193 protein-coding genes and 1 pseudogene (2 of these 194 running past the window's edge) are annotated in these 230,686 nt (G+C 52.4%); 100 read left to right on the forward strand and 94 right to left on the reverse strand.

The genetic code is table 11. The annotated features are described in order from the left end of the window. The 4 genes from Q4E93_RS19280 to Q4E93_RS19295 form a co-directional block, all read right to left on the reverse strand. Positions 1-98, reverse strand: partial view of a hypothetical protein gene (locus tag Q4E93_RS19280; protein WP_303587983.1) — the beginning only. Its footprint begins 418 nt before the window's first position; the window shows 98 of its 516 coding nt (coding positions 1-98); the start codon lies at positions 96-98; the stop codon falls past the left edge of the window. A 109-nt stretch (positions 99-207) separates the two neighbouring features. After that, the gene (locus tag Q4E93_RS19285; RefSeq protein WP_303587985.1) at positions 208-921 is read right to left on the reverse strand and encodes a hypothetical protein; all 714 of its coding nucleotides are present in this window, start codon (positions 919-921) and stop codon (positions 208-210) included. 70 nt (positions 922-991) lie between these two features. Beyond that, positions 992-1,627 (reverse strand): response regulator, encoded by a 636-nt coding sequence (locus Q4E93_RS19290; RefSeq protein ID WP_303587987.1) that lies wholly within the window; start codon positions 1,625-1,627, stop codon positions 992-994. Between the two features lie 46 nt (positions 1,628-1,673). Then, a complete protein-coding gene (locus tag Q4E93_RS19295) occupies positions 1,674-3,656 on the reverse strand; it encodes a tetratricopeptide repeat-containing sensor histidine kinase (RefSeq protein WP_303587989.1) in 1,983 nt (660 codons plus the stop codon). Positions 3,657-3,755: 99 nt separating this feature from the next. On the opposite strand from Q4E93_RS19295, the gene Q4E93_RS19300 reads away from it, so the two are divergent. After that, positions 3,756-4,376, forward strand: coding sequence for a hypothetical protein (locus Q4E93_RS19300; protein ID WP_303587991.1), 621 nt, complete (start codon positions 3,756-3,758; stop codon positions 4,374-4,376). A 47-nt stretch (positions 4,377-4,423) separates the two neighbouring features. On the opposite strand, the gene Q4E93_RS19305 is transcribed toward Q4E93_RS19300, so the two are convergent. After that, positions 4,424-5,149 (reverse strand): hypothetical protein, encoded by a 726-nt coding sequence (locus Q4E93_RS19305; protein WP_303587992.1) that lies wholly within the window; start codon positions 5,147-5,149, stop codon positions 4,424-4,426. Positions 5,150-5,598: 449 nt separating this feature from the next. On the opposite strand from Q4E93_RS19305, the gene Q4E93_RS19310 reads away from it, so the two are divergent. Next, positions 5,599-5,934: a DUF2185 domain-containing protein gene (locus tag Q4E93_RS19310; protein WP_303587994.1), complete on the forward strand. Its 336-nt coding sequence runs from the start codon at positions 5,599-5,601 to the stop codon at positions 5,932-5,934. Between the two features lie 20 nt (positions 5,935-5,954). Here Q4E93_RS19310 and Q4E93_RS19315 read toward each other — a convergent pair whose 3' ends face one another. Continuing rightward, complete coding sequence (locus Q4E93_RS19315) at positions 5,955-6,743, reverse strand: hypothetical protein (RefSeq protein WP_303587996.1); 789 nt, start codon at positions 6,741-6,743, stop codon at positions 5,955-5,957. A gap of 247 nt (positions 6,744-6,990) precedes the next feature. Between Q4E93_RS19315 and Q4E93_RS19320 the strand changes: the two genes are divergently transcribed. Both Q4E93_RS19320 and Q4E93_RS19325 read left to right on the forward strand, forming a co-directional pair. Then, positions 6,991-7,674, forward strand: coding sequence for an SDR family oxidoreductase (locus Q4E93_RS19320; RefSeq protein ID WP_303587998.1), 684 nt, complete (start codon positions 6,991-6,993; stop codon positions 7,672-7,674). A gap of 128 nt (positions 7,675-7,802) precedes the next feature. Further along, positions 7,803-8,201, forward strand: a complete 399-nt coding sequence (locus tag Q4E93_RS19325; protein WP_303588000.1) for a winged helix-turn-helix transcriptional regulator — start codon at positions 7,803-7,805, stop codon at positions 8,199-8,201. A 176-nt stretch (positions 8,202-8,377) separates the two neighbouring features. Here the strand turns inward: Q4E93_RS19325 and Q4E93_RS19330 are convergent, their stop codons facing one another. Continuing rightward, the gene (locus Q4E93_RS19330) at positions 8,378-10,819 is read right to left on the reverse strand and encodes an ABC transporter permease (RefSeq protein ID WP_303588002.1); all 2,442 of its coding nucleotides are present in this window, start codon (positions 10,817-10,819) and stop codon (positions 8,378-8,380) included. A 240-nt stretch (positions 10,820-11,059) separates the two neighbouring features. Here Q4E93_RS19330 and nadC point away from each other — a divergent pair, with 240 nt between their 5' ends. After that, positions 11,060-11,899: a carboxylating nicotinate-nucleotide diphosphorylase gene (gene nadC, locus Q4E93_RS19335; protein WP_303588004.1), complete on the forward strand. Its 840-nt coding sequence runs from the start codon at positions 11,060-11,062 to the stop codon at positions 11,897-11,899. A 464-nt stretch (positions 11,900-12,363) separates the two neighbouring features. Continuing rightward, on the forward strand, positions 12,364-13,257 hold the full coding sequence (locus Q4E93_RS19340; protein WP_303588006.1) for an ADP-ribosylglycohydrolase family protein: 894 nt from the start codon (positions 12,364-12,366) through the stop codon (positions 13,255-13,257). A gap of 756 nt (positions 13,258-14,013) precedes the next feature. Here Q4E93_RS19340 and Q4E93_RS19345 read toward each other — a convergent pair. Beyond that, complete coding sequence (locus Q4E93_RS19345; RefSeq protein WP_303588008.1) at positions 14,014-14,553, reverse strand: ORF6N domain-containing protein; 540 nt, start codon at positions 14,551-14,553, stop codon at positions 14,014-14,016. A 418-nt stretch (positions 14,554-14,971) separates the two neighbouring features. Here Q4E93_RS19345 and Q4E93_RS19350 point away from each other — a divergent pair, with 418 nt between their 5' ends. Continuing rightward, the gene (locus tag Q4E93_RS19350; RefSeq protein ID WP_303588010.1) at positions 14,972-16,219 is read left to right on the forward strand and encodes a C45 family peptidase; all 1,248 of its coding nucleotides are present in this window, start codon (positions 14,972-14,974) and stop codon (positions 16,217-16,219) included. Positions 16,220-16,473: 254 nt separating this feature from the next. Here the strand turns inward: Q4E93_RS19350 and Q4E93_RS19355 are convergent, their stop codons facing one another. Then, positions 16,474-17,124, reverse strand: coding sequence for a putative polyvalent protein kinase domain-containing protein (locus Q4E93_RS19355; RefSeq protein ID WP_303588011.1), 651 nt, complete (start codon positions 17,122-17,124; stop codon positions 16,474-16,476). 38 nt (positions 17,125-17,162) lie between these two features. Here Q4E93_RS19355 and Q4E93_RS19360 point away from each other — a divergent pair, with 38 nt between their 5' ends. Beyond that, positions 17,163-18,101 (forward strand): FtsK/SpoIIIE domain-containing protein, encoded by a 939-nt coding sequence (locus tag Q4E93_RS19360; RefSeq protein WP_303588013.1) that lies wholly within the window; start codon positions 17,163-17,165, stop codon positions 18,099-18,101. 574 nt (positions 18,102-18,675) lie between these two features. Here the strand turns inward: Q4E93_RS19360 and Q4E93_RS19365 are convergent. The 3 genes from Q4E93_RS19365 to Q4E93_RS19375 form a co-directional block, all read right to left on the reverse strand. Then, positions 18,676-21,120 carry an ABC transporter permease gene (locus Q4E93_RS19365; protein WP_303588015.1) on the reverse strand — a complete coding sequence of 815 codons (2,445 nt, stop codon included), beginning with the start codon at positions 21,118-21,120 and terminating at the stop codon, positions 18,676-18,678. Between the two features lie 789 nt (positions 21,121-21,909). After that, complete coding sequence (locus tag Q4E93_RS19370; protein ID WP_303588017.1) at positions 21,910-22,170, reverse strand: ORF6N domain-containing protein; 261 nt, start codon at positions 22,168-22,170, stop codon at positions 21,910-21,912. A gap of 220 nt (positions 22,171-22,390) precedes the next feature. Continuing rightward, a complete protein-coding gene (locus tag Q4E93_RS19375) occupies positions 22,391-22,744 on the reverse strand; it encodes a winged helix-turn-helix transcriptional regulator (RefSeq protein ID WP_303588019.1) in 354 nt (117 codons plus the stop codon). A gap of 125 nt (positions 22,745-22,869) precedes the next feature. Between Q4E93_RS19375 and Q4E93_RS19380 the strand changes: the two genes are divergently transcribed. After that, positions 22,870-23,466, forward strand: coding sequence for a short chain dehydrogenase (locus tag Q4E93_RS19380; RefSeq protein WP_303588021.1), 597 nt, complete (start codon positions 22,870-22,872; stop codon positions 23,464-23,466). Positions 23,467-23,590: 124 nt separating this feature from the next. Beyond that, positions 23,591-24,124 (forward strand): hypothetical protein, encoded by a 534-nt coding sequence (locus Q4E93_RS19385; RefSeq protein WP_303588023.1) that lies wholly within the window; start codon positions 23,591-23,593, stop codon positions 24,122-24,124. Between the two features lie 5 nt (positions 24,125-24,129). On the opposite strand, the gene Q4E93_RS19390 is transcribed toward Q4E93_RS19385, so the two are convergent. The 7 genes from Q4E93_RS19390 to Q4E93_RS19420 form a co-directional block, all read right to left on the reverse strand. Further along, positions 24,130-24,426 carry a hypothetical protein gene (locus tag Q4E93_RS19390; RefSeq protein WP_303588025.1) on the reverse strand — a complete coding sequence of 99 codons (297 nt, stop codon included), beginning with the start codon at positions 24,424-24,426 and terminating at the stop codon, positions 24,130-24,132. Between the two features lie 47 nt (positions 24,427-24,473). After that, positions 24,474-25,091, reverse strand: a complete 618-nt coding sequence (locus Q4E93_RS19395) for a hypothetical protein (RefSeq protein WP_303588027.1) — start codon at positions 25,089-25,091, stop codon at positions 24,474-24,476. A gap of 53 nt (positions 25,092-25,144) precedes the next feature. After that, the gene (locus Q4E93_RS19400; protein ID WP_303588029.1) at positions 25,145-25,705 is read right to left on the reverse strand and encodes a Crp/Fnr family transcriptional regulator; all 561 of its coding nucleotides are present in this window, start codon (positions 25,703-25,705) and stop codon (positions 25,145-25,147) included. Positions 25,706-25,740: 35 nt separating this feature from the next. Then, positions 25,741-26,715, reverse strand: a complete 975-nt coding sequence (locus Q4E93_RS19405) for an SRPBCC family protein (protein WP_303588031.1) — start codon at positions 26,713-26,715, stop codon at positions 25,741-25,743. Positions 26,716-26,725: 10 nt separating this feature from the next. Beyond that, positions 26,726-27,445 (reverse strand): metallophosphoesterase, encoded by a 720-nt coding sequence (locus Q4E93_RS19410; protein WP_303588033.1) that lies wholly within the window; start codon positions 27,443-27,445, stop codon positions 26,726-26,728. Then, entirely contained in the window at positions 27,411-27,953 is a 543-nt protein-coding gene (locus tag Q4E93_RS19415) for a hypothetical protein (protein ID WP_303588035.1), read from the reverse strand. Before Q4E93_RS19415 ends, Q4E93_RS19410 begins: the two co-directional genes overlap by 35 nt. 74 nt (positions 27,954-28,027) lie before the next feature. Continuing rightward, positions 28,028-28,534 (reverse strand): hypothetical protein, encoded by a 507-nt coding sequence (locus Q4E93_RS19420; protein WP_303588037.1) that lies wholly within the window; start codon positions 28,532-28,534, stop codon positions 28,028-28,030. A 214-nt stretch (positions 28,535-28,748) separates the two neighbouring features. Here Q4E93_RS19420 and Q4E93_RS19425 point away from each other — a divergent pair, with 214 nt between their 5' ends. Further along, positions 28,749-31,745 (forward strand): SusC/RagA family TonB-linked outer membrane protein, encoded by a 2,997-nt coding sequence (locus Q4E93_RS19425; protein WP_303588039.1) that lies wholly within the window; start codon positions 28,749-28,751, stop codon positions 31,743-31,745. A gap of 18 nt (positions 31,746-31,763) precedes the next feature. After that, on the forward strand, positions 31,764-33,398 hold the full coding sequence (locus Q4E93_RS19430; protein ID WP_303588041.1) for a RagB/SusD family nutrient uptake outer membrane protein: 1,635 nt from the start codon (positions 31,764-31,766) through the stop codon (positions 33,396-33,398). 78 nt (positions 33,399-33,476) lie between these two features. On the opposite strand, the gene Q4E93_RS19435 is transcribed toward Q4E93_RS19430, so the two are convergent. Further along, positions 33,477-34,049 carry a hypothetical protein gene (locus Q4E93_RS19435; protein ID WP_303588043.1) on the reverse strand — a complete coding sequence of 191 codons (573 nt, stop codon included), beginning with the start codon at positions 34,047-34,049 and terminating at the stop codon, positions 33,477-33,479. Positions 34,050-34,106: 57 nt separating this feature from the next. Beyond that, on the reverse strand, positions 34,107-36,161 hold the full coding sequence (locus Q4E93_RS19440) for an alpha-amylase family glycosyl hydrolase (RefSeq protein WP_303588045.1): 2,055 nt from the start codon (positions 36,159-36,161) through the stop codon (positions 34,107-34,109). Between the two features lie 186 nt (positions 36,162-36,347). On the opposite strand from Q4E93_RS19440, the gene Q4E93_RS19445 reads away from it, so the two are divergent. The 6 genes from Q4E93_RS19445 to Q4E93_RS19470 all read left to right on the forward strand — a co-directional run bounded on the left by Q4E93_RS19445 (position 36,348) and on the right by Q4E93_RS19470 (position 45,544). Continuing rightward, positions 36,348-36,926 carry an RNA polymerase sigma factor gene (locus tag Q4E93_RS19445; RefSeq protein WP_303588047.1) on the forward strand — a complete coding sequence of 193 codons (579 nt, stop codon included), beginning with the start codon at positions 36,348-36,350 and terminating at the stop codon, positions 36,924-36,926. Positions 36,927-36,990: 64 nt separating this feature from the next. After that, positions 36,991-38,172 (forward strand): FecR family protein, encoded by a 1,182-nt coding sequence (locus tag Q4E93_RS19450; RefSeq protein WP_303588049.1) that lies wholly within the window; start codon positions 36,991-36,993, stop codon positions 38,170-38,172. Positions 38,173-38,414: 242 nt separating this feature from the next. After that, positions 38,415-41,702: a SusC/RagA family TonB-linked outer membrane protein gene (locus Q4E93_RS19455; RefSeq protein ID WP_303588051.1), complete on the forward strand. Its 3,288-nt coding sequence runs from the start codon at positions 38,415-38,417 to the stop codon at positions 41,700-41,702. 11 nt (positions 41,703-41,713) lie between these two features. After that, entirely contained in the window at positions 41,714-43,105 is a 1,392-nt protein-coding gene (locus tag Q4E93_RS19460) for a RagB/SusD family nutrient uptake outer membrane protein (protein ID WP_303588053.1), read from the forward strand. Positions 43,106-43,135: 30 nt separating this feature from the next. Beyond that, positions 43,136-43,954 (forward strand): DUF5018-related domain-containing protein, encoded by an 819-nt coding sequence (locus Q4E93_RS19465; protein WP_303588055.1) that lies wholly within the window; start codon positions 43,136-43,138, stop codon positions 43,952-43,954. A 123-nt stretch (positions 43,955-44,077) separates the two neighbouring features. Next, entirely contained in the window at positions 44,078-45,544 is a 1,467-nt protein-coding gene (locus tag Q4E93_RS19470) for a redoxin family protein (RefSeq protein ID WP_303588057.1), read from the forward strand. 39 nt (positions 45,545-45,583) lie between these two features. Here the strand turns inward: Q4E93_RS19470 and Q4E93_RS19475 are convergent, their stop codons facing one another. After that, a complete protein-coding gene (locus Q4E93_RS19475) occupies positions 45,584-46,570 on the reverse strand; it encodes a GlxA family transcriptional regulator (protein WP_303588059.1) in 987 nt (328 codons plus the stop codon). 146 nt (positions 46,571-46,716) lie between these two features. Between Q4E93_RS19475 and Q4E93_RS19480 the strand changes: the two genes are divergently transcribed. Then, positions 46,717-47,274, forward strand: coding sequence for a dihydrofolate reductase family protein (locus tag Q4E93_RS19480; RefSeq protein ID WP_303588060.1), 558 nt, complete (start codon positions 46,717-46,719; stop codon positions 47,272-47,274). A gap of 35 nt (positions 47,275-47,309) precedes the next feature. Here the strand turns inward: Q4E93_RS19480 and Q4E93_RS19485 are convergent, their stop codons facing one another. From Q4E93_RS19485 to Q4E93_RS19505, 5 genes are all read right to left on the reverse strand, one after another. Beyond that, positions 47,310-49,757 carry an ABC transporter permease gene (locus Q4E93_RS19485; RefSeq protein ID WP_303588061.1) on the reverse strand — a complete coding sequence of 816 codons (2,448 nt, stop codon included), beginning with the start codon at positions 49,755-49,757 and terminating at the stop codon, positions 47,310-47,312. Between the two features lie 80 nt (positions 49,758-49,837). Beyond that, the gene (locus Q4E93_RS19490) at positions 49,838-51,565 is read right to left on the reverse strand and encodes a RagB/SusD family nutrient uptake outer membrane protein (protein WP_303588062.1); all 1,728 of its coding nucleotides are present in this window, start codon (positions 51,563-51,565) and stop codon (positions 49,838-49,840) included. A gap of 15 nt (positions 51,566-51,580) precedes the next feature. Next, positions 51,581-54,766: a SusC/RagA family TonB-linked outer membrane protein gene (locus Q4E93_RS19495; RefSeq protein ID WP_303588064.1), complete on the reverse strand. Its 3,186-nt coding sequence runs from the start codon at positions 54,764-54,766 to the stop codon at positions 51,581-51,583. Between the two features lie 196 nt (positions 54,767-54,962). Continuing rightward, entirely contained in the window at positions 54,963-56,243 is a 1,281-nt protein-coding gene (locus tag Q4E93_RS19500; RefSeq protein WP_303588066.1) for a FecR family protein, read from the reverse strand. Between the two features lie 144 nt (positions 56,244-56,387). Continuing rightward, positions 56,388-56,948, reverse strand: a complete 561-nt coding sequence (locus tag Q4E93_RS19505) for an RNA polymerase sigma-70 factor (RefSeq protein ID WP_303588068.1) — start codon at positions 56,946-56,948, stop codon at positions 56,388-56,390. 159 nt (positions 56,949-57,107) lie between these two features. On the opposite strand from Q4E93_RS19505, the gene Q4E93_RS19510 reads away from it, so the two are divergent. Next, on the forward strand, positions 57,108-57,356 hold the full coding sequence (locus Q4E93_RS19510; protein WP_303588069.1) for an RNA recognition motif domain-containing protein: 249 nt from the start codon (positions 57,108-57,110) through the stop codon (positions 57,354-57,356). Between the two features lie 33 nt (positions 57,357-57,389). Here the strand turns inward: Q4E93_RS19510 and Q4E93_RS19515 are convergent, their stop codons facing one another. Beyond that, on the reverse strand, positions 57,390-57,644 hold the full coding sequence (locus tag Q4E93_RS19515) for a short-chain dehydrogenase (protein ID WP_303588070.1): 255 nt from the start codon (positions 57,642-57,644) through the stop codon (positions 57,390-57,392). Positions 57,645-57,691: 47 nt separating this feature from the next. Next, the gene (locus Q4E93_RS19520; protein WP_303588071.1) at positions 57,692-58,768 is read right to left on the reverse strand and encodes a 3-oxoacyl-ACP synthase III family protein; all 1,077 of its coding nucleotides are present in this window, start codon (positions 58,766-58,768) and stop codon (positions 57,692-57,694) included. 69 nt (positions 58,769-58,837) lie between these two features. Here Q4E93_RS19520 and Q4E93_RS19525 point away from each other — a divergent pair, with 69 nt between their 5' ends. After that, positions 58,838-59,104 carry a hypothetical protein gene (locus tag Q4E93_RS19525; RefSeq protein WP_303588072.1) on the forward strand — a complete coding sequence of 89 codons (267 nt, stop codon included), beginning with the start codon at positions 58,838-58,840 and terminating at the stop codon, positions 59,102-59,104. Positions 59,105-59,162: 58 nt separating this feature from the next. Here Q4E93_RS19525 and rbp (Q4E93_RS19530) read toward each other — a convergent pair whose 3' ends face one another. After that, complete coding sequence (gene rbp / locus Q4E93_RS19530) at positions 59,163-59,453, reverse strand: RNA-binding regulator (protein WP_303588073.1); 291 nt, start codon at positions 59,451-59,453, stop codon at positions 59,163-59,165. Positions 59,454-59,784: 331 nt separating this feature from the next. Between rbp (Q4E93_RS19530) and Q4E93_RS19535 the strand changes: the two genes are divergently transcribed. The 3 genes from Q4E93_RS19535 to Q4E93_RS19545 all read left to right on the forward strand — a co-directional run bounded on the left by Q4E93_RS19535 (position 59,785) and on the right by Q4E93_RS19545 (position 62,094). After that, positions 59,785-60,018, forward strand: a complete 234-nt coding sequence (locus Q4E93_RS19535; RefSeq protein WP_303588075.1) for an RNA recognition motif domain-containing protein — start codon at positions 59,785-59,787, stop codon at positions 60,016-60,018. Between the two features lie 90 nt (positions 60,019-60,108). Next, a complete protein-coding gene (locus tag Q4E93_RS19540) occupies positions 60,109-61,671 on the forward strand; it encodes a B12-binding domain-containing radical SAM protein (RefSeq protein ID WP_303588077.1) in 1,563 nt (520 codons plus the stop codon). 210 nt (positions 61,672-61,881) lie between these two features. After that, a complete protein-coding gene (locus tag Q4E93_RS19545) occupies positions 61,882-62,094 on the forward strand; it encodes a hypothetical protein (RefSeq protein ID WP_303588078.1) in 213 nt (70 codons plus the stop codon). Between the two features lie 76 nt (positions 62,095-62,170). On the opposite strand, the gene Q4E93_RS19550 is transcribed toward Q4E93_RS19545, so the two are convergent. Then, a complete protein-coding gene (locus Q4E93_RS19550) occupies positions 62,171-63,271 on the reverse strand; it encodes a DUF2891 domain-containing protein (RefSeq protein WP_303588079.1) in 1,101 nt (366 codons plus the stop codon). 141 nt (positions 63,272-63,412) lie between these two features. Between Q4E93_RS19550 and Q4E93_RS19555 the strand changes: the two genes are divergently transcribed. Together Q4E93_RS19555 and Q4E93_RS19560 are read left to right on the forward strand one after the other, a co-directional pair. Continuing rightward, on the forward strand, positions 63,413-63,925 hold the full coding sequence (locus Q4E93_RS19555) for a hypothetical protein (protein ID WP_303588080.1): 513 nt from the start codon (positions 63,413-63,415) through the stop codon (positions 63,923-63,925). 239 nt (positions 63,926-64,164) lie between these two features. After that, the gene (locus Q4E93_RS19560; RefSeq protein WP_303588082.1) at positions 64,165-65,076 is read left to right on the forward strand and encodes a hypothetical protein; all 912 of its coding nucleotides are present in this window, start codon (positions 64,165-64,167) and stop codon (positions 65,074-65,076) included. Positions 65,077-65,105: 29 nt separating this feature from the next. On the opposite strand, the gene Q4E93_RS19565 is transcribed toward Q4E93_RS19560, so the two are convergent. The 3 genes from Q4E93_RS19565 to Q4E93_RS19575 form a co-directional block, all read right to left on the reverse strand. Continuing rightward, complete coding sequence (locus Q4E93_RS19565) at positions 65,106-65,621, reverse strand: hypothetical protein (protein WP_303588083.1); 516 nt, start codon at positions 65,619-65,621, stop codon at positions 65,106-65,108. Between the two features lie 122 nt (positions 65,622-65,743). Further along, the gene (locus Q4E93_RS19570; RefSeq protein WP_303588085.1) at positions 65,744-65,962 is read right to left on the reverse strand and encodes a helix-turn-helix domain-containing protein; all 219 of its coding nucleotides are present in this window, start codon (positions 65,960-65,962) and stop codon (positions 65,744-65,746) included. A 1-nt stretch (position 65,963) separates the two neighbouring features. Next, the gene (locus Q4E93_RS19575; RefSeq protein ID WP_303588087.1) at positions 65,964-66,635 is read right to left on the reverse strand and encodes a MarR family winged helix-turn-helix transcriptional regulator; all 672 of its coding nucleotides are present in this window, start codon (positions 66,633-66,635) and stop codon (positions 65,964-65,966) included. A gap of 111 nt (positions 66,636-66,746) precedes the next feature. On the opposite strand from Q4E93_RS19575, the gene Q4E93_RS19580 reads away from it, so the two are divergent. Genes Q4E93_RS19580 through Q4E93_RS19595 form a run of 4 tightly spaced genes read left to right on the forward strand, consistent with a single transcriptional unit; the run spans position 66,747 to position 70,755 of the window. After that, positions 66,747-68,270: a phytoene desaturase family protein gene (locus tag Q4E93_RS19580; protein ID WP_303588089.1), complete on the forward strand. Its 1,524-nt coding sequence runs from the start codon at positions 66,747-66,749 to the stop codon at positions 68,268-68,270. Then, positions 68,248-69,099 carry a phytoene/squalene synthase family protein gene (locus tag Q4E93_RS19585; protein WP_303588091.1) on the forward strand — a complete coding sequence of 284 codons (852 nt, stop codon included), beginning with the start codon at positions 68,248-68,250 and terminating at the stop codon, positions 69,097-69,099. The genes Q4E93_RS19580 and Q4E93_RS19585 overlap by 23 nt, the downstream gene beginning before the upstream one ends. Continuing rightward, positions 69,096-69,575: a sterol desaturase family protein gene (locus Q4E93_RS19590; RefSeq protein WP_303588094.1), complete on the forward strand. Its 480-nt coding sequence runs from the start codon at positions 69,096-69,098 to the stop codon at positions 69,573-69,575. The genes Q4E93_RS19585 and Q4E93_RS19590 overlap by 4 nt, the downstream gene beginning before the upstream one ends. Continuing rightward, positions 69,547-70,755, forward strand: coding sequence for a lycopene cyclase family protein (locus Q4E93_RS19595; RefSeq protein WP_303588096.1), 1,209 nt, complete (start codon positions 69,547-69,549; stop codon positions 70,753-70,755). The genes Q4E93_RS19590 and Q4E93_RS19595 overlap by 29 nt, the downstream gene beginning before the upstream one ends. On the opposite strand, the gene Q4E93_RS19600 is transcribed toward Q4E93_RS19595, so the two are convergent. Genes Q4E93_RS19600 through Q4E93_RS19610 form a run of 3 tightly spaced genes read right to left on the reverse strand, consistent with a single transcriptional unit; the run spans position 70,725 to position 75,123 of the window. Next, a complete protein-coding gene (locus Q4E93_RS19600) occupies positions 70,725-71,147 on the reverse strand; it encodes a DUF2141 domain-containing protein (protein WP_303588098.1) in 423 nt (140 codons plus the stop codon). The two genes, Q4E93_RS19595 and Q4E93_RS19600, sit on opposite strands and share 31 nt — an antisense overlap. A 3-nt stretch (positions 71,148-71,150) precedes the next feature. Further along, positions 71,151-71,942, reverse strand: a complete 792-nt coding sequence (locus Q4E93_RS19605) for a response regulator transcription factor (protein ID WP_303588100.1) — start codon at positions 71,940-71,942, stop codon at positions 71,151-71,153. A gap of 46 nt (positions 71,943-71,988) precedes the next feature. Then, positions 71,989-75,123, reverse strand: a complete 3,135-nt coding sequence (locus Q4E93_RS19610) for a ligand-binding sensor domain-containing protein (RefSeq protein ID WP_303588102.1) — start codon at positions 75,121-75,123, stop codon at positions 71,989-71,991. Between the two features lie 422 nt (positions 75,124-75,545). Between Q4E93_RS19610 and Q4E93_RS19615 the strand changes: the two genes are divergently transcribed. From Q4E93_RS19615 to Q4E93_RS19640, 6 genes are read left to right on the forward strand one after another with little or no spacing between them, the layout of a single operon-like run. Then, complete coding sequence (locus Q4E93_RS19615; RefSeq protein WP_303588104.1) at positions 75,546-78,728, forward strand: SusC/RagA family TonB-linked outer membrane protein; 3,183 nt, start codon at positions 75,546-75,548, stop codon at positions 78,726-78,728. Between the two features lie 21 nt (positions 78,729-78,749). Beyond that, positions 78,750-80,315: a RagB/SusD family nutrient uptake outer membrane protein gene (locus tag Q4E93_RS19620; protein WP_303588106.1), complete on the forward strand. Its 1,566-nt coding sequence runs from the start codon at positions 78,750-78,752 to the stop codon at positions 80,313-80,315. Next, positions 80,315-83,716 (forward strand): VCBS repeat-containing protein, encoded by a 3,402-nt coding sequence (locus Q4E93_RS19625; RefSeq protein WP_303588108.1) that lies wholly within the window; start codon positions 80,315-80,317, stop codon positions 83,714-83,716. Before Q4E93_RS19620 ends, Q4E93_RS19625 begins: the two co-directional genes overlap by 1 nt. Then, the gene (locus Q4E93_RS19630; RefSeq protein WP_303588110.1) at positions 83,713-85,179 is read left to right on the forward strand and encodes an arabinan endo-1,5-alpha-L-arabinosidase; all 1,467 of its coding nucleotides are present in this window, start codon (positions 83,713-83,715) and stop codon (positions 85,177-85,179) included. Before Q4E93_RS19625 ends, Q4E93_RS19630 begins: the two co-directional genes overlap by 4 nt. A 10-nt stretch (positions 85,180-85,189) precedes the next feature. Next, positions 85,190-87,214, forward strand: coding sequence for an alpha-L-arabinofuranosidase C-terminal domain-containing protein (locus Q4E93_RS19635; protein ID WP_303588112.1), 2,025 nt, complete (start codon positions 85,190-85,192; stop codon positions 87,212-87,214). Between the two features lie 4 nt (positions 87,215-87,218). Continuing rightward, positions 87,219-88,220 (forward strand): arabinan endo-1,5-alpha-L-arabinosidase, encoded by a 1,002-nt coding sequence (locus Q4E93_RS19640; protein ID WP_303588114.1) that lies wholly within the window; start codon positions 87,219-87,221, stop codon positions 88,218-88,220. Here Q4E93_RS19640 and Q4E93_RS19645 read toward each other — a convergent pair. Next, the gene (locus Q4E93_RS19645; protein WP_303588116.1) at positions 88,183-88,614 is read right to left on the reverse strand and encodes a DoxX protein; all 432 of its coding nucleotides are present in this window, start codon (positions 88,612-88,614) and stop codon (positions 88,183-88,185) included. The genes Q4E93_RS19640 and Q4E93_RS19645 overlap by 38 nt on opposite strands. A 125-nt stretch (positions 88,615-88,739) precedes the next feature. Further along, a complete protein-coding gene (rbp, locus tag Q4E93_RS19650; protein ID WP_303588118.1) occupies positions 88,740-89,066 on the reverse strand; it encodes an RNA-binding regulator in 327 nt (108 codons plus the stop codon). 197 nt (positions 89,067-89,263) lie between these two features. Here rbp (Q4E93_RS19650) and Q4E93_RS19655 point away from each other — a divergent pair, with 197 nt between their 5' ends. Next, positions 89,264-90,739, forward strand: a complete 1,476-nt coding sequence (locus Q4E93_RS19655) for an ATP-binding protein (RefSeq protein ID WP_303588120.1) — start codon at positions 89,264-89,266, stop codon at positions 90,737-90,739. An 80-nt stretch (positions 90,740-90,819) separates the two neighbouring features. Here the strand turns inward: Q4E93_RS19655 and Q4E93_RS19660 are convergent, their stop codons facing one another. From Q4E93_RS19660 to Q4E93_RS19670, 3 genes are all read right to left on the reverse strand, one after another. Next, positions 90,820-92,808 (reverse strand): hypothetical protein, encoded by a 1,989-nt coding sequence (locus tag Q4E93_RS19660; protein ID WP_303588122.1) that lies wholly within the window; start codon positions 92,806-92,808, stop codon positions 90,820-90,822. 159 nt (positions 92,809-92,967) lie between these two features. After that, complete coding sequence (locus tag Q4E93_RS19665) at positions 92,968-94,047, reverse strand: fibronectin type III domain-containing protein (protein WP_303588124.1); 1,080 nt, start codon at positions 94,045-94,047, stop codon at positions 92,968-92,970. Positions 94,048-94,159: 112 nt separating this feature from the next. Then, a complete protein-coding gene (locus Q4E93_RS19670; RefSeq protein ID WP_303588126.1) occupies positions 94,160-95,644 on the reverse strand; it encodes a sensor histidine kinase in 1,485 nt (494 codons plus the stop codon). A gap of 301 nt (positions 95,645-95,945) precedes the next feature. Between Q4E93_RS19670 and Q4E93_RS19675 the strand changes: the two genes are divergently transcribed. Together Q4E93_RS19675 and Q4E93_RS19680 are read left to right on the forward strand one after the other, a co-directional pair. Further along, a complete protein-coding gene (locus Q4E93_RS19675) occupies positions 95,946-96,254 on the forward strand; it encodes a hypothetical protein (protein WP_303588128.1) in 309 nt (102 codons plus the stop codon). Positions 96,255-96,306: 52 nt separating this feature from the next. After that, complete coding sequence (locus tag Q4E93_RS19680) at positions 96,307-97,512, forward strand: MFS transporter (protein ID WP_303588130.1); 1,206 nt, start codon at positions 96,307-96,309, stop codon at positions 97,510-97,512. A gap of 117 nt (positions 97,513-97,629) precedes the next feature. Here the strand turns inward: Q4E93_RS19680 and Q4E93_RS19685 are convergent, their stop codons facing one another. Continuing rightward, a complete protein-coding gene (locus Q4E93_RS19685; RefSeq protein ID WP_303588140.1) occupies positions 97,630-98,586 on the reverse strand; it encodes an NADP-dependent oxidoreductase in 957 nt (318 codons plus the stop codon). 95 nt (positions 98,587-98,681) lie between these two features. On the opposite strand from Q4E93_RS19685, the gene Q4E93_RS19690 reads away from it, so the two are divergent. From Q4E93_RS19690 to Q4E93_RS19705, 4 genes are all read left to right on the forward strand, one after another. Further along, entirely contained in the window at positions 98,682-99,536 is an 855-nt protein-coding gene (locus Q4E93_RS19690) for a helix-turn-helix domain-containing protein (RefSeq protein WP_303588142.1), read from the forward strand. 80 nt (positions 99,537-99,616) lie between these two features. Continuing rightward, complete coding sequence (locus tag Q4E93_RS19695) at positions 99,617-100,483, forward strand: phytanoyl-CoA dioxygenase family protein (RefSeq protein ID WP_303588144.1); 867 nt, start codon at positions 99,617-99,619, stop codon at positions 100,481-100,483. A gap of 20 nt (positions 100,484-100,503) precedes the next feature. Next, positions 100,504-100,773 carry a hypothetical protein gene (locus tag Q4E93_RS19700; protein ID WP_303588146.1) on the forward strand — a complete coding sequence of 90 codons (270 nt, stop codon included), beginning with the start codon at positions 100,504-100,506 and terminating at the stop codon, positions 100,771-100,773. A gap of 114 nt (positions 100,774-100,887) precedes the next feature. Continuing rightward, positions 100,888-101,184, forward strand: a complete 297-nt coding sequence (locus tag Q4E93_RS19705; RefSeq protein ID WP_303588148.1) for a hypothetical protein — start codon at positions 100,888-100,890, stop codon at positions 101,182-101,184. Here Q4E93_RS19705 and Q4E93_RS19710 read toward each other — a convergent pair. Further along, positions 101,116-102,009, reverse strand: coding sequence for a DUF1684 domain-containing protein (locus Q4E93_RS19710; protein ID WP_303588150.1), 894 nt, complete (start codon positions 102,007-102,009; stop codon positions 101,116-101,118). The genes Q4E93_RS19705 and Q4E93_RS19710 overlap by 69 nt on opposite strands. Before the next feature lie 80 nt (positions 102,010-102,089). Here Q4E93_RS19710 and Q4E93_RS19715 point away from each other — a divergent pair, with 80 nt between their 5' ends. From Q4E93_RS19715 to Q4E93_RS19745, 7 genes are all read left to right on the forward strand, one after another. Beyond that, complete coding sequence (locus Q4E93_RS19715; protein ID WP_303588151.1) at positions 102,090-102,872, forward strand: ceramidase domain-containing protein; 783 nt, start codon at positions 102,090-102,092, stop codon at positions 102,870-102,872. After that, positions 102,859-103,977, forward strand: coding sequence for a hypothetical protein (locus tag Q4E93_RS19720; RefSeq protein ID WP_303588153.1), 1,119 nt, complete (start codon positions 102,859-102,861; stop codon positions 103,975-103,977). The genes Q4E93_RS19715 and Q4E93_RS19720 overlap by 14 nt, the downstream gene beginning before the upstream one ends. A gap of 139 nt (positions 103,978-104,116) precedes the next feature. Further along, positions 104,117-104,872 (forward strand): hypothetical protein, encoded by a 756-nt coding sequence (locus Q4E93_RS19725; protein ID WP_303588155.1) that lies wholly within the window; start codon positions 104,117-104,119, stop codon positions 104,870-104,872. A gap of 42 nt (positions 104,873-104,914) precedes the next feature. Further along, positions 104,915-105,559, forward strand: coding sequence for a type II toxin-antitoxin system HipA family toxin (locus Q4E93_RS19730; protein ID WP_303588157.1), 645 nt, complete (start codon positions 104,915-104,917; stop codon positions 105,557-105,559). 93 nt (positions 105,560-105,652) lie between these two features. Next, the gene (locus Q4E93_RS19735) at positions 105,653-105,967 is read left to right on the forward strand and encodes a zinc ribbon domain-containing protein (RefSeq protein WP_303588159.1); all 315 of its coding nucleotides are present in this window, start codon (positions 105,653-105,655) and stop codon (positions 105,965-105,967) included. Between the two features lie 10 nt (positions 105,968-105,977). Next, a complete protein-coding gene (locus tag Q4E93_RS19740; RefSeq protein ID WP_303588161.1) occupies positions 105,978-106,514 on the forward strand; it encodes a GyrI-like domain-containing protein in 537 nt (178 codons plus the stop codon). Between the two features lie 7 nt (positions 106,515-106,521). Continuing rightward, on the forward strand, positions 106,522-106,929 hold the full coding sequence (locus Q4E93_RS19745) for a hypothetical protein (RefSeq protein ID WP_303588163.1): 408 nt from the start codon (positions 106,522-106,524) through the stop codon (positions 106,927-106,929). A 20-nt stretch (positions 106,930-106,949) separates the two neighbouring features. On the opposite strand, the gene Q4E93_RS19750 is transcribed toward Q4E93_RS19745, so the two are convergent. The 8 genes from Q4E93_RS19750 to Q4E93_RS19785 form a co-directional block, all read right to left on the reverse strand. Then, the gene (locus Q4E93_RS19750; protein WP_303588165.1) at positions 106,950-107,981 is read right to left on the reverse strand and encodes a YncE family protein; all 1,032 of its coding nucleotides are present in this window, start codon (positions 107,979-107,981) and stop codon (positions 106,950-106,952) included. After that, entirely contained in the window at positions 107,978-108,901 is a 924-nt protein-coding gene (locus Q4E93_RS19755; protein ID WP_303588167.1) for a hypothetical protein, read from the reverse strand. The genes Q4E93_RS19750 and Q4E93_RS19755 overlap by 4 nt, the downstream gene beginning before the upstream one ends. Positions 108,902-108,955: 54 nt before the next feature. Continuing rightward, on the reverse strand, positions 108,956-110,380 hold the full coding sequence (locus tag Q4E93_RS19760) for a hypothetical protein (protein ID WP_303588169.1): 1,425 nt from the start codon (positions 110,378-110,380) through the stop codon (positions 108,956-108,958). A 17-nt stretch (positions 110,381-110,397) separates the two neighbouring features. Further along, entirely contained in the window at positions 110,398-113,223 is a 2,826-nt protein-coding gene (locus Q4E93_RS19765; RefSeq protein WP_303588171.1) for a TonB-dependent receptor, read from the reverse strand. A 160-nt stretch (positions 113,224-113,383) separates the two neighbouring features. Further along, a complete protein-coding gene (locus tag Q4E93_RS19770) occupies positions 113,384-114,661 on the reverse strand; it encodes a sensor histidine kinase (protein WP_303588173.1) in 1,278 nt (425 codons plus the stop codon). Continuing rightward, a complete protein-coding gene (locus Q4E93_RS19775; RefSeq protein WP_303588175.1) occupies positions 114,645-115,355 on the reverse strand; it encodes a response regulator transcription factor in 711 nt (236 codons plus the stop codon). Before Q4E93_RS19775 ends, Q4E93_RS19770 begins: the two co-directional genes overlap by 17 nt. Before the next feature lie 98 nt (positions 115,356-115,453). Continuing rightward, positions 115,454-116,317 (reverse strand): hypothetical protein, encoded by an 864-nt coding sequence (locus tag Q4E93_RS19780; RefSeq protein WP_303588177.1) that lies wholly within the window; start codon positions 116,315-116,317, stop codon positions 115,454-115,456. A gap of 337 nt (positions 116,318-116,654) precedes the next feature. Further along, complete coding sequence (locus Q4E93_RS19785) at positions 116,655-119,294, reverse strand: outer membrane beta-barrel family protein (RefSeq protein ID WP_303588179.1); 2,640 nt, start codon at positions 119,292-119,294, stop codon at positions 116,655-116,657. 432 nt (positions 119,295-119,726) lie between these two features. Here Q4E93_RS19785 and Q4E93_RS19790 point away from each other — a divergent pair, with 432 nt between their 5' ends. Then, positions 119,727-120,623: a PhzF family phenazine biosynthesis protein gene (locus tag Q4E93_RS19790; protein ID WP_303588181.1), complete on the forward strand. Its 897-nt coding sequence runs from the start codon at positions 119,727-119,729 to the stop codon at positions 120,621-120,623. Here the strand turns inward: Q4E93_RS19790 and Q4E93_RS34560 are convergent. The 3 genes from Q4E93_RS34560 to Q4E93_RS19800 form a co-directional block, all read right to left on the reverse strand. Next, positions 120,510-120,812, reverse strand: coding sequence for a hypothetical protein (locus Q4E93_RS34560; protein WP_489670897.1), 303 nt, complete (start codon positions 120,810-120,812; stop codon positions 120,510-120,512). The two genes, Q4E93_RS19790 and Q4E93_RS34560, sit on opposite strands and share 114 nt — an antisense overlap. 63 nt (positions 120,813-120,875) lie before the next feature. After that, positions 120,876-121,301: a hypothetical protein gene (locus tag Q4E93_RS19795; protein ID WP_303588183.1), complete on the reverse strand. Its 426-nt coding sequence runs from the start codon at positions 121,299-121,301 to the stop codon at positions 120,876-120,878. An 11-nt stretch (positions 121,302-121,312) separates the two neighbouring features. Next, entirely contained in the window at positions 121,313-122,185 is an 873-nt protein-coding gene (locus tag Q4E93_RS19800; RefSeq protein WP_303588185.1) for a helix-turn-helix transcriptional regulator, read from the reverse strand. Positions 122,186-122,405: 220 nt separating this feature from the next. On the opposite strand from Q4E93_RS19800, the gene Q4E93_RS19805 reads away from it, so the two are divergent. Next, entirely contained in the window at positions 122,406-123,554 is a 1,149-nt protein-coding gene (locus Q4E93_RS19805) for an alginate lyase family protein (RefSeq protein WP_303588187.1), read from the forward strand. 17 nt (positions 123,555-123,571) lie between these two features. Further along, positions 123,572-124,942 (forward strand): glycosyl hydrolase family 18 protein, encoded by a 1,371-nt coding sequence (locus Q4E93_RS19810; protein WP_303588189.1) that lies wholly within the window; start codon positions 123,572-123,574, stop codon positions 124,940-124,942. Positions 124,943-124,997: 55 nt separating this feature from the next. Here the strand turns inward: Q4E93_RS19810 and Q4E93_RS19815 are convergent, their stop codons facing one another. The 4 genes from Q4E93_RS19815 to Q4E93_RS19830 form a co-directional block, all read right to left on the reverse strand. Then, a complete protein-coding gene (locus Q4E93_RS19815) occupies positions 124,998-126,359 on the reverse strand; it encodes an ATP-binding protein (protein ID WP_303588191.1) in 1,362 nt (453 codons plus the stop codon). 280 nt (positions 126,360-126,639) lie between these two features. Next, entirely contained in the window at positions 126,640-127,335 is a 696-nt protein-coding gene (locus Q4E93_RS19820; protein WP_303588193.1) for a mycothiol transferase, read from the reverse strand. Between the two features lie 108 nt (positions 127,336-127,443). Beyond that, the gene (locus Q4E93_RS19825) at positions 127,444-127,638 is read right to left on the reverse strand and encodes a VOC family protein (protein WP_368501895.1); all 195 of its coding nucleotides are present in this window, start codon (positions 127,636-127,638) and stop codon (positions 127,444-127,446) included. Between the two features lie 12 nt (positions 127,639-127,650). After that, positions 127,651-127,800, reverse strand: coding sequence for a VOC family protein (locus tag Q4E93_RS19830; protein WP_303588196.1), 150 nt, complete (start codon positions 127,798-127,800; stop codon positions 127,651-127,653). A 127-nt stretch (positions 127,801-127,927) separates the two neighbouring features. Here Q4E93_RS19830 and Q4E93_RS19835 point away from each other — a divergent pair, with 127 nt between their 5' ends. Then, positions 127,928-128,635, forward strand: a complete 708-nt coding sequence (locus Q4E93_RS19835; protein WP_303588198.1) for a hypothetical protein — start codon at positions 127,928-127,930, stop codon at positions 128,633-128,635. Positions 128,636-128,663: 28 nt separating this feature from the next. On the opposite strand, the gene Q4E93_RS19840 is transcribed toward Q4E93_RS19835, so the two are convergent. From Q4E93_RS19840 to Q4E93_RS19880, 9 genes are read right to left on the reverse strand one after another with little or no spacing between them, the layout of a single operon-like run. Further along, positions 128,664-129,542, reverse strand: a complete 879-nt coding sequence (locus Q4E93_RS19840; RefSeq protein WP_303588200.1) for an MBL fold metallo-hydrolase — start codon at positions 129,540-129,542, stop codon at positions 128,664-128,666. 8 nt (positions 129,543-129,550) lie between these two features. Further along, entirely contained in the window at positions 129,551-129,895 is a 345-nt protein-coding gene (locus Q4E93_RS19845; RefSeq protein ID WP_303588202.1) for a hypothetical protein, read from the reverse strand. A 10-nt stretch (positions 129,896-129,905) separates the two neighbouring features. Further along, complete coding sequence (locus Q4E93_RS19850) at positions 129,906-130,481, reverse strand: hypothetical protein (RefSeq protein ID WP_303588204.1); 576 nt, start codon at positions 130,479-130,481, stop codon at positions 129,906-129,908. Between the two features lie 34 nt (positions 130,482-130,515). Continuing rightward, on the reverse strand, positions 130,516-131,016 hold the full coding sequence (locus Q4E93_RS19855; RefSeq protein WP_303588206.1) for a hypothetical protein: 501 nt from the start codon (positions 131,014-131,016) through the stop codon (positions 130,516-130,518). A gap of 40 nt (positions 131,017-131,056) precedes the next feature. Next, positions 131,057-131,968, reverse strand: coding sequence for a DUF5777 family beta-barrel protein (locus Q4E93_RS19860; protein ID WP_303588208.1), 912 nt, complete (start codon positions 131,966-131,968; stop codon positions 131,057-131,059). Positions 131,969-131,973: 5 nt separating this feature from the next. Continuing rightward, on the reverse strand, positions 131,974-132,531 hold the full coding sequence (locus Q4E93_RS19865; RefSeq protein WP_303588210.1) for a YceI family protein: 558 nt from the start codon (positions 132,529-132,531) through the stop codon (positions 131,974-131,976). A 10-nt stretch (positions 132,532-132,541) separates the two neighbouring features. Next, positions 132,542-133,009, reverse strand: a complete 468-nt coding sequence (locus Q4E93_RS19870) for an OB-fold protein (RefSeq protein WP_303588212.1) — start codon at positions 133,007-133,009, stop codon at positions 132,542-132,544. Between the two features lie 13 nt (positions 133,010-133,022). Continuing rightward, on the reverse strand, positions 133,023-133,388 hold the full coding sequence (locus Q4E93_RS19875) for a hypothetical protein (RefSeq protein WP_303588214.1): 366 nt from the start codon (positions 133,386-133,388) through the stop codon (positions 133,023-133,025). Positions 133,389-133,403: 15 nt separating this feature from the next. Next, a complete protein-coding gene (locus tag Q4E93_RS19880) occupies positions 133,404-134,135 on the reverse strand; it encodes a hypothetical protein (protein WP_303588216.1) in 732 nt (243 codons plus the stop codon). Positions 134,136-134,299: 164 nt separating this feature from the next. On the opposite strand from Q4E93_RS19880, the gene Q4E93_RS19885 reads away from it, so the two are divergent. The 6 genes from Q4E93_RS19885 (at position 134,300) to Q4E93_RS19910 (ending at position 140,178) form a co-directional block, all read left to right on the forward strand. Next, on the forward strand, positions 134,300-134,905 hold the full coding sequence (locus Q4E93_RS19885) for an RNA polymerase sigma-70 factor (RefSeq protein ID WP_303588218.1): 606 nt from the start codon (positions 134,300-134,302) through the stop codon (positions 134,903-134,905). A 12-nt stretch (positions 134,906-134,917) separates the two neighbouring features. Then, positions 134,918-135,946 (forward strand): FecR family protein, encoded by a 1,029-nt coding sequence (locus Q4E93_RS19890; RefSeq protein ID WP_303588220.1) that lies wholly within the window; start codon positions 134,918-134,920, stop codon positions 135,944-135,946. Continuing rightward, a complete protein-coding gene (locus tag Q4E93_RS19895) occupies positions 135,947-138,553 on the forward strand; it encodes a secretin and TonB N-terminal domain-containing protein (RefSeq protein ID WP_303588222.1) in 2,607 nt (868 codons plus the stop codon). Between the two features lie 96 nt (positions 138,554-138,649). Further along, the gene (locus tag Q4E93_RS19900; RefSeq protein ID WP_303588224.1) at positions 138,650-139,060 is read left to right on the forward strand and encodes a VOC family protein; all 411 of its coding nucleotides are present in this window, start codon (positions 138,650-138,652) and stop codon (positions 139,058-139,060) included. Between the two features lie 6 nt (positions 139,061-139,066). After that, positions 139,067-139,639: a Crp/Fnr family transcriptional regulator gene (locus tag Q4E93_RS19905; RefSeq protein WP_303588225.1), complete on the forward strand. Its 573-nt coding sequence runs from the start codon at positions 139,067-139,069 to the stop codon at positions 139,637-139,639. A gap of 23 nt (positions 139,640-139,662) precedes the next feature. Then, positions 139,663-140,178 carry a cupin domain-containing protein gene (locus tag Q4E93_RS19910; RefSeq protein WP_303588227.1) on the forward strand — a complete coding sequence of 172 codons (516 nt, stop codon included), beginning with the start codon at positions 139,663-139,665 and terminating at the stop codon, positions 140,176-140,178. 40 nt (positions 140,179-140,218) lie between these two features. Here Q4E93_RS19910 and Q4E93_RS19915 read toward each other — a convergent pair whose 3' ends face one another. From Q4E93_RS19915 to Q4E93_RS19940, 6 genes are all read right to left on the reverse strand, one after another. Further along, positions 140,219-140,605, reverse strand: coding sequence for a GerW family sporulation protein (locus tag Q4E93_RS19915; RefSeq protein ID WP_303588229.1), 387 nt, complete (start codon positions 140,603-140,605; stop codon positions 140,219-140,221). A gap of 25 nt (positions 140,606-140,630) precedes the next feature. Further along, entirely contained in the window at positions 140,631-141,176 is a 546-nt protein-coding gene (locus Q4E93_RS19920) for a hypothetical protein (protein WP_303588231.1), read from the reverse strand. A 103-nt stretch (positions 141,177-141,279) separates the two neighbouring features. Further along, a complete protein-coding gene (locus tag Q4E93_RS19925; RefSeq protein WP_303588233.1) occupies positions 141,280-142,095 on the reverse strand; it encodes a helix-turn-helix domain-containing protein in 816 nt (271 codons plus the stop codon). A 42-nt stretch (positions 142,096-142,137) separates the two neighbouring features. Beyond that, positions 142,138-143,109: an aldo/keto reductase gene (locus tag Q4E93_RS19930; RefSeq protein WP_303588234.1), complete on the reverse strand. Its 972-nt coding sequence runs from the start codon at positions 143,107-143,109 to the stop codon at positions 142,138-142,140. A gap of 302 nt (positions 143,110-143,411) precedes the next feature. Continuing rightward, positions 143,412-145,841: an ABC transporter permease gene (locus tag Q4E93_RS19935; protein WP_303588235.1), complete on the reverse strand. Its 2,430-nt coding sequence runs from the start codon at positions 145,839-145,841 to the stop codon at positions 143,412-143,414. A gap of 251 nt (positions 145,842-146,092) precedes the next feature. Beyond that, positions 146,093-146,611: an OmpH/Skp family outer membrane protein gene (locus Q4E93_RS19940; RefSeq protein WP_303588237.1), complete on the reverse strand. Its 519-nt coding sequence runs from the start codon at positions 146,609-146,611 to the stop codon at positions 146,093-146,095. A gap of 226 nt (positions 146,612-146,837) precedes the next feature. Between Q4E93_RS19940 and Q4E93_RS19945 the strand changes: the two genes are divergently transcribed. Beyond that, positions 146,838-147,977 carry an aminotransferase class V-fold PLP-dependent enzyme gene (locus Q4E93_RS19945; RefSeq protein WP_303588239.1) on the forward strand — a complete coding sequence of 380 codons (1,140 nt, stop codon included), beginning with the start codon at positions 146,838-146,840 and terminating at the stop codon, positions 147,975-147,977. A 27-nt stretch (positions 147,978-148,004) separates the two neighbouring features. Further along, the gene (locus Q4E93_RS19950) at positions 148,005-148,577 is read left to right on the forward strand and encodes a DinB family protein (RefSeq protein WP_303588241.1); all 573 of its coding nucleotides are present in this window, start codon (positions 148,005-148,007) and stop codon (positions 148,575-148,577) included. On the opposite strand, the gene Q4E93_RS19955 is transcribed toward Q4E93_RS19950, so the two are convergent. Further along, positions 148,572-148,886 carry a DcrB/PsbP domain-containing protein gene (locus Q4E93_RS19955; protein ID WP_303588242.1) on the reverse strand — a complete coding sequence of 105 codons (315 nt, stop codon included), beginning with the start codon at positions 148,884-148,886 and terminating at the stop codon, positions 148,572-148,574. The two genes, Q4E93_RS19950 and Q4E93_RS19955, sit on opposite strands and share 6 nt — an antisense overlap. A 104-nt stretch (positions 148,887-148,990) precedes the next feature. Between Q4E93_RS19955 and Q4E93_RS19960 the strand changes: the two genes are divergently transcribed. Together Q4E93_RS19960 and Q4E93_RS19965 are read left to right on the forward strand one after the other, a co-directional pair. Further along, a complete protein-coding gene (locus tag Q4E93_RS19960) occupies positions 148,991-151,063 on the forward strand; it encodes a T9SS type A sorting domain-containing protein (RefSeq protein WP_303588244.1) in 2,073 nt (690 codons plus the stop codon). A gap of 45 nt (positions 151,064-151,108) precedes the next feature. Further along, positions 151,109-154,156: a ligand-binding sensor domain-containing protein gene (locus Q4E93_RS19965; protein WP_303588247.1), complete on the forward strand. Its 3,048-nt coding sequence runs from the start codon at positions 151,109-151,111 to the stop codon at positions 154,154-154,156. Here the strand turns inward: Q4E93_RS19965 and Q4E93_RS19970 are convergent. Next, entirely contained in the window at positions 154,134-154,661 is a 528-nt protein-coding gene (locus Q4E93_RS19970; protein ID WP_303588249.1) for a P-loop NTPase family protein, read from the reverse strand. The two genes, Q4E93_RS19965 and Q4E93_RS19970, sit on opposite strands and share 23 nt — an antisense overlap. A gap of 196 nt (positions 154,662-154,857) precedes the next feature. Between Q4E93_RS19970 and Q4E93_RS19975 the strand changes: the two genes are divergently transcribed. The 3 genes from Q4E93_RS19975 (at position 154,858) to Q4E93_RS19985 (ending at position 158,068) form a co-directional block, all read left to right on the forward strand. After that, positions 154,858-155,478: a response regulator gene (locus tag Q4E93_RS19975; RefSeq protein WP_303588251.1), complete on the forward strand. Its 621-nt coding sequence runs from the start codon at positions 154,858-154,860 to the stop codon at positions 155,476-155,478. Positions 155,479-155,489: 11 nt separating this feature from the next. Continuing rightward, a complete protein-coding gene (locus Q4E93_RS19980; protein ID WP_303588253.1) occupies positions 155,490-156,434 on the forward strand; it encodes a nitrilase family protein in 945 nt (314 codons plus the stop codon). A gap of 95 nt (positions 156,435-156,529) precedes the next feature. Next, positions 156,530-158,068, forward strand: coding sequence for a tetratricopeptide repeat protein (locus Q4E93_RS19985; protein WP_303588255.1), 1,539 nt, complete (start codon positions 156,530-156,532; stop codon positions 158,066-158,068). Here Q4E93_RS19985 and Q4E93_RS19990 read toward each other — a convergent pair. From Q4E93_RS19990 to Q4E93_RS20010, 5 genes are read right to left on the reverse strand one after another with little or no spacing between them, the layout of a single operon-like run. Next, positions 158,057-159,313, reverse strand: coding sequence for an efflux RND transporter periplasmic adaptor subunit (locus Q4E93_RS19990; protein WP_303588257.1), 1,257 nt, complete (start codon positions 159,311-159,313; stop codon positions 158,057-158,059). The two genes, Q4E93_RS19985 and Q4E93_RS19990, sit on opposite strands and share 12 nt — an antisense overlap. Continuing rightward, on the reverse strand, positions 159,297-159,668 hold the full coding sequence (locus Q4E93_RS19995; protein WP_303588259.1) for a hypothetical protein: 372 nt from the start codon (positions 159,666-159,668) through the stop codon (positions 159,297-159,299). Before Q4E93_RS19995 ends, Q4E93_RS19990 begins: the two co-directional genes overlap by 17 nt. Positions 159,669-159,700: 32 nt before the next feature. Then, positions 159,701-162,091 carry an ABC transporter permease gene (locus Q4E93_RS20000; RefSeq protein ID WP_303588261.1) on the reverse strand — a complete coding sequence of 797 codons (2,391 nt, stop codon included), beginning with the start codon at positions 162,089-162,091 and terminating at the stop codon, positions 159,701-159,703. A gap of 52 nt (positions 162,092-162,143) precedes the next feature. Further along, on the reverse strand, positions 162,144-163,124 hold the full coding sequence (locus tag Q4E93_RS20005) for a M56 family metallopeptidase (RefSeq protein WP_303588263.1): 981 nt from the start codon (positions 163,122-163,124) through the stop codon (positions 162,144-162,146). A gap of 1 nt (position 163,125) precedes the next feature. After that, positions 163,126-163,488 (reverse strand): BlaI/MecI/CopY family transcriptional regulator, encoded by a 363-nt coding sequence (locus Q4E93_RS20010; protein ID WP_303588265.1) that lies wholly within the window; start codon positions 163,486-163,488, stop codon positions 163,126-163,128. 201 nt (positions 163,489-163,689) lie between these two features. Between Q4E93_RS20010 and Q4E93_RS20015 the strand changes: the two genes are divergently transcribed. Next, entirely contained in the window at positions 163,690-164,640 is a 951-nt protein-coding gene (locus Q4E93_RS20015; protein WP_303588267.1) for a DNRLRE domain-containing protein, read from the forward strand. Positions 164,641-164,808: 168 nt separating this feature from the next. On the opposite strand, the gene Q4E93_RS20020 is transcribed toward Q4E93_RS20015, so the two are convergent. From Q4E93_RS20020 to Q4E93_RS20030, 3 genes are all read right to left on the reverse strand, one after another. Continuing rightward, a complete protein-coding gene (locus tag Q4E93_RS20020; RefSeq protein ID WP_303588268.1) occupies positions 164,809-165,150 on the reverse strand; it encodes a KH domain-containing protein in 342 nt (113 codons plus the stop codon). 25 nt (positions 165,151-165,175) lie between these two features. Next, positions 165,176-166,432, reverse strand: a complete 1,257-nt coding sequence (locus Q4E93_RS20025; protein WP_303588270.1) for a polysaccharide lyase 6 family protein — start codon at positions 166,430-166,432, stop codon at positions 165,176-165,178. 153 nt (positions 166,433-166,585) lie between these two features. Further along, positions 166,586-167,140, reverse strand: coding sequence for a hypothetical protein (locus Q4E93_RS20030; protein ID WP_303588273.1), 555 nt, complete (start codon positions 167,138-167,140; stop codon positions 166,586-166,588). A gap of 210 nt (positions 167,141-167,350) precedes the next feature. Here Q4E93_RS20030 and Q4E93_RS20035 point away from each other — a divergent pair, with 210 nt between their 5' ends. After that, positions 167,351-169,777 (forward strand): ABC transporter permease, encoded by a 2,427-nt coding sequence (locus tag Q4E93_RS20035; RefSeq protein WP_303588275.1) that lies wholly within the window; start codon positions 167,351-167,353, stop codon positions 169,775-169,777. A gap of 21 nt (positions 169,778-169,798) precedes the next feature. Here Q4E93_RS20035 and Q4E93_RS20040 read toward each other — a convergent pair whose 3' ends face one another. After that, positions 169,799-170,584 carry a class I SAM-dependent methyltransferase gene (locus Q4E93_RS20040; RefSeq protein ID WP_303588276.1) on the reverse strand — a complete coding sequence of 262 codons (786 nt, stop codon included), beginning with the start codon at positions 170,582-170,584 and terminating at the stop codon, positions 169,799-169,801. Positions 170,585-170,615: 31 nt separating this feature from the next. Next, on the reverse strand, positions 170,616-171,446 hold the full coding sequence (locus Q4E93_RS20045) for a hypothetical protein (RefSeq protein ID WP_303588277.1): 831 nt from the start codon (positions 171,444-171,446) through the stop codon (positions 170,616-170,618). A 94-nt stretch (positions 171,447-171,540) separates the two neighbouring features. On the opposite strand from Q4E93_RS20045, the gene Q4E93_RS20050 reads away from it, so the two are divergent. The 7 genes from Q4E93_RS20050 (at position 171,541) to Q4E93_RS20080 (ending at position 178,862) form a co-directional block, all read left to right on the forward strand. Beyond that, positions 171,541-172,086: a hypothetical protein gene (locus tag Q4E93_RS20050; RefSeq protein WP_303588278.1), complete on the forward strand. Its 546-nt coding sequence runs from the start codon at positions 171,541-171,543 to the stop codon at positions 172,084-172,086. 22 nt (positions 172,087-172,108) lie between these two features. Next, positions 172,109-172,666, forward strand: coding sequence for a DUF5025 domain-containing protein (locus Q4E93_RS20055; protein WP_303588280.1), 558 nt, complete (start codon positions 172,109-172,111; stop codon positions 172,664-172,666). A 93-nt stretch (positions 172,667-172,759) separates the two neighbouring features. After that, entirely contained in the window at positions 172,760-173,617 is an 858-nt protein-coding gene (locus tag Q4E93_RS20060; protein WP_303588281.1) for a carbohydrate deacetylase, read from the forward strand. A 9-nt stretch (positions 173,618-173,626) separates the two neighbouring features. Next, positions 173,627-175,096 (forward strand): potassium/proton antiporter, encoded by a 1,470-nt coding sequence (locus tag Q4E93_RS20065; protein WP_303588283.1) that lies wholly within the window; start codon positions 173,627-173,629, stop codon positions 175,094-175,096. Positions 175,097-175,171: 75 nt separating this feature from the next. Beyond that, positions 175,172-176,986, forward strand: a complete 1,815-nt coding sequence (locus Q4E93_RS20070; RefSeq protein WP_303588285.1) for a sensor histidine kinase — start codon at positions 175,172-175,174, stop codon at positions 176,984-176,986. Between the two features lie 10 nt (positions 176,987-176,996). Then, positions 176,997-177,428 carry a response regulator gene (locus tag Q4E93_RS20075; protein ID WP_303588287.1) on the forward strand — a complete coding sequence of 144 codons (432 nt, stop codon included), beginning with the start codon at positions 176,997-176,999 and terminating at the stop codon, positions 177,426-177,428. Continuing rightward, complete coding sequence (locus Q4E93_RS20080) at positions 177,429-178,862, forward strand: hybrid sensor histidine kinase/response regulator (protein WP_303588289.1); 1,434 nt, start codon at positions 177,429-177,431, stop codon at positions 178,860-178,862. Between the two features lie 189 nt (positions 178,863-179,051). On the opposite strand, the gene Q4E93_RS20085 is transcribed toward Q4E93_RS20080, so the two are convergent. Further along, positions 179,052-179,504 carry a DUF6934 family protein gene (locus Q4E93_RS20085; RefSeq protein ID WP_303588290.1) on the reverse strand — a complete coding sequence of 151 codons (453 nt, stop codon included), beginning with the start codon at positions 179,502-179,504 and terminating at the stop codon, positions 179,052-179,054. Between the two features lie 474 nt (positions 179,505-179,978). Then, on the reverse strand, positions 179,979-180,809 hold the full coding sequence (locus Q4E93_RS20090) for an SGNH/GDSL hydrolase family protein (RefSeq protein ID WP_303588291.1): 831 nt from the start codon (positions 180,807-180,809) through the stop codon (positions 179,979-179,981). Between the two features lie 328 nt (positions 180,810-181,137). On the opposite strand from Q4E93_RS20090, the gene ppsA reads away from it, so the two are divergent. From ppsA to Q4E93_RS20150, 12 genes are all read left to right on the forward strand, one after another. Next, entirely contained in the window at positions 181,138-183,636 is a 2,499-nt protein-coding gene (gene ppsA / locus Q4E93_RS20095; RefSeq protein WP_303588292.1) for a phosphoenolpyruvate synthase, read from the forward strand. 147 nt (positions 183,637-183,783) lie between these two features. After that, on the forward strand, positions 183,784-185,634 hold the full coding sequence (locus tag Q4E93_RS20100; protein ID WP_303588293.1) for a DUF4153 domain-containing protein: 1,851 nt from the start codon (positions 183,784-183,786) through the stop codon (positions 185,632-185,634). A 114-nt stretch (positions 185,635-185,748) separates the two neighbouring features. Continuing rightward, entirely contained in the window at positions 185,749-186,342 is a 594-nt protein-coding gene (locus Q4E93_RS20105) for an RNA polymerase sigma factor (protein WP_303588294.1), read from the forward strand. Between the two features lie 24 nt (positions 186,343-186,366). Continuing rightward, entirely contained in the window at positions 186,367-186,567 is a 201-nt protein-coding gene (locus Q4E93_RS20110; protein ID WP_303588295.1) for a hypothetical protein, read from the forward strand. A gap of 94 nt (positions 186,568-186,661) precedes the next feature. Beyond that, entirely contained in the window at positions 186,662-187,603 is a 942-nt protein-coding gene (locus tag Q4E93_RS20115) for a FecR family protein (protein WP_303588296.1), read from the forward strand. A gap of 101 nt (positions 187,604-187,704) precedes the next feature. Beyond that, on the forward strand, positions 187,705-191,103 hold the full coding sequence (locus Q4E93_RS20120; protein WP_303588298.1) for a TonB-dependent receptor: 3,399 nt from the start codon (positions 187,705-187,707) through the stop codon (positions 191,101-191,103). Between the two features lie 11 nt (positions 191,104-191,114). Further along, entirely contained in the window at positions 191,115-192,920 is a 1,806-nt protein-coding gene (locus tag Q4E93_RS20125; protein ID WP_303588299.1) for a RagB/SusD family nutrient uptake outer membrane protein, read from the forward strand. 48 nt (positions 192,921-192,968) lie between these two features. Then, positions 192,969-194,273 carry an IPT/TIG domain-containing protein gene (locus tag Q4E93_RS20130; protein WP_303588301.1) on the forward strand — a complete coding sequence of 435 codons (1,305 nt, stop codon included), beginning with the start codon at positions 192,969-192,971 and terminating at the stop codon, positions 194,271-194,273. A 20-nt stretch (positions 194,274-194,293) separates the two neighbouring features. Further along, a complete protein-coding gene (locus Q4E93_RS20135; RefSeq protein WP_303588302.1) occupies positions 194,294-195,442 on the forward strand; it encodes a glycoside hydrolase family 76 protein in 1,149 nt (382 codons plus the stop codon). A 264-nt stretch (positions 195,443-195,706) separates the two neighbouring features. After that, positions 195,707-199,633 (forward strand): RHS repeat domain-containing protein, encoded by a 3,927-nt coding sequence (locus Q4E93_RS20140; protein ID WP_303588304.1) that lies wholly within the window; start codon positions 195,707-195,709, stop codon positions 199,631-199,633. A gap of 19 nt (positions 199,634-199,652) precedes the next feature. Next, complete coding sequence (locus Q4E93_RS20145) at positions 199,653-203,930, forward strand: DUF6443 domain-containing protein (RefSeq protein WP_303588306.1); 4,278 nt, start codon at positions 199,653-199,655, stop codon at positions 203,928-203,930. 9 nt (positions 203,931-203,939) lie between these two features. After that, positions 203,940-204,620: a hypothetical protein gene (locus Q4E93_RS20150; RefSeq protein WP_303588307.1), complete on the forward strand. Its 681-nt coding sequence runs from the start codon at positions 203,940-203,942 to the stop codon at positions 204,618-204,620. 85 nt (positions 204,621-204,705) lie between these two features. Here Q4E93_RS20150 and Q4E93_RS20155 read toward each other — a convergent pair whose 3' ends face one another. Then, entirely contained in the window at positions 204,706-207,513 is a 2,808-nt protein-coding gene (locus tag Q4E93_RS20155) for a glycoside hydrolase family 2 protein (RefSeq protein ID WP_303588308.1), read from the reverse strand. Continuing rightward, positions 207,510-208,901, reverse strand: coding sequence for a UDP-N-acetylmuramoyl-tripeptide--D-alanyl-D-alanine ligase (locus Q4E93_RS20160; RefSeq protein ID WP_303588310.1), 1,392 nt, complete (start codon positions 208,899-208,901; stop codon positions 207,510-207,512). The genes Q4E93_RS20155 and Q4E93_RS20160 overlap by 4 nt, the downstream gene beginning before the upstream one ends. Before the next feature lie 104 nt (positions 208,902-209,005). Here Q4E93_RS20160 and Q4E93_RS20165 point away from each other — a divergent pair, with 104 nt between their 5' ends. After that, positions 209,006-210,205, forward strand: coding sequence for a hypothetical protein (locus tag Q4E93_RS20165; RefSeq protein WP_303588312.1), 1,200 nt, complete (start codon positions 209,006-209,008; stop codon positions 210,203-210,205). Here Q4E93_RS20165 and Q4E93_RS20170 read toward each other — a convergent pair. Next, positions 210,174-210,719 (reverse strand): annotated as a pseudogene (locus tag Q4E93_RS20170) (MutS-related protein); the annotation flags it as partial. The gene Q4E93_RS20165 and the pseudogene Q4E93_RS20170 overlap by 32 nt on opposite strands. Before the next feature lie 216 nt (positions 210,720-210,935). Between Q4E93_RS20170 and Q4E93_RS20175 the strand changes: the two are divergent. Both Q4E93_RS20175 and Q4E93_RS20180 read left to right on the forward strand, forming a co-directional pair. Then, entirely contained in the window at positions 210,936-213,362 is a 2,427-nt protein-coding gene (locus Q4E93_RS20175) for an ABC transporter permease (RefSeq protein WP_303588314.1), read from the forward strand. Between the two features lie 40 nt (positions 213,363-213,402). Continuing rightward, positions 213,403-215,835, forward strand: a complete 2,433-nt coding sequence (locus Q4E93_RS20180; protein ID WP_303588316.1) for an ABC transporter permease — start codon at positions 213,403-213,405, stop codon at positions 215,833-215,835. 39 nt (positions 215,836-215,874) lie between these two features. Here Q4E93_RS20180 and Q4E93_RS20185 read toward each other — a convergent pair whose 3' ends face one another. Further along, positions 215,875-217,419, reverse strand: coding sequence for an SUMF1/EgtB/PvdO family nonheme iron enzyme (locus tag Q4E93_RS20185; RefSeq protein WP_303588317.1), 1,545 nt, complete (start codon positions 217,417-217,419; stop codon positions 215,875-215,877). 148 nt (positions 217,420-217,567) lie between these two features. On the opposite strand from Q4E93_RS20185, the gene porU reads away from it, so the two are divergent. The 3 genes from porU (at position 217,568) to ispF (ending at position 223,116) form a co-directional block, all read left to right on the forward strand. Further along, positions 217,568-221,167 (forward strand): type IX secretion system sortase PorU, encoded by a 3,600-nt coding sequence (porU, locus tag Q4E93_RS20190; protein WP_303588318.1) that lies wholly within the window; start codon positions 217,568-217,570, stop codon positions 221,165-221,167. A gap of 123 nt (positions 221,168-221,290) precedes the next feature. Next, positions 221,291-222,454, forward strand: a complete 1,164-nt coding sequence (gene porV, locus Q4E93_RS20195; RefSeq protein WP_303588319.1) for a type IX secretion system outer membrane channel protein PorV — start codon at positions 221,291-221,293, stop codon at positions 222,452-222,454. A 182-nt stretch (positions 222,455-222,636) separates the two neighbouring features. Next, a complete protein-coding gene (ispF, locus tag Q4E93_RS20200) occupies positions 222,637-223,116 on the forward strand; it encodes a 2-C-methyl-D-erythritol 2,4-cyclodiphosphate synthase (RefSeq protein WP_303588321.1) in 480 nt (159 codons plus the stop codon). Positions 223,117-223,165: 49 nt separating this feature from the next. On the opposite strand, the gene Q4E93_RS20205 is transcribed toward ispF, so the two are convergent. Continuing rightward, positions 223,166-223,729, reverse strand: coding sequence for a hypothetical protein (locus Q4E93_RS20205; protein WP_303588323.1), 564 nt, complete (start codon positions 223,727-223,729; stop codon positions 223,166-223,168). 120 nt (positions 223,730-223,849) lie between these two features. On the opposite strand from Q4E93_RS20205, the gene dut reads away from it, so the two are divergent. The 5 genes from dut (at position 223,850) to Q4E93_RS20230 (ending at position 228,161) form a co-directional block, all read left to right on the forward strand. Then, positions 223,850-224,296, forward strand: coding sequence for a dUTP diphosphatase (gene dut, locus Q4E93_RS20210; protein WP_303588324.1), 447 nt, complete (start codon positions 223,850-223,852; stop codon positions 224,294-224,296). Positions 224,297-224,333: 37 nt separating this feature from the next. Next, positions 224,334-225,185, forward strand: a complete 852-nt coding sequence (lolB1, locus tag Q4E93_RS20215; RefSeq protein WP_303588326.1) for a lipoprotein insertase outer membrane protein LolB1 — start codon at positions 224,334-224,336, stop codon at positions 225,183-225,185. 136 nt (positions 225,186-225,321) lie between these two features. Beyond that, positions 225,322-226,611 carry a murein hydrolase activator EnvC family protein gene (locus Q4E93_RS20220; protein WP_303588327.1) on the forward strand — a complete coding sequence of 430 codons (1,290 nt, stop codon included), beginning with the start codon at positions 225,322-225,324 and terminating at the stop codon, positions 226,609-226,611. A gap of 33 nt (positions 226,612-226,644) precedes the next feature. Next, positions 226,645-227,271 (forward strand): murein hydrolase activator EnvC family protein, encoded by a 627-nt coding sequence (locus Q4E93_RS20225; protein WP_303588329.1) that lies wholly within the window; start codon positions 226,645-226,647, stop codon positions 227,269-227,271. A gap of 167 nt (positions 227,272-227,438) precedes the next feature. Continuing rightward, entirely contained in the window at positions 227,439-228,161 is a 723-nt protein-coding gene (locus tag Q4E93_RS20230) for a carboxypeptidase-like regulatory domain-containing protein (protein WP_303588330.1), read from the forward strand. A 2-nt stretch (positions 228,162-228,163) separates the two neighbouring features. On the opposite strand, the gene bshA is transcribed toward Q4E93_RS20230, so the two are convergent. Then, entirely contained in the window at positions 228,164-229,285 is a 1,122-nt protein-coding gene (gene bshA, locus Q4E93_RS20235; protein ID WP_303588332.1) for an N-acetyl-alpha-D-glucosaminyl L-malate synthase BshA, read from the reverse strand. A gap of 92 nt (positions 229,286-229,377) precedes the next feature. On the opposite strand from bshA, the gene Q4E93_RS20240 reads away from it, so the two are divergent. After that, positions 229,378-230,686, forward strand: partial view of a M20/M25/M40 family metallo-hydrolase gene (locus Q4E93_RS20240; protein ID WP_303588333.1) — the 5' portion only. 113 nt of this gene lie beyond the right edge of the window; only the first 1,309 of its 1,422 coding nucleotides appear in the window; its start codon is at positions 229,378-229,380; its stop codon lies beyond the right edge, outside the window.

Below are 230,686 nucleotides of genomic sequence, written 5' to 3' on the forward strand. Positions count from 1 at the left end.
TCTACGGGACTGACGGAATCTAATTTTTTTGCATACCGGGGCATGTTGTTGTTGCAGGAGGCGCTTTGTATCAGAAATATCAAAGCGAGGTAGTTCATATGCTTCATAAGATTGATATGGTCTTGGGTTTGGGGGCTGTCAGTTGCATCTATCGGTTAAATATAGGCAGGATTTTTTAAATTGGACGTACGGTAGCTGCGAGGGATGCTACAACCGCCTGGATACCCTTACGCTGAAGGCTAAGAAGCCCGGACCGCCATTCATGCTAACGTCGGAACCGCGTGGCTCCCAGCTGGATGAGTTCCATCCGAAGAGGCCGAAGCGTAGCTCTGGCATCAGCACCCATTTGTCCCATTTGTCGAAGGACAGGTCGACCCCGATGGAGGAGGTAAAGAGGATCACTCCTTCGTTCCAGCCGTCCGTGTAGTTATAGCCTGATTCGGATGCGTAGGGTCCTGTGCCTTTGCCATTATTATGGAGGAACATGTATTGGGGACCCAGGCTGACAAATGGATAGAAACGGACGGCGCCTGTCTGGGATGGCGGCATATACACCGCACGGCCATAGGCATTGAGGCCCGCCGACCAGCCGCCGGAAGAGATGACGTCGTCGCCGGGCAGCCAGGCTCCTTTTGCTTTGCCGGTGGGACCCAGCAGCAGCTCGCCGCCGAGGTCGAATTGGAAAGCGCTGACCTGCCAGGCGCCTTTCTTTTCCAGACTAATGGACACGATGGCGCGGTTGATGCTATGGACGGGGTTGTGGTCATGCGGACTGGCGGAGCTGTGGTAGTACCAATAGGTCTGGTAGTGAAAATAGCCTAGTGACAGACCTGCATAAACCCCTTCCCTGTCGCCGGACTTTTGGGCCCGGGCAAAAAATGACAGTAGGGGAAAGAAGAGTAGAATAGTGAGATGTCGCATAATCCAGTTTTGAGTTGATAGTCAAAACTAGTGAGGCAAGGCCGGGCGCGCAATAGAATAAAGGTTATAGTCAGTGTGTGCCGGAGCCAGGTCCCCCGAAGAATTTATTGATGGCCTCGGTGCGATTTTGGACATGCAGCTTGTCGTAGATGTGGTGGATATGCTGGCGGACGGTGCCGGTGCTGATATCCAATTGCTGAGCGATCTCCTTGTACAGCAATCCCCTGGCCAGCAGCGTCAGTACTTCCTGCTCGCGGGTGGAGAGGGTCGCGGCGGCGGCGGGGCGCTGGAAGGAGGACACGACTTTGCGGGCGATGCTGGCGCTCATGGGTGAACCGCCTGCGTAAAGATCCCGGAGGGCCGTGATGATCCGGTCCGGCGGCGTATCCTTCAGCAGGTAGCCGCTGGCGCCTGCTGCCAGGGCTTCGAACACCTGGTCGCTGTTCTCGTAAATAGTGAACACGACAAACTGGATAGGGCTGTCGGCCGCTTTTAGCCTGCGGATGCAGTCGATGCCGGTGGATCCGGGCAGCGCGATGTCCATGATACAAAGGTCTGGGACATCCTGTACAAGACCGGTCATGGCCTCTTCCGCGCTGCCATAGGTGGACAGGCAGGTGAGGTCGGGCGTTTGATTTATGATGAAACGCATGCCTTCCCGGATCTCGGCGATATCTTCCACGATGCTGACGCGAATGTTATTCATTTTATAAAGGAACGTCCAAAAGGGCGATTTTTTAATATAACGAAAGTTATACAGGGGCCTGCAAATGGAGACGGACGCCATTGTCGATGGTCCATTCTATCTTTCCGCCTACCTGCTGCATCCTGCGGGACATATTCTTCAGCCCATTGCCAAAACGTTGTCCTGCCGACGGATCGAAACCTTTCCCGTTGTCATGAATGGTGATGGCTAAAGTGCTGCCGGTGACCGATATATCTATTTGCACGGTGCTGGCGGCGGAATGCCGTACGATGTTGTGCACTGCCTCTTTTACCACGAGGTAGAGGTTCCGCCGGAATTCCTGGCTAACAGCCAGCTGCGGCAGCGGGTCCTGCACGGAATAATGGAAGTCGATACCGGCGTTCTCCAGCATTTCGGCTGCATTGGTCCTGATATAAGCGACGAGGCTGTCCAGGGTGTCCTGCTCATCGTTCATGGTCCATATGATCTCATTCATTTTATGGATAAGACCTTCCGCTGTCTGCTGCATTTTAAGGGTGGTGGCTCTGCCCTGTTCGTCCGGAGGATGCAGGCCGCGGCCCAGGAATAGCAGGGATGTCAATCCGGAACCCATGTCGTCATGCATTTCCTGGCTGATGCGTTGCCGTTCGTGCTGCTGCCCTTCCAGCTTGGCTTTCAGCCGGACATTCTCCTGCTCGGCCTCCAGGGCACGGATGGCCCGCTGCTGCAGCTGCTGGCGCTGGCGGCTGAACCGCCAGGTGAGAATGAACAGGACGGTGAGCAGGGCGACAACGATGATGGCCGTGATCAGCCATGCCCGCTGCCGTATGGCCGCCTTGTCCTTTTCTTTCAGCTGCAGGTCTTTCTTCAGCAGGTCATGCTGCTGCTTCTCCACCGCGTATTTTGTTTCCAGCTCCTGGATATTTTTGAGAAGGGATGCATTCAGATAGGCTTCGCTGACAGAATCATACTGGTCCCGGTACTGGCGGGACAGGTCCGGATGGCGGAGCGCTATCTGGACATCCGACATCAGCAGCAGTGCATCGCGCCACATTTTTTTCTCACCATGCGCGCTGTCGAAAGCGATCGACTTCAGCAGCAGGCGTTGCGCATCATAATAGCGGGCGGTCTGGAAAAGCCCAATGGCAAGCCCCTGCGAAACGTGGGCCTGACCAGGGACGTCCTTCAGCGCTTGTGCAAGGGGAAGCGCTTTTTGAAATGCTATAATGGAAAGCGCAGGGTCATGCATCTTCTCATATGTATCTCCAATGTTGATCAGGGCTGTCTCCTCCATAACGCTGTCATGCAGCTGGCGGGCGATGGACAAGGCTCTTTCGATGTTTTTAAGGCCGCGGGACAGGTGGTTAAAGTCTTTTTCCAGATTGCCGAGGTTGATACGGGCATTGCCTTCCAGGTTCAGGTCGCGGCTCTTTTCTGCCAGGTCCAACGACTTTTGGGAATAGTCCAGCGCCTTTTCCGGCTGCTGCAGATCGCGGTAAAGGCCACTGAGGTTGTTATAGAGCGTAGACAGCATCTGGGCGTCTCCCATGCCTTCCGCCGCGGGCAAGGTCTTTAAATAATAGTCGACGGCGGTGGCATAGTCGCCCTTGTATTGATAGGCGGCGGCGGTATTTCCAAAGGCACGCACGTAGTTTACGCCGCTCAGCCCGTACTTTAAACAGGTGTAGACGGCCTGAAGGTTCAGCTGTATTGATTCATCGAATTTGCCCCTGGTGTTCAGCACGGATGCATAGTTGCTGACATACCGTATAAATCCGGCAGGATAGTGCAGCTGTTTGCTCAGCTGGCCGGCCCTTTCATAATAATACAGCGCTGAGTCCGGTTGATTATACTCGTACTGATTTCCCAATTGGATCAGCACGGGAACTTTCAACGTATCGTCAGGTTGGGTGGCGAGTAAATGCCACACGCTGTCCTTATTAAAACCCGGGGTCATCTGCGCGGTTGCCGGTCTGGCGACGAGCATCAACAAGATCAGCGCAAAAAGACAAGGTCCCTGCCGGATGGCGAGGTAAAACTTACGGATCATGGGCCGCTATTTCATTCTAAAATAGTGTTTTTCCCTGAGGACTAACTTTTGTTCTATTGTGGCGGCGCGCCGCCTTCGGTAGTTTTATAAAAAAAGACCATGCGCACTATTATCATCCTGCTTTTCACGGTGACCTGCGTCCTTTCCTGTTCCAAAAAAAATGACGGGGGCAATGCCGGAGGTAGTCCCATCGACGATATGGACCTGGCAAAACGTGCTGCTGCTCATATCCAGCGTGTCACCAACCCCGTCATCGCCGGCCTGGCGGGGAAGGACAGAACGGTCCGGGATAGCCTGATCAACGGGCCGGGATCCGGCTCCGTATTGTTGAATGCCGTCGCCAACGTCACCAACAGCGGGTCGGCCACCAGCACGCTTTCCGTAAAAACAGTGTCGGCATATCTGCAGTTCAATTCCTACAAGGATACTGCCGTCACCCTGAACGGTAGTTTGCAATATTATTATTATGATTATTACCGGATGGCCTGCAGCACTTCAGGTTGCGCGAGCTCATCAAAGACCAGCAGGAGTTATGATTCGAAGTATGTGCCTGCCGGCGGCGGGACTGAGGTGGAACATCCAATTGCCATCAGCTTTTCGTACAACGGGCGCAGCATCAAAGATACGATCGGGGTGTTGGTCTCCATGTCGACTGAGCGGAGGTCGACATACGTCACGGTGACGACCGCGGCAGGGAAGACCTTCAAATATTCTTATTAGTGCGGGGAGTGATGTCAATAGGGCATCTATTAGCGCCGGGAGTAATGTCAATAAGGCATCGGAAATCCATTCAGTCTTAGATAGATCAGGTAAGCGATCGCAATAATAGGGATCAGCAGTACCCAGTTCCTTCGTTTGGCATTGGTGGGAACGTTTTTGCTTGTTTGTATCTCATAGAGCGCCCAAACAATAAATCCAATCAGCAGGGGACCGCAGATCAATGTTACTATCTTATTGGGCACGGTGTACAAACAGATGATCATTCCAATGGCAAGGAAGGCGAGTGCTGCCCGGAGTTTCCGGTTGCGTGCGTCCTTCTTATTTTCCGCCACCGGGGCCAGTTGCTGCAGGCGCTCTTCCACCAATGCCGGGTTCTCTATCCAATGAGGTATAAAGATCATGTCTGTCCTGTCCACTCCTTTGACTATAAAGCTTCCTTTTTTTGTTTTAATGATCTCCCGTATTTCCAGGGAGCTGATCGACAAAGGCGGGGTGTTCATTTGTTCACGGGTTACGCCGTTTTCTGAGATCGTCACACAGTAGCTGTGCAGGAATTTCTTTTGTTTTTTGAAGCTGCGGTAGATATTGAAGGCAAACAGCACTGCCAGGAAAGGGATTACATAAGGTAATACGTTGATATCTCCCGGATTGGCTGTGTAGAAGTTGGTTGCAACGATGATGCCGGTGGTTATCACCGTCAGCGCCGCGGTGAGGATCAACCATTTCCTGACGATTTTTTTATGGCCGTCTTTGTCCATCCTGAATTGCTGCATAGTGGGGTGCTGCCGGTGGGTATGGCCGGCAGGACAATATAGAAAATTATATTCGGATCGGGAATAGGCTGCGAGTAGTTACATTTAAATAATTGATTTACAAACGCTAATTCGCAGGTAAAACTATGTTGTTCGCTGATCGCGATTTGCAAACAGCAAACACATTCAGCCATTGTATGGGTCTGTCGTTAAAGCCGTCAAACAAGACGAAATATTATATAAATTGCTCGCGAGTATTGACATAATCAGAGTAGGACGTACAAGAGAATTAAAAGTTGCCATAGAAGAACTGCAAAAAATTATCCTATGAGTCATCGCGATAATATAACCAGGATCAAAGCTGCCTATCTGGCTCTTGAAGAACATGGAAATACAGAAAGCTATCAACCAGTACACCTAAAAGAAAACATGAGTCATAAACACGAACAAAAACAGACAAAGCATTCGTATTGAAAAATTTCAAATTAAGAGCCGATCAAATTGCAACACTAATAGAGAAACCCGGAGCTGCTACGGCTACCGACATGATAACAGTCGAAGGAAGGGATGTAGGCTATATGTATCGGGAGAAAGCCTTAGCACAAGGCGATACAGGTTGGCGTTTTTTTTCCGGAGATGAAGACGAAAATTATATTAAAAATAATGACAACACTGGCATATACAACATCAACACCATCGCCAATTATGATCCATCCATTATGGCATATCTAAACGAGCCACCCGGAAGTGCATGGGAAAGAATTCCCGGTACGAACAAATTTGAGCGGGTGGACCAAAATAGGTAGTGCTTTGAATGGGCAAGAAGCTATTTCTTCCTGATCAGTTTCCACTTCAGTTGACCAAAATCGACCACACCGCAGCTGTTGTCAGTGCTGTCATAACCTTCCAGGCAATTCAGCTTGTAAAGGAGCAAGGTATCGCTGATGAATTTGAAAGCATATTTCGGCGATTTGTATACATCCGAATCCATTCCCAACCAGAGCTGATCCACGTCCAGACCAGGCCCAATATAGTCCACGTTGGGAGTAAAATATTTCATTGAATCCAACCCATAGACCCGGCCATCACCCGAGAAACTAACTTTTGCTCCATTCTCTAATTGATAGTTCCCGGCAAATAACAATTCTTCCACGATGTTGTAATCATACTTTTCGCGATCAGGGTGCTTAAATCTGACGAAATATTGATGGCCGATCCTGATTTCCTCCGGGGAAAGGGCCATGATTTCGCCCGAATCACCCATCGTGTATTTGCCGCCTTTCTGCAAAATCTTTTCATCTTCACCTTCATGAAAATTAAATACGATGTGAGCATATTTGTCAGTGTCGCTTCGAAACTCTATGCACGGTTCCCTCGCAGCACTTATCGCAGCCCGTGGGGAGCCGGTGGCCAGCAGCGTATCCAGATAGGCTTTGTTCACCCATACCCCGGTCAGGGAAAGGGCGGTGTCATTCCTTGTCTTTATCAGGCTGTCACCGCCTGATCTTTGGGCAGCGGAGCTATTATTCCCGCCGCAGGACAGGTTTAAACAGACTAACGATAGAATTGACAGCCAAAATAAGATCCGTCTTCCGGTGAGGAGTTCGATTTCCATACGCCTGCGAATATAAAAGAAAAAGGTATCTTTTCACATACCTCGCAGCGACGCCGGCGGGAATGACTGCGCTGATCCCGATACCCCTGCGAGGGGTTGACCGGATTGGACACTTTTCAAACCGATTTCCTGGCGATTTGAGGTTAATTGCTGATATAAGTGCTTGATAATCTCGCTGCTCCTGTGGGCGACGGGTTACATTTGGGTAACTACTTGTTTGGTCTTCTCACTTCCGCTATTTTTAAGCATGGTACTGGAAAACAAAAAAGTGTTGATTGTCGGAGGCAGCCACGGGATGGGTCTGGGCGCCGCCCGCACTGCAGTCAGATCCGGGGCGGACGTCGTTATTGCCGGGCGTGATGTAGAGCAGCTTCGCCTGTCGAAGGAAGTGTTGGGGCCAAAATCCCGGACGATTTGCTTCGATTTGACTGACGCCACGACCTATGTTGGATTTTTCGAAGCAGTGGGCAATTTCGATCACCTCTTTATTTCTGCCTCCCCAGGAGGGGAGAGCCGGTTTGAAGCCGAATACCAAAACATCCAAAACTCTTACCTCTACGGTAAATTCTGGCACACTTTTATGTTCCTTCAACAGGCAGTCCGACGTATCAACACCGGTGGGTCCATCACACTTATGTCCGGCGGCTACGCGGTCCGGCCTCATCCGGACTATACCCTGGTCACCGTCGCATTCGCGGCAACCGAAGGGCTGGCCAGGGCGATGGCGGTCTCGCTGGCTCCAATCAGGGTCAACGCCATCCGCCCGACCTATATAGACAAAGAAGGTAACCATACTTCTATCGACAAAAACCTGGTGGGTTACCAAGGGACCAACGGAGACATAGGTCATGCGGTAGTCTTTTTGATGAGCAATGCATACATGACCGGGCAGGTCCTCGAAATAGACGGAGGAGCAAGCATAAAATTATGAAGCTGCTGCTACTTGCCTTTCGCGCGGCCCTTCTTTTTGCGCAAACTAGCGTTCAGGCCCAGGGCAACGCCATCGCGCATGATTATCCGGAGAACAGAACCAGGATCAGACATTAAACACGCAAAAAAATGGACAGAATCCGCTATTTGAATGCCCTACGGGAACAAAAGAATTCTCCACGGTTTGATCACTTCCTGTCGATGGTGCAACAGGCAGGCAATTGCCCCGTGAGGCTGACCAACAATATTATCGGCGGCAAATGGAAGCCAGTGATCCTTAATCTTATCGTCCACGAAGCAAACAGATTCGGCGAGATTCTGCATATCGTTGAGGGATTGAGCAAAAAAGTTCTTACTACGCATCTTAGAGAACTCGAAGCGGCGGGCATCGTCGAGCGGAGAGAGTATCAACAAAAACCTAAGAAAGTAGAATACATCCTTACAGAAAAGGGAAAGACTTTTATCCCGGTGATCGAAGCGATGTGCAAATGGGGAATAGATTCAAAAAGCATTACAGCCGCGGGTTAAGCCTTTTACGCTTTGTGTGAACAAACTCCCACGCTATCGCGCCCCGCACATACGTGCGAGCCTTTGTGGAATTTCCACACGCGGTCGCTCAGGACCCGAAAATAATTCGCCGATCATTCGCTGCAAGAGGACGCGATAGCGTCCGAACCTAGAAGGGACAGCTTCTGCGCGTGGCTCTATTCAGCCCTTAAGGATTTTATGGGGTTAGCGAGGGCCGCGCGGACGGTCTGAATACTGACCGTCAACAGGGCAATGGCGAGGGCAACGGCGCCGGCCACGAGGAAGATCCACCAGCTGATCTCCGTACGATAGGCAAACGTCTCGAGCCATTTGTACATGGCCCACCACGCGACGGGGAAGGAGATGAGCGCAGCGATCCCGACAAGCATCGTGAAGTCCTTGCTGAGCAGACCGACGATACCGCTGACGCGGGCGCCGAGGACCTTGCGGATCCCGATCTCCTTGGTGCGTTGTTCGGCAGCATAGGTAACCAGGCCGAAGAGACCGAGGCAGGCAATGAGGATGGCGAAGACGGCGAAGGTGATGAATATCTGGCCGGTCTGCTGATCGGCATGATACAATTTATCAAAGTCGTTATCCATGAAGGTGTAGCTGAAGGGCAGTCCTTGCTTAGCGGCATGGAACTTACTTTCCACCTGCCGGACGAGACTGAATACATCATTCGAGTGGAAGCGGACGGCCATGGTGCTCCAGTTATACGTGTTGACCACCATAACAAGGGGATGGATCTTGTCATGCATGGAGTTGTAGTTGAAATCCTTTACGACGCCGACGACATGATAGGTGATAGTCTTGAACTCATCATCATGATTGTAGAGGATCAGGTTGAGCGGGTCCTTCACGCCGAGCATCGCTACGGCGGCTTCATTGAGGAGGATGGCGGTGGAGTCGGTAGGAAATTGCGCGAGGTCGATGTTGCGGCCTTTGACGATCTGCATGCCGAGGGTGGGAACATAATGGTCGTCGACCCTGAGCGTAGTCATGATGATCGCCTTCCTGGCGTCGAGCGAGGCATCCCGGAACCAGCCTTCCTGCCAGTACAGGTCTTGGACGGTGAGGATGTCGGGGGTGGCGGTTGCATCGGTGACCCCGGCAAGGGTGAGCAGGTTCTTACGAAGATTGGTCGTGCCATCCCGGCCGAGTGGCCAGGTATTATGGAGGACGAGTACCTGATCCCGACGAAAGCCGACTTCCTTATTTCGAATATAATGCAGCTGGCGATAGATGACGAGGGTACTGACGATGAGGCCAATGGAAATAAAAAATTGAAAGACCACCAGGCTGCTGCGGAGCCAGCTGCTCCTGAAGCCCGCGGCTATCTTTCCTTTCAATACATCCATCGGCTGAAAGGAAGAAAGGTAGAAGGCTGGGTAGCTGCCTGCGAGACAGCCGACCACCAGCACCAGGAGGATGAGAATGGGCAGGAACCGGCCGCTGAAGAGCGCGTCGGGATGGAGCGATTTGCCGGCGAGCTGATTGAACATCGGTAGCAGCAGGACAGCGATGCAAAGGGCGAGGACGAGGGAGAAGAGGCTGAGCAGGATGGACTCGGTGAGGAACTGCATGATGAGGTGTCCTTTCGTCGAGCCGGCGACCTTGCGGATGCCCACTTCCTTGGCGCGGTTGGCGGAGCGGGCGGTGCTGAGGTTCATGAAATTGACGCAGGCGATCAGGAGGATGAGCACGGCGATGACAGAGAAGATGTATACGAACTGGATATTGCTGTTGGCTTCGAGCTCACCAGACTTATTGGAATGGAGGTGCACATCGGTGAGGGGAAAGATGGGGCACCGGAAATGATTACCCGCTTTCTCGAGGTCGGCGCCCGAAGCGTGGAACATTCCCTGGAGGGCCGGGCTGATATGGAGGTTGACCACTTCGTTTACATCCTTCTGGACCTCCGCTCGCGTAGTGCCGGGTCGGGCAAGGATATAGGTATAATAAGCATTGCTTACCCAGTCGTTGTCACTGGGGTCATTAAAGTTGTAGGCTTCGCGGATGGGACGAATGAAGCTGAAATGGAACTGGGACTGTTCCGGCATGTCCCGGATGACCCCCGTGATCTTGAGGGGGGTATTGTTACCCCCTACCTCCAGGGTGCGGCCGATGACATCGGTGCTGTTGAAATAGCGGCGGGCGGCACTTTCATCGATCACGATGGAATGAGGGTTGTTGAGGGCGGTATTGGGGTCGCCGGCGATCATGGGCAGCGTGAAGACTTTGAAGATCGTCGAGTCGGCGAAGGTGAAGTGATGGTCGAGGACGTGGTCGTTGCCCTTCCTCACCAGCAGGTTGCCCGTGTTGCGGAACCTGACCATCTGCTGGATCTTCGGATAGGAAGCGACCAGCGTGGGGCCGAAAAATTTGGAGGTGGTGGCAGCGTCGTACTGGGTGTTATTGAAGTAGAGATCCTCATCGATCCGATAGATGCGGTCGGCGTTGACGTTGTAGCGATCGTAACTGAGCTCATCGGTGACGTACAGGACGATCAGCAGACAGACCCCGAGGCCGGCAGCGAGGCCGATGACGTTGAGGGCGGTAAAGCCCTTGCTTTTCCTGAGGCTGCGGAAGGCTATCTTGAGATAGTTGCGGAACATGGGATGGTCAGTATTATATGACGAGTAAAGCGGCCGGGACATTTGGATGATCCCAAAAGAGTGCCGGGTTTATAAAGTATTGAAGACCACTATTCTGTCAAGGCCTGTGAGAGAGAACGATGTTCGGTTTCGATACAGCAATCGTGCAGAAACGAGCATCGGCGGGGGATGCGGGGAATTCGTACAAACTGCCTATACCGCGAGAATTACTAATTTTGCACGCCATATAATATTATAATAATGAATATAAAGGAATTTATTGAAGCTGCATTACTGGAAGATGTGGGACCAGGTGACTATTCCACATTGGCCAGCATACCTGCCAGCGCCAAGGGCAAAGCGATATTGAAAATAAAAGAAGACGGTATTATTGCGGGTATAAGCCTCTCCAAAGAAATATTTTATCACATAGAGCCCAACGCGGTTTTTACCCCTCACAAAAATGACGGCGATAAAGTAAGCAATGGCGAAATAGCCTTTGAAGTAGCTGCCGCCGTGCATACTATACTGAAGGCCGAACGATTGGTGCTTAACTGTATGCAGCGCATGAGCGGCATTGCTACGCTTACCCGGCAGTATGTGAACGCGATAAAGGAATACCCGGCAAAAATATTAGACACCCGCAAGACCACGCCTTTGTTCAGGGCTTATGAAAAAGAGGCGGTGCGTACAGGTGGCGGCACGAACCTCCGCATGGGGCTGTATGACATGGTGATGCTGAAAGATAACCATATAGATTTTTGCGGCGGCATAGAGAAGGCGATAGAGCAAACCAATAATTACCTGCGCGCCAATAGACTTGACCTGAAAATAGAAGTGGAAACTCGCAATATAGATGATGTAAAGAAAGTGTTGGCTACCGGCAATATACATCGCATAATGCTGGACAACTATACTCCCGCGCAGGTTGAAGAAGCGGTGGCATTAATAGGCGGCAGATACGAAACAGAAGCTTCTGGCGGCATTACGCTTGATAACATCGTGGATTATGCACGCACTGGAGTGGATTATATATCTGTTGGCGCCATCATTAACCATGCTGTAAGCATGGATCTGAGCCTTAAGGCGAACATACTATGAGCAAGAAACACCTTGGTTTTATCATTTTATATTGAGCGATGCCGTGGGCCATTAGTCAAGTAGAAAGGAAAGAACTGGTAAGATTGAGTTTTCTCTTTCCCATTCCATAACGGAAAGGCTCAATATCGGCCATTTTTTGATTTGCTGCATAAAGCCGTATAGTGGCAAGTACGGTGGTCGCAATAAAATGAGTTTTCTATCAGTTTATCATATATTTTGGGGGCAAAGGTTTTTCAAGGCGACCTGGCTGTACGATTTTCGAACTCATTTCTAATTGATTTAAGACGTGTAGTGAATCTAGCTTTCTGAAAAGGAGCAATTTATTATATTTTCATTTAGAGGCGGTTAGGATTGAATTAATTTACAAATTTTAATCATATTATCCGGGTGTGAAATCCACTAGACTTTTTAAAATATCTTAGTTATCTAATTTGATGCCTGGTATGAAAATAAGTGACCCCCTTATGCTCGCAAAGACATCCCTTCTCGGTTTGTCACTCGGCGACGCCTTTGGCGAAACATTCTTTGGTGAAGAAGAAAAAATTACAAGTAGAATACACCTAAGAGAGCTCCAGGAGGGCGATTGGTTCTTTACTGATGATACCGTCATGAGTATTGGGATATTCAACATACTATCAAAACATAATAAAATAGAACAAGATCAGCTTGCCAGGGAGTTTGCAGATAATTATTTGTTAGACAATTATCGGGGCTACGGGGGCACCGCACACTCTATTTTAAAAGACCTTGCAGGAGGTAAGCATTGGAAAGAAGTGAGCAGTAGAGCATTTGACGGGATGGGTTCAATGGGAAATGGCGCGGCAATGCGTTCCGGTCCGATCGGAGCTTATTTCCATGAACATGTTGAGAAAGTGATCGAGCAGGCTACGTTGGCAGCTGAGGTTACTCATTTTCACAACGAGGCAATTGCCGGGGCTATAGCTGTCGCTTTGGCAGCCTGCATATGTACGCGGGCCGGATTGAGTGGCAAATCCTTACCTGCAAAGGAGTTTTTCGAGTTTGTAATGGTAAATATGCCCGAAAGCGATGTAAAGTATAAAATTAGGAAGGCAGCAACGCTTCCCCGAAATTATGATATCAGAACGATCGTCTCCATTTTAGGGAATGGAATCAAATTAACTGCTCAGGATACCATACCTTTTGCGCTGTGGTGTGCTGGTTATCATACAGATAATTTCGAAGAGGCGATCTGGACCGCCGTAAGTGGACTTGGCGACAGAGATACCATTGCTGCGATTGTAGGAAGTATCGTTGCGTTAGTAGCTGACGAAAATACCATTCCTGAACAATGGGTAAAACAAGCGGAACGATTTGATAGTTCTGTATTTTTCAAATGATATGGAAAGCTATTTACAAGTCCTGGATATTTTATTCACAGAATTTTGACAACCATTTCGAGTGAGAAATCCCTGAGGCTGTGTAGAAGCAAGAAGCCAGTCTGGAGTTACAGAAAAATGGGATTTGTAATGCAGATCTATTTTGTTTCTCAAAACCACTTCAAAAATACCTAAAACGGCGAGAAAGGCTTGTGACATTCGAATGTTTGCTCGATATAGACTGAGCGTCTTCCGGGTTTTTGTTTTTTAGCCCTTAGTGTTCCATTTGCCCTTTCTCAACCCGTCGCTTTTAACTCATGTCTATCTTCAATAACGGCCCATTTAAAGACTGTCAAATTGCTCTTTAGTAATAGCTGGAATAATTAACCCTTTTTACTGGTATGGGTAGTTGATAAAATCAGCCCCATTAATTTAGAAGCCATCATATTGGCCATATGAAAAGGCAACGCGGAAGGAATGCAGGACTTATGCAAAAATAAAAAATAATAACCTTCTGGAACTTTAAGAAAATGGCAGGTACAGGAACCACTGGCAAACTGTGAAAATGCCGGAATGGATTCAAACCCGCATAGTTTCATTATGAATCATTTGCAAAAAACCGTGTAAGAGCTACATCTTGTCAAACACAAAAAACCCGCTGCCAGAGCGGGTTCTAAAAATTGAATGTTGGATAGTGACCCGGATTTGACAGATTTCAAACCGCGCATGGAATGATTTGATACTGTTATCCGATTTCTAGCATGACGTCCATCACCTTTAGTCAATTTCATCCCCTCTGCGGAAGCCAATTCGGGGCCTTGGTTCCTGAGGAGGTGGATTGATCAACTTCTCCAATGCTGAATATACCTCTTCGAACTGTGCATCATATAGGCTTCTCATCTCCATCAGTATCTCCATGATCTCTTTGTAGTTAGAAGCAACTTTTCGTAATGCTACAAACGTCCGGATTATCGCTATATTCATTTCCACAGCGGCCTTGCTTTTAAGCACACTCGATAGCATGGCTACCCCTGTTTCCGTAAATGCAAAGGGATTGGCGCCACCCAGGTATTTCCTGTGTGGTATCACATTTTGTGATACCACTGCAGCTATCTCATCCTCAGTTAGTTCGAACATAAAATCATCGGCCGGGAATCTTTCTATATTCCTTCTGACCGCTTGCTTTAAAGTCCTTGTTTCCACCCCGTACAATTCCGCCAGGTGTACATCAAGGATTACTTTTTCGTTGCGTAGAACGACTATTTTTTGGAGAATTGCCTTCTCGACTATCGTTACTGTATTTTTTTCTTCTGTCATAAGATTGGTTTTTGAAGTGTGTCAATTGCAGCGCTATAATGGCGGTAGGCAATTTTAATTATTGTTCAATAAATTGGGAGGAGAGAGCAAGAAGGTATTCAAAATTAGTTAAAATATTGGCTTTGAATTTTCAAAAAGTTTACTGATTCTGGATTATTTACGCCAAACGTATTCAAACCGGGAACCCGGTAGTTATGAGGACTTTACAGATAGCGTGACTTAAGAAGCGAAAGGTTCAAACACAAAGAACCCGCTACCAGAGCGGGTTCTAAAAATTGAATGTTGGATAGTGACCCGGATTGGACAGATTTCAAACCGGATTTGGGAAGATTTTAAGCCTTTGGTCGGCATCTTCATTGGCGAAAACATAATATAAAAATGCATTGTATGCTTATGTATTTTGTATTATCTTTAATGCATGAAAAAGAAACATCTTGCCTGTTTATTTCTCCTCATCCAATTGCTGGCGTCAGAACAGACATTGCCTTGCAGCATGTTCAAGATCACCTTATATGGAAAAACGATGGTCGGCAACAACGAAGATGCCTGGCGGGTGAATTCCTGCATCTGGTTCGAGACAGGCCGGCAAGGGCACTATGGCGCTGCCTATGTAGGTCATAATGACGGTTTTCCACAAGGAGGTATGAACGAAGCGGGGCTGGTCTTCGACGGTTTCGCCGTATACCCCCGGACCTTACATCCTCAGACCGGAAGAATGAAGACGGGTGCTGCCGGTGATTTTCTCAAAGGTATATTGCAAAAATGCGCCACCGTGGAACAAGTACGGGACTATGTCAATCGGTATGACAGGAGCATTTTTAATAACAGCATGCTCCTGTTCGTCGATAAGGCGGGAAATTATCTCGTCGTGGAAGTCGATACGACCATCATTGGCCTGAACGCAACCTATGTTCTGTCCAATTTCTGCCCATCCCTCACACCTGACCCCAGCCAGGTCACCATCGGCCGCTATAGAAGAGGAATAGCGTTCTTACAGCACCAGGAAGATACAAGCCTTTCTTTTTGCCGGGCCATGATGGACACCATGCATGAATGCAGAAAAAGGCTAGGCGACGGCACTACCTATACTTCTATTTATGACTTGAATGCAGGGTTGATTAACCTGTATTTTTATCATGACTACGGGCATACCACCTCTTTTAACCTGCAACAGGAACTTGCAAAAGGAGACCATTCTTTTCTCATGAGCTCCCTTTTTCCTCCCAATGCGGAATACATTCGTTATCTAGGTTTTAAAACACCGTTTAACAATCCCATTCTGAATATAGCGCTGCAGGCACTCCGGCTGGGGCTTCTGCTAACACTGCTTTGCCTTCTCCTGCTCACACGCTCCGCCTCCCTTAAGATAAGACTGCCTTTGGGCCTCCTGAACCTGGGATTGATCTACTATATCAGCAACCTCCTTTCAAATAAGGCGATCTTTTATTTTGATGCTCCTTATTCGGAGGACGGGAAATTCCTGCTTAACCTGTCTTCTTATTTTCCGCTCACGCTGTTGTTGTTGTTCATTCCGCTTATAGTCATGACCGTCCGGACCCTGCGATCCGGGCATTGGGGAAGATCCGGAAAGACTATCCTGACGACAAATATATTTTGCTACGGCTTCTTGCTCCTGCTTTTCGCCTATTGGGGATTGTATGTTTAATAATAAGCCCTTACCACCAAAAATTGCAGGAAAAGAACCCCTGTCAAACGATGAAAATACCGGAATGGATTCAAACCCGCATAGCTTCATTATGAATCATTTGCAAAAGGCCTTGTAAGAGGGACTTTTTGTCAAACAAAAAAAAACCGCTGCCAAAGCGGGTCTAAAAATTGTGTGCCAAAATGTGACCCGGAAATTGGACGGATTTCAAACCAGGTATTGAACGACTTGGAATTTTTGTCTGGAAAAATGGGTTACTTTGAGATCGTATAGAATACCGTATCAATAAAAAATAGCGTGTTGGAATTGACAATGATGTTTTCGTCATGCATATCTTCAAGGATCAATCCAAGGTCCTCATTGAAATAATCATTTCTCTTAGTGTTATTGAAACCATTGAATGCCAATAGTTTTTTAACATCATCCAAATCGACTGGAGCATCAGATGTAATAAATGGTTGCTTCAATACTGCTACGAGATTGCCTTCATTTTCAGCGAAACCCAAAAAATCATACGCTGTTTCTTCAAATAGGAGATTGTGAATAACGAGGCTGTTGAAGAACTCCAACCAGGTTGCGTAATAGACGGCGTCATTCATTTTTATAACATTCCGCCGATCCGAGGCAAAATAAATCTTGGCTTCCCCGCCTCGTGTTAGAAAAGTCTCTTCACCCGGCAACTCACGTACCCACCAATTTCTGAGTGAACAGTGGTGTCTTAAGAATTCGGCCTGCTCCTCTTTAACACGGGACTGACCTTCGAAATCTTTTTTAACCGTTGTACTTGTTCTAAAGCTTGCGCATAGGAGATTTCGGGCTGCAGTGCAATTATTTTCTTTTCCCTTAAGGACAGTTCCTTTAACGATATCAGTAAGTCTTTTTCGGGTATCATCGTCGATGAACATTTGATGCAAAAATAAATAAAAACAATCTACCTTCAAATTTGCTTATTCTACTGAAAACCAACTATATAATACGTTGTGCAATCGGCAAGAAGATAGACAATGAGAATTTTATCGTGGATTTGGCTTCGATGCCGCACCTGTTGATGGCTGGCGCTACGGGTCAGGGGAAATCGGTGGGGTTGAATGCCTTGTGTATCGAGATGGACAACCGGTATGACCTGTTGAAGGAGGCGAATGTCCGGAACATCAAGGAATACAATGAAAAATTCATCAAACGGAGGTTGAGTCCCCAGAAGGGGCATCAGTACCTGCCTTTTATGATGCTGGTGGTGGATGAGTTTGCGGACCTGATCATGACGGCGGGTAAGGAGGTTGAAATGCCGATTGTACGACTAGCAGCATCGGCACGTGAAGTCGGAATACATCTGATAATTGCTACAAATCGTCCGTCTCCTGAAATTCTTACAAGAAATGTAGGACGTAATTTCCCGGCTCGGGCATCATTTAAAGTCGCTTTCGAAGAAGATTCGATGGCCATTCTAAACGATGGCGGAGCCGAAAAGCTAGAAGGTAGCGGAGATATGCTCATTTCATACGATGGCGCAATCACTCGTGTGCAGTGCGCTTTTCCTAACACTTCTGAGGTGGAAGCGATCACCCAGTTCATCGGTGAGCAGCGTGGATATCCAGAGGCATATAAATTGCCGGAGTATGTGGATGAGAAGGAAGCGGAGGCCCGGGAGCTCGATCTGGTTGACAGGGATCCATCGTTCGAGGAGGCGGCCAGTCTGATCGTACAGAATCAACTGGGATCTACCTCTCTTCTGCAGCGCAGGATGCAGTTGGGATATAACCGGGCAGGCAGACTGATGGATCAGCTGGATGCGGCGGGAGTGGTGGGGCCGGGAATGGGCGGTAAGCCGCGAAATGTGCTGATCAAAAGCGAAATAGAACTAGAACAATATTTACATCCATAACAATAACTTGTCTATTTGGGTAGGTGGTTTGAATTACCATAATGTTGATCCAGTTGGATTCAAACTATCCAGCGTTTGATTATTAAAAGTTTACAATATTCATGAGAGTTGCAAAAAAACAAAAAGCCCTCAAGCTCATTGATTTGAAGACTTTAATTTGTTTTGCGACCCGGATTGGATTGCCTCCGGCGATCCGTACTCCTGCGAGGGCCTTACCCGAAGCCTCCCGGTCCGCTATAGAACTTCGTCGTAGCTATCGCTCCTCCTCGTTCGTACCCTTCGCTTTACTCGGGTACCCGCGGCTTTTTTGCTTGTCCGCGCCTGCGAGCGAGCTCGCGCGCTCCCAAACAAAAAAAGCCAGGCAGACTTCGTCTGGTCGGCTTCGTGACCCGGATTGGATACTTTTCAAACCATTTTCTAAATAATTTAAGGTTAATCGTAAATCTAAATGATTGGCAATCAAGCTGCTGAAATTTAAACGCGCGGTCACCCTTGTTAAACATTTCGCCGATCATTCGCTGCAAGAGGACGCGATAGCGTCCGAACCTAGAAGGGACAGCTTCTGCGCGTGGCTCTATTCAGCCCTTAAGGATTTTATGGGGTTAGCGAGGGCCGCGCGGAAAGTCTGAATACTGACCGTCAACAGGGCAATCGCGAGGGCGACGGCGCCGGCCACGAGGAAGATCCACCAGCTGATCTCCGTACGATAGGCAAACGTCTCGAGCCATTTGTACATAGCCCACCACGCGGCGGGGAAGGCGATGAGCGCAGCGATCCCGACAAGCATGGTGAAGTCCCTGCTGAGAAGGCCGACGATAGCACTGACGCGGGCGCCGAGGACCTTGCGGATCCCGATCTCTTTTGTGCGTTGCTCGGCGGCATAGGTAACGAGGCCGAAGAGGCCGAGGCAGGCGATGAAGATGGCGAAGATCGCGAAGGTGATGAAGATCTGGCCGCGCTGCTGCTCGGTGTGATAGAGCTTGTTGAAATCATCATCCATGAACGTATAGTCGAACGGGATATCTGGCCTGATGGCGTGAAACTTGGCTTCTACCTGACGGACGAGGCCGAAGACGTCATTGGTTTGAAATCGGGCGGCGACGGCGCCAAAGTCCTGATCGTACCGTGTATTTACATTGAGGACGAGGGGGTGGATGGCATCGTGCATGGAATTGTAGTTGAAATCCTTTACGACGCCGATCACGTGAAAAACGCTCTGTTCGATTTTTTCTTTGGTCGACCGCCACAGCTGCATATTTAGCGGATCCTTCATGTCGAGCTGTCGCGCCGCCGCTTCATTGATGATGACCGCGGTCGAGTCGGTGGGGAATCGGGCCAGATCAAAGTTACGGCCTTTGACGATCTTCATGCCGAGGGTAGGAACATAATGATCGTCGACCCAAAGGGTCGTCATTGACGATCCCTTCCCGCCAGAAGCATCGCGGAACCAACCTGGGGTGGCATACCGGCCGCCACCGACGGTAGGAAGGTGGGAAGTGATCGTTGCGTCGGAGATGCCGCCGAGGGCGAGGAGTTCTTTACGGAATGTTTGGGCGCCATCCGGACCCAAAATCCCGGTGCTATGAACGACGAGTACCTGGTCGCGGTTGAACCCAACCTCCTTATTGCGGATATAATTCAACTGGCGGTAGATGACGATGGTGCAGACGATCAGGCCGATGGAGATAATGAACTGAAATGTCACAAGGACGCTGCGGAGCGCGCTGCTCTTCATCCCTGCGGTCATTTTGCCTTTGAGCACTTTGCTGGGCTGGAAGGAGGACAGGTAGAAGGCGGGATAGCTGCCGGCGAGGAAGCCTACGACGAGGGCGAGGGCGGCGAGGATGGGCAGGAAGCGGGCGGAGAAGAGCATGCCGGATTGGAGCTGTTTGGTGGCGAGGTTGTTGAATAACGGCAGGAGCAATCGAGCGATCCCGAGAGCGAGGACCAGCGAGACGAGGCTTAGCAGTATTGACTCGGTGAGGAACTGGGCAACGAGGTGGCCCCGAGTGGACCCCGCAACTTTGCGGATGCCGACTTCCTTTGCCCGGCTGGCACTGCGGGCGGTGCTGAGGTTCATGAAGTTGACGCAGGCGATCCCGAGGATGAGGACGGCGATGATGGAAAAAATATAGATGTAGGTGACACTGCTGTTGGGCTCGATCTCGCTATCCAGGTTGGAGTGCAGGTGGATATCGGTGACTGCCATAATGGGGTATCGGAAATGGTTACCCGACTTCGTCAGCTCATCGACGGAGACGTGAAACTGTTGCTGGACCACGCGGCTCACGTTGGTATAGGCCGTCCGGGTGACGTCTTTCTGGACTTCCGAGGCGGTGGTGCCAGGCTGGACCAGGACATAAGTATAGAAGTCATTGGTGAGCCAGGAGTCATCATTGGGGGCAAACGAGGCATCGCGGAATGGCAGGATAAAACTGAAGTGGAAATGGGATTGTTCGGGCATGTCACGGATGACTCCGGTGACCTTGCGGAGGGTATTGTCGTTGCCTACTTCGAGGGTGCGGCCGACAACATCAGTGCTGTTGAAGTAGCGGCGGGCGGCGCTTTCGTCGATGACGATGGAATGGGGATTATTAAGGGCGGTATTGGGGTCGCCGGCGATAAATGGGAACGTGAAGACCTTGAAGATCGTGCTGTCCGCAAAGACCTTATGATGGTTGAGGACGTAGTCGTTCCCTTTTTTGACCAGGATGTCGCCCGGGCTGTAGAGCCGGACCATCTGCTGGAATTTGGGGTAGGAGGCGACGAGGGCGGGCCCGAGGAATTTTGACGTATGGGCATTGTGGATGGAGGTGTTACTGACGTAAGTGTCGACGCTGATGCGATAAATGCGGTCGGCGTTGACGTTGTAACGGTCGTAACTGAGCTCATCGGTGACGTACAGAACGATGAGAAGACAGACAGCGAGGCCGGAAGCAAGGCCGATAATGTTGAGGGCGGTAAAGCCCTTGCTTTTTCTGAGGCTTCGGATGGCGATCTTGAGATTGTTGCGGAACATGGGATGGTCGGTTTTATGACGAGAAAGGCGGCCAAAGCGTTAGGATGCTCCCAAAAAAGTGCCGGGTTTATAAAGTCTTGAAGACCATTGTTCTGTCAAGGCCTGTGAGAGACAATGATGTTCGGTTCCGATACAGCAATCGTGCAGAAACGAGCATCGGCAGGGGTATGCGCCAGTCATTGTATCGGCAATCTATGTTTCTGCGAACAGCCGTTTTAATGTTCTCGTCTCAACGCGGTAAAGCTCTGCAAGATCTCTATCCAGTACATGCCCCGAAAGAGATTCAAACCGCGAATCATTAGATATGAATTATTTATAGAACATAGATTTCAAGGGCGGAAATATTCAAACACAACAAAACCCGCTGCCAGAGCGGGATCTAAAAATTGAATGTTGGATAGTGACCCGGATTGGACAGATTTCAAACCGGGTATGGGAGGAGTTGAAGCTCCTATCAGGTTTCTAATGTAGCGCCGAATAGCGTCAGTCTCTTTCGTCCGCTCTGCGAAAGCCAATTCGGGGTCTTGGTTCAGTTGGAGGATTTAGCAACTCCTTTAATGCGTCGAGGATCAACTTTATCTCTTCTTCGTGCTTATTCGTCCTGCTATCCTGTTGGAGCATAGCTTTCTCTATCTGTTCCAGTTTGATAAGGAAATCTTTGTGCGTTAAGACCATTTCCCGCAGCCTTGTGAACACCCTAATGATCAAGATATTAATCGATATAGCTCTCTCGCTATTCAGGATGCAGGATAACATGGTGACCCCTTGTTCCGTAAAACAGAAGGGTGCCTACCGTAAACCTTGCCTGTCCTGCCTGGAGGTCACAAATTGTGACCTCCAATTATCCAGTTCTTCCTCGGTCATTTCGAACATAAAATCTGGAGGGAAACGGTCTATATTCCTTCGAACGGCCTGTTTTAATGCTTTCGTCTCAACGCCATACAGTTCTGCCAGGTCTCTGTCCAGCATTACTTTCTGTCCCCGGATGACGTAAATTTTACTAATTACAGCTTCTTCTGCTATTACAATTGGTCTAATCTCCTTTGGCATAAGATAGGTTTTTAGGTGCAGCTATTTGCTATACCTTAATAATTAAAAAAAATCAATTGTTGTTTGTTAATTCGGTCTGGAGGAGGCAGAAGGGCTTCAAAAGTAAAAAAATAAATATCTCAAATTTCGAAAACTTTTTGCTGTCGTTGCCGGCATCAATAACCCCGATTGGATTCAAACCAATGACCCAGTGGAAAGAGGGAAATTACAAATGGAAATTTTAAGATCGGAATGATTTGTCGAAAACGGCAGGTGCGAGAATATGCTCTCTGCTCCATTCGGAAAGCAGCGTCATGACATTCGTGAGGCTCTGCCCCTTGGGGGTAAGCGAATATTCCACTTTGGGGGGCACCTCCGCAAATACGGTTCTTTTTACGATGCCGTCCGCTTCCAATTCCTTTAATTGACGGGACAGCACTTTCAACGCCATTCCGGGAATGATCTTGTGCAGCTCTCCGAAGCGATGGGTCCTCTCCATCAACAGCCAGATAATAATGGGCTTCCATTTGCCTCCGATGACATCGATGGTCGCGGTGATAGGGCACTCGGAAATGCCATGATATTTTTTTTCCATTTTTTATTTCCCCTGATAGTCAGGCTGGATAAAATTACGACAAATTTGTCAATACTATACAATCAGGTAACTACTTGACTTTTATCCAGCATTGGGCCATCTTTGCTTTTCAAACGACTATTATTATGAAGATCATTATCATCGGTGCCGCGGGCACTATTGGAAGGAAAGTTACGGCGGCACTTGAAAAAGAGCACGAGATTGTCCGGGTCGGAGCAAAAAGCGGGGACCTTCGGGCGGATATCACCTCGCCCGCCTCCATTGAAGACCTGTTTAAAAAAGTTGGACCTTTTGACGCCCTTACCAGTACAGCAGGCGATGCGCATTTCGGGCCATTGAATACCATGACGGATAAAGATTTTCGCAAGGGCATCGATAGCAAGTTGATGGGGCAGATCAACCTGGTGCTGATCGGTCAGCACTATATCAGGCCGAAGGGTTCTTTCACGCTTACGTCGGGAAGCGTTGCTGATGACCCAATAAGGCTGGGCGCCAGTTTGAGCGCGATCAATGGGGCGTTGGAAAGTTTTGGCCGGGCTGCAGCACTGGAGTTGGATAATGGCGTGCGCATCAACGTGGTCAGTCCTACCATGGTAGAAGATTCCCCTGCTTATTTTCCGTTTTTTCCGGGACAGGTGCCGGTGACGATGGAAAGGGTAGTCAATGCCTACATCAGGAGTCTTTTGGGCGCCGGGACGGGTCAGGTCATTGCGGTGCGCTAGCCTGGGGTGACCTTCCGGGGTCGAGCACGGTTGGGTGCAGTGAGGCGAAGACATTAATGAGCTTTTAACGAACGGGATGCGTGGGGCAACGGAAAATTTCATGAAATTTATAGAAATCTTATTCATGCGAAATTTTACCAGGCTCCTGCTCTTATCCTGTCTGCTATTCTCCTGCAGCAAGCACAATGATGGTCCTGGCGGGTCTTCCGGGCCTTCGCCAGCGCCGCCCGCGGTACCCGCCGCGCCCCAGACGACAGTCACGGTGACGATTAATGATACGGTAATGAAAATCACTTCGTTGTCCTATAGCCGCTATGGCAGCGGCGAAGGAGGAGGGATGACGATCACGGCCGCCAACGCCTTCCAGAAAGTAATGGCGAAGACCTTCAATTGGTACCAGCGCAGCCCCTGGAGCATGATGTATACGATGGAGGTGAGCTATTTCACCCGGGCGGATAGCCTGGCGGACTGGGGCGAAGACTATACCCGGCCGGCGCCACGGGATGACGAGGTGAGGTATGAGAATTTTCTGCCACTGTCGGACAGTGTGGTGAGGGGCGACTTTTCGGGGACTTTTAATGGCAGCGGCGGGATTGTGAAAGGCGGGGGAAATGGCATCAAAGTGAAGGGAAATTTTAAGCTGGTGTTTATCAAGTAGGCGATCTACGAGGCATAGAACGACTCAAAAACCATTGCTGCGCCGCAGAGGACGACCACCCATCGGTCTTTCCTGCAGAAGAAAAGGATCAACGCGGGCAGGGCGACCGAAGAAAGCACGATGGCCATGATCTTAACCGCCTGGGCGAGTTGTTGCGTCGTGCTGACAGGAATGAGGGGACTGATTTCCTGCGTATGAAGGACATAGAACGCGATCCAATCACAGGCCACTGAAAGTAAGACCATCCCCAGGAGGATCATTGCCACGATCCGTATGTTGTTGTAGGGTTTTTTTGTTTTCATTGAGATGCTATCTCAAATGTAAAGAAATTTATCCTTGATCGTGAGAGCTAATCGAATGAATACACCCAGGTGTGGCTGTAAAATGTTGTTTCAATCCTGGAGACGGTGGTTCTGACAAGATGTATCACGGTGTCATAACTTTTGGTTATTTGCAGCGCTAATCCGTCGCTCCCCAAATCCGCATATTTTCCCCGTATCGGGGGCAAGACGAATGCCGGATCCTGAAACTCAATATCGATTGAGCTGTCCTGGTAGTTTACCGTCCATTTTCCTCCGGTGAATTGTCCGGGAACTTTTTCCGGTGAATCCGGTTTGTACGGCCTGGAAGATTTATATATGATCTTACCGCTGCTGAGCAATGCTGATTCATCTGTGCTGTCCAGCCAATATCTCACTGTGCCATTCCTTTCCAGCTCGAAAACAAGTGCTTTTTCCAGAGCGGTAAAATCCTCGCCGTACGATACGAGGACGGAGTCCTTACAACGTATGGTAATGTTTTTGCCTTGGTATGGGGGCTTCCAGGGGCCGTAAATGAGGCAGCCCAGCGGTGTCAGATTATATCCGCCTCCATGCCCGTCGGGATGCTCCAAAGCCGGATCATAACACGCCGCACATCCCGGCAAAACCATCAGTGAAAGCAAAAGAAGTTTAAAAGTGTGTTTCATGCACACGAAATAAGAGAAAAGCAGCAGGCAGAAATTTGATATTTGTCAATTTTTTAGTAACCTAGTCTGCTTAGTGTCTCCAGTGTGAGACCCAGATAGCTGGCAATGTCCTTACGTGGAACTCTTGCCAGCAGATCGTCTAAATTGGCTTTGAACCATTCGTATTTGTCCCTGGCTTTTAATTTGCGGAGTAAATAGTTCCTGCGCTCGCTTTGGACGTAATGTTCGGTGATCAACTTTCTTCCCACGACATTGAACTCTATGAAGTCCTTATACAGGGATTCCAGTTCATCGTACGTCAAATACCATACGGTGGTCTCTTCCAGTGCCTGAATAAATTCATAGCCCGGGACCCTGTTGAAAAAGCTTTCGACGGAAAGGGCCATGCCGCCTTCTGACAGAAGACCGGAGCAAATTTCAGTTCCATCATCCGTGTAATAGATCCTCACAAGGCCTTTTTCAATAAAATATATGTGATTGGAGGTCTGTGATTCCCTCAGCAGGTAATCTTTCTTTTTGAAAGTCTTTGTCTTAAGTAAGGAGAGCAGTTTTGCTTTGACCAGATCGGTCAGGGGATAAAACTTTTGTAGGAATGCAAAAACCTGTTCGATCATAGATAAGGGTTGTCAGTTATGTAATATTTCTGCTATTATAGCGCATGTGTCTGCGAATATAATTCATCCCGGAGTACATCGGACATCAGCAGCCGCGCCCAGATCCCCGCATACCAGTTGAATGGCGTATGGATGTAAAACCGGCTGTATAACAAAAGACGGGTGCCGCCATTCGGCAAAGGTTCGAGCCTGTATCCGTCCTCTCCCATTTTTATATGATCGCCGCCTATGACGATGTGTTCATCCATGATGGCTTTGGAAATTTTGGAGGGGTCTGTCGTGATCTCCAGGGTCAGCGAGCGACCGGGCTCGATCTTTTTGATGGCCTCCACAAATTCCAGTCCTTTCTCATAGGTAGCAATCCTGGTCCCTCCTACGGCAGGGGTCTGCATCGTTGTGCTCAAATGACGGGGGAACCCCATCAGGCCTGAAAGGGTAGTGCGACGGGGCCCTGCAAGGGTCCGGCTGCCTGCGATCAGCGCATTCCATACCGCACCAGGAGCCGCCCTCAGCTCTATTTGTTTCTCAATGGTCAGCGCTTTGGAGGAGGAAGTGCTATCACCTTCAATGGCTCCGGCCAGGAGGGGGAGTAAAAATAAGAAAGAGATCTTGAGACTGCCGGGCTTTTGCCAATCTTCCTTTTCGAAATCCCAAAGCGCTTTGGCCATCGCACGTCTTTTTTTTCTGTTAAAAGCCATGACACCCCCAAAGCCTGCAAATATGATGATGATGGGAGATGCCATGATCCAGCATATCAAACCTTCGACATTCAACGCAAGGGTGATCGCCATGATGACCATGCAGGGTAACAGCGCCTTGAAGAACGCGCCAGTTGCGGTGTGGTTTTCTTTGTAAGGAAGCAGCAAGACCGTAAGGTATCCCACCAGGAATGGGACGAGGAAGAAAAAGGAAAGGCTCATGATCCCCAAAGAGCCATCGAAGAAATCAAACAGGAGGCGAATGGTCAGTCCATAGAAGGAGGCGAAAAAGACGGATAATAAAAGTTTCATGGTGAAAGGTTTATGGTGTGGGTGGTTCGGATGCACCCACTTCTACGAGGATGGCATCTTTCTTACAATTGTATCGAATGGGTAAAGTGTCGCCCAGTCCTTTGCTGATCAGGTATTGGCAATTCCCGAATTGGGCGGAAAGCCTGTTCCATTTATAGATCAGCCTGCCGGGATATAAGCCGTTCCTGGTGCTCCACAGGACGGCCTGGCTGCCGTGTAAATGGCCCGCAAAGATCAAATGATACTGATGGGCGAACTTCGCAACGTCGACGGGTCTGTGCAAACACAATATGGAAAGATCGGCTGTGCCGGACGGCGCGGAGGGAGCGCCCCCATCAATTTGGATAATAAGACCACCTGCTGTAATGGTTGCGGAGCTGTTGTCCAGCCAGGTACCATTGCAGGCCTCTATGATGTTCCGGGTTTGCCGCTCGCGCGGCCTGTCGTGATTGCCGCAGATGGCAAAGATGTTTGGAAAATGAGCGATGGCGTCCATCATACCCTGGAAATAATACAGGCCCATTCGCGAATCGGTGTAGTCGCCTCCCAAAAGAATGATGTCCGGATGGATCTGCTCTATCTCTTCACAGAGGGTTTCGGCGAGCCGTTGGCCACGCCGGTTGTAATGGAGGTCCGAAAGATACAGGATCTTTATCCGTGCGGCCTTTTCGGGGAAACAGGAATATTTCCGGATCTCAAAGGGATGGTGATATCCTATTTCTAACTTCATGTTTATACCAGATTAAGATGGACAGACAACCGATGTACCAATGATGAAAATTATTCTTTCTCCGGAGGAGGCCTGTCATCATGAAAATGGAAAGGGGGATCACCGTCAGGAGACAGCGGATCACTCCGATCCTCAGGACTTCCCGGATGCCGCTGAGGATGGGCTGCTTCGCCCCATCGATCAACAGCGGAAATAAGAAAAGAAATTGCACTTCCAGCAAGTAGAAGACCAGGATCGACAGGGGAAGCAGGAACGGGTCGTATTGGAGAGACCACCAGCATGCCAGGGAAGCGCCGGTGAGGCAAATGCCATATTTCAGATATCCCATTAACGTATAGTTTATTTCCGGATCGAATGGCCGGATGGCGCCCCCGTCCAGTTCATTCAGCCTGTCATACATCCACCTGGCGCCTCCGGGGAACATGGTCATAGGACCTGACACGGGCGCAGGGGCCGGATATTTTGCCAGGTGCGCCCTGCTGGCTGCGATGAGATGCCGATGATTCATGCTGGGATGAGATGTTGATGGTTCATGCTGGGATGAGATGTTGATGGTTCATGCTGTGAAGGGATGACGATCGTTCATGCGCAATAGATAAAATGAAACCAGCAGATCCAGGCAAGGCCATTGCCGAAGACCAGCATACGGTGATACCTGTTCTCCTGCCGTCCGCATCGCTTGATGTGAAAAACGAATTCATCATAGCTGATCTCAACGACGGTGTAGATGAGGACGATGATAATAGGCAGTAAGAAATTGGCCGGATGTGCGCTGAGCATGGCAAACCACATCAGCAGGAACATGGGTATGCCGCCAGTGCCCAGGGCAAGGGCTTCCGCCGCACGTTCCTTTTTGGGGATCTTCATATTCAGGGGGTTCCTGTGGTATCGCCAGTCGAGCACGCCACCCGCCGTCGCGATGGTCCCGAATAAGGCGATGGCGTAGAACTGCCAGCTTGCATAAGGGAAATGCGTGCTGAACCTGAGTTTCAGGTGCGTCCTGTACAGCAGGAGCAGGATGCCGAACAGGATGGCCGGAAGAAATAGCAGGATCAGGGACAGGTGATCTCTCAAAGTTTTTTTCTTCATACGGGGTTGAATAAGGGTTTTAATTTGAATTTAGAAGTACTTTGAATTACAAAGTAAATGGATAAAATTTAATTTTCCAAATGGGACGATTGGTAACGGTCCCATAATATACCCGACATACATTTGCTGCCGGGAATGCCGCAGTATTGTGCATAAAAGTGCATAAAACCGCAGTGTCTTCCACTACATTTAACACCAACAAAACGAATGCTTTATGAATCAGCAATGCCTGCCGCGGTCCATGGGCCGCGCCCAAACCTATTTCCGAAGATCTTTATTGACGATTGTTTGCTATTGGGCCATGACTGCCGCCGCCCAGGACCTCCGCTCCGTAGAAGGAGTGGTGAAGGACGAAAAAGGCATAATCCTGCAGGGAGTAACCGTATCGGTTGAGGGCAGCAAGGCTTCCACCGCCACTGACAAGGACGGTCATTACAAGCTTACGCTCCCGGCCATGGCAAAAATCATTCACTTTTCATTTGTAGGGTATGAAACCAAAAAGGTCGACATCGGCGGCCAGACTACCATTGACATCGTATTGGCGGTGCAGTCCGGGCAGCTGAGCGATGTCGTCGTCACCGGCTATGGTAAGGCCCTGAAAAGGGAAGTCACCGGCTCCATCTCTTCGGTGGCGCCCGAGAATTTTACCCAGGGGGTCATCAGCTCACCGGCCATGCTGCTGGAGGGCAAGGTGGCGGGATTGCTTGTCAGCAAGAGCGGCAACCCGAACCAGGCGCCTACGGTCATTCTGCGGGGGCCTTCCACTTTGCGTACGGGGTCGGCACAATCCCCTTTTTATGTCGTGGACGGCGTACCCGGCGCATCCATCGACCTGATCGCGCCGGATGATATTGAAAGCGTCGATGTGCTGAAGGACGGGGCTTCCACGGCCATTTACGGCTCCCGGGCGGCCAATGGGGTGATCATGATCACCACGCGTAAAGCGAGGGTGAATCAAACCCGTGTCGTCTACAGCGCTTACGTATCGACGGAGAAAGTGGCCAAACGCCTGGAAATGCTTACTGGCGACGAGCTGCGGAAATACCTTTCCGACAACGGGCAGAAGCTGGCCCCGGCCAATAACGACAGCGTCAACGGCCGGGCTGTCAATACGGACTGGCAAAAAACAGTGGAACAATCGCCCGTGTCCACCAATCACAACCTCTCGGTGCTGGGTAATTCGAAAAACACCGCTTATGGGTTTTCGATCAACTATCTGCACAATCCCGGCCTGATAAAGGGGACTTCGCTGGACAGGTTCATCACCCGTTTTAGCATCGACCACCGGGTCCTGAACGACCGGGTACGGCTGGGCCTGTCCGCCACCAACACCTATACGAAACAGGAGGACGTGAATTCGGGCGTATACAGCAATATGCTGAACTACCTGCCCACTGTTCTCGCTCAGCGTCCTGACGGATCTTTTACAGAGGACTTTACGGGCAATGTGCGGGGCGGCAGCAATCCGCTGGCGCTGATAGCCTACAACACGAATGAAACGAAAACCAACCTCTACCTGGTGAATGGCCTGGTAGAAGTGAAGATCCTTCCCGGGTTGAAGTATACGGCCAGCATTGCCGCGCAAAGGCAGCAGGCCAATAACGACCAGTACAACGATGCATTGTCCACCCTCAATAAGGGGACCAGCGGTCATGCCTATCGCAACACCTACACCAGCACGAGCAATATCATCGAATCGTATTTCAACTACGACAGGACTTTCGGTTTACATGATATCAAGCTGCTGGGCGGCTACTCCTGGCAGGAAACCAACAACGGGGACGGCTTTGGTGTGAACACGCAAGGTTTTGTCAGCGATGCCCTGGCGTACAACAATCTAAGCCTGAGCAATCCGCCGAACGGGACGATCACCTTCGACAACAATAACCTGACACCGCTGCGCCTCATCTCTTTTTATGGCCGCGTGAACTATGCTTTCGATTCAAAATACCTGTTGCAAGGGTCGCTTCGTAAGGACGGCTCGTCCGCCTTTGGCGCCAACAACCGCTGGGGATATTTCCCTTCTGTTTCGGCGGGCTGGAGGATCAGCAGCGAATCCTTCCTCCGGGATGTCAGGAACCTGAACGACCTGAAACTAAGGGCCAGCTATGGCATATCCGGCAACTCGCTGGGTTTCGATCCCCTGATCGCGCAGCTGCAGTACGGTCCGGTGGGAAGGCATTATGAGAATGGTCAGTACATCAACTCGATAGCGCCCAATCAGAATGCAAATCCCAACCTGAAATGGGAGCGCACTTCCATGCTGGACATCGGCGTCGACGTTGCCTTATTCGGCAACAGGCTCAGCGCTTCAGTAGACTATTACAATAAGAATACCTCTGACCTGATCTGGCAATATCCTGTTTCTGTCACGCAATTCATATCGACTACACTGTCGGCCAATGCGGGCACGATCCACAACAGGGGCATCGAGCTGGTGATCAACGCGACACCCGTGAAGACGCCCCGCTTCACCTGGAATACCAGCATCAATCTTGCACATAACAAGAATGATATCACTTCCCTGGCCAACAGCCAGTTTAAGCTGACTTCCATCCCTGTGGCGATCCTGGGTGGGAAGGGACAGTCGGGCAATTGGAGCCAGCTGATACAGCAGGGTTCTCCGCTGGGGACCTTTGATCTCTGGCATTATCTCGGCAAGGACAGCGTGGGTGTGTCCACCTATCAGTCGGCAAAAGGCGGTAAGACCACCTCTCCCAGTACTTCCGACCTGATGGTCACCGGCGCCAATGCGCAACCCCAGCTGATCTTTGGCTTTAATAACACGTTCAACTACCGGAATTTCGATCTGGGGATGTTCTTTCACGGCGTGACGGGTAACAAGATCCTGAATGCCACGCTGGCGGCCCTCAACACGACGACGGACGCCGCCAAAAGTAACCTGGCGAAGTTCTCGCTGCACGAGGCCTATAATGATAAGAATGCTTTCCTCTATTCGGACCGGTTCCTGGAAAGCGGGTCTTACCTGCGTCTGGAAAACCTTTCACTGGGTTACACCTTCCATTTCGATGACGTCAACTTCCGCCAGATCCGCCTGTATGGCAGCGTGAACAATGTTTTCACGGTGACCTCCTACAGGGGCATCGACCCGGAAATAAACATCGGCGGGCTGACCCCGGGCATCGACAACCGTGATTATTATCCCAAGACACGTTCGTTCATTCTGGGGATGAACGTACAGTTCAAATAAATTTAAAATTCAATCTAGATGAAACACTATAAGATATTTTTCGGGATGCTCGTTCTGGCGGCCGCGTCCTGCACCAAACTCGACGTGGATGTAAAATCACGTTATACCTCCGGCAATTTTCCGAACAACAGCAGCTCTTACGCGGCCATGATGGGCGCAGTGTATGGCCAGCTGGCCAACAGTACGCTGGGAGACAGCAAATACTGGATGAATGGTTCCGGCTACAGCTATGGCGTGGACTATTGGCTCTTCCAGGAGCTTTGTACGGACGAGGCCATTATCCCTGCCCGTGACGGTAATTATGATGATGGCGGTAAATACCGGTTCATGCACCTGCATACCTGGACCAAGGACCATCCTTATGTCATCTCCACCTGGCAGTGGGGTTTTACGGGGATCAACCTGGCCAACCAGGCCATCAATGTATTGAATAGTCCCAACGCGGGCGCTACGGCCGGGACATCGATCGCGCAAATGAAAGCGATGAAGGGCCTGTTTACTTTCTTAATGATGGACCTTTACGGCAATATCCCGATCCTCGATACTTTCCCGCAGGTGACCCAGCCTGCCACCAGGCCCAGGGCGGAGGTTTTCGACTATATCGAGCGCACGATGAAATCTGCGTTGCCCGGCCTTCCGGCGAACGTGGATGGGAACAGCTATGGCAAGCCGACCAAATGGATGGCTTTTGCCCTGCTGGAGAAATTGTATTTGAATGCCCAGTATTATGTGGGTACGGACCGTAACGCGGATGCGGTGGCGATGGCGGACAGCATATTGTCGAATGCGCCGTATACGCTGGATGCGAATTACAACGATGTTTTCGCGCCCACCAATGGGCCGCAGGTGAAAGAAACGATCCTGGCGATTCCCTACGATGCCAACTCGATCCCCGGGGATCACTTCGAGCGTTTTGGCCTGCATGCCTGCTTTGTCAAGAAATACTCGATACCCTTTGGACCGAGCGTCGCCCTCAGCACGATACCGGATTTCCACGCTTATTTCAATTTGAACAACGACGTGCGCAACGCGACCTGGCTCTCAGGACCCCAGTACAACTGGGATGGCTCGCCCTTATTGTATGCGACGACAAAGAAGGCGCTGGATGCGACGTATACGGGTCCGGACGGTCCTGTCAACTGGCCGGTGGTGGTGTCCGATACGCTGAAGCTGAAACCGGGCTTCCCCGATAAATTGGACGTGGGCAATGATGTGCTGGGCCAGCTGATGGGCGCGCGTTCCATCAAGTACTATCCCGATCCGAATGCCAATCCTTCCTCCCGATTTGCCAGCAACGATATTCCCGTGTTCCGCCTTGCCGACGTGATCCTGATGAAGGCGGAGGCGATCCTGCGTGGAGCTGCGGCCACGACGGTGAAAGGGGAATTGCAAACGCCCGATGTCCTGGTGAATAAGATCCGGACCCGCGCACATGCGGACCCTGTCAGTAATGTCGACTTGCAGGGGGTATTGGATGAGCGGGCCAGGGAGCTGGCCTGGGAGGGATGGCGCCGGAATGACCTGATCCGTTATGGACAGTTCGAGAACAAATGGGGCTTTAAGACGGATGCCAATGTACTGAAGCGGGTGATGCCTGTGCCGGCTACAGAAATTGCGCTGAATCCGAAGCTTGTGCAGAATGAAGGATATTGAGCGTGGAGTGCAGACTAAGATCAAAGAAGGTGTAGGTGGTTGCAAGCCTTACATATGCAAGAACAGTATAGAGCCCTGCTAAAAAGCGGGGCTTTTTTTATTTAGAAATACCGGGTCTGGATCAACCAGCGTATATCTTATCAGCACATCAAATCCGAACAGGCCACGGGCTACTGCCAATTCAACATAGCTATATGCTTTCTCGTTGGTCGTACAACTATATACCAGCCGTTTTTCCACTTCATTATACTTGATGACAACGTAGGGTCTTTTACAGGATCTATTCCTATCTGTCATGTGTCCTCTTGAAACAATGCTGGCGTCGACCTTGTATTCTTTCGCATCGGCAAAGGTTTTGTTGCTCCACATAAAGAAGAATAGCACGAGGCCGCCCCAGGTAACAGTATTGTAAGCGAACTGTGTTGGAAGACTGGCTGCCGGAGACAGTGTCAATACGAATTTGTTTAACAAGGGTGTAGTTATTATTCCTGGAAGGATCCAGATGCCGAACGCCAGGCCAAAAGAAATGAATGTTTTTTGATAGATCGTCATTTCCCAGACCGTCAATAACATGGCGGTAAACGTAATAATGGCAAAGAGGAGGTTCAAGCGTGGTGAGCGTCGAACGGTCTTAGTGGATTTAGCGCGCATCAAACAATAATAGTACATTCCGGTCTATCCGACAAAAATCGGATGTGCTCTCCTGCATCAATATTCCTTCACCAGCACCAGCACCTCCGCCGGCTGCACTTGCCGGATGGCCAGGTAGGCCGGCTCTCCATTCGCCGCCCCCTGCACCTGTACGGTTGAGCCGACGGGATGCGTACCGGTGTAAAGGACTCCCTGCGCATCGGCGGCTGTCTGCGCTGTGTTGGCGACGACGGTGAAAGCAGCCCCTGCTTCCCAAAGTTCCGAAGACACGACCACGTCCCCTCCCCGGACGGCGCCATTGCCCCCATTGGGATTCACCAGGCACACGGCTTCCTGGTGGTCCAGGATGCGGCTCCAGGCTACCAGCTCTCCCGCTGTCGGGTAGGCGAAATCTCCGAAGATGCGCAGTTGCCGCCTGTATTGGCGACCGACCCTCAGCACGAGGAATTGCGCGCGTACTTTTGTCAGGGCGGCTATCCGGATAAAGGCGGGACTGGAAGGATCGAAAACATGGCGGCCGCTGGTGCCGAATGCGCCAAAGCCGGGCAGGCTCTGGTCCTGCGTATCCAGCTGGGTGGCGAGGTCCTGGCTGTGATTGCCCCTGGGATGTTCGGGGCCGAATAGGGCTTCCCGCAGATAGCGATCCGACTTGCCGAATTCAGGAAGAAAAGGCTGCTGGCTTTGCGGCGGGCCGGAAAAAGCCTGTTCGGTCCCATAATAGATGCAGGGTATACCGAGGGTGAATAATTGGATCGCAGTGGGCACCACTACCTGGTAATCCTTCACCAGGGACAAGTCCGGTATCCCCACAGAGAAACGCAATTTCTCCCCTATCACATGGTCATGGTCATTCAGGATGGAGACGTGACGGTTGCCGAAGCTGCGATGAGAGGCAAAACCTTTGCTTTCTTCGGCGAAGCCGTCAAAATAATCCTTTGCATCGATGAGTCCTTTCCCCATGTTGCTCAACAGGACACGGTCGCTTCCGATGTCGAGGGCGGCTTTCAGGTTGCGTTGCACCAGCTCCATATAATTCATGATAAAATCCTGGTTGTCGTCGCCGCCTGCGATCTCGCCCACGAGGAGGAAATTGCGTTTGCCGATGCTTTCGGTAAATTCCAGGATGGCGCCGCAGAAGTTACGGGCGTCTTCCTTGGAGATATGCTTGACGGTGTCGATGCGGAACCCATCGCAATCCGTGAGGGCGATCCAATATTTAAAGCAGTCGCAAAGAAAGGCGAAAGTGTGCCCATTGTCCAGGGCGAAGTCTTTCAGGTCTTCGAAGTCCGTGCGTTTGTGCTCGGCATTATCATTGTCCAGGTCGTTGTCATTGAGGCTGCCCTTGCCGGCGCGTGTGTAGGAATGGACGTCCTGCAATTCCCTGGGCCATGCGGCTTCATCCGGGTTGAAAGGGGTATTACCCGAAGGATGAAAGGGCTGTTCCTGCGCATTGCGCCAGGCGGTGGTCCACTCCCGCATGACGGGGTCGCCGGGATTGCCATAATAGTCGGGGAAGGGTTTGTAAAAAGGATTGCGCACCTCCTGCCCGGGCCCGGCGCCGGGAGGGATATAGGCCCAGTTATCACCGCTGTGATTGATGATCACATCCAGGATGATACGGATACCCAGGTCGTGCGCTGCGCTGATTAGCGCTATCAGGTCTTTGCGTGTGCCAAACCGTGGATCGATGTCTAAAAAATCCTGGATGCCATAGCCGTGATAGGTGTCTTTGCGGAGGCGTTGTTTATAGAGGGGCGCTATCCAGATGGTGGTGATCCCCAGCTGGTGCAGGTAGTTTAGTTTGGATTGGATGCCACTGATGGTGCCGCCTTGCCATCTCAGTGCGGACGTGGCCCATTGTTCCCAGCTGATGTTGGGAAAAGCGTTGGTTTGCCGCATGGTGTGGATCTCGCTTCGCTGGAGTAAGGGCCTGTTGGCTTCTTTTCCGTCGCTGAAGCGGTCGGGCAATAAAAAATACAGCACTTCATCCCGCCAGTCCACCGGGGAAGGGAAATAGGTGACGGCATCTTTGCGTGCCTGGTTCAGCAGCAGGCGGACGGAAGGGATCGTGTCCGGCCGCTGCGGCCGGAAGAGGTCGATGGGTGTTGGCATGATCGTGATTTTTGGGTGGCAGCAGGTCGTTGAAGAAAGGCCGGTTCTATTAAATGTAAGCGAATCGGAGAAGAATAACAAAGGTAGTTCTACGTATTTCCTGCCCCGGCAAGCCCGGAGAAATGTCTATATTGCAGTTTCCAAAACTATATCGATCGGCGATTGGGGGAAGAAAAATTATATGATGTGCGTGCGCTGTTGTTACGAATAGCCGGTGGTGATAAGCAAGCCTTCAATCAGCTATTCGAAGTATACTGGGACCAGGTGTATGGCACGAGCCTGCACCTGACCAAATCACCGGAGCAGTCGAAAGATCTTGCGCAGGACATTTTCTTAAAGCTGTGGGAACAGCGGGCCGCACTGCCTTCCGTGCAGAACTTCAGCGGATTTCTCTATACCATTACCCGCAATCTCGTTCATGATCATCTGAGAACGAAGGTCTTTCGGGAATCCAACCTGGCCTTCCTCATCCATTATTTTTCCGGTGACGGCATTTCGCCGCAGCGCCAGCTGGAGCAGAAGGAGCTGACGGGTGCGCTGGAGCAGGCGGTCATGGGATTACCTGCGCAGCTGAAGCGGGTGTTCATCCTCCATCGTTTCGAGGGCCTGAGCCATGAGGAAATTGCGCAAAGACTGCATATTACGCCGCTGTCTTCTAAGACATACATGGTGCGGGCGTTGATGGCGCTGCGGGAGCAGCTGGCGGAGAACGCCGATAAGCTGCTAATTATCATTTTCTTGTGCCGTTGTTTTTTCTTTTCCTGATTTTTTTTCAAAAGGATGTTCTCTTTTTTGCGGGCCATCCGTCTTTCCTTTCAATAACCTTCTTATGACTATACAGCATTTGTTTGCCAGATATCTTGACGAGTCCATCAGCCCGGAAGAGCTGTTGCAGCTGCATGCAATGATCAAAGCGGGCTATGATGAGGGGGCATTGGACGGGATACTGGAAGGGGCTTTTTCGGACCCCGCTTTTGCGGGCAGCGCGGGGGACCATGATAAAAAGGAAATATTTGCTTCTCTGCTGGCCCGGATCGATTCGAAGGAGAAGGAGCCTGCGTCTCCGGCGCCCGTGGTGAGGCTGTACCCGTGGCGGTGGAAGGCCATCGGGGCGGCAGCATTGGTCTTATTGCTGGCGGGAGGTATTTACCTGTCCCGGAGCGGCAAGGGCGGCGGAGGTGAGCTGGCCGGCGGAAGAAGTTTGGCCAGGATCGATGCGCCTCCGGGAAGGAGCGGGGCTATGCTGACGTTGTCGGATGGGCGGCAGGTGCAGCTGGACAGTGTGCAGGACGGGCTGCTGGAAAAGGAAGGAAATGTGTCGTTACGGAAGGAAGAAGGACAGATCATCTATGGTGGAAAGGCCGCCGGTGACGCTGTCCTGTACAATACGATCACTACGCCAAGGGGGAGACAATTCAGATTGGTATTGGCGGATGGCACGCAGGTGATGCTGAATGCCGCCAGCTCCATTCGTTATCCCACGGTCTTTGCGGGCAGGGAACGCCGGGTCGTCGTCAGCGGGGAGGCCTATTTCGAGGTGGCGCAGGATCGGAACAGTCCCTTTATCGTGCAGCTCGGCAGGGGCGAGGTACAAGTGCTGGGCACACATTTCGATGTGGCGGACTATGACGACGAGGACAATATCAACGCTACCCTCCTGGAAGGATCGGTGAGGCTGAAGGCGGAGGCCGGGGCGGTGGCATTGACGCCGGGCCGGCAGGGGAAGATCGACCGGTCCACGGGTAAGCTATCTGTCCGGCAGGTGGATACGGCTGCAGTGACCGCATGGGTACGGGGCAGGATGGACATCGGCAATACCGACTTCGCGGCGCTGATGCGCCAGATCTCACGCTGGTATGATGTCGACATTGCGTTCACGGACAAGGTCCCTGCCGTCCGGATCGGTGGCGTCCTCCACCGGGATGTCAACCTGGCCACCGTATTGGGCTTCCTGGAAGACAATGGCGTTCACTACACGATGAAAGGAAAAACCATCTTGATATCGCCGTAATTATTTTTTAACCCAAACCCACAGCATGAGAAAATAGAAAAGAACGAATGAGGGAGGCTTAAAAAAAACCGGATCCTGTTTGCGGCAGAACCCGGGAAATATTGGGCCATCCTGTTTAAGATCAGACACTGCAAAATGACTGTTTAACTTTCAAAACCCAACTGCACAAAAGTATGGAACTGCTAGTACATGGCAAAGCTCTTGCCCCAGGGAGGTCTTTGCCCGCCAAACTGCTGTTTATTATGAGATTAACTGCAATTTTCATCCTGGTCGCTTCCCTCCATGTCAGCGCCTCCGGTTATTCGCAGGAGGTGACGATCTCCTCGCGGAATATCACGCTGGAAAAGGTCTTCAGGCTGGTGGAACAGCAGACGGGATTTTCTTTTCTCTGGAACGAACAATTATTGGATAAGACGCCCGCGGTCAGCATCGATGTGAAAAAAGCCTCGCTCACGCAGGTGCTGGACCTTTGCCTGCAAGGGACGGGACTTGCTTACAGGATCAGGGATAAGATGGTCCTGATAGAAGCGGCCCCGTCTATCCGCGCCGAACCTTTGGCTTCGCCGCTGCCGCCCGGAGAGATCCGCGGGCGGGTGGTCAACGAGAAAGGAGAGCCTGTGGAATCGGTGAACGTCCTGGTGAAGAATACGGGCAAAGGAGCTACTACCAATGCCAATGGCGAGTTTAAGCTCTCCAACGTGGATGGAAATGCGACGCTGGTATTCAGCGGCGCGAACATCGAGACCTATGAAACGAAACTGAGCGGCCGCGTGTCGGTGACCGTGACGGTAAAGACCAAGGTGAGCGCATTGGACGAGGTGCAGATCATCGCGTATGGCAGTACCACGCGGAGAAAGTCGACGGGCGCCGTCAGCTCGGTCACTTCAGACGATATCTCGAAACAGCAGATCACCAACCCTATCACTGCGCTGCAGGGCAGGATACCAGGCGCTGTCATCACGCAGGACAATGGCCTGATGGGCGCTGCCGTAAGAGTATCTATCCGGGGCGCGGGGTCGGGCGTATCCATGGCCGGCTATGTGCCGCTGTATATCGTCGATGGCGTTCCGTTCACGCTCTTCAATGGCGGCTTTCCCGCAACGGATAACCTCAACGCATTTGGGATCAGCGGCGCCAATGGCGGTATCAGTCCCCTGAGCATGATCAATCCCGACGATATCGAAAGGATCGATGTCCTTAAAGACGGGGATGCGACGGCCATCTATGGATCGCGGGGAGCGAATGGCGTCATCCTGATAACGACGAAAAAGGGCGTGCAGAACCGGACCATCTTTTCGCTGAATGCCAACCACGGCATTGCAAAAGTGAACCATTTCATTCCTATGATGAATACCCAGGAATACCTGGCCATGCGCACGGATGCCTTCAATTATGCCGGCGTGACGCCCACCACGTCCAATGCCTTGGACCTGAAGGTGTGGAACCAGACGGCTTATACGGACTGGCAGAAATGGGCCATTGGCGGCACTGCCCATACCACCAATGCCACTGCGTCGGTGTCGGGGGGTAATGCACAGACGAAATTTTTGTATAGCGCTACGTATCGCACAGAAGGAACGGTGTACCCCGGATCCTTTAACAACAATATGTTCTCCAACCGTATCAACGCGGGGCATACCACCAGGGATGGAAAGTTCAATATCAACCTGTCCGCCAGCTATTCCACTATGAAGAACAATCTGCCCAGCGTCGATCTGAGCGCTATCTATAATCTTCCTCCCAATTTTCCTTTATACAACAGCGACGGATCGCTGAATTTCACCCTTGCGAGCCCCCTGTCTTACCTGATGAGGAAATACGATGCATCGACGTCGAACCTCATCGGCAACCTGGTGCTGAGCTACGAGCTGATGCCCGGCTTGAAAGTAAAGACCAACCTGGGTTATTCCACCACGCGACTCAACCAGACCTCGACGAATCCCGCCTCGGCCCAAAATTCGGCTTCCTCGACGGTGAGCCAGCTGCTGTATGCGAAGAACGACAACGACAATTACACCATCGAGCCGCAGGTGGAATACACCCGGACCATCGGCAGGGGCCGGCTGACGGCGTTGGCGGGGTCCACCTTCCAGCAGAACAAGTCGACGGGCATCTCCATGCAGGGCACGGGCTTCAGCAATGACAATCTGATCACCTCCATTGCCGCGGCCAATACGATCGTCATCAATTACAATAACTATTCGCTCTATAAGTACAGCGCGGTCTTCGGCAAGCTGAACTATGCCTGGGGCAACAAATATTTCCTCGATGCCACGGGGCGCCGGGACGGCTCTTCCCGATTTGGATCGGGCCACCGCTTTGGTAATTTTGGCGCCGTCGGCGCGGCATGGATCTTCACTGAAGAAGATCTCTTCAAAAGCCTGCATGTATTGAGCTTCGGGAAATTGCGGGGCAGCTATGGCATCACGGGCAACGACCAGATACTCAACTACCAATATTCTTCCCTTTACACGGCCTCGTCGGGCAATAACTACAACGGCGCCTCGATCCTGTATCCTTCCAACCTGGCCAACCCGGGACTGCACTGGGAAAAAACGACCCAGCTGGACCTGGCCCTGGAGCTGGGATTCCTGAAAGACCGGGTCCTGCTGAAGACGGATCTCTACCGCAACCTGTCGACGGATGTGCTTACCTTTATTACCACCCCTACGCAGAGCGGGACCAACAGCTATATGGGCAACCTGCCGGCTGTCATCGAGAACAAAGGGTTCGAGCTGGAGCTGAACACGGTGAATATCACCCAGGGAAAATTCAGGTGGACGACCTCGTTGAACCTGACCATTCCCCGCAACAAGCTGGTGTCCTACCCGAACCTCGCCAATTCTTCCTACAGCTCGAGCTTTGTGATCGGGCAGCCCGCCAACCTGCAAAAGTTCTATCAGTACAGGGGCATCGACCCCAAGAACGGTCTGCCTATGTTCAAGGACCAGAATGGCGACGGCCAGATGACCTATGCCGCCGACAGGGTTCCCGCGAGCGTTGGGCATCCGCTCTACGGGGGGATTGGCAACAGCCTTTCGTATGAAGGGCTGCGGCTGGACTTCCTCTTCCAGTTCAATCACAGGATGGGGTATCTCAACAGCACCATCGGAACGTATCCCAACACCAATCCCTTTGGATACACCTATGCCAACCAGAGCAAAGATGCGCTGAACAGGTGGCGGGCGAATGGCGACCAGGCCCTCTATCCGGCGGCGACGGTGGCCACCAGCACGTCGATGTCGGATTTTATCTATTACTCCAGCTCGGCCTGGGGAGATGCCTCCTTCATCAAGCTGAAGACGGTGAGCCTGAATTATTCCCTGCCGGCGCGCTGGGTGAAAAAGATCAATTTCACGGCCGTCACCTTCTATGCACAGGGGCAGAATATCTTCACCTGGGCCAAACAGAAATACACCTATGATCCCGAGACGGGAGTGTCGGGCGCCGATCCGGGCGTCGGCACGGGCAGGTATATGAACTTCCCTCCATTACGGACGATGGTGATCGGTGTTAATTGTTCATTCTAATACTTACTATCATGAAAGTTAAAAATATATTGAATCGATATCTTCTCGTGGGAATGGTGCTGGCCACGGGCCTGTCATCATGCGAGAAATATGTCACCATCGACGTGGCGCCGGGGCAGCTCTCTGCGGAAGATACGTATGCTACGCCGGCTTCGGCCACGGCAGCAGTGCTTGCCTTATATTCTTTTTACTACACTACACAGAGCAGCCTGCCGTATCTCATGGTGACGGGCGCCCTGCCTGCCGATGAGCTGCAATACAACGGTACCGCTGCCGATAATCTGGGGTTTGCGCAGGGGTTCGTCACGCCTGGCAATGCCACGCTGGCCAATAATTTCTGGTACTATCCTTATGTCGTGATCCGCGAGGCCAACCTGGCTATCAACGGGATCTCCCAATCCACCACGCTGCCTGATTCGGTGAAGCGTCAGCTGACGGGGGAGGCCAAATTCTTCCGGGCCTGGTATTTTTATTTTCTCGTGAATTATTTTGGCGATGTGCCCCTCACCATCAACACGCTGGAGCTGGACAATGCGAAACTGGCCAGGTCTTCTGCCGACAAAGTATGGGCGCAGATCATCAGTGATCTGAAAGATGCGGAAAGCATGCTGCCATCGGCGTATGTCAGCAGTGCGGCATATCCCAGGACAAGAGTGAACAAATATGCGGCGGCTGCGCTGCTGGCCCGGGCCTATCTCTACACAAAGGATTATGCCAACGCCGAGTCGGAAGCGACGCGCGTGATCGGGGCGGCGGATGTCAGCTATAGCCTGCCGGCGCTCAATTCCACCTTCATCACCACGAGCCCCGAGGTCATCCTGCAATTCTCGACGCTCTATGGCTATTCCACTTTGTTCGGCTCCAGCTACCGGAGCTCGTCGGCCACCGCGGTCCCCCTGTATACGCTGTACCCGGGATTCGTCAATTCCTTCGAGACGGGAGACAACAGGGCAACGCAGTGGGTGGATGCGGTGGTGTCCAACGGGGCCACCTTCTATAAGATCAATAAATACAAGCTGGCGACGGCTACGGCAGGCAATGAATACAATGTCATTTTGCGGCTGGCCGAGCAGTATCTTATCAGGGCGGAAGCCCGGGCGGCGCTGAATACGAATCTCACGGGGGCGCAGGACGACCTGAATGCTGTCAGGAACAGGGCGGGCCTTTCCAATACCACGGCTGCGACATCGACGGAGCTGCTGGTTGCCATTGCGGCCGAAAGAAAAGTCGAGTTGTTCGGGGAGACCCACCGTTGGTTCGACCTGCGGCGCACGGGTACGGTGAATGACGTGATCGGCCCTATCAAGCCTTCCTACCGGAGTGCGACCAAGGGTCTCCTCCCCATCCCGACGGCACAGACATTGGTGAATCCCAGCCTCACGCAGAACGAGGGGTATAATTAAGAAAATTTTCATACCGAGAAAAAAGACAACATGAACTCCTATATAAGCAACTATAGCTGTACCATCCTGGCGGTCTTCTGCCTGCTGGCAAGCTCCTGTATCAAGACGGCGGTGTCGCCGGACAAACCATCCGCCGGCAATGCGCTCACCTTCGTCACTTACCAGTACAAGTGGTATGATACTACGCATGCGGGCGCCGCGGATCAGAAGATCACCTACAATGAAGCCACCCTGAACAACAGCATCGTGATCTCAAATGACACGATCTATTGCAGCCCTTCGCTTCCTTCGTCCTTTTCCGTGGACCAGGTGTCCCATGTCAGCCTCAGCAAGCTCTGGGCATACGCCACGATCTCGGATATGGCCATGGTGGCCCCTGTAGACAATGCGCCGGCCTTCGGCGATGCGGGCGATTATTCGGCCCCGCGGTACTATAAGGTGACCGCCGCCAGCGGCGATTCGAAGACATATGTCATCGTTACCGCCACGATACCGGAGCTGAAAGTGAATAAATACATGGGGAACTATGCGGAGACGGGATATTTTACCCATCCTACGCTCCCGCGCGCCCTGGACAGGACGAAATTCCTCTCGTACGTGGACCCCAGCACGGTGAGCTGCGACCTGGCCGACCTGGGCGCCAGCGGCTATACGATGAATATCAAGGTCAACAGCGACAATTCCTGCGAGGTCACGCAATTCCTCGGCGGCGGTCCGCTCGCCAACAGCCAGATGGTGCCAGGCGCTACCAATGCATACTACCCGGATACCAAAACCTTTATCCTCAATTATGAATACCAGGGATCGAGTGGATGGAGGATCATCACGGATACGCTGCGGAAGCAATAAAAGATGGGGTCACACAAAGGTTCGGACAAAAAGCTTCAGACAAAAAGCTTCGGACAAAAGCTTCGGACAAAAGGTTCACACAAGAGGTTCACACAAAAAGGTTCACACAATAAGCATATGACTATGAAAGAAAAGATCATTATACAGACCCTGGCGCTGACGGCCATTCTTTTTGGCGCCCATGCGCAGCAGGCGGGAGATACGACGGCCCGCTTCTACTATCGATTGGCAACGTCGAAGGCGGCTGCGGACAGGGAATTGCTGTCAGGCAAGCTTTATGGCTTGTTGCAGACGGATAATGAAAAGGATTGGATGATGGCATGGCAATACTTTTACACCATGAAGAAGAACGCGGTAGCCGACAGTGTCGAAGGCGTTATCAAAACAAAATTTCCCGGCGGCGAATACTGGCGGGGAAAAGAGGTGACCGCGGTCTATGATGCAAAAGGCGCGGCGGCCAAAGAGGCGGCCTATCTTGCCTGGAAGAGCAAGTACCCGCCAGCGCGATTCCCAGGAAGCACGATCTTGTACGATTATGCCTCCAACGATGTGGCCAGGACCTATGCCGAAGAAAAAAATGTGCAGAAGGCGTTGCTGTACGCGGACATGGTGACCACCCCGGCCTGGAAGGGAGAAGGATGGGCCGGCGTCGGCATGGAACTGGAAAAGAATGGCTTTATCGATGCCGCCATGGGGCTTTACAAAAAGGCCATGGAGAACGCGTATGCATTCAAGACGAGCCGCAAGACGGAGGAAGGGGCAGATTTCGCTGCGCATGGCTACCGGGGTTATTGTAACTATTACGCCAGTGGGTTGTTCAAGCAAAAAAAATATGACAGCGCCCTGGTATATATCCGAAAGGCCCTAGCGGAAGGAAAGCCCGATGACCCGTCGGTCAACGGCAGGTATGCGAAGATCCTCGCCGCAATGGGGAGAGACAAGGAGGCTTATGCCAAGGCGGATTCAGTCGTGAGAACAGGACTGGCCGACAATGAGCTGAAAAGCCTTCACCGGGACCTGTATACGCGGCTGCATCCGGGTGGAAAGGGTTATGATGCCTATTTGGCCGGCATGCAACGGGAGATCACCCGAAACGTCATCGCCAACCTGAAGAACACGATGATGAACCAGCCTTCGCCGGCATTCGTGCTGAAGGATGTCAATGGTAATACGGTGTCTACGGAAGAGTTGAAGGGAAAGACGGTAGTCCTGGATTTCTGGGCCACCTGGTGCGGACCCTGTAAGCGATCGTTCCCTGCCATGCAGATGGCCGTGAATAAATACAAGGATGATCCCAGTGTGCGATTCCTCTTCATTCATACCTGGGAAAAAGGCGAGGATGACCCTACGGCGGCAGCTAAAAAATATATCGAGGACAATCACTTCAGCTTCCAGGTGCTGATGGACCTGAAGGATGCGGAGACGAAAAGCAATAAAGTAGTGGAAGCTTTCGGCATCCAGGGCATCCCCACCAAGTTCGTGCTGGACAAGAACGGCCGGATCCGGTTTCGCATCACTGGTTTCTCGGGCGGAGATGAAGCGGCAGTGGAAGAGCTTTCAGCGATGATCGAGCTGGCAAAGGGGTCCTGAGGACCTGAAAGAAAGCACCGGGTGACCGGGGCTTCAAGACTACCGGATCCCAAACTTTGCCTTATACTCCTGGGGTGTAATGCCTGCTACTTTTTTAAATGTACTCCTGAACGCTTTTACGTCTGTATAGCCGACGGAGTACATTACTTCATTGATGTTCTTTCTTCCGGCTTCCAGGTTCCTTTTGGCGGCCTCGATCTTCACCCGCTGAATATATTCTATGGGGGAGGTCTGCGTAGCTTTCTTGAATCGCCTGGAAAAAACCACCCTGTTCATGTCGCACTTTTGGGCCAGCAGTTCGACGGTGATCCTTTCATCAATGTTGTCCTCGATATATTCCTGCATCGTCCTGATCTCTTCATCATTGTGCTCTTTTTGGCCTTTGAAGATCATATAGGGCGATTGGGAATCCCTGTCTATGTCTATCTGAAGGATCTTCGAACAATAAAGGGCGACCTCTCTTCCATTGTATTTTTCCACCAGGTACAGCACCAGGTTCAGGCTGGACATAGCGCCCCCGGCTGTATAGAGGCCCTTGTTGTCCGTGATCACCTTGTCGGTGCACAGGTGTAGGTCGGGGAACATGGCCTGGAATGCCTCCTGCGCCATCCAATGGGTGGAGCATTTTTTTCCTTTCAGCAGACCGGTGGCGGCCAGCAGGAAGGCGCCCGTGCACAGGCTGGCTATTTCCGCCCCTTCTTTGTACTGCGCCACCATCCAGGCGATGGCATCCCCGCTTTTTTGGATCGCAAATGCATCATTGCCATCGAAGCTGGGTATGATGATACAGTCCGTCTTTCTTACACTTTTGATATCCTTTATGTCACTGATCACAAGAGAGGTGTTCAATAAATGCTGCCGGAGGTCGGACCCTACGATCTGAATGTCGTAATACGGCCCCATGCCCTGGGTGCTGTAGAATTCATTGGCTTTCTCGAAGACCTCGATAGCGCTGAACAGGGAGCTGGGTTTCAGCACTCCGTCGGCCAGTAAAAAACTGATTTGTTTCGTCCTGCCTGGTTTCATGGCTCAAAGATAGATCGAATTACGTGCACAAACGACCCCCTAAGTTGTAAAATTTGCACCCCTTTGAGGTGATTTGTAACAGGTAGCTTTGTGAGAAGAAATGAGCAATTGCTTATAAAAATTTTAAAACACTTCAATAATCAACTATGGGAAAGGTAATTTCATTGATCAATGTCACGGCCGATGGATTTTGCGGCAGTGAATACGTGAACGCAGATGCGGAGTTCCACGAATATGTCCATGGCATACTGAGCCATACGGAGAAGGTGGGGTTTGGCCGTAATACCTTCGAATTATTTCAGGGTGTCTGGCCGCCCATCCTGTCGGGTGACAACCAGCCGGCGGCACAGGTGAAAATGGCGCAGGCGCTGAACGATATCGATAAGCTCGCGTTCTCGGGCACCCTCAGCGGCACCACCTGGAATAATTCCACCATCGTGAAAAAGATCGAAAAAGAGCATGTCGATCATTTCAAGCAGACGAGCGCCCGGGACTTACTGACGATCGGCAGTCCGGGGATCGTCGCCGCGCTGACGCAGATGGACGTGGTGGACGAATATTATTTCAGTGTGCAGTCGGTGATCGCGGGCAAAGGGGTTCGCCTGTTCGATCAGCTGCAGCTGGATGTCAGGCGGCCTTTGAAGTTGGTGGACACGCGGCAATTGAAGTCGGGCGTTGTCATCCTGCATTACCTGAAAGGGTGATAATGGAATTGCGCGTTTTCACCTTTACCGGCACACTACTCCGACCTGAGGTTTTCCGTAGGGTTGGTACGGGCGGCGCGGAAGACGCGCAAGCTGATGGTGAGGACGCTGATGGCGACGATGATCAGTCCGGCCAGTACGAAGATCCACCAGGAGATGGTAACACGATAGGCAAAGTTTTGCAGCCAGCGGTGCATACCCAGAAAGGCAATAGGGGACGCGATGACGAGCGCGATCCCCGCCAGCATCAAGAATTCCTTATTCAATAAGAAGACGATGTGGGCCACGCCGGCGCCCAGCACCTTGCGGATGCTGACCTCTTTCTTTTTACGTTCGACGATGAAGAGGGTGAGCCCGAGCAGGCCGATGCAGGAGACAAAAATGGTCGTCGCCGTGGAGATGCCCACCAGCCACGATAGCTGCCTGTCTCTTTGGTACAGCCGGGCGATGCTGTCATCCAGGAAGGTGTAGGTGAAGGGTAGGTCCGGCAGAAGGTTTTTCCAGAGAGTCTCCAGCCGGGAGAGCGTCTGATGGTCGGTCGATGCGATGCGGAGGCCGACGCTGTTGTCCCGGTCGGCAGCCCGGACGATGACAAGGGCGGGAATGGCCGTATGAAGCGAGCTGGTGTGGAAGTCGGCCACGACGCCGACGATGGGAAGGGTCTTGCCCTGCCACGTAAGGGTGTGCCCCAAGGCATCGGCCGGCTTTGAAAAACCGAGCGCTTTTCTGTAGGTGTCGTTGATGACGAACGCTCTCAGACTATCGCCGGACGAGAGGTTACGGCCTGCCAGCAGTCGAATATGATAGAAGGGGATGAATTGCCGGTCGCCGGGCTGGATGTGCACCTCCAGTTTATTGTCAGTGCGGTGATCCAGCTGCAGGGGATTTTGTATGGCCTGCACACCGGCGGGGGCGTGGCCTTGCAGGGTAGTTTCCTGTACTCCCGGAATGCCGAGGGCCTGCCGGGCGAAGAGGCGGATCTGTTGCGGAGAAGCGTTGAGGCCGGCGACGGTGACCACGGCGCTGCTGGAAAAACCCATGTCGGCATCCAGCATATAATTGATCTGGCGGCCGACGACGAGCGAGGTGATGATGAACAGCAGGGAGATGGAGAACTGGAAGACGATGAGGACACGGCGAAGCGTGAACCTCCGGGTGTTTTGCGGCTGCAGGTTTTGGGAAAGTTGAAGGCGCACGAGGCTTATCGCCGGGTAGAGACCGGCCAGGAAGGTGGTGACGATACTGCTTCCAACGACGAAGAAAAGAACGGCAGGGCTGAAGGGGTTAAAAGGGAGGCCTTCCGGAAGGTAATTATGAAAGAGCGCCAGCGCCGGACGGAAGAGCGCCAGGGCGATGATGGCGGATAGGGTGGTGAGGATGGCCGTCTCGGTCAGCGATCTCCCCATGAGCCGGCGGCGGGTAGCACCAAGGATGCGGCGGATGCCCATGTCCTTTGCCTGTTGGAGGGCCTGAGCGGTGGACAGATTGATAAAGTTGACGATCGCCAGCAATAAGATGAAGACCGCGGCGCCCATGAGGCCGTAAAGGGCTGGCCGGTTGGCCTTGCGGATGCCATCGTTGTCATAGGCTGCGTTGAAATGGACGTCGCCGAGCGGCTGGAGGACCATATTGAGTTTAAGCAGCCGCAGAAAGGCATCGTTGGCGATGTGACGTTGCAATATCGTGTCGAACAAGGCAGCAGTCTTCGTGGCATTAGCGTTCTTGGAAAGCTTTACGAACGCCTGGATACCCGGGACGCCCAGGTTGAAGCGCCACAGGTCGTGGCGGAATATATCCTTCAGGAAACTGTGGCTGATGGTCGGGAAGGAGATGAAGTCGGTGTTAGGGAAATCAGTGTTGCCTTCATAGTCGCTGATGATGCCGGATACACGAACGTGCAGGGAGTCATCATAAATGAGCGCACGGCCGATGTATTGGTCGGCGGGGAGATGGCCGAAGTAGTCGCGGGCGCGGCTGGCAGTCAGTACCACGCTATAGGGTTGGCTGAGGGATTGGACGGGGTTGCCGGCGAGCCAGGTGTAGGGGAAGATGTTGAAGTAGTCCCCGGAGGCAATGATGGTAGTGCTGATGAAAGGGTTGGCGCCCTTAGGTTCCAGCCGAACGGGCGCGCCGGAGCCGCCGGTCGGGGGGATGGTGATGCTGACATTATACGGATAATAGGCGGCAAGGGTTTCGATGTGGGGGACTTCGGCAAGGAGGGCTGCAGGGGCCGGAGCGGGAATGCTTTTGCCATAGCCTTCGTTGATGACGCCGTTGCCATTGTCTATCCGGATGCGACAGCCGACGCGGTAGATGCGGTCCCGGCCGGGATAGGCGCGGTCAAAGCTGAACTCGTAGCTGACGATGTGGTAGATGACCAGGCAGGCGCAAAGGCCCAGCGTCAGACCCAGGATGTTGATCCCAGCATAGCCTTTGTGACGGGCGAGGAACCGCACGGCGGAGCGAAGCTGATGGTTGGACATAATTCCCCTTTAGATGCAAGGCAGGAAAAATTCCACAGCAATAAAGCAAGCCCCGGGGTGACCGGGGCCTGCTGTTGACATCAGTATCCCGGATTCTGTTTCAGCTGCGTCGATACATTCAGCACATTTTGTCCGATGGGGAAAACATCGGTATGGTCGTCTGCATCGGGCTGTTTGTCCCACCATGCGCCTGTGTGGAACACGCCCCACCGGACGAGGTCGGTACGTCTTCTGCCTTCGACCAGGAACTCACGCCCCCATTCGTCCAGCATTTCCTGGTCTGTCAGCTGGCTGCCATCCGGATTGTACAGGCTGGGCGAGCCGGGAGGATAGTTCCGTGCCCGTACGGTATTGAGCAGGACGGCTGCCGCGGCCTTGTCTCCTGCCCTGTATTTGCATTCGGCCAGGGAATAGTACACTTCCGCCAGCCTTATCTCCGCATAGGCGGATCCGATCTTATTGGGGTCGTCGCTGGGATAGTAAGGGTATTTGACGGGAAAGACGCCGGAGTTGTGGTCCGCATGGTTCATATTGGACTCTTTGTCCGCGATGGGCGTGCCGGGCTTTGTGTTGAGGAACATGCCCACCTGGTCACGGAGGAACAGCGGGTAGGGCCCCTTGTTGCCTCTTACGGTGTCGGGGTGCCCATCGGAATTGATATAAGGCAGGTAGTCAAAGAGGAACATGCCTTGCCTTTTGCTGTTGCCGAGGTTCTTATATTTCAACAGCCGGAGATCGTCGGGATATTTATGGAATTTGACAAAGGGCTTGCCTAACGCAAAAGGATATTCGACGCTGTCCACATCCCTGCCGGGCTGCAGCGCATATTTGGGATTGGCGTCACCGAAGTCGGTGAACCCGAAGTACCGGGGCGCCTGGTAGGGCAGCATCCAGAAATACATGCCGCCGTCGTATTGCCAATGCGTAAGGCCAAAGCTGCCGGGGAAGCCGAAGATGGTCTCTTTCGAAGCGGCGTTGTTGTAATCAAAAGGAGCGTCCCATCTTGTTTCCAGCGCATACGCGCCATATTTGCCATCGATGATATCCTGGCAGACCGTGGCGCAATCGGCGAACTTATCCACCCCGGTGTAGACCTTGGCATTCAGGTAGAGGCGCATCAGCAAGGCGGCCGCGCCTGCCTTGGTCCATCTGCCAATGGCCGCGTCACCCAGGTCGGCGGCGGTGCGGAGCTTGGGGATGGCTTCGGTCAGCTCTTTTTCCAGAAAGGAGAAAGTTTCCTGCGGGGTGGCCTGGGGCCCTCCCTTTGTCTCTCCTTTGACCTTGGTGACGAGAACGATATTCCTGTAAAAGTCGAAGGCTCTCAGAGTAAGCCAGGCCCTGAGCACTCTCAGCTCCGCCTCGAAATCGTCGATGTCCGCCTGGGTGAGGGTGAATTTGCCGGGATCCTTGATGGACTCCATATCTTCCAGGGAATTGGTGGCCAGGTTGATCCCCTGGTAAAAGGCGTTCCAGGCGTCGTTGGTATAGCCGTCATTCGGCGTCCAGGTATGGTAGTGCACCCGCTGGTATTGAGCGCCGTCGTACCAGTCGCCCTGGCGGTTGGGTGTCATGCATTCATCGCTGCTGTTCTCCTGCATCATGAAGGTGGACCCTCCCTGGATGCTCCAATAGGAGTGTTCGAAGGCGCGCAGGAAATCCCGGGTCACATCGTCCTTTGTTTGCAGGAAATTCGCCGACGTGATCTTGTCATATAGTTGTTCGTCCAGCTTGGTGCAGCTGTTAGCCAGGAGAAGCAGGAAGCCTGGCAAAATAAACCTGGTACAGGTGAAGAATTTATTCCGTGTCATGGTAGTGGATTGATCTTAAAAATTAAGTTGGAGCCCTAACAGCAGCTGAATGGTGGAAGGATAATAAGACAGCGTGTTGTTCACGCCGGGATACAGGCCATTCACGGGTATCAGGTCCGGGTCCCCGCCCGTGAAGCCAGTGAAGGTGTGCAGGTTCCTTCCGGTGGCATACAGCCGCAGCGATCGCAGGTATTTTGAATTAAACGGTTTCGTATAGCCGATGGATACATTTGCGAGCTTTACAAAGCTCCCGGATTCCAGGAAATAGTCCGACAACACGGAATAAGTGGAGGGATTGGTGAGCTTTGCATATTTGCTGCCATTGTAGGCTGAAGTAAGTACGTTGGCGTCCTGCTGTGTGGATGGCGTGCCGAGATAGAAGGCAACGGTGTTGAATATTTTGTAGCCGAAAGCGCCCCGGAGGAAAATGCTCAGATCCCAGTTCCTGTAGGAGAAGCTGTGGCCCATGCTGGCCGTAAATTGGGGAAGGCCGTTGCCGACGAATCGTTTGTCGTCGTTGTTGGCCTTGTCGCCCGTGATGACGGTGCCTTTTTTATCGTATACCAGCAGCGCGCCTGTAGGGTCCACGCCGGCGGACTTTTGCGCATAGAAGCCGCCGATCCTTTGGTCCTCCTGCAAACGCTGGAGATTGCCGGGGCTGCCGGGGCCGGGCATGGAGACGACATCGATGTATTTCTGGCCTTTGAAGAGGTCGTTGGAAAAAGAGACGAACTTATTGTTATTCGTGGCGCCTGCAAACGACACATTGTAAGCAAAATGCTTTCCTCTTAACACGGTGGCGTTGAGCTGGATCTCGAAGCCGGAATTCTTCATGGTGCCTACATTGGCATAGGTCTGATTTTGTACGTTGGGGGGATTGGGGACATTGTACCAGCCCAGCAGGTCCTTGTTCGTGCGGGTGTAGTAATTGATGCTGCCGTAGAGGGTGTTGCCCAACGCGGAAAAGTCGAGACCGACATTGAAGTTGGACGCTTTTTCCCAGCGAAGGTCGTAATTGGTGTTCTGGCTGGGGCCCCACACCTGGTAGGTGGTCCCGTTAAACACATAATAGCCATATCCGCTGTAGGTGTCGAGGGAAAGGTAATTGCCAAAGTCCTGGTTGCCTGTCTCGCCATAGTCCGCCCTTAGCTTCAGCTCGTTCAGCCACGTGATGCCAGTCATGAAAGTTTCGCGGGTTATCCGCCAGGCCACGGAGGCGGCGGGGAAGTTGCCCCATTTGTTGTTCACGCCGAATTTGGAAGAGCCTTCCCGCCGGATGCTGGCTGACAGGTAATATTTCTGATCGAAATCATAGTTGAGCCTGCCGAAAAAGGCTATCAGCTTCGAGCTGTTCCTGTAGGAGCCGACGCCATTCTGTCCTGCCTGGAGGTTCCAGATGCCCGTGCCGAGGTTATTAAAGGTGAGGACATCGGAGGGGAAGTCCTGGTTGGACGCGCTGAAGCCGGATGAGGTGAAGTACTGGTAGGAATAGCCCGCCAGCAATTTTACCGCATGCTCTTTCACCTGTAACGAATAATTACCCAGCCACTCGAAGCTTTTCTGGTCATTCTCGTCCAGGGACTGGGCGCCATAGCTGCGACCGGTGCCGCCGTTCCTTTTCAGGACGTAGCTTACGGTGGAGGGCGTGAAGTCCTCATTCCGGAACGAGGAGGTGACTTCGCCCAGGGTGACGATGGTGTTCAGGTTGGGCAGGATGTTGACCTTCATGGACCCGTTGATGTCGAGGTACTTTATTTCCTGCGGGGCCAGGATGGACTTTGCCACTTCCACGGGGTTGTTGGCAAAGAAGCCGGTGGTGATATAGGCATATTTACCTGTGCTGTCCAGGACAGACAGCGTGGGGTTGAGGGTGAGGGCGTAATTAAACCCGGAGTAGTCCGCGCGGTTGGTCTTAGCATACCGGGGCGCCACATTCAGGGATATGTCGAAAAGGTTGTTGGCAGATCGGTGGTTGAGGTTGATACGCCCGCCATACTCCTGTTTCGAGGCCCTGAGGTCAATGCCTTCCGCGTTCCTGTAGTCCAGGGAGGCCATGTAATTGGTCCTGGCGCTGCCGCCGGAGAATTGCAGGGTATGTTTCTGGGAAAAGGCGGGGTTCCTGCTGACGGCTTTCAGCCAGTCGGTGTTGCCGCCGAAGTCGACGCCGCGTTTGTGCGCCAGGAACTGGTCTTTTGAAAGGACGGACAGCTTGTTGGTGGCAAAGTCAAAGCCTGTATATCCATCATAGAATACCCGGGGTTCGGCGCTGCCTTTTTTGGTGGTGATGAGAATGACGCCGTTGCTGCCCCTGGTGCCATAGATGGCCGAGGCGGCGCCGCCTTTCAGGACGTCGATGGACTCGATATCATTCTGGTTGATATTATCGAGGTTGCCGCCCGGTATGCCGTTGATGACGTACAGGGGTCCCAGGCCGGCGTCACGGGAGGATACGCCTCTCATCTGAATGTTGGGGGTGGAGTTCGGATCGGCGGAGGCTGTATTGGTAATGGACAGCCCGGCTATCTTACCCTGCATGGACATCAGGGGGCTGTTGGAGCCCACCGTGAGCAGGTCTTTCGCACTGAGGTGCGTGACGGCGCTGGAAATCTCCTTATTGCTCAGGGTGCCATACCCGATGACAACGATCTCATCCTGCTGGGAAGCTTTTGTCTTGAGCGAGATGCTGAGCGTGGTCTTGTCCCCCACGACGGCTTCCTGGGTTTCCATGCCGATCATGGAAAAGATGAGCACTTCCCCGTTGTTGGCATCAATGGTAAACTCTCCGGCGGCGTTGGTGGTGGTGCCTTTCGTCGTGCCTTTTACGGAGACGCTGACATTGGCCAGGGGTTCGCCTTTTTCATTTTTGATGGTGCCGGTGATGGGTTTCAGCAGGCCTTCCTTGCCCGAAACGACCAATATGACCAGGTCTTTTTTATTGACGCTGTAGGTCAGACCCGTGCCGTCCAGGATCTTTCTCATCACTTCGTCGATGTTGGCATTGTTAAGAGTGAGGGTGATCCTGTTCTTTTCGAAAACGGGATTGTCATTGTATAAGAAACGGTAGTCGGAGCGCTCTTCGATCAGGGCGAGCACATTGCCCAGGGGTTCTTTCTTTACAGAAAAGGTCATCGTCTTCTGTGAGTAAGCGAATGCTGCTACCTGTAAGCTGAAGATCGTGGTGATGAAGAAAGAAATTCTCATAATCCATCTCATTGCGTTGGGAAAAAGGGTCCCTTCCCAACCGCAGTTAGCTTTAAAAAAAATCATACCTTTAAGATTGTTAGGTAATAAATAAGGGCCTGCTTTCCACGGGAGACCCTGTTTTCCTGACATACGGGGAGATGCTTTTTCATCTCCCTTTTTTTATTCTTTGAATTTGCTCATGTTGTGTTTTTGGTTAGTTAATAGGGTTAATTTTTTTGCTGATGGTCACTACGCCACCGTCTATCTTATAATTAAAAGGAGTCAGCTGCTGTAAGGCATCCAGGGCTTCCGTGAGGCTTTCTTTCTCCAGCGATCCTGTCAGGGACAGTTGCTCCGAGATCCTGTCTTTGAATTTTATGCGGACCTGGAACCATCTTTCCATTTTCTGCGCGACGCTGTAAAAGGGCTCTTTGCTGAAGACGAGCTTGTCCTGCACCCAGACGATCTCGTTGATCGTGCTATCGATGGGATTGGGCTTTATCCTGTTCATCTGCACGAAGGTTTGGGCTGGCTTACGGGTGGCCAGGGCCTTGCCATCGCCGGACGAGGGGAGCGGAGAGGGCTCTTTTCCAAACACTATTTTTTCATTTGGCCGCATGCGGATGGGTCTTTCGGGGTCATCAATGGAGCTGACCTCTATGCTGCCCCGGATCAGGGAGGTTTCGATGGTCGAATCATCGGAATAGGCCCGTACATTAAAGGCCGTGCCCATGACCCTGATCCTCACGGCGCCGGCTATCACGGTGAGTGGAACGGACTCATTCTTCGAAATATCGAAGAAGGCTTCTCCTGTCAGGCTGATCTCTCTTTTGGTCGCGCCAAAATCCTTGTTATACACCAGCTTGCTATGCCTGTTCAGCATGACGATGGAGCCATCGGGCAGCTGGACCTTGGATTTCGACAGGCTGGTGGCCACTTCGTTCTGTTTGTTTTCGATGAGATGGAGTGGGTTTTTCAGTTGATACACCCAAACGGCGCCTACGACCAGGCAGCAGCACACAGCGGCCCAGGCCATGACCCTTTTGAGGACACGGGATGGGGGCGGGAAGTCTTCGGCGGCGGAGAAGTCCTGCTGATCTGGCTGGGCGGACTGGGGCGCTACTTCGCCGGAGGCATCGAAGCGGATATCATTGGGGTGGATACCATCGGGACGGATTTGATTGGGGCGGACTTCATTGGTGTGGGTATGATCGGGAAGGATATCATCGGTGCGGATCTCATCCGGACGGACCTCTTCCGGGCGGAGGGGGGCCAGCGCTGCGATCCTGGCGGCAATCGACTGCCTGCTCTTTTCCTCATCCGCGGGCGTCGTGAGCTTTTTGACGTCCATATCCTTCAGCCGGGAGAATGTTTCGTTCAGTTCGAATACATCCTGGTGCAGCCGTAGCAGCTGGTCCAATTCCTCCTGCTCGTCTCCGGAAAGTTCGTTGTTATGTTTTCGGGCCAATAATTCCCACAGCCTGCTTGCGGACATATTTGATAACGATGTTGTGTCTCCAGGAAGGAGACACGCGCGGGGCTGTTACCCCCAAAAGGGAGAAAAAGATTTTTTGGCGGGGGGGACGGATGAGGTGGTTGGAGGGGATGGAACGGATGGAGGAATGGGCGGGCGGGGTATTTATACGAGCTTGAACAGGATGGAGGCGCTCAGCTTTTTTAAGGCAATGGCCATTTGATTTTCCACTGTTTTTTCCGAGATCTCCAGTAGTTCGGCCACTTCGCTGTATTTCAGGTTGTTTTCTCGCGTCAGGCGGAAGACCATCCTGCATTTGGGAGGCAGGGCGTTGATGGCGTCATTGATACATTTGAGCATTTCAGAGCTGATGAGGATCTCGTAAGGGTCTTTTTCGAGGATGCATTCCAGCTCCGGGAACTTATCCAGGGACTCGAAGACGGGGGATTTCTTTTTCAGGTGCCGGAGCGCTTTGTTCTTTGCACAGATGAAAAGATACATCTCGGGTTTTCTGACATCGGCCAGCAAGTGCCGCTTTTGCCAGATGTCCACAAAGATATCGTTGGTGATCTCCTCGGCTGCCTCTTTCTGCTGGACGATGGAGAATATATAGGCGTAAAGACGGTGAAAATAGTGGGTATGTAATTGCCATAAGGCGGCCTCATCCGGGTTGCCCGACAGGCGTCTGAATAGCGAAAGGATATCTTTTTCAGATGGTGCAGGCATCAGCAGCAATCAATTTAGCGTTGGAAACGGGATTAAAGTTATGGAGATCCGGCCTATCCAACAAAGTAAATTTGGGCTGCTGCCCAGCTGCTGTCCTGCAAAGATATTTCCCGCCAATGCCTGGAAATAGCCTAATTTTAGTGTCCTAATAAACTTTCCATGGAGATCCGCATACATAATATCAGTCTCAATACGACGGACACGGAGATACGAAAATTGTTCTCCCCTTATGGTAATGTCGACTCGGCGATGGTGAACAGGAATTCCCTGAATGGCCGCTCGTTAAAGAGCGGACTTGTCAGCATGCCGGTGGAGACGCAGGCCAGGCAGGCGATTGCTTCTCTCGACAAAACCACATTCGACGGAAAGATCATTTCCGTCAGCGAGATGCCGCCGGATTTTTACTGATCTTCCGCTCGTCTGGCGTTTGGTCAGGTGCCGTTATTTTTGGCTGAGCCTTGTAAATTCGGCGCCATTAAAGATCCTGGACAGGTTGATATCCTTTGATTCTTTGTAATCCGTCAGATTCTTCGACGATACGATACGCCAGAAGTTCTTCTTCTTCAATTCCAGGAAGTCGGAAGTTCTGATAAAGATCCCTTCCACGGTCCCTCTTGTCTTGAAAAAGATCTTTGCCGGTTCCTTAAGATCTTCCTTGTTGCCTGCGATGAATTTTTCTATCTGTTCAATTGTCATAATAATGTTTTTCGATCAGCGACTTATATATAGAGCCTGGGCAATCCTCAATTGCACCCATAGCATATTGCATTTATGTTCATGCCTGCGCCGACGGACGCAAAGATAACGACATCGCCTCTATTCAGCTGAAATCCTGTCATTTTACCTCTGCTGACCAGGTCGAACAGGGTGGGAATGGTGGCGACGGAGCTGTTGCCCAGCCACTGAATGGTCATGGGCATCACATGGTGCGGCACTTCTGTGACCCCGTACAGTGCGTAAAAGCTTTTTACGATCGCTTCGTCCATTTTTTCGTTGGCCTGGTGGATGAAGATCGCTTTCAGCTCGTCAATGGCTATGCCGGCGGCGTCGAGGCAGTCCTTCATGGCTAGCGGCACATGGCGTAAAGCGTATTCATAGACTTTCCGGCCTTTCATTTTGATGTAACGCTGTTCGTGTCCGGATGAAGGCTTGTATGTGCCGTTGATACGAATGAATGTTGTCTCTTCTCCGCAATCGGAGCGGACTTTGGCGGAGAGGATGCCTGTTCTCCCGTGTTCCGGCTTGTTGTATTCGAGGGTACAGGCGCCTGCGCCATCGGAAAAGATCATGCCGTCCCTGTCATGCTGGTCTACGACGCGCGACAATGTCTCGGCGCCGATGACGAGGGCTTTTTTAGCCATGCCTGCTTTAAAGAATGCGTCTGCCTGTATGATACCCTGCAGCCAGCCGGGACAGCCGAATATAAGGTCGTACGGAATGCAGGAAGGATTTGTTATGCCCAATATTTTTTTTACCCGTGATGCCAGTGAGGGAACGAGATCTGTCCGGCCGGATGTGCCGCAGATGTCCCCGAAATTATGTGCGACGATCAGTTGATCGATGGATTCTCTGTCTATTTTACTGTTCAGTATGGCCTCTTCCGCTGCCATGGCCGCCATTTGGGATGCGGGTACCGAGGACGCGCTGTAGCGACGTTCCCTGATCCCTGTGATCTTGCTGAACTTGGTGATGATCTCGTCTGTGGGACTATCCAGCAATGCGCCCTCTTCCGAATAGAACGTGTTGTTTAAAAAATCGCTATTCTTTACTATTAATTCAGGGATGTAAGATCCGGAGCCTGTGATAATTGACCGATGCATAGTTTACTCATTAAAGGAAAGTAAGTTCATTGGTATTTATTTTGCTTACCTTTAATTATAATAATTTACATGATTAAAAAAATTTCCGGCATTGAGCTGTTAAAAAAGAATTTCGGCAGCGTTGAAGTGAAGTTCATCGAATTTTTCGAGAAGGGTGAGCCGCGTTGGCCAATGGAGAGCCGCGACTATCTTCGAAATCATCATCAAAGCCTTGATCAGTTTTTCCCGGCGACTATTTCCTGGGAGAAGTTGAAGTTCAACGGACTCCCGGATAATATCATGCAAGAAGTTCATGCCGCTTATGAAGCTTTCGAGCGGGGAGAAGAATACAACTGATCCATCTGATACGGATAGTTTAAAGCCTTCAGATCCATGATCTGAAGGCTTTATTTATTTACCAACGGTTACTTCTGTCTCTTGAAAAGGACCCGCCGCCCCTGTTGTCTGTCTTAGGCTTAGCTTTCGATACAGAGATTGATCTGCCATCCAGCTGGGTGCCGTCAAGGTCTTTCATCGCCTCTTCGGCGGCCTTGTCTGCCATTTCCACAAATCCGAAACCTCTCGACCTTCCGGTCTCTCTTTCCATTACTACTTTCGCGGAGGTGACTTCTCCATATTTGGCAAACATCGATCTCAGCTCTTCGTCGGTGACCTGGAAGGCCAGGTTTGAAACGTACATGTTCATAAATAAAATTAAATAGTTTAAAATGTACTGAGCCAATGCAATAAAAAGTAGAGGAAACGGGATTCTGGAAGGGAGGAAGCAAAAAAGCGAATCAATTACTTAATGTTGTACATCTCAGGCAATGAGGTCTGAAGATACGCATTTTCAACGGGGCGGCCTAATAAATCTCGTAAAACGGAGATTTAACACGTTGGAAACAAGATAAATTAGCTTTCTCCGGATTTATTCGTTAACTTACCTAACGTAACTCATATGGCTGCCTTTATAGTCTGATCTGCCTGTAAGCCCTATCAACAGCTCGCACGAATAAATTGCCATTAAACTTGTTTTTATGCAGATCCTTATCGGCAATTTAAACTCGAATACAACGGCAAAGCACCTGACAGACCTGTTCCTTCCTTACGGAGCAGTTTATTCTTGTAAGATCGTCAGCGACACGGCGACGGGCCATTCAATTGGCATTGGCTATATAGATATGGAATCCCATTATGCGAAAGTGGCGATCCAACAGTTAAACCGACTACAGTTCATGAACTATTACATGGAGGTGAGTGAAGTGCATTAGTTGTTATGATGCTTTTATGATCCTCGCTGCACGGAGCTTGACGGGCAGTGGATCTTTATTTATCAGTCGGTAAACAATCTGAAAGTTATAATGAAGAAGCAATTGAAAGTCGGCGTGATCGACCTTGTTTGTAAGGGCCCCACCCATACCCTTTGGGGAAAGATCATGCATGCCAACCTGGCGAGCATTATGCCGCAGGTGATCGCCACCTGGTGTGAGCAGGAAGGGCATGACGTTAAACTGATGTGTTATACGGGCCGCGAAGATTTCGAACAGGAGTTCGCCGAGAAATTCGACATCCTGTTCATCAGCTCTTTCACCCAGGCAGCCCTGTTAGCCTATTCACTAAGCAATTATTTCCGGAGCAAAGGTATCATAACGGTGTTGGGTGGCCCGCATGCGCGGTGTTATCCTGATGACGCGTTGCTGTATTTCGACTATGTCCTGGGATTTACCAATAAGGAGACCATCGCCGAGGTCCTGGCTGACCGGAGTGTCTACAAGCCGCACGGGAGATATCTCGCAGCGGGCAAACAGCCGCTGGAGCTCCCTGGCGTGAGGGAGCGATGGAAGTTCATAGAAGCAACTTTAAAGAAAGCGCCGCTGCTTAAGATCGTGCCGATGATCGGCAGTATGGGCTGTCCTTATACCTGCTCTTTCTGCATCGACTCGGTGGTGCCTTACCAGCCTTTGAATTTTCAGAGCATGAAGGAGGACCTGCAGTTCCTGCTCACCCGGTTTAAACAGCCGATGGTGGCATGGCATGATCCCAACTTCGGGGTGCGTTTTGAAGACAATATGGAGGCCATCGCTTCGGCGGCGCCCCGCAATAGTTTCCGCTTTATTGCCGAGAGCAGCCTGTCCATCCTGACGGAGAAGCATTTAAAAGTATTCCGGGAGAATGGCTTTACGGCCCTGCTGCCGGGTGTCGAGACATGGTATGAGCTGGGTAATAAGTCCCGGACGGGGCAAAATACCGGCGGCGAGAAAGTGAAGCAGGTGGCGGAGCATGTCAATATGATCCTGGACCATGTCCCCTATGTCCAGACGAATTTCGTGCTGGGGCTGGACAGTGATTCCGGCGATGAGCCGTTCGAGCTGACGAAGCAGTTTATCGATCTGGCGCCGGGCGCTTTCCCCGGATATTCCCTGTTGACGGCCTTTGGGGCCGCGGCGCCACTGAACCTGGGCTATCAGAAAGAGGGCCGCGTCCTGCCTTTCCCTTTCCACTTCCTCAACAATCACCTGGCGATGAATATCAAGCCCCGGAACTATGACTGGGTGGATTTTTATGACAAGGTGATCGATCTGACGAAATATACTTTTTCCCCCAGGGCGATCTATCGCCGGGCGAAGGCGACCCGTAACAATACGGCGCGCTGGATGAATGTCATGCGGGCTATTTCCTCCGAAGGGTATGGACGGATACGATTTTTCAAAAAGGTGCGGGAGCAGCTGGTGGGCGACAAATCATTCCGGCAGTACTTCGAAGGCGAGACGAGGGAGTTGCCGGCATTCTATAGTGACATTGTTCGGAGGGACCTGGGGGAATGGTGGAAATGGCTTCCGGAAGGAGCGATCAATCATGATCCGAATGCGTATATGAAGAAGAGCGTGGGGCTTCAGGAGGCGAAGGTGGTGGCTATGTCGTAATGAAGCGGGGGCTATAGAGACGGCTATCCTTTTTCCTGTGCTGCTTTCTAAAGTAGGCACCCATCGGCGGATCAAGGTAAGCGACCTTAAATAAATACCTTTTTATATGGGACGTATTGTCATTGTAGCTTACCGGCCAAAGCCCGGGAAAGCAGATGCGTTAAAGCGGCTATCGGCCACACATGTGGAACGGCTGCGTAAGAAGGTCTGGTGACGGAAAGGGCACCTGTGCTGCTGGAGACGGGTGATGGGACGATCGTGGAAGTATTCGAATGGCTATCGGCGGAAGCTATCAGGCAGGCGCATATGAATGTTGAGGTACAAAAGATGTGGGGGGAATATGCGGAGGTCTGTGATTATGTACCATTGAACCAATTGCCGGAGTCGGCCAGCCTGTTTGCGGAGTTTACGCCTTTGGACTGACGTGGATGCCGGACATCGTTGGTCAAAATAAGAGGTACGAAGACGGTATAATTTTCTGATGGCTAGCGGCGAATGATCACTGCATCGTCAGCGCATACACGGCAAAGGAGGCCAGCCAGTGCTCCCCCATATAATTGCCGCTGGCGACATTTGGCAGGGCCACCGTAAGATGTCTGTTGGCCACCCTATACAGTTGTGTCTTATTGGCGGGGAAATGCCTGGCGATACCAAAGAGGTCCCAGGCGCGGCTGAGATTCAGGCCGTCCAGGTGGACCAGCTTGCCATCGGTCCTGTCCTTTACCACACCGGGCTCCAGGTTGAAATTCTTGTCCGCGATGACCGGAAGGAATTTGACGAGCCAGCGTTCATAGTCTGCTGCCGGGAGGATCCTCCACATGAGATCTGCCTCTTCCAGCGCAGGGCTCAGGAAGTCATTTCCACCCGGCTCCCAGGAGAGCGGATAATTTATGTCATTCCTGTAAAAACGCAGGGCTGTCTGTATGATACTTTGTTTGAGCGCCGTATCTTTTGCCTGTTCGGCATAATCGAAGGCCAGCCGTAAACCAAAGGCCAGGTTGGAATGTTCCCCGACCCTTATCGGATATTGCAGCCTGGGCAGGTATTCAATATACATCCTGGAGAGCTGCTGGGCCAATGGCGCCACGTGGTCCCGTAATTTTTTCGCAAAGGGGTCGTCCCATTGTAATAATTCATTTTGTAATTGAAGGAGCCAGGCCCAGCCATAGGTACGTTCGAAGCTTTTGTTGTCGGGCATGGTAAATATCTTCATCTCTGTCGCGATGTTCGCAGCAGTCAGGTTCTCTTCCAGTTTTTGACGAATTTCCGCCGCCCGGGGCATGGAAGGGAATAGTTGCAGGAGCCGGATCAACATCCAATGGCCATGTACGCTGGAATGCCAGTCGAAACAACCGTAGAAGGCCGGATGATAATTTTGGGGGTTTACGATCAGGGTACTATCGGCGAAGGTGACTCCTGTCTTGTAAGGGAATTCGCGTTGCATACAGCGCAGGGGCAGGTCGGCAAAGTGGGAGGCGCCTGCGACGGTCAATTCGATCTTGCTTGCTTTTGTCGTGATTTGTGGGGTGTCCTGGGCGACGGAGCTTGAGGTATACAGGATAAACGTGATGGCGGTGAGGAGAAGCTTGGTCTTGATCATGAATGATTGTTTTTCTTAATGGCTTCTGCCTGGCAAGTTACTCATTGCTACAGGTGGATAGACATATCCTATTAAAATAAGAACAATTTTGATATCTTCAATGGAGGATGCAATTTTAAAATGATCTGCAAGCAATTAGTTTTGATCCTGTTACTGGCGCTCCAGCTGCATGCCTTCGGGCAAAAGAACTGCGACTGCAGGATAGATAGTTCGAGGGTCCTATCGGACAAGAACCTGGATGTCTTTCTTGCCGGTCTGAACCTGGAGCCGTTTCAAACCTTCAAGGATAAGAAAGAAATCCCTGCTGCGATCATGCAGCAGCTGCGCTGTTTGTCATACGACAGCTTCTCTTTGGGAAATCCGGGCGAGGACTACCGCTGTTGCTGCACGTCGTCCTGGAAATTACCTTCCCGGCAATTGATCTTTCTTTCGAAAAGCGAGCATTATTTTGTCATGGCCTATAAAATGGGGGGCATCGCCACCTGGGTCAATGTGCTGATGCTGAAATTGGAGAACGACAGGATCGTGGACCTGTGGTCAGGCTTGGGAAATTATGAATTAAAGTCTGCCGGGGATGTATATGAACTTTACAGATTGTATAAAAAAAGAAAGAAAGGTGAGCTTCATGCCGTTTTCGATGTCGTGGTGATCTAGCGAATACCCGCTGTGATAATAGTGCGACAGGCGTATTTACTCTACCGTACTACGTATTGTTAAATGGCTGATTGTTTTATAACGCTCAGAGAATAAGGGTGAACCCCCAGCAACCAAGGGATTTCGCGGCGAGCGTGGCCTATAAGTTTTAACGGGAAAAATAATAAATGGTTACACCTATATAAAGTCTCGGGTTTTTTTGTATTTTGTAAGTGACGATCCCTAAACTTACCCCTACTATGAAAGCCAAACTGCAATTATTGGTTGCATTTATGCTCCTGTTTTCCTTTGTTGCCTGTCGCAAGGCCATCTCGGATACTTCCCAACAGGCCTCCGCTTCGACCCATATTGATTCCCGCAGACCCACCGTACAGACTGATACGGCTGGTGGCTCGCGAGTTGCTTATCCTGCGCATCCGCTGACGGGATGTTTTCCTGCTCCGTTGTACGGGGACAGCGTGATCTATCCGCAGCCCACTGGCGGGGCGGATAATATTGTCAGCCTTGTCAACGATCCCGGACCGGGGCATTATTTCTCCTGGCCGGCCGGTCTTTCTCTCAATCAACATACCGGAGCCATCAATATTTCGAAAAGCGAGACCGGCCAAAGATATGCGATCGGCTATGTGAAGGATGGTACGCATGACACCTGTCTGAGCACGCTGATCATCGGCGGCGCGGACTATATGGATAGTGTGTATGTCTTGGGGAACGGGGCTACCATCGCTGTTCCTTATTTTGATGCAAATGCTTACCAGGCCTCGGATTGCAGCGGCCCTGGCAACAGCGGGCACTGTTCCTTTGACGTCAATGGTTCAGCGACCAGCCAAAATATATTTATCGATAAGTTCAGCGGTGAGATCAATCTGGATAAGACCTTGAATGGCGATGCGAACACGCCGGGCGCGTTTGGCAGCGCTCCTGTGAATGGCGCTACCGTCGATGCCGTCATCACCTATAGCCTTAAGAAGCATAGCAACAGCGCGCCGCAAAGCATCCATGTCTCTTTAAGATATTATGACAGCATGTCGCAGGTGGACCCAGCTATCATGGCGGTGATACAAATGAGGATGATCAATATCATGAGCGGGAATCTCCTCAGTTATAGCTATAATCCAAGGCCGCCGCTGATTGTGATTGTGAGGAGATGACCCTTCCTCCAATTTACCGTGGACGTTGTCTAAAAAACTGCATTGACAACCATCGTCCTATCAGCTTGCTGTTTTCCTCCCGTGATATTTATCAAGCAAATATCACCTTGCCCGTCTGCGCCGCCGAATGCATATATTTTACCGGAATCCATTACCACCAAGGTATAGGCGCCGGGATCGATCTCCACCTGGAAGAAACCGTTGTCGTCCGATGAAAATTCTTTCAGGAGCCTGGTACTAAAGCTGTCATACCACCCCTTCTCATTGGCGGGCGTCGCCTGGGCCGTCGTAGTACGCTCATAGATCCGCATCGTCCGCTTTACAGGGCAATTGCTACAGGATGTTTTGTTTGGCGAGCGCAAGGGCATGCAATCTCCGGTCAACAGGGAAAGGGTTCCCCATATCCCATTGGTGATGGTGACCTTGGACGCATTGTCGGCGCGGGCCTTTTCAACGTCGCAGACCACGGCAGGCGTTGGCTTATCGCTCTTGCCACAGCTGGCGCACAAGGCCGCTATATAACAGAGCAGGAGTGCTTTTTTCATTTGAAGAAGGGGTTTTACTACCTGACAAGGGAATGTCACCATCCGTTGCATCGGGTTCACTATCCCTCCTCCGGCCTGTTCTTTTCCGCCTCTTTCATCGTGAGATAGTCGGACGGGGTCATTCAGAACTGCCGGAGGAAATTCCTTCCAAAGTTCGTCTGTGGCGCATAGCCCACCATGGTAGATACTTCATAGATCTTATACGTGCCTTCGGCCAGCAGCTCGGCGGCCTTCTTCAGCCTTGTCACATTGATGAGGTCATTGGGAGAAAGATCGGACAAGGATTTGATCTTCCGGTAGAGGGTTGGCTTGCTCATGTTCAGGGTGAGCTGGCGAAACATATCACGACCTTTGTACGCCAAATTTCTCAAGGAGCTCACCGAGCTCCATTTTCTTATTATTCATAAAAACATCCCGGTGAGCTTTATCCAGCTTTTGCAGCAACTCTAAGAGCCGCAGCCGCTCCTCCGCCGAAAGAGGGGCCATCACCATATCCGTGACGTCATTGATACGGGAGAGCGTTTCGTAGAAGGCTGTCCTGCCGGCATCCGTAGCATGTAAAACCTTACTGCGTTTGTCGCTGCCCGAGGGTTCCTGGGTGATCAGATTTTTGCGCAAGAGCCGGCGGATGACCTCCATGCCTGTGGGTTTCAGCTGTACATGTCTTTCTATCAATTGTGATTGGGTGTAGGGACCAGCAAAAACGAGGCTCAGCACGAATACAAATTCATCATAGGTCTCGAAAGGGGTGCCTTCCAGCGCAAGTTTGACATAAATCATCTTATAACGTGACAAGGCGGTGATGAGATTGGAAGCAGTATAGTGGGGTTTGCCGCCATTCCCTTTCCCATTCCAAGCCAGCCGGGATTCCAGCTCCCCTGCTGTTGAGCTGACGGAATAGCGCTTCCCCAGCCATTGTGCAAAGCTTTGAATTTCAGCTGGTTTCTTACCTGTCTCTGCCTCGTAGGCCTGGAGTTCGGGCAATAATTGAAGGAAAAAGCTATAATCGGACATTAAAATAAATATAAACTACGCGAAGGTAGAAAACAAATTAGTATGAAAAAATACTATTAATTTTATTAAAACATTTTAAATTACTATAACTTAGTATTAAAACATACTAATTTGGGTAAGATTGCAATTATTGGGTCAGGAATATCAGGAATGGTAGCTGCCTGTCACCTGCAAAAGCAGGGTTACCGCGTGACGGTGTTCGAAAAAAGTAATATGCCGGGAGGAAGGGCCCGGCAATTCCGGGACGCGGGTTTTGTTTTTGACATGGGGCCCAGCTGGTACTGGATGCCGGAGATATTTGAGCATTTCTTTAACGAGTTCGGTAAGTCGGCGTCAGACTATTATTCGCTGATAAGACTGGATCCCTCCTACCGCGTTTACTTCAAGGGGGATGAGATAGCGATCCCCGCCAGCATGGAAGCATTGGGTCAGGTGTTCGAGCAGCTGGAGCCAGGCAGTGCAAAGCGTTTGAAGATCTATCTCAACCATGCGGCGGAGAAATACAGGATCGGTATGTACCGCTATGCCACCAAGCCTTCTCTCCGACTATCGGAGTTCGTTTCCAAGGACGTGTTGTCCTTATTGAAAAAGCTGCAGCCATTCCGGAACATGCAGGAGCATGTGGACCATTATTTCAAACATCCTATGATCCGGAAGATCATGCAGTTCCCGGTGATCTTTCTGGGCGCCATGCCGGAGCGTATCCCTGCGATGTACAGCCTGATGAACTATGCGGATACGGCGCTGGGCACCTGGTACCCGGAGGGCGGTATGTTCGAAGTCCCGCGGGCCGTGCATCGTGTGGCGGAGGAATTGGGAGTGGAATTCCGGTTTGAGCAGGACATCGATGGGATAGAAGTGCTGAATGGGAAGGCGGTCTCGGTAAGTTGTGCCGGGCATAAAGAGAAGGCGGACCTGGTCATCGGTGCGGGGGACTATCATTATATGGAACAATTGCTGGATCCGGCACATAGACAATACAATAATAAGTACTGGAATGCAAGGGAGATGGCTCCCAGTTGTCTGCTGTATTTCCTGGGCGTGGATAAGAAGCTGCCATTGGATCATCACAATCTCTTCTTTGACACCTCCTTTGACGATCATGCCCGGTCACTTTATAAGGACCCGCAATGGCCCGAGGACCCGCTGTTCTATGTTTGTGCGCCCTCTGTCACGGATCCATCGGTGGCGCCGGCGGGTTGTGAGAACCTTTTCATCCTGATCCCGGTGGCGTCAGGCCTCGAAGGAGACTGCCAGGAGCTAAGGGAGATCTTCCTGGAAAAGGTGATCCGGCGGCTGGAAGAGAGGATGGGCACTTCGGTGAAGGATCATATCATTTATAAAAGGAATTATGCTTTGAAGGATTTTAGCGCGGACTACCATGCTTTCAGGGGTAACGCTTATGGGCTGGCGAACACTTTGAAGCAAACGGCCTTTGGAAAGCCAAGGATGCGGAGCGGGAAAGTAAGCAACCTATTTTTCTGCGGGCAGTTAACGGTTCCGGGGCCGGGGCTGCCTCCCGCATTCTTATCCGGCAGGACGGTGGCGATGGAGGCCGCGAAATATCTCAAGGAACATAAGTTTTTCCCTAATCCCTTAAACTACGACGCAAATGAATACCGTCTTTCTTTTTAACCAGGCAAGTCATGACTGTAGTCGTTGCGTTACGGGCAGGTACAGCACGTCCTTCTCATCCGCGATAAAACTACTGCATCCTGATCTGCGGGACCCTATTCATGGCATTTACGGCTTTGTAAGATTGGCGGATGAGATCGTGGATACCTTTCATGATTATGATAAGGTGACGCTCCTGGACCGATTTGAGGCGGATACCTGGTCTGCCATCCGGGAAGGGATCAGTCTGAACCCGGTGCTGCAAAGCTTTCAGCTGTCGGTGAACCGCTTCCATATTGAAGAGCGGCTGGTGGCGGCTTTCTTCAAGAGCATGCGAACGGACCTGGAGAAGAAGGAATGGAGCAGCCGGGAGGAGCTGACGGAATATATCTACGGCTCCGCGGAAGTGGTAGGACTGATGTGCTTACAGATCTTTTGCGAAGGGGACAGCCACCTGGCAAAGGTCCTGTCAAAAGAAGCCACGGCTCTGGGTGCCGCCTTTCAGAAGATCAATTTTCTCCGGGACCTGCGGGATGATGTGGAAGGATTGAACAGGCAATATTTTTCGGACGTTAATTTCACCCGGTTCAGCCCCGAGACAAAAGCGTTCATCGAACAGGATATCTTACAGGATCTTAGAGTGGCGTACAGAGGGATCCAGCGGTTGCCGTCAAAGGCCCGGTTCGGGGTGCTGGTGGCATACCGGTACTATCTCTGCCTGTTTAGAAAGATCAGGAGCTTGCCGCCGGAGGTATTGATGCGAAAAAGGGTGAGAGTACCAAATTTGCAAAAAGCATTGCTCTTGCTGAGGACGGCTCTCGGTGTGGGTCAAATAAAACTGATACCATGATATACATTGTATACGTGCTGGTGACGCTGGCGGTGTTTGTGTTGATGGAGCTGGTTGCCTGGGCCACCCACCGGTGGGTGATGCATGGCTTTCTCTGGGTGCTGCACCGTGATCATCACGAGCCTCATGACGGAAAGCTGGAGAAGAATGACTGGTTCGCCCTGTTCTTTTCCATCCCGAGTATCGGCTGCTGCTATCTGGGGAACCGCTCTTCCAACCCCTGGCTCATCTGCGTGGGACTGGGTATCCTGCTCTATGGCATCGCTTATTTCCTGGCGCATGATGTCATCGTGCACCAACGGGTGAAATGGTTTTGCCGCAGCAGGAACAGGTATATCCGGCAGCTGCGCTGGGCCCATAAGATGCATCATAAACACCTGGAGCGAAAGAAGGGCGAGTCGTTTGGTTTTTTGTTCGTTGAAAAAAAGTACCGGGATAAAATTAAGAATGATGAGGAGTTGCAGCAAAAGTCCTGAGGACCATTTTGACTTTGCCATCGTTGGCGCCGGCTTATCCGGACTGATGCTGGTGATGGCGTTGCTGGAGAACGAAAAGACATCCGGCAGCAGGATACTCCTGCTGGACAGGTCGCTGGATGACTATGCGCCGCGCACCTGGTGCTTTTGGGAAAAAGAGGAGGGGCGTTTTGAAGACCTGGTGGAAAAGAAATGGCAGGCGGCGGATTTTTTTTCGGAGCAGGAGCAGCTGCGGATCGATCTCCGTCCGTATGCGTATAAGATGATCAGCGGACAAAGGTTCCGGGATAAGGCATGCGCGACGATACGCCGCCATCCTAATGTGCGGTGGGTACAAGAGATGGTGGAAGGGCTGCATCCGATGAGCGAACTTGTCTCCATCAGCACAGCCACTGAGCATTTCACTGCTTCGCTGGTCTTCGACAGCCGGTGGCAATTGGCGGCGCTCGAAAGAGAGACGGGGCCTGTACTCTATCAGCAATTCGAAGGATGGTTTATCCGGAGCCAACAGCCGGTGTTCGACGCGGTGGCGGCGCGCCTGATGGACTTCAGGATGGAGCAAAAAGATGCCGTGGCCTTCTGTTATCTGCTGCCCATGGATGAACGGACCGCACTGGTGGAATACACTTTGTTCACCGGGAGCATCAGGCCGCAGGAAAGCCTGGAGGCCGCGGTTGCAGATTATCTGGGCAGACAGTTCCCGGGGGCCGGCATACAGGTGAGGTCGAAGGAGAAAGGCATCATCCCCATGTGTGATCTTTCCATCACAAACGAAGGTCCCCGCGTGATCCCCATTGGCACTGCGGGCGGTTGTACAAAACCTTCTTCCGGTTATACATTTATGTTCGTGCAAGAACACACGGAGCAGATGATCGCGGCGCTCAACAAAGGAGAATGGCCAAAGGATTTTCCCCATTCTCTACCGGCCCGCAGAGGTTTTTATGACCGGGTACTCCTGCGGATCTTAGAGAAGTATCCCGATAAAGGAGCCGGGATCTTTTTTAGTTTGTTTAAGAACAACCCGGCGGTGACGGTGCTGGATTTTATGAGAAATGCGTCCACCTTGCAGGAGGAGATGGCGATCTTCAGACGTCTTCCCCTCTTCCTCTTCCTGAAAGAGGCCTTTCGCGAGATGAGGGCCAGCGTGCGTCATCGTAAGGAAATAGAGACCGTTGTGTGAGTGGCATCCACATCGATGGCTGCCTCTTCGAAATCCGGCGCGCGGAACCAGGGATGACGATTGCCCGAAAAGCCATATCTTTCTTTGGGTATTCCCAATATATTCTTATCGATCTGCCCGTTGCCATTTTCATCCAGGAATAAAGCGATGGCATATCTTCCGGCGGGCAACTCTCCCAGATCGATCAATACGGTCTTAACATTTTTTACAGCTGTGATCTTACTCCGGAGGCATTTTTGGGGATCCATATAGGTCGCAGCTGAGTTATACACGGCAAGATAGATGCTGCCGGTCCTGCCAGAGAGCTTGTCTACCTTGACTTTCACAGGCAGCTGGGTACGGCCGGCGAAAGATAATGAAAGGGACAACATGGATAGCAAAAGCCGTCTCATTGGTTACTGCCCTCCCTCCGGCCTGTTCTTTTCCGCCTCTTTCATCGTGAGATAGTCGGACGGGGTCATGCCGAACTGCCGGAGGAAATTCCTTCCAAAGTTCGTCTGTGACGCATAGCCTACCATGGTAGATACTTCGTAGATCTTATACGTGCCTTCGGCCAGCAGCTCGGCAGCCTTTTTCAGCCTTGTCACATTGATGAGGTCATTGGGAGACAGGTCGGACAGCGATTTGATCTTCCGGTACAGGGTAGGCTTGCTCATGTTCATCAGCCTGGCAAGCTTCTCCACGTCGAGGTCGGGGTCTTCCAGGTTCTTCACGATGCAGTCGTTGATATGCTCCAGGAAAAGCTCGTCGGCCTTGGAGTAGGCGATGCTCTTGATGTGCACCAGCGGGGAGCTGGCGAAATATTCCTTGATCTTATTCCTGTTGGTGAGCAGATTGGCTATCTGGACCTGGAGGTATTCCGGTGAAAAGGGTTTTTCTATATACGCGTCGGCGCCCAGTTCGAGCCCTTCGATCTTCGACTGCAGGGTATTCTTTGCCGTCAGCAGGATGACGGGTATATGGCTGTATTCGAGGTTTGTCTTTATGAGCCTGCACAGCTCGAAGCCATCCATCACAGGCATGACGACGTCGGAGATCAGCAGCTGTACGGCATGCTCCTTCAACAGCTCCAGCGCTTCCTGCCCATTCAGCGCCTTTATCACGGTGTATTTTTCGTCGAGCTCGTGTTCCAGGAACTCCAGGATCTCCTCATTGTCGTCGGCCAGTAAAAGTAGTGGCTTGTTCATTTGATACACTTTGTCTTTTCAATGGTCAAATGGAATGCGAAGCATTTCATACGGCAACCTGGTTTAGTGGTATGGATACAAGAAATACGTTCATATCGTCTTCAGGTTCTTTCAGGATCAGGTTCCCTTTATGCAGCTGTGTCAGGGACAGGGATAATGCGAGGCCGATGCCGGTGCCTTTTTGCTTTTCCGTTGCTTTCAGCCGGAAGAAAGGTTCGAAGATCTTGTCCTTCATTTCCATGGGTATCAGGTAGCCGTCATTCTTTACTTCGATGACGAACGATCTGTCGCCGGACCTCAGGGGAAATATATGCAATGCTACTTTGCTTTTCGCATATTTCACCGCATTGCTCAGCAGGTTCGCGAGGATCTTGTTGAATGCGTCGGTGTCGATAAAGGCGTAAATGTCTTTGGTGCCCATGTACAGGCTGAAAGCTAATCCTTTTTGTTCGGCCAGGGGTCTGAAGCTAGTGAAAATTTCTTCCACGATCCCCGAGATGTTGGCTTCGGTGAAGCTGAGGCTAAAACCTTTTATCTCGGTCTGCCGGAAGTCCAGCAATTGATTGGTGAGATCCACCAGCCGGTCCGTATTTCGCTCCATGATGCGGAGGCTGTCCTTTATCCCGGGGTCATCGCCGGCCTTCCTGATCACTTTTTCCAGGGGTCCTTTTATCAGGGTGAGGGGTGTCTTGATCTCGTGGGCTACGTTGGTGAAGAATTGCATTTTGGCTTCGTATAATTCCTTTTCTTTTGCGATCTCCAGCTGCTCGATCCTTCTTCTCTCCTTGTCCTTCAGCCGCAGGCGGTAGGCGCGTGTGATATACCAGGTCAGCAGCAGGGCGAGGGCTGTGTAGCCTGTATAGGCCCACCGGCTTGCCCACCAGGGCGGCAGTATATCTATGACGAGGCGGGTCTCCCTGCTGCCCGCGGCCTTTACTCTGAAAGTATAGTCGCCGGGGGCGAGGTTGGTGAAGTATACCTTACGGTTGGTCTTCAGATAGGTCCAATCGGCGTCCAGCCCTTCCATCTTATAAGCGTATTCTGACATTTCGGGCGCGGTGTAGCTGAGCGAGGCGAAATCGATGCTGAAGGTGGACTGGCCGTGCGCAAGGACCACCTTATTAGTGAAAGTGATGGACCGCCCCAGGGGCGAGCCCTGCTTGTTGATCACCAGCTCCTTGTTGTTGACCTGGAAGCCTGTGATATAGATGGGGGAAGAGAAGTCTTTTACCAGTAGTTTACCCGGCTGGAAGGAGATGAGCCCTTTTACGCTGCCGAAGTACATGTTGCCATTCCTGTCCCGGAAGGCCGAGCTGAAGTTGAACTGGTCGTTCAACAGGCCATTGGCTTTGGTATATACGGCGGCCACCTGCTCGGTGCTCCTATTAAAACAGACAAGGCCTTTGGTGGTGCTGATCCACAGCCGCCCTTCGCTGTCTTCGGCGATGCTGAGGATAAAATTGGAGGGGAGCCCGTCTGCCGTGGAAAATCTTTTGAACTGGCGGGTTTGGGGATTGAGGCGGCAAAGGCCTCCTTCCGTCGCAAACCATAAATGATCCTGGCTGTCCTCGAAGATCTTGTTCACCCTGTCGTGGCTGAGGCTGTTCTTATTTCCTGCCTGGTAGCTGAAGTTGCCGCCCGTGCGTGTCTTTGTATCGTAGTAATTTACGCCGTTGCCATAGGTCGCCGCCCAGATAACGCCCTTTTTATCTTTCACGATGCTGGTGTACCAGTTGTGCAAGGGCATGCCGGGCAGGAGGGCGAAATCGTCGGACTTGCGGGAGTAGAGATAGGCGCCGATGGTGGTGCCTACCATTATCTCGTCATCCGCCGTCTGGTAGAGGCAATAAATGAAATTGCTGCGTAGCCTGTTGCTGTCGTTCCCTTTGGCATATTTACGTATGACCTTGCCTGTCCTTATGTTCATGACATCCAGGCCATGCTCGAAGGTGCCGATCCACAGCTCGTCCCCGGTGGCCAGCAGGCCATGGATATTGGAATAGGAGATACCGTCCTTTGTGCCCGTGGGCAAATAATTGGTGAACTGCCCGGTGGCGGTGTCCAGTTGGTTCAGGCCGGCGTCCTCAGTGCCGATCCAGATCTTTCCATACCTGTCTTCGATGATCTCCCTTACCACGTTGCCGCTGATGGAGTTCCTGCCTTTCTCCGGAAAGTATTTGGTAAAGGTGACAGGCTGCTGCGGGAAGTAGTTGATGCCGCCAAAGTAAGTGCCGGCCCAGATCCCCCCTTCCTTGTCCCTGCAAAAGGAATAAACGGCATTGTCGGAGATGGAATAGGGGTTGGTGTAATCTTTATGCAGGTGGGTGGATTCCCGGGTATGGAGATCGTAGATATAGATGCCGGATTCAGTGGCGATCCAGCATTCACTGGGGGAGGTTTGCAAAAAGCTTCGTGCGAAGATCTCCGTGTGGTCGGGGTTGTAGGTGAGGACGTCCTCATAATCGGCGCTGGCGGTGTTGAATATTTTTACGCCCTGGTTGGACGTGCCTACCAGCATGTTGCCGTCGGTGGTGGCGTAAAGATTTTCGATCCAGTTGGAGACAGACCGGGGTGAATGTCTGAATAAGTCGAAGCTGGCGAACCTGCCCGTGCGGGGATCGTATTTTTCCAGGTGGCCTGTGGACGTGGAGACCCATACAGCGCTATCAGCCAGGGTGCAGATGGATGTAGCTTCGAAATAATTTTCCACGTTGAATTGCTGCAGCCTGCTGGTGGCGACGTCGTATCTGAAGAGGTTGAAGTTGGAGATGAACCAGAGGGCGCCTCTGGTATCCATCTTTATGCTGGTGACCTGGGCGGTGAAAGGGGTGGGGAGAAGACTGAAGCTTTCATTGGATTCATCATATTTGTACAGGCCCTTGTCGGTGCCTGCCCACAGGACATGGTTGTTGTCCATATAAAGGCAGTGGATAAAATTATTGCCAATGGTCGTCTTGTCCTCGGGGTCGTTCCTGAATACTTTGAATGTGTAGCCGTCGAACCTGTTCAGCCCGTCCTTGGTGCCAAACCAGATGAACCCTTTGCTATCCTGCAGGCAGCTGAGCACGGCATTATTGGAGAGCCCGTCCTCCACCTGGTAGTGCCGGAAATAGTAGGACTGGCCGGCCGCCCCCGATGAGAGGAAAAGGAGGATGGCAAGTATAAAACCATTGTAAATCAATCAGATAGAATTAGTTTTGGACTATAAATATAGCCAAAGGAAAGTAAGATACCGGAATGAACCGTAAAAAATGAGAAGTTTTATCGAAATGTTGAGACGATCTGGCGAGCCCGGGAAAATTATTCTTACCATCTTCACATGGTATTTGTCAGCGCAATCGGAACTGTGAAAATTTAGTCCCATTGCGCCGACATCTAATGATGAGCCTTCGGCTAACGAACCGGGGTTCGTTTTTAACGATTGCCAAAACGCCAGCTTATGATGCAGCTCTCCCGCACCAGCATTTACCACAAAGATGTCTTTCCGGCATCGGTTTTTTCCAGATTAGCATTTTTCCTCAGTCAAGTAACCAATGGGGGCATTCTTTTGCCCTGCCAGATAAACGTAAAAATGACACGTATTAAAACCCCAAATATTGCTATATGAAATACGAAGTATTGACAGACGGCGGCGGTAGACTTTCAAAGGAGTCTGCCGAACTACGTTTCATGAGCTCCGCTGAAAAGACGGACGATTGCGCGAGTAATAAAGTAACAAGAAAATCCCCGGGGCGGCAGATCGGCCTTTTGATCACTATGGTCATACTGCTATTCGCCCAACTGATGATCGCCCCATCCGCATTTGGCCAGGGGAAGGTCTCCGGCCAGGTGAAAGATTCGGCAGGCAACCCGGTGAAAGGGGCTACGATCAAGGTTAAGAATAAGAAAGTGTTCACCACCAGCGGTGAGGACGGCGGCTTCAGCATTGCGGCTGCGACGGGTGATGTGCTGCAGGTGTCTTCCGTCGGCTTTGAAGGTTCCGAGGTCACCGTGGGCAGCAGCGGCAGCGTAATGATCGCGCTTACCTCGAAGGTCACGGCATTGGATGATGTGGTCGTCGTGGGCTATGGTACACAGCGGAGGAAGGACCTGACGGGCGCGATCACGGCGGTGAACGTCGCCGATGCAAAAAAGTATTCCACCAGTGACATGTCCCAGCTGTTACAGGGCCGGGCCGCGGGCGTGGTGGTCAACAGTGATGGTCAGCCGGGGGCGGTGCCCAGCGTGCGGATACGGGGTTTCAGCACGTTCGGCGCCTCGCAGCCCTTTTATGTGGTGGACGGCGTGCCGGGCACTGCTATCAGGGATTTCAACCCCAATGACATTGAAACCATGACGGTGCTGAAAGACGCATCGGCGGCGGCCATTTATGGTGCGGCGGCCGCCAACGGGGTGGTGATCATCACTACCCGGCAGGGCAGGAAGAATACGGCGATGAAGGTGGGCTATAATGGCTATTATGGCGTGGACAAGGTGTGGCAGCGTCAGAAGGTGACGGACAGGGTGCAATACCAGACCCTGAACAACGAATCCCGTGTGAATGCCGGCAAGGCTTTATTCCCGGCCAACGATCCTTCGAACCCGCAATATGTGACGATCAATACGGACTGGCAGAAAGAAGGACTGAAGACGGGCATCCGGCAGGACCATAATGTCAGCCTGTTTGGCGGCGGCCCCACCAGCACGTATAACCTTTCCCTGGATTATTATGACCAGAAGGGGACCTATGTCGGCAACGGGCCCGATTATAAGAGGTATACGGCCAGGATCAATACCAGCGCCGAAAAAGGGATCCTTAAAGTAGGGGAATCGTTCAACTATACACACTCACATGAGAATTCGCTGACTTTCCGCGACGACATTTTGCTGGGAGGCATACCGCCGCTGATTGGTACTTTGGTGGTTGCCATTCCCACGATGCCTGTGTATGATTCTACGCAGCTGAATGGCTTTGGGGGCAGCAATTCGGAGTTCAACGGCGCCAATTCGTTGAATGGCATCGGGATCAACAGCATTCTGGTGAACTGGGTGGATGTGGACAGGACCTTTGCCAATGCCTACGCGGAGCTGAAGCTGCTGAACAACAACGGTCATCATCTGAAGTTCAAGACGAGCGTAAGCTATGACAAGACGAGCACGAGAGATTACACCTGGCAGCCGCCTTTTTACCTGGGCAAGTTCTTCAGCAAGCCGGATGCGGAGCTGTTCGACAATTCCCGGGTGATCACCAATGCATCCATCGAGAATACGCTCAATTATGATAAGTTATTCGACAAGCATGCGGTGGAGGTCCTGGTGGGACAGTCTTACCGGTATGGCAGCTTTGTCTTCAGGCAGGCGGAGGCCAAGGGTTTTACGGCGCCGTATTACCCTGTGATCAACAACGGGGCCACCAACTCTTCCAAAGGAAATCAGACTGAAAATGCGCTGAGCTCTTATTTCGGACGGGTCAACTATTCCTATGACGACAGGTACCTGCTGTCCGCCTCTATTCGCCGGGACGGCTCTTCACGGTTTGCGCCGAAGCACCAATTTGGTTATTTCCCCGCCGCCTCCGTCGGCTGGAAGCTCAGCAGCGAAAAGTTCTGGCATGTGCCGGCGTCCATCGTCTCTTCCCTGAAGCTCCGGGGCAGCTATGGCAAATTGGGTAACCAGGAGATCGGCGACTACCTCTTCCAGGGTACGATCAATTCCGGGATCGTCTACAGCTTCAATGGAACGTTCTATACGGGCGGGCTGCAGACGCTGGTGGCCTCCCCTGACATCAAATGGGAGTCGAAGGCAATCACCAACGCGGGTTTCGATGCCGTGCTGTTGAATGGTCACCTGGATTTTTCCGCCGAATATTACAATGCGAAAAGCACGGACCTCCTGGTGGGGATCACGATCCCTGCCAGTACGGGATATGAGAACCTCCTTCCTGTTGTCAATTCCGCCTCCACGCGGAACTCGGGAGTCGAGTTCACCCTCGCCTATCATAAGAATAAAGGAGAGCTGACCTATGATATCTCCGCCAATCTCGCAACGGTGAGCAATACGACACTGGCGGTGGGCAGCGATGGCCGCCCCCTGTTTGGCGCCGGGTCCAAGACGGATGTCGGACATCCCGTGGGTGCGCATTATGGCTTCGTATATGAAGGTATCTTCCAAAGCCAGGACGAGATCAACAATCATGCAACGCAGGGGACGCCCCTGAAACCAGGCGACGTAAAATACAAGGACATCAGTGGTCCCAATGGCAAGCCGGACGGCGTAGTGGACGAGGCTTACGACCGCACCTACCTGGGCAGCGGCATTCCCAAGTTCAACTACGGCTTCAGCTTCTCGGCGGCGTATAAAAAATTCGACTTGTCCATCTTTGCATCGGGCAGCGCGAAATTCCTCATCAACAGCAGGATGTACAGGGATCTGCACCATTCGTCCGGCGCGCTGAACTACAGCACGGACATGCTGAACCGGTGGACCCCCACGCACACGAATACGGATATTCCCCGGCTGAATGACGACGATGCCAACAACGGGAAGGATTCCAACAGGCCGGGCTGGCTGCAGAATGGCACCTACCTCCGGATCAATACCGTGTCGCTGGGCTATTCACTGAAGGAGAACATCATCAAGGGTGTCGCCAGCGCAAGGGTCTATGTCACCGCTCAAAATCTTTACTCTTTCCAGGGTTACCAGGGATACAATCCTGACTTTACCTCCGGCGTGTTGAACCCGGGATTTGATTTCGGATCCTATCCCAAGCCAAGGACTTTACTGGTGGGCGTACAAGTGACTTTTTAAAGAATCCTAAAACAAGCAATCATGAGATCGAAGATAATATATATGATGGCGGGCCTGATGCTGATGGCAACGGGCTGCGACAAGAAGCTCAACCGGCTTAACCCGAATGCGCAGACGACGGACGTCTTTTGGAAAACGAGAGAGCAGGCTTATGCGGGCTGCACGGCTATTTATAATGCATTGACGGTGGATGGGACCTATATGCGTAGCTTCCCCGGCCTGACGGACAGCCGTGGAGACGATTTTACGGGAGACAGCCCCTGGCTGGACCTGGTGTTAACGGGAGAGTTCATCATCCCCACTACTTCCGCCCCTGTCTTCTGGATCTGGAGGGATTTCTACCTGGTGGTGAACAGGGCCAACCAGGTGATCAAATATGTGGGCGCCTATGATGAGTCCGTGCTCTCCAAGACGGAGAAGAACCGGATCCTTGGTCAGGCCTATTTCCTGCGCGGCCTGGCTTTCTACAACCTGGCCACCACCTTCAAGGTGATACCGATCATGACGGAGCCGTTTACGAACCCGTCGGAGTTCTTTACTGCGACTGCCAGCGAAGACGATATCTGGAGCCAGATCTATTCGGATCTCCAGGCTGCCGAAGCCAACCTGCCCATTTCGTATGACAATGTCGACGGGCTGGACAAAGGCGAGAAAGGCAGGGCTACCAAGGGCGCGGCCGCAGGTTTATTGGGTAAGGCGTATCTCTATAGAAAGGATTATGCAAAGGCGGGGACGCAATTCGAGAAGTTCTTCGCGGGCGGCCCTTTGAACAATGTGTATTCGCTGATGCCCGACTACAGGGACAATTTCAAGGATGTAAATGAGAACAACAGCGAGTCGCTGTTCGAAGTACAGTTTACGGAAGGCAAGGGTACGGACATCAACTGGTGCTGTGATCCTACTTCTTCCTGGAAGCAGGTGCAGGCGATCTCCGTCACCTATGGCATGGAAGGGGCCGGCTTTTCCGATTATCTGCCAACGCGGTGGATCTATGATGAATACAAGTTGGAGAAGACGGTGGACGGTAAGGACGACCCCCGGCTGCTGGTGACCATCGCTTCCTATGAGCCCGCCGACAATTCGGTGCTGGCGTATGGAAGGGCCTGGTGGAATCCCCAGACGTCTATCTATCCCAGGAAATATACCAACGATGGCGTGGGCAATGGCAAGACGGTGGAAGTGGCTGCCGAATCGGGGATCAACTACAGGGTCCTCCGTTATGCGGACATCCTGCTGATGTATGCGGAAGTGTTGAATGAGACGAACAAGACGGACCAGGCTTATTCCTATATCCAGCAGGTGCGGGCGAGGGCCAATCTCCCCGACCTGGCCACGGCCAAGCCGAATATGACCCAGGCGCAGATGCGGGACCAGCTGGCGCATGAGCGGGCGTTGGAATTCGCCATCGAAGGGCAGCGGATCAATGACCTCATCCGGTGGGGCTGGTTCTATGACCCCGTGAAGCTGGCTGAACTGAAGGCGCATGATCCTGATTTCAACACCTGGACGCCGGGCAATGAATACCTTCCCATTCCCCAGCAGGAACTGGATGCGAACAAGAACCTGAAGCCTAACCCGGCCAACTAATGGGGGATGGGAGCAAGATAATATGGGTGTTGTTGGGATGGGTTCTATTGGGTTGCAGGAACAAGGAAGCCATAGCTGACAAGCTGCATTTTACCAAAATGGATGCGGGGCAGACCCATATTGGCTTCAGCAATACGATTACGGACAGCGACTCGATGAATGTGTTCATCGACGAATATATGTACAATGGCGCGGGGGTCGGGGTAGGCGATTTCAACCAGGATGGTCTACCCGACCTGTTCTTTTGCGGGACCATGGTCAGCAGCAGGCTGTATATCAACAAGGGAAATTTCAGGTTCGAAGATGTCACGGTGGCGGCGGGACTGCAGACGGAAAGAGGGTGTACAGGGGTCAGCGTGGCCGATGTCAATAACGATGGCTACCCGGACATTTATATCTGCGCCTCGCATTCGAAGGACAAGGAGCGCCGGAAGAACATGCTGTTCATCAATGACGGTAAGCTGCACTTTACGGATCAGGCGGAGGCTTATGGCCTGGCGGATACCGGCTATTCCACGCAGGCGGCTTTTTTTGATTATGACAAGGACGGCGACCTCGACATGTACCTGCTGAACCATGAGATCTACAGTCATTCCGCCAATAATCTCCGGCCGAAGGATACCAGCGGGCATGCGGTGGCCCAGGACCGGCTCTATCGCAATGATGGTGTGCCGGCGGGTATGTCGCATCCTGTCTTTCATGATGTGTCCATGTCCGCGGGGATCAAAGAGGACGGATATGGATTGGGGTTAGTCGTTACAGATGTGAATGGAGATGGCTGGCCGGATGTGTATGTTGCGAACGATTATATCGCCAACGATCTTTTGTGGCTGAACAACCGCGATGGGACTTTTACCAATGTGATCGGCACGGCATTGCGCCACCAGCCTTACAACAGTATGGGGTCGGATGCGGCGGATATCAATAACGATGGGCTGCCTGATCTGGCGGTGGTGGATATGCTGCCCGAGACGAATGAGCGGAAGAAGATGATGGCGAGCGCCACGAACCAGAGCAAATTCGATATGCAGCAGCGGTTTGGATACCAGCCTTCCTATGTGCGGAATATGCTGCAGCTGAACAACGGCAATCGCGGGCCGGGCGCCGGGAGCCGGCAGGCCGGTGGGGGGCAGGAGCCTTTCTTCAGCGAGATCGGCCAGCTGGCAGGGGTATTCCAGACGGACTGGAGCTGGAGCGTCCTGATGGCGGACCTTGACAACGATGGCTGGAAGGACCTGCATATTACCAATGGACTGGGGAAGGATATTACGAACAACGATTACACTACGTTTGCCAGCGCGGAGGGAGGATATACGGGCAATTATGGATTTGCGGAGGGCGATGGGTCGGACAGGCGCACCGGCAAAAAGAATATTGCGGCGATGCGGAAAAGCCTGGATGCGTATGGCAGTGTCAAAATGGCGAGTTATATTTTTCATAATAATGGCGACCTGACTTTCAGCGACCTGTCGAAACAGGCGGGGATCGATGTCCCGGCTATTTCCAACGGTGCGGTGTATGCGGACCTGGATAATGACGGGGACCTGGACCTGGTGACGAATAACATCAATGCGGAGGCGTCCGTGTGGAGAAATGATCTCCGGGCTTCGGCCGGGGACAGCACGCATAATTTTCTCTGTGTGGAGCTGAAGGGACTGTCATTCGGCAGCAAGGTGACGCTGTACGATAAGGAAGGCCGGCAGTTCCTGGAGGAGTCGCCGGTGCGGGGATTTTGTTCCAGCGTGGATCACCGGCTGTATTTTGGCATCGGTGGCTTGCGGGTGGTGGATTCTCTTGTCGTGCAGTGGCCGGATCTCCGGGTGCAGGTGCTCAGGCAGGTGAAGGCGGATCAGTGGTTGACGGTGCGACAGGAGGATGGGATCCGGCCCGGTGGGCGGATGGATACGGCGGATGCCTTATTCACGGATGCCGGCGATCCATACGGCCTGGATTTCAAACACGCGGAAAGCTCGTATTATGATTTCGGCGAGCACCAGCCTATCTCGCAGAAATTCTCTCAGCTGGGGCCTTGTATCGCCACGGGCGATGTGAATGGGGACGGGTTGGAAGATGTTTTTGTGGGTGGTGCGGCTAACCAACCGGGTAAGATCTTTATACAGCTTGCCGGGGGAAACTTTTCGGCTGCCGACCTGGTGACGGGTATCAAATCCGGGGAAGACCTGGGAGCCGTCTTCTTCGATGCGGATGGAGATAAGGATCTGGACCTGCTGATCACGGGCGGGAGCGCTGAGTTCATGGTGCTGAAATACAATCAGCCAAGACTGTACATCAATGACGGGAAGGGCCATTTTACATGGGATGAAGGCGCCCTGCCGGTGATCAATGATATGACGAAGGCCCTGGCTGTGGCGGATATCGATGGCGATGGAGACCTGGATGTTTTCATCGGCGGGCGGCTGGCTCCGCAGCGCTATCCGCAGACGCCCCGCAGCTATATTTTGCGGAACGATCATGGGAAGTTCAGGGATGTGACAAAGGAGGTATGCGGCGCATTGGAATATGCAGGGATGATCACGGATGCGGCGTTTGCGGATGTGGATGGGGATGGCGTGACGGACCTGGTGGTGTGCGGCGAGTGGATGGGGGTGCGATTCTTCAGGAACACAGGGGGTAAGTTGGCGGAGGGCAACCCGCTGTATGCCAATCACGGCCTCTGGCGTTGTATACGTCCCGTGGACCTCGATAAGGACGGCGACCTGGACTTTGTGGTAGGGAATGTGGGACTGAACAACAGGTATGGCCCTTCCGCGGAAAGGCCCATGAAGCTTTTTGCCAAGGATATGGATAAGAATGGGATGGATGAGCTGATCCCTGCTTATTATATCAAGGATGCCAGGGGCGGCTATCAATTGTTCCCCGCGCTGGACAGGAACCAGCTGGCGCAGGAGATCCCTGCTGTCAAGAAAAAGTATTTGCTGCATAAAGATTTCTCGATGGTGACGATGGCGCAATTAAAAGGTGATTTTGGCGCCGGCGGGTGGACGGAGCTGACCTGCGAGACTGCGGCTTCTGTATGGATCGAAAACCTGGGCGGCGGAAAGTTCAAAGCGCATGTGCTGCCTGTGCAGGCGCAATTTTCGCCGGTGAATTGCATGGTGGCGGAGGATGTGGATGGGGATGGTGCGATGGACCTGGTGCTGGCGGGCAATGAATACCAGGCGGAGTCCAACAGCGGGCGGAGCGATGCTTCCTATGGATTGGTGCTGAAAGGCAATGGCAGGGGCGGATTTGCGCCGGTGAGTTTTACGCGCAGCGGGCTTGTGCTGGACGGGGATGTGCGGGATATGAAAATGATCGGCGTGAAAAATAAGGGGAAGGTGCTGCTGGCAGCCCCGAACGATAGTAAACTAAAGACATTTACCTTAAGAAAGACCACATGAAGAAAAATGTATGGATGCTGGGGCTTGTGCTTTTTGCCGCGTGCAGCAAGAGCGGTTCGGGAGGGAACGGGGGAGATCCGCCGGTGGTGACGCCGCCGGCGACGCCCTTCGATATCAATTCGATAAATGACACGTATGCTTCGGTGGCGCCTTTTGCAAATTACCAGCAGTGGGGACCGTACAACGTGCATGACCCTTCCATCATCAAGGCGGGAGATTATTACTATTGTTACAGTACGGACGTGGGTTATGGCATCGACGTGCGTGCGGGCCTGCAGATCCGGAAGTCGAAGGACCTGGTGGAATGGACCTATGTAGGATGGGTATTCAACGACCTGCCTGCGAAGGGGAAGGCATTTATCCAGAATGGCGGTGGTACGCCGTTCAATTCGTTGTGGGCGCCATCTGTGGTGAAAGTGGGTTCGGAATACCGGCTGTATTATTCGCTGTCCTGTTCATTGCCCAGGCTCAGCGTCATCGGGCTGGCCACGGCCACGAACCCCGAGGGGCCCTGGACGGAGAAGGACCTGGTCGTCGTCTCGAAGAATGACAATACCACCCAAACGAATGCCATCGATCCATCTGTCCTGGTGACGCCCGGGGGCGAACATTGGATGGTGTATGGCTCCGCATGGGATGGGATCTATTCGTTAAAACTGGACCCTGCGACGGGGCTGGCATTGACGGCGGGGGACAAGGGCAAGCGGATCGCCAACCGGGGCTATACGGGTGGTAAATACAATGGCAATATCGAGGGTCCGGAGCTGCGATACAACCCCACGCTGAACAAATACTTTTTGTTCATCGCTTACGACTGGCTGGAGACGAAATACAATGTGCGGGTGATGCGGGGCGATAAGCCGGATGGCCCATTTTATGACTACAATGGAACGGATGCGAATACCGATGTGGATCATGGACCGATGATCATTGCGCCGTACAAATTTTCCGGCCATGGAGGCTGGCAGGGCGTATCGCATTGCACGGTCTTCGACGACGGCGCGGGGCAATATTATATCGCGCACCAGGGAAGGCCGGGCGTAGACAAGTATTATATGGACCTGCATGTCCGTAAATTGTTCTGGACGGCGGATGGCTGGCCCGTTGCATCGCCGGAAAGGTATGCCTGGGAAAAGGATTCGCTGATCTCGCAAAATGACGTGGTGGGCAGCTGGGAAAGGATCGTCCTCCACTACAATGTGGTGCCGGGCTATTCCGCGGAGCAGACCTCGCCGGACTTCCAGCTGTCCGTGAATTTGTCGATTGACGCGGCGGGGACATTGAATGGCAGCGCCGGGGATACCTGGACCTACAGTGCGCCCTGGCTACAGCTGAAATGGAGCGACGGCACTACGGAGAAGGTCTTCGTACAGAAGGGCAGGGATTGGGAAAACAAGAAAAATAGTATCATCTTCACCGGTCTGAACAATGTCGGGACGGCCGTATGGGGTAAGAAAAAGTAATAAGCGTTATATGAATATAAGTAAATGGTTAGCCGTACCGGTTCTTGCCGCAGGCCTGTTCACTCCTTCACGGACGGATGCACAGCAGAAGAACGAGATCGTGATCAGGGCGAACACGCCCGTTGCCGAAGTGCAGCCCACGATGTGGGGGATCTTTTTCGAGGACATCAACCTGGGAGCGGACGGAGGGATCTATGCGGAGCTGGTGAAGAACAGAAGCTTCGAGTTCAACGAGCCTATGATGGGCTGGAAGGTCCGTCAAAGCACCTTTCATGAGGGCAGTGTGCTGGTGTTGAACCGTAAGGAGGAAACGCCTGCCAACCCCAGGTATCTCAGGGTGACGAGACAGGAGGCTGCGGATACGCTGGGTATTTCGAATGAGGGATTCCGTGGTATGGGGATCAAGAAAGGACTCCGTTATGATTTCTCGATGATGTACCGGCTGCCGGCGGCGGGTGTGCGGCTGCGGATCGAACTGGTCAGCAGCGGCGGCCAGGTGATTGGATCGACGACGCTTGCGCCGGCCGTTACGCCGGGGCAGGAATGGCGGCGGGCGGCTGTCAGCTTCAACGCTACCGACTCGACCTTAAAGGGGCGCCTGAATATCTGGTTCGAGGGTAGTGGAGTCATCGACATGGATATCGTTTCCCTTTTCCCTACCGATACCTGGAAGGGGCGACCCGGCGGGATGCGGGCGGACATGATCCAAATGCTGGCGGATATGAAGCCGGGCTTCATCCGATTTCCCGGGGGCTGCATCGTGGAGGGGCATGACCTCGCGCTGCGGTATCAATGGAAAAAGACATTGGGGGCCCTCGAAGACCGGCAGCTCATCGTCAACCGCTGGAACTATGAATTTGCGCATCGTCCCACGCCGGATTATTTCCAGACATTCGGCCTGGGCTTTTATGAATATTTTCAGCTGGCCGAAGACATTGGCGCTTCGCCCTTGCCGATCCTCAATTGCGGCATGGCCTGCCAGTTCAATACGGCTGAAGTGGTTGCCCTGGACGAGCTGGACCCATATGTGCAGGATGCGCTGGACCTGATCGAGTTTGCCAACGGCGATGTAAATACGAAGTGGGGGAAGGTAAGGGCGGACCTGGGCCATCCCGCTCCGTTCCATTTAAAGATGATGGGCATCGGGAATGAGAATTGGGGACCCCAATATATCGAAAGGCTAAAGGTGTTTACGAAGGCCATCAAGGAGAAATACCCGGACATCAGGCTGGTGAACAGCAGCGGCACCGATCCCAACGGGGACCGGTATGAATATCTCAACAAGGAATTGCGGGGCATGCATGCGGACATCATCGACGAGCATTATTACCGGCAGCCGGAATGGTTCCTGCAGAATGCACGCCGTTATGATTCTTTTCCCCGTAACGCTTCGAAGATCTTTGCGGGCGAGTATGCTGCGCAGAGCGATCATACTGTCAGCGTAAAAAATCAGAACAACTGGCAGACGGCATTGTCGGAAGCGGCTTTTATGACGGGGCTGGAAAGGAATGCGGACGTGGTGGCTATGGCCAGCTATGCGCCATTGTTTGCCCATGTCGACGGATGGCAATGGACGCCGGACCTCATCTGGGTGGATAATCTCCGGGTGAATGGCACGCCTAATTATTATGTACAAAAATTATTCTCCGTCAATAAGGGAACGAACGTGGTGCCGGCGCTCCGGAACAATAAGACGCTGGCGGGCGAGGATAGCCTGTATGCGTCGGCGGTGATCGATCAGGCGGCCGGGGAGCTGATCGTAAAGATGGTGAATGTGTCGGCGACCGCGCAGACGGTTCAGCTGCGGATCGAAGGGATAAAGAAGCTGTCGGGCAGTGCGACATTGACGGTGCTGCAGAGTCCGGCATTGGAGGCAGTGAACAGATTGGGGGAGGCGGCGGTTGTACGGCCTGCAGATAAGGAGGTGGCAGTGAAGGGTGGAAAGGTCAATGTGGATGCGGGGCCTTATTCGTTCACGGTGTTCAAGGTCAGGATGGGAGAAACGCCGTCCGGGCGTATAAGCGGGGCGAAGTAAAATAATGAAACGGAATATTTTATTGCTGTGTTTCCTGCTTTCGCAGGCGGCAGGGTTCGCGCAGCGGGTGGACGAGGGAACGGTGTTCCCTACCCGACAGACGCCTGTGCATGATCCCGTCCTGATCCGGCAGGACAGCCTATATTATCTTTTCTGCACGGGTTTCGGCATCACCGTGTATTCATCGAAGGACCTGTTGTCGTGGCGGCGTGAAAAGCCTGTCTTTCATCGGGCGCCAGAGTGGGCGGTGAAAGCCATTCCGGGTTATCGCGGGCATACCTGGGCGCCGGACATCAGCTATCACAACGGGACGTATTACCTGTTCTATTCGGTGTCTGCGTTTGGCAAGAACACATCCTGTATCGGGGTGGCTACGAACAAGACATTGGACGCTACATCGAAGGATTTCAAATGGGTGGACCATGGGAAGGTGATACAGTCCGTTCCCGGCAGGGATCTTTGGAATGCCATCGATCCCAACCTGATCATGGATGAGCAGGGGGCGCCCTGGCTGGTGTTTGGATCCTTCTGGCAGGGGATCAAGCTGGTGCGGCTGAATGCGGACCTGACAGCAGTGGCCAGTCCTGAGGAATGGTATACGGTGGCCAGCCGGGCGAGGAATCCTATCCTGCCGGATACGGTGGCGGGGGATGGGGCGATAGAGGGGCCGTTTATTTTCCGGAAGGACCATTATTACTATCTCTTTGTCTCGTTCGATTATTGTTGCCGTGGGGAGAAGAGCACGTATAAGGTCATGGTGGGAAGGTCGACGCAGGTGCAGGGTCCTTATGTGGACAGGGATGGCGTGCCGATGAACCTGAGCGGCGGATCACTGGTGATAGAAGGGAATAAGGAATGGAATGGCGTGGGACATAGTGCGACCGTCAGTTTTGACGGCGTGGACTACCTGGTCTTTCACGGGTATGATGCGGCGGATGGGGGGAGGTCGAAGCTGAGGATGGAGAAGATCAGTTGGGTGAATGGGTGGCCGGTGGTGGGGAAGTGACCGGCTGTGCGGCCAGGAGAAAACTGGCGGCGCTTAACGTAAACACCGAATAGCCCAACGGCGACTCGATACCAAATGCGATCGCCATGGAGAGGGCGAAGCAAAGGCTTAATATCCCGCTGGCGATGGCTGCCGGCCTTGTAAACCGCCCGCCGAATAGTAGCAGCAGCCCGCAGGCGCCTTCGCCCAAGGTCGCGACGACAGCCAGGGTGGGGACCCATCCCGGTGGCAGGAAGGACATCACCTGGCGGGCGTACGATACAAAATGACCCCAGTCGCCCCAGCCTACATGGGGTTTGCCATTAGCACCCAGGAGGCCCAGGCGATCCGCCACTTCCCAGAGGTAGGCGGCAGCGATGGCTATACGGAGATAGATAATGGAGATCTTAAGCATGCCCAAAAGTACCTGCTTTGAAGATAGCTATGGTCATCCACCTGGAAGAAATCAGCTCATCCAGATAATATAAAAAGGAAAGCCCCGGGTGATGACCGGGGCTTTCACATGAATATCTGACTGCGTTAATATCTATTCTGATTATAGCTATTGGCATTGTTGAAACGAGCGCCGCCGTCGTCAAAGGCGCGGGCTGGCCTGCTGTTGCTTTCCTTGGCTCTTGCTTCATTGACCTTGATGGTCCTGTTGTCGACAGAGGAACCATCCAGCTCGGCAATTGCTTTCTGGGCAGCGGCGTCATCGGACATTTCGATAAAGCCAAATCCGCGGGATCTGTTGGTTACCTTGTCCATGATAACCTTGGCGGAGCTAACGTCTCCGAAGGAGGTAAAAAGTTGTTTTAGTTCTTCATCCTGGATGTTAAAACTTAAATTAGAAACATAAATGTTCATACGTAATAATTAATAAAATTTAAAAGATGCTGAGAGAAGCAAGGAGTGGAAAATTAACCAAGACCGATGGTGAGGCGGGAATCAATTAAAAGAAGACTGATGCTAAAACTCAATTAACAAGGCTAAGATAGGCTTTATTATTGATATAGGCTGTTTATATTTTTTTTTCATAAATTGCCTGGTATCAATCCGTGTGTATGAGTAATAAGCAGCCTCCGCCATTTGATAGTGAGTTCTACAGAAATATTTTGGAGAGTCTGGAAGATTATGGCGTGTTCACGACGGATAAGTCGGGCATTGTCACCAGTTGGAACCGGGGCGCCGAGCATGTACTGGGCTATACGGAGGAAGAGATCTGCGGGCAGGAGGCGGCTGTGATCTTCACGGAAGAGGACCGTGCCAATGGGGTGCCGGAACATGAGTTCGCGGAGGCGCTGGAAAAGGGAAGGGGTGTGGATGAGCGCTATCATCGAAAGAAGAATGGGGTTTTATTCTGGGCCAGCGGGCTGGTATTTCCCCTCTTCGACGGAGACAACCAGCATATCGGGTACACCAAGGTGCTGCGCAACCTCAGCCGCAGGAAAGAGGCGGAAGACGAAGCTTTGGAGGCGAGGCGATATGCTCAAAGTATCGTGGAGACGTCCAAGGAGCCCATCCTGATCTTAAATGCGGACCTGACGCTGAACTCTGCGAGCAAGGCCTTTTATAAATTATTCAATGTCGATAAGGCCGAAGCGGAGAATACCAACCTGTTCGAGCTCCTGGGGAAGCAGTTGCCTATCGATCCCTTAAGAGAGGAGATGCAGCACTACGACAGCTTTGAGAATTTCGAGCTTATCTACCCTGGCGATCATAGCCGGGAAGACATTGTGCTGATGGTTTCCAGCCGCAAGGTATTCCAGACATTCAAATCCATTGGCCAGATCCTCATGTCCTTCGAAGATGTGACCTTGCGGCGTAAGCTGGAGCAGGCGAGGGAGGATTTCATCAATGTGGCCAGTCATGAGCTGAAGACGCCTATCAGTGTGATCAAGTCTTATGCCCAGATCCTCGGAATGGAGCTAAAGGATACTTCCAACGAGGTGGTCAGTAAGACGATCGATCGAATCCTGGTGCAGTCGGAGCATCTCATTAAGCTGACGTCCATGCTACTGGATGCCTCCGCGATCACGACGGGGGATATCAAGCTGCGAAAGGAGCCATTCGTGCTGCTGGGCCTGATCCTGGAAGTGGCGGAGGAGGTGAATCTTTCGAATACGAAACACCATGTAAAGATCGACGATGTGGTGGATGCCGTTGTCTGTGCCGACAGGGACCGCATCGGGCAGGTGCTGACGAACCTGTTGACCAATGCTATAAAATATTCGCCTGATGCCGACCTGGTCACCATTACCATTACCATTGACGAGACGGGCCAGAAGGTAAGGACCTCGGTGATCGACCATGGCATTGGCGTCGCGCCCGAGAACCAGGCGGGTTTGTTCAAACGATTTGCCAGGTCGGAGAATGTGAAGACCCGGAAGATCCAGGGCTTTGGCATGGGGCTGTATATTTCGGCCGAGATCGTGAAATTGCACGACGGGCAGATCGGGATCAGCAGCTCCGGGCAGGGAGGCAGCACTTTCTTTTTTGAGCTGCCCTTATTCAGGCCGTCGGATGAGGCGGCGCAATGAGGCGGTGCGATGAGACGGCTTGATGAGGCCGTCCGATGAGACGGTGCGATGAGTCCGTCCGATGAGGCGGTGTGATCCCTTTACTTTACCAGCTTCACCACATAATCCATTTTTCCATCGACGTACACGGCCAGTATCCGCGTAGCCAGGTGATGACCGGCTGTTCCGGCCAGATAGAAGGAATTCAAGCCTTTGTTAAAGTGTACGGGCTTTCTCCAAAGCATTTCTCCATTGATGTCGTAGCAGGCGATCACCGCATTGCGTTCCCCTTCGCTGTTGGCGATGAGGGAGGTGGCGGCGGATGCGGGGACATTGCCCGTGAGGTAATATTTTGGACGGTAGCGGGGGTCTGCGGCGGACAGGCCTGCCGGCTGCGGGTCATTGGCCAGCAGCACGATGAAATTCGCCCTGCTGACGGACTGGCTGGCCGTGCGGGTGCAACCATTTCGTTTTTCTGTCACCGTTAGCTTGTAAGTCCCCCAGGTCGTATCCGCTGTCCTTGGGTTCTGGATGGTGGAGGTAAATGCGGCCGGGCCGGTCCAGTCATACAAGAGTCCCTTTGACCCTCCGAAAGGAGTGGCATAGTTGCTGGCCGTCGGATTGCCTCCGTACAGCTGCAGGTAGCTGTTGCCCGGGGGCATGAGAATATTGACGGAAGCCACGGGCGGGAAAGTGTCGATGGGTATGACGATGGTATCCTTCCGGGTAGCAGGGCAGCCCTGTGCCGGCGATGCGGAAAGAATATAGGTGCCTGGCTTATCGATCTTCAGCTGCGAGCTGTCGCTGTTGGCGCTGACGATGTCGCCATTGGAAGTTGCCCATGTGTAGTAGCCGGTGGTGGTGCTGTTATTGATCTGGATGGTGCCTGTTTTATTGTTGCAGCGCAGTGTATCGGGCACCAGCGCATAGTCCATTACAGGAGTGCGCAGGAACACCAGGGGAATGACGAAGTCCTGCATGTTGGAGGTAAAGGAGTTCGACGACCTGGACTTGAAGAAGATATTGGAGAACAGGGATGCGCAGGCGCTGGGGCCCAGTGCGGTATACAGGGCAGGGTCCAGGCCGATGCGGGTGACGTTCAACCCTACTTCTATGAATTGCAGGGATTCGTATTGTGTCGACCAGCCGGAAGTGCCATTGTTGCTGCCCCAGGGGGTGGCGTAGGTGGTGTCCTGCGTGGCTGTTGCGGAATAATTGGAGAGGCCGGCGCCGAAGGCCGTGCTGCCTGTTTTGGAGACGATGGAAGCATAACCGTAGGTGGACCCGCTGAAATTCGAGTTGAAGCTGAAATGGGCGGGCGACACCGTGCTCCAGGTGGTTTGCTTCACCCAGATCCTGATATCCACCACCGGGGCGGAGCCAGGAGAGAAGTTCACCGCCACGATGATATCTCCTGTCTGGGTGATATTGCCGGCTGCGTCGAAAAGCCATTGGGTATGGCCGGCATCCGGACCGGCAGTAGAGAAGACCCCGGTCGCTGCGTTGTACGTGAAGCTATTCTTGTATAATTCTATATCGTAGTAGCGTGCGCCGGAAGTACCATAGGTGGATACGCCGGTGAACAGCCATAATGAATCATTTACGGTGCTGCCGTCCCTGCGCATGTGGGCGTAGCAATCCAGCAGGTCGTCCTTCGCGGGGAAGTTGGTGATACCGCCCGTCCAGGTGGAAGGGTTGTCGCCGTTCTTACAGGCGGTGGTAAATGCGGTGCTGTCCTTCAGAGAGGCGGTGGCGACAAAGTCTCTGCCGTAGGCGGCGTCCAGCCACAGCTTCCCGTTGACCTTCGTATAGAGGGGCACGGACATCCTTTGGCTGAATGATATATTGTTGCCAGCCTGGAGGAGGGATAAATAGGCCGCGGCGTTGGTGGTGTCAATTACATTGTATCCGGAGGCGGAGGGCGAGAACCAGTCATCGCTGGCGATGGGGACACCGTACTTCATGTAGTTGGAGCGCGTGTCCGCATCGATGCCAAATGCTGCGTACAGGCCGCCATTATTCAGCTGCGCATGGGTCGGGAAAGGGATCAGTCCGCATAGCAGGACATAGAGGGTAACGAAGGGTTTCATTGACACGGATTAAAGGGGTTAGGGGGCCGGCAAATAATTACCTGGCTTATACTTATCATTGGTACGTCCCGGGAACCTTTATGTAACCGAGAGGGTTATATATTTTCTTTATTTTTTCAACATATTGGATTTTAATCAGTTATAGGATGATCGCAACGGCTAGTCGACGAATACGGGCCTGACGGCCTTTCGGGCGCCCTGGACGTCATTCAATGTGATAAGGTAGAGATGGCCGGCGGAAAGGCCATCGATGGTGGTGCTGCCCGTGCCGGGCACCTGCAGGCGGCGAATTAACTTTCCCTGGGTGTCATGGACCAGCACGTCATATCGGCGGGCAGGAGCAGGGGAGGGAAAAGAGATGATCACCTGGCGGCCGGCGGCATATATCAGGGGCAGGCGGGATACGCCATTCACCAGTGCCGTGGCAATGCTGGAATAATCATACTTTCCGTCCAGGTCAATCTGCCGGAGGCGGTACCTCACTTCCTCGCCGGATGGAATATTATTATCAACGAAAATATAGTCCGTCTTATTGCTGCTGTTGCCGCCAGTATTGGCCGATGGAACGAAGCCGATGGTGACAAAGCTGCCATCTTTCTCCTGTCTTTCTATGTCGAAGCCTTTGTTGTTCTGCTCCTGTGCCGTCTCCCAGGCGAGCCTGACGGTGGACCCCTCTGCTTCCGTTATTTTAAACCAGGAAAAGGTGACCGGAAGCGTAGTGGGATTGGCCACGACCACGCAGTTGCTGTTGCAGGAAGCATCGTATGAGCAGATGCCCCATACGACGCCTGTCTGGGGATTGGTGAGCTGGAGGGACAGCGTGCCGGCAGAGGGCAGGTTGGAACCATAAAAGCAATAGTTGACCAGGGTATTGCCACCGCTGACCGTAGGTACGCCGGCGGGGCCGAAGGCCACCGACTGGACGGTGCTGCCGGTGGTGGTGAGCCACACTTTGGTGATGGCATAGGGGGTAAGGGAAGCATTGGCGCCCGTGTAGGTCAGCTGGAAATTGCCTGTTTTCGCCGTTACGGGGACCGTTGCATACGAAGTGCCTGTGAAATTGGATGCATAGGGGGTAGCGCTGACGTTGGGGCAATTGTTGGCCTGGCCGTTGCTGTTCGCCCTGGACCCGACGCCGGTGCAGGAAGTGGGGTATTGCGCTTTTGCCGAGCCGGAAACTGCCATACATAGGACTCCGGCGAGCACAGCGATGCCGGTGGTTGTTGTAAAACATTTCATGACCGTGATTTTAAGATTTATCAGTAAAGCGAGGGTCTGATGAAACCTAAGGTGTACCTAGGTATAGCGGCAGGTATTGCAATATATGAAAAATAGTAATATATGAATCTCTCTATTTAGGCACTGTGAAATAGAAACAGGAGCCATTGGGAGGGGATGACTCGACCCAGACCTGCCCGCCACCCTGTTCGACGATCTTTTTCACGATGACCAGGCCGATGCCTGAGCCTTCGTATTCATCCTGCGAATGCAGCCGCTGGAACAATTCAAACACCCTTTTGAAGTTGCGGGGTTCAATGCCGATGCCATTGTCCCTGACGCTGAACTGCCAGTAATCTTTGGCGTCGGCGCATGCGATCTCTACCCTGGGCGGCTGCCCTTCGGTGTATTTAAGCGCATTGCCGACCAGGTTCATGAGCACCAGCTGCATTTGATCTTTATCGAAATAGATCTCGGGCAAGGGAGATAAGATCGATAGGGTGGCATTTTTATCAGCGATGCTGAGGGAAAGGTCCTGTAAGACATCCTGGACGACGGCTGTCATGGACAGCTGCGCTTTATTTCCCGCGGCCCCGGCCCTTGCCAGCTTGAGCAGGCCCTGAACACGGACCTGCATCCGGTCTGCGCCGTCCAGTGCAAAGCTTATATACTTCCGGGCATCCTCATCCAGGCTGTCTTTATACTTTTTCTGCAACAGCTGCAGGAAAGCGCTCACCATCCGCAGGGGTTCCCGGAGGTCATGGGAGGCTAAATGGGTAAATCGTTCCAGTTCCTGGTTGGATGTTTTGAGGAGCTGGGTCTGGTGCAGCAGCTCCTGTTCGAGGAGATGCTCCCGCGAGATGTCGCGTGTGACGCCCACGGTGCGGATATTGCGGCCAGACGTATCATAGATGGCAATGCAGCGGACATCCACCCACACGATCGTCCCGTCTTTCCTTATGTACCGGTGAATGGGGCAACGGAACAGCTCTTTTTTTTCCCGGTAGCATTCGGCAACAAAATTGATGACCATCTCTCTGTCATCCGGATGCACCAGTTTGTTCATCACCTGCGCCCAGGTCCATTTTTCAAGGTTGTCATAACCAAAGTTGTCCATCAGGGCTTCGCTGAAAAAATAATTACCGCTGGCGAAATCCCTTTCCCAGATCATATCGTAGCTGGCGAGCGTGGCCAGTCTGTAGCGTTCATTACTTTTTATCAGGGCATCTTCCATCCGGACATGTTCGGTGATGTCCATCAGCTTTATCAGCAGGCCGGAGAATCCCTTGGCAGAGCTGAAAGGTTCTGTTGAAAATTGATATACCACAGGCGTTTCCGCCAGGAAGGAGCGCTGCCAAACCAGGGAATTGCCTGTTCTTACAGGCCCTTTAGCTGTCTTTAGCTGATCTTTCAGCTGCTGATCGTAATAGGAGAAAACGGAGCCTCCGGGTGTGAGCTGCTTGCCGAGTACTTTCCGGACCATGGTGTCGGCGGTAGCGTTGAAGCAGACAATGTGATAATTTTCATCTGTCAGAATGGCTCCCTGGTCCATGTAGTCCAGGAGATCCTTCATCAACGGGAGATGGATCTTTACGGGTGGATCGCTGGTAATTTTCATTGAATAAGATTTACAGCAAATTTGCCGGGAAAATCGTGGCGGCACGACGATAGGAGGTTCTTACTTTATGAAATTAAAAAATCGCCGCGCTTTTTAGTAAGTGGATGTACTTAAGCAAAATAGTACGTGCAGATCCTGGCCGGAGGAGTGAAGCTTTTTTTACAGGAAAGTATTTATTAGCAGGCGAATTAAGATGTAAAAACAGGAATTACCCGGGACCGTTTGATCGGAAAATATATTTTTCGCCTTTCCTTTGTTGTGTCATCAGCGCTCTTTTATTTTATCCTGTAAAAATCAAAGTATGAAAAGCCAATCCATCTCTCTCCACCAGCTCGTCAACCAACTGATGCAACGTTTGCAGCCTTTAGCGATGAGGCGGGGCAATGTGATCCTGAACGGGATCCCTGACGGCATTTCTTTTTTTGCGGAGGAAAAAATGCTCACCGAAAAATTATGGGACGTGATCACCAGGGCTGTGAACGGCACAAAGAACGAGTGCCTTCATGTCATCACCCTCATAGCCGACGATAGCACAACGGTGTGCGTGAAGGACAGAGGCCATGGGGCTAATGCATCGTTCAGCATTTCCAACCATTTTCTAACGGCCTGATCCCGGGCGTTGCATACTGCAGGGCTGCGAAGGAAATTCGTATCTTGCCTTCATGTTGTTTCAGGGGATGGGCAAACTCTCGCCCGGTAAGTATAATATAGCCACGGTAGTCGTTTATTTTATTGTGCCGATCTCCGGCTTTGGTACGGATATCTACCTGCCTTCGATGCCGGCTATGGCGCATGATCTGCGTGTTTCGGATGGCGCCGTGCAGCTGACGCTGTCTTTGTTCCTTGTAAGTTATGGTTTATCGCAATTGATCTCGGGGTCTTTCCTGGATGCCTTTGGCAGATATAGGATCAGCATGACTGCGTTGCTGGTCTTTTCAGCTTCCTGTCTGGCGACGGCCTGGAGCAAACATATTGCGCTTATCTATGCCATGCGGGTCCTGCAAGGGCTTTGCGTAGGATTTATCGTGGTGGCGGCCAGGGCTTTTTTCTCAGACATCTATGAAGGTGAAAAACGAAGGGGATACATCAGCCTGATGACCATCGTCTGGTCGGTGGGACCGATCGTGGCGCCTTTCGTGGGCGGCTACCTGGAGCATAGCTTTGGGTGGCGATCGAACTTTTATGCGCTGGCCATTTACGGGCTGTTGCTTTTTACCCTGCAGGGTATTTTTTCGGGAGAGACGATCCGGATCCGGGCTGCGCTGCATTTTCGGACGGTGCTGGGAAATTACCGGAAGATCCTTTCCGCGGCGGATTTTGTGGCGGGCCTTCTGATGCTGGGATTGTCTTATGCGATGATCATGTTCTTCAGCCTGACGGGCCCTTTTGTCATCGAGCATACCATGCATTATTCACCGGTGGTGGCGGGCTATGTATCATTGTTGCTGGGTGCGGCCTGGATGTGCGGCGGCTTTTTTGGAAAGGGGTTGATCCGGCGGCCCTTCCTTCCGAAGAACAGGGTGGGGTATTTGATACAGGGCCTGCTGGTGTTGGCGATGATGGCTGCCTCGTTCTGGCTGAGCAATGTCTGGACGATGGTGGCTTTTGCGTTTGTCATACATGTCACGGCGGGATTTGTCTTCAATAATTATTTCACCTATTGCCTGGCCCGATTTCCGCAGGCGGCCGGGACGGCCGGCGGGCTGGCCGGAGGGTTGGCGTATACGATCACTTCGTTGCTGAGCTACGGGATCGCGGCTACCATCAGGCCCGTGTCGCAATTGGAGATAGGGGAGGGATATTTTTTAATTACTTTAATTGGGGTGGTGGTGTTGTGGGTGAGTGGGAAGAGGTATGGGGTGAAGTGAACCGAGCTGCCTTCCAGAAGTCAATTATCGCCAAGATCAATAATTCAGCAACGATCGTCTCCAATAACAGGCACAGTCATATGAGAAAAGGCTGCTGCTGGCCGGCTGTTTCATTACTCACATCATGATCACTATTTTCCCCCTAGTATGCCCGGTCTCCAGCTCCTTGTGCGCCAGGGGTATCTCGTGAAAGCTAAAAGTCCGGGAGATATGGCTGCGAAGATGGCCTTTTCCCAGCAGCTCCGCGATGGCCTGCATATCTGCGCCGTCGGATCCTACCTCCATCCGGTAAAGGAATTTTCTGCTCATCAGGGCTAACCGTGATAACCGCTCGTCCGGGAATACGACCAGGCTGATCAGCTTGCCTTTGCGCTTCAATGCCTGTAGCGAGCGTTCGAGGTGATCTTTTTCCACTACACTGTCAACCACGACGTCCGCATCATTCACCCACTCTTCAAAACGCTGTTTCGAGTAATCGATGTGTTCATCAGCTCCGAGGCCGAGCACAAAATCCTTGTTGACGGCGGAGGAAGTGCCGATGACATAAGCTCCCAGGTGCCTGGCTATTTGTACTGCATAGTGCCCAACCCCGCCGGCCGCTGAGTGGACCAGCACCTTGTCGCCGGCTTTTACCCCCGACAGATGTACCAATGTTTGCCAGGCCGTCAAGGCCGCGAGGGTGGCGGCAGCGGCCTCCGCGTGTGTGACCGATGACGGCTTCAGCGCCACGTGGTCTTCCCGGGCGGCGACATATTCCGCATATGCCTTGCCATGGCCGGTGAAGTTCACCATGCCGAACACTTCGTCGCCTTTGCGCAGGCGCGTGACTGCGCTGCCGGTCTGTTCTACCACACCTGAGATATCCCATCCCAGAAGCACTGGATTTTCGTCTTTTTTCAGGTGCAGGACCAGGCGCAGAAAATCGCCATTCCTGCGCAGTGTCGCGTCCACAGGGTTTACGCTGATCGCTTTTATTTTTACCAGGACCTCATCGTCTTTGATGGTGGGAACGGGTATATCTTCCAGTATCAGGTTTTCGACGCCGCCGGGGCTTTTTAAGACCATTGCCTTCATAAATAAACTGTTTTAATGATTGGATGGCACAAATTTCCTTATGATTGATAGGTTTTCCTTGTATAATCCACGGTTAATTATGTAAATTCGGGGGTATGTTCATCCACAATCTGTTCGAGCCATACGAGATCGAGTGCCAGGAACTCGAAGAGTGTCCGATGGGAGACCACAAGAACACCTTCTTTGAGCTGGTATACATCGTAAAGGGGGCAGGCACGCATTTCATCGACGGAAATACCTTCGAATATGACGAGGGCACTCTTTTTTTACTGTTGCCCCAGCATGTGCATTCTTTCGAGGTAAAGGAGCTGACCTCCTTTCTGTTCATTCGTTTCAATGACATTTATCTGAAAGCGCAGAAGGGAAAGCATCAGCACGGTAACCTGGGAGACTGGATACAAAAGCTGGAGTACATCCTGGAAAGCAACTATCACCTGCCCGGGTGCATCCTGCAGAACAGGAATGACAAGCCGCTGGTTGCCGCCCTTATAGATGGCATCATCCGGGAATATGCAGACCGGCAGGAGTTTCACACGGAAGTAGTTCAGCACCTCGTTAATACCATCATAACCATCGTAGCCAGGAATATCTGGCTGATCGGCTCAGCCAATACCATCGCGGAGCAGGGTCATTCGTCGAAGATCATCCGCTATATCCATGAGCAGATCCATCTCCCTGAAAACCTGAAGTCTGCGGTGATAGCCGGCCACTTTAATATCTCGCCCCGTTATATACACGAGTACTTCAGGAAACATACGGGCGAAAGTCTGCAGCAGTACATCAACGGCTACAGGTTAAAATTGGTGGAAACACGCCTCCGGTATAGCAACATGCGTATGAGCGAGATCGTGAATGAGCTGGGTTTTACAGATGAGAGTCACCTGAACCGGGTATTTAAAAAACACAAAGGGTTGAGTCCTTCGGCGTACAGGAAGAAGATGGGCGTTTAAGCTGGTGCAGAGGCATCCTCTTCAAAATAAATTTGCTTATATAACGTTAGTCTACTAATTTAGTAGACTAAATAAGAGATATGAGTAAGAAAGCGACCGGTGGATTTTATTTCGGCGATACACTCACCCATGAGCAAACCCGTTATTTCGACAGACACGGCATCATTCAGTTCAAATCCTTTATAGACAAAGCTACGGTGAAGCTACTCCTGGACGAGATCGCCGGGACGCAGCGTTACCTCCTGGATCATGGCATTTCCAAGGTCAATGGCATACCCCTGAAGTTCGGACAGGACGTGGACGGATCCGCTCTTATTCAACGGATCGCTTTTGCCTCCCATTACAACCTTGTGCTGAAGAAATTTCTACAGGACCCGCGGCTCGCGGCGCTGACTTCGCTGCTGGGAGATTACCAGGGGCGTATCGGGGAAAATGAAAAGGACGGCCTGGTTGTCAATCACTATGTCAATACCCCGGACAGCGCATTTCGTCAGCTGGGATGGCATACGGACAGTCCGAGGGACCTGTTCCTCGGCAGGCGGATCCGGCCGATGCTGAATGTCGGACTGCACCTGGATGATTGTCCCTTTGAAAATGGCGGGCTGAGGGTATTGCCGGGCACCCACAAGCAAGGGTTGTTCCGGCTTCTGTTCCGGAAAAAATATTTTATTGACAATAATGCGGATGCGAGGGAGGTGGGCTTCGACATTGCGGCCGGCGACCTTACCGTTCATGACGGGCGCATATGGCACCGGGTCCAGCAGTCGCCTCTTCCGGGAGCAGCCAGCAGGAGAAGGGTGATGTATATCCCCATTATCACGGGCGATTATCAGCCGAAATCGGCTGCGAGCCCCACGCCATTCTATCATAAGCTAGCGCAGCTTAGTCTGAACCCGTCGGGGCGTAAGATCTCTTTGGCTGCCTTACAGGCTAAGAGGCAATCGTAAACACAAAAAACCTTATGATCATGAGTAAATACATCACGAGAGTACAGCTGAGGAATGCCGAACAAGGCGATTATGAAAGATTAGACATTGAAATGGAAAAAGGATTGTTCGTGCCGGTACGCGAAGGAGAGGCTTCGTCATCCGGCACGGTGGAGACCGCCAGGGAATACAATTATCGCGGCGTAACGACGCTCCAGGAGGTGATCACCGCAGCCTATACCGCCGCGGGCAGGATAGGCCGGCAATATTCACTCACCGTAATGAAAGAAAAGCGTGCCGTGCCGGCTTAGTTTTTTCACTTCAACATTGAGATCATGCTCCGTCTTGCAACGATTCCGATGATTTTTTGCATCCTGTTGGCGCAGGCCGCCTTTAGTCAAAATCCTTCCCGAACTGTGAGTGGCATGCTGACATCCGCGGAAGATGGTACGCCCCTGGAGGGTGTCCGGGTCATTGCCAAAGGTTCCGGATTGATCACCGGTACGATGCAGGACGGCATGTTCTATCTTCCGGTGACCGACAGGGACTCCTGTTTGCTGCTGAGCCGCGAGGACATTTTTCCCATGAAGATCAGGCTGACATCCGCCACGGACTATAGCGTACGGCTGCATACAGGCCTGGATCGCAGGTGGCTAATGATGCCCATAATCTTTTTCGCCTGCGGTAATTTCCAGATCCAGTACATTTTGGTTGGGCGGTAGGGGACAGGTGGCATAGGGGGTGAAGGCGCAGGGTGGATTGAATGCCTTGTTAAAGTCGATGAAAGTGGCGCCATCTGCGTCCGGCTTATTTACGTACAGGAACCTGCCGGACGGGTAAGTGGTCTTGCCGCTGGTGGCATCGGCAAAAATGATAAAAAGATGGTCGCCTTCTTCCAACGCATCCAGCGAATATTGTTTGCCGCCGATGGTAAAGACCAATTTGCCCGGCGTCTGCTGCTGGCTGGTCTGACCCAGCACATTGGTAATGGCGATCGTTTGAGGATACGTTTCTTTCCGCAGGGTAACGACGATCCTCCAGGTGCTGTCAACGGGATACCGATCGATGTCCTTAAAGCCGAGGGCCAGCGGGCTCTCTACATCCCTCAACCGGACGCCTATCCTGTCATCCCGCCGGATGATGGTCCAGCGCAGGCTGCCGTGGGATACCACGGGAGGGCGACCGGGATCTTTGTCGTAGATCACCGCTTCTTTCACCGCAATACCGTTTACTTTAATGTCGACATTATCCTGGACGACGATCTTCACGGTATTGCCGTTGCGCTCGAAATAACCGGCTGATCCTGCGATGGAGGCTTTTGGGAAGACGATCTTATTGCCCGGATCGCTTCCAAAACTATTCTTCCCTTCTTCGAGCCAGTAAAGCCCTGCCAGGTTAAGCCACCCGTCGGCGGACCGCAAACTGTTTATTCGTGAAACGTGCCAGGCTTCTATTTCCCGGGCGTAGCTCACTGTGGTCTGTGCAAGGAGGTCACCAGCCCACAACAGGCTGATGATGGAAAGCAGGAGTCGATATAGACGTAGCATAGATTATGTAATTAGACCTGATTTTAGTTTGGACTTAACAGAAATTGTATTACTTTAGTCTACTAAAATAGTAGACTAAAGTGAAATATGCAAATATTTCTTTCAGCAATAAAGTATCGATATTGATCGTACTGACCATCCTGGCGACCGTGGGGGTGTTTATGGCCGGCGCCATACCCGAGTCAGGCGTCTACCATGATTTTGCGGACAAGCGCCCTTTATGGGGCATCCCCCATTTTTTCAATGTCGTCAGCAACCTTCCTTTTATAATAACAGGCATTGTCGGGTTGATAATGGTGGGAAGGTCATCTGCCCCGGGACCCGTGCCTTCGATCTATGCCGTACTGTTCGCAGGGGTATTGCTGACTGGCCTGGGGTCCGCATGGTACCACATTGCTCCGGATAATAATACGCTGGTATATGACCGCATACCGATGACCATTGTCTTTATGTCTTTGCTGTCGGCTACCCTGTCTGAGTTTGTAAATCCCAGGCTGGGTGGGCTTCTGCTGGGGCCCCTGGTTATTACAGGAGTGACCAGCGTATGGTGGTGGCATTACACGGAGTTGCAGGGGGCAGGCGATCTGCGGTTGTATATCCTTGTTCAATATTACCCGATGTTGCTCATTCCGCTGATCTTATGGCTCTTCCCTTCGGCTGGCAGTAGAAGAGGGGGGCAGCAGCTGGCCGGGGTCGTCATCTGGTATTTCATTGCGAAAGCATGCGATATATTCGACCGGTTCATTTATGCTTTTACCGGCTTTGTCAGCGGGCACACATTGAAGCACCTGGCTGCCGCGGTGGCTACCCTGTATCTTGTCCGTTTGTTTCAGTTCAAACATTTTTCATATGACGCTGTATAAGAAATTTTTGCCGGGCATCGTATTCCTTTTGACGGGCTTGCATGGCCATGCTGACAAGGGACTGTTCCCGGATCTTCGCTTTGCGGACTCTCTTTTACCCGTGAGCGCCGGGCACATGCAAAAAGCGGACATCGCGCCTGATCTGCTGGAAGCAGAGGCGGACTATCAGCGGACAAGGGACGACCGGAAAGGGCTGAAGCGATTGCTTAAGGTAATAAAAATAAAAAGGCTGATCCCTGATAGCAGGAGGGGGTACAGATTATTCACTAACCTGGCCCGGTTTTCCGCCAGGCTCAAATTGTATCCGCTGGCGATGAAATTTTACAACAAAGCCGGGGAGTACAGGAAGAATACGCTGCTGTCATGGTATAGGGCGCCTGCCTTTGCCCGTTCGGAGATTGCCCACGCCGACATTGAGGGTGATGCCGCCGCCGAAGGCACAACCCTGGTGGATAGCGCTACCTTTTCTTATATGCAAAACGTGGATTCCTTGTCGTCCCTTGCTGCAAGCCCGGGGGTGAGCTCGCCGCCTGTGGAGGTATGCGACCTCCGGGAATCGTTCGATGATGGTAAGACGGCGATATCCTATGCATTGATCCTGCATGCCAAACAACCGATCCCGGGTAAAAGGCGCTCATTCACCCATATCAACAATGTGGGGCACACGTTCATTACCTTGATAAAATATAATTCCGACAATAGCTTTACAGCGCGCTCATTTGGATTTTATCCGCATAAAAAGAATATCTTTTCGGCTACGCCGCTGCATATAAGGGCGCCCTCCGTATTCAAGGATGACGCATTGCATGACTGGGATGAATCCATTGGTAAGTTTATTTCAGCGGCACGGTTTGAACGGATACTGGACTTGCTGGCAAGATATGACCACGCGACCTATAATCTCAACAGGAACAACTGCACCGATTTTGGCCTGCATGTCGCTGCCCTGGTGGGGATCAGCATCGCCGATACGCGGGGGACCTGGCCGCTGGGCAGGGGGAACAATCCTGCCAATGCAGGTCAGAGCATGCTGGAGGGGAAATTCCGCGATACGGATGGCGGCGATCGGGAGCCTTTATTTGTATGTAATAATGTCCCGCATTAATGCGGCAATTGGATCAGTAGCGCGTATCCCCGTCCAATAGGAGTCTACACAGGCTTTGATCTCAGTGTAAACCTTTATAATTCCATAATCAGGCATGAAAAATGTGGCTTATTTGAGCCTATATTATATTATGCTTTCTATGATATATCATGTGCTGAATGGAGATAGTCTTGCGTACAGCTTTCCTGCCGCGGCCATCACGGGTGAGGTGATCGTGGATAGGGAAGGGCTGATCGATGGCGACCTGGGAGGGGACGATCTGCCGGGTTTCTGGCATAGCCGGGCGGCCTTTATGGGATTGCCGGAAGATGAATACCGTCGGATGGTGGTGGCGGAATTTGAAAAGATACTGGCGGCTCCTCCGGGTGCGGAGTTCAACCTTTGGTTCGAGTTTGACCTGTTTTGCCAGGTCAATATGTGGTTTGTGCTTTCCTTATTGGCTGGGATGGCGGTGGAGAAAAAGGTTTATGTGGTGTATACGTCCTGGCTTTCCCGGGAGGATAAGCATTTCTGGAATGGGTTTGGACCGGCGACGACAGCGCAAATAAAGGAAGCTTTTGATAACAGGATCTTATTGACTGCAGCGGATCTTCAATATGGGCGTGATCTGTGGGCCGCTTATAAAAATGGCGACCTTGCTGCATTGCGGCGGCTTTCGCAGAGCCGGACAGGCGCCTTTCCTTATGTGCAGGAGGTGATCGAAGCGCATATCGAACGTTTCCCGGCGAATGGGCAGAGGGGCAGGCCGGAGCGGGTGCTGGCGGCGATCATGCAGAATGGGCAGACTGATTTTAAGATTGTTTTCAGGGAATTCTGGAATTGTGAGAGTATTTATGGGTTTGGGGATCTGCAGCTGATGCCTTTGTATAAGAAGGTGTTGATGGAGGGGGTGTAAGCGCAGTATACTTCGTATTTGGCTGTTATAAAAGCTTAATTATTGGAAAAACGCCTGAAAGCGAAGTTTACTTCGCTTTTTTTGGTAAATGAGCCTTGGCGTTTCGATTACAAGCCGGACGGGACCGGCAAATACCAGGTGGAGGATTTTGCCAGCCTCCTGGCAAAGACACCCGAGAGAGAAGGAGATGATTTTAAGTACAATGCTTCTTACCTGGATATCGCGCAACAGATCCGACGACATGTGGCGGCAGCGCCGGTTGTGCTGCTTGAATTTTTCCGCCTCCTGGTCTTTAATTACCTTATTGCTAACGGAGATGCACATCTTAAAAACTTCGCGCTTATGGAAACCGAGCAGGGTGATTATGTGCTCTCACCAGTTTATGATCTTTTATGCACAGCGCTGCACGTCGATGACAGCCGTCTAGCCCTGCATGATGGCCTCTACAAAGGTGACTATAATGAAAAGGCTTATTTGAATTTCGGGACCTATACCCGTGCGTCCTTCGTGATATTTGCGGAAATGACAGGTATCAATCCAGGTCTGGCCGGGACTGTCGTGGACGCGATCATGAGAGGGACCCTGAAAGCCATGGAATTGGTGGAGCGTAGTTTTTTGAGTGATGAGGCAAAGAAAAAATATATAGACATACTAGGAGAAAGGCATAGGAGTTTAGGGCTCAGGTAAGGAAAAAAGCACATGACAATTGTTATGACCCGGGGTGACGGCCGTCATATCCATCGGCGGTCCTAAGGAGTAGATTTGCTGAAAGTTCCTTATATGAGCACTGAAAAATTTTGCCAGAGCTGCAGCATGCCGTTGGACAGCAAGGCTGTGCTTGGCACGGAGAAGGACGGGTCGGCCAGCCTTGAATACTGCAAATTTTGCTACCAGCATGGCGCGTTCGTGCATCCCGAGATGACACTGGCCGGTATGGAATACAGGGTGAGGGCCCGGATGGCGAAGCTGGACCTGCCCGCCGACCTGGTGAATCTGGCTGTAGGCCGGCTGCCCTTCCTGAAACGTTGGAGCGGGGCTGCGCCCCGGCAAAACATGGGTCCGGTGGGTGCAGCGCCATCGGACAAGGACCATTAAATGTATGTTTATGAACCTGATCACCTTCTGTTTGTGGTTATTGGCCACCGGCCAGGCCCCGAGCCATGCCGACACAGTAAAAAAGCCGACGGTAGAGCTGGAAATGACAATGGTGAGTCCCATGTCAATCCTGATGATCCGCGATACGGCCGCAGCGATTACAGATATAAGCCGTGTCCTGGGCGATGGCTACGTAGAGATCTTCACTTATATCAATAAGAATCACCTGAAGCCGGGGAAAGTGATGGCCTTTTATCATTCATCCCGGCCGCCAATGATCATGGATGTGGCTGTTCAGGTCGATAGTCCCGCACGTGTAACGACCGGCAGGATAAAGATAAATAAAGTCCTGGCGGGGAATGCCGTTGTGGCGCATTACCAAGGGCCGTATGAGCAGATTGGAATGGCGTACGCCGCCATTACCAAATGGCTGCAGCAGCAAGGCAAAATTGCGAGTGATGCTCCATTTGAAGTTTACCTGAATGATCCCATGTCCGTGAAGGATCCTTCGGAATTACGAACGGACGTCTACCAGTTCGTTAAATGATCCTCATATGACAAAAATACTCAAGCCCGCATTGGTGGCGGGCGTCATTCTCTTTGTAGTCAGCTACGGTGGACTGTACCTGGCCATTCAATTCCTGCCTTTCCTTTTCATCAAATACATTAATCCCATGTTTACTTCCGACAGTAACAGGGATATCCTGTTCTATGCGCATGCTTTTGTGGTCAGCTTTGCCTTGTCCTGGTTTTGGGAAAGGTTCAAGAGTCTTTTCAAGGGCAATTTCGTCATGAGGGGATTGGAGTTCGGGCTGGTCTATGCAGGGGTAGCGCTGGTGCCCGTGATGTGGATCACCTTCAGCTCGCTGGATGTCACTTTGATCATGGTGGCCAGTTGGTTTGTGTATGGTCTATGCCAGGCGGTGGTGGCAGGTGTTGTGTTTGCGAAGATGAACCCGTGACCTGTCTGGTCACGGTCTCCCTATTTTTTCCCATATTCCAGCAGCGTGAATGTTCCCGGTACAATAGCCGGCTTGGGTTTCGGGTTATCCGCCGTGGGTGGCGGCGTCTCTCCCAGCTGTGCGGTGACGGTGAACAAATGCCCTGTCCTGTTGTCAAAAGCCAGGGTCTTTGCGCCGCGCTGGGTATTGATCGTATCGATGACCCCGAATTTGCCGGGACCGTATTCTTTTACCACTGTCAGGGTGCCATCGCTGTTGGAGCAGACAGCCCATCCGGTATGATCGTCGAAGATGGCGCCGTCGACTCCCTTTCCAATCGGCAGCTGGGCGACGATCCTGCCATTGTCGGCATCCAGCACCATCATCAGCTGGCTTTTTCGGCACACACTAAAGAGCCTGTGGTTTTTTTTATCGAAGGCCAGGCCTGTCGGCTGCTGGCCGGGGGACAAGGCAAAGCGATGTTGAATGGCCAGCGTCCTGCTATCAAATACCACGATCTCGTTGGCATCTTCCAGGTTGACATAGATAGTGCCATGACCATCTGTTACGCCTGTCTCCGGGTTGCCGCCCACGTCGAAGGTCCGGATGATGTTATTGGTCGGGGCATCGATGACCGTGATATTCCTGCTGTCGTTATTAAAAATAAAGACCCTGTTGGAGTAGGTGTCATATAACAGCGCATCGGGGTTTTCACCCGCAGGCAGGGTGGATATGGTTTTCAATGTCGTGAGATCGAACACGGTGACATTATTCGTTTTTCCGTTGGTAATAAAACCCTTTCCCAGTGATGGGATCGGGCAGATGCCGTGCACGCCTTTGGTGCCGGGAACGATGCCGATCTTTTCATGCGTATCCGCGTTCAGCACTTCCACCTGCGTGGCATGAGAAAGATATAACCTCCTGTCGTCCGTGCTTACGGCGATATAGTCCCATCCGCCTTCCCCTCCGATGAGGGTCTTTTTCAGCAGGCCGATGCCGGATGCATTGGATTGGGCAAGAAGGGAAAAATGGCAGGATAAGGCTGCCAGGAGAAATGCGAGCGTATTTTTCATTTATTTATTTTAATAGTATACAGTGCTGCCGGATGGGTGGGGGTGGACTCACAGCTCAGGAACATCGTCCCCGCAGAGAGATAGGCAAGACCTTCTGTCTGCCAGTCAGACGAACGGCTTGCGATCGTATAACGGGCGGTATCGCCTTTGAAGAAGTTATCACCCTGGTAGTTTTTAAAAAACCAGATAAAGGAATCGTTCTTTTTATCCATATAGCCCAGCAAGGCCAATGTCCTTGTTGCGGGATCATAGGTCGCGTCCGTGATCTTTCCCATTGTATTGAATGAAGCAACGGGCGATAATGCATAAGTGCCGGGATCCCTGGAAAGATGGTAGCAGCGGGTTTGCAGATCGCCCCTGTCCTTGGTAAAGAGGTACAGGCTGTCCCCGATGCTCACCAGGGCTTCACAATCGAAATTGGTATTGCTGTTGGAAGACAGATCGAGCTGGTCCGTGTAGGAAAAATGGATGGCTTCGGCCGTTACGCTGATGACGCCTGCGCCGGCCGGGATATCGCTTTTTTTAATGCGCAGGATCTTAAGGTCCGTCCTGTCGCCGTCATTATTGCCTGTATCGCCAATGTAGATATAGGATGCGTCGGCTGTAATGTCTTCCCAATCCGAGTTCGGATAATTGGCGATGATGATCGTTTGCAGGATCGCGCCTGTGGCCGTATCTATCTTATAGATCGCGTTTGGATTGCCGCTGTCGCCAAAGCTCCACAGGGCTCCGTCCGTGTAACAAAGACCGGAGGATTCCTTTAACTGAGCCGGCAATTGGTGCGGGGGCCCCAGGGTCAACGGTGCGGTGGATGCAGGAGGCGATGTTTCGGCGCCTGTATGTTTTGTGCAGGCGCTAAGGAAACCATGGGCCGCCAGCGACCAGGTGAAGAGTCGTTTTGTCAATACAGCTGTCGTCATGTTGCGGGGTAATAATCCCTGTTGGCAACAAAGTTGCCAACAGGGATCGGTAAATCAATGCTGGTTGCCTGTGCCGTCGGCCTGGTAGCAGCCGATGTCCTTGCCGGGACCCGTGATGCCGCTGGAGCCGAAGTTCGGATCCACCGGTACGTTGGCTATGGCTGAAAAACCCTGGAAGCCTTTCCCGATGGCGGGGGAATTGCTTTGTAAATGGAAGTTGTAGGCATCCACGGAGGCCTGGGTCTTATAGTTCAGGTTGGGCAGCGGATAGCTGACGAACATGGGGTTATTCTGTCCTACGAGTGAGGCGCCGTCGTATTGCATGCCGAAAGTATAGGAGGCACCCAGGAAGGTGGCCATATTGGGAACACCCGTTGCCTGGGGATGGGTAACCACGGCCTGCGCTACATTGGTCGGTACGAACTGGTTGGTGATGCTTACGTCGTCGCCGTAGAAATAGTTATAGCCGTAGGCGGTCTGTGTGATAGGGTCGCCTGCGTGCGGACCGGTGGTATCGGCCAGGTAAACTTTGGCGGTGACATTATTACCCCCGGCGATCCTGACGCCGAAAGCACAATTGACGATGAGGTTGTTATACACCAATGCCCTTGAATTATTTTCCACTTCGATGGAACCACTTCTCGCGCCAAAGGTGCCCGTATTCCTGAAACCGTCATTGACGTATGTGTTATTGTACATGGCGATCATGCACTGGGGCTGGATGCCTCCGTCGTTGGAGGATTTGGTGCCGTTGGTAGCGCCGCCGATGATGAGGTTGTACGCCATATTGCCCTGCGTACCGCCTTTGGCGTTGAAGCCGTCGCCGCCAGTGCCGCCACATTTTTCAAGCGTATTGCGCATGATGTTCACATGGCCGCCGTAGAAGCGTACGGCATCGTCCGGGGTGCCGTAGATCCAGGAGTCTTCCATGATGAAATTGCCATTGGGATTGCCGAAGTAGATGCAATACTGGTCGCCAACGGAGGGGCCGGTGAAAGGAATGGTTTGAATGCCGGCACCCGCAAAATCCAGGTGTGTCCATTTGATGACCAGCAGGGGACAGGTGGGGCCGCAATAGATGCCGGACCATCCGCCTGCATAAGCGGAATCAGAAGTGGCGGTGGAGGAACCGGTGGCCTTTGCACGTGAAGGGTCCGTGATGGTCACGGGAGCGTCTTTTGTTCCCAGGCTTACCATCGTGCCGTTGACGATGAGGGCGGCGGCATTTTTTACGTTGACGGTCACGCCTTTCTGGATCAGCAAAGTATCTCCGGCATTCACCGTCACGTCGCCTGTAATAGTATAGGTCTGCCCGGTGAGCATCGTGCCTTTGATAGACCCGGTGAGGGGTGCGGCTGAACTTACAGGCTGACCTACCTGGATCTGCGCCTGCGAGACGTTGGAACTATCACTTTTTTTACAGGAAGCTATTGCCAGTGTCAGTACGACACCGATGCCTGTGAGCTTTAATTGTCGCATATTTGTTTGTGTTATGTTTAAAATTTAAATCTGAACCCCATGGAATAAGTCGCATAGAATTTATCATACTGGACCGTTATGTAATGGGGGCTCTCCTGGAAGGGAAGCCTGAACTTACCGCTGTAGCTGCTGTTGTTCTGCTTGATGACCAAATGGAACGGCGTGTTCAGGATGTTGTTGACCTTTACATACAGGATATAATGTTTGCCGAATTCCTTTTGAGCGGAGAGATCCAGGTTGACCGTAGGCTTTTCCCAGTTGTCGAGGCCTTTGTATAAGGACAGGGTGTTGATCCTTTCGCCCGTGTAGACCAGCGCGATCTGGGCATCGATCTTATTCCGACGGCTTTTATACAAAAAGGAAAAATTACCGATGTGCGCGCTCTGTCCCTGGAGGGGCCTGTGCTCATCGACCCTTACGTTCAGGGCCTGACCGCCGGATGACTGATAATAGAAGTTCTTTGCGGCATTGATGTCGGAATGCGTGTAAGTGTAGTTGCCGGATACTCCGAAATTGCCGATGTATTTCCGGAAGACCAACTCCACGCCGAAATTATTGGCATTACCAAAGTTGTTGGGCGAGAGGACGATGCCTCCGAATCCACTTTGTGTAAAAGCGTATTCGATGGGGTCAGTGATCATCTTATAGAAAGCCCCGATCATGAACTGGTCCAGTCCTTTTGGGAAAATTTCATAACGGAGATCGAAATTGTCTATCGTCGTGTGCTGAAGATGAGGATTCCCCTCTGTCTCATAGCTGTCATTCGAACTGCCCCGTTCTGGAAAGGCGATGAGGTCTGCAAAAGCGGGGCGGAAGATGGACCTGAAATAGGAAAAGCGCAGCGCTTTCCGCTCGTCAAAGGAATATTTTGCCTGCAGGCTTGGCAGCAGATCGATGTATTTGATATCTGCCGATTTGCCGTCGACGCTGACAGGCAGGGAGGATATATACTGCTGATGGGTGCTTTCCATCCGGAGACCGCCCAGTAGTTCCAGCGCAGGGGAGACGTTGTATTTCACCTGGCCATAGGCGGCGCCCACGTCCTCCTTGAAATTATATATGCCCGGATTGCCGGCGGCATTCCCCAACGCTCCGTTGGCGGGAACGAAGGTGAACTTTGAAGCAGGGATGGATATATACTGCTCATCATTGGAATTGGGATCACTTACAGGGGTCAGATCGTAAGCATTGTCATAGTTGTCCCTTTGTTTATGCCGGTACATACCGCCGAGGCCGAAGAGGGCATGATGACCGGCGATGTCTTTGGCGTAATGGAAGTTGAGATATCCCGCCAGGTCCTTGTCGGTGTTGCGGATCCATTCCCGGGATTGGTTCCTTACCACGGGTGGCGAAATAGTATAAGTGCCGGTGTTTGTATTGGGATTAACGCCCCTGGCGGTGGAGAACTGTGCGTTGTCGGGCACTTCCCTTTTTGCCCGGGAGGCCACCAGGGACCAGTCGGTGGTGAAGCCGCCACTCAGTTTGTGCTTACCCTGCAGCGTGGCATTATAGATGCTTTGCAGATCGGACCTGGTCTCCGCCTTATCATAGATCGCATAGGGGCCCACATAGTCGTTGGCCGTGGAATAGCCGCCCAGCAAGGAATCGCTGGTCAGACGGGTCCTTCTTTCATTCAGCTGAAGGTAAGTGGCGAATAAGCTGATGGAGTTGCCGGCATTGAGGTCATAGTCGATCTTGGTCTCGACTCCGGACCGGTCGATGCGGGAGCTGTAACGGCGCGCATAGATGTCTGAAAAAGCCGGCAACTGCGGATGGGTCTCATCTGCCGCGGGAGGGACGGTGGGGCTTTGCAGCAACGTATTGGAATTGCTGCCCCTGTAGGCATTTTGGTAGCTGCCGGAGAATATGATGCCCAGCTTGTTTTTCAGAAGGCGATCGCTTACCGTGAGGTTCGCATTCTTGTTGATAGGCGCGTGGCCGCCGGTGGTCACGACATTCTGATAGGGGAAGGCCGATAGGGGTGCAAAGACACCTGGGCCCGTGATCTCTGCCGGTGACTTTACATTGATGGAGCCTTTCATGTAGGAATAAAAGTCACGGTTGAAGTAGAGGTCGCTATAACCCGTCCCCACGTTGCCTTCAAGCCGGAATTTATTGCCGGCATTCTTCATCACCAGGTTGATCACGCCACCCGCGGCATCTGCTTCCATGTCAGGCGTGAGGGATTTTATGACTTCAATCCTGTCGAGCAGTTCGGCAGGAAAGATATCCAGGGGCACATACCGGTTCCGGTTGTCGGGGCTGGGTATTTTCACCCCGTTGACCAGGGTGGTATTGTAGCGTTTGTCCATTCCCCTGATGATGGCGTACTGCCCGTCGCCGGAGCTGCCCCGCTCGATGGAGACCCCGGAAATGCGCTGCATGACGTTGGCGACGGTGATGTCAGGCGATATCGCAATGGCGTTGGATGAGACAATGTTCACGATGCTATTGGCCGACATTTCCCTTCGTTTGGCGAATTCGTCGGAACCTCCGTTGAGGGCGGAGGTTACCATGACATCCGAAATGCTGGTGGCTTGCCTGGTCAGGTAGATGTTGACGGTGGTAATGCCATTCTTCCGTACGACGATGCTGGTGTCCATCGCCGCATAGCCGACGTAGGAGACATGCAATTGGTAGGTGGCTTCGTCAAGGTCCTTGAACAGGAAGCCGCCGTCCAGCGATGACGTGCTCTTCAGATGAGAAGGCTGCAGCGTGACCGTGGCCCCGATCAATTGCTCTTTTGTATGCTTATCGTATACATAACCTTTGATCCCGCCGGCGATGGCGGAAGCAGATGCCGTAAAGATCAAAGCCAGGGCGGTAAAAATATTTCGGTGCATTGAATGATGATGCATGGATGATGTACAGTTAAGTCCTGATGAGAGGCAAAAATAGAGGGGCGGTTTGTTAATGGACGGGCGGCCGGAGAGAGTTAATGTAACGATGACGTTTACCTAATGATAAAGTAAGAATATCTTCAGAAAAAACACAGAAAGCAGATTACCAGCTCAACATAAAGGAATGAAGGCCATCGGAATAGGCGTAATCAGTATGGATGGAAGACACTTTGGAGATCTGTTTGACAATGGACAGTCCCAGTCCATTGTGGTTGCTGTTGACCGACTCTTTGTAGAAGCGGCGGAACAGTCTTTTTTCATCCAGCGCACCGGTGGAGCTGGTGTTGCTGATGATGAGCAGCTGTTGCTCCAGCGTAATGGAGATCGCCCCGGAGGGAATATTGTGATTGGTGGCGTTGCTGAAAAGGTTGTTCAGCAGGACGTCCAGCAATTCAGGGCTTATCAGCAGCTGACTGTCCTGCAGTAAGTAGGAGGACCTGATATCGCGGCTGCCCCATAATTCATGGAACTGCGCTATTTTTTCTTCTACCTTTTCTTTGAGATCGATCTGGTAGGAATTGTCGAATTGCCCGTTCTCTATTTTGGCCAGCAGCAGCAGCGACTGGTTCAGGCGCGAAAGTTTTTTCACCGCGGAGTAAGCGCTTTTTGCCAGCTCGCTTTGCGACCTGGAGAGCCCTGTTTCCTGGATCATCATATCCAGCTTGCTTCGGATGATGGACAGCGGTGTCTGGATCTCGTGCGACGCATTCTCGGTGAATTCCTTTAGCAACAGGTAATCCTGTTCCGCCTTTTCGGTGGCTTCCAGCAGGCTCTTGTTCATAAAGGCGAACTCCCTGATCCTGGTTGCAGGAAAGACGGGAGACTCTGTTTTGCCCAGCTTGAAATTCCGCATGACATTCATGGCGGCATAAAAGGGCTTCCAGAGCCGTTTGAGCACCAGCCGGTTGATAACGATGGATAGGAGGATCGTTATCAGGATAGTGATGATCGATATGTTGATAAGTGCGCTGGAGAGATGGCGCATGCCTTCCAGGGGTTTGGCCACGGTCACCTGGTACCAGCTGTCATGGAAAAAAAGAGGGAATTCAAGCTTCCGGAAATTGTGCATTTTCTTTTCCCTGTTGCTGTACATCTGCAGCAATTTGAAATTCCTTTCGGGCTTTTGCGTGCCTGTGGCCTTGAAGCTGATCTTTTCCTCGTCCAGCGGGTAGAGGTCCGGCAGTGCGTCGTGCCGGATGACGTAGGTGCGCAGGTTTTCTTCGATGCCCCCCAGGTCGCCGTCCATTTCACGGATGAGGATCACTTTCGTGGATAGATAAAGGACAAGGCTGGAGACGAGGAAGGTGCCCACCAGGAGGGGGAAATTGATCAGCGAATACCTGGTCAGCAGAGCTATCTCTTTTTCACTTCTTTTTTTCATTGCCGCCGACATTGAATTTGTATCCCATCCCGTAAATGACGCTGATATGGTTGGCGCAGCCGGCCTGCATCAGTTTTTTCCGCAGGTTTTTCAGGTGCGTGTAGATGAAATCGTGATTGTCGTTCATGTCGATCTGTTCGCCCCAGAGGTGCTCGACGATCGCCTCTTTTGTCACCACCTTATTCTTATTGCTGACAAAGTACACCAGCAGCTCGTATTCTTTTCGTGTCAGGTCGATGGTCCCTTTTTCCCCTTTTACGATCTTGTCCTGCAGATCGATGACAAAGTCATCCGCCACCAGCTTATTCTTTCCATCGAAGCATTTGCGGCGGATGATGGCGGCTACGCGGGCGGAAAGCTCCGGCAGGTGGAATGGCTTGGTGAGATAGTCATCCGCGCCGAGATTCAGGCCTTGTAATTTATCGTTGAGGGAATTTTTTGCCGAGATGATCAGTACGCCGTCCGCTTTGCCGAGCTGTTTTAATTCATTCAATATGTTCAACCCATTGCCCATTTGCCCGTTGTTCTTTGGCAGGGAGATGTCCAGCAGGATACAATCGTAGTCCCTGGCTTTCACCCTGTCCATGGCATCATTGAAGTTGAAAACGGGGTCACAGAGAAAATTATCCCTTTTAAGATAGGAGCAGATACTTCCGGATAATTCTATTTCGTCCTCTATGACCAGGAGCTTCATGCTTGCGCCGTTTAGATTTGGTATGGGAACTGCAAAGGTAAACGGCTTTCCGGGTTCTGATGCGGAAACTAAAATTTAATGATTTGGTAACAGTGAGGTTACTGGGGGGAAGCCGCCTCATCCGGATGATCCGCTCTAAACCGGGCATTGGTAATGGGTACGATGTTTCCTGCCGAATCGCGGGCCGTTCCATTGAAGTAGTAGAGATGGCTTGAGCAATGGGTAATGTCTATCACTGCGGGGAGGGTGGACGGAGACGCAGTGAAAAATACCTTCGGGTCGGCGGAAAATATTGATGTGGTAAAACGGAAGCTATTGGCATCTCCGGTTGTTGGATGAGAGCAGGTAACAGGGTCGGTGGGAAAAGTTCTGTATCTTATGGTCAGCGAAGTATCCGAGTAGCCTGCCATGGATCCGAAAAATGTAAAATAGAAGGAACCCCCAACAAAATTGGCATAGACGGCATGGCCAGGGCCATGATAAAGGTGGCCTCCGGCGGTGAACTCCCACGTATTGTCCGCTATGGAAAGTTCTGCACTATCCTCTATGCTGACCCGGAAAATACAGCTGGTGCTATCGAAGGAGGTGTGGAAATCAATAATAGTATCGGCGAGAAAGGTCCCTGTGGATTTCAGGTGCACTACATTCAGGCCTGTGTCAGTAAAGGTCCCGGAAGCCGAAAACGAGACCCCATTCTCCTGTTGGGTGGTGATCTTGTAAGAGCCCGGGCTGGTGACATCGACATGAATTTCCACATAATTGGTGTCCGGAGCCGGGATCCCATTATAATAGGTGCCATGGACAGTGTATGGATAGCATCCTCCTCCCTCACCCACCAACGACCCTTTTGCGGGCGGCGGCGGAGGGGGTTGCTTCTTGCAGGCCGTAAAGGCGAACAAGACTGAAAATATTATTACAGCGATGGATAATACGCGATGAATGCGTTGGGGCATATTTGTCATGAAAAGGTTGTTTATAACATTAACGATCAGTAAATAGTACTGTATTGGACAATACGTCAAAGGCTGGCTTAAAAAAAGTTACTGGAAATTGGCGGGTTATTGCGGCTGATCATCACCGTGAAGTAAGGATACCGTACTTTATTTTCCGCAAATCTTATGCCTGATTTAGCTTGTACTGCTATCAGCTGCATTATCCCGATCATGTCTGTGCACAGTTATAGCCGAAATCTGCACAGTTATCGTCGAAATCTGCACGGTGGGAAGAAAATCTGGTAAATACATGAGTAAATGAAGAGGCCGCCCTTTTGGGACGGCCTCCTGTATGGTGCGCTATGAATTAGTTGCCCAGTGATGGCGGGCCCTGCGAGTTCATGTCTTTTCTCTTGAACAGATTCAGGTCCATCTTTCCGAAGCGGTAGGCGAATACGACCCTGAATAGCTGAGGATCTTTCAGCCGATCGTATTGCTGGGCGAAATAAGGGCTGTGGCTATACTGGTTCGACCACCGGTTGCGGAAGATATCGCTCATGCTGGCAGTGATGCTGGCCGCATTGTTCTTCAGGAAGGTCTTCTTCACCGCCATATCGAATCCATAGAAGGCCTTGATATAACCCTGTGCAGCCGTTTGCGTGGTGGCGCCCGGCGGGCCGAATTGATTTTGCTGCTGATTAGCGGGGATATTGGTCTTCGACTGGTAGATGAAGGTGGCCTGGATGCTGAAGTTGGCCGGCAGCTTGAAGTTGCTGTTGAACTTGCCAAACCAGCTCCAGAGTGCGTCCTGCGAAGCCTGTTTCAAATTGTCGGTATTGATATGCGAATTATAGATATTGAAGTTCGCGGTGATATCCCACCATTTGGTGATATTGTCTGTCGACGTGATCTCACCTCCTACGGTGTAGGCGTTGTTGGCGTTCTCGTAGGTATTGATCAGGACGGGTTTGCCGATGGGGTTCACGCCGCTGTCCTGGTAGCGCGTCATCAGGTTCGAAGTATATTTATAGTACCCCGAGATCAGCAGGGTATTGCTGTGGGGGAAGGTCTTCATATACGACATCTCGAAGCTGTTGGTAAACTCAGGCACGAGATCAGGATTACCGCGGGTGATGTTCAGCGTATCGGAATAATCGGTGTAAGGGATCAGCTGAAAGAAGCCCGGGCGGTTGACCTTACGGGTAGCGCTCAGCTGCAGCTCCTGGTTATGAGCCAGTTTCTGGCTGAGGAACAGGGAGGGGAAAAGGGTGATAGGATAGCTGTTGTGGAAATGCTGTTTTGTGTTCAACAGATCGCCTGAATAATTGGAGCTCTCTCCCCGGAGACCCAGGGAGTAACCGAATTTACCGATGGTGCTGGACAGGTTGATATACGCGGCATATACCCTGCTGATGCTGGTATAGTTACTGGTCCCGTACGGTGTGAGGGTGGAGTCGCCATCCTTACCAATGACGTAGGTATCATTGTAGTTGGTCAGTTTTTGGAAGGTAGCCCTGAGACCGGCTTCCAGTTTCACTTTGCCGATGGGATTGGTATAATCCGTCTGGAAGGTGGTGAAAGCGGGGTCTGCCGTACCGAGTACCAGCTGGCGGGTGGTGTAATTCACAGCAGAGCCAGGGGCGCCCGTGTAATAGTCGGTGGTATAAAGGGAAGACGAATGGGAGGTGACCCAGAAAGTGGAACCGTCGGCGGTCAATTGCTCCCCTTCTTTGGCAAAGAGATGTTTCATTCCTACCTGGACGCCGTTGACGTCGAAGGTGCGTTCTGAATTGGACCTGCGCTGGGAATAGGTAGTGGGTTTGCCAAGGTTCAGGCTGTCCGTCTGGATATCTGACACATCCGTGGGTTTGAAAGTGCCATGCACTTTGATAAAAGAGGCCGACACGGTCGTCTTATTGGTGACAAAATAATCCAGCCCCACCTGTCCGAACATGAAATGACCTATGTTACGCTGAAGATCATTTTGTAAGAGGTGGGTGGTGGTATCGGAGAGGTAGGTATAGCGATCGGTATTGCCGACAGTTTTTCCTCTCATGCCATTGTACATGCCATTGAGGCTCAGGTTCACTTTTCCCTGCCTGGCATTGAGGCCGACAAGGGAATTGACCCCGCCGCGGGAGTCGACGCCTGCGGAGATGGAGCCGTTGTAGCCCTGCTTACGATTCTTTTTCAGAATGATATTGATGATGCCGGAGCCACCGCCGGAAGCATCGTATTTGGCGGAAGGATTGGTCATGACCTCTACGCTCTCGATGGCATCCGCAGGGATCTGATCCAGCGACAGGGTAGTGGGGCGTCCATCCACGAAGATGGTGGGTGAGGCGCCGCGCAGAGAAACGTTCCCATCGATGTCCACGTTTACGGAGGGCACATTGCGCATCACGTCCTGTGCGGTACCGCCTGTGCTGACGATGTTCCTGTCCACGTTGAATACTTTTTTATCCATGTCCAGGCGCATGGCGGGCGTTTTGGCCGAGACGGTGACGGTGCTCAACTCTTTGGTGTCGGTGGTGAGCTTGACGATGCCCAGGTCCTTGCTAAAGGAGGGAAGCGCTGCCATCGGGTTGCCCTGGTCGCCGGGTTTGGCTGCTGCGGCGGCGGGGATGATCATAAAATTGATATCCTGTGGCTTGTAGCCTGTAGCCGATAATTTCAAGGTCAACTGGCTGGCGATGGGAAGATCTTCCAGGTCAAATTCTCCATTGGCCTTGGTCTCAGTGCCTTTGATCAGGACCTGTTTCTTTTTCTTGGTCGTCGGGTCGACAGTGGTTTTCAGCACCAGGGCCGACACCTGACCCATGGGCTGGCCCGTGGAGTCGGTGATCTTTCCATAGGCGCGGCCAATGGAAGGGGGCGCCTGTGCGCCGGCTCCTGGTCCGCCGGGACCGGCTGGTTTGGCGCCGGGGGCTTGTCCGGAAGGAGTCTGGGCCATCGCGAAGGAGGCAAAAAACAGGAACAGTGTTAGAGTTAAAAGCAGTTTTCTCACTGGAGATATTATTTAGATCGCAAATTTACTCCGATCTCCGCTGCCCGTCCAGTTGATTATGGCCAAAAGGCCTAAAATGTCGGTAAATAGCCTGAAATCGGCTGCGAAAATTTTTGTAAGCGGCGGTGATTCGTGGTGATCTGGGATGGGCGGTGGAGAGGGCGGATGACCGGGGGGAAGTGTATGCGATCAATGGTGCAACGGTATTGGTGGGAAAGGGTTTCAGCGATGAATAGCCGGATATACGCGAAATAAAAGATGGCGATGGCGACTAGTTCAATTATCCAAAGGGTACCAGTTTTTTTTCATCGAGAAAGGGGGCTTTCCGGAAAACGCTTCCGACGAGCTGGAAATTGTCTCCGGCAACTGATATAGTCAAATATTTTGAATCTGCATCTGTTGTGGTGTTTTGGAATGGACCAACTTTGCAATATGAAAAACAATATAGCATCTACGCCCTATTATCACGTCGACGTATTTTCTGCGGAGCCATTTTCGGGCAATGGACTCATTGTATTTACAGAGGCGGATCATTTCAGCGATGCAGTCATGCAGGTGTTGACGCAGGAGATGCGGCAGTTCGAGAGTATCTTTTTACAGGATATCCGCGGCCATGTCGTGCGGGCGCGGATCTTCACGTGCGAGGAGGAATTGAATTTCGCGGGTCATCCCGTGCTTGGTGCGGCCGCTGTTTTGCATGATCTTTTGAGAGGCGGCGATGTTTTTGCGGATTGGGTATTTGAGCTCAACGAAAAGACGGTGACGGTGACGACAGAGCGGAAAGCGCACGGATATGATGCGGTGATGAACCAGGGCAAGGCTGTATTTGGGCGGGAGTTGAATGCCGACGAGGCGGGGGCGCTGCTGACCTGTATCGATGTGAGGTTGGACGATCTGTACCCCGGACTGTATCCCACGGTGGTTTCGACGGGACTGCCTTACCTGATCGTGCCTTTACGTGATAATGGATTCAGAGCTGCCATTGGCGCGCCCGGGCTGGAGGAAAAATTGCATGCATTTGGCGCTCATTTCATTGGATTGTTGGATGTGGATACGCGGAGTATCAGGACGGGGAATAATGATGGGTTGGTGGAGGATATTGCTACGGGTAGTCTGGCGGGGCCTTCGGGCGCTTTCTTAGTGGCACATGGGTTGGAGCAGGCGGGTGCGGTGATTGAGTTCCGGCAGGGAAGGAATTTGGGAAGGGATAGTAAGTTATATGTTACGCTGACGCCTGGTCCGGATGGTTCGATGGATGTGATGGTGCGGGGCGGGGTTTGTAAGATTGCCAGGGGGGTGATGGAGGCGGGGGTAGACTCCTTCGTTTAGCCATTGATTCATTGTCTCATTCGTATAACCTTTTTCGTCCCAGATCTGATCGGCTTCTCCAATAGCTTTATAAGCGAAATATTTAGCGAGATAGCGTTTAATATGCAGCAGATCCTCTTCCGAAATGTCGGAAGAATAGAGTTTTAATAACTCCTGCTGAATATTACTTAATGGACGCGCTGCAGACATATGGCTAAGTTATTAAAAATACCAGACTTTTTAACGGGTCAAAAGTATATGTATGATAATCAGTTAAATAGAGAGATAAGCCGCAGGCAGCCCGATCGCCATTATCAGGATCACGACATTGATCACCACAAACAACCAGGAGAATGGCCGGGGCGTTGCCTTGGAATAAGGCACGATGATAAGGTTCATGATGATCCAAACAAGGGAGCCGAATATTACGGCGGCGAACAATGGATGGCTGTCCAGCCAGGGAATGTGGGTATGGAGGAAGAAATAGACCGCTACCCAGCTGATGGCAATAAGGAAGTGAAAGAGCAGGCCCATGAACGGCATGAACCCTTCTCCCGCAAAAGCGCGCTTCCCATATACTGCGCTGGCGATGTATCTAAATAACATTCGGGGGTCTTTATTCCCTCCTGCAAGGAAGAGCAGGACGGCAGCGATGGCGTCAAGCGTGCCGGCGAGTAATCCGATGAGCAGCAGATGCATATCTTTTTATATCAAAAGTACTGTCCGAAAGACATGCCTGTTTTGTAAAAACGCGACAATTCCGAAGGAAGGATACCCGCGTATTTTTTGAACGCATTGGTCAGGTGAGCATGATCATGGTAACCCAGCTCGAAAGCGATACGCAGGAGGCTTTCACGGGGAGCGATGTCGGGGACTGCCCGGTCGCGATGGATGGTTTCGGGGGCGGTGCGATGAGATGCGCCTGCATGACCTTCGCGTAACCGCCGCAGCACTTCCTGGAAGCGGACGATGAGAATGAATTCCTTTGGCGGGATGCCTACATTTTCTGCAAAGACACGCTCCATAGTCCGGGTGGACATATGCCATTCTCCCGCCAGGGCTTCCACGGTGATTTGTCCTTTGGAAGCGTAGATCACCTGATAGATGGCGCTGAAATCATGGCGGGTATTGATTTTCTTAGCGCTGAAATAATTATCCAAATGTAGCGCCAACGGTTCCTTGCGCATCAGGGAATGGAGGTCCGGTTCGGAGAATGCCAGCAGGCTGTCCACGGCAGGCGCCATGGGTTGCTGGTATAGTGCATAGAAGCCACCGGGCCTGAAGCGTATGCCTGTGAGTATGCAGCCGTCGGGAGCCGTGACTACGCCGTACGCGGTCATTGTACCTCCCAGGTACATTTGCCCGGGCTGCAGGGGAATGGCCTGGCCGGCGATGGCCATGGGATGGAACCAGGCGGTTGTGCTGCCTGCGTTGACAATGATGTCGGCGCAGCCGTCAGCATAGACACGTCTTCCGGATGAGGCGGTGTCGGATGAGGCAATGTCGGATGAGGTCTTGCGGATCCAGTAGGCATCGATGTAGTCCGCGAGAGGCCCGGCAGGTTTGAATTCGAGGTGTGGCATGGTGTAATGTCCAAAAGTAGAATTAATTTTCTTTTTACCTGGAAACACTTAGCGACCCTCTCTTCAAAACGCTTATGCAGTAGAAATGCCGTAGGGATACTGCTGCATAAAATACTGGTAGTCACGTCAATGCGCAAACGTTTTCGTAGATAAGTTATGCACATACTTGGCGAACGGCATGGTGCTTGGATATCTTTGATCCAACCACAAAAAGAATTCTATGAAGAAAACAAAGACTCCGCCATGGCTGATGGGTATTGGCCTGGTGGTATTATCCACGAGCTTTTTCCAATGTGAAAAAAAGGCAGCGCCTGTTGCCGGTGAGAACCAGACCGCTGCAAGGGCAGCCACCATCACTTCCTTTGTCCATCCCGGGGTATTGAACACGCAGGCGAGCCTGGAGCAGGTGGCGGGCGAGGTGAATGGGGGCGATCCGGGTCGTCTTGCCAGCTATCAGAAAGTGCTTGATTTTATCAACACTCATGACTACCCTACTACTTTCTATGCTACGGTAGTGGTGGGCTCCAATGGCGCCACCACGCCGTCAAAGAGCCAGATCCGAAAGGATGCGGAGCTGGTCTATGCCCTTGCGTTGCGCTGGACCAAGACAGGGAATTTCCAGTATGCTACGCAGGCTATCGGGATCCTGAACGGCTGGGCGTACACTTTTCAGAACTACGACATCCTGGCCGGGGCCAATCCTAATCAACCGGCCCTGGAGGCATCCTGGACCACGCCGAGCTTTGTGGCGGCTGCCGAGATCATCCGGTACTATAAGGTGAACGGCCAGGGCGCCGGCTGGTCCGACGCGGATATAGCGCAGTTCTCCAATTACCTCAACAACGTGAAGAACAACTATATCAATAATATCCCGCAATACAACAATAATTGGAACGCTTCTGCCGGCTATGCGAAGATGGCCATCGGCATCTTCCTCAATAGTACGACCGTATACCAGAATGGCTATAATGCCCTTGTGGCGCTGATGCCTTCGGTGATCAATGCGGATGGCACCTTGCCTGAATTGTGCGACAGGCAGGATTGTGTGCATTATCAGTATACGTTGACGGCTTATGCCTATGCGGCGGAGCTGGCCCGTATCCAGGGCGATAATTCGCTTTGGACAGTGAACTCCAGCCGGATCAGGGCGGGGTACGATTTTATGAGGGCAGCTTACAACAGGACCACAGGTTGCAATTACTGTACTACCTCCAGTCCAGTATTCCCCGGTACCGAAGTGGCTTATAACTATTACAAGACAAGCAATCTTCAATACCTGAGGGAGCTGCAGGACCCTCTGGGCGTGCCGAATGACAATACATTCCTTGGTTTTACTACCTATACTCATTTTAATGTTCCCGGTCTTTAATGTTTCAAACCTTTATTATGAAGAAAATTTCCAAGTTAATTACATGCGCATGCGCGCTCATGATCCTGGCCAGCTGTCACAAAGAAGTCAGTCCCGGCCCGTCATCGCAGACGGCGGCAAGGGCCGTTACGAACTTCAAGGTTGTCGGTTATCTGCCCACCTGGGCGGGGAGTGTCAGCCAGATCCAGTTCTCCAAGCTTACGCATATCAATTATGCCTTCCTCATCCCCACGTCCACCGGCGGGTACCAGCCTATCGAAGACCCCGGCAAATTAACTTCGATGGTCACGGCGGCGCATGCCGCGGGCGTGAAGGCGCTGATCTCCGTGGGCGGTGGAGGCGGTGGGGACGGTTTTGCCGGGATCGTCTCCAGTTCTGCCAATCGGACGGCCTTTGTCAACAGCATGATCAGCTTTACGAACCAGTATAACCTGGATGGGGTGGACATCGACTGGGAGTACCCCAGCGCGGGCACGCAAGCGAACAATTTTCTCCTGTTGATGCAGCAGCTGAGCACGGCCATGCACAATAGCGGCAAGTTGCTGACCGCGGCAGTCATAGGAGACGGCGGCGACTATATCGTAGATGGTATTTTCAGCATAACGGACTACCTGGTGATCATGGCGTATGACGACAATAACTTCCAGCACTCTACTTTCGAAGTGGGCACGCGGTGTATGAATTACTGGCTGAACAGGGGATTGCCTGTCGCCAAAGCGATCCTGGGCGTACCCTTTTACGGACATGATTCGTCCAAGGACCCGAATTCGGCAGATGCGTATGTCAATTACAATACCATCCTGTCCGGCGGCGCCAATGCCCAGCTGGACGTGAATGGCAGCATTGGCTATAATGGTATCATCACGATGAAAAGCAAGACGAGCTATGCGATGGCCACCGGCGGCGGCATCGCCATCTGGGAGCTGTCGGGAGATGTGACAGGAACCAATTCCCTGCTGTCGGCCATCAACCAGGTGGTCGTGGCAGGCGGCAATCTGAGCACGGGCGCGCCCGTGGGGACGACGGTCACCTTTAAAGGGTTCAACAACCTGTATGTCAGCAGTGAAAATGGGACGAAGGCGATGAACTGCAATCGGGCGACTGCCCAGGGATGGGAGCAATTCACCGTGGTCGATGCCGGCTGGGGCAAGGTGGCCCTGCAAGCCATGAGCAAATATGTTTCATCGGAGGATGGGACGCAGTCGATCACCTGTAATCGTACGAGCTACAACACCTGGGAGATCTTTGACTGGATCCCCACGGCGGACGGGAAGGTGAGCCTGCGCAGCACGAATGGACTTTTTATATCGAGCGAGAATGGCACGAAGCCTATGACCTGTACGCGGACAGCGGCACAGGGGTGGGAGGCTTTCGGCATAAATCAGTAGCTGGACCTCTATCCTATGGAAAAGCGGCAGGGCCCTCGCGATTGCGGGGGCTTTGTTATTTTTTAGGTGGGGAAGAGATAAACCACTTCACATATTCAGATAGCTGCGTACTTAAATAATAAGGAAGATTCATTAAGAAATAGGGTTTCTTATTGGGAGTCACAGCTTTTTCAACAGAGAAATTTCCACCATAGATCCTGATCGCATAGGGATGGTCCGCAGCGTCGATGAATTGATGAAGCGATCGCAACGTGCCGGTGGCGCCTGATTTTACCTCTATAGGTATTAGCATATTGTGGTACATCACCACCAGGTCTACCTCTGCATTGGACTGTGTTTTCTCCCTGACCCAAAAAATCGGTTTATTACTGGAAAGGGTTTGCAGCGAGATCAACTCCTGCGTGACCAAATGCGGTATGACGGCGCCTTTGTAAGTACTGTTCAGATCATCCATTGTAAGCATTTGCGCCTGTATGGAAAGCGTATAATTCACCAATCCCGTATCCAGAAATTGAAGCCTGGGCGCTTTCTTTATGTCCGGTCGCGGAGGTGGTTGCACGTCTGTAGTAGGATAGATCAATCGAATGATTTTCGCATCTTCCAGGGTCCTGAATGCTTCCCCTACTTCCCTTGAACGGTAAGTGGAGTTGCCGAAACCCTGGAATTTTACGCGTTGATCGAGATACAGTGGGGCATTTTCCATTATGTGTTTGATGATCTTCCTTTCTGTATCATTCGTTGTATATTTTTCAACGTCGTTTTTGTAAGTGCTCCAGATGCTTTCATATACTTTGGTAAGATCAGAAAGACTATTTTTTTCAATATCCGTTTTAATTATTTCAGGCATACCTCCAATAATAGCATACCTGTGGAAAAGGTCCATTAGTATTTTGTGTGCGGTGGGTCTTACAGGTATTGTCTTCAACTGTGCTACTATTTCCGACCTTCCGGTTGCTCCCAGGTATTCAACGAAATTAAAAGGATGCAGGTATAAGAATTCTACTCTGCCAACGGGGAAGCTTTTTACTTTTTGTATCGCAAATTCCAGCAAAGATCCTGCGCTGATAACATGTAGCGCAGGCAACTCTTCATAGAAGTATCTTAGTAGCTGGATGGCCTGAGGGCTTTCCTGGATCTCGTCAATGAATAGTAATGTTTCACCCATCGCGGACAAGGGAATATCATATGATAAAAACAATACCTCGCATAAAGTTTTTACATCATAAAAGCCTTCAAAATAACTTTTATCTGCTTTTTTTTCGAGGTTCAGCATGATCGCATTTGAATAAGACCGCGCAAAGTCTTTTACCAGGGTTGTTTTTCCAACCTGTCTGGCTCCTCTGATGATCAGGGGTTTTCGCGTGGAACTTGCTTTCCAATTCACGAGATATTGTTCTGCATTTCTCTTAAAATCCAAAGTGATCATTTTTATGGTTGTAACAAAACAAGCCCAATTTTCGGTGTTTTTTGTAACAAAACAAGCCCAAATTTAGCGTAGAATTGTAACAAAACAAGCCCAATTTGGAGAGATGGCTAATGTTTAAAGAATTAAAACATTGAAAATCAGCATATTATTGCTCTATTGGGAGTTTCGTGAGAATGGGGGGCGGCAGCCCATTCGGTGGGGCAAATGGAAAGGCATCCGGCTAAACGTTCACAACGCACCGGATGCTTCGATGGAACCTTTGGCTCGCCGGTTATTCGTTCCCCGCCTTGGCTCCGGGCAGCCGGCTTTTCAGGAGTTTTATCTGTCCATTGTGATTGGATTCATGCTCGCAAACATGGAACCATTTGCAGTAATTATTGGTAGGACCCCAGGGCCATTGCTGGTCCACGGTCATCAACCATTTGTCGTCTCTTTTTTTAAACTCGGCGAATGTTTTTTCTCTTGTCTCCTGCAGAATGCTGGTGTAAAAATCCAGGTTATGGCCTTTGATCTGTTTGCGTCCGGCATCGCCCAACCCCATGGCAACGCCAAATTTATCCTGCAGGCTTTTATCCCATTTTCCCCAGGGGGTGCCGTTGAACGTATGTTCGTGATAAAATGCATCGGTGGCGGCCAGGTGAAAGAGCATGGCGCCGATGGTATTGGCTTTGTCATCCAGCAGGAAGTCCAGCTGTTCTGTCGTCATTCCCTTGGAAGAATGCAACATGATGGTCCGCATCCAGGTCATCATGGACACGAGGGTTCCTATCTGGGGCGAATAACCTTCCTTGGGGCCGATGATGTTCATTTCATCGGCGAAGGGAGCTGCGGTGTCAGGGTGAGGGGGCAAAAAGGGATGGGCGAACGTCGTTGAAGGGAAGAGGCTCAGCCCGGTGATGCCGGCAGCTAGTCCAGCTGTGGCTTTCAGGAATTTGCGCCTGTCGGCGGGTGTGTGTTGTGAGGACATGTCAATGGTTATTTTCCCGAAGCTAGTTAAAAGCCAGCTGAAAATATCCCCGTTGGGAAGTTTTTCCCCGGGGGATCGTACACGCAGGTAGCCCGCTGCTGTCCACTCCTATTTTGTGATCAATCCCACCATATTTCCCTCGGGGTCGGAGAACCATGCGAATTTCCTGTTGTCCGGTAGGGTAACGGGGCCTACCAGTTTCCTGCCGCCGGCCGCAGCTATTTTCTCAAGACTGTCATTGATGTCGTCCACCCGGATATAGAAAGTGACGTAGTTGTGGGCTTCGTGTCCCAGGGAGGTAATATGACCCTGGACTCATTCGGAAGAATTGGTATTCAATAAAGAAGCCATGGGGATAGGGGTGGGGCTCCATCCGAAAAGTCCTGTATAAAAAGCGGTGGTTTTTGCAAGGTCTTTACAGCCTACCTCGAAATGGATAACAGGGTTGCCAATTGGGGGTGTCATAATCGTAGTTTTCCAGGCAAGATAGGCTGGCTAAGAGGAAATAAATTGTAAAAATGTTTCCCGCGATAATTGCTTTATCTTCAGATGGATCAGTTTAATTTTTTACATCCAGAAATCACCTGCTTTTATGGAAAAACTCGCAAAGGAAGTCCGGCTGCTGAAGCTCTATTCGTTAGTGTTAACCTGTATGTTTATCGTGTTTATATTCATGTCTTTCCGCCGGAACAGCGACAAGGCGAAGTTCCAGGAGATTGATGTGGAAAGGATCAATGTCGTTGAAAAGGACGGTACCCTGAAGATGGTGATCTCCAATGCTGAAAGACAGCATCCGGGCATGACGGAGGGAAAGGAGGTGCGAAAAAGGGAGCGGTCCCCGGGGATGATCTTTTTCAATGGCGACGGGGATGAGTGCGGCGGGCTGGTGTATGAGGCCAATAAAAAGGAGGCGGGCATGGTGTTCTCCGTGGACCAGTACCGCAATGACCAGATCATGCAGCTGCAATATGAACAAAATGTGACGGGACCTGATAAACAGCGGACCTATGGTTTGCGGCTATGGGACCGCCCTGAAGAATGGACCGTCACCCGTCTCAATAAGGTAGTGGATTCCCTGCAGGCTCTGAAAGACAAGGCGGCGCTGAAGCAGGAGCTCGGTCGTATGAGGAAGGCGGGGAATTTAGGGGCAGAACGTCTTTTTGTCGGAAAGATGCCCAATGGGGAAGTAGGATTATTTATCAATGATGAGAAAGGGATCACGCGGATCAAGATCTATGTGGATAAGGAGGGGCATACGTTCTTTAAAACCTTTGATGAGACGGGGCGGTTGGAGAATTAGACGGAACGAAAACGGGGCGATAGACTGTTCATCGATTGACAGGCGGCTGGTGTAGCAGATCGTGTACGGTGTCTCCCGGCAGCAACCGGCGGACGGGGATATTGATACTATATTTTTCACACTGATCCCTGATGGCCCGGTCGATCTCCTCCGGGGAATAGCGGGAAGAAAAATGTCCCAGGATCAGCTGTTCGATGCGGATGGAGCTGACCATCTCCATGACTTCTTCCAGGGTGCTGTGGTGATTTCCAAACGTCCTGGTTTTGACGGGCTCGCCGTTGTCCAGGAAGGTGGCTTCATGGATGAGGATGTTGGTGTTGTCCCATTTGCTTCCATCTTCCACGGGAGTGTCGCCTGAGTAAGCCAGCAGATTGGTCCTTATTTCCATGGACAGGCTGTCCCTGCCCTGCTTTTCGGAAAGTTGCCGGAGTTCCTGTCCGGAGAGGTGGGTGAACTCGGGCTTTAATTTTTTACGCGTCTGGACAACCATGTATCCCAGGCTTTTGATGATGTGTGTGTCGACAGGCACATGACCGTTGCGGAGGGGTTTCACCAGCAGGTCTTTGGCAATAGGTATTTCGTCGCCATCCGTGACGGGTGTCCAGACGGTCTGGGCTACTTGCGGATCGAACTTTTTGGAGAAGGCTTCGAGGTTCGGGAAGGAGCCGGCGTCCTTTGGATAGTACATGATGGGGTAGCCGGGGCGGGCGTTGAGCTGATTGAGCTGTAACAATCCGGTGAGGTGGTCCCTGTCGGCATGGGAGATGAAGACGTGGTCGATCTTGCGGCTTTTTTGGAGGAGTGCGGAGATGAGGCCATCGCCCGCGTCGAAGAGGAGGCCCCATTCTTCTATGAAGTACCAGGTGGAGAAGAGGGCAGTGGAGTAGGCCGTGATGGTGAGGTGCATGGTGCAATTTAGTGAAACATTTCCAGCAGGATGATGGGGGCATTCGAAGTGCCGGTCCAGAGGCTGGCGAGGTAGCCGAAATTGCCGGGCAGGCTTTCAAGGTGGATGCTGTCGGGGTTGTTGATGATATGATCGTGCAGATCGGTCTTGTAGATCTTATAACTGTCTTTGATGGGCAGCCAGTTGAGTTTGTTTCCCAGGTTTGCAATGATGAGTTGCACGGGCCCGCTTTTGAAGAGAGCCCGTATTTCATGCTGATCAAGATACCTTTCCCTTTTGATGTCAAGAAGCCCATTGTCTGTCCAGAGACATTCCAGGGGAATTTGAGAGACGACTCTTAGAGATATGTCCATCAGTCACTTTTTATTTTAAGGTTATCTTCCAATATTTATGCTCGTAGGTTTTTGCGAAGAGGGCGTTTCTCCCGATACAATTAATGTCACGCAGAAAAGCATATGGTTTAATGTTAATATATGCTCTCGTGTGAGCGGCACCATTGATGATCTCGCAGATCTGTATCCGCTGTTGTTCATCTGTACCGGGATTGTTCAGGCAGGCGAAATCTTGCATATTCTTTGAAAATACAGGTTCTCCGATGAGCGTGTCGACTGCGCCGGTGGATCGGTTGATCAGATAATAGACTTCTTCATTGGGGCCAAGCATCTGGACAAGGGAGAGCTTTGTGTTTTTGATGTCACCCAAGTATTTATATTCTTCGAATTCGGGATTGTCGACGAATACCATTGATTTTTTCCCTTCGACAGGCAGTGTTATTTTTTTTGATCGTGTCTTTATCAGTGTATTTGTATCAAGATATTTTATTTTTTCGCAATCGTTGTATTGTGAGCCGCTGATCTCCGTATGCCTATATGGGATCGTGGTTTGTGAAAATGCCTGGGGAGAAATGAATAGGAGAACGAAGATAATATAGTCTTTCATCGGTATAAATATCTGCAATTATTATCGTATTTTATCATGACTCCTCGATGCTGATGGGTGATAGTTTTTGAATATGCCTGAATGCTTCCTGCAGATCCTCCCTGGAGATATTCACCGATATTTGTTTCTTATGCCCGTCATGGTATTTGATGGTGAGCGTATTCTCCATGCTGGTTCTAAATGAGTGCCGGTGCCTGAGAAAGTCGGAAATGAAGCCGGTCTCCATTGCCTGGGTAAGTGGAAGGGAGGCCTCGATGCTGCTGATCTCGGCAAAAAGAAATTCTCTTGAACCCGAGAATGCCGGGATGAATCTCTTGTACAAGATCCTGAATCTGTCGTCCATGACAACGCATATCTTCCTGCTATTGCGACCTATGGCGAATGCTATGAGCACCATGACGACCCCTACTACAGGTGGGTTTTCTTCCAGGTGGAGCGCCAGGTAACCGATGAAGACCAAGCCTAATATATTCGCAAGGTAGAAGTCGAAGACCTTGCTTGTCGAGGAGGATCTGAATATAATAGGGTCTTTCATGCGTATAAACAACTACAACGTATAACTATCTCGATTATTATCATCTCCTGTCAAGGGACTTTTTCCCATGCACCGTAAAGACCCTGGAGAGATTGAAGCCGAAGCGGATAGCCCCTTTCCCGAAATTGTCGGTCGTCTCCGTCAGGAAGGCGCGCTCGTTCATGCCCAGGCTATTGGAGAAGTGCAGTTGGAAGACATGTCCGCCTGTCTCTATGTCGAAGCCGATGGCCAGCGGATCCTGGTAAGTGCCGGGCCGCAGACCGGAAATGATGTGATGATAGTCCACCACGAATGCCGTCCGCCTGGATAGTTTGAATCGGGCGCCGATGCCCAGTGCGAAGACGTCATTGTGATCTTCCGTCAGGGAGACGAGATTGCGATGCACCATCTCGGGCGTTAGCTGCAAGCTGAACCTTTCACTGAATTTCCGGCCCAAGATGATGGCATTGTAGTAAGAGAGGCGGGAGCTATAGAAATTCTTGCGGGTGGTGTCGGACCAGGGGGCGGTGGTCAGGGTCATGGAAGTCACCAGCACGACGGAAAGGGGCCATGCGTGTGGACCGGTGGACTGCCAGATGGGCCGTAATTTAAGGAAGCCATCGATCTCTTTATTCACGTTGCTTCTGCCGATGCCGATCATCACGCTGTTCAGCAGCCCATAGTCGAAGCCCAGGCGCATATTGGCCTGATCCAGGCCATACAGGTTGCGGGCCCCGGAGTTCACCAGGCCAAACCGGTGCAGGATGCGGGTGTCCAGCACGCCCTTGCCCAGGAATTCCATGGATTGTCCGTCAATCACGCGCGTGGATTTGAAAGCGTTGGTCACGTGCTCTTTCTTCGGGGTCTTGTCCTCCACCAGGCTCAGCAGGTCCTGTTGCTGCGCGAGCAGGCGGCTTTGTCCTGCGAAGAAAAGGGAAGAGAGGAGGATGGCCGTCAGGATAGCTTGCTTCATGTGCGTCACATTTTTAATGGTTCCAGCAGGCAATCGACGCTGATCTTCGCATGATCGGAGACCTTATCTTTCACCAGGCCGGGGATGGTAATATTGAATTCCGACAGCAGGACGTCAAATTCGGCCGTCGCCTGTATCTTCCCGTTCTTCACCGTGATCTTCCCGTTGGCAGTAACCTCCTTTGTCTGTCCGTGAATGCTGAGCAATCCCTTTACCTTCAGGTTACTGACCCCATCCTTCGTATAGGCGATTTCGTTATTATTCAGGAGCTGTCCCCTGAAATCCGCCTTGGGATATTTATCGCTCTCCACATAGTTCTCGTTGAAATGTTCCTGCATGAGGGCTTTTTCAAACTCGAAGCCTTTCAACAGCGCCGACAGCTGTAGGGCGCCTGTGCGGCTGTCCAGGACGCAGGTGACGCTCCTGTTATTCGCCGCGATCTTTTCCATTCCGCCGGTGGCGTCAAAACTGATATGCCCTTGCCTGGTGAAGAATTTGTCCTGTGCCGGGGCCTTGGCAAGGCAGATGAGGCAGGAGCCCAGCAGGAGTGTGATGATCCTCATAATATATATTTTAATGATTGGGTGTTCCTCCCGTGGGGACCCGTACGCATCGGACGAGCTGTACCTCCGACCCCAGGATCCCTGTCTCATCCCTGCTGAAGCCGATGAGCAGGCCTTTGAGGATGATGCTGCGTCCCGTGTCCATGAGGGCAATATCTTCCCCGTGTGTGCTGTCGATGGAGCAGCGGATGGCGGCGGCGCCGGTGTTCCCTCCCAGGGCCACCGTGTAGTGGCCTGTCCCGTCTGCACTCCTTTCCCTGATGATCCCTTCTACGGCCACCAGCTTGCCGGTGTATTTCCTCGCTGCGGCAGGTTCATCGGCAAGGAAAGCATGGATGAGCTCTTTGTCACGCACCTGGTAGTCAGGTGCGGCGCCGGAGAGGTCTTTATTGGTGCGGTGGTATTCCTTGTAGCCATAGATGACAGCCAGGGAAATTCCGGCGGCAAGCGTTATGAGCAATAGTTTCTTAATCGACATGGTCTATGATGTTTCAGTTATTCAACATGCCATTGGTCACCCAGCAGTTGATGGTCTTTATCTGGGCGGCAGTGAGCGAGGATCCCAGTGGCATTCTGCCGGCCTTAACGGAAGACAGGACCTGGGTTCCGGCATTCTTTATCTCATTGAATGTGGTGAGGGCGCCCGGCCCGTTGGTGCTGCCGGCCCCATGACAGCCCATGCCCTGGCTGCAGCTGCCGGTGATGAGGGGCAATACTTCAGTGGAGAAGGAGGGTGCGGTACCGTTGCAGTTGAAACTTACCGGGTACAGCATTTGTTCCTTGTCATAATAGCATGCATTCATCGCGAGGACGATGGCGGCGATGAATACAAGGACGATGGTCTTTTTCCTGTACATTTTTTATAGCTTATCTTAATTATTAGGTGCGCCTGCCTTGATCCAGACCCTGATCTTGCTCAGCTCACAGGCCGGCAGGGGCTGTCCTCCCAGCGGCATGGCGTTGTATCCGCTGAGATGGCTGATGTCTCCCCATAATTTACCGGAGTTCACCTGCGCGAGGACATTGCCATAGGCTGTCAGGTCGACACCGCCGCCGGAGGGGGCGCTTCCACTGTGACATCCTGTGCACCAGGTGTGCAGGATGGAGGTGATGGTGACAGACCATGTGACGGCCGACGTGTCGCATGCGGCGGCGGTACAGCCGTTGTTGCGGGCCCCCTGGTTGATCCATTTTGACAGCAGGGCGACCTGGTCGGCTGTCAGGCCCGCATAACCGCGGGGCGGCATCGTGCTGGAGGAAATGACCTCGATGAGCTTGCTGCCGCCGGCATTGCCCGGCCGTACTATATTCCGGATACCCGCATAGGTATTCAGGGTATATTCACCTGCATCGCCACCTGTGAGACCATTGTGGCAGCCGCTTTGGGCACAGGAGGAACTCAGCAGGGGGAGTACGGACTGGGCGAAATACACGGTATCGGCGCTGCAGCTTTCTCCGCTGCCGCCGCCCGAACCCGGGACGGTATCGGTGCCGCCTGTGTTTCCGCCACTGCCGGGCAGCGGTATTTCATGCCGGCAGGCGGGAAAACCTATCAGGACAATGATCCCTGCCACGAGGAGCGCGGCATAAATTAAATTCTTCATTTTCATAAGTTTAAATTGGATCGCGGCCGGCAGCTTAAGCGCATCCGCCTGCCTGTCCTATCTATGACAAAGCATCGGGCCGATGGTCGAGGTGGTGGGAGAATTATTTTTTGGGATGACCTGGGTCATGTAAAATCTTGTGACTAAACTATAATATTGTCCGAATGCAGGATGAAGCAATATTATGGGAGCGGATAAGGCTGCGGGATGAGCTGGCCTTTGAAGCGTATTATAAGGAGCATCACCAGGCTTTCTACCTGATGGCCTGCCGGTATTTGCATGATCCTGCATCGGCGCGGGAAGTGGTCAACGACGTTTTCATGAACCTTTGGCAAAAGGCGGATTCCATCCGGATAGAGACTTCTCTTAAGGCCTATATTTACAGGGCTGTCATCAACCGATGTATCAATGTACTGAACAAGCGGAAGAGGGATGCGGCGCAGATGAAGGCGGTCCGGGAACACCAGGCTGTGACGGAAGAGCATCGGCTGATGGAGGATAACGAGATGTGGCTGTTGATCTGCGAGGCCATCGACGGATTGCCCGAGCAATGCCGGAATGTATTCAGGATGAGCAGGTTCCAGAAGATGAAACAGCAGGAGATCGCTGATAGGCTGGGCATTTCCATCAAGACCGTCAAGTACCATATCACGCAGGCGTTGAAGCAGCTGTATCATGTCCTGGTGAGCCATGACATGTTGGGACTGCTGCTCCTGCATGGATTTATTTTTCACCTGGCGCCCCGACTGTCGTCCTTTTTGATTGTCTAAATAGTAGATACTATGCATTCATCGCCTGAATATGACCATATACCCTGGCACCTGGTGTCCGCAGCGTTCCAGGGCTCCCTGACCCCGGAAGAGCAAAGGGGGTTGGAAGAATGGCTTGCACTGCCCGGCAATCAGGAAATGTACCAGCGGCTGCAGCGGCTTTGGGAGCAGGGAATGGACTGGCATGAGCTTTACCGGCAGGCTAATACGGATGAAAGCTGGCTTGCCCTGCGGCAGCGGATGCATGCCTGGCAGGCGGGGCCTTCGCATGAAAAGACCTGGGGCAAGACCCTTTCTATCTGGCTCAGGAGCAGGATGGCCCGGGGGATGGCGGCAGCGGTGATTATCACAGCGATCGTATTTGCGGCCGACTGGTGGTTCACGACCCATCCATCCGGCGCCACGTATGAGAATACACTTCGTGCGGCGATGACAGTCAGCCTGCCCGACGGAACATCCGTCATCCTGCAGCCGGGAACAAAGATCCGGCTGGATAAGGGGTACAACAGCACGGGCAGGACGGTGCTGTTGGAAAAAGGTATGGCTTTCTTCGGGGTGTCGGACAGGAGCAACCTGGCATTCGAAGTGAGCCTGGACGGCTTGCGTATCCGTGACATCGGCACCCGATTTTCCGTGCGGCAGACAAGCGACAGTATCCTTGTTGCCGTGCTCAGCGGTAAGGTGGCTTGTATCCAGGCCGCTACGGGCCAGTCCCGGCAGGTGGGGGAGGGCATGTCCCTGTCCTATGCGCTGGCAGGCAAGCGTTTTGGCCAGCCCGTGCTGACGGGGTTTGTCCGTGATAGCAGCCGTAACGTCCTCCGGTTCCAGGAAGCCGCCCTGTCCTCCGTGGTGGATGTCCTGGAGAAGATGACAGGCAGGACCATCCGGCTGGATGACCCTGCCCTTTCAGGGCTGAAGCTCACTGCCCGCCTGGATGGAGAAACATATGAAGATGCGATAAGGATCATCTGTATATCCCTGGATCTGACATATACAGAGGAGGGCGGCACAGGGGTATTAAAACAGCGCGCGGGCAAATAAATGAGGTGGAAAGTATTCTTACTATGTTCCTGCCTGCTGGCAGGAAGGACGTCAGCTGTGGCGCAGGACGCCCCATTGTCCGGCACCACCATTACGCTGACCCTGAAAGATATCCCGCTGCGCGAAGCGCTGTTGCAGCTGGCGCGGCAGACGGGGTTGCGCCTGGACTACAGTCCAGACCTGTTGCCGGCGGAAAAGCACGTGTCGCTGAGCGTCGTGAACATGCCATTGAACCAGTTCCTGGACCTCTTGCTGAAGGGCACCGGCCTGGAGTATACGCCGGTCGGACACGGTGTCGTCATTCGCCGGGAAACAGCGCTGTCCAGGATCACGATCAGCGGATTTATCAGGGATGGCCTGACGGACGAACGGCTCATCGGGGCCTGCCTGTACCTGCCGCAGCTGCAGACGGGCGTTGTCACCAATGCATATGGATTTTATTCCATGACGGTGCCTGCGGCCGACTCGCTGGACATTGACCTCAGCTATGTCGGATACAAGCCCGTTTCCAGGCGGCTGGGCGCCCGACATGATATCGTGCTGGCGGCGGGGATGGAACACAACGATCAACAGGAAGAAATGTCCGAAATGATCGTTTCTCCCAACGAAGGGGAGGGCAATATCACCAGGAACCGCACGTCGTCGGTGGACCTTTCTTCGGACATGCTGCGGACGGCCCCATCGGCGGGAGGGAACGGGGATATCATCCATTCGGTGCAGCTGTTGCCGGGCGTACAGGCTGGCATAGAGGGAATGACGGGGTATTCCGTGCGCGGCGGTAATACAGGACAGAACATTGTCCTGCTGGATGAGGCGGCTATATATAACCCCAGTCACCTGTTCGGCCTGGTCAGCATTTTCAACCCCGGCGCAGTGAAATATGCCAGCTTCATGAAAGGCGGGTTCCCGGCCTCCTACGGGGACCACATCAGCTCCGTACTGGATGTTGCGATGAAGGATGGGAGCAGCCAGGCGACGGGCGGGTCGGTGGAAGCAGGGACCATCGCTTCGGGAGGCATTTTGTACGGTCCGCTGTCCAGTGGGCGGTCGTCCTATTTTATCGCGGCCAGGCGCAGCATGATCGATGCCTGGCTCCATCCGCTGGCCGCCGGAAATTATTTCAGCAACTACTATTTTTATGATATCAATGCAAAGCTGAACTTCAGGCTCACGGGCCGCGACCGCCTTTTTGCGGGCATTTACAGGGGAATGGACAGGAACGACTATTCACATGATGGGTCCGTGGATGATGGTATCCGCTACCATATGGATTTTGGCAACTTCGCGGTATCCCTCCGGTGGAATCATCTATTCGGAAAGAAGCTCTTCTCCAATACTTCGGTCATTTACAATCACTATCATCAGCAGCTGTCGGCTGTCCAGCAAGGTTATTTCGCCGAACTCTATTCCGGCATCAGGGACATGAACCTGCAGAGCGACGTGACCTGGTACCTTTCTCCGCGGCATAAGCTGGGGACGGGCGCGGACCTGTTATACCAGACGTTGTTCCCGGCCTCCGTCTCCGACAAGGTGAGCGCTTTCAACTCCTACTTCCCCATCCATCCCTCCGAAGTACCTCAGAAGAATTCCCTGCGGGTGGCGGTATACGCGGGCGACGAGATGGAATGGGGACAGCGCTGGAAAATATACGCAGGCATCAGGGCGCCTTTTTATCATACGCCGCAGGTGCAATATGCTGACCTCGAGCCCAGGTTGTCCGTGTTGCACCTGTTCAGCAGCGTCACCAGCCTCAAAGTCTCTTATTCCCGCATGCACCAGTACAACCACCTCGTGCAAAGCTACAATGCCTCTTTCCCGGCCGAGATATGGATTGGCAGCAGCGTGCTGGTGCGTCCGCAGGTGAGCGATGAATTTACCGCGGGGTTCTTCCGGAATTTCAGGGAGCATACGATCCAGGCCAGCATGGAGGTGTATTACAAGCGGATGGGCCATCAGTCCCTCTTCAAGGGCGCCACCAGTCCTGTCATCGACAACAGTTTGGAAGACAAACTGATCTTTGGAAAGGGGTGGAGCTATGGGGCGGAATGGATGATCCGCAAGAACAGGGGGCGATGGAAAGGCTGGCTGGCCTATGCATACGCCTACGCATGGCAGCGTTTCGATTCGCTGAACAGGGGCAAGGCTTTCCCATTCGCGCTGGACAGACGGCACAGCGTATATGCTTCCATGTCATATGACCTGGATCCGAAATGGAAGCTGTCGGCCGACTTTTTCATGACGGGCGGGCGGGCTTTTACCCTGCATTCCAGCCCCGCCAATGCTTCGGGCGGAACCAATCCCCTGTATGAGAACGAGCACGAAGATGACAACCCCGGTACACCCCCTGTACAGGACGAAACGAATAACTACCGGCTCAGTCCCTACAACCGCCTGGACCTGGGTATTTCTTACAAGCGGACGCACCTGCGGCCCCGGACTTCCCGTCCGAGGGAGTCGCTGTGGACGCTGACGGTGTACAACGTATATGCACGCTATAATACATTGTTCGCTTACAGGGCCATCGACCCCGTTACAAAGCAGGCGACAGCCAGGCAGGTGTCATTTATTCCTGTCATTCCCAGCCTGAGCTACAGGCTGTCCTTCTGATAAAGCCATTTTCATCAACATTTGTAAATGTTTACTTCTTCGAGGCGTCCTACTTTTGCCTTGTCAAATAAATATTCACCTTTTCAAACTTAAACAATGGCAAGCAAGATCTTTGTAAACCTGCCGGTGAAGAACCTCAGCAGATCGGTGGAATTCTTTACAACGCTGGGCTTTAGCTTCAACCCCCAGTTCACGAGCGAAACCTCCACCTGTATGGTGATCTCGGACAGCATCTTTGTAATGCTCATGGAAGAGGCGCGGTTTGCCGAAGCGGCAAAAAAACCGGTGTCCAATGCGGCTGCATCTACGGAAGTAATCATAGCTTTAGATGCGGAAAGCCGAACGGAGGTGGATGACCTCGTAAAAAAAGCGGCGGAGGCGGGCGGCGCGGTGTCGGATAACAAAATGGATCACGGCTTTATGTACCTGCATGGCTTCCAGGACCTGGACGGACATCTGTGGGAAATATGCTGGATGGACATGCAGGCGTTCCTCAATAATAATTAAAAGACGATGCAACATTTCTGGGATAAGATCAACACCTACGGCAAATTGTCGGACGAAGCGAAGCTGGCCTGGGAGGGCATCCTGAAGGAGCGTACCTATGACAAGGATGCTTTCTTCCTGCAGGAAGGCCAGGTGCCAAGGACGGTGGCGTTCGTGTCGAAAGGGCTCTTCTCTCAATACTTCAGCGCCGAAAATGGGGACACCGTCATCAAGCGGTTCTTCCCGGAAGGTTATTTTGTGGCCTCCACCAGCGCGCTGTTGATGAATGCTCCCAGCATGTTTACGATCAAGGCCCTGGAACCCAGTGTCGTCATAGAATACAACTTTCAGGAATTTAAAAGGCTTATAACGCAGTTCCCTGAAATAGCTGGATTCTATATCCGATATATGGAACTCCATTGGATCATCGAGAAGGAGCCGTTGGAGGTCTCTTTCCGATATGATACGGCAAAAACAAGATACCTGAATTTCTTAAGAAGCTATCCCAAGCTCGAAGCCCGGCTGAAGCAGCACGAGATCGCCGCTTACCTCGGTGTCACACCTACGCAACTGAGCAGGATCCGGAGCGAGCTGCCATAAGGACGGCAAATAAAATCATTTTTATGCAACAACAAGATGCACTGCAAGACGTGCTGGAGGACCGGTCTGTCGTCGTGCGACCGGACGAAGGCGAAAGTATTACGTTCAATGGAGGAAAGATCACCTTAAAGGTCACCAGCGACCTGACAAAGGACCAGCTGGGATTATACGAGATAAGGCTGGACCCGGGCGTGGTTGGCGCTCAATTACACTACCACCGCTTCATGGACGAGCTCTTTATCGTAAGCAAAGGGAAAATGACCATCCAGGTGGGAGAAAGGGAAATAACAGCGGGAGCGGGGGCCGTTGTTTACGTGCCCCGCTATACCCCGCATGGTTTTCGCAACAATTCGGAAGAAGAGGCGGTGATTACGCTGCTGTTCAATCCCGGACAAAGCAGGGAAGGGTTTTTCCGGGGGCTGGGGGAAATTTTGAACACCCAGCCCGTCGATCCCGCAAAGTTCCTGCGGCTGTATCAGAAGTATGACAGCTACCCGGTGGATACGGGAAATTTCATGCCCGAACGAAAGGGATCGTGACGATCTTCTTCGACGTAAAACAGGGGCGGCACCGGCCGGCTCAGGCTGTTGTCGCCGCCTTGTCTTTTGTCTTTTTATCCATGAACTTATCCAGCATGTCCGGAAGTTTTTCAAAGACAGAGGAAAGGCCTTTGGCATTGCGCGTGGGCAGGAAAGAGATCTGGTCTCCGCGCGTGACGAGGAAGCCGATGGGTTCTACGCCCACCCCTCCGCCGGCGCCGCCTCCCGTGCCTTCACCGGCGCCTTTGCCTTGTGCATCGCCTTTTCCTTCTCCTCCGCCGTAGCCAAGCCCCATGCCGAACTTGATAACGGGCACGCAGGTGAATTCTCCTAATTGGAACGACTGGCCTACGACCGTCTCGGTCTTTGCTTCCGTCTTGAGGAATTCGGTCAGCTTTTGAACCTGGTCATCAAAATTGAAAGACATAGTTGTAAGATTTAAGTGTGAAGAATCAGATACCGCGCGCTGTCCAGGCTTTAAGCATACGCCAGGGCGTATTGCTTAACCGAAGCAGCAGATAGTTCTCTTCCAGGAAATTGATACGGACGGACCTTCCGGGGGGGTAGGGATAAAAGTTCAGGGGGTATAGTTGGGCGTTCATCACGGGGTCGGAGGTGTCGAGCGCTATTTCCATCCGGACGATGCGGAAGGTCCTTAGCACCCGCAGGCCTTTCAGGAGCAGTTGCTTCGTCTTTCGCCGCCGGCGTGTCCGTGGTTTTTTGCGGGCCCCTGGCTTTTTTTTACCGTCTGCTGCGACCTGTTTGTCGCTGCCGGCCTTTGCCGGGTGCGCTCCCAGGCGCCAGGTGTGTTGATAGAAGTAAGTTTTTACGCTTATCCAGCCGACCCCCTCTGCATAGGTGATGCGCAGGGTGACCAGCCTTTTCCATTCCATTCTTATTTCCGGCAAACGCGTATCCGCTTCGATGATCAGCGGCGACAGGAGCAGCCAGCCCAGCATCAGAAGGAAAAGGAGAACCAGCGTAAGAAGGATTGTCATACGCAAAATTAAGCAACGGCCCTGGCGGGAGAATGATGCCCGTCATCATCGACGGTGATTCTCGTTGGCTTGGATGGTTGCAGGGCGATGGTGGTTAGGTTGCTTAATGGGCACTACTCCCGGTGGGCGCCCTGCCGAACTTCTTCTTATAAGAATGCGAGAAATGGGAAAGGCTTTCGAATCCCAGGTCAAGGTAGATCGCAGATGGTTTTTTATTTTTATTTTCTATCAAGTGCCGGGCTTCCGTCAGCCTTCTTTCCTGCAGCCACTGCCGGGGCGGCATGCCGAATAATTTCTGGAAGTCACGCTTGAACCCTGCAAGGCTTCTCCCTGTGAGTTGCGCAAATTTTTCAACCGGGATGTTGAAATGAAAATTACCGAGCATGAATTTTTCCAGGTCGATCTTATGGGGTTCGGAAAAGTCGAACAGGAATTCCCTGAGAGCGGGCATGGTATACAGCAGCAGCTGTATCGCCTCTCTTACTTTTAACATACCTACCGCAGTGGTGATCTTTTCCTCCGAATGACGGACATAAGGTATCACGGACTGGAAAAAGCCACGCAAAAAATCGTTCCCGGGAATAAGAATGTTGCCGGGGCCTGTATACTTTTCCCCTATTTCGATCTGCTCCTCCAGGGCAAATTTCCTGAGCATATCTTCCTGCAGGCAAATGACAATGGTTTGGTAATCCTCACCGTCCAGCGGCATCTTGGTAATTTCTCCCAGTTGATTTTTCCGGATCAGCAACATTTCGCCGCGACCCATGGAGATCCTCTGGTCAGCGGTCTCCAGTGTAAACTGGCCTGACACCTGTAATACCAGCGTGTTGTGTCCAAAAAATCCCACCTTCTCCTTTCTCATGGCCGAGAGATAGGCGTAAAATATCACGCCGGGGACTATTTCAGTTGGATTTGTCATCAGGCAAAGGTATTAAATCGACGAGGCATATTTGCAGGCCCCCTATCGCTGCAGATAGGTGGCGCCCAGGATCGCTCCCGGCCTGAAATGGGTCTCAAGGGTATTCATCTCGTCCGGCGTGAACTTGATCTCCATGGCTTGTATGTTTTCCGGCAGCCGTGATCTCCGGCTCATGCTTACCAACGGCATGATATCATCGCCCTGCGCATTTACCCAGGCAATCGCCAGCTGTGTCGGCGTGTATCCTTTCTCCTTTGCCATTTGCTTCAATACTTCCACCTTCTCCAGGTTCTTTACCAGGTTCTCTCCCTGGAAACGCGTGAAGTGATGCTGGTAGGCATTGGCCGGAAGGGGCGCTTTCATCTCGCCGGTGAGTAGTCCCTCGGCCGTATTGGCAAAGGCTACCACCCCTATACCCAGTTCTTTAGCCGTGGGAAGCAAATCGCTTTCTATCTGGCGATCGGCCAGTGAATAACCTATTTCCAATGTTGTCACAGGATATACGCTGTTTGCCTTCCGCAGTTGATCTGCCGTGATCTCGGATACGCCCAGGTAACGCACCTTTCCTTCTTTGATGAGATCGGCGACCGTCCCAATCACGTCTTCCACCGGAACACTGTTATCCAGTCTGCACGGCTGATAAAGATCGATGGTATCTATACCCAGACGCACCAGGGAATAGTTGATGAAGTTTTTGATGGCTATGGGCCGCAGGTCCAGTCCCAGCCATTGGTTGCCATAGAAGATAGCGCCAAATTTTACACTGATGAACGCATCGTCCCTTCTGCCTTTGATGGCTTTGCCTACCAGCAGCTCATTATGCCCGCTGCCGTAAAAGTCCCCGGTATTCAGGAAATTGATACCACTGTCCAATGCCAGCTGGATGGTGGCGATACTTTCGTTTTCGTCACTGGCCTTGCTTCCCCAGACGGGCGACATGCGCATACAGCCTAATCCGAGTGTAGATACGAGTGGTCCATTTTTGCCCAGGTTTCTCTTTGTTATAGTCGTCATGCTGCTTTTGGTTTGATTAAGGGCGTAAAGGTCCGCCTTTACACCGCTAACCGGTTGCCTTCGCAGCTCAATTTACTTGCCTGTACGGCTCGCCTTACTCTGACCGCAGGCTCTTGGTTTTGCGGGATCGACCCTTGATGAAAAATAGGTCTCCCCGCAAAACATCTAATTATTGGCCCGTTGGGCCAAAGAGCCTGATCACTCCGTTCTCAGGCTCTTGGTTTTGCGGGATCGACCCTTGGCGAAAAATTGGTCTCTCCCGCAAAACAGCTGATGATGGGCCTGGCGGCCAAAGAGCCTAATCACTCCGTTCTCAGGCTCTTTATGGGATTGGCAATGGCCGCCCTGATCGTCTGGAACCCTACCGCCAGGCCAGTGACGCACAGGATGGACAGTACGGCCACGGCAAATACCCACCAGCTCAGGTCTGTCCGGAAGGCGAAATCCCGGAGCCATTTGTTCATCAGGTACCCGGCGATGGGGGCGGCGATGAGGAAGGCGAGTATGATCAGGCGAACGAAGTCCTTCGATAAAATGAACGAGATATCTTTCACCGTCGCGCCCAGCACTTTCCGGATGCCTATCTCCTTGGTCTTTTGCTCGATCATAAATGAGAGCAGGCCGATGAGCCCGAGGACGTTGATGGCAATGGACAGCAGGGTGAAAATATAGAAGAGCTGCTGGGTCCGCCGGTCGTCCTTATACAGCGTTGCCACATGCTCGTCCAGGAAATCCGTTTCGAAGATCTGTTCGGGATAGATGGAAGACCAGATCTTTTCCATGGCGGCCAGCGTGGAGGTGGAAATTCCGCCGGCAAATTTTATCCCTATGTTGTAATAGAGGCTGGGGTATTGTACGATGAGCACAGGCATAACGGTCTCGCGCAGGGACGCTACATTATAATCCTTTACGACGCCGACGATGGGCGCGGATAGATCGTTGAGCCCAAAGGAGACATATTTGCCCAATGCTTCCTGCGGGGAAGCAAATCCCAGGCGGTGGACGGCCTGCTCGTTCAGCACCAGCGCATATCTGCGCAAGGAATCCGGCATGGTAGGCGCGGTGAGGCTTTCGTCTTTTTCATCAAACCATCTTCCTGTCAGCATGTGGAGCCCATAGGTCTTCAGATAGGAACGGTCTGCCGTGATGATCTTCACCGGTATGGGATCCGTCTTGAATTTCTCTTTCAGGTTGAATCCGGAATTGAAATGGTTATTACTGATGGGCGCCCCGATGGAGAGGCTCGCGCTGCTGACGCCCGGCAGGGCGGACAGGCGATCGATCAGCATGTGCTGCCGCTGGTAGTTGTTGTCGGAGATCGACAGATCCAATACTTTTTCCTTGTCGAAACCGAGGGGTCTGGACTGGATAAAGGCCATTTGTTTGGCGACGACGATGGCGCAGATGATGAGGATCTGGGCGGTGAGGAACTGGAAGATCACCAGGCCTCTTCTCAGGGTGACGGCAGATGCCCTTGGCGTGGAGATCTTATTCTTCAAAGCCGTGATGGGGTTGAAGCCGGAGAGGACCAGGGCCGGGTATACGCCGGATAGTAAAGAGACGGTGATCCAGAGTAAAGCGAGGAACAAGGCGCTGCTGAAATTAAACCAATGCAACGGGATATGCTTATCCAGGAATGTATTGAGGCTGGGCAGCAGGAAAGAGATGGACAGCGAGGCTGCTACGATGACGGCTCCCGTGAGGAAAAAAGTTTCCGAAAAGAATTGTTTCATCAGCTGGGAGCGGGTGGCGCCCATCGTCTTTCTTACCCCCACTTCCCTGGACTTCTTAATGGCCAGCGCCGTGGAAAGATTGGTGTAATTGATACAGGCCGCCAGGATGAGGAACAGGCCGATGGCCCCGATGAGCGAAAGGTATTTGTAATTGATGGTATAGGTGATGTTGCTGTCTGCGTACAGCTGGTTGAAATGAATGTCCTGCGAGGGTTGCAGCGAGAAGCGGGCTTTCACGGACCTCCCCTCCTCGGATAGGTTGTGCGCGGCAATTGTCGCAAGCTGGGATTCCACGTGCTTTACGTTGTTTTCGCCAGGCAGTCCGATGTAGGCATAACCATTGGCTGTCACGGACCACGAGTCAATGGGAAAGCCGCCGATCAATCCTCTGTTCATGCTGCGGTAGGAGGCCAGCAGGCTATAAGGCATATGGGTATTGGAGGGCGGGTCTGCTACGACGGCAGCTATTTGCAAGTCGACGAGGTTGGCCACCTTTATACGCTGGCCAATGGGGTCTGCATTGCCAAAGTAGCGATGGGCCGCCTTCTCTGTCAGGATGGCAAAGCCGGGCTCTGCCAGGGCGTGCTGCAGGCTGCCCGCTTTCACCTGCATGGGGAACAGCCGGGGGAATACGGAGTCGGCAAAAATGATGTCATACTCCATGAATTTCTTATCTCCCACTTTCACTATATCCCTCCCCTGGTAATGGATCTGTGTGATCAGCCGCTCATCCGGCAGGGCTGCCCGCATGGCTGTGGCAAGCGGGTAGGGAGTGGTAGCGCTGTACACTTCGCCGGTGGCGGTGCTGCCTTTGGCCACCACCCGGAACAGCTGTATTCCCTTGCCATCGGACTTGTCGAAGCTGGTCTCATGCAGGATGATCAGTGCTATGAGCGTACAGACTACGATGCTGACATAGAGGCCGATGAAATTGAGGGCGAAGAACCCTTTATTCTTTTTTACGTTGCGCCAGGCGGTCTTGAGATAATTCTTGAGCATGAAAGGATGATTTCATGCTTGTGGGAACTAAAAAAATGCCGGGTTTATAAGTTTTTATAAATCAATTTGATATGTCGGCGCTATGCGCCAGGCTGTCCGTTAATGATACAGTGCCTGTCACGTTTTTTTAGCTACAAGCTTCAAGCTGCAAGCTGCAAGCCGTGAGAGAAGCTACAAGCTTCAAGCTACAAGCTGCAAGCGAAGGACCTAATAAGAACCAGGCTTGAAGCTTGTAGCTTGCCGCTTGCAGCTCAGATGATTCCCAGTTTCTTTTTCACCAGCGGGAGGATGTCCGTGGAAGGCGGATAGGCATGCAGGTTGTCCTTTTCAAATACGAACGCATAGCCATTGTCTTTTGACACCTGCTGTATGGCATCCTCGGCTTTCTTTTGGATGGGCTGGAGGAGGGCCGATCTTTTTTGATTGAACAGGGTGCCGGCCTCTGTCTCGAAGCCCTGGATCTTGGCGAGCAGCTCATTCAGTCCCTGCCTTTTGATGACGAGCTGGGGAGCGGTGAATTTTGCCGTATCCTTAGAGGAAAGAAGATTTGCCTGTTCATTGTATTCATTCTTCATCGCGTCAAATCGTTGTTCCAACGTTGTCCTGTACTCGGCCAGGGTGGTGTCGGCTTTTTTGAACTCGGGCATGGCGCTGAGGAGCTCGTTAAAGCTGATGCAGGCGAATTTGGCGGGCGCATTCTGGGCATGGGCCTTTGTTCCGAAGGCGAAGAAGGCGCCGATGAGGAGAAATGAATAAATGATCTTTTTCATGGTTTTTCAGTTTTTTTAAATTTACGAAATGGATATTACCAAAAGAATGCCGGATTTATACAATTAACAAAGCATAAAGTTTAGCACTTTTGCATCATTGTTTGGCAGATCGTAAAATTTTTTTAAGCGATGTCTCAAACCGCCCATAAAATTGGCGCATTACCCCCCCATTAAGAAGGGGCGATGTGTTTACCTTCAGGGTCCCGAAAATGAGAAAGCTGAAATCATGATCATACCCAATCAAAGACATCTTTTTTCCATACCCGAAGACATTACCTACCTGAACTGTGCGAATATGTCCCCTTTTATGAGGTCGGTGGAGGAGGCGGGCGGGCTTGCCATTGGGCAGCGACGGCAGCCATGGACCATCAGCGCCGGGCAGTGGTTTGGCCCGGCGGAGGAGCTGCGGTCGTTGTTTGCGGGACTGATAGGCGCGGGGAAGGATCAAATTGCCCTGGTGCCTTCTGTCAGCTATGGCATCGCCATCGCGAAGAACAATATCCAGCTGCGTTCCTCACAGAAAATTGTGGTGCTGGACCAGGAGTACCCGTCCAATCTGTATGCCTGGCGTGAGCTGTCGAAAGCTTCCGGGGCGGAGATCGTGACGGTACAGCGTGCGGGGGATGGCTTTTGGACGGAGGCGATTTTAGAGAAGATCGATGGGGACACGGGCCTGGTGGCCATCTCTAACTGTCATTGGACGGATGGCAGTCTCATCGACCTGGAGCAGGTGAGCAGGAAAACAAGGGACGTGGGCGCTAAGCTGGTGATCGACGCGAGCCAGTCGCTGGGCGCCTTTCCGCTGGATGTGCGTAAGATCCGGCCTGATTTCCTGGTGACGGTGGGTTACAAATGGCTGATGGGTCCTTATAACCTGGGATACCTGTATGCGGACCCGAAATATACGCAGGCCGGCGAGCCCATCGAGTTCTCGTGGATGGTGAAAGCAGGCAGCGATGACTTCACCCGGCTGGTGGAATATACGGACGACTATAAGCCGGGGGCGCGGCGATTTGATGCGGGGGAGTTTGCCAGCTTTATTCATATTCCCATGGCGACGGCGGCCCTTTCGCAGATCGCGGCGTGGGGGGTGGAAAATATCCAGGAGACACTGTCCCGGCTGACCGGCGTCCTTTCCGCCGGCATACAGGAGCTGGGTTGGGAGGCGCCTGTACGGGAAAGCAGGGCCGGACATATGGTGGGGATCCGCTTCCCGCCGGAGAAGATCGACGGGATCCGGAAGAAGCTGGTTGAAAGCAATATCTATATCAGCTTCAGGGGCAGCAGCATGCGGATCGCCCCTCATTTGTACAATGATGAAAGGGATGTGCAAAGACTTTTGGAAGTATTGAAGAAGGAGGGGTAAATATCGTGTTCACAAAAACTGTTCAAAATGGAAATTTTATCACCTGGTGGCCGGAATGTAGTGCGGATGTCCCTCTCCCGGGACGAGCGGGAATTTGCGGGCGAATATCTGGCATTCACGAAGAGATTGCTGCTGGACAGTGTGACGGGACTGAGCAACGCCCTGTTGGAGGCCCGGACGGGGCCTTTTGCGTGGAGCATTGCCGAGTGTATGGGACATCTCGCGCAGAGCGGTGAGCTTACCTGGAAAGTGCTGCAGGATCTGTTGCGGCAGCCTCCCACCCCTGAAAAAGGAGTGGAAATAAGAGTGAGCGTGAAGCAGATGATGGTCATCATGACAGACCGGAGCAGGAAGCTGCAGACCTTGTCCGCCCTGGACCCGGCCGGGAAGGTGACGGACTTCGACCTGGTGCGGGACCGTTTTACTGCCTGTCGCGACAGGCTGATCGCCTTTGCGTGGGAGACGGAAAATGAATTGAAGAACCGGCATACTTTCCATCCTGCCACGGGCACGATCAACCTGTACCAGTACCTTTTACTGGAGGGGGCGCATGCCGCCCGCCATGTCATGCAGATCGAGGAGATCAAGCGGGAATTATAGCACCAATGTCCCTGCGACCTGGTAAAACAACTGGCGGTATTTGTCAAAATCCTTCGACAGGGCGACGAAGGTCAAAATATAGGTCCGGCCATCCTTATAGGTAATAAAATCATAGTTATGCATGGCTGAGCCATCGGTGTTCTTATGTGTCTCGATGAGCCATTTGTAAGGCAGGCCATGAATGGTGAGGTCCCCTTTTTCCAATAATGTAAAGTCATTGGTGGATGCCAGCGCATCTGCCAGCTTGCTGTATTCCCGGTATAGCACGAGTGCGCCTGTGATGAGCGCTCGTAATAGTTGGAGCCGCACATACGCTCTAACCCTTAAACGCTACCACTGGTGGAAGAAGCCTTCTATATTTGTCGTAAGTACACTTAGAGTACCGTAATTCATTACCCCTAAAATCCAACCTCTTGAAAAAGTATACTTACATCCTGACAGTGGTCGCACTCTTATCCAATTTTGCCTCGGAAGCGCAAACTTGTCCGTCCTCTTCGACGACAACCATCAGCAGCTATGGCAACACATACTACCCCGGCGCCCAGGCTTCTGTGAGTGCGGGCGCCACTACTATTACGTTGGGTAATGCCAGCACATCAGGATACGGGACTGTCCCCATCAGCGCCTTCGATGTCGTACTGATCATCCAGATGCAGGGTGCGCAGATCAACTCCACCAATGGAACGGCCTACGGCGACGGGACGGGCACGGGCAGCGGATACCTGAACAATGGTCAGTTGATGGCCGGGCAAATGGAATATGCGGTAGCTGCCAGCGCGGTGCCTTTAACAGGCGGGACGCTCACTGTTCAGTCAGCGCTTAGCAATAGTTATAAGAATGCCAATTACGGCACGGATGGTCAATACCGTTACCAGGTGATCCGGGTGCCTTTGTATTATAATGCAACCCTGGGGGCCGACATTAAGCCGCCGGGATGGAATGGTACGGTGGGTGGGGTCATCGCTTTATTTGTCTCCTATGCCCTTAACATGAATGGACACAAGATCGACGCTTCGTCGATGGGATTCCGGGGCGGCGGCGGCAAGGCTTATTCCAATGTGGGTTCGGGCGCCAACACGGATTTTGTGGCCGTGGCGTCCAACAAAGCCGGCGGGTCCAAGGGAGAGGGCATCGCGGGAACACCTCTGTACCTCGACTCTTTGAACAGCGCCGCATTGATATCCACCGGTGTGGAAGGTTACCCTGGGGGCAGCTATGACAGGGGCGCTCCGGGCAATGCCGGAGGCGGCGCAACGGATGGCGCACCTAATCCCAGCAATAGCAATAACGCGGGCGGAGGAGGGGGCGGCAATGGGGGAGCAGGCGGGATCGGCGGAAACAGCTGGTCTTCCAATCTTACCACCGGCGGAAGACCGGGCGCCGTCTTTGCGCAGAAAACTCCTTCCAGGCTGGTGATGGGAGGAGGGGGTGGATCGGGAAGCTCCGATGGCGGAACGGGTACTCCTTCCGGTGGCTACGCCAGCAGCGGCGCACCGGGTGGCGGCATCGTGATCATCATCGCAGGCTCCATCACGGGCACGGGCAGCATTTTGGCTAACGGGGCTCCTCCCAATACGACGCTGGCCAATGATGGCAGCGGCGGCGGCGGCGCAGGCGGCAGTGTGCTCATCGTAACTGGGGTGGCCGCACCCGGGCTCACGGTAAACGCCAATGGAAGCGCGGGGGCCAGCAATACGGGCGGGACACCGGCCCCAGGGCAAAAGCATGGAACCGGCGGGGGTGGAGGAGGTGGTGTCGTTTATAGTAATAAGGCTTTGGGGGCTGTCTCCGTTGCGGGCGGTGCGGCTGGGGTTACCACTACCTTAGCGGTGACCTATGGCGCCGCGGCCGGTGCGGCAGGCGTATCGTCACAGTCGATCACGATCAGCCAGACACCGCCTTTCCCGATGATCTGCAATGGCTTGCTGGCAAAGGAGTCCCTGTCCGGCTCGGCCATCAGCGAAAATGGAAAGATCACCGTCAGCTGGCAGGCGACCACTGAAGAGGATATACGGGCATACACCGTGGAAAGAAGTTTCGATGGCACTGTCTTTTCACCCATCTCGACTGTTGCACCGGCAGTATCCGGCAACAACACTGGGAGCTATAGCTACACCGATGAGCAGGCGGGGGACCGCAGCGGTTTGATCTACTATCGTATCGAGGCCACGGATATAGACGGCCGCAACCTGTTCAGTAATATTATCCCGGTGGACGGGTCTGTACGCTTCGTAACGTTGAAGGTAACACCGAATCCTGTCGCGGGATCCGCCACCCTCAGCTTTACCAGCGATCACAACGCCAGCGTATCCATCCGCCTGATCGATATTACAGGTAATCCTGTCTGGAGCAGGCAATGCCAGGCCGGGCGGGGGATCAACACCGTGCAGCTCGACCATGTGAGGGAGCTGCCCAATGGCATCTATGTATTGCAGCTGTATGATGGCGGAAATTATGAAAAGATAAAAATGCTTATACGGCATTAGCGCCATGTCAAAATATTGTTGAACTTTAGTCTGATAGGAACTATAATGACCCACTGCTTAAGACTACTTGTACTGCTCTTCCTTTGCTTAACGCAATGCCTGGCATCGAAAGAGCAGGCAAGCTTGCCCGGGTATAGCGCTATCAATTACAACAGCGATAACGCCCTTCCCCAGAACAGCATTAAGGGCATGGCCTTCGACAGGAACGGCTTTCTCTGGATGGGTACGGAAATGGGGCTTGTCCGTTTTGACGGGAGGCATTTCCGGGAGTACAATATGGGCAACTCCCCTGCCATGTTGAGCAACAGGTGTTTCCTGTACGGTTTAGCGGATGGGTCAGGGAAGGTACTCATTCACCAGGTGGCCGGCATCCACCGTATCCTGACGGTTACAGCCGATTACCAGTTGGCCGAAGACAGCTTCCTTTCCACCAATCCTTATGAAGCCCCCCGGTTGAACAACCGGATATTTTCTTTTGCCAATATCTATAAAAAGTGGGGAGGCGCGGCCGGTCCTGCGGCATTCAAGCGTCTGCTGAAAGATCTGGACCACAATGGCGACCTGTTCACCGTCGATGAAAAAAAGGCTTATGCGACAAAGGATTCCGTCTGCTATTTTCTTGATGAGCGTACAGCCGGCATCCGTCTTCTTCCTGAAATTTCCCCTTCTACGCCAAAGCTCCAATTCCTGGTGGGAGATGTATTCATATCTGTAGACAAGTGGAATCGTCTCTATGCATACAAGGAAGGCCGGCTGCAAAAGAACATCGGCGTCAGCGCCCCGCTGCAGCAGATCTTTAGGCAGGCTGGCGTGGCAGGCCCTTATCCTGTACAAGCCACCTTTAAAGCGATGAGGGATACCAGCCACACCTTCCTCGTCTTTTCAGGAAATATTCTGCAGTTACATTTACGGAACGGACTGTTGGATGTCGATACCTTGGCTGCCAATACTTCCATCAGGGATATCAGCTGCCTGATATATGACGAGGGGAACCGGATATTATATGTTGGTACAGCGACAAGTGGATTGTACATTCTCAAAAAATACCAATTCAGGCGGCTGGCATTTAACAGCGACAACTATGCGATCAATAGCCTGTATGGGCAGGTGGAGTTGCCGGATGGCAGGATATTGACTTCCTCCGGCGTCCTGGACAGGTATAGTCCGATAAATAAGCCGTCGCCAGGGATCTATGACCCGAATTCCTTTCTCCAGTCATCGGATGGTCATATCTGGTATTCTTCTTATGATTCATTAAGAGGGACCGATCCCTTGCTGCATGGAACCGTCAGTGCTACTTACATGGGCGACTACCTTACTTCCATCTTCGAGGCCAGTGATAAAGATATCCTGTACAGTAACCGGGATAAATTATTCCGGCTTCGGGGAAAAGACGTAACTGTTTTACTGGACTTTTCGACATTGCTGCGGGGAGCTTCTATACAGGTGATCCGGGAGATATCCCCCAATGAGCTATGGGTCGGGACCTCCTCCGGATTGTTTTCGTATGACCTGTCCCGTGGTACGCTCAGCCGTCTGCCGGGGCTGGAAAATGCTGTCGTGAGGGTCATTGGTAAAGCCAGGGATGGGAGTATCTGGATCGGCACATACGGACAGGGGTTTTATAAGTATGAGGGCGGAGATTTTATTAAAATGCCGATGGATCCCGGCAACAACCTGGCCACCGTCCATTGCTTTATGGAAGACAGGCAGGGTTATTTCTGGCTGCCCACGAACAAGGGATTGTTCAGGGTGGCAAAGGAAGAGCTGGACAACTATGCATCCGGCAATAAGGAGAACGTGTTTTATTATTATTTCGACAAATCCTCGGGATTCGCCAGCAATGAATTCAATGGGGGGTGCACTCCCTGCGGGATCGTCACCCGGGACGGTCATTTCTCTCTGCCTTCCCTGGATGGGTTGATCCAGTTCGATCCGGACAGCATCGTTATCGCGCCGCCCGAGCACCCTATTTTTATAGATCACGTCACTGACGATAAGAAAGTATTGCCCGGTGATCATTTCGAGCTGGACCAGGGGGCCGGTGCGCTGGTCTTCGCGGTGTCTTCTCCTTATTACGGTAACCCGGCCAACCTGCACCTGGAATATTCCATACCGGAGCTGGACAACAAATGGCACCCGGTGAATGATGACGGAAGACTGGTCCTGACCGGATTGCATAAGGGCCGGTATACCCTCACCGTCCGGAAGCAGGATAGTTATGCCCAGTACAGCTGCAAGACGGTGGGCTGGAACATCCGTCCATACTGGTATGAGACCCTCTGGTTCCGGCTGCTGGTCGCCGCGGCGGCCATCAGTATCCTCCCGTTTATTTTCTGGCTGCGTTATAACCGCCAGGTGAAAAGAGCGGAGCAGCTGGAACTAAAAGTAGCCGAAAGGACGCAGGCGCTGTCCGATAGCAACCGGGTAAAGGAAAAAATGATCGCCATCATCCTCCATGACCTGCGGTCGCCCCTGCGCTTCCTTCACATGCTGGCCATTCATATTTATGAGCATTATCAGAAAGTCGACAGCCGTGAGCTGGGTGAAATGCTGATGAAGTTCCGGAATGCAACGCATGACCTGTTTGCATTTACCCAGGATTTCCTCGTCTGGACCAATGCGCAGAAAGAGGGGTTCGTCGTGCGGCAGGAAAGAATCGTCCTGCGCGAGATCGTTGAGGAAGTCGTCTCGCTGTATGAGCCGGGCGCAGACATCAATAATAACACCGTCCTTAACCTGGTCCCCGCCGCTGTCACGCTGGTCTCCGACGTCCATATACTGAAGCTGCTGATCCGCAATCTCGCGGATAATGCCAATAAATATACGGTCAACGGAGAAATAAGGATCGAAGCGGCGAAGGATGCCGCAGGGCTCCGCATCATCATTTCCGACACCGGCAGAAGCATGGAAAAAGACCTGATCGATGCGATCCTCACCCATACCTATCAGGCGGAAAATGACAGCCATGGCTTTGGCTATAAGATCATCCTGGAATTATTAGCCAGGATACAAGGACAGCTGGCTATCGATACCCCGGAGGGCAAGGGCAACCGGGTGACCCTGCTTTTCAGGAACGCTGCAGGTGCCTGAACACATCGTCCAGCAGATGATATTGCCTGGCGTGAAGCCTGGCCTGAAACGCCCCTTTTGAAAATATGTGAAAGAAATCCGTCGGCGCTTTCAATGCGTTGTAATCAGTGGAAGTTATCAGGATCGTTCTACCCATCTGCTTTAAGGGATGGATTATTTTGTACAGGCGGACCATGGACGCCAAATCCGCGGGATCGAATATATTATCGAAGAGGTAGACCAGTTTCCTGCTGTGCTGATGGGGCCTGGGCAATGCCGCCCTGTTGTAATAGACAACATCGGCGTGATCCAGTCGCTTGCCCTCATACCGGATGATGCCAGAGCTGATCGGAATATTTCCTGTCAGCAGCTGCAAGAAGCCCGTGTTAACGCTGTCAGCCTCATTCCAGATGCCATGTATCCGGCCCGTCTCGAATGAGCTGTTCAGATTGGTGAACGATGTGCCATTATCATTTCCGGAAGCCGATATGTTTTCCAGCGCGATCATAGGATGAGTGGTGATCACAAAGATGGATCATTGGGGAGAAGGAGACCCTAGTAATAAGTGGGTTTTCGATGGAGTTATCATGTAGCCGCTAGAAATAATTGGACCGGTAATAAGTGTTATTGTATAGATGTGGTTGGGGAGATTGGAAGAAATATCCACTACGGCATACGTTAAATTATCTAAATCAGTTATATTTATATACCCTTAGACAATTATGAAAAGATTTCTTATCGTAGACGACCATTTTATTGTTAGGACAGGCCTCTGCGTTCTTATAAGAGAAGAGTTCATGCAGGTGGAAATAGAGGAATGCCGGGATGGGGACAGCGCCTGGACGAAGATACAAGGCAGCGCCTATGATCTGGTGATCCTGGATATATCCATGCCTTCCACAGACACCTTCAGCCTGCTGAAAAAAATATTCTTGCTGCGGCGGGGCCAGAAGATCCTGATCCTGACCATGAGCAGTGAAGATGTGTATGCAAGAAAATACCTGGACCTGGGCGTGAAAGGCTTTATTAACAAGGAGGCGGGTCCGGCGGAGATCCGTAAGGCCATGGTAAGCATCCTGAACAACAAAAGGTACCTGAGCTCCAGGATGCAGGACAAGCTCACCACGGAAGTCCTTGAAGGAAAGACGCAAAATCCATTCGAAAGTTTGTCTGCCCGGGAACTGGAGATCATGAATCATCTGATCGATGGAAAAAATGTTTCGGAAACCGCTCATATCCTATCGCTCCATATTTCAACCGTCAGTACGCATAAGGCGAATATCATGCACAAGCTGGGCGTTTCCAATATCATTGAGCTGAGCAAAATGGTGCAGATGTTTTAGTACCTTGGGGAATGGAAAATCTAAAAGTCGCCACCGCACAATTCGAAAATCGCAGCGGTGATAAGGAATACAACCTTGGCAGGATCGAAGCGCTGACCGTAAAGGCCGCGGCAATGGGCGCGCAGGTGGTCGCCTTTCATGAATGCAGCATCACAGGCTATAGTTACATCCGTCATTTGTCCAGGGAGGAACTGTGGGAGCTGGCCGAGCCGATGCCGGATGGTCCCAGCGTCCGGCGCCTGACAGCCATTGCGCGGGCTTCGGATATCGCCGTGCTGGCGGGCCTGTTCGAGCAGGGCGCTGACGGGAAGATCTACAAGGCCTATGTCTGCGTGGACAAGAATGGAATGGTGGGCAAGTTCCGGAAGATCCATCCTTTTATCAACCCGCATATCACACCGGGCAACGAATACGTGGTCTTCGATCTGTATGGATGGAAATGCGGCGTCCTCATCTGCTACGACAATAATATCATTGAGAATGTACGGGCTACCACCTTGTTGGGCGCGGAGATCATCTTCATGCCGCATGTTACGATGTGTACGCCTTCCACCCGGCCGGGCGCGGGATTTGTGGACCCGGCGCTGTGGGAGAACAGGGAGGCGGACCCGACATCGCTGCGGATGGAATTCGACGGGCTGAAAGGACGGGGCTGGCTGATGAAATGGCTGCCGGCCAGGGCCTATGACAATGGCATCTACGCCGTTTTCTCCAACCCCATCGGTATGGATGACGATCAGCTGAAGAATGGCTGTTCCATGATCCTGGATCCTTATGGGGATATTATTGCGGAGTGCCGTACGCTGGGCGATGATCTTGTCATGGCGACGCTGACACCCGATAAGCTCCTGAAGTCGGGCGGTCACCGGTATAAGATGGCCCGCAAGCCGGAACTGTATAAAGACATCGTGGGGCAGCCGAATGCGTCTATGCAAAAAGTGGTCTGGATGAAATAGGGATCCACTGCAGCCAGGGTTCATTGGCGAAGCGTCGGAATTTTCTTAACTTACTTATCGTTAAGCCGACGCCAACCATTAAACCTATCTTATCTATGATCAGTCTCGATGCATTGCTCGACGAAGTAAACGTGCTATACCAGGGCAACCGGTACCCGGAAATGATAGCACTTCTGAATGATGCCATCCTGGAGGACAACGCCCATCCTGAGTTATATTTCTACCGGGGTATCGCCTGGAGCAGTACCAGCAAAGCCTACGACAAGGCTATCAATGATTTCACGAAGGCCATTACCCTGAAGCCGGATCTTTACCGCGCCTACCAGAACCGGGGCATCACCTGGGCGCTTATCAAAAAATATGACAAAGCCGTCGAGGATTTTGCAAAGGTGATCGCGCTGAGGCCTGAATATGGCTCGGCCTATCATCATATGGGCAATGCATTGCGGGAGAAGAAAACATACGTCAAGGCCATTCCCTATTACGATCGGGCGGTGGAATTGAAACCCGGGCAGGCACAGGTATATCTGGACAGGGCGACGAACTATTATTCCCTGGAGGAATATGACAAGGCGATCGAAGATTGCGATACGGCCATCGCGCTGGAGCCGGACCAGGCGACTGCCTATACGGACAGGGGGAATGCCTTATACAAGAAGGCAGCCTATGATCTGGCGATGGAAAGCTATCACCGGGCTATCGGGATAAGACCCACCAGCGGACGGGCGTATTTTGGCCTGGGGCGTGTATACGAGGCCGTAAAAGAATTCGACCGCGCGTCCATCCATTACAAACGCGCCTATTACCTGGGGTTCGATAAGGCCAGGATGATCGAGGTCTTCAGGGAGAAGTCCCCGGCGCCTTATATTGTCAAAGAGATCGTGGCCGGCATGGCTGATCAGAACCAGGAGCTGAATTTCGCCGTCGTGGCCTGGCTGATGGCAGCCTGCAAACGCTGGGACGGCCTGCTGGATCATTTGCAGCAGTCCGGATACCCGGAGACGCATCCCGAAGCCTGGTACAGGCTGGAGGCGATGGTGCAGTATTATATGGGTAATTCAATCGCGGCGTACAGGATATTCGATACGCAGTTTGATTCGGAGGCGCATCCCTTCCCCCTGACCCTGAGGGACCAATACTACCTGGTGCTGTCCGCGGCAGACTTTTCAGAGCCGGATAATGGACTGGCCTATGCCCTCGAGCAGGCCAGAAAGGAGGACGGCAGTGATCCTGTCAATACCTATTATGCCGGCTGGTTATTTTTACTGTCCAATGAGGTGGACAAGGCTTTATGGTGTTTTAACAAGTGCCAGGATTTTTTGCCGGCCCTGTATGGGAAGATAGCGGTGTATGATTTGCAGGACAACGAAGCAGGCTTATTGCTGACGGCTGAAAAGATCGCAGCGGCGGAGGCGGTTGCTGACGGCGGGCTGCGCTTTTTACAGGGGATCAGGCCGCTGGCGATGACGACGGAAATGTCATTCGATGAAATATATGAGGAGATCATGCGACTGGTGCATTATTACGAATTGACGGAAGAGATAGCGGTGGTCAGGCGGCTGCTGCATATTCCATCCGGCTTTCAGCACCTTGAATTTACGGCGCTCCCGGAATGGAGCCGTTCAGTCGTTTAGGATCAGCTCCTCGATATTGCCGTAATTTTCATAGCTGGAGGTGATCACTTTGTCCCCTGGAGAGAGGCCTTGCAATACTTCATAATAGTCCGTGTTCGCCATGCCCAGCTGAATATTTACTTTGTAGGCTCTTTTGCCGTCGGCACTCACCTTGAAGATCCAATTGCCCCCTGTCTGCTGGAAGAAACCTCCTTTGGGCACCAGCACGGAGGTTCTCTCATCACTCAGCGCCAGTGTGATCTGCAGCGATTGTCCGCGCCGGAGGCCCTTGGGCGCTGGTCCGACAAACTGCATATCCACCTGGAAATGCCCGTTGGTGATCTGGGTAAACACTTTCGTGATCTTCAGGTTGTACGTGGTGTCCCGGTCAGTATAGGTGCCCGTGAGCCCCGGGAAGATCCTGGGGCTGTAATGGTCATCTACGTCCATCAGGCTGACTTTAAAGCTGCCCATGACATCTATCTGTCCGAAACGATCGCCTTCTTTCTTTGTCTGCCCTATTTCCGCATCCAGCGAGGTGAGCTGGCCGTCCACCGGCGCGCGGACGATCAGGTCGCTGACCCTTCCCCTCAACAGGTCCAATGCCTTTTGCGATCCCTGGTAGGATTGGCTTATCTGCTGCAGCTGCCTGGCATTGGAGGTGGAATCCTGTTTCATGATCTGGTCATTTATCTTTTTCTTCTTCAAATAATAGAAATAATCATGCTCCGCCTTTTTGAATTCCTGGGACCCGATGACCTTTTTTTCAAACAAACGTTTATCCAGCACATAGATGCGTTCGGCATCGCTGAGCGCACTTTCCACGTCTGTCAGGTTGTTCAGCTTGGAGCTTGTATTCTGTTCGGCCGCAATGCGTGAGATCTGGATCTGGGTGAGCAGATCATATACATTCGTCTGCTGGGTGACGAGGCTCAATTCCAGGGCTTTGTTGGACAGCCTTACGATGGGGTCGCCCTTTTTCAAAATGACGCCTTCCTCCACATATTTATCTTCCACCTTTCCTCCTTCCGTGGCATCCAGGTAGATGCTTTTCATCGGCTGAGCGGTGCCGTTCTGCGGGATGGTTTCCCGGAAGCTGCCTCTGATAATGGTGCCCATGGACAGCCGCTCTTTGTTGACTCTCAGTTTTGACTTCCCGGAAGTGGCATAAATGCTGCCGCCGATGAGTGCCATCAATGCGGCAATACCCACCCCTGTCAGGACACGGCGACGTGTCCATCTCTTTTTTTTAAGAATGATGTCCATATGTTGTGTCTTGCAGATATTTTTGAAACTGGGCGGACGAGAAAATACCTTTCAGCACCTCATTAAAGGAAGCCTGATTTGCCTTCATTTTCATTTTTTTCGCGGCCTCGTCCGGAATGACGGAAATCTCATCGACGGATTTTATGTTTGCCAGATAGGCATCATATACTTTTTTTGTTTGCGCAGCATCCAAATGAAGGGTTGCTTTCAGACGACCGGCGTAGGCAGCGGAGCGTTGAAAGACATCCGCAGGCATTTTCCACTCATTGCCTGTTTTAACGGGCTTAGTGGGCTGCTGGCAAAATGAGATAGTGCTGGCAAAGGCCGCTATCATCAGCGATAACAGTTGTTTCATATATTATTTGTTTTTGTTGAATACTTCCCCGGTCATTCCGTTCTTAAGACGACTGCCGGGTTGGCGCGGGAAGCTTTTATGGATTGAACACCAATGGTTAATAATGCCGTCATCAATGTGAGCACGCCGGCCAGCCCAAACATCCACCAGGATATATCGATCCTGTATGCAAAATTCCCCAGCCATCGATGAACCGCGAGTAAGGACACCGGGATAGCCAGGATCAAGGCTATTGAGACCAGCTGCATAAGATCTCCGGAGATCAGTCGCACTATCTGCCAGGAGGAGGCTCCGAGCGCCTTTCTGATGCCGATCTCCCGGGCGCGCCTTTCAGCGGACAGCAGCGTGAGGCCGAACAGGCCTACACATGAGATCAGGACGGTTAACAAGGCGCCGAAGCTGATGATCTGCTGCCATTTTGCATCGGAATCGTAATATTTCCTGTTCAGATCATCTTTGAATGAATATTGAAATGGCTCTTCCGGGATCAGGACGTGATAAGCTTTTTCCAGGGCAGCAATCGTCGCGGGGATACTTTTTGACCTGATGCGGACAGTGACCCTACCCATCGGCAGATGTGCGTCCATTGTAAAGACAGTGGGCTTGATCTTTTCTCTCAAGGATTCGGCATGGTAGTCCTTTACAACTCCGACGATCGCTGTCTTTTTATCGCCCCAGTCCGGGATGTTCATACAATCAATTGTTTTGCCGACGCCCTCCTTCCAGCCGGCAGCCTTTATAAAGGACTCATTCACGAGCACTGCATGAAGGGAGTCCGAAGGGAAGGCCCGGGAGAAATTCCTGCCTGACACAAAGCTTACCTGCAATGCTGTCAGATAGTTTTCATCGACGCGCTGGTAGCTGGCTGTAAATTCTTTTCCGCCGGCTTGCGTTTTGCCCCCGAATTTTCCAATGTTGCTGTAGCCGGCACTTTCGACACCGGGGACTTTGGATAATTCAGATCTCAGGAGGTCCATCAATGGCTTGTTCATGATCGCTTTACCTGATATGAATTCCACGAGGTTCTTGTCCTGATAGCCCAGGTCGGCCTTCGTCAGAAAATTAAATTGCGCATACATGAAAAATGTGGCGATGATCAGGAAGGCGGCCAGCGAGAACTGCAATACCACCAGTGATCTGGCGAGATAGTTCCTGAAGCCGTGACCAGAGCGATCAGATAATGTTCTCACGGGGTTGAAACCCGATAATACAAATGCCGGATAGCAGCCTGCCAGAAGACCCGTGAGCAGGAGCAGGCTGAAAAAGGCAGCCGTCAGCGGGAGATCGAGCAGATAATCCAGGCTCAGGTGCTTATTTACTAATGAGTTGAAAAAAGGCAGCGCCAGTCCTGCCAGCCCTGCGGCCAATAAAAAGGAAAAAGAGCAGAGTAAAAAGGATTCCCCCAGGAACTGTATCATGAGCTGCGCTCTTACCCCTCCTATTATTTTCCTGATGCCTATTTCCTTGCTTCTTTTTAAAGAGCGCGCCAGGGTGAGGTTGATAAAATTGATGCATGCGATCAATAAGATGAACAAGGCTATTCCTGTTAAAATATAGGTATACAAAGGGTTGCTGGATGCGGGCGTGCCGGCGTATTCGGTGTTAAGATGCATTTTCGTAAAGGGCATAAGGTCCCAGGTAAATGTATCGTCATACCCGGCCCGGTGATCCATATCGATCTCATCTTTGGCTTGCAGCCTGTAGACGGCATCCATTTTCCTTTTTACATTTTCCAGGTTTGCTCCCGGGCGTAAAAGAAAATAGGTGGGATAGGATACCCACATCCAGCCATTGTCCGGGCTTGTTTGCGCAAGGTATTTGAATGGAAGCAAGACGTTGAATCCGATGGTTGAATTAGGCGGCGGTGTTTTCGCGATGCCGGTGATGGTGAAGGGTTCAAACTGCCCGTTGATCTCCATGTCCAGCGTCTTGCCTATTGCCTCGCCGTTGTTGAAATATTTTTTTGCCATCTGTTCAGTCACCACCAGGGAATGAGGGTCGCTCAGCACGGCTGCCGGGCTGCCCGCAACCAGGGGAAAGGAAAAAATGGAAAAGAAATTGTCGTCGACCCAGGTCGCACTTTCGGTATATACCTGGTTATCTTTTCTGATGGTCAATTGTTGCGGGTCTACCCGGACAAAGGCTTCCATTTCAGGGACGGCCTCTTTAAATGCGGGGCCCTGGACCATCGCTGAAATGGCAAATTTTTCATGCCTGCCGTCCTTACCGCTCCTTTCACAGGTGAGCTGGAAGATCCGATGCTTCTTTTCATGGAACTGATCATAGCTCCATTCATCTTTGACGTACAGCAGGATCAGCATACTGCAGGCTAGCCCCAGGCTCAACCCGCCCATGTTTATTACGGAGAATAGCAAGCTCTTCTTCAAACCACGCAAGGCGATGTTGAAATAGTTCTTAAACATATAAAAACTGTTTGGCAATACTTAATGCACGTGTAGTATGGGGGATAAAACCCTATATAAAAGTCCGGTAGCGATATCTTATAAAGTAAGTATGGGCTGACAAGGTCGATGTCGAATGTGCGTTCTCCAGCGTCCTTTTTTCATCCAATAGTTTTTGTTCTCTCTCCATTTGCTGTAAAATCCGCGTGCCGTCCTTTGCGATGCTCTCCTTAAAGGAGAACAGCAACAATAGCGATGCGATCAACGGGAGCACCATGAGTTTTCGGGCATGTTTGTAGTGGATGTTCCCGGAAGCCGCGACCATATTCAATCTTCTGACCACGGGCGAGCGGAAAAAGTAGTGGGAGGGGTCCAGGTATCTCCCATTGTCGTGGGATTGCAGCAGCATGAGGGCAAAAGAACCGGTGTCTCCCTCCTCGATACAGGCGGCATCCGCCAGGAACTCATGCACCACGTTCAGCTCCTTTTGGATCAGCCAGTAGAACGGGTTCACCCAGCATATACAGGCTATTGTTTGTATGAACAGCTTATCACAGCTGTGTTTTTGCCGGATATGGGTCATTTCATGTATAAAGATCTTATCTCCTTGTCCATCGCTGGTGGACATGCCATCCCGCCAGAATAGATTGTTGAGAAAGGAAAAAGGCGCCGATGGGTGCCGGGTCTGGATGAAGTGGACCTTTCCGACCTTTACGGATCCTTCCTTTCGCCGGATCCTGTATACCCAGGAAATTTTCGAGAGCATGATCATCAATAGAACAAAGGCGATCGCTGCCATGCAGCAAAATAAAATACAGGTCGTTGCAGGAGAGGAACCCGGGCGTGCAACCACCAATGCCAGGCTCCCTGGCTTTTCGATGGCATACAAATTGAAATTTACCAGGGGCAGCACCAGGCTGACCACTACGGTCGCCAGCAGATAGCACCTGTTATAGACATGGAGCCGCTTATTGCGCAATGCCAGCTGGTAGTAAGCATACAGGATGCCGCTGGCCAGGATGGATTTGATCATATAGGCAATAAGGGTGGTCATATCACTTCTTGTTTTTCTTCAGCTGCTGCAATAGCATTTCCAGCTCCCTGACAGAAAGTTTCTTTTCATCAACCAAAAAAGAGATGACATCGGGAAAGGAGCCTTCGAAATAGCCTTTGGCGACATTGACCAGGGCGGATTTGGAATATTCTTCCTTTGTAAGGACAGGATGATACCGATGGATCCTTCCGATGTTCTCGATCCTCACAAATCCTTTGTCGACCATGGTCTTCAGGATGGTGGCCACCGTGTTCTTATGCGGTTGGGGAGCGGGCATGCCGTCGACAATTTCCATCAACAAGCCATTGCCCATCTTCCATAATACTTTCATTACTTGCTCTTCCGCCTTTGTCAGGGATCTCATTTAAAACTATGTTTGTAGTTTAAAAGTAAAACTATTTTTATAGTTTTACAAAATAATTTTTTTAGAACAGGCGATTTTCGCCGGCGGCTGGATCAGTTATGGGCTAATTCCACGCAGTTATCAAATATAGTCTCCGGATCCAGCGTTTAAGGGAAAATAGTGCTTATTTTAGGTTCATTTAACCTTAACAAATTGAAAACCATGATTCGGGCATACATATCCACCTTATTCTTTGCCGCACTGTTCATCTTCACCGGATGCAAAAAAGAACAGGTTGATCTCGACAAACCACCCGTCGTCGAGGCCGGCAGATCTCAAACCATTACATTGCCCGATTCAGTCGTTCTGACTGGTACGGCCAGGGCTGTTGACTCCGGCGGCCGTATTCTGGCTTATTTATGGAGCCAGGTTTCAGGCCCCGACGCAACGTCTATTATCAATCCCGGCTCGCCTTCCACGGTTGTCAGATTTGGTGTAAAGGGAACATATCTATTTCAGCTGGAAGCCACCGATGATCATGGTAACACCGGCGTAGATACGGTGAGTGTAATTGTCAACGCCTCCATAGCAGAGCCAGCCACTCTTGTATTGCAGCCCGCCAATAATCCGAATGAGTATGCTGTGGCTATTTATAACGGAGGTGATATAAGCGGCGTGTCCGGACCGGATATCCCCATTTCGGCATGGACCATCAGCAGCCTGCCAATTACCGTAAGGAACCTGATGAAATTTGATCTAAGCAGCATTCCGTCCTCTGCGACCATCGTAAGCGCTAACTTGTATCTCTACTCTTATCCGGCGCCTACGCTCAACGGTAATTTCCAGGATGCCAATTATGGGAGCGATAACACGTTGCTGGTACAGCGCGTGAGCTCCAGCTGGTCGCCGGTCGACCCGGGTAAGACCACCTGGTCCAATCAGCCATCTACCGATACCACCCACCAGGCGATTGCGCCAAGTACCACCCAATCCCAGCTTGACCTAAATCTTGATGTAACGGGTATGGTAAGAACGATGGTACTTGGTCATGCGAACTATGGATTCCTGTTGCGGCTGCAAAATGAAGTGACCTACACCAGTCGCATATTTGTAGCGAGCCACAATACCACGTATACAACCAAATATCCCAAGTTGGTGGTGACGTACCAATAATTGGTAACATTCCGGGATGGGTTTGGAGAGGACTATTATACGGGCGTGACGCCTGATGAGGCTAGGGTCCCTGTCTTTCTGTATAATGCGAAGGGGCGCCGGGGCTGGATTATTTTACGGATAATTATAAGCTGGCGGCGTGGTTGTTTCAATGACGGGGGCGTCGCGCTAATCGATGGTCAGCTCGTGCACCAGCCTGTCGTGTTCGTGATACCAGTCCGCGGTGCGGCTGCGCTCGGACTGCTCGTACATGTCGAAGACTTTATTGATCGTGCTTTGCAGCCATGTTATGGTGCGATCTACTTCTTCCTGGCGCCGTTTGAAATGGGTGTGGAACAACAGCCCGTAGATGCCGAAGGTGATGGCGAAGCGGGGGCTGGGGTTATCGATCTGTTCCACCGTGATCCTGGCGCCATGGATGTTTTCCAGGTCGGCGAGGATGATGCCGTCTTCCGAGCCTTTTTTGCCGATGGTCCTGCCTTTTTCGAAAATGCCCCAGTCTTTTTCCATGCCCATAAAGATACGACCGGCAAGCTTACTCTTTTACTATCTTCCCGTCGCAGCCTACTTCTGCGGGTGATAGGATGGGTACGGTCACCGGTGCGGACGAAATTTTGTCAGCACTTTTATCCAGGGGATTGACGGTGGTATATCCGCTGGCGGGCATGCTGCCGGCGCCATTGGTATGGAAAAGTATATTGCCCGACCATATCCCGCCCGTGTAAGGTCCGGCGATAGTGGCCGCTGGCCCTCCGCCCTCGATGACATTGTTGGCAATGGTGATGTCCGTAGCGCCCAGTCCATTGGTACGTCCGCTCTGGATAATGTTGGCTGTATTGTTCACCAGCGTATTGAAGGCGATCAGCACATGGTCGGGACGATCGTGCGCCGTCAGCGGCGCGCCATCCGCCACTTCTCCGTCGCCATTGCCCACCAGGATGGCGGGGTGGCAGCGCTCGAAATGGTTGCTGAAGATCGTGTGATCATCCCCGAAGATGCGCAGACCAGGGGTGTTGACGAAATAATTGCCGTAGATGGCGCTGCGGTTACCATGACGAAGGGTGAATTGGGCGGGGCAATCCCGGATGGTGTTACAGCGGATGGTCAGCTGGGATGCTTTTACGGAGATCAATTCATTTTCCCCTTCGCACTGCTCGAATAAATTGTATTCTACGATGCTGTTGCTGTTGGAGAGGCTAAAGCCGCTGAGACCGAACTGCAATGTCTCGGCGCCATTGCCTTTTTGCGGCGGCTGGTCGAAGAAATAGTTGTGGTGGATATGGATCCGCTGGGCTATCTGGCTGCCCGTGCCCCGGACGGCGACAAACCGGCCCATTGCATTCTTATGCTGGAAAGTATTGTAGTCTACCTCCTGGTCGTTGCCATTGATCAGCAGGTCTTCTCCGGGGCCTGGTGTTTGGAAGAGGCAGCGTGTCCACCGGCAGAAGCTGGTGCCGGCAGCCATGGTGGCGTGCGAAGCGCTGTGCGTAAACTTAAATCCCTGGATAATGATGTGGGTGGCAGGGCTTACCAGGCTGAACCCCGCGGCGCCTGCGATCTCGGCGCCGCCGATGCTTTGCGCCCTGATGGTGATGGGCTGCGATGCGGTGCCTTGCCTATCGATCGTGATGTCCGCGCTGGCGGTGTAGACGCCGTCGGCCAGGATGATCACGGCCCCGGGGGCAGCGTTGTTGATGGCAGTCTGCAAGGCGGACAGGGAAGAGACGGTGGTTTGCGCAGATGCGGCCAGGGTTCCTGCCAGGAACAAGGCGAGCCATGTACCATTTTTCATGTGTCAGGGTTTGGTAATCCCCTGTAAAATAGCGCTTCGGGTTGCAGGACGGATCAGAGAGATTGGCTGGTTTATAAGCTATTTTAGCGATGCCGCAAAAGCAAGCGCCTGGGATCCTTTCGGTCCCAGGCGCGATGTTGCATGATATCAGCTTTAGTTCATTACTGTATATTTTATATTGGACATTTTACCGTCCTTTATGTCTACCACGATGTCCCCGGAGGTCATGTCCCGCAACGTTGTCTGGAACGTGCCGGAAATGATGTGGTTCGTGCTGTCACAGGAACTGAGGTTGAAGAGCCCTTGTTCATTGTATACGTCCGTCAGCCATCCGCCGCCTGACATCTTCGTGCTGTAAGTAGTGAAGCCCTGAGTGGTGGCGCTTTCATCAATATTGGGCGTACTGGGATCGTCTTCAGGGAAAGCGTTGAGCACATAGGATTTCACTGTCATTCCATTACCTGTGGCCGTCTCGATTCCCAGTGTTATGATGAATTGTTTGCTGCCATCGGTGGACGTTCCGGCGATGTCCATCCTTTTCTCGTTGTCGCCCGTCGACCGGAGCAGGGTTGCCTGGAATACATTGAAGGTGGTGGCCTGGCCATTCACGGAAGCGGTGAACGTTGAGCTTGTTTTGGTACTACTGTCCTTCTTACATGCAGTGAAGAACAAGGTTGCGATTAAAAGGACCGATGTTGACTTTTTCATAGTTTTAGTTATAAAGGGGATAATTTGTACAAGATAACGTTTAAAACAAATTATTGGTATACGGCCCGGCGGCCGGAACAGGACAGGAAGTGTATCATAAACGGACAATGGTCCGTGGCCTGCCCGCTGCAATTTGCTGATTATTAGCTAATAAAAACAGCGGCATTCTTTTTATTGAATTAAAACGGAGCCTTTTAATTCCGATAAGCCATGTTCAAAAATTATTTTCTCATCGCCTGGAGGAACCTGAAGAACAACAAAGCTTTCTCCTTTATCAATATTTCGGGTCTGGCCATTGGCCTGGCCACCTGTCTGCTGATCCTGTTGTATGTGACGGATGAGCTGAGCTACGACCGCTGGAATAAGGAGGCGGACAGGATCTACCGGATCGACGGAGACCTGCATTTTGGCGGCAACTATTTCAACCTGGCGACGGTGCCGGAGCCCATGGGTGCGGCGATGAAGCGGGATTACCCGGAAGTGCAGCAATTCGTCCGTTTTCGCGGGTATGGTGGTATGCTGGTGAAGAAGGGACAGCAGAACATCCAGGAGAACAGGGTGACCTATACGGACTCCACTTTGTTCAGTGTATTTACCTTGCCGATGATACAGGGAGATCCCGGCAGGGCGCTGGCGGAGCCCCGGTCCGTGGTGATCACGGAAAAGATGGCGCTGAAATATTTCAATTCCACGGATGTCGTCGGCAAGTATCTCACGGTGAACGACACTGGTAATCTGAAAGTGACCGGCGTGATCCGGAACATCCCGGAACAGTCCCATTTTCAATTCGACTTCTTTATTTCGTCCAGGAACAGCATCCAGCGCTGGGAATTGGACGACTGGCTGAGCAATAATTTCAATACCTATGTGTTGTTGAAGCCGGGCGCGGATGCCAGGCGGCTGGAAGCCCGGCTGCCTCAAATAGTGGACCGGTACATCGGTCCGCGTGCCCAGGCGGTGATGAATGTGAATCTGGACCAGTTCCAAAAGAGCGGCAATTATTTACGGTATTCGCTGATGCCCCTGACAGCCATCCACCTGTATTCCAACAAGACTGCGGAGCTGGCGGGCAATGGCAGCATCCAGTACGTGTATATCTTTTCCACGATCGCCGTCTTTATCCTGCTGATCGCCTGCATCAATTTTATGAACCTGTCGACGGCTCGCAGCGCGGGCAGGGCCAAGGAAGTAGGGGTGCGGAAGGTGCTGGGCTCCACGCGGCAGAGCCTGATCCGGCAGTTCCTGATGGAGTCGATGCTGGTCTGTTTCATTGCGCTGGCATTGGCGGTGATCATTGCGATTTCTTTGTTGCCGCTGTTCAACCAGCTGGCCTCTAAATCGCTGACGCCGGACCTGTTCGGCAAACCCTGGCTGCTGGCGTCCCTGCTGCTGCTGACGGTGGTGGTGGGTTTACTGGCGGGTAGCTACCCTGCGCTCTTCCTTTCCGCCTTCCGTCCGGCGCAGGTGTTGAAAGGCAAGCTGGCCGCGGGCTTCAGGAGCGGATGGTTGCGAAGCAGCCTGGTCGTCTTCCAGTTCGCCATCTCGGTGGTATTGATGGTAGGGACCATCGTCATCTACAGGCAGCTGAACTATATACGCAATAAGAACATCGGCTACAACAGGGACCAGGTGCTGGTGCTGCAGAATACCAACGCGCTGGGGAGCCAGACGGCCGCTTTCAAAGAGGAGATCCTGAAAATGAACGGGGCGGAGCGCGCTACGATGACGGGCTATCTGCCTACGTCCACCTGGCGCAACGACTATCCCCTGTTCCCGGACCCGGGGATGGATGCTTCGAAGGCGGCGTCCATGCAGATCTGGAACGTGGATGAAAATTATATCCCCACGTTGGGGATGCAGATGGTGCAGGGGCGGAATTTCTCCCGGGATTTTCTCACGGATTCTACCGGCATTATCCTGAATGAATCAGCGGCGCGATTGTTAGGGTTCCGGGATGCCGTGAACAAGGACCTGTATTCCCTGGACAATTTCCCTGCCCGCGACCTGACGCACCTGCATGTGGTAGGCGTGGTGAAGGATTTCAACTTCAATTCGCTGCGGGAGCAGGTGACGCCGCTGGCGATGCGATGGAGAAAGGAGAACGGTAGTATTGCCGTACGGACGACCACAAAGAATATTCCCGGCCTGATCAATCAAATCGAGGCAAAATGGAGGACGATGGCGCCGGGTCAGCCTTTCAATTATTCATTCATGGATGATGATTTCAATAACAAGTACAGGACGGAGCAGCGGACAGGGGGATTGTTTATTGCGTTTGCATCACTGGCCATTTTCATCGCCTGCCTGGGCTTGCTGGGACTTGCGATGTTCACGGCCGAGCAGCGGACCCGGGAGATCGGGATCCGCAAAGTTTTGGGCGCCAGCGTGGGCAGTGTCATCACTTTGCTGACGCGGGATTTTCTCAGGCTGGTGCTGCTGGCGATCGTGGTGGCGTCCCCGCTGGCCTGGTGGGCGATGCATCACTGGCTGCAGGATTTTGCTTACCGGACCAGCATCAACTGGACGGTGTTTGCGATGGCGACGGGTGCGGCTTTGCTGACGGCGCTGGGGACCATCAGCGTGCAGGCGTTGAAGTCGGCGATGGCGAATCCGGTGAAGAGTTTGAGGACGGAGTAGGTAGGGCGGAGGCGATTCAGATCAGGCAGGCGCCACCAGATAATAAGCCGTGGTCGTCACGAAGTTCCTGAACCAGGGGATGCGGGCGATGACGGTGGACTGAACGCGCGGCTTCCAGCCGAACTTATATTCATAGATAGGGTTGATCAGGAACAACCTTCTATGCAGGACGCGATATTTTGTTTTCCGCAGGATGCGTTCGAACTTTTCCAGGGAGAGCCGGGTATCCCTGATCTCTATCAGGTCTTTTACGGGCTGATCGAATTTCCTTAAAATATACTTATACAGGGGTTCCGGCAGGAGATGGTAATACGGCATTTTCGCCAGGACCTTATTGGTGCAGATCTGCTGGTGTCCGCCAAAGGGCATTTGCCAGGGAGGAAAGCCGAAGAAGATAGCGCCTTTGGGGAGGAGGAAGGCATGCAGCCTTTCCATCAACCGTGCCTGGTCATAGATGTGCTCGATGACATCCTTGAGGACGATGAGGTCGAATTTGCCACCCAGGTCGCGGTCCACATCGACATCGTAAATATCGCTGATGATATAGGTGAGCTTTCCGGATGCGAGTTCGGGTTCCAGCCATTTGCGGCCGTTGACGACCCGCTCTTCCAGCAGTTCCACGCCTACGCCGATGCATCCTTCGTCGATGAAGGCTTTCAGGACACCGGCTTCGCCGGCGCCGATCTCCAGCACGCGGGCGCCCGGCTGAAGCGGAATATGTTCCCGGATGAAAGGGATGACATATTTTGCCGTATTCGAGACCTGTATGTCGAAATATTGTTTACGGTCCTTATGAAATTCGAACATAAGGTTTGCAAGGTACGACAATTTTGCGGTCTCATCTCAATTGCCGGACCATGTGGTGGTGCAGCATCTGGCGATAATATCTGGTATAGATCTTCAGTAATTTCCAGTCACTGAGATAGAAATTCCCTCTTTTGGTGACCTTGTCTATCCAGATCGTCGAATGGTTGTTTTTCTCCTTATACAGACGGAAACGCACCGATTGCAGGGTATCGGAGATGCCGGGGAAAGTGACATTATCGATGAGGTAACAGGTATTGGGTGTCTGGTGGCAGGCCGTATCCGGCATGGGGGTAAGCCCTTCTTTCCGCATGGCTTCCAGCACCTGTTCAGGGGGCAGCTTCACCGTGTAGTATTCCCCGATGTAGATGTCGCCATTGGGCGGATTGTGCGCGAGCCGGTAGGAGAGGGGCGGGGACGTGGACATAAAGGCAAGGCTGCAGGGAATGATCAGGTAGGGGGCTGCCAGGCCGGGGCGCGGGCGCCGGAACATCCTGTAGCGGTCGATATGCCGGATGAGATGAGAGGACAGGGGAAGGACCGCCAGGGCCAGCAGGTCGGAGTAGTCGACGGTCCGGGTGATGCCGATGGGCGCGAATGTATTATAGGTGTCGATACAGGGGGTGGACAGGGGAGATTTCCAGAAAATAAAGAACAGCCCAGTCAGCCATGGCATGGCGCTTGCGCGGTGCGGAAAGAGATAAGCCAGGAAGAGGGGAAAGATCAGCAGACCGGCAAAGTCCGAGAGTTTGCCTGTCAGCCAGCCGGGATAGGCGGCTTTTAGATAGTGGTCGTTCAGGGCGAGGACGAGCAGACAGGGCAGGAAGGCCCAATTAAGGAGGAGGTGCTTATTGCGGGGCGTCATGGTTAAGGTGTCGTTGGTGTGAAGATAGCCATGGAATCTTGTCCGTACAGATTTCTTTTATTATTTTTATAGTTCCCCGACCAATCAATATTAAATGAAACACGCCTTACTGCCTTATTCTAATGATGCAAAAAGGGTATTTTTCGTCCTGCTCCTGTTTGCCTCCTGCAAGAAATCAACGGACCTTCCTCCTGTCAACCCCTCTGCCATTGATCTGGCGAAGAATTACGTGGGAACGTATCATGTTACAGAGGACGCCTCTGTATTTTACCCTGAAGGTGCGCATACCATATCCGAATTTACGGGACATATCATACGGGATTATTCTTACCGGGGATCTCCGATAGTGCCGGATGGACGCCTCTTTCGGGATACGATCAACGTGATCGCATTCGTGCAATCGGGAAGGAACCCTGCCCCCAACTGGGCTGCACCGGGAAGGGATGTCGATCTTGGCTCTGATACGATCACATTTAAAGTCTTTAAAAGTTCTGTTGATCCTTTGAGAGATACGATCATGGGGGTATACGGGGGCCTGGCCGACGCTCAGGTCCTGGGGAAGGACTCGTTGTTATTTAACTATATGTATGGGTGGGGCGCCATCGCCTATGTCGTAAAGCAGACCTGGGTAAAGCAATGATCAATCTTAAAATGGATGGGATATGAAAAAGCTAATGGCCTTCGGGCTGCTGTTGACGGCTGTCTGTTATTCCTGTAAGAAGGATGCGTCTTCGGCTCCCCATAGTTCCGGAAATTATATCACGGCTACGATCGACGGTGTGCATGTTTCATTCGATAGCCTTGCTGATGCCTATGTAGATACAGTCACAAGCGTTGTAGTATTGTCGGGTTTTGTAGGCGTGCCAAAGACGGATACGCTGATGTATTCCGGTGGTTTTCAACAAACCTTGTCAGACTATATTTATTTGTGGATCGGGTATGAGTATGGTAAGCCTATTTCCACCGGAGAATATCATGATACGGCCATGCATTATTGGGTAGACCTTAATTATGCAAAATATATCAATACCACGTCCCGGCCGAATTACTACCTCTATGGTGATGTTACTTCGAGGAGTTCTGCTATGGCGACGGTAACCTCCGTTGCCGACAGCGTTATCGAGGGGACTTTCCAGGGCACAGTATATGCCCATGATGATCCATCAAAGATGGTGATTATCAAGGATGGAAAATTTAAAGCGAAGATGTGGCATCAATAGGCATTTACACCTATATTTTTTATCGAAAATTGTAATATTCCCCCATTTAGTACGTTTTTCGCGTGTAATTTCTGATCCTGACCTGTAACCTGTATGCGCACTGCTAATAAGATTATCATCAACGCCGATGACTTCGGCTATAGCGACGTTATTAATTCCGCCGTCCTCCGAAGCTTTCAGCGATTCCTTGTCACCAGTGCTTCTCTCCTGGTAAATATGCCCGGCTTTGACCATGCCGCGGGGCTCGTGCAGGAACACGCCTGTCTTTCCGGCGTAGTGGGTGTCCGGCTTAATTTTTCCGAAGGCTATTCCCTGACGTCCGCCATCCGGGACTGCGAACGTTTTTGCGATGGCGGGGGGCGTTTCGTCCTGCAGGACGGGCGGCGGCTGCTGCTGCTGAGCAGCCATGAGGAGCGGGCGGTCTATGAGGAGATGAAGGCCCAGCTGGAAAAGGCGCTGATGGCCGGGATACGGCCCTCGCACCTGGATATACATCACTCCCTGCATGCGCAATGGCCTGTCGCCTGTCTGATGGCGAAGCTTGGCCGCGAGTATGGCGTTCCCCGGATGCGATTTTTCAGGAACCTGGGGCCGCACATGCGTGGTGTGAGGGGAATTCACCGGCGGTGGTTCCTCCGCGTGATCTGGCGTTATATGGGTGTCACGGGGCCGGACCTTTCGGGTGACGCGGACGATCTTCTCGGGTTGCCTGCAAAGCGGCGCCCCATGGGTAAAAATATAGAGATCGGGGTTTCTCCCCGGGTGGACGAATATGGGGACCTGACGGATCGCAGCGGGAAGGGCCTGCAATGGAAGCTGCGTCCCGTGATCGATCACCGTCATACGATGTCTTATACGGGTCTGCCGGTACGCGCTGGCGGCTGGCGGTTAGTGGACATGTTGAATAAATGGACCATCCCGGTCGAGGGCGTTCAGGCTAAGTTTCGTTAAATTGCGGTCATGCATATCACCGCTGAGCATGCCTTACTGGTCGGTTCCGTTCTCTTACTGCTGAGCATCATTGGCGGCAAGACCACGAGCCGCTGGGGGGTGCCCACGCTGATCTTTTTCCTGCTGGTAGGCATTTTGGCGGGATCGGAGGGCATCGGCGGCATTCCATTCGATGATATGCATATGGCGCAATTCATCGGTATCACGGCCCTCAATTTCATTCTTTTCTCGGGAGGGCTCAGCACGGATTTTCAAACCATCCGCCCTGTATTGCGGATGGGCCTGGCGCTGTCCACGCTGGGCGTGCTGCTGACGGCTGTTTCCGTAGGGGTCTTCGTGCATTATCTATTGGGGTTTACGTTCCCGGAGGGGCTGCTGCTGGGTTCCATTGTCTCTTCCACCGACGCGGCGGCCGTGTTTTCCATCCTGCGTGGCAAGGGCATCGGTTTGAAGGGCGCGCTGCGTCCCGTGCTGGAGCTGGAGAGCGGCAGCAACGATCCGATGGCTTATTTTCTCACCATCTCGCTGACCGCGGTAGTAAAAGAGGGGCATTTCCCTGTCGGGGAGCTGCTGCTCCTGTTCGTCAAAGGGTTTGTCATCGGAGGCGCCATGGGATATTGCACGGGGAAGCTCAGCTTCTGGCTGATCAACCGCATTCATCTGAACAACCAGGGATTGTATCCTGTTTTGCTCATGGCCCTGGCCATGTTCAGCTATGCGGCCACGGAATTCCTGGGCGGCAATGGTTTCCTGGCCATCTACATCTGTGCCGTGATCCTGGGTTCTTCCAACTTTATACATAAGCGCAGTCTTATCCAGTTCTATGACGGGATCGCGTGGTTGATGCAGATCATCCTGTTCCTCGCCCTGGGCCTGCTGGTATTTCCGTCCAGGGTCTGGGCTGTCGCATGGGATGGCCTGTTGATCTCCGCTTTTTTGATCCTGGTCGCAAGGCCTGTCGGGGTCTTCGGGAGCCTGCTGCTCAACAAAGCGAACCGCCGGAGCAAGCTATTCCTTTCCTGGGTCGGGTTGCGGGGGGCGGTGCCCATCGTGTTTGCCACTTATCCCAAGATCGCGGGGCTTGCCCAAAGCGATATGATCTTTAACCTGGTGTTCTTTATTGCCATCACCTCCGTCATCATCCAGGGCACTACCTTGCCGGCGGTGGCGAAAATGCTGCATCTGACGGTACCCGGTAGGGCCAAGCGGCGGATCGGCAGCGACCTGGAATTCATCGATCCCACCATGTCCGTGCGGGAAGAGATCCACCTGCCGCATCATTCCATCGTCAACGGCAGGAAGATCGTCGAGATCGGCTTCCCGAAAACGGCCAAGATCCTGCTGATCATCCGTGGCAAGGATTACATTACGCCAGTGGGGTCTACCGTATTGCGGGGCGACGACCGATTGCTGCTCCTGGCCGAGAATGAACGAGCTTTTTCTTTGGCAATCGCTTCTTTGGGGATAGCCAATCGGTGATTTTTTAGTAAATTACCCCACCCTGCCGCAGCATTACCTTATTTCTCCCGGCCTCACCCGGGGGGAGAAGCCATTATGAAAGGAAAAGGAACCATCGAAAAGACTTTGCTTACCGGCATCATCATTGCCATTATTTGCGTACTGGCCATCCTGCTGATATCTATCTGGCAGTCGCGGCGTCTGCAGGATACTACATCCCGCGTAAAACATACCAACCAGGTGCTCTTCGCAACGGAGGACATCCTGGACATGAGCCTCCGTTATGAGCTGGGGGTAAAGAATTTCCTCATCACAGGCGACAGCGCTTTCCTGGACTCCCTGGACGTCCTGTCTAACCGTCTGCAGCAGCGGCTGGCGGAAGGGAAACAGCTGATCCGCGATAATCCCGAACAGCAGGAACGCATGGAGACGCTGTACCGGTATATCGACAAGAACAGGGACCTGCTGGACCAGGCCATCCGGATGCACCGGGGTAATAATGTTGGCGGGGCCGCTAAGCTCATTGCTTCCAGCGCATCTTTCGGATATTCTCACCAGATCAGCCTGATGACTGACAGGCTGAAAACCGAGGAAAGCCGGCTGCTGAACGAGCGCCGCCGGGCCAACCAGCACAGGGCATCGGAATTGCAATATGTCCTCTGGGGCCTGATCGCCGCAGTAGCTGTCCTTGCTTTTGTCGTCATCAAGAAGATCCGCATCGACCTGGCCCGCGAACAGGAAGTGAAGGAGCAGCTGAATCAATTCAACAAGGTACTGGAGGACACCGTCAGGTCGCAGACCAAGGACCTTCAGGCATCGGAGGAAAAATATAAGACACTCTTCTATAAGAGCCCGCTGCCTAAGTGGATCTATGACCAGGATACCCTGCAGTTCCTGGAGGTCAACGAGGCGGCGGTCCGTCTGTACGGCTATAGCCAGGAGCAGTTCAAAAATATGACGATCAAGGATATCCGACCGCAGGAAGACATTGAACGTCTCCTGGAGGATATCGCCGGCCTCAGGACTTCCCGTGAGACTTACCGGGACAGCAACTGGCGGCATCTGAAAAAGAACGGCGAGGTCATCGATGTGGAGCTCACGGCCCATCCCATCGAATACGAGCGGAAGCGGGCGCGGATGGTGATCGTCAACGACATTACGGAACGGAAGAAGGCGGAAACGTTGTTGCAGCAGCTGAATCACGACCTGGAAGCCAGGGCGGCGGAGCTGGCGGCCTCCAACGCGGAGCTGGAGCGCTTTGCCTACATTGCGTCCCATGATCTGCAGGAGCCTTTGCGGATGGTGAGCAGCTTCCTGCAGCTGCTGCAAAAGAAATACAAGGGGCAGCTGGACGATAAGGCCACGCAGTATATCCATTTTGCGGTGGACGGGGCTGAGCGGATGAAGACCCTGATCCTCGACCTGCTGGAATACTCCCGCGTAGGGTCGGGAAAGGGATCTTTCACACCGGTGAAAATGGACGATGTGATGAAGGAGGTGGGCGAAACTTTCCGGGAGAAGATCATCGCCGCCCGGGCGAAGGTGGAGATCGGGCACCTGCCGGATGCATACGGGGACAAGGTGCAGCTGGTGCAGTTGATGCAGAACCTGGTGGGCAATGCCCTGAAATATCACAGCGGCGACCCTCCGCTGATCCGTGTACAGGGGAATGAAGTGCCGGGAGGATGGTTGTACAGCGTGCAGGACAATGGCATCGGCATCGACCCCATGTTCTTTGAGAAGATCTTTATTATTTTTCAACGATTGCATAACAAAAGCGATTTTTCCGGTACCGGCATCGGCCTGGCCATTTGCAAGAAGATCGTGGAGCGGCATGGGGGCAGGATATGGGTGGAGTCGTCGCCGGGAAAAGGCAGCTCATTCTTTTTCACTATTGCCAAACAACCATAAAACTTACCTTATGCAAGAGATCCATATTCTCCTGGTGGACGACAACGAAGGCGACGTCCTCCTTACCAAAGAAGCGCTGGAAGAAGCGAAGATCGTCAACCGTATATCCGTAGCCTATGACGGCATGGAGGCGCTGAGCTTCCTGAAAAAAGAACCTCCTTTCCGGGACCAGGAGTCGCCGGATCTCATCCTGCTGGATATCAACCTGCCGAAGATGGATGGAACGGAATTGCTCGGCATTATCAAGAACGATCCCCATTTGAAACGGATCCCCGTGATCATGCTGACCACTTCTTCCTCGGAAAAAGATATTATGACCTCTTATAACAATTATGCCAACTGCTATATCACCAAGCCGGTGGACCTGGACCGCTTTATGGATGTGGTAAGGACCATCGAGGATTTCTGGATCAGCATTGTGAAATTACCTAAATCGGCATAAATGTCCGGTATCAACGCATCACTCAGCATCCTGATGGTGGAGGATAATCCGGGAGATATTTTCTTACTAAAGGAATTTCTCCGCGCCACCGATATTTCCATTCAGAAGCTCTTCGAGGCGAGCCATCTTACAGCGGCCAGGAAGATCCTGTCGGAGGAAAAGGTCGACCTGGTGCTCCTGGACCTCTCGCTGCCGGATAGTTTTGGACTGGAATCCTATACGGGGCTGGGCGTGCTCGTCCAGCGGCTGCCTGTCATCCTGCTGACGGGGCTTTCCGATACGAACGTTGCGTTGCAGGCGCTGGCGATGGGGGCGCAGGATTATCTCACCAAGGGGGATTTCGATGAGAAGTTGCTGTCCCGCGCCATCCGCTACAGTCTCGAACGCAAACGGAACCTGGAGAACCTGCAGGAAAGCGAGGAGCGTTACCGGGAGCTGTTCAATAACAATCCGATGCCCATGTGGGTCTTCCATATGGATAGCCTGCTTATCCTGGAGGCGAATGGCGCTGCGGTGCGGCATTATGGGTATACCAATGAGGATTTTCTCCACCTGTCGCTGGCGGACCTGCGGCTGCATGGAGACCTCGCGGCATTGAGGAAGGAGGTGGAAGACCTGGGAAAGGCCAGGGTCGTAGAGCAGAAGGGGTTGATACAGCATATCCGGAAGAATGGGGACAACATTTTTGTGGAAGAGGCCTGGCATAATATCAATTACAGGGGACGGAGGGCCATCCTCGTGCTGGCAGGCGATGTCACGGAGAGGATCCTGCTGGAGAACGAGCTTAAGGAGCAACAGATGATGCGGCAGCGGCAGATCACCGAGGCCGTCATCATTGCGCAGGAGAAGGAGCGGACGGAGATAGGGAAGGAGCTGCATGACAATGTCAACCAGATCCTGGGCGCCAGCAACCTTTATGTCAATACGGCCATGTCGGATGATGAGATGCGGCAGGAGCTGCTGGAGCGTAGTACCGAGCTGATCAGCAGGGCGATCAATGAGATCAGGAAGATCTCCAAGTCCCTGATCACGCCGGGTCTGCGGGAGATCGGGCTGCTGGAGTCCATCGAAGATATCACGGATGATATGAAGGTGGCCAAGGGGATCCATGTGCAGCTGGATATTCATAATATCGTGGAGGCGGAAGTGGATGAGCAGCGCAAGCTGACCTTGTTCCGGATCATACAGGAGCAGTTGAATAATATCATGAAGCATGCGAAGGCGACGGAGGTGATGATCAGGCTGTCGCTGGAAGGGCCGGATATTGTGCTGGCGGTGGTGGACAATGGGGTGGGGTTTGATATATCACGGCATCGCAAAGGCGTGGGGATCACGAATATCATCAGCCGGACGGAGCTGTTTAAGGGGAGGGTGGAGATCCAGTCGAAGCCGGGGGATGGGTGCGTGTTGACGGTGAGGTTGCCTGCGGCTTGATTTTCTTGTTGGCAGAGACTACAAATCTTGCGTGTTACTGAGAATCTTTTTTGCCCTTGCTACTTTTTTGGGAAATAAAGTATCCTTAGGAGCTATACGCGTTCTGACGGCCACCACAGTGGTAGAAGGAGGGCTTTTTTTCAGACTTCTTTTCGAGGTATTTTTCTTAGCCAATGGCATATTTCAAAGTTAATTAATTCTTTTTATTAAAAAGGCCAAATATTCAATGTCGGCTTTTGGGTGGAAGGCTATTCGTTTATTATCGTTTTCAGAACCTGTGATGCCTGAAATGGTAAATTCCTTGCTAAAAACTGAGTAATAAGTCCTAAGAATTCGAGTATATAATTTTGTACGTTCGATCGTACTTCCCGCAAAAAAGACCTCAACCTGGGGATATTCAGTTGTGAAATCTTTTAAGATCGCAATTACGGTTGCTAATACTTTTACGATGTCCCCATTGTTGGAATTGGCGGTGTCATCCACTGAACCATCTGGCAATAAATCTCCAAAACCCAGGTTCATTATATTTTTTACCCCAACAGGAACGAAGTCTATTACTTTTTCTATTCTTCTTTTACCAATGCTGGTAAAGACATAACGTTCTGAACGAGGACGTTTATAGGAGTAAGGGATGTGAGTCATAAAATAGAACAAGGGCACAAAAATACTAAATATATTAGCGATTTGTTTTAAGGATTTTTATGAAGCCAAATAGTGTAGCGGGACATTAACCTGCACTTCGTGTTATCTGTCGTGCAAAAGAGAAGTCGCCAACAACGCTTCTTTACAGCAATTGCAATCTATCCCGCACTGAATGCCCCACTTGCACATTGTATCTGCCAGGGTCAGCCCTGCCGCGGAGCCGCCTTACATTGGGATATTCGATTCAGTCACAACTGTCAAATAATTTATGTGTTGAATAGTGATCAAATGCGCAGAGGTACCCAATGTACAGCGGCGGAGCGGTTAGGGCTGCCCGGCGAAAAGAAAAGGAAAAATGCGCCTGAAGGCAACAAAGCTATGGCACATTAAAGGTCCCGCGTGAGGGATGGGAGCGGTAGCCCGCAGCCAAAGGCGAGGACTACAAGCGTACAGCCCGATCCGAAGGGGCACGCCCTACAATTTCCTCAACACCTTCACCAACTTCTTCGCAATCCATGCATTCCCTTTATCAGATGGATGAAGCCCATCGTACGTCATTCCGATGGCATCGGCGGGATAGGGGTATTCGTCTACTTCCGGATGGAATGGTATAGTGGTATAATCCGGATAGCTGTAATTCCTGTATTCGCCCGTGGCCGAGTCCCGGAGACGTTTGTATCGCACGGTATGGGAGACGGATAGGTGCCGGTCGTGATAGAGATCGACGACCTTAAAATGCTCATGCTCCCCTATGTCGCGAATTGCATCCACCACCTGTTCCAGGCGCTGACCGTCCTTGTCTTTGTAGGAGCCGAAGGCGTTGTTCTTCGCATTATTGATGTATACAAAATCGCCCCGCTGCAGCGGAGTGATGAGCACGATGGAGGCATCGGGGTTCAGCCGCCGTATTTTGTCGATGATCATACGGAAGGCCCCGTAGATGGTGGTGTCTCCCGAACCGGATGCATAATCTTTCCAGAACCCGACATGATGCCCTTGCCACCAGTCATTGGTGCCGAGAAAAATGGAGTAGACGTCGGCCCTGGGTATGCCCAGGCGCTCGATGGAATCGGCGATCTTTCTCGAAGTCCAGCCATTATGTCCCTGGTTGATATATTGTACATACGATAGTTTTTCGGTTACCCGGGACAGGTAGCCTTTCGTCACCCGGTTGCCCGTTTCGTCGGGGTGATCGTTGAGATAGGTGATGGAATCCCCGATGGCTACCCAGGTGAGGGGCCGGTGGGTAAAGGAAAGGATAGGTATGGCGATGGCGAGGATGAGGAGGTAAATGAGCTTTTGCATATGGGGCGTAAATATAACAAATGGGGGTATTCGCCGGAAAGAGAAGTCCACTAAAATTGCTAAAACGTTTTATTGTGTTCTTTTTACATAGGCAAAAAAAGTATAATATATTTCCGGATCCTTGTATATCTTTACTGTGCAATGAGACCTGATTATCCTGCAAAAGTTTTTTCCGATAAGCGCACCGGCTATTGTCTGCTTGTGCAGTCGCTGGCGGCTTGCTTTTCCAGCCTGATGGCTGCCGCATGAACAGGTGGGGCGCTACCCCTCCTGCGGCTTCCCTGAAAAACTCACGCTTTTTTTCTTTCGTCACCAATGCTTTTGCTATATGACCCAACCTATCTACATTCTGCCGCTGCGGCAGGTCGGCCTATCCGATATAGGGATTGCCGGCGGAAAGAATGCCTCCCTCGGGGAGATGATCAATAATCTCGATGATCTTGGGATACGGATCCCGGATGGCTTTGTGATCACGGTCTATGCTTACCGTGAGTTTATCGCGTCCAGCGGCCTGGATCAGGAGATCCGGCGGCTTGTGAAGACCATCGACTACGACAGCGTGGAGTCCTTGCGCAGGGCGGGTCTGCAGGTGCGACAGCTGATACGCAACAGCAAATTCCCTCCGGCGTTGAGCGCGGCGATCATCGAAGCGTATCACCAGCTGTCGGGTCAGTATGGACAGACGGATACGGACGTGGCGGTGCGTAGTTCCGCAACGGCGGAGGATCTGCCGGATGCGTCCTTCGCGGGTCAGCAGGAGACGTATTTGAATGTACGCGGACCGGCCGCACTGATGGATTCGGTGCGCAACTGTTTTGCCTCCTTGTTTACGGACAGGGCCATCAGCTACCGGGAGAGTTTCCGCTTTGATCACTTCGAAGTAGGGCTTTCCGTCTGTGTGCAGAAGATGGTGCGTAGTGACCTGGGCGTTTCGGGCGTGGCTTTTTCCCTGGACACGGAATCGGGATTCAGGGATGCGGTGGTGATCAATGGCTCTTATGGACTGGGCGAGATGATCGTGCAGGGCGCTATTTCACCGGATGAGTTCATCGTCTTCAAGCCTACGCTGAAAAAAGGTTTTTCCTCCATCATCGAAAAGAAGCTGGGATCGAAGGACAAGCTGATGGTGTATGGGGACGACCCCGACGAACGGGTGAAAGTGATACCGACGGATAAGAATCTTCAGCATCGATTTTGCCTGGAAGAACTTATGGTGCTGAAGCTGGCCCGTTGGGTCTGCCTGATAGAAGACTATTACTCCAAGCTGAAGCGTCGCTGGTGTCCTATGGATGTGGAATGGGCGGTGGATGGCCTTTCCGGTGAATTGTTCATCGTACAGGCACGGCCCGAGACGATCCATTCCCGCAAGGAGCACAACACGCTGACGGAATACAGGATGTCGGAAGCGAGCCGGCAGGTGAAGCCTATCCTGAAGGGCATTGCGGTGGGAGACAAGATCGCTTCCGGCAAGGTGAACATCATGCATTCTTTGGACAAGCGGGTGACGGACGGGCATGAATTTACCCCGGGAGACGTGCTGGTGACGGATATGACGGACCCGGACTGGGAGCCCATCATGAAAAAAGCGGCGGCCATCATTACGAACAAGGGTGGGCGTACCTGCCATGCGGCTATTGTTGCCCGTGAGATGGGCGTACCGGCCATCGTGGGCTGCGGCAATGCGACAGAGCTATTGTCCGACGGGCAGGTGGTGACGGCTTCCTGTGCGGAAGGGGATGAGGGGATGGTGTACGAGGGCACGCTGGAGTTCCAGAAGATAGAAACGGACCTGGGCACTTTGCCGGAGATCCGTACGCCCCTGATGCTGAACGTGGGTTCGCCGGCCATGGCTTTCCATTATTCCCATCTGCCGCACCGGGGCGTGGGCCTTGCCAGAGAAGAGTTCATCATCAATAATTACATTGGCGTTCACCCTGTGGCATTGCTGACGCACGGAACATTGAAGGATGCGGCGCTGTCGGAGACCATCCGGAAGAAGATCCAGGGTTTTGCCGACGAGGAGGATTACTTTATCCGCAAATTATCGTATGGGGTAGCCCGTATTGCGGCGGCCTTCTACCCGGAGAAAGTGATCGTACGTTTCTCGGATTTCAAGAGCAATGAATACTTCAATCTCCTGGGCGGAAAATATTATGAGCCGCATGAGGAAAATCCGATGATCGGCTGGAGAGGCGCCTCCCGCTATTACGCTCCCCAGTATAAAGAGGCGTTTGGCATGGAATGCAAGGCCATCCGACGGGTACGCGAGGAGATGGGGCTGGACAATGTCGTGGTGATGATCCCTTTTTGCCGCACGGTGGAGGAACTGCACAAGGTGAAGCAAGTGATGAAAGAATATGGACTGGAGCAGGGAAAGCTGCGAGCCGTGAGCGACGAGCGGGGAGCTGCAAGCCGCAAGCCGCAAGCTGCAAGCGGGGACATTCAGCCGCTGGAAGTCTTCCTGATGGCGGAGCTGCCTTCCAATATCATCCTGGCGCGGCAGTTTGCAGAGCATATCGATGGGTTTTCCATCGGGAGCAACGACCTTACCCAGCTGACACTGGGGCTTGACCGGGATTCTTCGCTGGTGGCGCATATCTATGACGAGCGCAACGAGGCGGTGAAGGAGCTGCTGCGTATGCTGATCCGTACGGCTAAACAGTGCGGGGTGAAAGTGGGCATATGCGGACAGGGTCCCTCGGATTTCCCGGATTTTGCGCAGTTCCTGGTGGAAGAAGGGATCGACAGCATCTCGGTGACGCCGGATTCGGTGATCAAAACGATCAAGGCGATCCATAAGATCGAGGAGGCGGGGGTGGTGGTGTGAGCGGTGAGCTGTGAGCTGTGAGCTGCAAGCTGCAAGCTACAAGCTGCAAGTGGGGAGTTACGAGCTGTGAGCGACGAGTAATGAGCTGCAAGTTTTTTAGGTGGGGCCGGGAATACCATTTCCCGGCCCTTTTCGTTAGATTGGGATATGAAATTCCCCTCCCTATCCTCCCTGACCCATCGCGCGGGACACACTTTTCTGCGTTTTCCCCTGGCCATTTTGCTGGCAGCGCTGGCAACGTCCTTCGCCATCAGGATGGTGCCCGTCCTGGATTCGTCTGACAAGGTGCGTGTCCGATGCACCAATGCCATCGTCAGCTGCTATCTCGGTATGTTGTTGTCCATTGCCCTGACGGTGTGGGCGGAGCGGAGGAATTGGGCGCGCGGGAAGTCAGTGATGCTGCAGTCAGTGATCCTGGTGCTGGTGGTGGTCTATTTTTTCACGATGCCGGATGAGCTTCAGAAAAAGACGGTGATCCGGTGGGTGCTGTATGCCCTGGGGCTGCATTGGATGATCGCCGTCATCGGGTTCCTGGGCGGCGAGCATATCAACAGCTTCTGGCAGTATAATAAAAAGCTTTTTCTCCGGATACTCACCAGTGTGCTGTATACGACGGTACTGTATGCCGGTCTTGCGCTTGCCTTCCTGGCCATCGACAACCTGTTTAACGTGAACCTCAGCTACAAGTGGTATGCGGACACCTGGCTGCTGCTGGTGGGTGTTTTCAATACCTGGTTCTTTTTGTCGGGCTTTCCGGCGGACTATGCGGATGTCCCTGTCATCGACGATTATCCCAAAGGGCTGAAGATCTTTACGCAGTATGTGCTGCTGCCGATCCTCACGGTGTATATGGTCATCCTGTATGCCTATCTTTTCAAGATCGTCATTACGGCGCACTGGCCTACGGGCTGGGTGGCTTACCTGGTGCTGGGTTTCTCCGTGGCGGGCATCCTGGCGCTGCTGCTGATCTATCCGCTGCGCAACGATGAGGGGAGTAGATGGATCAATGGATATTCCCGCTTCTTTTACTTTGCGCTTTTTCCCCTGCTGGTGATGTTGGGATTTGCCATCTGGAAAAGGGTGGCGGCCTATGGGATTACGGAGCTGCGTTATTTTGTGCTGCTGCTGGCGGCCTGGCTGTTTTCTATCGCCGTGTATTTTCTGCGGAGCAGGAACAAGAATATACGGCACATCCCATTGTCGCTGTGTCTGCTGGCTTTTCTTTCCTCATTCGGTCCCTGGAGCGTCTTCAATGTGTCGAGATATAGCCAGCAGGCGAGACTGAAGGGCTACCTGGAGAAATATGGTCTTTTAAAGGACGGGAAGGTGACGGCGGCGCAGACGGCGGTGCCGGAGGAGGACCGGAAAGAGATCAGCACGATCACCGACTATATTGTGGAAACGCATGGGTACCAGTCATTACAGCCCTGGTTCCCCCAAAACCTGGATTCTATGATGCGGAAAGATTCGCAAGTGGGTAGATTAATTCAGGGGGGGCAGGCAGAAAGAATCATGGCACTTATGCATGTCCCGTATAAGGGCCGATATGAGTGGGATGGAGCGGTCGAGCCAGTGGAACGTTTCAGCTGTAGCATGCAGCCGGAGGATGCGGCGCTTTCCACGGAAGGGCTGCCTTACCTGGTCCCGCGTTTTGACCTGATTGGGGACGTCAAGGATGAGTTCAAGTGCTTAGGGTATAAAATAGGAGATGTCAGCCTCACCGTCTGCCTGGACTCGACGACGAGCGAACTGCGTCTTTTGCCTTCGGGGGACAGCGCCCTCCATGTCCCGCTGGCGACTATTCTGCAAAAGCTGCCGCGGTATGCCACTTACGGTGTGAAACTTCCGCCGGAGGAAATGACCCTGCCTTTTAAGGGGCCTCACTGGAAGGGAAGGCTTTTCGTACGGGAGCTCTTCGGCATGAAAAGAGATGGCGTTCTGCATGTCACCCGTCTTATGGGCGACATGCTGATAGGACAGGCGGGTGGCGGGCAATGACGTAAAGTGTCAAGTCGTTGGTTCCCAGTGCCTGGCGACCGCCTGCGGGTTAAATTAAAAGATAATATTACCTTAGCCCGCAAATTCTGCCATAAGGGGTTCCACTTTTTCAACATGCAACAACAGTTAAGCGATGCGGGGCTATTACATGCCATAAAAGAGGGTGATGCCGCCGCATTCAAGGTGTTGTATGACAGGTATTGGGAGCGTTTGTACCTGAAAGCCTGCCAACGGGTGGACAAGGATGAGGCGAAGGACATGGTGCAGGAGATCATGACCACTGTATGGCGCAGAAGAAAAGATCTATTCACCTTCGAAGACGGCGAGATCGGCCGCTATCTCTTTACAGCCGTGAAATACCGTGTCATCAGCCACTATGCCTTTAGTGCGGCGGAGATCAGGAACAGCACATTCTTCGAAGTGCTGACCGACCAGGTCCCGGCAAATGAATTGGAAGTAAAAGAGCTCAGTGCGCTCATCGAAGGGGAGGTCAGCCGGCTGCCCACCAAAATGCAGCAGGTCTTCAGGATGAGCCGGGAAGAAGACCTTTCCATTGCAGATATTGCACGCCAGCTGAATGTCTCCGAACAGACCGTCAAAAATCAGCTGACGGAAGCCCTGAAAAGACTGCGGGCCTCCCTTGCCTCCCGGGACAATGGGGATTGGGCCTTTGTCGTCATCCTTCTGTTCTATTATTGCTCCCAATAAAGTTCGGCGGCCGGGCAGACTGTCTTGCCAGACGGTGAGGCCCTGGCAGACGGCGAGGCTCTGTCAGAAGGTGAGGCCCTGGCAGAAGGTGAGGCCCTGTCAGATGGTGAGGCCCTGTCAGGCCATGAGGTCCTGTCAGAAGGTGAGGCCCTGTCAGGCCATGAGGTCCTGTCAGAAGGTAAGGCCCTGTCAGATGGTGAGGCCCTGGCAGGCCATGATTTATAGCCCTCCAGGATGTATTTGATATTTTTTCAAAAAAAACCTTATCCGGACTAGTACTAAAACGCATTTTTGAAGATAGAAGGTAAAAGGCTCCGAATTGGAAGAAAAAAATATCAGACGCATCCTGCAGCGGTACCTGCTTGGCAACGCACATGGCGAGGACGGCAATGCGGTGGACAATTGGTACGATTCATTTGACAATGAGCGACTCGTGCCGTTGTCTGAAGAAGAGACCGCTGCCACCCGGCAGGAGATCTGGGATAAAGTAGCGCCCGTTCTGTCGGAAGAAAAGAAAGTATGGACATTACCCTCCTATCTCAAAGTGGCAGCGATGATCCTCGTCATTGCGGGCGCCGCCCTTTTAATATTACATCACAGACATGGCCAGCAGGATGCCATTGCATTTACCACCATCAGCACGGGCATAGGCGAAAAGAAAAAGGTCACGGCCCAGGACGGCTCGCTGCTGCTGCTGAACGCGGGAACGACCATCCGCATACAAAATGACTTTTCCAGCGACAGGAAGATAGAGCTGGTCGACGGGGAAGTGTTTTTCGATGTAAAGACGGATGCGCAAAGGCCGTTTACGGTCACCAGCGGAAGCCTTACTACCACGGTGCTGGGGACCTCCTTTAATATATCGGCGTATAAGGAGCTGAATAACCTCAGCATTGGCGTCGTCGACGGAAAGGTGAGCGTGGCCGGCGACTCGGCAGCCCTCAGCGTGCTGCTGAAAGAAGAGGAGCTGGTGTTTAACAAGACCAGTAAGACCTATAAAAAGATCCCCCTGGACGAATCATTGACGGCCTGGCAAAGCGGAAGACTGGTGTTGAACGATCTTTCCTTTAATGAGATGGCCACCATCATGAAGAAGAATTATGGCATCGATGTCGTCACCAACGATGAAGCAATCAGGAACACGAGATACACCACGGAACTGTCGTCGGCCATGTCGCCGCTGCAGGCCATCCAGGTACTGGCCGCTATTCACGAGCTGAAGGTCAGGGAAAAGAACAAACAATTTTACTTAGCTAAATAAACCCACCATTTACCAATAAAAGAAAAACAGACGCCATATGCTAAATCGATACAGCTCATGGCAAGGCGCTGATTGAAAACCAAACTAAAAGCTTAAAAAGTATGCAAACAAGGCTTGCCATGAAGAACGTTAGCAGGTGGAGAAAGATCACTTACCTGCTGTTCTTCCTACTAACGACGACCTCCCTATTTTTCCCGGCGTATGCCGGTGACGGTCAGATCCTGAAAGGTGTCACTGTCACGGCAACCATCAAGGACGGCACCCTCGAGACGGCCATCCGGGAGATCCACAAGATCACCAAGGTCTCCTTCGCTTATGACAAACAGCTGCTGAGCTCCTACAAGATCGCAGGCTGTGTATTTTCCAAAGAACCGCTGGACAACGTGCTGCAAAAATTATTGCAGAATAAATCATTGGGGTATGAGGAGGTGAACAATGTCATCGTCATCCGGAAGAAGGCGCAGCCCCGGGCGGTGCACACCGGCGCTGCCATTGCCAGGAAGGACACGGTGATCTCGGGTGTGGTGATCGACGAGAACAACAAGCCCATGGGCGGTGTGAGCGTGGGCGTCAGCGGTACTCCTACCATGACGTCGACGGATGGCAATGGGCGGTATAAGATCGTGGTGGACAGCGATTCTTCCGTGCTGGTGTTCAGCTATATCGGTTATGCCTCACAGGAAGTGCCTGTGGGCAATCAAAGCATTGTCAATGTACGGCTGAAGCCCGGCCAGGGTAAGGACCTGGAAGAAGTGGCGGTGGTTGCATTCGGCAAACAGCGTAAGATCAGCCTGGTGGGTGCGCAGTCGAGCCTGAACGTCTCGGAGCTGAAGCAGCCAACGGCGGACCTGTCGTCCATGCTGGCAGGCCGCATTTCCGGCGTCATCGGCGTACAGCGTTCCGGCGAACCGGGCAAGAGCGCTGCCGACGTATGGATCAGGGGCATTGCTACTTTTGGCAACGGCAACAGCACCACCCCGCTGATCCTGGTGGATGGCGTGGAGCGCGACTTCAACAACATCGATCCTGAGGATGTGGAGTCTTTCACGATCCTGAAGGATGCATCCGGGACGGCGGTATATGGCGTACGGGGCGCGAATGGCGTAGTCCTGGTGAAAACCAAAGGCGGTAAAATAGGCAAGCCGCAGGTGTTTGTAGATTACAATGAAGGCGTCAACACCTTTACGAAGATACCGAAGATGATGGATGGCATAAGCTATATGTACCTGGCCAATGAAGCAAAGACCACGCGCGGCCAGAACCCCATTTATTCGCAGGAGTATATCGATAAGACAGCATCGGGACTGGATCCGATGGTCTATCCGAATGTGGACTGGCTGGACGCGGTGCTCAACAAGACGGGACATCTTCGCCGGGCCAACGTCAATGTCAGCGGCGGCGTACAAAATGCGCAGTACTATGTCTCTCTCTCCTATTATAATGAGAGCAGTTTTATGAAGACGGGCGACCTGGAAAAGTACAACTCCTCCCTGAAATACAACCGGTATAACTTCACCACCAATCTTAACCTCAAGCTGACCAAAAGCACGAAGCTGGATGTCAACCTGAAGGGATATTTTTCCAACCTGAATGGCCCTGCATTGGGTACGCAGGCTATTTTTCAGAGCGCCATGGATGCCGCGCCCGTGATCTACCCCGTCATGTATCCGGGGGGCTTAGTGCCGGGGATCTCCCCCAATGGCGGCTTCAGGAATCCTTATGCGGACCTGACGACCCGCGGCTTCTCGTCGAACAATACGAACGAGATCAATTCTAATATCCGTCTGACACAGGACCTGTCCGAACTTACGCCCGGCCTGAATATCACGGCCATGGCGGCTTTCGATAGCCACAACGAGCAGAATATCAACAGGGGCAAGCGGGAGAACACCTGGTTCGTCAATATGAAGTACCCCTATTTGCCGGATGGCACGCTGAACCTGGGCACCACGCCCTCCTATACTTCTCCCAACCCTACCCTGGACTATAACAGGAGCAACAGCGGCAGCCGCCTGTTCTACACGGAAGGGGCCGTCAACTATGATCGCGGTTTTCAACGGCACCATGTGACAGGGCTGGCCTTGTTCTATGCCAGCAGCAGGGAAGATGCGTTCGGGGATTATCTCACCAGTATTCCCGAACGGTATGTAGGTCTGGCGGGCCGGGTGATGTATTCTTACGACGACCGTTACTTTGCCGAATTCAACCTGGGCTACAACGGGTCCGAGCTGTTCAGCCCTCAAAAAAGATATGGCACTTTCCCGGCCGGCGGCATTGGCTGGGTGATCTCGAACGAGAACTTTTTTGCCGGATTGAAAAGGTCCATCAACTTCCTGAAGGTCCGCTATTCCAATGGTATGGTGGGTTTGGGCAGCGTGAACAACAGCGACCTCCGCTTCCTCTACATCGATAAGATGAACAGCAACGCGCCGGGTTATTCTTTCGGCAATTTCACCGGCGTCACGGGCATCGGCGTCGACCGCTACGCGTCCAATGTCAGCTGGGCCACTTCCAACAAACAGGACATCGGACTGGAAGTTAAAACGCTGGATAATCAGCTGTCCATCATCGTGGACGTCTTTAAGGAGCACCGGAAAGGCATCTTCCTCCAACGTGCTTCCAGTGTTGCTTTTATGGGCCTCAGCTCCCAACCATACGGTAACCTGGGTGTCGTGGACAACAAAGGCATCGATGCCACGGTGGAATACAACACCAAGATCGGAAGGGTAAGCTTTGGGGTAAGAGGCAACATCACGTATAACAAGGACAACCTGGTGAAGAACGACATGCCTCCGCAGGACTATCCCTGGATGAACCAGACGGGGCACAACATCCTGGCACGGTATGGATATATCGCTGATGGGCTCTTTGTGGATCAGAAGGATATTGACGATCATCCTGTCCCTGGGGGTGAAAAGTCGGATATCAGGCCGGGTGATATCAGGTATAAGGACCTGAATGGGGATAATAAGATAGATAATAAGGACGTAGCCGCCATTGGGCGCGGTGATGTGCCTTCGATGGTATATGGTTTTGGTTTCAATGCCGGGTACAGAGGCTTCAACCTCACCGTTTTCTTCCAGGGCGTCGCCCATGCCGACCGGTACATCGGCGGCGATGGGATCGCACCGTTCACGGCCGAGCTGAGCAATGTATTTGCCATCGCCCAGGACCGCTGGACGCCCGAGCATCCCAATCAGCATGCATTCTACCCCCGCCTGGCCTATGGCAATGCTTTCAATTTCAACAATTACCAGACGAGCTCCTGGTGGGTGAAGGACATCGGCTTCCTCCGACTCAAGACGGCGCAGCTGTCTTACAATCTGCCTACTTCCTTCCTGAACAGGATGGGGGTGAAGAATGCGGCCGTTTATTGCCAGGGTATCAACCTGGTGACGTTCAGCAAGTTCAAGCTGTGGGACCCTGAGCTGAATACGAATAACGGGAACACTTACCCCAATGTGAGAACGATAACGGCTGGTATTAATCTCAAGTTCTAATCTTAAAAAAAATGCAAAAGATATTCTATACGATGCTGGCCCTTGCTATAGTGACCTTTCCGTCCTGTAAAAAATACCTCAGCCAGGTGCCTGATGAAAATTTAACGCTGGATGCGACCTTTGCCAACTGGCAGACGGCCAACCAGTTCCTCTCGGCTGTTTATACGCGCGTACCCGATGAATACGGACAGCGCGATGCAGGAGGAGATCATAACGCAGGACTCTGGACCTGTGCCTCCGACGAAGCAGAGCTGACCTGGCAGGACAGAAGGGCGAACAATATCAACAATGGCAGCTGGGATGCTTCTACCGATATTGTCAACAGTTATTGGTCCAATTATTACAAGGGGATCCGGGATGCCAGCGTATTCATTCAAAAGGCGGATGCCATCAAAGGGATATCGACGGAGCAGATCACCCAGCACAAGGCGGAAGCGCGTGCGTTGAGGGCCATTTATTATTTCTATCTCATGCGGATCTATGGTCCCGTGGTGTTGCTGGGGGAAACCCCGGTGGCAGTGGCTGCTGACTTACAGGTGCCCCGCAGCTCTTATGACGAGTGCACGCAGTATGTGGCCGATGAGCTGCAGAAAGCCGCAGCCGACCTGCCCGTGCAATATGCCGACATCAACCAGGATGGAGGGCGCATTACGAAAGGTGTGGCTATGGCCATCCGGGCACAGGCGCTGATGTATGCTGCCAGTCCCCTGTTCAATGGCAATACCGATTATGCATCGTTGAAAAATAAGGATGGCAAGCAGTTGATCAGCCAGACGTATGATGCGGGCAAATGGGCGACTGCCGCAGGCGCCTACCGTGATTTTATCGCCCAGTTCGTACCCTCGGTCTACGACCTCAACGTGGAAAGGCCCAATGGAGTGATCGACGCTTACATGTCCTGCAAGGACGCCATCATAAAAGACTGGAACAAAGAAGCCATTTTTGTCCGGGTGGCCAATTCCATCGGGCCCTGGCAATATGCCCTGACGCCTTTCCATGATGGTGCGCCGGGCGGAAATGATTCAAGGGGAGGTACTGCCATCGACCCCACGCAGAACATGGTGGACGCCTTCTTCACGGCCAACGGCAGGAGCATCGACGATCCCCTGTCGGGCTATCAAAACTCCGGCTATTCGGTGTTCCAGGCTCCCCTGGACGACCAGGCGCGGTCGATCTATAATCCCTGGGTCAATCGCGAGCCGCGTTTCTATGTCAACATCACTTATAGCAGCAGCCTCTGGCTGAACACCCAGAACGGTAAGATCTATACCGACTTCACCAATCATGGCAATTCAGGCCATTCAAAAACGGCCAATGACTATTCCAGGACGGGCTATGTCGCCCGTAAGGCCATGGGTTTTGGCAAATGGGATTTTAACAACCGGACCTTGCCCCTGCTGCGCCTGGCGGAGGTCTATCTGAATTATGCCGAGTGTCTCAATGAGTCGGATCCGTCGAACCCGGATATCTTAAAGTATCTCAATCTTATCCGTGAAAGGGCTGGAATACCCTTATATGGCTCCGCGGACATCGACGCGCCTGCATCGCAGGCTGACATGCGGACGGCGCTGCGGAAGGAACGCCGGGTGGAGCTGGCGTTCGAGAACAACCGCTTCTTCGACGTCCGCCGCTGGAAGATCGCGGAGCAGACGGATAGTGGTCCGATGTATGGCCTCAGCATCGATGCTGATCTGCCCGATTTCACCAAAGTGGTGGTATTCGAGAACCGTGTGTTCAGCAAGCAGCACTACCTGTTCCCGCTGCCATCCAACGATGTGAACAATGACAAGCAGCTGGTGCAGAACACGGGCTGGTGAGGTGTGATGGAAGACGGTAATAAGTCAAATTAAAAAACGGATAAAATTATGCTTACGTATATTAAAAATTCTTTCGTACTGCTTGCGCTGATCGTTGGCGCGGGGTTCATCAGCTGTAAGAAAAGCGACGGCTTTGCTCACAATCCTTCCCAGCCTATGGTGGTGAATAGTTTTGCGCCGGCTGCCGGTCCGCTGGGCACCGAGATCCTTATTAAAGGCAGTAATTTCACCACGGACACATCGAAGATCAAGGTCTCCATCAATGGCGTTCGCCTGCTGGTGGTAAGGGTGAAGGGCGATGAGATCATGGCGGTGATCACGACCAAGACGGGTTCTGGTCCAATCCAGGTCGATATTGACAAGGGGACGGTGGCCAGTGCGGATCCCTTCAACTACCAGTTCTCTTATTCGGTGTCCACGCTGGCGGGTTCGGGCCAGGCCGGGTACAGTGATGGAAAGGGTACGGGCGCCAGCTTTAACTTCAATGGGGTACGCGGTCAGCTGTGTGTAGATAAGGACCTGAATGTGTATGTGGCGGATGGCGGCAATCAACGGGTGAGAAAGGTCGCTGCTGACGGGACGGTCTCGACCATCGCGGGCAGCGGCATCAATGGGTATGCGGACGGTGCCGCGGCGGCGGCCCAGTTCAACAACCCTTGTGGTACGGCCGTGGACAAGGATGGCAATGTATATGTCTCCGAAAGGAATGGCAGGAATATACGGAAGATCACGCCGGATGGGGTCGTCTCTACGTATGCGCATGGCAGCGGCAATGGCGGCAATGAGCTGACCTCGGTGGTGATCAACCCTACCACGGGTGAGATCTACTGGTCCGACTTTTATGGTGACGGGATCTACTATCTTCATAATGGCAATGTGGAAAAGATCATCAATCATTCGCTGCCTTGCACCCTCACCATCGACGGACAAGGGAATATTTACGCTACCCATTATGATGACCAGCAGGTGTGGAAGTATACCTATGATGCGGCAAGCGCCACTTTCGATGGCGGGGTAGCCATCGCAGGCACTTCACATGTCGGCGGGATGGATGATGGGATAGGCCTGGCCGCTACTTTTGCCCGTCCCTGGGGGATTGCCATCGACAGTAAGGGTAATTTGTATGTCAGTGGCCAGGGCGGCGGCGATAAGAGCAATAATGTGCGGCTGATCACGGCGGGCACATGGGCGGTGACGACCATTGCCGGGGTAGGCGATAACACGGGTTTTATCGATGGACTCGGCTACGACGCCCGGTTTAACAGGCCCACGGGAATTGCGGTCGATAAGAACAATGATCTGTATGTACTGGATATGGATAACAACCGGATCCGGAAAATAACGGTGCAGTAAACTGTTGGAATATGAAGCATATGTCTTTAAGAGTACCCGTCTTTACCTTTTTGCTGGTGACCTTCGTCGTCTCCTGCGGAAAGAGCAATAACAATGTGCCTCCCATCGTGGATACGGCGGGAAACAAGGAAGTGTCGTTCACGTCGAACGATGCTACTTCGGCCTATAATAATTTCAATAAGTACCTCTACAACACGAACGCGAAATTGTATTATCGCGCTTCGGACAAGAGCGGTATTGCCGCCATCTGGACGCAGGCGATCTATTTCGACATGGCGATGAATGCGTACAAGCGGACGAATGACCCCCAGTATAAGCAATTGATCGAGGACCTTTACCAGGGCAACTATGCCCAGTATGCGGGATACAACTGGCGGAACGATGTCAGCTGGTTTATCTGGGACGATATGATGTGGTGGATCATTGCCCTGTCCCGTGCCTATGAAGTGACGGGGGACCAGAAATACCTGGACCATGCGAAGGCGGGCTTTGACTTCGTCTGGAACGGGGATGCATCCATTAATCGTATTGGCTCCTATGATGCGGCCACCGGGGGGATGGAATGGGCGTGGAAGCAGCGGGGAAAGACGGCCTGTATCAACTATCCTACGGTGATTGGCGCGATGACCTTATACAATATTACCAAGGATGAGGCCTATGCCACGAAGGCTATCGGCGTATATAACTGGGCCCGTACGAATTTATTCAACGCGACGACGGGTGCGGTGGCTGACAATAAGGTGGATAATAACCCCGCCGACTGGACGGTGCATACGTATAACCAGGCCAGCTGCATCGGTGCGGCAGTGATGTTGTATAAGAAGACCGGTGATGCCAAGTACCTGAATGATGCGGTGCTGGCGGCGGACTTTACGAAGAACAAGATGTCGGATGCGGATGGGATCCTGCCATTTGAAGGCGGAGAGGAGCAGGGCGTGTACAATGCGATCCTGGCGCAGTATATGATACGGCTGATCGAGGATGGTGGTAAGACTGATTATCTCGCCTGGTTGCGGAAGAACATCAATTATGCGTATGCGAAGCGGAGCTCTTCCACGGGGCTGATGGGGAAGGATTATAAGACGACGCCGCCGGCAGGTGTGGCTGTTTCGGCTTATGATGCCTGTTCGATCCCGGCGTTGATGCAGGTGGTGCCTCCGGAGAAATAATCTTATTTTGGTATCCTGATGATTAGTGGACCCGGTTGGTTTTATCCGACCGGGTTTTTTTGTGTTGCTAAAATGTTTTTTCGCCCCCCCCCTCTTTTTTTCTACACGCTGATGTGCGAAATCGACACGCTTTTTCCCGATTTCGACACGCTGGTGAAATGGTGTGGTAAAAATAGCGGCGCGTATTCGTTAGCAGAAATAATTTTCTTTATTTCGTTATAACAATCCTTCCCTATCCTTTCTCAAATCCTAAACTGACTTTTAATGAAACGATCCTGGACCTTGGTCCTATTAGTATTGTATTGCCTATCCAATACGACTCTCTCTGCGCAATCGGTGATCGGCCAACCGCAATTTGACTACTCCCCCAAGCCTCCAACGGTGGCAGCCCTGCAGAAGGCAATAGATATCCCTGTCAACAACTATTCAGGGAGCGCCAATATTACCATCCCGTTGCATGATGCCCGTTCGAAGAGCATTGATATTCCTATCGAACTCGGCTATGAAACCTCCGGGATCAAGGCAGAGCAGGATGCGACGGTAGCCGGGCTTGGTTGGGTATTGAAGGCCGGTGGTATGGTTAGCCGCAGTGTCCGTGGAAATCCCGATGAAGGCCTTGCTCTTAAGGTTTCCAGGGACACGATACTGGGGGTTCCGCGGTGGGCTTCAATAAAGGATTCCCTGGCGAATGCAAAGAATATAAAAGGAGGATACTATGTAGATGGAGGGAACAATTTGTTCATTGTCGACTATTCCAACGCAGTTAAGGACCATAATCAATGGGTGACGACGCATACGATACATGATCCTGTTCCTCAGACATCATCCGACTGGATGTTCTATGGGTTAAATGATGACGCGCCCGACATGTTCTATTTTAATTTCGGGACTTACTCGGGGAAGTTCTTTTTTGGAAGAGGGCGGGTGCCTATCCTGGTACCTTATAACAGGGATATCAAGATCGTACCGACGTTCGTTTCTTACGTAGACGCAGGAAAGCTCACCAATAATTATTTTTCAGGCTGGACGATTACTACCCCGGATGGTATAATATATTATTTCGGTGGCAGCAATGCTGCTTCCGGATGGGACAATTCTATGGCTTTCGACGGATCCCATGTCCGTCCCAATAGCTGGGCGCTTACGAAGATCGTTAATACCTCGACAAGGGACAGTGTCATGTTGGATTATTATACTGTTTCAAGTCAATTTAACCAAAATACCAGGTTTCAACGGTCTTTCAAACAGCAGGACTTTAACAACTGCATTGTCTCCGGGGGGCAGGTTAATCCGAATGGTCTATGCGAACCGCGGCTATCCAGTATCAGGACCCGCACCGAACAGGTGAATTTTTACTATGCAGGCGGCAAGATGGACTCCATGGTGGTGAGGGATATCAATACACAGTCGGCTTATAAGAAAGCCTTGTTGGGTTTTGGAAGGTTTAAGTCCGGGCGTGTCAAACTGCAGGAGGTATTATTAATGGATTATCAGCATGCACAGGTGCTGCCTTATACCTTTAAATATTACGACACTGCCTTTAAGAAGGTAAGGATCATGATTCCTGCCCCAGGCGATTCCATCAGTTTTAGTCCGTATGCACAGGATTTTTGGGGGTATTATAATGACGCGCTGATCAATGAGGCCAACAAATCGCTGCTGCTCTCGCCGTCGTCTACCTGCACGTACGGTACCAATCGTCAGCCTGCGTGGCCCCAGATGCAACGGGATATCCTTACAGAGGTGACCTTTCCCACGGGTGGGCGTACCGTGTTCACATACGAGCCTCACACAGCGTCATTTGGCAGGATGACCAATGGACAACTGGCTGATGTCGAATCCTTTTATTGTGAAACGCACCACAATTTCACGCTGGATAATATTATCGGCGGCCTTCGGGTAAAACGGATCGACCAGATAGACCCGTTGAAGAACGACACCCTTACCATGATCTATGATTACAGCAGCAAGGTGTTCGGTCCTGCCCGTTCATCGGGTTACCTGCATATTGCGCCATCACTGATGGTGGACGTTACCAGCGGATATGACTGTAATGGCAATATGACCAATGCTCCAAAATATCTATTGGCTGCATCCAATATGAACACCGGCTGCGGTGACGGGCTGCATGTTACTTACCGAAATGTGATGGTGACCCAGGACCATAATGGCGTGCGCAACGGGCGTACGGAATACGAGTACTATGACGATACGAATACAGACTCTTCCTTTCTTTTTAACATATGTGATAATGTCAATAATTCCTGTTCGGTGGTGGACCTTAACGTACTGTTACCCTGGCAGGAAAAAAGACCATATGAGAACCTGTTGGCGGGGAATGTTAAAAGCAGCAGCATATATAATAATGCCAATGTGCTGCTGAAACAAGAGAGGGACAGCTTTTTCTCTATAAAATACCCGGGTCTAAACAGGGTCACGGAATTAAGCATGGAGATAAAGACGGATTTTTGTGACGATGTCGGACTACCAGCTCCGGGGCAGACCGGCCGGGACTGGGTGCTCGTTCCACCGGCTAATTCCTACATGTTCATCCATACTTTCGCCATCGGTAAAATGTCGGTCCTCCCCTTGTCAAAGATCGTTGACAGCTATGATACGACGGGAACCAAGCTGTCTGACACTACGCGATTTTTCTATGAAAGTCCCTATCATATCAACCAGACCGCTGTAAAGAGCACTGCCAGCAATAAGGATAGCCTGATCATACAGACTATATACTCCTTTGACTTGCAGAATGTCAATGGGACCGACTCTATTGGTATGCAAATGAAGAATGCGTTTCTCAATGTTCCGGTTGCGAATTTCTCAAAACACAACGATAAGGTCGTCGGTGGAGGGTATGTTCGTTTCTCCAGGACATCCGCACTGGATACAACTATCCTTAAACGGGAAGAATACAGGCTCGTTACAGCTACCAGCGTCAATCCAGGGGATATCAACCTGACATCCACCTATCCGAAAACATTATCCTTTCCCGTTGCCCAGTTCCAGCAGGTGTCAGCGATAGGATACGATGGGGATAACAATGTCAGCCAGGTTGTCCGGATAGGGCAGGACACTTCTGCTTATATCTGGGGATATAACAGCACGGCGTTGGTTGCGTTGACTACCAATGCAGCGTCTGCCGGGGTAGCCTATACTGGGTTCGAATCTTCCGGCAACGGGGGCTGGTCCGTTCCTTCCGGCAGCAGGGTAAGCCAGGGAATTACCGGAAGAAAATCATATGCATTAGCGAGCGGGAGCATTAGCATTGTCCTTGCTCAGAACGGCAGGCAAAGAGTGGTGTCCTACTGGTCGCTGGGTGGATCTGCGCAGGTGAACGGGGCTACTGCCGCGGGGATCATGACGAGGCGTGGGTGGACCTATTATGAGCATATACTGGCCGCAACGGTGACCAACATTACCATAAGTGGTGGTGTCACGATCGACGAGCTGAGGCTGTATCCGTCTGGTAGCCTGATGAACACTTATTCATATGACCCGCTGCTGGGCACAACAGACCTGACTACCCCTGACGGGCGTACCACTTATTACGAGTATGATTCGTTGCAAAGGCTTCGTGCCGTGAAAGACGAGAATGGAAACATACGCAAGTTTGTCGATTATCGGTATGCAGGTTTCAATACGACGGCACCTGTCTGGCGTCCTTTGAGCTGGCGGCTCAAACCTTGTCCAGGCAATACGGCTTATACATCTGATACCGCTCAGCTCCTTTATACAGACCTCAACAGCAGGAGTCTCACTTTCAATAGTTCCATCTGGCAGGATACGGGCCGTTGTACCAGCTGCGCGAATCTGGTCGCATGGGTCAATACCGCTACGGCCCCACGCTGCCGGCTTGACGCTAATGGACAGAGTGTCGGATGGCAGGAGCAGGAACAGGTGGATGCCAATCCCTGCAGTCCCACCTATAATACCAAACAGTGGGTGACGGTCGGGACTTATAACACGGTGTGTCCTGTTTGCCAGGGGGCGGATGTTAAACTTTTGAGGGGTGTTTGCGAGACAGGAAAGCGTATCAATACTTCTTCGGCGGCCCAGACAGTTAATGGGGTGATCAAATACAAATGTACCTATCACCTGGAATGGAGCGATTGCAGCAAGAGTGCGGACAGGTTTGAATTCAACGCCTCCCCCTGCACAATCAATTTAGGCTGTGACGCTAACTAAACATAAAATATTACGTAAAATGAGTTCCCGCCTGTTAATAAAGCGATTTGGGCTGTTGGTCTTCACCTGTATGCGGTATGCTTTGCATGCACAGGTCATGCCGCCGGCTCCCTATACAAATAACCTGCTGACGAATTATACGAGGGAATGGAATCCAAGGATGCCTGTGCAGGATCCAGGAGGAATTATCGGTTCACCGGCGTCTGCGGTGGCGGTCACCACCAGGTATTGCGACGGTCTTGGACGCGTGATACAGACGGTGGATTGGCAGAACAGCCCGAAGGGAAGGGACAGGGTGACGCCGGTGGTATACGATATGTTCGGGCGGGAGCAGTATAAGTACCTGCCATTCGTGTCGAATAACAGCTATTATTCCGGGGATAATCCTTCTGACGGGAATTTTAAAACAGACCCTTTCCAGCAGCAGGCGGCTTTTGAGGCAGGGCAATATCCAGGTGAAGCCTATTTCTATGGGAGGACGGATTACGAGGCGTCACCTTTGAACAGGGTTCAGGCAAGCTATGCAGCCGGCAATAGCTGGGTGGGAGCTGGCAGGGGAATATCACATCAGTATCTGCTGAACGGTCTTTCCGACAGCGTCCGGGTCTGGAGGATCACTGCTACGCCCGGGGTCCTGCCTGCTACTGCGGCCGCTTTTGACGTTGGTCAACTGTATAAAAATGTAACGGTCGACGAAGCCGGTCATAAGCTGGTGGAATATAAAGATAAGCAAGGGCGGCTTGTCCTGAAGAAGGCTCAGCTTTCCACTACGGCGGGAGCAGGCTATACGGGCTGGCTCAGTACCTATTATGTTTATGATGATCTGGATAATCTCCGTTTTATCATTCCGCCCAAAGCCGTGGAGTGGCTGATCGCCAACAACTGGAATTTTGCAGCCGCAGGAGGAACGGGCGTTGCCTACGAGCTTTGTTTCCGATATGAATACGATATGCGCAATCGCATGATCACTAAAAAGGATCCGGGGGCGGCAGAGACCCGTATGGTCTATGATGTCCGTGACAGGCTGGTGATGACACAGGACTCGGTGCTGCGCGGTCAAAAAAAATGGCAGGTGTTCTGTTACGACGCGCTCAACCGGAAAGACACCGTGGCCTTGATGACGGATGTGAGCCATTACAATGACCTTGCCTGGCACATGGCGCAGGCTATGACCCAACCTTTCTATCCTGCCACCAGCGGCTATCCCACCGAGGTGGTGACGCAATTCTATTTCGATTCCTATGACTGGGTGGCTCCCTGGTCGCCCTTGCTCACGGCTACGATCGATACGACCTACAAGAATAACACAACCTACTTCTTCACGAATTATAATACCGCACCTTACTATGCCGTGCCTATGGTGCAATGCCCGATGGTGAGGGGAATGCCTACAGGCTATCGTACCAAGATCATCGACACTAGCCAATTCTTATTTTTTGTCCCTTATTATGACGACCATGGGCAGATGATCGGTACGAAAAGCACCAATTACACCAATGGGCTGGACCAGGAGTGGACGCAATTCAACTTTTCGGGCGTGCCATTACGAAAGCTGTTATTCCATAAGAAGAACAGCGCCCATTCCGAGGGTCACCTTATTGCCACCAAAAATTTTTATGACACTACGGGCCGGCTGTTGAGTATCCGTAAGATCATGGACGGCCCCGAGGCGCGTATAGATACCATGATGTATGACGAACTGGGGCAGCTGCGGGCCAAATATTTTGCCAACAACCTGGACAGCCTGGTATACGACTATAATATCCGTGGGTGGGTGACGGGGATCAACAGAAAATACCTGACGGGTGCGGTGGATAACTATTTTGGCATGGAGCTGGGTTATGATAATTCGTCATCGGGTATCACTACCTACGGGTCCCCTCAGTACAATGGCAATATTGCCGGGATGGTGTGGAAGAGTGCGGGTGACGGCGTAAGGCGTAAATACGATTTCTCCTATGACAATGCCGACCGGCTGACCGGCGCGGATTTTACACAATACAATGGCAGTACTTTTGCGCCTTCAACTGCTATCGATTTTACGATGCCGAAGATCTCCTATGACGCGAATGGGAATATTCTCTCGATGACCCGGCAGGGAACGAAGATCGGCGGAGCGTCGGCTATCGACCGTTTGAGCTATGGCTACTTCCCGAACAGCAACCGCCTGAAGTATGTGTACGACACTGCTAACGACGCCAATTCAATGCTCGCGGACTTCCATTACAACCCGGCAGGGAAGGATACGGCGAATACGCCGGACTATGTCTACGATGCCAATGGCAGACTGACGGGTGACAATAATAAGGGCATCAGCAACATTCAATACAATTTCCTCAACCTCCCGCAAAAGATCAGCATGGTCAGGCCGGACGGAAGCTCCAGGGGCAATATTGTTTACAAATACGATGCGCAGGGCATTAAATGGGCAAAGATCGTCACGGATAGTACGGTGAACCCTGTCCGGACGACCACGACTATGTACCTGAAAGAATTTCAATACCGGAACGATACTATTCAATTCGTATCCCATGAGGAAGGGAGAACGCGGTATTTCTGGCAGCACTATCTGAATGGGGACAGCAGTTTCAGGATGCGGTTCGACTATTTCGAGAAGGACCACCTGGGCAATACCCGGGTAATACTAACGGACCAGCGGGATACAGCACAGTATGTGGCCACGATGGAGGCTGCCTACCGGACGAAGGAAAACAAGCTCTTTTACAATATACCGGCCACTTCCTATGCCAGAAGCGCGGCCAGCGGCTACCCGGCCGATCTGGCCATGACCAATCCGAACGATAGCGTGATCAGGCTTGGTAACAATGGGCAGAAGACCGGACCGGCCATTATCTTAAAGGTGATGAGTGGCGATAAGGTGACCATCGGAACAAATTATTATTTCAATGCTTCGGGTACTGCAGGCAGCCAGCAACTAAACGCGCAGGACCTGATCAATTCATTGGCCAACGGCATCCTGTCGCTGACGGGTGGATCGCACGGTTCCTTCTCCGATCTTACGGGAGCAACAACGCCATTGACAGGCGCACTGACCAGCTTTATAAACGGCAACAATATCACGGGCGGCGGTAAGCCCAATGCTTACCTCAACTATATGCTGTTGGACAACCAACTGGCCTATGTCAGCACGGCTGGCCAGAGCGGTGCTTTGCAGGTGGCGACGGCGGGCACCAATGCAGGGTCGCTGCAATCGCCGCTGGGAACTACCATTAACGTGAAAACCAGCGGATATCTTTATATTTATGTCAGCAATGCCAGTCCGACCTGGGATGTCTTTTTTGATAACCTAAGTGTCATGCATTATGCGGGGCCGTTGGCGGAAGAGAACCATTACTATCCTTTCGGATTGACGATGGCGGCGATTAGTGATAAGGCGCTGAAGGGGGGGTATGGTCAAAATAAATACCGATATAACCGTAAGGAATTACAGAGCCAGGAATTTAGTGACGGCAGTGGATTGGAAGATTATGATTATGGGACCAGGTTCTATGATCCTACTATTGCGAGGTGGGCGACTATCGATCCATTGGCGGATAAATATCCTAACTGGACGCCTTACGCTTATTGTAAAGATAATCCCATTAGCTTTTTCGATTTTGAAGGTGCGGATCCGACACCTGCGCAATATCAAAGCTTCTTTATAAATTATGCTGTTGATCTATATCAACAGGCAAAAAGCAAGGGAGCTTCTACCATAGGGGCGCTTACTTTGGTATCACAAATTGCTTTGGAATCCGGATTTGCAACAAATCCCGGCGCCCTTATACATAATAATCCATATAGTTTAAAGCCAAATGGTAAAATGGCGGATTTCAAAGATTACAGCAGCGCTACGACGGCTTTTTTTGCCAATTTGGAGAAAAACTGGCCTACAGCAATGTCTGCTCTGTCCCAGCCTAGTCTTTCCATTGATAATCTTGACAAAGCCTATCACACAGGAAAGTATGAGAAGTTGGGCAAGGCTTACATGGTGAGAGATAGAGTAAACAATTATGATTATGCGGACAAAATATTAGGCACCAATAGAAGCCTTTCCCAACGGTTTATCAAAGCTCTTGATATGGAAATAGCCAGCTATGATAGAAGTATCTCAGCGAATAACAAGACGATGTCAGAAGATTTCTCACAGATTGTAAATTTGCTGGCTAGTGGAGATAATGACGGCGCAGCAAAATACGTTCAGGATTTTAATAATAAGGCAAAGGAAAACACGGAGTTTCAAAACAAAAGTGGCATATTGGGAGGAATAGGAAAAGAACTTAGACAATTATATTAAATGAGTAAGATGAAATTGATTATTTGTGCGATATTATGCTGTTATTGTTTGACCGCTTGCGTTCATGATGCGGATACTAAACAAACTTCCCCATCAAAATCTAAAGCGCATGAAAGCAGATCTATTAATTCTGATTTGCCTATAAATATATATACAGCAGGGGAAGATAGATATATTTTATTGGATACGACAAAAATTAAGATACCTATTGATGTTAATATCACTGCAGGCAATATCTACGATGGGATATATGAGTTTAAATCCGACTCTTTGAAAAGGCATAAATTGTTAGTAACTCCCAAGTTCGCTTTCTTAACGGTCTCCGAGGATTTAGGGTTTGGGCCCAGAGCGTATTTATATGCCTTTGATCTTGCAAATAAGTCTCTTATCAAAGACACTGAGCTTAAACATAGCTATCTATACAGTTCATCCGGCACTTTTGTAATTGAACCCGACAGCGGTATGATATTCTCAGTAGATAGGGAAGCGTGGTACGATTTGAAGGAAAAAGAGATTATTCCAGCATCATTATATGTTGCGAAGGGGGGGGACTTCAAATATATTAAAAGTGTTTATCAATATGGAAATGAAGTTCCTGGTGATACGTCTCTGCTATCGTTTTTTAAAAACTCAGTGACTGGCAGCAGCAGCGTTTTTACATTACCCGACAACTGGTGGAAAACTAAATGAAACAATTTTTGCCCTCCACTGAGTCTGGACCTCATTTCGGAATGAGAAAGCAATAGATGACATTAATAAAGGCTTGATCCTCTGCTCACCTGAAATCAAAATACAAAGCCCCGGTAAGCGGCGCGTAATTCATCTGTATATTCTTTTGGCTCTGCGGTCCCATTAATGCCGCCGCCTGGAATTTTGTGCCTATGGGGGAGATAGCATGCATGAAACCGATGTTGCCCTCGGGAAAGGGCGGACTGGTGTTGTCATTTTTTGCACCGTGGGGTTTTTCCGGATGCAGCATTTCCAGGAAGATGTCCTGGCGATCTGTGTACACGGTGAAATTGGACGCTTTATTCTGCAGCCGTACCCAATACATTTCCGCATGCCATCCTTTGAATTCGGGGTACACCCAGCTTTCACCCGTTATGGTATTGTTATAGGGTTTCTCCCAGACGCTCAGCCGCTGACCCTTAAGCCTGTTCTTCCAGACACGGTAGGGGCCGCGGCCCAGCCACTTCATGCCCGTGATCTGCTCTTCGGGGAAATGGAAGGTGATGCCCATGAAGTCGGCGGCTTCTTTTTGTGAATAGCTGTATTCCAGCCTGGGGAGCACGCCGCTTTGGAAGATCCATTTTACATAGAATCTCGCATCACCATAGGAGGGCTCGACGATGTACGTGTCATTTTGCCGATGGTGCTTCAAGCGCGACAGCTGCAGGGGGGCGCCGGCCAGGGCGGGGCCTCCGCTGAAGGGGATGTCTTTCCTGCCGTTGAAAACATTTTGCAGGAAGCCGGTGGCCGTATCGAACCGATAGGCGATGCCATCGCATTTGATGGTCAGGGTGCCGGCAGTGCTGTCCACGGTGATGGCGGGAGTGTTCGCGGGGGTGGCAGTAGGGGCTGCAGTGGTGGGGGCAGGGGCCGCGTCGATGGAGGTTTTTTTCGCAATGCTTGTCGCCTCTTTGGCAATCGCTTCCGGCTGGCGCAGGGCCCAGCTCCAGGTGAAAATAGTATCTCCTTTCGGAGCGTAGGCGGTGAGATATAAAGCATCGGCATTTGTACGGGCGGGGTAGTCGATGTTCAGCCAGCCTTTGCCCCCTGGCGCGATGGAAGGAGAGGGGCTGATGCCTTTTTGAAGCGTGGTTTCCTGCGTACCTGTTTGCCCTGCCTTGGGAAACGACACCAATCGCCATTCGAACCTGCATTGACGGAGGTTGGTGTACAGGAACCTGTTCTCTATCGCCAGCCGGCCATCGAAGGGGTGCGGCAGGGATCGGGCGCCGATGTAAACAGGCGACCATATTTCCTTGATGGTGTAATAGCTGGCTTCCTTTTCGCGGTGCGGGCCCACGATGCCATCCGGCGCCTGGTTGCCTGCCACATCGATGCTGTCGCCTTTATCCCTTCTGACGGCGCCCTCGTCATGGAAGGACCATAGGAAGCCGCCGGCGAACCCGCGCATCTTCATCATCTCATTCCAGAAATCATCCAGCCCAGCGCCGTGGCCGCCATCGAATAAGCCGTGCATGAACTCGGTGGGATAGAAAACATCCCGGCCATACAGGACGGCATTGGTGATATAATTAAAATCGGGATAGTGTTTTGCGTCGGTGCCGTTGAATTTTTCCCAGGGATGCATGACAAAGCGGCGCTGAGGGTCGTACAAACTAAAGTCGCTGTCCAGCGCACGGTTCCATCCGCCTTCGTTGCCATTGTCCCAGATGATGATGGAGGGATGATTGACGTCCCGCAGGACCATTTCCTTTACCAGCTTTCTGCCTATTGCCGTGTCATAAGATTTTTGCCAACCTGTGAGCTCATCCAGCAGGAACAGGCCGAGACTGTCGCAGAGATCGAGAAATTCCCTGTCCGGCGGATAGTGGGACATGCGGACGGCATTCATGTTCATGTCTTTTATCAGGCCGATGTCCAGCAGGTGCACGGCGCGGCTGAGGGTCCTTCCCGTTTCCGGCCATTGGCTATGCCGGCATACCCCTTTCATGATGATCTTTACCCCATTCACGTAGAAGCCATCCTGCTCCCTGAACGCTACCGTGCGAAAGCCAAACCGCTGGCGAATGGTATGGATCGTTTTACCGTTTTGGTTAATGGAGATGACGGCCTGGTAGAGCTTCGGCGTTTCTGGGTTCCAGGGATGGATGCCTTTGTAGGTTCCTGTCAGGTAGCTGCTGTCTGCAGCCTGTCCGGTGATGTTCTTTCCAACAGGCCTGCCATCGAGGTCCTGCAGCTGTATGTCGATCGTTTGGTTCTTGTTCGTGTTCTTCGCGAATACCTGTATGCCGAATACGCCATTGGCCTTTGCATCGATGGCCACTCTTTCGATGAAGACCTCCGGGACAATCTCCAGGAACACCGGGCGGAAAATGCCTCCGAAGAGCCAGAAATCGGCTTGTCTTTCAGCGCGATTGATAGAATTATCCGCCGACTTCTTGTGGACGGTGACTTCCAGCAGATGATCGTTACCCGGCTTCAGCAGGGAGGTGATGTCATAGCGGAACTGGTAAAAGCCCCCCTGGTGGATGGGGCCCGCCGCGTTGCCGTCTATCTTCACTTCGGTGTCCGTCATGGAGCCGTCGAAGACGATGAAAACTTTTTTGCCGCGCCAGCGCGGATCGGTTTTGAAAGGGTGCTTGTACCAGCCCTGCTCGTCGGGGTTGTCTTTGTCCTGGAAATAGTTGAAGGTGCCGAAACCCTGTTCTTCCCAGCAGGAAGGTACGGCGATGGTCGACCATTTACCGCTGTTCATTCCGCTGCTGCATTGGAAGTTCCATGATACGGTGTGGTCCTTGTCCGTACCGGAAAGGTATTGGATGATGGTCTGCTGAGCAGTCAGGGAAAGGTGGGCGAAAAGGAACAGGATAATGATCGAAAGAACTTTCTTCATTGGTTAATTACCTCCTCCATCTTTGTGCTGCGTGATCCTTTGATGAGGATGTAGGCGTCTTTCGGGTTGGTGGTCTTCATCCACGCTGCCGCCTGCTGGCTGTTGTCGAATCTTTTGTACGGATGCTGCAGCTTTTGGAAGTCGCCGCCCACGAGGATGACCTCCTTCCAGGGATACTGCCCGATGAGATCGACGATGTTTTTATGTTCGTTGAGGCTTTCTTCCCCCAGCTCGGCCATGGCGCCCAGGATGAGGATCTTGTTATTGGTGGGTTCCGGGCTGGCGGAGATGCCCGCCGGGACCAGCTTTGCGAAATTTTCGATGGCCGCCCGCATGCTGGAAGGATTGGCGTTGTAGGCGTCGAGGATGATATGGTTACTGTCTTTCTGGATCAGCTGGCTGCGGCTGTTGGAAGGCGTGTAGGATTCGATGGCCGCTTTGATGGCTTCATCGGCTACGTTGAAATGTTTGCCAACGGCCACGGCTACCAGGACATTGGGGAGGTTGTAGTCGCCGACCAGCTGGGTATGGATGGTGGGGCCTCCCGTTAGTGCTACGTGGAGGAAGGAGCTGTCTGTGGTTCCGGGTTTGACGGTGCCTGTCACGTCCGCATCGTGGGTGCCATACCTGATGATATGGGGGATACCCTGGCTCATGGTGCGGAGATAGTCGTAGTCCCACATGACGAAGGCGGTGCCGCCGGTGGACGTACCGGACGGGCCGGTGGCTGTAGACGTCGTAGGGCCTGTCAATGCAGGGACCTGGTCGCTGCGCAAAAAATCATAGAGCTCGCCCTTGCCTTTCTTCACGCCCTCGGGTCCGCCGAAGCCTTCCAGGTGGGCCTTGCCGGCATTCGTGATGATGCCATGCGTGGGCAGGGTATATTTACAATAGCCTTCAATTTCTTTCTGGTGATTGGCGCCCATCTCGATGACGGCGAACTGCGCATCTTTTTTGACCGAGAGGATGGTGAGCGGGATGCCGATGTGGTTGTTCAGGTTGCCCTGGGTGGTATAGGTGGTGTAGGTGGAGGCGAGGACCGTGTAGACCAGCTCCTTGGTCGTGGTCTTGCCATTGCTGCCCGTGATGGCGATGAAAGGGATATTGAATTGCTTTCTATGGTGGAGGGCCAGTTGCTGGAGGGTGGTCAATACGTCTTCCACCAGGATCAGCCGGTGCGAATGATCAGGAGGTAGGTTGGCGTCAGTAGGTGCTTCGTCGATGATGGCGTAGGCGGCGCCTTGTTCCAGGGCCTTGCTGGCGAAAGTATTGCCGTTGAAGCTGGGGCCTTTCAGGGCGAAGAAGAGGTCGCCTTGCCGGAGTTTGCGGGTATCGGTCTGCACGGAGGGGTGCTGGAGGTAGCGTTCGTAAAGTTGCGCGATAGTCATGGGACAAACGTAGTTCAAAATGGGGAATTGGCAAAGGGACTGAACCAGGCGCTTCAATTGGCGGAGGATTTCATATTTTCATCGTGTAATACCAGCCTTTTTTCATGACAAAATTATACGACTATATCTTCGCCCGCTGGGTCCGGGCTTTTGACGAATTGGGGTCACTTGGCAAGTACAGAGAACTTGTCAGGACGAAGAAGTTTGCCACAACCTATAGGTATGAGATCAAAGACTATACACCCCAAAAATTTCCCGCAGGCGGCGCCCTTTACAACGAAATGCCGGAAGATGCCTCGAACTCCCGGATATATGGATTTGATCAGGAAGGGCGCCCTGTTCATACATCGCAAGTGTATGGCGAAAACGGTATACCCTGGGAAGAAGGATTTTACAATTATTCAGAGAACGCGGTAGAGTATGTGGAATTTAGTAAGAATGCCGGCGCGCCGACCAGGATCCAGATCATGACCTTGAAAAATGGTAAAAAGACCGCTTTTCTGCAATTCATTGTGCAAGGGATCGGGAATGGCGTGCCTGGTGGAAATTTACAGGCGTTCATCGAGCAGACGCGGATTTCCTCCGATGGCATCATCTGTCACATAGAGCAATATATCTATAATGGTGAAAGGATCATGGGTGCGCATTGTTTTGATATTACACCTGGCATCGATGCCCGTTCGTACGAACAGGTATATACTTATGACAATGAAGGCGAAATGGATGAAATAAGAAATGTGTATAGCGGCGGCCATCATCGGCTGGCCTATGTCCGTGTCAGGGAAGGGATGAGTGTTGAGGCGTTGGTTGATGGGCTGTCGGTGCTGATGGCGGATGCGGTGGTCGGGACTTTATTGCGGAACAATGTTGAACAACCACTGGCATTGCTGGAATTAAGTTACCAGGGTGTGATCGAGTATCTGCCGTCCCTTGAGTTTAAAACGGTTGCCGACCGGGATGAGCTGATTGACGAACACGGGGATGCAGTGGATTTTGAGCTTATGTTCATCCCAACATATGAGAACATGATCGTCGTTGAAAATGCGACATTCGAAAGACCCTTGCAACAGTTGATGCAAATCATGGAGCAAAGGGAGGATTACGACCCCGGCACGAAAATGTTACGCAAAACCGCATGGTTGCTGACGAAGGGTAAGCTCAACGGAAAAATACCTGTCAGCGATGACTTTGTCGCCTATGCCATCGAATGGATGCTTGAATCGCAGGAGTTCGAGGAAATATTGAGAGACTGCGGCCAGTCGGAAGAGGTGATCATGAACTGGAAAGGGAAGCGCTGGATATAAGCTCCAGGATCCCTTCATTCCTGATGATCATCATTCCCTGCCGGTCTTCCGTCACACCCTCCTGTAGCCGATAGGTATACCGCGGATGCACCTCCTCCATGATCGTAGGCATATACACAAAATGGATATTGTCGCGATCTTTCAGCGCTTCACTCATCTCTATGATGTGCGTGGAGACGATGAACAGGCAGTCTGTGTAGCCCGCAAACGCGGCTGTCACCGCCAGGGTGCCATCGTACGCGTCCTTTACATTGGTGCCTTTGAACAGCTCGTCGAACATCAGCAGGAGCCTTTTCCCGGAGGCGGTGGCCACGGCGGCCTGCTTCACCCGCACCACTTCCGCATAAAAATGGCTGTATCCCAGGCTGATATTGCCGGCTACGTTGATGGATGAATAGAGACCTTCCCGGACGGAGAATTCCATTTGCGTGGCGGCGACGGGAAAACCCAAATGGGCCAGGTACATCGCTATGCCCACGGATTTCATCCAGGTGGATTTTCCGGCCATATTGGCCCCCGTGAGAAAAAGCTTTCGCGCGTCAGTCGACCTATCTTGTTATCTGTCAGCGTATTTTATTTTTTTTCGGGAAGAGGTGTCCATTTGGCGGCTTCAGTTGTCAGTTAGTGTTTGTCTGCTATTTGGCGGGGGCGGGAAGCCGGCCATGCAACATTTCCCGGACCCGGGTGACTTTTGGTGTAGGCCGCATGGCCTTTCACCAAAACCATCTCTATGTTTAAAAATTATCTCACCATCGCCCTGCGGCAACTGGGGAAGCAGAAATTCTATTCTGCCATCAAGATCGGCGGTTTTGCCCTGGGCATCGCCACCTGCCTGCTCATCACGCTGTACATCCGTCATGAGCTGAGCTATGACAAATCGTACCCGGATGCCGGTAGATTATACCGTGTCCTGGCCCATTATGACGACAATGGGAAAGTGATCCAGGGGACGGCGTTTGCGGCGCCCTTTGCCAAGGCGATCAAGGCGGAATTCCCCCAGATCGAGTTGTCGGGCCGGCTGATGCCTTTCCCTTTGTTCTGGGGCGCGGGGAGCAACGAGGTGATGCCGGAAGGGAAGATGGACAATACGTTTGAAGAGGGGTTCACGTATGCGGACCAGTCCCTGCTGGACATGCTGCATTTGCCGATGGTATATGGCGACCGGGCCAAGGCGCTGGCGGAGCCCAATACCCTGGTGCTGTCCCGGCGGAAGGCGGAAAAATATTTCCCTCATCAAGATCCCATCGGCAAGTTGTTCTACCTGAATAATGACAGGAAAAAGCCCTGGAAGGTGGGCGGGGTGATGGAAGACATGCCGGCGACTACGCATCTGCAGTACGATTTCTTTTTGTCGCTGACGGGGCATGAGCTTTGGAATGGCGAGCAGAACACCTGGTGGAACCAGAATTATGATACCTATATCAAACTGCAGTCCGGGACGGATGCGGCGCAGATGGGGGCCAAACTGACGACCATGATCAGGGGACAGCTGCTGCCGTTGTATACCCAGTCGGGGATGAAAGACCCGCAGAAGGTGGTGAATCAGATGGCTATTGTGCTGCAGCCCATCGGGGACATTCATCTGAATGCCGAGATCGGGGATGCGCATACACATGGGGATATCCGGTATGTGCGGCTGTTCGGCGCCGTGGCCGGGTTCATCCTGTTGCTGGCCTGTATCAATTTCATCAACCTTTCCACGGCCCGCAGCGCGGGCAGGGCCAAGGAAGTGGGGCTGCGGAAGGTGATCGGGTCCCGGCGTGGCGGGCTTATCCGGCAATTCCTGCTGGAGTCGCTGGTGCTCAGCTTCTTTTCTTTCCTGCTGGCCATCGTCCTGGCCTGGGGGCTGCTGCCCCTGTTCAACAAAATGGCGGCCACCACGCTGTCATTCCCCTGGGGGGAATGGTGGCTGTTCCCTGTTATGACGGGAGCTGCCATCGTGGTAGGTGTGCTGGCGGGGATCTATCCTGCCATCTATCTTTCCGGCTTCAAGCCTGCGAATGTATTGAAAGGGACGGTGAGCACAGGGGCTCGTGGCGGAAGGCTTCGCAGCGTGCTGGTGGTCTTCCAGTTCGCCACCTCTATTATATTGATCATCGCCACTTTTGTCATTCATGGGCAGATGGGTTTCCTGTTGAACAGGAAGCTGGGCTTCGACAAGGACCAGGTAGTACAGGTGCAGGGAGTAGGGTCGCTGGACAAGCAGATCCGCACCTTCAGGGATGAGCTGGCAAAGGTGCCGGGGGTAAGGAATGCTTCCTTAAGCGACTTCCTGCCAGTGGCGGGCAGCAAGAGGAATATGGGCACCTTATATAATGAAGGAAAGGATAAGGAGGAAGCGGGCATTGGAACGCAGATCTGGAATGTGGACCAGAACTACATTCCTACGATGGGGATACAGCTGGTGGCGGGCAGGAATTTCTCGAAGGACCTTTTGTCGGATTCGCTGAATATCATTATCAATGAGTCGATGGCAAAGAAGATGGGACTGAAGGATCCGCTGGGTCATCGCATCGGTCGGGGGACGTGGCAGAACAGGGTCATCGGGGTGATGAAGGATTTCAATTTCGAATCCATGAAACAGGAGATCGGCCCTCTTTGCTTCAAGATCGGCGGGTGGGCCAATACCCTATCCGTGAAAGTGAATGCGGCAGATATGAAGGCGGTGCTGGGCCGCATCGGCACCGTGTGGAAGAGCTATTCCCCACACCAGGAATTCCGCTATGTCTTCATGGATGAAAGTTTTGCCCGCATGTATGCGGACGTGCAGCGTACGGGGCTGCTTTTCACCAGCTTTTCGGTGTTGGCGGTGATCATTGCCTGTCTGGGGCTGTTTGCTTTGTCGGCTTTTATGGCGGAGCAGCGGAGCCGGGAGATCGGGATCCGCAAGGTGCTGGGCGCTACGGTGGCACAGATGGCGAGCCTGCTGTCCATCAATTTTGTGAAGCTGGTGATGATCGCTTTTATCATTGCGTCGCCCATCGCCTGGTGGGGGATGCATCAGTGGCTGCAGGATTTTGTTTACCGGATAGATATCAGTGGATGGATCTTCCTTGTCTCGGGAGCACTGGTAGGGGTGATCGCTTTGCTGACCATCAGCTTCCAGGCGATGCGGGCGGCGACGGCTAATCCGGTGAAGAATTTAAGGGCAGAGTAGGCCCTGGCAGCGATGCTTGTTCATTTCTAAATCAGGCGATATGCTGAAAAACTATTTTAAGGTCGCATGGAGGAACATCCTGCACAACAGGATCTCTTCTTTCATCAATATCAGTGGTCTTGCGGTAGGAATGGCCGTTGCCATGCTTACAGGTTTATGGCTGCATGACGAGCTTTCCTTTAATAAGTATCACGAAAATTATCACCGTATCGCACGGGTTTCCATCAGCGGGCGGGACGAAAAGGGGCCTTCTCTTAGTCCGACACTGTCCTATCCGCTGGTGAATGAATTAACGGCCCATTACAGCGATCGATTTCAGCGGCTGGTGAGGGCATCCTGGGTACAGGAATCCATCCTTTCTTCCGGCGACAGGAAAATATCCCGCGCGGGGCAATACATGGATGCCGGGGCTCCGGATATGTTCACCTTAAGAATGATCAGGGGCAGCAGGGAAGGGCTGCGGGACCTGCATTCCATACTCATTTCCGCATCCACTGCCAAAGCCTTGTTCGGGGATGCAGACCCGGTAGGGCGGGTGATGCTCATCAATAACAAGACCAATGTCAGCATTACGGGGGTGTATGAAGACCTTCCCTTGAACACAGAACTCACCCGGATCAAATACATTGCCCCGTTTGAGCTTTGGCTAACGGAAAATGACTGGGTAAGGCAAACCGCGGGGGAGTATTGGAATCATTACCTGAAGCTGTTCGCGGAAATAAAGCAAGGTGCGACCTTTCCATCTGTCAGCCATCAAATTGAGCATGTCGAGATCGATCACATTAAAAATTTAGATGACGAGAATCACCGGGGCGAGCTGGCGCAGCAACCCAAAATAGTGCTGGACCCTATGGAGGAATGGCATCTCAGCGGCAATGGCCGCGGGGGCAAACCCGATGCGTCGGTGCAGCAAATGGTATGGCTGGTTTCCATGATCGGGGCCTTTGTGCTGTTGCTGGCCTGCATCAACTTCATGAACCTGAGCACAGCCCGCTCTGAAAAAAGAGCGAATGAAGTGGGCATACGGAAAGCAATCGGTTCGATGAGAGGGCAGCTGGTCTTGCAGTTCTTCTGCGAATCGCTGGCGATGGTCACGTTTTCATTCCTCGCCGCCGTTGCGCTGACGGCGGCATCGCTGAACTGGTTCAATCAGCTGGCGGCCAAACAAATGAGCATCCCCTGGAGCCATCCTTCTTTCTGGATCGTCAGCATGGCGTTCATTCTTATCACCGGCATTCTAGCAGGAAGCTATCCTGCCCTTTTTCTTTCGTCATTCAAACCTGTCCGGGCGCTGAAAGGGACCTTTCGCCTGGGCAGGGGGGCAACCATCCCCCGTAAGGTGCTGGTCGTATTTCAATTCACCATTTCAGTTGCCCTGATCAATTGCACCATCATCGTCTTGCGACAGGTGCGGCATGCAAAGGACCGGCCGGTGGGATATACCCGGGAGGGTTTGATCATGATGCAAATGAGGTCCGGCGATTTTTATGGAAAATATGATCTCGTGCGGAGGGAACTGCTGAATACGGGCGTTGTATCGGAATTCGCCGAGTCGATGGGGAAGGTGACGGAGATGGCATCCAATAATGGCGGATTCGACTGGGTAGGAAGAGACCTGAAGAAAGAGCAGAATTACGGTACGCTGGCCGTTTCGCCGGAATATGGCAAAACGATCGGGTGGCAATTCCTGCAGGGAAGAGATTTCTCCCGGGCGTTGGCCGGCGATTCAATGGGTATGGTCATCAATGAGTCGGCGATGAAAGAAATGGGATTGAAGGATCCCGTGGGAACGGATGTAGTATGGACGTGGTGGCAGGACAGGACACAGGTGCTCCGTTATAAAATTATCGGGGTCGTGAAGGATATGATCATGGAGTCGCCCTATGAGAACACCAAGCCCATTGTGTTCTACCAAAAGGGACATAATGGCGGGGTGAGCTGGATGATCATAAAGGTTAAGCCGGGGGTGGCCATGCATAGTGCGCTGCCGAAGATTGAAGCTGTCATGAAAAAACTGGTCCCCAGCGCTCCTTTCGATTACCAGTTCGTCGATGAGGACTATGCGTTGAAATTCGCGGCGGAAGACAGGATCAGCAAGCTGGCTGGTTTTTTTGCGGCGCTGGCCATCTTTATTTCAGCCCTTGGGTTGTTTGGGCTTGCATCGTTTACGGCGGAGCAGCGTACCAGGGAGGTGGGGATCCGCAAGGTGCTGGGCGCTTCTTTGCTTAATATCTGGAGCCTGTTGTCAAAAGAATTCTTTCAGCTGGTGATGGTGTCCCTTTTGATAGCGATGCCGGTGGCCTATTATTTTATGCATAACTGGCTGCAGCATTACAGTTACAGAACGGAGATATCGAGGTGGATCTTTGCGACATCGGGGTTTGCGGCCTTGCTGATCACCCTGATAACGGTGAGCTTCCAGGCGATGCGGGCGGCGATGGCCAATCCGGTGGAGAGCTTGCGGGCAGAGTGAAGGAATAAGAAAGCCCCGCGGAGCGGGGCTTTCTTAAATTTATTGTTTTCTTGTATTCTGTCGTCTTTGTTTGTAGTTGATACCCGTCTGGCGTCCATTGCCTGCGGGGCTGCCTACACGGTCCATTGCGCAACGGAAACCGATGGTGCTGTTGGACTGATCTTCTTCCAGGAAGCGGCGGGTGCCGGGGCTCAGCCAGTAAGCGCGGTCGTTCCAGCTGCCGCCTTTTACTACGCGGGACTTATTGCTGATGAGGGTCGTCTTACCGTAGCCGTAGGCGATGCCGGAGATCGTGGAGTCACCGTCCAGGAAGTTGATGACGTCACCTTTCTGGTAGTTGCGGCGGGCCCTGCTCTCGGAGTCAGTTACCGGGCGCATCTTGATGCGTCCCAGGGAATCTCTTTCTCCCTTGCCTTCCTTGCCGAGGTCAACGGTCTCGAATTTATTACCGCGGAAAGGAGCGATGTCTTCCACGTCCTGGGTGTTCAGGGGACGATAAACGTCGCCTACCCACTCGCTGACATTACCGGACATATTATAGATCCCAAAACCGTTGGGGAAGAAGGAAGTAACGGGGGCGGTATATACGGCGTTGTCATTCAGACCACCGGCTACACCCATATTGTCACCGGAACCGCGTTTGAAGTTGGCCATGAAGGTACCTTGCCAGCTGCCGTGGCGGGTATCGCGCAGGCCGTTGACGTTGTTGCTCCAGGAATAAACCTGTTTATTGGCGATCAACTCTTCCCCACGCTTCTTGTCATTCTTGCCGGGGAGAGGGTTCTGATTGATGTATCCCAGTGCGGCGTATTCCCACTCGGCTTCTGTCGGGAGACGGTAGCCGGGAAGCAGGATGCCATCCTCGAAGGTCACCACCGTACGGGGCGTACCATTGGGATTCTTCAGCGCATTGCTCTTGGATTTTGCTTTCTTATCAGGAGTAGCCTGGTATTCACCCATGAGATAGGCTTTCGTATTGAAGTTCTCCTGTCCGAGGCCCTGCAGGTTCTTTACGGAATTCTGGTTGATGAAGCCCTTGTCCAACAATGCCTTTTCGTTGACACGGTCGCTGCGCCAGAGACAGAAATCATGCGCCTGTTTCCAGGTGACGCCTACGACGGGATAGTAATTGTAGGAGGGGTGACGGAAGTAGTATTCCACCATGGGTTCATTGTAAGCCAGTTCGCTTCTCCAGCAGAGGGTATCGGGCAGCGCTCCTTCGCGGACCGCCTTGTACTCATCGGCGTCGAAAACGACGTTGAGCCAATACAGGTATTCACGATAGTGGATGTTGGCCACTTCTGTCTGGTCGATGTAGAATGAGTTCACCGTCACGCGCCGGGGGACGTTGTTCCAGTCCCTCATCACGTCCTCCTGGGTAGCGCCCATGGTAAAAGTACCACCTTGCACAAAAACCAGCCCCGGACCGGTACGTTGCTCTTTTTCTTTCGAAACCTGGAATCCGCCCATCTTCGAATCGTTGTAGTTCCATCCCGTAACGCTGGATTGCTCCATCTTCTTGCTTTTACAGGAGGCTACCAGAATGAGGCCTGATGCCAGGATAGCTAGGTTTTTCAAGTTCATAAGTTGACGCATTTATTGGCGCTTTAGCCGTAATTTGTAACTGTATTAAACGTGGTCTCCGACCAATTATTGTATAATAATACGAGGCTTAGTTATCCACAGTTGCCCCGCTGGTAAAATTAGGGGATTTTCCTTAGTAACTGATTGTATGAGAGGGATTTGGCTAATTTTAGCAATATGTTCTTTCCAACTATTCCCCGCGGGGGCCCAACGGGTCTATACCCCCGCCAGCGCCATGGCCTCGGGCAGCTGGTACAGGATCGCCATCTCCGCCCCCGGCGTGTATAAGGTGGACGCTGCCGTCCTCCGCCAGCTGGGGATCGGCCTCAACGGCCTTTCGTCTGCGAGTATCCGGCTGTATGGCAATGGCGGCGGCATGCTGCCGGAGGCCTGCAAGGGCGTCCGCACGGATGACCTGCTGGAAAACGCCATCGATGTGGAGGATGGAGGGGATGGGATCTTTGGCGAAGGCGACTATTTTCTCTTTTATGCCCCCGGGCCGCATCATTGGGCAAAAGACTCCGTGAACCGGCGGTTTACACATATAAAGAATATATATAGTGAAGTTGCCTGGTATTATATCAGCATCGGAGGAGGGGCGGGGCGGCGGATCAATACCCGGGGCAGCCTGCCTAATCCGAATACGACGGTGACCGGCTTCGACTGGCGTGCTTTCCATGAACAGGATACCGTGAATATCCTTTCCAGCGGGAAGGACTGGTATGGGGAGGAGTTCTCGAATATACCCGGGGGTGTAGGTGCGCGAAACTTTACGCTGACCCCTCCTCATCCGGACGGGGGCAGCCCCCTGTTGCTGTCGACTACCTGTATTGCCCGCAGCGTAGGCGCTTCCAGCAAAATGGCGGTGGCGGTGAATGGGGGGGCGGTGGGAGCGATGGACATAGGGGCGGTGACGGATGGGGGGTATGATCTCTTTGGCCGGACGGGAGCGCTGCGGGCGGCGGTCCCGGCGGGAGGGGGCGGTCCGGGTGGCGGCAGTCCAGGTGGCGGCACGCTGACCCTGGGCTATACATTCACGCCCGGAGGCTATAATGCACAAGGGTGGCTGGACTGGTGGGAGCTGTCGGGGAGGGGCACGCTTTCCCTGGAGGGTTTTGCCCAGCTGCAGTTCAGGGACTGGAACAGTGTCGGCAGCGGGCGGGTGGGAGCATTTATGCTGCGGGGAGCGGATGCGGCTACCCAGGTCTGGGATGTGACGGATCCTTCGGCTGCTGTCAATGTGCAAGGGACCTTGTCGGGTGGGGAGTTTAGCTTTGCCGCGGATTGCAGCAGACTGCATGAATACATTGCGTTCAATACATCGGCGAAGGCGCTGGCGGTGACGCCCGGAAAGACAGGCGTGGAGGGGGCTGCGGCTTATCCGTATGGCGGGGTGAATGGCGACCCCAACGGGGCGGACCTGGGTGCATCGGGGCTGTTTACGCCGTTGGCGGTGGGTAAGGTGGGCAACCAGAACCTCCATCAGCCTGTGATGGCGGACCTGCTGATCATTTCCGACCCGGCGCTGGCGGACCAGGCGCTGCGGCTGGCGCAGTTCCATGGACAGCACGACCGGCTGAGGACGCTGGTGGTGACCTCCGACCAGGTGTACAATGAATTTGCCGGAGGCTGTCCCGATCCCGCGGCTTTGCGGGACTTTGCGAAGATGTACTATGACCGCAGCAATGGCGATTCGACTAAGCGGCCCCGTTATCTCCTGCTGTTCGGGGCGGGCTCTTTCGATTATAAGGACAGGCTCACAGGAAATACAAATAAGGTCCCGGCCTATGAGAGCGGCGTTTCGCTGGACCCGCTGAACACCTATGCTTCGGACGATTTTTTCGCCATGCTGCAGGATTCCGCCGACGTGAACGATCTCGATAAAAAGAATTTACTGGACCTGGGAGTGGGCCGCATTCCGGCACGCACGGTGGCCGAAGCCTCCGCCGTGGTGGATAAGATCCTGCATTATGCGGACGCGAAGACGCAGGGACCCTGGCGTAATGAGCTGACCCTGGTGGCGGATGACGGGGATCAGAACCTGCATTTCCAGGATGCGGAAGCTTTTGCGGGCACCATCGCTGCAACCGCCCCCGTCTTTGATATCGACAAGATCTACCTGGATGCTTATAAGCAGCAGAATACACCGGCCGGAGGAAGGTACCCCGACGTGAACCAGGCCATCAGCAGCGGGCTGTACAATGGCACCTTGATCTGGAACTATACGGGTCATGGCAGCAATGCCCGCCTTTCCAATGAAGTGGTCATGGATCAGTCCACGGTGGCGGGTTTTTCCAACGCCGATAAGCTGCCACTTTTTGTCACCGCCACCTGCGACTTTGCACCCTATGACAATCCCCTGGTACAATCCATTGGCGCCAGTCTGCTGGTGCGGCCCGGGTCGGGCGCCATTGGGCTGATGACCACCACCCGCCTGGTATTTGCCTTCAGCAACAAACAGATCAATAACAATTACTGGCAGATCGCAGTGACGCCCAAGCCGGACGGCACCTACTATTCCCTGGGGGAAGCGGGCCGGCTGACGAAGAATTACACTTACCTGACCCAGACGGATGCGGTGAACAACCGGAAATTTACTTTGATAGGCGACCCAGCGTTGACCCTGGCTTTTCCCGTATATAAAGTACGGACGACGGCGATCAATGGCAAGGCGGTGGGGGGCGGCGGGAGCCCGGCTGCGGATACGCTGAAAGCGCTGAACCAGGTGACCGTGTCCGGCTCGGTGACGGACGCGGGCGGGACCCTGCTCAGCAGTTTTAACGGGATCCTATATACGACAGTTTATGACAAACCGCGCGTGGCGACCACCCTGGGTAATAACCCGGGCAGCTCCCGGGCGGAGTTCCTCGTACAGGATAATATCCTGTATAAAGGAAAAGTACCTGTCAGCCAGGGCAACTTCAACTTTAGTTTCATCGTACCGAAGGACATCAATTACCAGTATGGTAAGGGCAGGATCAGCTATTATGCGGGCGCCGGGGGCGCTGGTCTGCCGGCGGGCGGCGCGGCGGATGGCAACGGGGTTTTCACCAACGTCGTGGTAGGCGGATCGGGGAATGGAACGAGCTATATGGGAGGGCCCACTATCCAGGCCTATCTGAATGATGAGAAGTTTGTGGATGGGGGGATCGCCAATGCAAGTCCGATCCTTTTGCTGCATCTGCAGGATTCTTTGGGCATCAATATCACGGGCACTGGTATCGGACATGATATCACGGCCATTTTGGACAACAACACGCAAAACCCGCTGGTGCTAAATGGATTTTATGAGGCGGACCTGAATACGTATAAAAAAGGGACGGTTCGTTATCCCCTGCCGCATATGACCGAAGGGGAGCATGTGCTGCTCATTAAAGCCTGGAATGTGGCCAATCATTCGGGACAGACCTCGCTCAGTTTTCGGGTGGTGGCGTCCCAGCGGCTGGTGTTGACGCATGTGCTGAACTATCCGAACCCGTTCACCACGCATACGACGTTCTGGTTTGAGCATAACCGGCCGGCGGAGGACCTGTCGGTTTTGGTACAAATATTGACAGTATCGGGCAAGCTTGTAAAATCCATGCGGCGGACAATAAATACACCTGGAAACCGTTCGAGTGAGATTGATTGGGACGGCCGTGACGACTACGGGTCGAAGATCGGGAAGGGCGTTTATATTTACCGGCTCAGAGTACGATGTGCGGATGGGTCGATGGCGGACGTGTTCCAGAAGCTTTATATTCTGTAAAACCCTATATAAAACTATTAATAACCAATAATTTAGCAGCCTATAACTTACATTTACTTTTCTTAAAAGAAGGGCCGGGCCATCGAGCGTCCGGGTGATTACAAAAGAAAATTAAACAAACTCATGAAACGATCTTACCTGGGATTAGCTGCTTTTTCAGTGTTATTTTTTGGGGCAACGCAAATTTCACAGGCACAGACTAATTTGCCGATTACGACGACGGCGGTGCCTTTCCTGCGGATCTCACCGGATGCCAGGGGAGGCGGGATGGGCGACCTGGGCGTGGCGACTTCGCCGGATGCCAGCTCGGGCTTCTATAATCTTTCCAAGACGCCTTTTGCCAAGAAAGAGATCGGCATTGGGCTGACGTATACTCCCTGGTTAAAGGACCTGGGATTGAATGATGTATATCTGCTGGCCGCATCTGGTTATAAGAAGCTGGATGATCTGCAGGCTGTCTCCGGTTCCGTCCGTTATTTCAGCCTGGGCGATATCAATTTCACCGATAATAATGGCGCTTCCATTGGCAACGGGCGTCCCCGCGAGTGGGGCCTCGACTTGGGCTATTCCCGTAAACTGGGCGATAAATTGTCCGTAGGCCTTGCTGCCCGGTATATTTATTCCAACCTGGCGGGCGGTTATTCCGCTCCCGGAGGACCTACCTATCAACCCGGAAAGACGTTTGCCGCGGATATCTCCTTTTTCTATCATGGCGTGACGGATGATGCCGGAGGATGGAATTTCGGCCTTGCGCTCTCCAACCTGGGTGGCAAGATCGGGTATACCAACTCTGCTACGGAAAAGGATTATATCCCTGCCGACCTGGGGCTGGGCACGACCTATACGGCGGTGTTTAATGAAGACAACAAAGTGATGTTCGGGATCGATATCCATAAGCTGCTGGTGCCAAGGCCGCCCAATTTCGGCGACTCGGCTGCATTGGCGGACTATCATAATAAGAGCCTCGTGAGCAGCTGGTTCAGCAGCTTCAGTGGTCCCAGCCAGTTCAAGACCCTGCAGGCTTCCATCGGCGCCGAGTATTCGTACCAGGATCAGTTCTTCTTCCGGGCGGGTTATTATTATGAGGACAGGAACCAGGGCGACCGGAAATATTTCAGCGTAGGGGTCGGCTTGAATTACAATGTAATGGGGTTGAACTTCTCTTACCTGGTGCCTTCAGGCAACGGGACGACGCGTAATCCTTTGTCCAATACGTTGCGATTCGGGTTGTCTTTCAACCTCGACAGCAATGGGGGGGATAGTACGCCGGAAACGACGACGCCGTAGACCTAGCTGCAAGCTGCGAGCTACAAGCTACAAGCTGTGAGATGTGAGGTGTGAGATGTGAGGTTTGAGCGAGGGATTGGTGGGTGAGAAAGGGATGGAAAGAATGAAATGATAAATTGAGTAAAAGCGAATAATTTTGAAGCGCTCCGGAGAGGGGCGCTTTTTTTATAATACCATCATTTATGTCATATCGCATCGGCTTTGGAGTGGATTTTCATCAACTGGCAGAAGGACGGGAGCTGTGGCTGGGAGGCGTGCAGATCCCGCATACAAAAGGATCGCTGGGACATAGCGATGCGGATGTGCTGCTGCATGCCATTTGCGATGCTTTGCTGGGAGCGCTGAACCTGGGGGACATCGGCCAGCATTTTCCCAATACCGATGCTGCTTATAAGGATATTGACAGCAAGGTGCTGCTGCAGCAAAGCTACGCATTGGTGAAGGCGAAGGGCTACCGGCTGGTGAACATCGACAGTACGGTGTGCCTGGAGGCGCCTAAGATCATGAAGTATGCGGTGGCTATGCGGGCGGCGATGGCGAATGTGCTGGAAGTGGAGGCGGATGATATTTCTATCAAGGCGACGACGACGGAGCTGATGGGGTTTGTGGGAAGGGGAGAAGGGTTGATGGCGTATGCGACGGTGTTGTTGGAGAAGGTGTGAGTTTGAGGTATGGATATGAAGTATGCGGTGTGGGTGCGAGGTTCGTCTACTAATGGAGGGACCTTTTTATTTCCAATACAAAGTCTTCGGTGACTTCGGCGAGGGAGGCGATGCGGGTGATGGAGAAGTCGGTGGTGCGAAGGAGGTATTTGACGAAAACACTTTTGCCTTTTGCAAGGCCTTTCTCTTCGCCTCTCTTATAGTAAGGATCCCTTTCTATTGAAAAAAATGTTGCGATACTTTCCATAACCTCGGAAATTTGTTCCTCTAAGTTACGCAATTGGGATAATATGCGCAACTGATTTATATGTCTGGCGGGGTCCAGCTGACCTTCACCAGAATCAATTATTTGTGTTATGATCTGCTCTATGATAGCAGCGGGAGCGTCACCTTTAAAATCTGCAAGGATCGCCAATATCTTAGCCCTTGGATCACTGGAAGACAGGAGAAGCTGGTAATCTATTTCGGAAAGGATGATAAGATCATAGTGAAACTGCATCTGTCTGCAATGCCAATGGGCTGACATCTCAGGCCTGCCCGGACCGATGTAGATTACATACTGCCGCACTTCTAATTTATATAGCCGGGACAGCATGACAAAATATTCGGCCATGCGACTTCATGAGGCCAGGGAGGACCCCGCGCAGCTTGCCAAAAGGTATTTTTTTTGAATTTCCCAGACTGCAGTGACGATGCAGTAAATGAAACCTTTCAAACCATTACCTTTGTGCGCATGAGTCTAAAAATCAACGTTCGCATCATCAACAAATCTTCCAACGACCTTCCCACCTATGCCACAGAAGGCTCCGCCGGGATGGATATTCGGGCCGATCTCTCCGGTCCCCTGGTACTGAAGTCCCTGGAAAGGCAGTTGATCCCTACAGGGCTGTTCATCGAGCTGCCATTGGGCTATGAAGCCCAGATCCGTCCCCGCAGCGGCCTGGCCATCAAGCACGGCATCACCTGCCTGAATACACCCGGCACCATTGACTCCGACTACCGCGGTGAGATCAAGGTGATCCTCATCAACCTTTCCGGCGAAGATCAGACCCTGCATCCCGGGGACCGGATCGCACAAATGGTGATCGCATCCGTGGAGCAGGTGGAGTGGCAGCAGGTGGAGACCATCAGCGAGACGGTGCGCAGCGCCGGCGGTTTTGGCCATACAGGGAAGCAATAGGCGCGGAATCCAATTCACAAGAAACAACCTATCTATAATGATGCATAAGCTTTTAGCGGTGATCGCCCTGGTAGTAGCCATGGCTGGGGTCATGGCGGGATGTCGCTCGACCAAGAAGATCCAGAAGGTGATCGCCACCCCGGGGACGAGAAAAGATTCGGCGGCGGTGACCGTCACACCTGTGGTTACGCCGGAGGACCGTCATGCGGACAGCCTGAGGATCATCAGCCAGACGGTGCAGGGGCTGATGCGGACCCACATCGATTTCCAGACCTTTTCCGCGCGCATGAAGGTCCATTATGAAGGCGGCGACGGGAAGGACTATGAATTCAACGCGTTCATCCACATAAAAAAGGACAGTCTCATCTGGGTGTCCATCAATGCTGCCCTCGGTATCGAGGCCTTCCGGATGCTGATCACCCCCGACAGTGTAAAGATCCTGGACAAGCTGAAGAAAATAGCCCGGCTCCGGAGCGTCAGCTTCCTGCAGGATGAGATCCACCTGCCAGTGGACTTCAAGACTGTGCAGGACCTGCTGCTGGGTAATCCTATCTACCTGGACACCACGAATATCCTCTTCTATAAAAAAGACCCTTCGGCCATCTCCCTGCTCAGTGTAGGCGATCTCTTCAAGAACTACCTGACCCTCAATGGGGACAATACCCTTCGCCACTGCAAGCTGGATGATGTGGACCCCTTCCGGGCCCGCACATGCGATCTGACCTACGGGGATTATGAGCAGCGGGATACCCTGCGCTTTTCCACCTATCGCAAGATCTCCGTGGCCGAAAAAACGAAGGTGGATATCGAGCTGGGATACAAGCAGTTTAAGTTTAACGAACCTTTAAGCTTTTCTTTTAACATTCCGAGAAATTATCGGCGGAGATGAGCGTTAGTGAGCGACAAGCGACAAGCTGCAAGCTACAAGCTTGTTTGTTTAGGTGAAATAGGGTAAATTAGCAAATAACCTGATTTTCTTAAGTGTTCTGACTTGTAGCTTGTAGCTTGAGGCTAAAAAATCGTGTATGCTGAAAATATTACTGGCCGGCTCTTTTCTGATGTTGATGGTTACGGTAAGCCATGCACAGTCGCCTACCCAGAGCCGTAGTGACCTGGAAAAGGAACGGGCTGCCATTCAGAAGGAGATCGAGGATGTCAAGCGCAGCCTGGACGAAACCCACAAGAACAAGCGGCAGACCCTGGGCCAACTGGCCCTGCTCCAGCGCCGGCTGAAGCTGCGGGAATCCGCTATCCGCAATATCAACGAACAGATCAATGTGATCCAGGGGGATATGAACGAATCCTGGCGGGAGATCCTGAAGCTGCGCCGGGAGCTGGATACCCTGCGGATCCAATACGCCGAAAGCATCGTTTTCGCCTACAAGAACCGGAGCAGCTACGACTTCCTCAACTTCATCTTTTCTTCCACCAGCTTCAATGACGCAATGAAGCGCATAGAATACCTGAAATCTTACCGGGCTTACCGGGAGGAGCGGGCGGAGAATATCATCCGCACGCAGAACCTGCTGCAGAGCAAGATAGACGGTCTTAAGGTCACCCGGATCGAGAAGGAGGAGGCCGTAAAGAAACAGAATAAGGAACGCACGATCCTGGAGGATGAGAAGAAAGAAAAGGATGCGGTGGTTAACCGGCTGAAATCGCAGGAAAAAGAGCTGAAAAAAGAGATGGCGGCCAAGCAAAAGCAGGATCAGAAGCTGGCCGGCGCCATTGCGGCAGCCATCAAGCGTGCCCGTGACCTGGCTATCAAGGAAGCGAAGACCAAGAATGCGGCGGCTGCGGCTGCGGACAAGGCGGCTGCCAAACCTTCCCGCTCGTCGGAACCCTCGGATAATACGGCAGCTTCGCTGACGCCGATCAAATCGTCATCCAAAACCGTGTTCTCCACTGACGAGGACGTCCACCTTTCCGGCAATTTCGAGAAGAACAAGGGGCATCTGCCCTGGCCGGTGTCGGGTACAGTGTCCATGGCTTTCGGTCCCCACGAATATATCAAAGGCATCATCCACAATAACCAGGGGGTGACCATCGACGTCAATGCGGGCGCGGCCGTAAAAGCGGTGTTCGAGGGGGTCGTCACCAGCGTATTCAGCGTCGGGGATGTCAATGCCGTGATCATCCGCCATGGAAAATATTTCACCACGTATAGTAATTTGTCCACTGTAAGCGTTAGTAAAGGAGACCAGGTGAAGACGGCCCAGATCATTGGCCGTGTAGGTGAGATCGGCCAGCTGGAGTTTGTCCTTTCTGACGAGAAGGACCATATGTTCGATCCGGAGAGATGGTTGACGCGTTGATCCCCGTTCGTCACGGGCGATCGTTTTCCTAGTATGATAAAAATATTGTATACAACAGCGACTATGCTGGTGATGGCGACGCTTTTGTCCTCATTGCCCGCTCACGCGCACGGGATGGACGACCGTAAAAAGAAGGACCGTAAGCTTTCTCACCGGGTGTCTGCCCTGGCTAAGAGATCGGCGCACCGGAGCAGCAGATCCAGCCGGGCGAAAGCAAGAAGACCGGATGCGTCCTTGCAGGCGCCGACGGACGCCCTGTCGCTGGCATTCTGGCGGCAGCGGGGGCATTTACCCTGGCCGGTGGATTCGCGGAAGGTCAACATGCACTTCGGTTTGCAAACCTATATGGCGGGTGAAAATGACCTGAAGTGCAACAACCTGTGCATCTGCATCGGGGCGAAAAAGGATGACCCGGTGAAGGCCGTATCCGACGGCGTTGTCGACGAAGTGATGGACCTGGGAGACGGGTTGGCCGTGCTGGTCCAGCACGGGAAATACTTTACGATCTATAGCGACCTCTCGGATGTCATCGTAGCGAAAGGCCAGCAAATAGGCGCGGGGGATGTGCTGGGGCTGGTCGGGGCCACCGGGCAGCTGGATTTCAGGATCTATGACGAGCATGATATATGGATGGACCCGGAGAAGTGGCTGGTGAAATGAGCTACAAGCTTCAAGCTTCAAGCTGCAAGCCAGGACTAATCAAACACTTGTAGCTTGAAGCTTGTCGCTTGCAGCTGCAATAGTGATTGGTTAAAGAAAAGATAAAAGACGGCATGCGCTCAGCCGCTGTCTTGGAGCATGGAGTTATTGATCTTATCTTAACTCCTATGTTTAAACCTGGCTGCGTCTTCCTTATTTTAATAGCATTTCGGGCTGACGGGTACGCCCAGCAGTTCCTCAGCGGCAAGGTAGAAAAAAGAGGCACCACGGAGATCATCATTGGTGCGAATATCCTCAACATCAAACAAGGGATGCATAATGTATCGGATATGGGCGGTAATTACAAGATCGCCGTCAAGCTGGGAGATACGGTGATCTTCTCTTCCGCCGGCTACCAACCTGACACCACTATCGTGGCCGGCTATATGCTCGAAGAAAATTACCTGGTGGCGCTGCGGCCGAATGTCGTGACGCTGAAAGCGGTGGAGGTGGATGAGTCGCGGAACTACCAGCTGGACTCGACGCAGCGAAGGGAAGACTATCGTTTTATTCTCGACAAGAAGCATCCTGTCAAGCTCTGGAATGAGAAAAGATCTGCTGACGGTCCGGGCCTCAGCTTTAGCCCCATCGGCTATTATTCAAAAAGAGAGCGGGAAAAGCGCCGTTTGAAAAAGAGGTTGAAGCAGGAGGAGGAAGATTACTACATCGATTCCAGGTTCCCGGTGGCACGCGTGGCGCAGCTTACGAGATTACAGGGAGACAGCCTGCGGCTGTTCATGTACCGTTACCGGCCTACCTATCAATTCTGCAGAAGCGCGACCAGCCAGGATATATTTATGTATATCAATGACAAGGTGAGGTTGTTCAGGAAGGGAGAGGTAAAAAAATAAACTTATGCCAGGAACCGGTTGTACAAAGCCTCATATTCCGGCACGATGGTATTGATATCGAACCGCTGCGCATGTTCGGCGGCGTTGGTTTTGAACTGCTGCAGTGTTTCGGCGTTCTCCAGGATCTTTATCGCCTGCTCGCTCATGCCCTGGACGTCGCCCACATCGCTGAGGTAGCCCGTGACGCCTTCCACGGCTATCTCGGGCAATCCGCCTGCATTGGTGGAAATGACGGGCACGCCGGCGGCCATGGCTTCCAGGGCGGCCAGACCGAAGCTCTCGTATTCGGAGGTGAGCAGGAACAGGTCGGCGATGGCCAGGATGTCTTCCATTTGTTCCTGGCGGCCGACAAAACGGATGTCCTCATAGACGCCCAGCTCACGGCCGAGGTCTTCTGCGCCGGGGCGCTCCGGTCCGTCGCCCACGAACAGCAGCTTGCTGGGGATCTTTTTTCTTACCTCGTTGAATATGCGTACGATGTCCTGCACTCTTTTCACCTTGCGGAAGTTGGAGGCATGGAGGAGGATCTTCTCGCCATTGGGAGCGATGACCTTGCGGAAAGCGTCCAGGGGCTTCTTGCGAAACCGGCGGGTGTCCACGAAATTATGGATGACGCGGATCTCTTTTTCGATGGCGAAATTCCGGTAGGTCTCGTCCCGGAGGTTGCGGCTGACGGCCGTAATGGCGTCGCTCTGGTTGATGGAAAAGGTGACCACGGGCGCGAAGGTCTTGTCCCTGCCCACGAGGGTAATGTCGGTGCCGTGGAGGGTAGTGATCACCGGTATATACCGACCCTGGGTCTCTACGATCTTTTTGGCCATATAGGCGGCGGAGGCATGGGGGATGGCGTAGTGTACATGGAGCAGGTCCAGCTGGTGGTTCATGATGACGTCCACCATGGCGCTGGCCAGGGCTGTCTCATAGGGTGGGTAGTCGAAGAGGGGATAGGTGGCCACCCGGACTTCGTGGTAGAAGATATTGGCGTTGAACTCGATCAGTCGCACCGGTTGCTGGTAAGTGATAAAATGTACCTGGTGGCCTTTGTCGGCCAATGCCTTACCCAGTTCCGTCGCTAAAACCCCGCTGCCGCCGAAAGTAGGATAGCAAACAATTCCAATCCGCATATTTGCCTGATTAATGGTGGTTTAATCTGTGGTCGAAGGGCCGAAGGTAAATCAATTTGGTTGATGTAACTTTAGCGGTAAAACTAACACGGATGAGCTATAAATTGTTGACAGCAGCACTCATTTTATTCCTGGTGACAGGCATAGGCCCGGATGTCAGGGCACAGGCTTCGGAAGATTCGGCTTTTTTGCGGCGGCTGGCGGACGTGATACTGACGGATGGCAAGGCTTATGAAGATCTGCGGGTGCTTACCAAGACGGTGGGCCCAAGGCTGTCGGGGAGCGCGGGATATTATAAGGCGGAGGCCTGGGGACAGAAGGCCTTTCAGGCGGCAAATGCGGATAAGGTATGGTTGCAGGAATGTATGGTACCCCATTGGGTAAGAGGCGGCAGGGATTCCGCGTCTTTTGAGGTGCCATCGGGCGCCGGTACGGTGAGCCGTGCATCCGGGCGCCATGGGCTGGACATCCTGGCGTTGGGCAATTCCGTTGGCACGGGCCCGAAAGGGATCACAGCGCCTGTTGTGCTGATCCATTCCTTCGAGGAGCTGCAGCAGCGTAAGGATGAAGTGAAAGGCAAGATCGTCTTCTATAACTATCCATTCAATCCTACGTTCGTGGAGACATTCCGGTCGTATGGGGATGCCGTGCGCTATCGTGTCTTTGGGCCATCCCAGGCTGCAAAGTATGGGGCGCTGGCGGTGCTGGTGCGGTCCATGTCGCATTCGGTGGATAACAATCCTCATACGGGCGCCCTGGTATATAATGATAGTTTTCCCAAGATCCCGGCAGCGGCGGTAGGCCTTCAGGATGCGGACAAGCTGGCGGCGGCTATCGGACATGGTGGCGAAGTGCGGGTCTTTCTCCGGACGCCGGCACACATGCTGGCGGATACGGCCGCGCATAATGTCATCGGTGAGATCAGGGGCAGCCTGAGCCCGGAGGAGTATATCACGGTGGGCGGTCACCTGGATTCCTGGGACCCTGCGGAAGGCGCCATGGATGACGGGACGGGCTGTGTGCAGTCCATCGAAGTGCTGCGGGCATTTAAAGCGATGGGCTATACGCCGAAGCATACCATCCGCGCCGTGCTCTTCGCCAATGAAGAAAATGGCGGCAGGGGCGGTGATAAATATATGGAAGAGGCAAAGGCCAAAGGCGAGCGGCATCTTTTCGCCCTGGAAAGCGATGCGGGCGGATTTACGCCCCGGAGCTTCAGCATGGGGGTATCGGATACCCAGCTGGCGGCCATCCAGCCCTGGTTAAAATTATTGCGGCCCTATGGCGTGTACGAATTTGCGAAAGGCGGCGGCGGCGCGGATGTGGATCCCATGCAAAAGCTGGGCGTGGCCGTGGGCGAGCTGCGGCCGGACTCACAGCGTTATTTCGATTATCATCATT

It is taken from the genome of Flavitalea plasmicola, from assembly GCF_030546645.1.
In the GTDB taxonomy this organism is placed as follows: Bacteria; Bacteroidota; Bacteroidia; order Chitinophagales; family Chitinophagaceae; genus Puia.

Excerpts from the sequence above, each read along its gene's own strand:
- Q4E93_RS19615 (WP_303588104.1), top strand. The coding sequence starts at position 75,546 with ATGAAATACGAAGTATTGACAGACGGCGGCGGTAGACTTTCAAAGGAG.
- Q4E93_RS19305 (WP_303587992.1), bottom strand. The coding sequence starts at position 5,149 with ATGCAGCAATTCAGGATGGACAAAGACGGCCATAAAAAAATCGTCAGG.
- Q4E93_RS19830 (WP_303588196.1), bottom strand. The coding sequence starts at position 127,800 with ATGACACCCCCAATTGGCAACCCTGTTATCCATTTCGAGGTAGGCTGT.
- Q4E93_RS20040 (WP_303588276.1), bottom strand. The coding sequence starts at position 170,584 with ATGTTCGAATTTCATAAGGACCGTAAACAATATTTCGACATACAGGTC.
- Q4E93_RS20005 (WP_303588263.1), bottom strand. The coding sequence starts at position 163,124 with ATGACCACCCTTATTGCCTATATGATCAAATCCATCCTGGCCAGCGGC.
- Q4E93_RS20015 (WP_303588267.1), top strand. The coding sequence starts at position 163,690 with ATGATTCGGGCATACATATCCACCTTATTCTTTGCCGCACTGTTCATC.
- Q4E93_RS20065 (WP_303588283.1), top strand. The coding sequence starts at position 173,627 with ATGCATATCACCGCTGAGCATGCCTTACTGGTCGGTTCCGTTCTCTTA.
- Q4E93_RS19565 (WP_303588083.1), bottom strand. The coding sequence starts at position 65,621 with ATGAAAAAAGCACTCCTGCTCTGTTATATAGCGGCCTTGTGCGCCAGC.
- Q4E93_RS20175 (WP_303588314.1), top strand. The coding sequence starts at position 210,936 with ATGTTTAAAAATTATCTCACCATCGCCCTGCGGCAACTGGGGAAGCAG.
- Q4E93_RS19325 (WP_303588000.1), top strand. The coding sequence starts at position 7,803 with ATGGACAGAATCCGCTATTTGAATGCCCTACGGGAACAAAAGAATTCT.
- Q4E93_RS19355 (WP_303588011.1), bottom strand. The coding sequence starts at position 17,124 with ATGTTCATCGACGATGATACCCGAAAAAGACTTACTGATATCGTTAAA.
- Q4E93_RS20035 (WP_303588275.1), top strand. The coding sequence starts at position 167,351 with ATGTTCAAAAATTATTTTCTCATCGCCTGGAGGAACCTGAAGAACAAC.
- Q4E93_RS19340 (WP_303588006.1), top strand. The coding sequence starts at position 12,364 with ATGCTCGCAAAGACATCCCTTCTCGGTTTGTCACTCGGCGACGCCTTT.
- Q4E93_RS20030 (WP_303588273.1), bottom strand. The coding sequence starts at position 167,140 with ATGAAAAAGTCAACATCGGTCCTTTTAATCGCAACCTTGTTCTTCACT.
- Q4E93_RS19635 (WP_303588112.1), top strand. The coding sequence starts at position 85,190 with ATGAATATAAGTAAATGGTTAGCCGTACCGGTTCTTGCCGCAGGCCTG.
- Q4E93_RS20025 (WP_303588270.1), bottom strand. The coding sequence starts at position 166,432 with ATGAAAAATGGTACATGGCTCGCCTTGTTCCTGGCAGGAACCCTGGCC.
- Q4E93_RS19705 (WP_303588148.1), top strand. The coding sequence starts at position 100,888 with ATGCTGACATCCGCGGAAGATGGTACGCCCCTGGAGGGTGTCCGGGTC.
- Q4E93_RS19495 (WP_303588064.1), bottom strand. The coding sequence starts at position 54,766 with ATGAGAATTTCTTTCTTCATCACCACGATCTTCAGCTTACAGGTAGCA.
- Q4E93_RS20010 (WP_303588265.1), bottom strand. The coding sequence starts at position 163,488 with ATGAGATCCCTGACAAAGGCGGAAGAGCAAGTAATGAAAGTATTATGG.
- Q4E93_RS19760 (WP_303588169.1), bottom strand. The coding sequence starts at position 110,380 with ATGCGACAATTAAAGCTCACAGGCATCGGTGTCGTACTGACACTGGCA.
- Q4E93_RS19695 (WP_303588144.1), top strand. The coding sequence starts at position 99,617 with ATGAGTAAGAAAGCGACCGGTGGATTTTATTTCGGCGATACACTCACC.
- Q4E93_RS20000 (WP_303588261.1), bottom strand. The coding sequence starts at position 162,091 with ATGTTTAAGAACTATTTCAACATCGCCTTGCGTGGTTTGAAGAAGAGC.
- Q4E93_RS20055 (WP_303588280.1), top strand. The coding sequence starts at position 172,109 with ATGAAAAAGCTAATGGCCTTCGGGCTGCTGTTGACGGCTGTCTGTTAT.
- Q4E93_RS19570 (WP_303588085.1), bottom strand. The coding sequence starts at position 65,962 with ATGTTTCGCCAGCTCACCCTGAACATGAGCAAGCCAACCCTCTACCGG.
- Q4E93_RS20205 (WP_303588323.1), bottom strand. The coding sequence starts at position 223,729 with ATGGCCGAATATTTTGTCATGCTGTCCCGGCTATATAAATTAGAAGTG.
- porU (WP_303588318.1), top strand. The coding sequence starts at position 217,568 with ATGAGAGGGATTTGGCTAATTTTAGCAATATGTTCTTTCCAACTATTC.
- Q4E93_RS19485 (WP_303588061.1), bottom strand. The coding sequence starts at position 49,757 with ATGTCCAACCATCAGCTTCGCTCCGCCGTGCGGTTCCTCGCCCGTCAC.
- Q4E93_RS19520 (WP_303588071.1), bottom strand. The coding sequence starts at position 58,768 with ATGCATCGGTCAATTATCACAGGCTCCGGATCTTACATCCCTGAATTA.
- Q4E93_RS20075 (WP_303588287.1), top strand. The coding sequence starts at position 176,997 with ATGCAAGAGATCCATATTCTCCTGGTGGACGACAACGAAGGCGACGTC.
- Q4E93_RS19685 (WP_303588140.1), bottom strand. The coding sequence starts at position 98,586 with ATGAAGGCAATGGTCTTAAAAAGCCCCGGCGGCGTCGAAAACCTGATA.
- Q4E93_RS19430 (WP_303588041.1), top strand. The coding sequence starts at position 31,764 with ATGAAACACTATAAGATATTTTTCGGGATGCTCGTTCTGGCGGCCGCG.
- Q4E93_RS19905 (WP_303588225.1), top strand. The coding sequence starts at position 139,067 with ATGCAACATTTCTGGGATAAGATCAACACCTACGGCAAATTGTCGGAC.
- Q4E93_RS19560 (WP_303588082.1), top strand. The coding sequence starts at position 64,165 with ATGAAAGCCAAACTGCAATTATTGGTTGCATTTATGCTCCTGTTTTCC.
- Q4E93_RS19805 (WP_303588187.1), top strand. The coding sequence starts at position 122,406 with ATGAAGAAAACAAAGACTCCGCCATGGCTGATGGGTATTGGCCTGGTG.
- Q4E93_RS19800 (WP_303588185.1), bottom strand. The coding sequence starts at position 122,185 with ATGCCACACCTCGAATTCAAACCTGCCGGGCCTCTCGCGGACTACATC.
- Q4E93_RS20080 (WP_303588289.1), top strand. The coding sequence starts at position 177,429 with ATGTCCGGTATCAACGCATCACTCAGCATCCTGATGGTGGAGGATAAT.
- Q4E93_RS19880 (WP_303588216.1), bottom strand. The coding sequence starts at position 134,135 with ATGAAGAATTTAATTTATGCCGCGCTCCTCGTGGCAGGGATCATTGTC.
- Q4E93_RS19655 (WP_303588120.1), top strand. The coding sequence starts at position 89,264 with ATGAGTAATAAGCAGCCTCCGCCATTTGATAGTGAGTTCTACAGAAAT.
- Q4E93_RS19675 (WP_303588128.1), top strand. The coding sequence starts at position 95,946 with ATGAAAAGCCAATCCATCTCTCTCCACCAGCTCGTCAACCAACTGATG.
- Q4E93_RS20060 (WP_303588281.1), top strand. The coding sequence starts at position 172,760 with ATGCGCACTGCTAATAAGATTATCATCAACGCCGATGACTTCGGCTAT.
- Q4E93_RS19295 (WP_303587989.1), bottom strand. The coding sequence starts at position 3,656 with ATGATCCGTAAGTTTTACCTCGCCATCCGGCAGGGACCTTGTCTTTTT.
- Q4E93_RS20085 (WP_303588290.1), bottom strand. The coding sequence starts at position 179,504 with ATGACTCACATCCCTTACTCCTATAAACGTCCTCGTTCAGAACGTTAT.
- Q4E93_RS19460 (WP_303588053.1), top strand. The coding sequence starts at position 41,714 with ATGAAAGTTAAAAATATATTGAATCGATATCTTCTCGTGGGAATGGTG.
- Q4E93_RS19665 (WP_303588124.1), bottom strand. The coding sequence starts at position 94,047 with ATGAAATGTTTTACAACAACCACCGGCATCGCTGTGCTCGCCGGAGTC.
- Q4E93_RS20090 (WP_303588291.1), bottom strand. The coding sequence starts at position 180,809 with ATGCAAAAGCTCATTTACCTCCTCATCCTCGCCATCGCCATACCTATC.
- Q4E93_RS19985 (WP_303588255.1), top strand. The coding sequence starts at position 156,530 with ATGATCAGTCTCGATGCATTGCTCGACGAAGTAAACGTGCTATACCAG.
- Q4E93_RS19375 (WP_303588019.1), bottom strand. The coding sequence starts at position 22,744 with ATGGAAAAAAAATATCATGGCATTTCCGAGTGCCCTATCACCGCGACC.
- Q4E93_RS19700 (WP_303588146.1), top strand. The coding sequence starts at position 100,504 with ATGAGTAAATACATCACGAGAGTACAGCTGAGGAATGCCGAACAAGGC.
- Q4E93_RS19770 (WP_303588173.1), bottom strand. The coding sequence starts at position 114,661 with ATGAAAAAAAGAAGTGAAAAAGAGATAGCTCTGCTGACCAGGTATTCG.
- Q4E93_RS19795 (WP_303588183.1), bottom strand. The coding sequence starts at position 121,301 with ATGCATCTGCTGCTCATCGGATTACTCGCCGGCACGCTTGACGCCATC.
- Q4E93_RS19745 (WP_303588163.1), top strand. The coding sequence starts at position 106,522 with ATGACAAAAATACTCAAGCCCGCATTGGTGGCGGGCGTCATTCTCTTT.
- Q4E93_RS19475 (WP_303588059.1), bottom strand. The coding sequence starts at position 46,570 with ATGAAACCAGGCAGGACGAAACAAATCAGTTTTTTACTGGCCGACGGA.
- Q4E93_RS19620 (WP_303588106.1), top strand. The coding sequence starts at position 78,750 with ATGAGATCGAAGATAATATATATGATGGCGGGCCTGATGCTGATGGCA.
- Q4E93_RS20120 (WP_303588298.1), top strand. The coding sequence starts at position 187,705 with ATGCAAACAAGGCTTGCCATGAAGAACGTTAGCAGGTGGAGAAAGATC.
- Q4E93_RS19470 (WP_303588057.1), top strand. The coding sequence starts at position 44,078 with ATGAAAGAAAAGATCATTATACAGACCCTGGCGCTGACGGCCATTCTT.
- Q4E93_RS19290 (WP_303587987.1), bottom strand. The coding sequence starts at position 1,627 with ATGAATAACATTCGCGTCAGCATCGTGGAAGATATCGCCGAGATCCGG.
- Q4E93_RS19540 (WP_303588077.1), top strand. The coding sequence starts at position 60,109 with ATGAAGAAGCAATTGAAAGTCGGCGTGATCGACCTTGTTTGTAAGGGC.
- Q4E93_RS19890 (WP_303588220.1), top strand. The coding sequence starts at position 134,918 with ATGCATTCATCGCCTGAATATGACCATATACCCTGGCACCTGGTGTCC.
- Q4E93_RS20230 (WP_303588330.1), top strand. The coding sequence starts at position 227,439 with ATGTTTAAACCTGGCTGCGTCTTCCTTATTTTAATAGCATTTCGGGCT.
- Q4E93_RS20045 (WP_303588277.1), bottom strand. The coding sequence starts at position 171,446 with ATGACGCCCCGCAATAAGCACCTCCTCCTTAATTGGGCCTTCCTGCCC.
- Q4E93_RS19660 (WP_303588122.1), bottom strand. The coding sequence starts at position 92,808 with ATGAAACCCTTCGTTACCCTCTATGTCCTGCTATGCGGACTGATCCCT.
- Q4E93_RS19750 (WP_303588165.1), bottom strand. The coding sequence starts at position 107,981 with ATGAAAAATACGCTCGCATTTCTCCTGGCAGCCTTATCCTGCCATTTT.
- Q4E93_RS19550 (WP_303588079.1), bottom strand. The coding sequence starts at position 63,271 with ATGATCAAGACCAAGCTTCTCCTCACCGCCATCACGTTTATCCTGTAT.
- Q4E93_RS19810 (WP_303588189.1), top strand. The coding sequence starts at position 123,572 with ATGAAGAAAATTTCCAAGTTAATTACATGCGCATGCGCGCTCATGATC.
- Q4E93_RS19605 (WP_303588100.1), bottom strand. The coding sequence starts at position 71,942 with ATGAACAAGCCACTACTTTTACTGGCCGACGACAATGAGGAGATCCTG.
- nadC (WP_303588004.1), top strand. The coding sequence starts at position 11,060 with ATGAATATAAAGGAATTTATTGAAGCTGCATTACTGGAAGATGTGGGA.
- Q4E93_RS19365 (WP_303588015.1), bottom strand. The coding sequence starts at position 21,120 with ATGTTCCGCAACAATCTCAAGATCGCCATCCGAAGCCTCAGAAAAAGC.
- Q4E93_RS19930 (WP_303588234.1), bottom strand. The coding sequence starts at position 143,109 with ATGACGACTATAACAAAGAGAAACCTGGGCAAAAATGGACCACTCGTA.
- Q4E93_RS19640 (WP_303588114.1), top strand. The coding sequence starts at position 87,219 with ATGAAACGGAATATTTTATTGCTGTGTTTCCTGCTTTCGCAGGCGGCA.
- Q4E93_RS19350 (WP_303588010.1), top strand. The coding sequence starts at position 14,972 with ATGAAAAAGAAACATCTTGCCTGTTTATTTCTCCTCATCCAATTGCTG.
- Q4E93_RS19505 (WP_303588068.1), bottom strand. The coding sequence starts at position 56,948 with ATGCCTGCACCATCTGAAAAAGATATCCTTTCGCTATTCAGACGCCTG.
- Q4E93_RS20100 (WP_303588293.1), top strand. The coding sequence starts at position 183,784 with ATGAAATTCCCCTCCCTATCCTCCCTGACCCATCGCGCGGGACACACT.
- Q4E93_RS19645 (WP_303588116.1), bottom strand. The coding sequence starts at position 88,614 with ATGCTTAAGATCTCCATTATCTATCTCCGTATAGCCATCGCTGCCGCC.
- Q4E93_RS20150 (WP_303588307.1), top strand. The coding sequence starts at position 203,940 with ATGAAATTGATTATTTGTGCGATATTATGCTGTTATTGTTTGACCGCT.
- Q4E93_RS19690 (WP_303588142.1), top strand. The coding sequence starts at position 98,682 with ATGTTCATCCACAATCTGTTCGAGCCATACGAGATCGAGTGCCAGGAA.
- ppsA (WP_303588292.1), top strand. The coding sequence starts at position 181,138 with ATGACCCAACCTATCTACATTCTGCCGCTGCGGCAGGTCGGCCTATCC.
- Q4E93_RS34560 (WP_489670897.1), bottom strand. The coding sequence starts at position 120,812 with ATGTCTGCAGCGCGTCCATTAAGTAATATTCAGCAGGAGTTATTAAAA.
- Q4E93_RS19390 (WP_303588025.1), bottom strand. The coding sequence starts at position 24,426 with ATGAAAACAAAAAAACCCTACAACAACATACGGATCGTGGCAATGATC.
- Q4E93_RS20220 (WP_303588327.1), top strand. The coding sequence starts at position 225,322 with ATGCTGAAAATATTACTGGCCGGCTCTTTTCTGATGTTGATGGTTACG.
- Q4E93_RS19330 (WP_303588002.1), bottom strand. The coding sequence starts at position 10,819 with ATGTTCCGCAACTATCTCAAGATAGCCTTCCGCAGCCTCAGGAAAAGC.
- Q4E93_RS19285 (WP_303587985.1), bottom strand. The coding sequence starts at position 921 with ATGCGACATCTCACTATTCTACTCTTCTTTCCCCTACTGTCATTTTTT.
- Q4E93_RS19410 (WP_303588033.1), bottom strand. The coding sequence starts at position 27,445 with ATGAAGTTAGAAATAGGATATCACCATCCCTTTGAGATCCGGAAATAT.
- Q4E93_RS19875 (WP_303588214.1), bottom strand. The coding sequence starts at position 133,388 with ATGTACAGGAAAAAGACCATCGTCCTTGTATTCATCGCCGCCATCGTC.
- Q4E93_RS19380 (WP_303588021.1), top strand. The coding sequence starts at position 22,870 with ATGAAGATCATTATCATCGGTGCCGCGGGCACTATTGGAAGGAAAGTT.
- Q4E93_RS19965 (WP_303588247.1), top strand. The coding sequence starts at position 151,109 with ATGACCCACTGCTTAAGACTACTTGTACTGCTCTTCCTTTGCTTAACG.
- Q4E93_RS19980 (WP_303588253.1), top strand. The coding sequence starts at position 155,490 with ATGGAAAATCTAAAAGTCGCCACCGCACAATTCGAAAATCGCAGCGGT.
- Q4E93_RS19510 (WP_303588069.1), top strand. The coding sequence starts at position 57,108 with ATGGAGATCCGCATACATAATATCAGTCTCAATACGACGGACACGGAG.
- Q4E93_RS19315 (WP_303587996.1), bottom strand. The coding sequence starts at position 6,743 with ATGGAAATCGAACTCCTCACCGGAAGACGGATCTTATTTTGGCTGTCA.
- Q4E93_RS19995 (WP_303588259.1), bottom strand. The coding sequence starts at position 159,668 with ATGAAACAACTGTTATCGCTGATGATAGCGGCCTTTGCCAGCACTATC.
- Q4E93_RS19725 (WP_303588155.1), top strand. The coding sequence starts at position 104,117 with ATGATATATCATGTGCTGAATGGAGATAGTCTTGCGTACAGCTTTCCT.
- Q4E93_RS19870 (WP_303588212.1), bottom strand. The coding sequence starts at position 133,009 with ATGTCGATTAAGAAACTATTGCTCATAACGCTTGCCGCCGGAATTTCC.
- Q4E93_RS19625 (WP_303588108.1), top strand. The coding sequence starts at position 80,315 with ATGGGGGATGGGAGCAAGATAATATGGGTGTTGTTGGGATGGGTTCTA.
- Q4E93_RS19585 (WP_303588091.1), top strand. The coding sequence starts at position 68,248 with ATGAATACCGTCTTTCTTTTTAACCAGGCAAGTCATGACTGTAGTCGT.
- Q4E93_RS19415 (WP_303588035.1), bottom strand. The coding sequence starts at position 27,953 with ATGAATCATCGGCATCTCATCGCAGCCAGCAGGGCGCACCTGGCAAAA.
- Q4E93_RS19500 (WP_303588066.1), bottom strand. The coding sequence starts at position 56,243 with ATGTCCGCAAGCAGGCTGTGGGAATTATTGGCCCGAAAACATAACAAC.
- Q4E93_RS19490 (WP_303588062.1), bottom strand. The coding sequence starts at position 51,565 with ATGACACGGAATAAATTCTTCACCTGTACCAGGTTTATTTTGCCAGGC.
- Q4E93_RS19395 (WP_303588027.1), bottom strand. The coding sequence starts at position 25,091 with ATGAAACACACTTTTAAACTTCTTTTGCTTTCACTGATGGTTTTGCCG.
- Q4E93_RS19320 (WP_303587998.1), top strand. The coding sequence starts at position 6,991 with ATGGTACTGGAAAACAAAAAAGTGTTGATTGTCGGAGGCAGCCACGGG.
- Q4E93_RS20180 (WP_303588316.1), top strand. The coding sequence starts at position 213,403 with ATGCTGAAAAACTATTTTAAGGTCGCATGGAGGAACATCCTGCACAAC.
- Q4E93_RS19975 (WP_303588251.1), top strand. The coding sequence starts at position 154,858 with ATGAAAAGATTTCTTATCGTAGACGACCATTTTATTGTTAGGACAGGC.
- Q4E93_RS20155 (WP_303588308.1), bottom strand. The coding sequence starts at position 207,513 with ATGAAGAAAGTTCTTTCGATCATTATCCTGTTCCTTTTCGCCCACCTT.
- Q4E93_RS20225 (WP_303588329.1), top strand. The coding sequence starts at position 226,645 with ATGATAAAAATATTGTATACAACAGCGACTATGCTGGTGATGGCGACG.
- Q4E93_RS19900 (WP_303588224.1), top strand. The coding sequence starts at position 138,650 with ATGGCAAGCAAGATCTTTGTAAACCTGCCGGTGAAGAACCTCAGCAGA.
- Q4E93_RS19630 (WP_303588110.1), top strand. The coding sequence starts at position 83,713 with ATGAAGAAAAATGTATGGATGCTGGGGCTTGTGCTTTTTGCCGCGTGC.
- rbp (WP_303588118.1), bottom strand. The coding sequence starts at position 89,066 with ATGAACATTTATGTTTCTAATTTAAGTTTTAACATCCAGGATGAAGAA.
- Q4E93_RS20125 (WP_303588299.1), top strand. The coding sequence starts at position 191,115 with ATGCAAAAGATATTCTATACGATGCTGGCCCTTGCTATAGTGACCTTT.
- Q4E93_RS20105 (WP_303588294.1), top strand. The coding sequence starts at position 185,749 with ATGCAACAACAGTTAAGCGATGCGGGGCTATTACATGCCATAAAAGAG.
- Q4E93_RS19925 (WP_303588233.1), bottom strand. The coding sequence starts at position 142,095 with ATGACAAATCCAACTGAAATAGTCCCCGGCGTGATATTTTACGCCTAT.
- Q4E93_RS19990 (WP_303588257.1), bottom strand. The coding sequence starts at position 159,313 with ATGGACATCATTCTTAAAAAAAAGAGATGGACACGTCGCCGTGTCCTG.
- Q4E93_RS19865 (WP_303588210.1), bottom strand. The coding sequence starts at position 132,531 with ATGAGGATCATCACACTCCTGCTGGGCTCCTGCCTCATCTGCCTTGCC.
- Q4E93_RS19405 (WP_303588031.1), bottom strand. The coding sequence starts at position 26,715 with ATGAAACTTTTATTATCCGTCTTTTTCGCCTCCTTCTATGGACTGACC.
- rbp (WP_303588073.1), bottom strand. The coding sequence starts at position 59,453 with ATGAACATGTACGTTTCAAACCTGGCCTTCCAGGTCACCGACGAAGAG.
- Q4E93_RS19670 (WP_303588126.1), bottom strand. The coding sequence starts at position 95,644 with ATGAAAATTACCAGCGATCCACCCGTAAAGATCCATCTCCCGTTGATG.
- Q4E93_RS19525 (WP_303588072.1), top strand. The coding sequence starts at position 58,838 with ATGATTAAAAAAATTTCCGGCATTGAGCTGTTAAAAAAGAATTTCGGC.
- Q4E93_RS19820 (WP_303588193.1), bottom strand. The coding sequence starts at position 127,335 with ATGTCCTCACAACACACACCCGCCGACAGGCGCAAATTCCTGAAAGCC.
- Q4E93_RS19710 (WP_303588150.1), bottom strand. The coding sequence starts at position 102,009 with ATGCTACGTCTATATCGACTCCTGCTTTCCATCATCAGCCTGTTGTGG.
- lolB1 (WP_303588326.1), top strand. The coding sequence starts at position 224,334 with ATGATGCATAAGCTTTTAGCGGTGATCGCCCTGGTAGTAGCCATGGCT.
- Q4E93_RS19775 (WP_303588175.1), bottom strand. The coding sequence starts at position 115,355 with ATGAAGCTCCTGGTCATAGAGGACGAAATAGAATTATCCGGAAGTATC.
- Q4E93_RS19420 (WP_303588037.1), bottom strand. The coding sequence starts at position 28,534 with ATGAAGAAAAAAACTTTGAGAGATCACCTGTCCCTGATCCTGCTATTT.
- Q4E93_RS19950 (WP_303588241.1), top strand. The coding sequence starts at position 148,005 with ATGGAAATTTTATCACCTGGTGGCCGGAATGTAGTGCGGATGTCCCTC.
- Q4E93_RS19680 (WP_303588130.1), top strand. The coding sequence starts at position 96,307 with ATGTTGTTTCAGGGGATGGGCAAACTCTCGCCCGGTAAGTATAATATA.
- Q4E93_RS19425 (WP_303588039.1), top strand. The coding sequence starts at position 28,749 with ATGAATCAGCAATGCCTGCCGCGGTCCATGGGCCGCGCCCAAACCTAT.
- Q4E93_RS20185 (WP_303588317.1), bottom strand. The coding sequence starts at position 217,419 with ATGAACTTGAAAAACCTAGCTATCCTGGCATCAGGCCTCATTCTGGTA.
- Q4E93_RS19790 (WP_303588181.1), top strand. The coding sequence starts at position 119,727 with ATGAAAAACAATATAGCATCTACGCCCTATTATCACGTCGACGTATTT.
- Q4E93_RS19940 (WP_303588237.1), bottom strand. The coding sequence starts at position 146,611 with ATGAAAAAGATCATTTATTCATTTCTCCTCATCGGCGCCTTCTTCGCC.
- ispF (WP_303588321.1), top strand. The coding sequence starts at position 222,637 with ATGTCATATCGCATCGGCTTTGGAGTGGATTTTCATCAACTGGCAGAA.
- Q4E93_RS19440 (WP_303588045.1), bottom strand. The coding sequence starts at position 36,161 with ATGCCAACACCCATCGACCTCTTCCGGCCGCAGCGGCCGGACACGATC.
- Q4E93_RS19535 (WP_303588075.1), top strand. The coding sequence starts at position 59,785 with ATGCAGATCCTTATCGGCAATTTAAACTCGAATACAACGGCAAAGCAC.
- Q4E93_RS19895 (WP_303588222.1), top strand. The coding sequence starts at position 135,947 with ATGAGGTGGAAAGTATTCTTACTATGTTCCTGCCTGCTGGCAGGAAGG.
- Q4E93_RS19600 (WP_303588098.1), bottom strand. The coding sequence starts at position 71,147 with ATGAGACGGCTTTTGCTATCCATGTTGTCCCTTTCATTATCTTTCGCC.
- Q4E93_RS19860 (WP_303588208.1), bottom strand. The coding sequence starts at position 131,968 with ATGAAGCAAGCTATCCTGACGGCCATCCTCCTCTCTTCCCTTTTCTTC.
- Q4E93_RS19935 (WP_303588235.1), bottom strand. The coding sequence starts at position 145,841 with ATGCTCAAGAATTATCTCAAGACCGCCTGGCGCAACGTAAAAAAGAAT.
- Q4E93_RS19480 (WP_303588060.1), top strand. The coding sequence starts at position 46,717 with ATGGGAAAGGTAATTTCATTGATCAATGTCACGGCCGATGGATTTTGC.
- Q4E93_RS19910 (WP_303588227.1), top strand. The coding sequence starts at position 139,663 with ATGCAACAACAAGATGCACTGCAAGACGTGCTGGAGGACCGGTCTGTC.
- Q4E93_RS19455 (WP_303588051.1), top strand. The coding sequence starts at position 38,415 with ATGAGATTAACTGCAATTTTCATCCTGGTCGCTTCCCTCCATGTCAGC.
- Q4E93_RS19845 (WP_303588202.1), bottom strand. The coding sequence starts at position 129,895 with ATGGACATATCTCTAAGAGTCGTCTCTCAAATTCCCCTGGAATGTCTC.
- Q4E93_RS19435 (WP_303588043.1), bottom strand. The coding sequence starts at position 34,049 with ATGCGCGCTAAATCCACTAAGACCGTTCGACGCTCACCACGCTTGAAC.
- Q4E93_RS19945 (WP_303588239.1), top strand. The coding sequence starts at position 146,838 with ATGATCATACCCAATCAAAGACATCTTTTTTCCATACCCGAAGACATT.
- Q4E93_RS20165 (WP_303588312.1), top strand. The coding sequence starts at position 209,006 with ATGACAAAATTATACGACTATATCTTCGCCCGCTGGGTCCGGGCTTTT.
- Q4E93_RS19575 (WP_303588087.1), bottom strand. The coding sequence starts at position 66,635 with ATGTCCGATTATAGCTTTTTCCTTCAATTATTGCCCGAACTCCAGGCC.
- porV (WP_303588319.1), top strand. The coding sequence starts at position 221,291 with ATGAAACGATCTTACCTGGGATTAGCTGCTTTTTCAGTGTTATTTTTT.
- Q4E93_RS19855 (WP_303588206.1), bottom strand. The coding sequence starts at position 131,016 with ATGAAAGACCCTATTATATTCAGATCCTCCTCGACAAGCAAGGTCTTC.
- Q4E93_RS20130 (WP_303588301.1), top strand. The coding sequence starts at position 192,969 with ATGCTTACGTATATTAAAAATTCTTTCGTACTGCTTGCGCTGATCGTT.
- Q4E93_RS19885 (WP_303588218.1), top strand. The coding sequence starts at position 134,300 with ATGCAGGATGAAGCAATATTATGGGAGCGGATAAGGCTGCGGGATGAG.
- Q4E93_RS19835 (WP_303588198.1), top strand. The coding sequence starts at position 127,928 with ATGGAAAAACTCGCAAAGGAAGTCCGGCTGCTGAAGCTCTATTCGTTA.
- Q4E93_RS19720 (WP_303588153.1), top strand. The coding sequence starts at position 102,859 with ATGACGCTGTATAAGAAATTTTTGCCGGGCATCGTATTCCTTTTGACG.
- Q4E93_RS19755 (WP_303588167.1), bottom strand. The coding sequence starts at position 108,901 with ATGACGACAGCTGTATTGACAAAACGACTCTTCACCTGGTCGCTGGCG.
- Q4E93_RS19780 (WP_303588177.1), bottom strand. The coding sequence starts at position 116,317 with ATGACAAATATGCCCCAACGCATTCATCGCGTATTATCCATCGCTGTA.
- Q4E93_RS19345 (WP_303588008.1), bottom strand. The coding sequence starts at position 14,553 with ATGACAGAAGAAAAAAATACAGTAACGATAGTCGAGAAGGCAATTCTC.
- Q4E93_RS20135 (WP_303588302.1), top strand. The coding sequence starts at position 194,294 with ATGTCTTTAAGAGTACCCGTCTTTACCTTTTTGCTGGTGACCTTCGTC.
- Q4E93_RS19920 (WP_303588231.1), bottom strand. The coding sequence starts at position 141,176 with ATGACAATCCTTCTTACGCTGGTTCTCCTTTTCCTTCTGATGCTGGGC.
- Q4E93_RS19915 (WP_303588229.1), bottom strand. The coding sequence starts at position 140,605 with ATGTCTTTCAATTTTGATGACCAGGTTCAAAAGCTGACCGAATTCCTC.
- Q4E93_RS19765 (WP_303588171.1), bottom strand. The coding sequence starts at position 113,223 with ATGCACCGAAATATTTTTACCGCCCTGGCTTTGATCTTTACGGCATCT.
- Q4E93_RS19595 (WP_303588096.1), top strand. The coding sequence starts at position 69,547 with ATGATGAGGAGTTGCAGCAAAAGTCCTGAGGACCATTTTGACTTTGCC.
- Q4E93_RS19400 (WP_303588029.1), bottom strand. The coding sequence starts at position 25,705 with ATGATCGAACAGGTTTTTGCATTCCTACAAAAGTTTTATCCCCTGACC.
- Q4E93_RS20160 (WP_303588310.1), bottom strand. The coding sequence starts at position 208,901 with ATGACTATCGCGCAACTTTACGAACGCTACCTCCAGCACCCCTCCGTG.
- bshA (WP_303588332.1), bottom strand. The coding sequence starts at position 229,285 with ATGCGGATTGGAATTGTTTGCTATCCTACTTTCGGCGGCAGCGGGGTT.
- Q4E93_RS20050 (WP_303588278.1), top strand. The coding sequence starts at position 171,541 with ATGAAACACGCCTTACTGCCTTATTCTAATGATGCAAAAAGGGTATTT.
- Q4E93_RS19465 (WP_303588055.1), top strand. The coding sequence starts at position 43,136 with ATGAACTCCTATATAAGCAACTATAGCTGTACCATCCTGGCGGTCTTC.
- Q4E93_RS19515 (WP_303588070.1), bottom strand. The coding sequence starts at position 57,644 with ATGACAATTGAACAGATAGAAAAATTCATCGCAGGCAACAAGGAAGAT.
- Q4E93_RS19300 (WP_303587991.1), top strand. The coding sequence starts at position 3,756 with ATGCGCACTATTATCATCCTGCTTTTCACGGTGACCTGCGTCCTTTCC.
- Q4E93_RS20070 (WP_303588285.1), top strand. The coding sequence starts at position 175,172 with ATGAAAGGAAAAGGAACCATCGAAAAGACTTTGCTTACCGGCATCATC.
- Q4E93_RS19735 (WP_303588159.1), top strand. The coding sequence starts at position 105,653 with ATGAGCACTGAAAAATTTTGCCAGAGCTGCAGCATGCCGTTGGACAGC.
- Q4E93_RS19370 (WP_303588017.1), bottom strand. The coding sequence starts at position 22,170 with ATGCCAAAGGAGATTAGACCAATTGTAATAGCAGAAGAAGCTGTAATT.
- Q4E93_RS19840 (WP_303588200.1), bottom strand. The coding sequence starts at position 129,542 with ATGCACCTCACCATCACGGCCTACTCCACTGCCCTCTTCTCCACCTGG.
- Q4E93_RS19590 (WP_303588094.1), top strand. The coding sequence starts at position 69,096 with ATGATATACATTGTATACGTGCTGGTGACGCTGGCGGTGTTTGTGTTG.
- Q4E93_RS19850 (WP_303588204.1), bottom strand. The coding sequence starts at position 130,481 with ATGAAAGACTATATTATCTTCGTTCTCCTATTCATTTCTCCCCAGGCA.
- dut (WP_303588324.1), top strand. The coding sequence starts at position 223,850 with ATGAGTCTAAAAATCAACGTTCGCATCATCAACAAATCTTCCAACGAC.
- Q4E93_RS20140 (WP_303588304.1), top strand. The coding sequence starts at position 195,707 with ATGAAACGATCCTGGACCTTGGTCCTATTAGTATTGTATTGCCTATCC.
- Q4E93_RS20145 (WP_303588306.1), top strand. The coding sequence starts at position 199,653 with ATGAGTTCCCGCCTGTTAATAAAGCGATTTGGGCTGTTGGTCTTCACC.
- Q4E93_RS19385 (WP_303588023.1), top strand. The coding sequence starts at position 23,591 with ATGCGAAATTTTACCAGGCTCCTGCTCTTATCCTGTCTGCTATTCTCC.
- Q4E93_RS19740 (WP_303588161.1), top strand. The coding sequence starts at position 105,978 with ATGAACCTGATCACCTTCTGTTTGTGGTTATTGGCCACCGGCCAGGCC.
- Q4E93_RS19450 (WP_303588049.1), top strand. The coding sequence starts at position 36,991 with ATGACTATACAGCATTTGTTTGCCAGATATCTTGACGAGTCCATCAGC.
- Q4E93_RS20020 (WP_303588268.1), bottom strand. The coding sequence starts at position 165,150 with ATGGAAAAAGACTGGGGCATTTTCGAAAAAGGCAGGACCATCGGCAAA.